Source organism: Asaia bogorensis NBRC 16594 (genome assembly GCF_001547995.1).
GTDB classification, from domain to species: domain Bacteria; phylum Pseudomonadota; class Alphaproteobacteria; order Acetobacterales; family Acetobacteraceae; genus Asaia; species Asaia bogorensis.
This window is the reverse complement of sequence record NZ_AP014690.1, coordinates 2,541,861-2,772,546: the sequence shown is the minus strand read 5'-3', so window position 1 is coordinate 2,772,546 and position 230,686 is coordinate 2,541,861. Positions and strand designations below refer to the sequence as shown.

The following is a 230,686-nucleotide window of genomic DNA, read 5'->3' as shown; positions in this document are numbered from 1 at the left end:
AGGCGCCGAGCGGACCATTCCAGACCAGGGTCTTGAGGCCCTCGAGCTTGGCGTTGATCAGCGCGATCGTCTTGGGGCCAGCATCGAGAATCATGGCATCGGCCGGTACGGCATGGATGTCACAGACTTCCGAAGGGGCACCTTCGCGGAATTCGCGGGCGATCACGGCGTCGACCGGCAGGATGATCTCGCACTTGCCGTCATTGGCCTGTGCCATGATCTTGCGTGCTGTCTCATGCATGTCGGCTTCCTGAAGCGACTTGCCAACAGCAACGCCCTGCGCCGCAAGGAAGGTGTTCGCCATGGCGCCGCCAATGAACAGCACATCGACCTTGCCCAGCACGTTCCCGATCAGATCGAGCTTGGTGGAGATCTTCGCGCCGCCAACAAGCGCACCGACAGGGCGTTCAGGCAGTTCAAGCGCTGCGGTCAGGGCGTTCAGCTCCGCTTCCATCAGGCGACCGGCATAGGCCGGCAGATGATGGGCCAGACCTTCGGTCGAGGCATGAGCGCGATGGGCCGCCGAGAAGGCGTCGTTCACATACACATCGCCCAGACGGGCCATCATGTCGGTGAAAGCCGGGTCGTTCTTTTCCTCACCGGCATGAAAGCGGGTGTTTTCGAGAACGCAGACTTCGCCATCCTTGAGGTTGGCAACGGCTTCTTCCGCTTTCGGTCCAACGCAGTCGGACACGAAATGCACCTTGTGCTGGATTTTTGACTCCAGCATTTCGGCAACAGGGGCGAGTGACATGCTGGGCACGACCTGGCCCTTGGGGCGGTCGAAATGGCTCAGGATGATCACGCGCGCGCCCTTGTCGGCCAGCTCGCAGATGGTGGGAATGACGCGATCGATACGCGTCGTGTCCGTGATGGCGCCATCACGCACCGGCACGTTGAGGTCAGCGCGCAGAAGGACGCGCTTTCCCTCAGGAGACAGGTCATCGAGCGTATGGAAACTGGCCATGCTCTTTTCTCCCGGTTTCTTGTTGCTTACAGGCTGCCGAAGAGCGCAGCCGTATCGGACATGCGGTTCGAGAAGCCCCATTCATTGTCGTACCACGAGCAGATGCGCACCATCTTGCCGCCATCGATCACGGCCGTCTGCGTGGCATCGAAGGTGGAGGATGCATAGGAGTGGTTGAAGTCCGTGCTCACCAGCGGGGCTTCGTTATAATCCAGAACGCCCTTCAGCGGGCCCTCGGCAGCGGCGCGCAGGGCGTCGTTGATGGCCTGGACAGAACCCGGTGCGCGGCTCGGGATGAAGTCGAGCGAGACGACCGAAACATTCGGCGTCGGCACGCGGATCGAGGTGCCATCCAGACGTCCCTTGAGGTGCGGCAGAACCAGGCCGATGGCCTTGGCAGCGCCCGTCGAGGTCGGGATCATGTTCAGGGCAGCAGCGCGGGCGCGGCGCGGGTCGCGGTGGTGAGTGTCCACCGTGCGCTGGTCACCGGTATAGGAGTGGATGGTCACCATGTAGCCGCATTCGATGCCGAAGGCTTCGTCCAGCACCTTGGCAACCGGTGCCAGGCAGTTGGTCGTGCAGGATGCGTTGGAGATGACCGTCATGTCCTTCGTCAGCATGGCATTGTTCACGCCATAGACGATGGTGGCATCGACATCGGTGCCCGGAGCGGAAATCAGGACCTTGCGTGCGCCAGCCTTGATCAGGGCCGAAGCCTTTTCCTTGCTGGTGAACAGGCCGGTACATTCCATGGCCACGTCGACGCCTTCGAACGGCACCTTGGTCGGGTCGCGCTCGGCGGAAACACGGATGGGGCCATAGGTGCGGCCATTGGCTTCGATAATCAGGTTGCTGCCATCAACGCGAACCGTGCCGGGGAAACGGCCATGAACGCTGTCATAAGCCAGCAGATGGGCGTTTTCTTCAACCGAGCCGAGGTCATTGATGGCGACCGGCACGACATCCGTACGTCCGCTTTCAATGATGCCACGCAGCACCAGACGTCCGATACGTCCAAAACCGTTGATCGCGATTTTCACAGCCATTGTAGTCTCCCGGCCAGTAGGCGGTTTCGTTATAAGAGATGAAACCATAGCACCCTTGGAAGACGAGACGAGAGGGGGCTACCAAAAATCTTATCGATATTTTCGTGAAAACTGGTCTTTCTGTTCCCGCTCTCTTGCTTGTGTGCGGTCTTCCTGCAAGTTCTTTAGGTCATGACGATGACGAATGCTTCAAATTGTGGTTTCCTGAAATTTCGGTCTTTGGCGATCGCCGGTTTGTGCCTCGTCTCGGGGGCGCTCACGGCCTGTACCCCGCCCGATCAAAGGCTGTTCAACCCCAATGCGGGCAAGCCACCCAAGCCCCATTATCCGCCTGCGCCTCCAGGCAAGCCCGCGCCCGCGCCCTTCCTGCAGATTGTTGCAGGCACACCCAAGGCGGAATGGGCACCAGCTGTCTCACGCAGTACGAAGCTTGCTTTGTCACGCAAGCCCGACCTTCTGTTTGTGGTCACCGTGCTCTCCCCCGAGACGGGCAGTCCGGCAGCGCAGGTGAAATCGATCGAGACACTGACCGAGCAGGACGGCAAGGATGTGGCAGATCAGATCGTGGCATCGGGCGCACCGCCCAATCAGGTCCAGATTGAGGCCAAGACCGATGGTTCCAGCCCCAAGGGGCGTATTCGCGTCGATCTGCGCTAGACCGCACCACATTTCTGCGCCTGCTGCTTCAAGGCAGGCAGCGCCTTCATGATCGTCCGGGGTGACGCTGGACAAGCCTTCAATGCAGCAGCGAGCGGAGATGCCTTCCGGGCAATCCTGCCTGTTTCTGTCTGCTGACACCCCCTGACAGGACACCCGCTCCGTTGCGGTCAGGTCGGGTGGCGTATTGATTACCGGAGAAATATCACATGAGCTTGCGAAAGGATATCTGGCGAACCGGCATCTTGCAGGCCCCGCTTGCAACGTTGCTCGAAAACCCCGACTGGACAGATATTGCCTGCCATTTCCTGCCGGACATGCCGCGTGACTTCCAGTTTCGTGCCGACCCGTTCGGGGTGTGGCACGAGGGCAGGCTGCACGTCTTTGTCGAGATCTATGACTACCGCAACCGCATTGGCGAGATTGAGGTGCTCATCTACGATAAAGAGTATCAGCTTCTCAGCCAGCAGATCGTGCTGCGTGAGCCCTGGCACCTTTCCTACCCGCAGATCATCGAGGCAGAGGGCGCGTTCTGGATGCTCCCTGAGGCGCATCGCTCGGGAACACAGACACTCTATCGTGCCAAGCGCTTTCCCGATCAGTGGGAACCCGTCTGCCAGATCGATCTGGGTGGCGAAGTCGCGGTTGATGCCACGCTCTGCTTCCATGACGATCTGTGGTGGATGATCTACACCCCTGTCGAAGCCGCCAAGAAAGCCCCAAGCCGTCTGCATGTCGCCCATGCCAAAAGCCTGACGGGCCCCTGGACGCGTCATGGTCAGAACCCGATACGCCTCGATCCTTCCAGCGCACGGGCGGGAGGCACGCCGGTCATGATTGATGGAAAGCTCATGCTGCCGGTTCAGGATTGCGCGCATACCTATGGTGGCGCCATCCGTCCCCTCTGGTTCGATGTGCTCACCACCGAGCGCGTTGTAACCCGCAGCGGGCCAGCCTTGCCCATACCGTCGGTTTGCGCACCCTATGATGAAGGCATGCACACCCTGTCTGCGGCAGGCGATGTCACGCTGTTCGATATCAAGCGAACAGTTCTGTCGCCGCATGGCCTTATGATCGAGGCCGGACGCGAACTGCGCAAACTGCGCAAGCGCGTGGGTCTGGCCTGATTCATTTCCTTCGGTCCCGAGGGTGAGGCGCGCATGGTATGAGCGCCTCTTTGCCGGCCCGTGCGGAGCCAGAGGTGCTGGCCGTTCCATATCGGCCATACCGACCGGGAGGCTGTCGTCAGGGGCGATATCCTGCGGTGCCGTGCCCGCAGGATACCGGCAGCGCGGTTCGTGCTAGTTCCGGCGACCCGAGCGGTGGCCATTCAGCCAGGGCGGCGCCATATCACCGGCCATGATGCAGCCGACAGGATCGATATAATCCTCGATATCTGCCAGATCATAACGGCCTATCTGCTCCACGACACTTGCAGCCCGTTTGTAGCTCGATGGGAGCTCGGATACATCAATCTTCCCCCCGAAGAACCGGACATCCAGCCCCTGTGTCTCGGCGGCAAGCAGCGCTTCCGGGGTTGTATCACCCATGCGGCGGCGATGCTCGGTGCGTGACATGTTACGGCCCGCACCATGGGGCGCAAAGCCCAGGGCGTGGCCAGCATCGCGCCCCCGTGCGACCAGAACCGGCTCGGCCATGTTGAGCGGGATCAGCACCTTGCCTGTCGCATCGCTGGCATAGCTGCCCCAGGCCGGGGTTGCCCCCTTGCCGTGATGGTACAGCCCGTCGCGCTCGAACACGAAATTATGCTCGTTCCAGAAACGCTCTGCCGGCGTGGCGCGCAAGCTTTCCGTTACCGCCTGATGAATGGCGTTATGGTTGGCCTTGGTCCAGCGGCGTATGATCTGGAGCGCTTCCCAGTAATCGCGCCCTTCATCACTATCCGCAGGGATCCAGGCATTCTGCCGCAATGTCTCGGGCGACAGGCGACGCCTCCAGTGTTCAGCGACCTCCACGCCGGCACGATAGAGCTGGGCACCTGGCCCGCGTGACCCGTGATGCGTCACGATGGCGGTATGACCTGGCGCGCGGGACCGCCCCACAAACAGGAAGTGATTGCCATCCCCCTGCGTACCCATATGGGACTGCGCCGTGTGCAGCATTTTCTGGTGGTTCAGAAACGGATTGGCCCGGAACGCATCAAGCAGATCGAGCGAGAGCGTGAAGCGTCGCCCCTGATCGCGCCCGCCCGCACCGAAATGCGTAACCCCGGAGGCTGCATCAAGCACAGCCGCAGGATCGACCATGCCCAGATCCGTCATCATCACTGAGCAGCAGATATCGGGTGAATGCATGCCGGGATGGATGGCATTGCGCGTGCTGACAATGCCGCCGACCGGAATAGTGCCGAGCGGCCCCGCCGGGCAGGCATCGGGCATGATGGCTGCCGCTGCCACCGTGGGCGTGCGCACCAGCGTTCGCATCGTCTCGATGACACGCTCACGGTTGAGCGCCTCATCGGGTGTTTCGGCATCCAGCGAAACATGGAGCGGTATTGTATCGGCGTCCTGAAGCGGAAGTTTGGGCGGTAATGGCGCCGGAGCCACGGCAGCGCGTATGGCGGCCTCATCACGCCCTTCTGCTGCCAATGCGCGTGCCTGCTCAAGCGCTGCGCCAAACGCGGGCCCGGGTGTGTGGCCCCATTCAATCAGAATTTTGCCGTCAATCTCTACAGGCGCGCTCATGGCCATGTCCTTTCTTTTCGTCGCTTGCATCTGGCTCAAGCATGGACGGCAGGAGGTTTGGCCGAAAGAAAACCTGCTTTTCAGGATAAGAGGCTGATAAAAATATAGAAAATATAGTTATTCGCTAAATTGCTCTCTCCGATTCTGATTTATGCGTATCGTCTTTTATCTGGAATAATCGTCTTATGAGAAACGTGGTTATCGGTCTGCTTGGCGTCAAAATTGATCGCACACGCGGAGTCGGGTCATGGCAGCCAAGCGCCAGGCTTTGCGGCCATGATTCTCTGCCAGTCGATCGCTTCGAACTGCTCTATCCCGGATATGCCGAGGCACTGGCCCACCACGTTGCACGTGACATTGCGGCCATTTCGCCGGATACCGAAGTGCGTCTGACCGTGCTTGATTTCGACAATCCCTGGGATCTGGAGGAGGTCTATGCCAAGCTCTATGACTTCGCTCTCGCCTATGGTTTCGATGAGGACCGGGAGCGTTACTTCGTCCATCCGACGACAGGCACGCATGTCGCGCAGATCTGCTGGTATCTGCTCACAGAAAGTCGTTACGTCCCGGCGCGCCTTATCCAGATGGAGCCCCCGCGTCCCGATACGGGACCCAACGGGCGCCTGACACTCATCGATCTCGATCTCGCACGATATGACGCGATCAGGCATCGCTTCGAGATTGCCTCGGCCGAACATTCCACTTTGCTGCGTAGCGGTATTTCGGGTGCCGATCCCGCGATTGATCGCCTGATCGGGCGGCTTGAGCAGATAGCCCTGAGGTCAGATGCTCCCATCCTGATTACCGGCCCGGCGGGCTGCGGCAAGAGCACGCTTGCGGCCAATATTCATGACCTGCGTATCCAGCGCCGTTTGCTGCGCGGGTCGCTCGTTCGGGTGGATGGCAGTCTGCTTGCCACGCAGGATGGCACCGCGTTGCTTCTGGGTCAGAAACGAGGCTTCGGCAGCGCGGCCGGGACCGAACGGGCAGGGTTTCTGGCGCAGGCCCATCGCGGCACCCTCCTGATCGACGGCATGGAAAATGTGCCACAGGCCCTGCGCGACACTCTTTTTCGCGCGGTGGTGGCAAAACGCTACCGTCCGCTGGGTGGCGAGACCGATCTGGATGCACAGTTCAGCCTGATTGCGACCGCGCGAGATGGTGCGGGCATGGAGTCGGTTTTTCCCTGGATCATACGTCTGCCGTCCTTGCGGGAACGTCTTGCAGATATTGAAGCGGCGTTTGATCACGCGCTTGACGCAGGCGAACGCCGCTCAGGAACCAAAACCGGGTTCGCTCCGGGCGCACGGGCGCGCTATATGCGTTTTGCGACATCGATCGATGCGGCCTGGTCGGGGAATTATCGCGACCTGTCGGACTCATTGCTCAGGCTATGCACGCTCGCCGAACGTGGTCGTATCACGGTACCGATGATCGACGAGGAAATTGCAGAGCTGTCGGCGCGCTGGCGCCCCGCAAGGCACGATGCTGCGGGTTCTGTTCTCACAGACGATATGGCCGTGCTGGCCGATATCGTTCCGGATCCGGCCGCAATCGATATGTTTGATCGCATCCAGTTGGCCACAGTTGTGCGGATATGCCGCATGTCGTCCAGCCTGTCTGACGCAGGGCGAACCCTGTTCTCTGTCTCTCGTACGCAGCGGTCGAGCCGCAATGATGCAGACCGGTTGCGCAAATATCTGGCACGTTTTGATCTGGATTGGGACGCTGTCAGGAAAGGTGGAAAAACGATCACCTGATCACCTGATCACCTGATCACCAGTCCCTGAACACTGGTGACCATAGCGTCCCGGTTCTAGCCCACAGGGGGCTGTTTGGCTGCAACAACTCTCAGCCTGAAAGCGCAGACACTTCCGGGGCGTCCGGCAGCCATCAGGGGGCAGGTTTATTGTTCCTGTCGCGCAAATGCCTTGATCTGCAAGGCCAGATCGGGATCCGATCCGTCGATTATCCGTGACAGGCGGCCGTCTTTCGTAATGAGTGCCACGGCCGGGATCTGACGTACGCCAAACCGCGTGAAAGCGAGATTATCCCGATCGAGCAGCACATGAAATCCGGGGTCGTAAAGGGTTTGGAACGGGCCCATGTCTGCAGGCTCTGTCCAGAGCCTTGCCCCCACGACAACCCAGTCTGCCGCCACGTGGCTGACGAGTTTTTGCGCCACGCGACGTGTGTTGACGCAAGCGCGGGCGGTCGGCGGGTCCATCGTGGCGAGATAGCTTTCGCACCAGGGCGCCGTGAACAGGACAATCTGGGGTTTGTGGCTTCCGGTTGCGCTAGACTGGCGCAGAGGCACCGTGGCACCTGTCGTATCGCTCAGTGTGATCTCGGGAATTTGTTGCCCGGTGGTCAGCGGTGGTGTGGGGGTTATGTCGGCGAAGTGGATCTCACCGGCTGTGCGTGGTCTGGCCGATACCCGCTCAAGCGCTGCATCGAGGGCTGGGCCATCCTGATGGCCGAGATAGGCCAGTCGTCCATCGCGGTCGATCAGCACATGCAGGGGAGTGGCACGAATCTGTAGCCAGTCGCTCAGCTTGCCGTCATCCATCACGACCGGCATTGTCAGTCCGGTCTTTTTGACAAAAGCGGCAACCTTGTCCCGGTTTTCCCCAAAGCCGATATCGACGGCAATGACGCTCATGCGTGTCTTGTAGCGCTGATAAAGCGCCTCGAAGCCGGGCATCTGGGCGCGACAGGGAATACAATAGGTGGCCCAGAGCTTGAGATAGACAGGCCCCTTGCGGGTCAGTGCCGAGAGATCAAGCGTCTGCCCGTCCAGCGTTTGCCATTGCAAAGCCGGAATGGCGCGGCCAACCATTTTCGACAGGGCCGGGTCTTCGGCAATGAACGCTGCTAAGTCAGGAGCAGGCGCTGTGTCGGCTCGCGCCTGACTGGACCCCCAGATCGGAAATAGAAAGGGAAGAGCCAGAAGGCCGCGTCGAGAACCGGGCATGGTTGATCGTCCTTGTCCTGAAATTGAAAAGGGGAGGGTGCGTGGGTAGCTGGGTGCGCAGCGATGCGGCGCCTGTGCCCCCCCTGTCAGGGCCCCGTGCCCATAAGGCTCAGGAGTGTCTGACAATCGGCCTCGACCTGCTCGGGGCGTATATTGGCCACGCCCAGCAACACGCCTGACCGGGCGCGTGACCCCTTGGCGAACCACGCCGAGAGTGGCGTAATCCCGAGGGACGCTGTCCGCGCCTGCTGCGCAAGCCGGGCATCATCATAGCCCGAGGGGAGTGGCAGGATGACGGACAGCCCCGCATCATGGGCCACGGGCGCCCGGCAATGCCGCAATGTCTGGTGCAGCAGGTCACGCCGTTGGGAATAGGCCTCGCGTGTGCGACGCAGATGTCGGAAATAATGCCCTTCGCGCATGAACCGCGTCACGGCAATCTGCACCGCGTTATTGGGCGGGGTGGCCAGCCACCAGGCGGTTTCGGTCAGGCGTTTGAGCAAGCCGGGCGGCGCCACGACAAAGCCGAGCCCGACCATAGGGGCAAGTGTCTTGCTGAATGTGCCGATATGGATCACGCGATCAGCATACTCACCCGAGGCCAGGGCCGGGGGCGAGCGGCCGTCCAGATGCAGTTCAGCCAGATAATCGTCTTCGATAATCCAGCCATTGCTTTGCCGCGCCCAGTGCAGCAAGGCACGGCGACGCGCGGCGCTGAGCGAAACCCCCATGGGTGCCTGCTGACCGGGGGTAACGAGCGCGAATGCTGCACCGGGAGCGGTGGCTTGCCCCTGCGCGACATCCAGCCCTTCGTCATCCACAGCAATCGGCACAGGGTGCACACCGGCACTTTCGAGCGCCATACGCGTGATGGGAAAGCCCGGATCTTCCACCCAGGCCTGTTTGCCTGCGCAATCAATGGCACGCAGGACCATGGCAAGCCCACTGCGAAATCCCGTTGTGATCAGGATCTGATTAGGGCTGCAATCCAGCCCGCGGGCCAGAGCAAGGTGAGAGGCCAGTGCGGTCCGTAATTCCGGCAGGCCGCGCGGGTCCATGACACCTGTATTGAGCGCAGAAGCCTGCACAGCCTGCCGGTGCAGACGCGCCCAGAGCGTGGCAGGAAACACATCATGCGCGGGAACACCCATCTGGAATGATAGTGGCCTTGTATCCCTCTGCCGGAAAAGGGCGAGAGACCCGTAACCGGTCTCGTCATCCGGGCGCGATGCCGCAGCAAACATTGGTGGGTTGGCCGTATCGGCCTGTTTCATTCGGCTTGGCCATTCCGGCGGGGAGGCTATGCGTGTTCCGGCTGCCCCGGCAGTATAAAGCAGATCGCGATCGATCAGGCGATCATAGGCGGCACGCACGGTCCCACGGGCGACGCCAAGTTGTGTGGCCAGATCACGCCAGGACGGCAGGCGGCTACCTTCCGGCAAGGCGCCAGAGCGTATGGCGCTTTCGATATGCCCTGCGATCTGCTCGCTCAAAGTCCGCGTGCTCTGCCTGTCGAGTATGAGTCCTGCGAGCGGGGCCGTGGGTGCGGTCATGCGTGGGAGCCCGTCTCAGACATGTGGCGCCGGGATATCGTGTGAAAGTTCGGCCTCGGTGCAGGCGGAAAGGACAGGTGAGAGCGTCGACAGGGCGTTCTCCATGGCCGCGGCCTTCGCGGAGGCGTCGCAAAAAGCCGTACCCTGAACCGAAACAACATGCAGGTTGTGAAGTCCGATACAGCCCAGAACTGCCTTGAGATACGGGGTGAAAAAATCCGGCTGCTGGGCATCTTCGCCAAGAATGACGCCACCTGCCGCGACACCCACAAGCACAGGCCGATCCGTCAGAAGTCCCTTCTTGCCTTGAGCACTTAGCGTAACCGTCCGGTTCACGCGCACGACATGGTCCAGCCAGGACTTAAGGGCGGCGGGAACCGTGAAATTATGCACGGGCGTACCTAGCACCAGAATATCGGCATCCTCGATTTCCCTGATGAGTGTTTCTGACAGGGTAATCGATCCCCGCGCTGCAGGGGGCGTCACATCATCAGGGTGTGCCAGAAGTGCAGCGTAGGGGGCATCGGGCATCGGCAGAGCACTGATATCGCGCCAGACAATGGCAGCACCGGGTTCGAGCGCACGAAGACGCGCCACGATAGCCGCCGAAATGATACGGCTTTGCCCATCAGGGCGAGGGCTGCAATCGATATGAAGAACTTGCATCGCTTGGGCACCGCAGGGCGAGAGAAGAAGAGTGATGGTTCTTGGGTCTATCCGCCCTGCGACGACAGGACCAGAAACCTGTTCTTCGCGTGTACCAAGATGGGAGGTCCAGCTGGAAACATCATTCTTCGTCCTGTCCGATGGTGCAGGACCCATGGGAGGAACGTCGGGACATTTCACCACCGGGAGACAAAAACATGCCGCAGCGTCTGGATTATGAAGCGATTGCCCCGCGAGGTATCAGGGCACTGGGTGACGTCTATCGCTACATAGCCTGTTCGGGACTCGATGCGCTTCTGGTCGAGTTGATCTATCTGCGCATTTCACAGATCAATAGCTGCGCCTATTGTCTCGATCTCCATACGAAAACCCTGCTCGAAAAGGGTGTTTCCTCACGTAAACTCGGTGTGCTTCAGGCATGGCGCGAGGTGAAGGCAACATTCAGCGCGCGCGAATGTGCGGCCCTTGCCTGGGCGGAGAGTGTCACCTGCGTACGAGAGACGGTCATTCCTGACGCTGATTTTCGTGCGCTCTCCGAGGTGTTCTCTGAGAAGGAAATTGTGGACCTGACCATCGCTGTCGGGCTGATGAATCTGTTCAACCGTTTGGCAATCGGTTTCAGGCGCATGAGCGACCCGCTTGACTCATAAGTCCGGATGTCGCGCGGTAATGGCGCATGATGGCCCCGTGACCTTGCATCAACTTCGAGGGGACACGAGGCTCGTCAATTCAGTGACGGGTGCGCATGGTACAAATATTTTTCGCAGCGAGCCGGTCCGGTTTACACCGAATGCCGCTTGTTAGGGTTATTATGTTGCAATGATATGCTTCTGAAGTGGAAAAAAACGACAGTCAGCGTCAACAGTGAAAGAACCGGTTTGTTTTTCCTTTCCTGATCATCGTGGCCCGGTCAGAGCGTGGCAGACCCAGTGTCAGAAACGAGCTTCTGCAAGCATGGCCCTGACGGCAAAAGGCGGTAATCCAAGATCCTTCAGCTTGTCTGGATCGCCAGTTTTGCCGAAGACAAGTCGCATAGCAGCAATCAGGACGGTGCTTTCGCACAGAACGGCGAGGCCAACGCTGATGAAGCGGACCCACCCGATATGAGGGGTTGTACCCTCATCGAAGCTGGGCAGTGTATGGCGCGCTATCCATAAGCCGGAACCTCCGAGGGCAAGGCTGCGCACAAGGCCACGCATGAGCGTGGGGGGGGGGCGATAGCACACCCAGCAAGCAAGGACGAGCGTGCCTATCCACGTCGCACCGATGAGCGTCTGGTGGGCTGCCTTCACTGGGGAATTCTGAAAACCTGAGAGCCACAGGAACACAGCGATGTAGGACATGACGATATAGGGATAGAACCAATGCTCACGTATCAAGGTCATGAGTCACTCCGTTGCGGGTCCGCATCGTATCGCCTTCGATCCTGTAGCGCCAAAATAGTGAGCTTCACAATATCGCTCGACTTTCGAGTTCCAATACGGGTGTTGAGCCGGTCCGGAGATGACCGGCGCGCAATCACTACGGCAAATTGGGGCACCATCGTGTGATGCGTCTGAGTCAGTCATCCCCCCTTTGGAGAAGCGGGGCCTATGTACCGCAGAATGTCGCCTGCACGACTTCCTCGGGGTGCGGTGGGGTTTCATAGATGGCATCGTCAACGAAGGGGCGTCCCAGTCGGGAGAGAAGGGCATGGAACACCGATAAATCACCGCTCTCCGCAGCGTCGATCGCCTCGGCAATCCGATGATTGCGCGGAATGACTGCGGGGTTGATCTGGCGCATGGCATTTTCACGGACAATGGCGGATACGCCTCCCCATGCGCAACGTGCGTCCCAATCCTGCAGCCATTGCGTCATGGCTGGTGAGTTCTGTGCATCGCATGACAACTCGCGGCGGGTCAGGCGTCTGAAACTCAGTGTCCAATCCAGTCTGTCCTGCTCCAGGATCGCCAGAAAACGCTCGATCAGAGCCTTGTCATCCGGTTCGCATGTTGTGAGCCCGAATTTCGAACGCATTCTTTCGAGCCATGCATTTTCGTAAAGCGTGGCAAACGTGCCCAGTGTCTCCTGTGCCCATGCCAGGGAACGCGCTTCGTCCGCATCGAAAAAGGGAAGCAGGGTTTCGGCGAGGCGGGCCAGATTCCAGCCTGCGAGTTTCGGCTGGTTGGCGTAGGCGTAGCGACCGTTACGGTCGATGGAGCTGAATACCTTGTCCTGGCTGTAGACATCGAGAAAGGCACAGGGACCGTAATCGATCGTCTCTCCCGAAATGGCCATGTTGTCAGTGTTCATCACGCCATGCACAAACCCGAGACTCATCCACTGGGCGATCAGCCTTGCCTGAGCCGCGACCACATTTTCGTAGAGGGCTCTCACAGGATTTTCGGCTATGGCTGCGTGCGGATAATGGCGCGTGATTGCCAGATCACAAAGAAAGCGCAGCGCCTCATTGTCCTGCCGTGCAGCGAAATACTGGAATGTACCGACACGTAGATGGCTTGCAGCAACCCGTGCGAGAATGGCACCCGGCAGGGGGCGATCACGCCAGACAGTCTCGCCGGTCAGGACAGCCGCAAGGGCGCGGGTCGTTGGAACGCCGAGCGCGGTCATGGCCTCACTGACGAGATATTCGCGCAAGACCGGCCCGATGGCGGCCAGCCCGTCGCCACGCCGGGAGAACGGCGTGGGACCAGAGCCTTTAAGCTGAACATCGAAAACACGGCCTTGTCGGTCGGCTGCAACCCCGAGCAAATGGGCGCGTCCATCGCCCAGTTGTGGCACGAACTGGCCGAATTGATGGCCAGCATAGGCCTGTGCCACAGGGGCAATACCGTCAGGCCGCGTCTGCCCACCCAGAAAATCGACACCCTCGGGAGTTTCGAGCCATGAGGGGGAAAAGCCCAGTGATTCAGCCAGCGCAGCATTCAGGGCAACAAGTTTCAGCGCGGGAAATCGGGCGGGGTCAGCCTGCACGGCCATGGTGGGGGGGAAGGGTGCCGGGCTCAGGGGCAGGGACATGGGACCTCGCTGGTGGGGCCGATACGAAAGCGGCCCTGTTGAAGTGGCACCCGAAACGTCAGGGGTGAAAAGAACAAACTCACCTTTGACAGAGAGTCCTGTGCTTCATCAGATGGTTTCTCGCGCATTTCAGGCAAGGCAGTCAGGGCTCGAAGAGCGAAACCTGCAAGTTTTTTCGACCCCTCCCTTCCCATTTCATGGCCGGACGTTCAAAACCCCTGCATGTCGACCCACCCCTCTGCCGCCAGACGGATCTTCCACAATGTCAGTTTCCTGACATTGGGGCGCATTGCGACGGCCATATGCAGTTTTGCCTATATCGCCTTTGCCGTGCGGGCACTGGGGCTGGCGTCGTTCGGCCTGCTGATCCTGATCCATTCTCTGGGCATCATGGCCTCGACCTTCTCGCGCATGCAGTCATGGCAAACGCTCATCCGCTATGGAAATGACCCTTACGCCAGACGCGACCTGGTTCTTCTGCGTCAGATCATCGGGTTCTGTATCAGGCTCGATCTGATTTCCGCGGTGGTGGCGGTCTGTATCGGAGTAATCAGCGTCACGTTTTACGCGCATGTGGCGCACTGGTCGCATTGGGTGACCTTCCTGGCCTATGGCTACGCGCTGATCTGTCCGTTCATGTATACCGGGTGGAGCAATGGCGTTCTGCGTCTGACAGAGCGTTTCCATCTCGTGCCGGTCAGCGATACCTGTACGGCCATTTTCCGTACGGCGGGTACGGCTGTCGGCTATGGGCTGCATCTTGATCTCGGCTTTTTCGTGCTGGTCTGGGCCGGGGCCGTGCTAATGGATTATGGCCTGTTCCTGTATTTTGCACTTTCCACCTTGCGTCGGAAAATCGGCCTGCGCCTGCGCTGGCGCGATGTGCTTGGGCAATGGCGCTGGCAATTGCCGGGCATGTGGGCCTTCACCCGCTCGACAAGCATCAATCAGACCCTCGGGGCAGTGTCCGGCCATATCAGCACACTGGTCGTGGGGTCGTTACTCGGCTCTGCCGAGGCCGCCGTATTCAGGATCTGCCGCCAGATTGCCGACGGAATCGTCACACCGGCGCAGATGCTCTCGCCTGTGCTTTATCCCGAACTGGTCAAGATGCGTGACCGGCAGGACTGGAGCGGTCTCAAGCGCCTGACATGGAAGATATTCGGTATCCTCTGCGCTGTTTCGATCGCACTCCTTCTGGTGGCGGCTTTCTTCGGTGGGCGAATTTTCTCGCTGATGCTGCATATCCATCTGCATGGCACCACCTATTACATCTCGATCATGCTCGTCTCCGCGGTGCTCACCCTCCTGGTCGTGCCGCTCGAACCCTTGCTGACTGTCATGGGACAGATCGGCTTTCTCATGGCCAATCGTACCTGGATTACACTGGCTTATTTTCCCGTGCTTTATGGTCTCACACGCCATTTTTCGCTGGCTGGCGCCTGCTATGCGACCGCGCTCAGCAGCTTTGTAATGTTCGTGACACGTCTGTGGCGAGCCGTGGCCAGCTCCCTGCGTCCACCGGCCGATCCGCTCAAGCCAGCTTCACCAGCAATCACGCATACCGAAGAGACCGTGCCCGAAAGCGCCACGGGTCATGCCGGGGGCGAGACGCAAAGCAGGGTTGTCGTCGAGGCTTAAGGCGTATGACGGCTGGGCCAGAGTAATCCCCTGATCGGGGGTTATTGCTCGGCACCGGCAGGATCGAAGCCCAGCGACGCCAGAACGAGCCTGTCCTCCCAGACATCATGCATCAACGCGGGGAGAGAGCCCAGCGTGGCAAGAGCGGGATCACGCAGCATGATCCCGTCAAGGCGTGACTCCTTGAGGCGCACCCAGCACCATATATCGCCATGAGGGCCCTCGACAGCGCCAATACCCTCCCCGGACCCGGATGTGTCCGCTGCCGGTGACGGCAAAGGCACGCCGAAATTTGCGGCAATGCGGTCGATGCGTCTGAGAGAGTCACGTATCTCATCGAGGCGCAGGCATTGTCTGGCCCAGCCATCGCCGCCGAGGCGCGAGCCTGCCCGGCCGGGAACGTGGCGCATGTCGTCTTCAAGCTGGCGCAGGTCGAATGAGCGTCCGGAAGCCCGGCCGACCAGCCCACCGAGGCACAGGGCCTGGGCACAGGCAGGGGGTATCGTGCCAAGTCCCTCCAGCGTCTCCGCCATCTGGAAATGCAACCCCTCGATCACGGGCAGGCGTGGCATCAGGGCGTCATGGATGGCATGAGCAAGGCCGCAGATGTCGACCCCTGCTGCAATCCCCTGCGGTGTGATCATATCGGTTAGGCGGCGGCTGGCCCCGTGATGGGCGCATAGCCCTGCACAGAGATCCTCAGCAAGACTGGCGTGAGTGGCAAGGAGGGCAAAGCCCGTTAACTGCGCCATCTGGGCAATATCACGGCAATGCACGACAATGCGTTCGATCTCCAGAAGGATCGTGCGGGCATCGCGTGTCGCATCATCGGGGATGATGCCGAGCGCGTTTTCGATCGCACGCGAGTAGGCAAGGGGGGCTGCGACGAAAGCCGATCCGTTGCTGCGACTGATCAGCCTTAATGCTTCCTCGGGCATGCATCCCTTGAGGCGATGCATGAGCCCGACATGCGCGGCACCCGGCATGATCTTGCCACGCCCCCACATGAACGGCGCCATATCGCCATGAACGCTCTGCGCAAATAATGATGGGGAAGGCGTATGATCGGCTGAAACAGGCGCGGGAACGGACCGCGCGGATAGAGGCGCGATACTGGCCCAGCCACCCCGATCCAGTGCGGGTTCGTTATCGATGGCGCCCAGTGGCAGACAACCCCACAGATCCTGCGCGATGCGCTCTGGCCAGGAGGCGCAGGGGAGAGCCGCCGACAGGGCGAAATAACGCCCGTCAATCAGGGGGGTGCTTACTACAAGCGGCGTTTCCTGATCGAGGAACAGGGCATAGGCGCGCAGATCGTCACACCAGTGAGCGATGAACCAGCCCGGTGCCAAAGCAATCATCTCGTGCCATTGCCCCTCATCGAGGGTGTAATGATGTGGGGAAAGACGTTCCCCGGCCCGGATACGGGCGATCATGCTCATGGGGCGCTCCAGGAAAGGGCCCCGACCGGGCTGCCATGAGCGTTGAGCCCAAGCACGAGCGGCGCAATCATCCCCATACCGACAAGGGCGAGCACAAGCGCCCGGTCGCGCCAGCTGACCGGTATATGCCAGTCCAGCGTCGCCCGGCTGGCGGTCAGCCCGAGAGCAGCCAGCACGATGACGGTGGGTATGAGGCCAACTTTGCTCAATCCGGCCAGAGTAAGGCATCCTGCTGTGAAGTTGGGCCAGGGCGGCAGGCTACTTATGATCCAGCGTCGCATGGAGTCAGGAATCTGTGGACCGGCGGCCAGTGCGAGGCCTGAACTGAGAAAGAGCAGCGAGGGAACCGGCCCTGTGGGCAGGGCGGCGGCGATGGTGGCAAGACAGACCAGGAGCCTCGGTCCCTCCTGTCGGGTCAGAATGCAAAGCCATAATCCTGCTATCCCGGCGGAAAGGAGCACCATGTGCGTGACCTCGCGCGCAGGCAGGCGCAGCATGAGGGCCACGGCGCTCAGACATAGCAGCATGTCGGGCAGGGCAGTCAGGCGATCGGGCCGCAGCGAAACGGCTGACCCATCTTTCCCGGTCATCGTCCCATCATAGACAGGCGCAATGGTGCCAAGACCGGAAAGAAGGCAAAGCCCGACAGCGAGAAAAAGATCGCCAAGTCTCAAGATGGCAGGGTCAGGGCTCATGGTGATCAGACTGGTGCCCAGCAGTGCCAGAACCAGCCCGGCAAGGCGCATACGCATCGAATCCCAGGCCTGACGCGCGCGCGTGGTGGCAAGGGTTTCCCGGTATGTGAGCATGAGGGCCGCGCAGCCAGTCAGGCAAACCACGGTCAGCACGTCATGAGCACACAGGGCCAGTGTGATAAGGCAGGCCGAGATGAAATCGAGACACAAGGTCAGGCGCGTCTCCCCCTTGCCCAATGCAAGAAAAGGCATTGCGCCCGCCATCAGGCACCCCCAGCGGCTGAGCAGATCCTGAGCGGGAAGCAGCGGGGAAAGGCACAGGGTCAGGATCAGACCGGCAAGGGCAAAATGCCGCGCCGAGCGCAGGGCGCGCGCCTCAGGCAGCAAGGCCATCAGACAGGCCGCGAGGAGCGGCCATGACGGGACGAGGAACCGGGCGATCTGATGAAGGGTATCAGCCATGACCGGGGCCATCCATACGATGCCAGGCAAGGCGCGGCATGAGCCATCCCCCAAGCGACAGCAGGCCGATCCAGACCAGTGTCGCACCCAGAACGAGGGGCCAGCTATGGGTGTAGCCGCCCAGCAAAAGAAGCCCGTTAAGAGTGCAGAGGAGCGAAACCAGCTGCAAAAGGGGAGCAGAGAGTGCCGCCCCGCATAACCCGGCCAGAATGATGCCGATGCAGATGAGCACCGGTATGCCCGGTGTCGCTGCCAGGGCTGTGAGGAGCACAAGTGCAATGGCTCCGCAGACAGCGAGGCTGGCAGCCTGCTGGGCAGTGCGTCGCTCACGGGGTTCCCCCGAGCGCCATGCGACATGACGGCGCAGCACGATCAGCCCTGCACCGTTCAGTGCCGGCAAGAGGATCAGGGCTGCCAAAGCCGGGGCACCATGCCCGACCCCGGAGACGCAAGCCGCCGCGCAGGTGCCATGCAAGGGAAGGATGCGCGCATCGCGGCCGATCGCCGCCAGAGCGATAAGCAGGGTCAGGCCAAGAAGAACGATCATGCGGCGCCAGTCATGAGGTCAGCCTTCCGGCAAGAACCAGCAGGATGGCGCCCCCGCTCAGAACAAGCGCGAGCCGTGAGGAGGGCAGGGGACGCAGCGCGCGCCAGCTCGCGACGAGAATAACCAGTACCCCTAGCCGAGCCGGAGCCGCCACAAACCACAACAGGGCCAGATGGCCCGTCGTTGCGGCATTTGTGGCAATGGCATCGGGCCAGATCAGGTCGGCGATGAGGAGATACCAGCACAGGGCCGTCAGATCGTGCCGGTAGCGCAATAGGCTACGATGACGGCCCTCTGTCCCCGCAATGAGTTCCTCATGCCATGCCTGTGAGAGAAAACGGGGATTGAGAACCAGCAACAAGGCGGTTGCGATGAAGACCAGCCCGCCAAGCAGGGCAGGTGAGGGCTGCAGCACTCTTTGCTGTAGCAGCCCGGTAATTGTGGCCGATCCGGGAAGGCCGACCGTGATCAGCGTGCCTGTCAGAGCGAGAAGAGGCATCAGGAAAAGCAGGTCCTGTCCGACGGCCCCCAAAGAACGTTTCAGGCGCAGCTCGGTCATGCGGGTTGGTGCCAGGGTTAGCGCCTGGGTCCAGACGGTCGCACAGGACAGAACCAGTAATACTCCGCAGACCAGAGGTTCCGAGAGAAAATGAAACGGGATCTGCGTTGTCGCGAGAGGGATACCCATACTGGCAAGCAGCACCGCGCACAGACCAAACCAGGTCAGTGCCGGTATGGCCCGGCTCTGACCCCATCCCATACGCAGCTGACGCCATCGCCAGCCAGGCAGGGGGCCATGTCGGCCTGCCATCAAGCCGCCAATCATCGTTTCCAGATCTGTCAGAAAGGGGGCAAGCAGCGCCAGCGTGAGAAGCTGTCCGAGCATCAGGCATAGCTGGAGAAGCAAGGAGGTCATCACGCTGACCAGCCCAACCATGACAGGGCCATCGCAACAAGCAGCAGCCAGAGCACCAGAGCCTGATGCGACAGGAACCTGCCGGCTCTCAGTGGCAGAGTGCCCGTAATGGCCGATGGCGCCTCAGGGGCGTTACGCTGGTTGTGACGCCGTTGCAGACCGCTTTGCAACAGGGTGCCCTGTCGCCGCATCGAGGCGAGAAGCCGCCTGAGCCCCCAGGGGAGACGCAGCCGGATAGGCATGGCTGGCCACGCAGGCAGCGATGTTGCAGAGGCGGGAAGATGGGTCATGACCGCAGGGGCAATGATGGCGGGCACAAGAAACACCAGAGCTGGATACCAGAAGGCGCCATCGCCCCCGGCAAACGACCAGACAGGCCAGGCGCGCCAGATATCATGCGGTGCGCCAGCGATGGTGAGAACCGCGTCATGGACCGGGCCAATCAGCAAGCCGGGGCATACTGACAGGCACAGGCCAAGCGTCAGGGAGGGTATCATTCCAGGCTCGACCGAGGCGTGGACGAGAGCTGCGCCGCTGGCGATATGCGCCGAATCTTTTGCGCCAAGGCGTTCCTGAACGGCCGATCCTGGCTGTGACAAGGCCCGCCATGATGCGAGCCATGCCCTGACCATCAATATTCCAAGCACGAGGCTGAGGCACATGCCGCTAGCGGTCCATGCCGGAGAGAGTCCCGTTAGTCCGTTGACGACATGAAGTCCGAGCCAGAAGGGCAGGAAACCGGCCAAAGGCGGGAGAGGTGTCTGGAAGAAGCTGGACTTCTTGCCGAGCACGCCAAGAAGCAGCGACAGGATGAATGCCTCGCTTCCGGCAAGGGCGCTATCGGCCAACCCGCCATGTCGCGCGCTGAGGGTCAGGCCGAGCAGCAGAAGTGGCCAGTAAGCCAGAGCTCGCCGCAGTGGCAGAAACAAGCAGAGGCCGCCGCCCAGCAATATGAGGCTGACCGGCCAGAAGCTACCGGTCTGGGCGAGCAGGGCTGGTACGACAATCGAGTAGCCCAGAACAGGCATGGCCGAAAAAGCAGGGAGCGTGGCGAGGGCGGCCAGTGGGAGGAAAACCTCACCAGACAGAGCACCCAGGGAAGCGAAATCGCGAACGGCCGGTGTGATCGTGGCATCGCCCGCGTGGCCCGCCATGGTAGGATCGATACCGGTGCTCATCAGACTATCTGTCAGACCCTGTGCAGGGAAAAACCCATGAGCCGCCAGATAGCAGCCAGCAGGCGCCAGAAAGGCCAATTGCCAGGCCAGGCCGGACGCACGGGGCCCAAGGCGGCAGTTTTCAATCAGGCAGGGGATGAAACAGATCAGTGCAAGGGCCTGATTGTGACAGAGCAGCCCCAAAGCGCCGGAGGCCTCACCAATAGGGCCACAGGCTTTGTCGGGGGCGAGTTGGGTCAGGCCCCAAAGGATAATCCAACAAGAGATGAGGGGATCGAGCGCGAGAGGGCCGAAGGTCACATGATAGCCATGAAGCGCCGCCCAACCTGCGACGATGATCTCAAACGCCAGCACTGCGCCTGGCACAGCCTGCCTGCCGCTGCCTGGAATAGCGCCAAGCGCCAGCCTCACGATGGCGCACAAGGGCAGCAGAATGAGAGCAACGAGCGGAAGCAGGGGAATTCCTGACAGGATGGGGTGCGACGAAACGTCTTATTACCTCAGTTTCGTGGATCACCCAATCCAGTCGTCATCCCGGAGGCTGCCGTGGGTATGGCTTCTCCCAGAGCTTCTGAAGGTAACACGCACTGCCTCGTCGCCCGGCTACTCGGTGCGTGGAGAACCAGGCTGCGCGAGGCAGAGTATCGTTCAGACCCTCATCGAATCGCCTGCACGTTCATGGGAGATATCCAGCAGTTCATTGTCGGAATTGCCGTCGGCGTCGGGATCATAGAACACGAATTCGAGTTCAGGCTCGATCTGGGTCGAGACCAGAGCGCAACCGACAAGCTTGCTCAGATGATCCGTGAAGCTGCGCAGTTGAACGCTTGGTATGTGGGACACCCATATGCGGCGATCCTTGCGGAACTGCTCGACAAGGTCGGGATGTACAGCCATGAATTTGTCAAATTCTTCATGTGTCATCAGTTATCCGGCTTTCCACTATGATGAATGAATCTATTTGTTCCATCATAATATCGTTCTGTTCACTGTATATCCAAATTAATTATTAACTAAGCGTCCGGGTTTGCTGTTCCTGATCTTCACGTTCAGATCATCTCAAGCGATGTCTTGCGACGCGGTGGCGGGAAATGGGCGTCAATACGGGCGATATCAATGTCACGCAGGGTGATCGACAGGGCGGCGATATTCTCCTGCAGGTGACGCAGGGTTCCAGCCTTCGGGATCGAGAGAATATTGGCATCTCGCAGGGTCCAGGCCAGAGCGATCTGGGCCGGAGTGGCTGGGCCAGCGGCCGTTTCATGCTCCCGGGCGATCTCTGCCAGAACCGGGCTGGTCAGCAGATCGCCTCCCTGCCCCAGGGGAGAATAGGCCATGGTGACAATGCCAGCGGCCCGATCACGCGCCAGCAGGTCATAGTCAACGCCGCGCGCTTCGAGATTATAGAGAATCTGGTTAGCCGTACAGTCCGAGGCGACGCTCTCGAGATCCTGCATGTCTTCGGTGTCGAAATTCGATACGCCCCAGCGCCTGATGAGACCCTTCTCAATGAGGGTTTCGAAGGCTTCGACGGTTTCCGTCAGCGGGACGCCGCCCTGCCAGTGCAGGAGATAAAGATCGAGATGATCCGTGCCCAACCGCTTGAGAGATGCCTGACAACTCTGGATCGTGCCATTAAACGTGGCGTTTGATGGAAGGACCTTGCTCACAAGAAAAACGTCTGATCGCCGGTTTGAAATGGCCTCACCCACGAGACGTTCCGAGCGCCCATTGCCGTACATCTCGGCTGTGTCAATCACCTTCAGGCCGCGATCAAGACCGGCGCGCAGGCTGGCAATCTCCTCGGCCTTTCCGGCTGTCGAGTCGCCGATATTCCAGCTTCCCATGCCCAGGGCAGGCACGGTCGTCCCATCACTGAATCTCACGGTTTTCATGAAAACTTCCTTTTCAATACAGGAGATCAAGCGTCACAGTTCAGGCGGCGTTCGGCAGTTCTCCCTGCAGGATAATCACGAGTTCGTGAGTTCGTGCAGCCATAACCTCCTTTGGCGTTAGGCTGTCGGGGGAGAGCCGACGCGCCCCGCAAGCGTATCGTCAGCGCTCTCGAGAAAAGGAGGCCGCTCATGGCGTCTTTTGACCATAACGTTTTCCAGCGCCTGCTGGGTGCGGTGCCGACGGGAACCCCAGGGTTCTTTTCCGCCCGGCGATCGACAGGCGGGTGGGCGATACGTTCGCGTACACGCCGGTCTGATCAGTCCCTGACCACCGCGCAGGAGGAAGGCTGGTCGTGGTCCGAGCGGGTCGCGCCATTCGGTATACGCGACGTGAGGGTAAACCATCATGTGCTTGGCGCCTCGATTGATGGTGCGGCAACAGCATGCCCGGCTTCTGGCTGGGGGATGGTCGTTGCAGGATGTGCAACACTTAGAATGCGTTCGCATGCCAGTGCGTCTATCCGGAGCATGACCCTCAATGAAGGGGATGTCTGGAGCGTGCCTGCCTCGGCCTCAGCCTGGTTTCATTGCCATCAGGGAGAACAGGCCAGTGTTGTCGCGTTCGTAGGGGGGCGTGAGCCGGAGGCAGGGCGGGATGCGATGCCGGATCTCTCCGGGCAGCCGCTCTCCCATGCCGGTTTCCACCATAGCCTCACGGCTCAGGAGGCGGAGCGTACCTGCTGGGGCAGTCTGCGCGTGGTTGAAGCCGATGTTTTCTGCGACCCGGATGCCTTGTCTGCCGCCTTGGTTGAGATCGAGCCGGACTGCCGTACCGATCTGCACTGGCATCTCAATACGTCTGTCTGGCAGATATGCCTCGACGGTGAGGGACAGCTTACCCGCCTGCCCAAAGGGTGCCGTCAACGCAACGCAACCCTGCGCCCCGGCGTGATGGCCTATGTGCCACGCGGCGAAGGGTATTTCGTTCGTAATGATGGCGATTGCCCCGTGCGATTGCTCGAAATTTTCCGTTCCGATCACTATCACGACCTGTCTCTGCCGCAATGGCTGGCCGCCAGCTCTGCCGAGGACATCGCGGCGCATCTCTGTGTCGACGTGGGGGTCGTTGCGGGTCTTGCCCGGCGGGAAAATGCGTCGTCCGGTCGTATCGTGGCTGTTCCTGCACGGTCCGGAACGCACTGAAGGCTCCTCGCCTGAGGACGTCCCATAAAACCACAACAGGTGGTCGCTCTTGAGCGCCGCAAAGACAGAGGGCAGCGGTCACGGCAGATCAGTGCGCCTCTTATCAGACAGGATGACGAGGGGTATGTTGGGTTGTCGGGAGCCAGAACTTGCCTGATTATCGTGGCGTCAAAATCCCTTAGGGTCAGATAGCGTCGGGAGAGCGAGAAGCATTTCGGCGGTTCGTCGGCCTAACTCTGTCCCGAAATGAACTTGGCCCGGCAGGTGGCCATACTGGTATAATCGACCCCATGAGACGCGCATGATCAGCCTGTTCGACATTTTCAAGATCGGTATCGGACCCTCTTCCTCCCATACTGTTGGCCCTATGCGTGCAGCGCAGCGTTTCATCACGGCACTTTTAGAAGTTGATGCCTCGGCGGAAACAACTCGCCTGCTGGAAATCGCCCGCCTGCGCGTCACGCTTTACGGCTCCCTTGCCTGGACAGCCCAGGGGCATGCGACCGACAAGGCCGTTATTCTGGGCCTGTGCGGTGAGCTGCCCCAGACGGTCGACCCCGATCAGGCGGACGGGATTGTCGAGCGCGTCATGCGCACAAAACACGTTGGCTATGGTGACCGGGTCCTTCCCTTCGACCCGGCTCATGATCTGGTGCTCGATCGGGAGAGCGTGCCGCCTGTCCACCCCAACACCCTGCAATTCGAAGCGCTTTCGGCCGAAGGAGTCGTACTTGAATGCGCCCGTTTCTGTTCGGTCGGCGGTGGATTTATTGTTTCGGAAAGCGTGACGGAGAGTGCAGGCTACGCGCAGCCTGATGTGCCCTATCCTTTCACCAGTGGGGCCGGATTGCTGGAACAGACCCGTACCCACAATCTGAGCATTGCTGCGCTGGTCATGGCCAATGAATGTGCCCTGCGCCCCCGTTCGGAGGTGGAGCGCTATCTGGATGAGATCATCGCGGTCATGCTGGCCTGTATCGAACGCGGCATCATGCAGAAAGGAATTCTGCCCGGACGGCTGAAGGTGCGCCGTCGTGCCCATGCCTTGCACGAAAAGCTTTGTGCGCATGAACGCAGCAATATGCGCTCGGCCCATGCCATCATGGACTGGATCAGCCTGTTTGCCATCGCCGTGAATGAGGAAAATGCAGCCGGAGGGCGCGTCGTCACGGCGCCCACCAATGGGGCAGCAGGCATCATTCCCTCGGTCCTGCGCTATTACCGTGACTACTGCGCGCCGCTGGCATCGCCCGGGACGACCCAGGCCATGCGGGAATTTCTGCTCACTGCCTCGGCCATTGGCGGGCTGTTCAAACTGAATGCCTCGATTTCCGGCGCAGAGGTTGGCTGTCAGGGCGAAGTGGGCGTTGCGTCATCCATGGCGGCAGCGGGATTGGCAGCCGCTCTGGGAGGAACCCCCGAGCAGATCGAGGATGCTGCCGAGATCGGAATGGAACATCATCTGGGCATGACATGCGATCCGGTCGCCGGTCTGGTTCAGATCCCCTGTATCGAGCGTAATGCCTTTGGTGCGGTCAAGGCGGTGAATGCAGCCTCACTCGCCCTGAATGGCGACGGGGCCCATCTTGTCTCGCTGGATCAGGTCATTCGCACGATGGCAGAAACCGGCCGTGACATGAACCAGCGTTATAAGGAAACCTCGCTTGGCGGCCTTGCGGTAAACCTGCCGGAGTGTTGATCCGGCCTCGCCTGATCAACGGGACGGGCCTAAAACCCGGAGCCGTCAGCCACATGTGTGATCGGGCTGACGGCCAGGATGATCAGCGATAGACGATGCCGCCATCCGTCAGGATCGACTGACCCGTGATGTAGTCTGAATCGTCACCTGACAGGAAGGAGACGAGAGCCGCCACATCGTCCGGCGTCTGGGCACGGCCCAGCGCGATCCCTTCAACGAACTTCTCGTAGGTGCGGCCCTTCTCTGCGCCGGTCAGTTCGGAGAACCGTTCGTCGATTTCGACCCACATATCGGTGCCGACAATGCCGGGGCAGTAGGCATTTACCGTGATGCCAGCGCTGGCATATTCCTTGGCGGCGGCCTGTGTGAGGCCGCGTACGGCAAATTTGGTGGCGGAATACACACCCAGCATCGCAAAACCGTCATGCCCGGCAATGGACGAGGCATTGATGATCTTGCCCTTTTGGCCTCGTGCCTTGAACTTGGCCGCTGCAGCCTGAATGCCCCAGAGAACGCCCTGGATGTTGATACGCAGAATACGCTCGACTTCCTCAGGCGCGACATCGGCAATCGGGTTCACCTGCGCGATACCCGCATTGTTGATCATGATGTCAAAACCGCCCAGTTCCGCTTCCGCGTGATCAATGGCTGCATAGACGGCATCGCGCTGGCTTACATCGGTCGCCGAGACACTGGCCTTGCGTCCCAGTGCCTGGACCTCACGACGAACCTGCGCAAGCCGATCTGTATTGAGATCCACCAGAGCGATATCGGCGCCATCGCGCGCCATTCTAAGCGCAATACCACGACCGATACCCTGAGCGGCACCGGTAACGAGGGCGACTTTTCCATCGAGTGACATGGCTGTTCCCCTTCTTATGCGGGCGGGCAACAGCCGGAAAGGCGTGTCACATGGCCCTTTATCAGGAGCATGAACGGCCAATTGGGGGAGAGGATCGAGAGGTTAACTCTCTTGTGACAAGCGAAACGTTTCGTGTCTGGTCGGGTCGCGGGCCTATCCCGCTTTCTGCCAGCCGCGCTCCTGCTGCTGCCAGTAGGCCAGATTATGACCGGCCTTTTTGACAAGGCTCCAGCGTGCCCGAGCCCTCGCAACAGCCTCCGGATCATTGCCGTCGAACAGGGTGAAGATACGCTCGAACGTTTCCAGCCCGTCCTCGACACCGCCATCGAGCAGGAAGAGGAAGCGCGCGCCGTTGGGGACATCGTCTCCCTTGGTCAGCCAGATGGGCTGACGCGGCCCAAACCCCATGCGTTGGCTGCCATGAGGCAGCCAGAGGGGTGATTTCGCCTTCCAGAGAGCCTCGTCCAGTGCCTTTACCTGTGCCGCGTCGCCACACCGGATCACGGCACGCTGCCCCGCTTCGAGCGTACGGCCCAATAGCGGCGGCAAGGCGTCTTCCAGCGTCGTACGCGTCAGATGATAGAAGCCGATATCGCTCATGAGGCCTTGTTGTCTGCCTTTTCATGATGACGTACGAGCGCATCCAGCAGACGCACGCCAAACCCGGTTGCGCCCTTGGGGCATTGCGGTGCCGCGTCGCTGCGCCACGCCACACCAGCGATATCGAGATGCGCCCAAGGTGTGTCACCCACGAAACGTGCCAGGAATTGTGCGGCCGTGATTGAACTGCCAGGCCGGCCCGTAATGTTCTTCATATCGGCGATGTCCGAGCGCAACTGCCGGTCATAGGCCTTGCCCATCGGCATGCGCCACACGGCCTCACCCGTGGTTTCTCCGGCCTCGAAAAGCGCGTTGGCCAACGCGTCGTCATTGCTGAACAGCCCGGCACGCACATGGCCGAGGCTGACGACAATGGCACCGGTCAGCGTGGCCAGATCGACCATCAGACGCGGCGCAAAACGTGCCTTGGCGTAGGCGAGAACATCGGCGAGAACCAGACGCCCCTCGGCATCGGTATTGAGCACTTCGATGGTCTTGCCAGCATAGCTGCGCACAACATCACCGGGGCGCTGGGCATTGCCCGAGAGCATGTTCTCGACCAGTCCCACCACGCCGATCACATGGACGCCTGCCTTGCGTCGTGCCACGGCCTCAAGCGCACCGACAACGGCGGCTGCGCCGCCCATATCGGTTTTCATCTCATCCATACCGGCAGCCGGCTTGATGGAGATCCCGCCTGAATCGAAGGTCACGCCCTTGCCGATGAAGGCAAGCGGTGCCTCGTCCGAACCCCGATAGCGCATGATGGCCACGCGGGCTTCCTGATCGCTGCCCTGCGCCACGCCCAGCAAGGCGCCAAAGCCGAGTTCGCGCAATGCTGCCGCGTTGAGAATTTCCACCTCGACCCCAAGATCGCGCAAAGTCTCGATACGACGGGCAAATTCGGGCGGGTTCAGAACGTTGGGCGGCTCACTGACGAGATCACGGGCGCGGAACACGCCTGCCGCCACAGCCTTCAGGCTCTCCCATGCTTCACGCACAGCGTCGATCTCGGCGACACCCAGATGCAGGCGCTGAAGCTGCGGTGCGTTTTCCGCTTCGTCGGTATGATAGAGGTCGAAGCTGTAGCGGCCCAGCGCGGCGCCATAGGCAGCATGGGCGGCGAACGCGGCGCAGCGACCCGCAAAGGCAAGATCGGCATGGGTGGTGTCACGCACGGCACGTGCAGCCTGCCCGCCAGCGGCTTCCATCGTCGGAATGTCCAGCTCGTCCTCGGGACCGCAGCCGATCAGGACGATTCGGGCCAACGCCGCACAGGGGGCGAGCAGGACACAGCTCTGGTCGCGCTGCCCCTTGAAGCGCGAGATGGCAACAGCCCGGCGCAGCGCCCCGCCCGTTGCCGCATCGAGATGCGAGAACGGACCATCAGCCACATCGAATTCCGGGCCAGTCAGCAGGACGAGGGTTTGCTCCGATTCCGGGGCGCCCTTGCCCTGCAGGATTGGAAAAGGGGCCTGGATCTGGATATCGAGCATGATCTTTCCGGTCTGTAGCTGAGAAGGCCCTCACTATCGTCATCGCGACCGGATAAGGCAAGGCGCAGTGCCGCCTTCTGGCCGTTAACAACGATACGAAATCGTTTATTGAATTCAAACCACTATGAGCGTTGATTGTTGCCCGGAAATATGGCCTAGTCCCGTCTCTCCCATCGCTTCGTGCTTCAAGGCCCGTTCATGTCACTGTTTGCCGACCTCAATTATCTTTACGTGCTCTCCGGTCTCGGTGTGGGCTTTCTGGTCGGCATGACCGGTGTGGGCGGTGGCTCCCTCATGACACCGTTGCTGATTCTGCTGTTCAAGGTGCATCCCCAGGCTGCCGTGGGCACGGATCTGCTTTATGCGGCCATCACCAAATCGGTTGGCACATTGGTGCATGGTCATCGTGGTGCGGTAGAATGGCGTGTCGTGTTCCGCATGCTGGCCGGCAGTCTGCCTGCAACGCTGGTCTCACTGCTGTTTCTGCATTGGTATGGCAGCCCGTCACACGACACGACGCGTCTGGTCTCGACAGCCCTCGGCGTGGCTCTGCTCATTACGGCACCCAGCGTGTTTTTTCGCAAGGAGCTGCAGGCCTGGTCCCATCGCCATGCGGGCGAGCTTTCCTCCGGCGCGGCGGCGGCGCTGACCGTGGTGCTTGGTGCTGTGCTTGGTGTGATGGTCACCCTGTCTTCTGTTGGCGCAGGGGCGATCGGCATGACTGTGCTGATCCTGCTCTACCCCTCGCTCAGCACCGCACGCCTTGTGGGGTCGGATATCGCCCATGCCGTACCGCTCACCCTGATTGCGGGCATGGGGCACTGGTATCTGGGGGCGGTCAAGATTCCGATGCTGGTCTCGCTGCTTTGCGGCTCGATCCCGGGCATCGTGCTCGGCAGCCTGTGCGTGGGGCAGGTCAATGAGCGCGTGCAACGCTCCGTTCTGGCAGCGGTGCTCTTTATTGTCGGGTGGCGCCTCGTCTGAGGCCCGCCGATCACAGCTCGGGTGAGGGCTCGGTGTCGTGGCAGGCAATCCATTCGGAATGGCCATCGGCATAGCGTTCACGTTTCCAGATGGGCACACGGCGCTTGATCTCGTCGATCACATAGCGGCAGGCGACGAAGGCTGCATCACGATGGGCGGCTGAAACCCCGATCCATACCGCCATATCCCCGAGCCCGAGACTGCCGATACGATGAATGGCCGAGACAGCCACGATATCAAACCGGCTTTCTGCTTCCTGCAGGATGAGCGCCGCTTCCGCTTCTGCCAGAGGGCGATAGGCCTGATAATCGAGGCCAAGCACGGCTTGTCCCTCGCTATGGTTGCGCACCCATCCCTCGAAACTGCAGTAACCACCCGCCTCGTTGCGCCGCAAGGCGTGTGCGACGCTGTCTGGCTCGATCGGGGTTTCGGTCAGAAGGAACATGGTCAACCTCCCGAAACTGGCGGGATGAACACGATATGGTCACCATTGGCGGGCCTGTGCTCCCACGGCGTGAAGGCGGCATTGACGGCCACGCGAAGCCGCATCCGGGCGAGGCTGAAGCCGTGCCGGGCAGAACATTCGTCATAAAGCGCGGCAAGCGTCGGCGCTTCTGTGGTGACGGTTTCAGTAGGGCAACCGGCCTCATCGCGTAGCTGGGCGAAATATTCCAGCGTCACGCAGGCCGGTCCGGTCAGGGTGGCGGCTTCAGACATGGCCGGACCCGTGGCCGGGTTCGTGGCTGAAATCACGCTTGCCACCGCTCTTTCCCATCAGGCGAACCTCGTGAATGACCATGTCGTGGCTGAGCGCCTTGCACATGTCATAAAGCGTCAGGGCGGCGACCGTGGCACCCGTGAGTGCTTCCATCTCCACACCGGTCTTGCCTTCGCATTTCACCTGGCAATCGATCACGGCATCATGACCCTCGATCGTGATGTCCACCTTGCATCCTGTGAGCGAGAGCGGATGACAGAGTGGAATAAGCTGTGATGTCGCTTTCGTCCCCATGATACCGGCGAGCTGCGCAACGGTGAGTACCGCGCCCTTGCTGGTCATGTAACCGGCATCAGCCAGGGTATTGGCGACTTCCGGGGGAAAGCGCAGACGGGCCTGGGCATGGGCCTCACGGCGGGTGACTGTCTTGTCACCGATCTCGACCATACGGGGCCGTTCGCCTTTTTCATCCACATGGGTCAGCGATGTCACATCAGCCTCCGATATAATACATTTCTATTTTCCGGTCGCCCGTCTGTCCCGTCCCGGGTCCGTCTTCCGGGGGCGCTGGCTGCACCGATGCAGGATGACGCATTTCACTATAACGATCGCTGCGCTCATGCCAGATGCCGCGCAGGGCCGCACGCAGGGCCTCGTCCGACTCATCTGTCAGTGCAGCCCGGAGATCCGTACCTTTTGTGGCAAAGAGGCAGGTGAAGATCTGCCCATCCGATGACAGCCGCGCACGCGAGCAATCGCCACAGAAGGGCGCCGTGACCGAAGAGATGAAACCGATCTCACCTGCGCCATCGGTAAAGCGATATCGGCGGGCGACCTCCCCTCTGTAGCGGGGAGCGATGGCCTCAACCGGCCAGCGGGTGGCAATACGCTCAAGGACCACCGCCGAGGGGACGACAGCACTCTGCGACCAGTGGTTGCGCGTACCGACATCCATATATTCAATGAAGCGCAGCGTAATGCCGGTATGGCGGAAGCGGGCAACGAGCGGCAGGATCTCGCTCTCGTTTACATCGCGCTGCAAGACAGTGTTGATCTTGATACCGCCGGGAAATCCCCGTTGTGCAGCCTTGTCGATGGCTGCCAGAACGGTCTCGACCACGGCGCGTCCACCGCTCATGCGGCTGAATATTGCCGGGTCAAGACTGTCCAGACTGATGGTCAGGCGTGTCAGCCCGGCGTCATGCAGCGCGTCGAGATGGCGTTCGAGCAGAACTGCGTTTGTGGTGAGGGCCACATCATCAATGCCCTCGATTGCCACCAGGCGTTTGATGAGACGGGAGAGATCGGGCCGTAAAAGCGGTTCGCCACCCGTCAGGCGCAGCTTGCTGACACCCAACCCGGAGGCCACGCGGGCCACGCGCTCGATCGCCTCGAAACTCAGACGGGCGTCAGGGGCGAGAAAGGCGAAATCGTCATGAAAGACCGATTCCGGCATACAATAAGGGCAGCGGAAATTGCACCGGTCCATGACCGAGATGCGCAGATCATGCCAGGGGCGTCCGAGCCGATCGCGTGGTACGCTGGTCTGTGACGCCTCACCAGTCATGGAACAGCACAACCGAGCCGGTATCCAATGTCGCATCGCCGGGGGGCAGGCTGATCAGCCCCTGTGTTGCATCCAGACGGTTGAAATCACCTGAGGTCGGCATGGGGCGCGGTATCGCAATGACCATGCTGGTGTCGTCCTGAACGAGCTGGGCGGGAACAAGTCGGGTCATGTTGGCCAGCGGTGCCAGAGAGGCCCCCAGCCGGACAGGGCGAGGGGTTACCGAAAACCCCTGGGCACGCAGCAGGGCAGGCACGACATGGCGACTGCAACAGGCAAGGGCCGAGACAGGATTGCCCGGTAAAGCAAAGACCGGCTTGCCTGCGGGCGAGATGCCAAACCAGAAAGGTTTGCCGGGGCGCTGGGCCACCTTGTGGAATATATTGCGCACGCCCAGCGCAGCGAGGGCCTGCGGGACGAAATCGAACTGCCCCATTGATACGCCCCCGCTGATGACCAGAACATCCTGTTCCGCCAGAAGCGCGCCAAGCTGATCGGTCAGCGTTGCCAGATCATCGGGTAACACCGCAAAGCTCTGACGGGTGAAGCCATTGCGGGCAAGCGAGGCGGCTATGGCATATTCATTCGAACGGCGTATCTGCCAGTCTGCAACAGGCGCATCGGGGGCTACAAGCTCGTCGCCTGTCGAGATGATGGCGACCGAGGGAACCTTCGCGACCAGGGGATGGCTGACTCCATTGGCAGCCAGTACGGCCAGATCGGGCGGGGAAAGGCTGATGCCTGCGCGCAGCAGGACGTCGCCCGCGGCGCAATCCGCACCCTGACGATGGATATGCTGCCCAATTTGTGGATGAGATGAAGCGTGCAGGGTGATCAGGCCGTTCTCCACGCTGTAATGCTCACGCGGGATGATCGTGTCCGCGTCGGTCGGCAGAACAGATCCTGTCATGACGGCAATGCAGAGCGCGACAAACGATCCTGCGTCTGCTGAGACAGGCTGAGGGGGCAGGGTGAGGGGAGGATGTCCGGCAGGTTGCGTGGCTGCCAGCCGGAAAATCCGGTCCTGCGCCTGCCAGCGCACGGCAATGCCATCGAGAATGACTCGATCATAAGGCGGGAGTGCGCGCTCGGCCTGAACGTCCTGGCGAAGCACGCGCCCGGTGCATTGAGCGAGAGGCACAGTCTCGACAGGAAACGGCACAAGCGTTTCACCAATCAGACGCTCGGCGGTCTCGATATCCAGCAGATCACCCATATACGCCCCCCGAGGAACCCTGACAGCCACGATATTTCAGATATGCCGAGTCCGGCATCAGGCCCTCAGATGGGGCGGAACCGGGCCAAAGGCAAATATATCCCCGCATGTGTTGTGTCTTTTGCGTAACAGAAGCAACGGTGTCGTGCACGATGAGACCTGAGTGGGCAACTTCGCGATGATCTGACGGGTTGTTGGCTTTTGGCCATCGTGATGCGCCGGATAGGCAAGTAACGCCTGATCTCTGGCGCGTAACGAAGGCGTAAGCCGGGGCGTGGCAGGATGTCGCAGAGCTGAGGAATTCAGGTATGGCGGCGGTGGAAAAGACCCCAGACATTGTCTGAAACAGATGATTGAAGGCCCCGGAGACCTATGCTAGTCCATGACCGAACCGAACGGTCATTTTCAGCTCAGGCGATGAGAATTCGGGATTACAGAGCCAAAAACTGAGTTGCTGCGCGCAAGGGCGGGGCAACGCCGAGAGGATGCACATGGCGCAGGGCGACGAGCAGGATAATCGCGCATCGCAGGGTGATGACGATAAGAACGGCAAGCAGGACAAGAAGAACGGGGGCAAGAAACGCAGCCCCCTTTTGCGTATCATTCTGATTGCTGTTGTCGTTGTCGTGGTGATCGTCTGGATCGCCTACTGGCTGCTGACACGCAACCAGATCGAAACGGATGATGCCTATACGACAGGACGCAAGGTTTCGATTGCGCCTCATGTGAACGGCTATGTCACCCAGCTTCTGGTGAATGACAACCAGTTCGTCCATGCCGGGCAGCTTCTGGTCAAGATCGATGACCGCGACTACATCGCCTCATTGCACAAGGCTGAAGCCAGCATTGCACAGGCTCAGGCCAATTTTGCCGCTGCCACGCAGATGGTGATGGTCGCCAAGCAGAACTTCCCCGGTCGCCTGATTGCGGCCAAGGGCGCTCTTTCTTCGGCGCAGGCCCAGCTTTTCAAGGCCGAAACGGATTATCGTCGCCAGCACAGCGTGTCCCGCGCTGCGACCACGCAGCAGGATATCGACTACTCGAAGGCCGCACTCGACCAGGCTCACGCCGAGGTCATGCGCGCTGAAGGTGAATTGCAGCAGGCTACCCCGGTCAAGCCGAACATCGAAAACCAGGAAGCCACGATGAAGCAGCAGAACGCTGCCCTCAAGGCGGCCGAGGCTGATCTTGTTCAGGCACAGCTGAATTACGGCTGGACCGAAGTGCGCGCACCGCATGATGGCTGGATCTCGCAGCGTAATGTCGAGCAGGGCGATTTCGTCCAGACCGGTCAGAAGCTGTTCTCTGTGGTCGAGCCTGAAGTCTGGGTTGTTGCGAACTACAAGGAAACGCAGATCCAGAAGATGCGTCCCGGCCAGAAGGTCGAGATCGAGGTCGATGCCTATCCCAACCTGACCCTGCATGGCCATGTGGATTCCATCCAGCTCGGTGCGGGTGCCGCGTTCAGCGCCTTCCCGCCCGAAAACGCGACGGGCAACTTCGTGAAGATCGTCCAGCGCGTGCCGGTCAAGATCCTGATCGATAGCGGGCTTGACCCCAATGTGCCGCTGCCGCTTGGCGTCTCTGTCGTGCCGACGGTGACCGTCCAATGAGCGACGCGTCCAGCGAAAACAACCATGCCGACTGGAAGCCCAAAGCCAACCCCTGGTTGATTGCAGTGGTTGTGACGCTGGGCGCCTTCATGGAGGTGCTCGACACCACCATCATCAATGTGGCGCTCCCGCATATTTCGGGCGCGCTCGGCAGCTCCTATGACGATGCCACCTGGGCGCTCACCTCCTATCTGGTGGCAAATGGTATCGTGCTGACGATCTCGGCATGGTTCGGCAAGCTTCTGGGGCGCAAGCGCTACTTCCTGATCTGCATCGCCATGTTCACGGTGTCGTCATTCCTTTGCGGACTATCGACAAGCCTGCCCATGCTGATCGTTTTCCGCCTGATGCAGGGTTTCTTCGGGGGTGGGCTTCAGCCAAACCAGCAATCCATCATTCTGGATACATTCCCGCCTGAAAAGCGCGGTGCGGCTTTCGGTCTGACCGCCATTGCCACCATTGTGGCCCCCATTCTCGGCCCGCTGCTTGGTGGTTATCTGGTCGATAACTATTCCTGGCGCTGGATTTTCTACGTCAACGTGCCTTTCGGTATCCTGACCCTCATCGGCGTTTCGGCGCTCGTGGAGGACCCGCCATGGGAGAAGCAGAAGCGCGAAAAGGTCGATGTCATCGGCATCTGCCTGATCTCGCTCGGTCTCGGCTGCCTCGAAGTCATGGCCGATCGCGGTGAGGACGATGACTGGTTCGGCTCGAACTTCATCATCATCATGGCGGCGCTCGGCGTGGCCGGTGTGGTGGGTGCTGTCATCTGGCTGCTGCGCGCCAAGAACCCGCTGCTCAACCTTGCCATCTTCAAGGATCGCAATTTTGCTGTTGGGACGTTCCTGATGGCCATGGTGGGCGGTCTGCTTTACGCCTCCGCCATTATCGTGCCCCAGTTTGCCCAGCAGGTCCTCGGCTATACGGCCACGATCTCGGGTGAGGTGCTCGCTCCGGGCGGAGCTGTGATCATCTGTCTTATCCCGATTGTGGGCAAGCTGATGGGCTTCGTTCAGGTGCGCAACCTGATCGCGTTCGGCTTCTTCCTGATGGGGCTGGCCATGTTCTATTCGGCGCAGCTCGTGCCAACCACGAGTTATGCCCATCTGGTGGAATATCGTATCTTCCAGACGTCGGCTCTTGCCTTCCTGTTCGTGCCCATCTCGACAATTGCCTATTCGACCCTGCCCAAGGAGCTGAACTCCGATGCTTCGGCCATGTTCAGCATGTCGCGTAACTATGTGGGCTCTCTGGCAATCTCGCTCGCCACGGCAGCGATTACAGAAACCAAGCAGGTGCGTCAGAGCCTGATGGCGCATTGGTCGTCCGACTATAATGCCAACGGACAGGATTACCTCAACACTGTGCAGAAGGTGGCGACCGATGCCGGTCTGACCCAGTCGGCCGCGCATCAATATGCCGTACACAGCTATTATCAGAGTTTCATGCAGCAGGTGTCGATGGTGGCCTACAACCAGACCTTCATGGTGATTGGCATCATGGCGTTCTTTGTCGTGCCCTTCTGCTTCCTGTTGTCCCCGGTGGCCAAGAAAGGCCCGGCCGGAGGTGCCCATTGATGACCCGTTTCATGATTTCCCGGAGCCATGACTTGAAGACTGGCCGTTCCCCGCGTGCGCTCATGCTGTGCGGTGCTTCCCTTGCCGTGGTCCTTTCGCTGCCGGGCTGCGTTGGGCCGAAATACCAGAAGCCTGATCTGTGGTCGCCCACCCAGTATGACATGCATGCCCATGCTGGCCAGAAGGGAAGCCTGACCACGCCGGACGCGCCCGATGTCAATTGGTGGAAGATCTTCAACGATCCGACCCTGACCTCGCTCGAAACGCGACTGGCGACCCAGAACCTCGATATCCAGCGTGCCACGGCACAGCTGGCGCAGAGCCGTGCTCAGCTGCTGATGGCTGGTGCGGAGCGTTTTCCCGGGCTTTCTGCCAGCGGGTCCTACACACGCTCGCAGTACAGCACCAAATCGCTTCAGCGCATCCTTTCCGGTGTCGCCAAGGATAATGCGACGGCGCTGGGTCAACAGAATGCCACGCTTCTCGACCAGAGTGTGGGGTCTGCCACGATACCTGTTCTGAACCAGTGGAAATATTCCATCGACGCCTCTTACGAGCTCGATATCTGGGGGCGCGTGGCGCGTCAGTACGAGGCCGCCAAGGCTGATCTGCAGGCAACCGATGAAGAGCGCCGCGGCGTTCTCATTGCCCAGCAGGCCGATATGGCGAATGACTACCTGACCCTGCGTGGGTTGCAGGAACAGCTTCGTATCACCCAGGCCAATCGTGACACACAGGCCCAGACGCTCGCCCTTGCCAGGGAGCGTCAGAAAACCGGGCTCGTCACCGAACTGGACGTGACCAGCGCGGAAAGCCAGCTTGACTCCACCACGGCCCAGATCGCGCAGATCGAGCAGCGTATTGCGCAGCAGATCAACGCCATCAGCCTGCTGCTGGGGTCGCCGCCCGGTACGCTGAACGATGAACTGACACGTACGGCAGGCATACCGGTGGTGCCGCCGCGCGTGCCGGTCGGTGTGCCGGCCGAGCTGGCCCAGCGTCGTCCCGATATCCGTCAGGCCGAGGCCCAGCTTCATGCGGCTGTGGCCAATGTGGCCGAGGCGGAAGCCGAGTTCTATCCGAAGATCACCATCAGCGCCGATTTCGGTCTGCAATCGCTTTCGTTCCGCGATCTCGGTTTCTGGAACGCGCGCGCCTGGAATCTCGGTCCGTCCATTTCACTGCCGATCTTTCAGGGTGGGCGTCTGCGTGGTCAGTTGATGCTCAACCGTTATGCCCAGAAGGCGGCGGCCATTACCTATCGGCAGACGGTGCTGGGCGCCTGGCGCGATGTGGATAACGCGCTTGTGGCCTATCGTGACGAGCAACGCCGGCGCGATGGGCTGCAGGCAGCGGTCGGGGCGGGCCAACGTGCGCTCAAGCTGTCGCAGGAGCAGTATCGCAGCGGTCTGACAACCTACCTCAACGTGCTTTCTGCGCAGCGCGACCTGCTTTCGGCACAGTTGCAACTGGCTGACAGCACGACCACCATCGCAAGCAATCTGGCGCGTCTTTACAATGCGTTGGGCGGCGGCTGGGAGGTGCAGTTCCCGCAAGACAAGCCCGAAGACGCCACGATCCGGCAATTGGGCGAAGACAGTCCCCGTCATGGCTGATCACGTTATTGTTTGAACTTAAGAAAATAATTAGGCGATCTATTAGGGCTCTGTAAGCTTTTTTATCCTGCTCATTGAGAAGGATGGAGAAGTACCATGACGAGCCCTGCTGACCAGCTTCAGAATGTTCTCGGGCAAACTTCCGCCTCTCAACCCTGCAAGCTGGTCATTTTCGGAGCCGGGGGCGATCTGACGCGCCGCCTGCTTCTCACGTCGCTTTACGATCTGGCTGTGGCAAACGCCCTTCCAGCCGGATTTCAGATCATCGCGATTGATCGCGACGAGCAAAAGGCCCAGGACTGGGCCGACCGTCATTTCGCTCTGGCAGAGCAGGATGCAAAAGATCCCTCTGCCGAGTTCTCATGCCCTCATCTCGATCGTAGGGCGTGGGACAGGGTGACCCACAACGCACAATATATAGCGGGCGACTTCACTCGGCCCGAGCTTTTCACCACCCTGTCGGAAACCCTCGGTGGGGACAGCGCCATTTTCTATTGTGCGGTCGCGGCCCGTTTCTTCGCGCCGATTGCAACCGCTCTGGGTGAGGCGGGGCTTCTTGCGGAGAAGGCGGGGTTCAGGCGTATCGTGATCGAGAAGCCTTTCGGCCACGATCTGGCATCGGCCAGGGCACTCGATGAAACCCTGCGTCGGCAGGCCCGTGAAAGCCAGATCTATCGCATTGATCATTTCATGGGCAAGGAAGCCAATCAGGGTATCCTTGTCGCGCGCTTCTCCAACGTCCTGTTCGAGCCCCTATGGCGTCGCGAATATATCGACCATGTGCAGATCACGGCTGCCGAGACGATTGGCGTTGAAAGCCGGGGCGCTTTCTATGAGCACACAGGCGCTCTGCGCGACATGGTGCCCAACCATCTGTTCGTCCTGCTCAGCCTCATCGCAATGGAGCCACCATCATCTCTGGCCGCTGAGGCCATACGACAGGAAAAAACGCGATTGCTGGAAGCCATACGCCCGGTGCGCGCGCAGGATTACGTGGCGGGCCAGTACGGAGCAGGTGAGATTGCCGGATCACCCGTCGCGGCCTATCGCAGCGAACCGGGTGTTGCGACCGATAGCCAGACAGAAACCTACGTTGCCATGCGACTGGATATCGATAACTGGCGCTGGGGTGGGGTGCCCTTTTATTTGCGCACGGGCAAACGCATGAAGGCCCGACGCACCGAGATCAACATTGTCTTTAAAAAGCCGCCTTATGCGCTTTTCAATCAGGACATGAACGACCCGCGCACAGGCAATGTCATCCGCTTTCTTCTCGATCCTGTCCGGGGCGTTTCCATAGGGTTTGATGCCAAGCAGCCCGGACTGGAAGAGGTGATTGCCCCCGTGACCAGCAGTTTTCTCTACGACTCGTTTTTCCCGAAGGCGCCGAATGTCGGCTACGAGGCGCTGCTGCATGACTGCATGGCGGGCAACCAGATGCTTTTCCAGAGCGCGGGCACCATTGAGGCCGCCTGGGCGGCGATTGACAATGTCGCTACCACCCCTGTTACGCCTTGCCTTTATGAAGCGGGGTCACAGGGACCGGCCGAGGCGGATGCCCTGCTTGCCCGCGATGGGCGTCAGTGGCTTCCGGTGGCCTGATTGACGTCGGGCCTCTCCTCCTCGCGTGGTCATTGTTCCGGCCGGCCAGATGCTATTGGTCGGCTTTGCGGGGGCAGGGGTCATCCCTGGTCGGGATGGCGCCTTGTTCATATTCCTGTTTCACATAGGGTTTCACCAGCCTCGGGTCGAAAGAACTGCGAATGAGTATGGCAATTGAGAATCATGCCGTGATTGGCGATCTGCGCACGACAGCGCTCGTCGCGCTGAACGGATCGATCGATTTCATGTGCTGGCCGCGTTTTGACAGCCCGAGCGTCTTTGCCTCCCTGCTTGAGCCCAGCGCCGGGTTCTTCGAGCTGGCACCTGTTCTCGAGGGCGGGCGTTTCCGGCAGTTCTACGTGCCGGATACGAATGTCCTGCTGACACGCGTTCTGTCACCGGAGGGCGTGAGTGAAATCTCCGACTTCATGACGCTGGCCCCTGATTATCCTGAGCAGCGGGTGATAAGGCGTGTGAAAGCTGTTCGCGGTACGCTTCGCTTCAGGCTGCACTGCGCCCCCCGGTTCGACTATGCCCGTGTCGGCCATAAGGCCCGTGCCCTGAGTGACCGGGTGATCCTGTTCGAGCCTGAGCGACCCGACCTGCCGAGCCTGCGTATCAGCTCGACCATACCCATGACGATCATCGGCGATGATGCCTGCGCCGAATTTGTGCTCGAACTGAATGAGACGGCCATTTTCATGCTCGACAGCGTGACGACGGACGAAAATCTCTGTCTTGAGGACCACTGGACATCCAATGCCTTCAAGGCAACAGCCAATTACTGGACCGACTGGGTGGCGCGCGCCAAGTATCACGGACGCTGGCATGATCACATCACGCGCTCGACCCTCGCCCTCAAGCTGCTGACCTCAGCCGAATACGGGTCAATGGTTGCGGCGGCGACCTTCGGCCTGCCTGAAGATCCGGGCGGGGTACGTAACTGGGATTACCGTTATTGCTGGATCCGTGATTCGTCGTTCATGGTCTATGCCTTCATGAAAACGGGCCATACGGAGGAGGCCACTGCCTTCATCCGCTGGCTGCATGAGCGCCGACTGGACGCCCAGCCGGGTGAGGCGCGGTTGAAGGTCATGTATGCGATCGACGGCAAGGCCTTCGTGCCTGAAACCGACCTGACGCATTTCCGCGGCTTTAGGGACTCGCGTCCCGTGCGTATCGGCAATGGGGCGGAGGATCAGCTGCAACTCGATATCATCGGTGAGATGATGGACGCCGTATATCACGCCGATCGCCACTGCGAACGGATCAGCTGGAAGGCCTGGGAGTCAATCGCCGAGGGTATTGACTGGCTTTGCACTGCCTGGAACCAGCCCGATGAGAGTATATGGGAGGTCCGTGGCGGCAAGAAGCACTTCCTGTTCTCGCGCATCATGTGCTGGGTGGCCCTTGATCGTGCCATCAGGATGTCGGAAGAGCGTGGTTTGCCAGCCCGTATCGCTGTATGGGTGCGTGAGCGGAACGCCATTTACATGGATGTGCAGAATAATTTCTGGAGCGACGATCTTCAGTATTACGTGCAGTACAAGGGCGGTACTGCAATCGATGCCTCCTGTCTGCTCATGCCGCTCATGGGTTTCATCGGTGATCACGACCCACGATGGATGGCAACGCTGAAGGCCGTGGGCGACCAGTTGCTCGATGACAGCCACGTCTTCCGCTACCATGTGGCCGAGGGTGATAATGAGGATGGGCTGGAGGGCCGGGAGGGAACTTTTACGATGTGCTCGTTCTGGTACATCGAATGTCTCGCCCGCTCAGGCGACCTGCTGATGGCCCGCTTCCTGTTCGACAAGACCCTTTCATACGCCAACCACGTCGGTCTTTTTTCGGAGGAAATCGGTCCGGCTGGCGAGCATCTAGGTAATTTTCCTCAGGCTTTCACGCATCTGGCGCTCATAAGGGCAGGACAATATCTCGACCAGGCCCTGTCCCGGCAGGCAGCGGGAAGTTAAGAATAAGTATCAACAAGTCATCGCGGCAGGACCGCGATGACGGGCAAGGAGTTGATAATCAATATCAACAAAAACAGGACTGTTTAAATACTAATAATCACGGGTTCGTGTGCTCCCCTTCAGGTGATAGGCAGGGACTTGATGTGATGCTAGGCAATGGCGCAGAAAAAAACCTCACGACCACTGGCTTTTTAGTTCCAGACCGGTGTTACACGCCGTGATGGTACGCAGGCCTTTGGTCCCGTCGGGAATAGGTGGTTGCGCCAGTGTCTCAGTTTCTCGCAGATCATGCTTTAGCGATCTACGTGGCCTTTACGGTCATTTTCCTTTGCATCGTGGTGGCGCTGTCAGCTGCTCTCGGCCCTCGTCGTGTTGGTGCGGCGCGCGGTCGCTCCATGAGCCTTCCTTATGAATCGGGCATTCTCTCCACCGGCTCGGCGCGTATCCGCCTGCCGGTGCAGTATTATCTGCTCGCCGTCTTCTTCGTTATTTTCGACGTGGAAGGTGTGTTCATCTACTCATGGGCTCCCGTGGTGGTCGAGGCTGGTTGGGCTGCCTTCATCTCGGTCGTGACCTTTGTCGTCTTTCTGACGCTCGCCCTGGTCTATCTCTGGCGCAGTGGTGCCCTTGAATGGGGCCCCAAGCACCGCCGCATGCCGGTCAAGGTGCCGCCCAATTCCCCTGTTGAACTTGTCAAAATCCCCGAGCGCGAGGTCGTATAACGATGACTTGGACTCTTACCTCCGCCGTCGGCGAGCCCCGTCTGCAATCCCCTGAGGAACTTCTGGCGCACGAGGACGTGCGCCGTAATCTTGTTGTGGGCAAGCTTCAGGATTTCATTTCCTGGGGGCAGAAGAACTCGGTCTGGCCGTTCAATTTCGGCCTGTCCTGCTGCTACGTGGAAATGGCGACGGCTTTCACGAGCCGCTATGACATTGCGCGCTTCGGCTCCGAAGTGCTGCGCGCCACCCCGCGTGAAGCCGACCTGATCGTGATCGCGGGCACCGTTTTCCGCAAGATGGCCCCTATCGTGAAGTATCTGTATGACCAGATGCTTGAGCCGCGCTGGGTCATCTCCATGGGCTCCTGTGCCAATTCGGGCGGCATGTATGACATCTACAGCGTTGTGCAGGGTGTCGACAGCTTCCTTCCTGTCGATGTGTATGTGCCGGGCTGTCCGCCGCGCCCCGACGCCCTGCTTGAGGGGCTGATGCTGCTGCAGGACTCCATCGGCAAGCAGCGCCGTCCGCTCAGCTGGATGGTGGGTGATCAGGGCGTGACCAAGGTGACGCCTGCCAGCATGCGCGACCTCAAGCGTGAAGAGCGCATGGCGGTCACCAAGCTGCGTACGCCCGACACGATCTGAGGAGCCTGCAGCCATGAGCGAAGTTTTCGACAACAGCCGCGCAGCAGGCATGGGCACGGGCAGCATGGGGGCCTCGGTCGCCGCTTTCCCGCCGCACATGATCATTATGGAAGAAGCTACGCGTGATGGCGTGCCGACTTTCTGGGTCTCGCGCGGCCAGATCCGTGCCGTGCTTCAGGCGGTCAAGGCCGGTGGCGCGCTGCGCATGCTGCTCGACCTGACCTGTGTGGACGAGCGCCAGCGTATCCATCGTGACAATCTGCCGGCATCCGACTTCACGGTCATCTACCACATCCAGTCCTTCGACGGGCCGATCGATGAAGTGCGCTTCAAGGTCCCGCTTGCAGTCGATGATGCCAATATCGCGTCCATCACCGATATCTGGCCAAATTCGAACTGGCTCGAACGTGAGGCATGGGATCTTTTTGGTGTCGTGTTCGAGGGGCATCCGCATCTCTCGCGCATCCTGACACCGCCGACCTGGGTCGGGCACCCCCTGCGCAAGGACCATTACGCCCGCGCGACCGAGCGTCCGCCCTATACGCTCTCCGAAGACCAGGTTTTCGACGAGCAGGAAGCGCTGAAATTCGACCCCGAATCCTGGGGCATGAAGCGTCATTCCGACAACAGCGACTTCATGTTCCTCAATCTCGGCCCGAACCATCCTTCGGTACATGGCGTGTTCCGCGTCGTGCTGCAGCTCGAGGGCGAGTTCATTGTCGATGCGGTGCCCGATATCGGCTTCCATCATCGCGGCGCCGAGAAAATGGCCGAGCGCCAGACCTGGCACAGCTACATCCCCTATACCGATCGTATCGACTATGTCGGCGGGGTGATGAACAACTTCCCCTATGTGATGGGTGTCGAGAAGCTGGCAGGCATCACCGTGCCGCCGCGTGCTCAGCTCATTCGCATCATGCTGGCCGAGTTCTTCCGTATCTCCAGCCATCTCGTGTTCTACGGAACGATGGTGCAGGATCTGGGTCAGCTCTCGCCGGTTTTCTACATCTTCACCGACCGCGAGCGCGTTTTCGAGATCATCGAAAAGATCTGCGGCTTCCGCATGCATCCGGCCTTCTTCCGCATCGGCGGCGTGGCGATGGATCTGCCGCAGGGCTGGGATGGCGAGGTTCGCGCCTTCCTCGATTATCTGCCCAAGCGTCTGGACGAGTACAACGAACTCGTCATGAAGAACCCGATCTTCAAGGCCCGTACCAAGGGCGTTGGCGTCTACAATACCGAAGAGGCGGTAGATTGGGGCGTGACGGGGCCGGGGCTGCGTGCCACGGGTCTGGAATGGGATTATCGTCGCAAGGCGCCCTATTCTGGTTATGACCAGATCGACTTCGATATTCCGACTGCCGTCAACGGCGATTGCTATGATCGCGCTGCGGTGCATATCGAAGAGATCCGCCAGAGCCTGCGCATCATCCGCTACTGCCTCGATAACATGCCGGGCGGGGCCTACAAGGCCGAGCATCCCCTGGCCATGCCGCCGCCGAAGCCGCGCACGATGCATGACATCGAGACGCTCATCCATCACTTCGTGGGCGTCAGCTGGGGGCCGGTCATTCCGCAGGGCGAAGTGCGCTCCTGCATCGAGGCGACCAAGGGTCTCAACCAGTATTACCTCGTGAGCGATGGCGGCACGATGTCCTACCGGACGCGTATCCGCACACCGTCGTTCATTCATCTGCAACAGCTTCCGATGCTGTCACGCGGCACCATGATTGCCGATCTGATTGCCATCATCGGAAGCATCGATTTTGTGATGGCCGATGTCGACCGCTGAACTTACGGCGCAGGACGCCGAACTCCCCAAGGATCTCGTCGATACCTTCATCGACATGGCGGCCCATGAGCATCACCCGCGCGGCGCCGCCATTGAGGCGCTGCGTCTGGTGCAGGAACGCTTCGGCTGGATCAACGACGCGCATCTTGCCCATACGGCACGGATCCTTGGCATGTCCCAGGCCGATCTGGACGGGATTGCCACCTATTTCAACCTGCTGTTCCGCAAGCCGGTCGGCAAGAACGTGGTCATGCTCTGTGACTCCGTGTCCTGCTACATCATGGGTGCGGAACAGACACGCGAGCGCCTTTGCAAGAAGCTGGGCGTGAAAATGGGCGAGACGACGCCGGATGGTGAATTCACCGTTCTGCCCATCGTCTGCCTTGGTCACTGCGACCATGCGCCGGCCATGCTGGTCGGCAAGGACCTGTTCGGTCCTGTCCGTCCGGAAGATATCGACGGGATCATCGACGACATTCGGGCGAGGAAGAAGTGATGACTGGTCTCAACCCCGAAAAGCAGCCGCTCCTGGCGCTCGTCAATCGCGAGACGCCGCTCGATCCGGCTGGCTATGACAAAAAGGGCGGCTGGCGCGGTCTGCGCCGCGCCCTTGGCATGAGCCCTGCGGAGATCATCACCGAGGTGACGGACTCCAAGCTGCGCGGACGCGGCGGCGCCGGGTTCAGCACCGGCATGAAATGGAGCTTCGTTCCCAAGGAATCCTCCAAGGACCGCCTGAAATATATCGTCGCCAATGGTGACGAAATGGAGCCGGGCACCTTCAAGGATCGTATCCTTGTCGAGGGCAACCCGCTCCAGCTTATCGAAGGCATGATCATCTCGGCCTATGCCATCCAGGCACGGCACGGCATCATCTTCCTGCGCGGTGAGTACCATCTGGGTCTGGAGCGCCTGCAGCAGGCGGTCATCCAGGCGCGTGAGGCCGGCTTCCTTGGCGAGAACATTCTCGGCTCTGGTTTCGATTTCGATCTTCACGTCCATCCCTCCGCAGGTCGCTATATCTGCGGTGAGGAAACGGCCCTGATCACGGCACTGGAAGGCCGCCGCGCCAACCCGCGCGCCAAGCCGCCATTTCCCCAGATCGGTGGTCTGTGGGGCGCACCGACGGTCGTGAACAACATCGAGACCTTCAGCAACATCCCGCATATCCTGGCCAATGGCACCGAATGGTATCTGGGGCTGAGCGCCTGCGCCGATGGTGGCACCAAGCTTTACGGTGTCAGCGGTCGCGCCAAGCGTCCGGGTGTGTTCGAGCTGCCTCTGGGCACGTCGCTTGGCGTGATCCTGAACGAATGTGCCGGTGGCATGCAGGACGGCTACAAGCTGCGCGCCTTCCTGCCCGGTGGTGCCTCGACCGCGTTCCTCGGGGCCGAGCACGCTGACATCATCATGGATTACCCGACGCCGGAAAAGGCGGGCAGCCGCCTTGGTACGGGTCTGGCCATCCTGCTCGATGACAAGACCAGCCCGATCGGGATGATCCGCAATCTTGAGCATTTCTTTGCGCAGGAATCCTGTGGCTGGTGCACGCCCTGTCGTGACGGCCTGCCTTGGGTCGAGCGTCTTCTGATTGCCATTGAGGAAGGGCGCGGCACGCCGGAGGATATCGATCGCCTCCATGACGCGGCCCGCCTGATCGGCCCGATGGGGCGCACTTTCTGCGCCCATGCGCCGGGTGCGATTGCGCCTCTGGCCAGCGGCCTGAAGATGTTCGCCGAGGATTTCCAGCTAATGGTTAGCAAGCCCACCTCCGGCACCGCAGAAAGCGGCGCCGCAGGGCAGGCGGCGTAGGAGGAACGGCCCGATGGCAAAAATCGTAATCGACGGCCGCGAGGTTGAAGCACGTTCAGACGTGAACCTTCTGCAGGCCTGTCTCGAGGCAGGGGAAGACCTGCCCTATTTCTGCTGGCACCCGGAACTCGGGTCTGTCGGTGCATGCCGCCAGTGCGCCGTCAAGCAGTATGCCAATGCCGACGACACACGCGGTCGTATCGTCATGGCTTGCATGACGCCGGTGACTGAAGGCGCGATCATCTCGGTTGAAGACCCCGAAGCCAAGGAATTCCGCGGCGAAGTGGTCGAGTGGCTGATGACGAACCACCCGCATGACTGCCCGGTTTGTGAAGAAGGTGGCGAATGTCACCTTCAGGACATGACCGTGATGACCGGTCATCGCGAGCGTCGCTATCGCTTCGACAAGCGCACCCACAACAATCAGGAACTCGGTCCTTTCGTGAAGCACGAAATGAACCGCTGCATCGCCTGCTATCGTTGCGTGCGTTTCTATCGCGATTATGCGGGCGGCCAGGATCTGGGCGTGTTTGCCTCGCACAACAACGTCTATTTCGGCCGTCATGAGAGCGGTACGCTGGAGAGCCCCTTCTCCGGTAACCTCATCGAGGTCTGCCCGACCGGCGTGTTCACCGACAAGCCGTTCTCGAAGATGTACAGCCGCAAATGGGACATGCGCGGCGCACCGTCTGTCTGCTCCAACTGCGCAACAGGCTGCAACACCATCATCAATGAGCGCGCTGGCAAGGTTCGCCGTACGCTCAACCGCTATAATGATGAGGTGAACCGCTACTTCCTGTGCGATCGCGGTCGCTTCGGTCATGGCTGGGTCAATGCCCCGACGCGCCTGCGTTCGGCTGGTTATGTGATCAATGGCGACATGACGCCGGTACCGGCCCAGGCCGCACTGGATCATTTCGGCAAGATCGCGGCTTCGGGCAAGCTGGTGGGCATCGGCTCGCCGCGCGCGTCGCTGGAATCCAACTACGCCCTGCGCAAGCTCGTCGGTGCCGAGAATTTCTCTACCGGCATGGCCGAGCCGCAGCATAGCCTGGTCAAGCTGGCAGCGTCGCTTCTGGCCACTGGTCCGGCGCGCATCGCTACCATGCATGAGATGGAAACCGCTGACGGCGCCCTGATCCTGGGTGAGGATGTCTCGGCAACTTCGCCGCGCATGAGCCTGGCACTGCGCCAGATCAAGCGCACGGCCTTCAACAAGGCTGCCGATCAGGCCCGTGTCCCTCACTGGATGGACGCCTCGGTGCGTACGCTGGGTCAGGACACGATTTCGCCGCTGTTCGTAGTGTCGCCCACGGTGACCGATCTGGACGGTTTCGCGCAGGATGCCATCCGCGCCATGCCGGAAGATGCGGCACGTCTCGGCTTTGCCATCGCACATCGCATCGACGCGTCGGCCCCCGATGTGACTGGTCTCACCGAAGCCGAGGCGGCTTCCGCTTCGCTCATTGCTGAAGCCCTGCTGGCTGCCGAGAAGCCCCTGCTGGTTTCGGGCCTGCAATACGCTTCGGCTGCCCTGCTTCAGGCAACGGCCAACATTGCCTCTGCTCTGGCTGCCAAGGGCAAGACGCCGCTCATCAGCTTCGTCCTGCCGGAAGCCAACTCGATGGGCCTCGCGCTGATGGACGGGCTCTCGCTCGACGAGATCGCCGCTCGCGCCGCCGATGCCACGCTGATCGTTCTCGAAAACGATCTGAGCCGCCGCCTCGATGGTGCGCAGTTCGAGGCGCTGGTGGGGAGTGCGGCCAACCTCGTGGTGCTTGATCATTCGGTCACCCCGACGGCCATTCGCTCTCAGATCACCTTCCCCTCGGCAGCCTATTCCGAGACGGATGGCACGCTGGTCAGTGCCGAGGGCCGCGCCCAGCGCTTCTTCCAGGTGGTCTATCCCGACGCCCCGCTTCAGGCGGGCTGGCGCTGGATTGCCGATATGGCGCAGGCCGCTGGCCTCAGCCATGTGCAGCCCTGGGGCAAGCTGGACGATCTGATTGCCGAGATTGCCGCGACGATGCCGGTTTTCGCCCGCATCCCCGAGGCAGCACCGGGTTCGGACTATGAACTCGAAGGCACGCCGCTGCGCAGCCAGACGCATCGCGTCAGCGGACGTACGGCCATTCGTGCCAATATCAGTGTGCGCGACATTCCGCCGCCGAGCTCGCCCGACACACCGCTGCATTCCACGATGGAAGGCTCCTACAGCACCGACATGCCCGGCACGCTCGTGCCGTTCTATCAGGTGCCCGGCTGGAACTCCGAGCAGTCGCTGAACCGTTTCCAGCAGGAAATTGGCGGCAAGATGCGTGGTGGTGATTGCGGCGTGCGTCTGGTGGAAGGGGTAGCCAATGCGGCAGGCTCCTATGCCATGGACGTGCCGTCGGCTTTCGCCCCGCGTGCCGGTCAGTTCATGCTTCTGCCGGAAGCCCGCGTATTCGGTACGGATGAGATGAGCATGATGGCCCAGCCTATTGCCGAGCGCGCCGCCCCTGCGGTGGTGCGTATCGGTGGTACCGTGGCCAAGGGTGCTCAGGTCCGTCTGTCGCTGAATGGCGAAGTGTTTACGGTCGATGCCGTCTCTGACTCTTCTCTTCCCGAAGGTGTCGCCACATGCCCGCCGCATATGGTGTCCCGCTCCTGGTCGGCACCGGGCTGGGTTTCTCTTGAAATCATGGCGCCTGCCGAGCGTATTGGAACGGAGAGCGCGGTATGATGCCCATCGTGTGGCCAATTCTTGTGATCGTCGTGACCGTCTTTGGCGTTCTCGGCGTCGCAGCGGTCTCGACCATGCTGGAGCGCCGCCTGCTTGGCGTGTTCCAGGATCGCCCCGGCCCTAACCGCGTCGGCCCGTTCGGCCTGTTTCAGGTCATCGCCGATGCGATGAAGATGCTGTTCAAGCAGGACTGGATTCCGCCTTTTGCGGACAAGCCGGTCTTTCTTGTCGCGCCGATCATCGGCTTTCTAGCCGTTCTGCTTTGCTTCGGAGTCGTGCCCATCACCCCCATCTGGGGTGTGGCGGGTGAGCTGAATGTCGGCCTGCTTTTCATCTTCGGCATGCTGGGCCTTGGCGTTTATTCGGTGGTTCTCGCCGGGTGGTCGTCCAACAACAAATACGCCCTGCTTGGTGGCATGCGTGCCGCCGCCCAGATGATCTCCTATGAAGTGTTCATGGGCCTGTCGGTCATGGGCGTTGTCATGGCGGCCGGTTCGTTCAGCATTCGCGACATCGTGGAAGCCCAGACCCATTGCTGGTTCATCATCCCGCAATGCCTGGGTGCCGTGATCTTCCTGCTTGCCGGTATTGCCGAAACGCATCGTCTGCCTTTCGACTTTCCGGAAGGTGAAAACGAAATCGGCGCAGGCTTCCATACCGAGTATTCGGGCATGAAATTCGGCATGTTCTACCTTGCCGAATATGCCGGTGTCGCACTCAGCTCGGCCCTGATCACCACGCTCTACCTTGGTGGCTGGCATGGCCCGTTCCTGCCGCCCTTCCTGTGGTTTGCGATCAAGGTTTTCCTGCTGATCTGCTTCTACATCCTGCTGCGCGCAGCACTGCCCCGTCCTCGTTACGACCAGCTGATGTCCTTCGGCTGGAAGGTGCTGCTGCCGCTGTCTCTTCTTAACATTCTGGTCACCGGCGCGGTCGTTCTGCTGCGCGCGGGCGTCTGAGAGGGGGCGCGCCATGCTTGGTATTCTCCGCACCATATGGATGACGTTCCTGCACATGTTTCATCGCAATGAAACGGTGCAGTATCCGGACGTCAAACCGTACCTGTCCCCCCGCTATCGCGGTCGTATCGTCCTCACCCGCGATCCGAGCGGCGAAGAGCGCTGCGTGGCCTGTAATCTGTGCGCCGCGGCCTGCCCGGTAGATTGCATCAGCCTGCAGAAAGGCGAGAAGGAAGGGCGCTGGTATCCGGAATTCTTCCAGATCAATTTCTCACGCTGCATCTTCTGCGGTTTCTGTGAGGAAGCCTGCCCGACCTACGCCATTCAGCTCACGCCCGATTTCGAGATGAGCGAATATGTGCGCCAGAACCTGGTTTACGAGAAGGAAGACCTCCTGATCAGCGGACCCGGCAAGGTACATGATTACAGCTTCTATAATGTGTCGGGGCTCAAGATCCCGGGCAAGAACAAAGGTGAAGCCGAAAATGAAGCCAAGCCTATCGACATTCATGCACTGATGCCCTGATCATGAATATCATGCTTGAACTCTATGGGCTGATCGCCATCGGCGCGACCGCGTTGGCGATTACCCGCACCATCCCCGTTCACGGCCTGCTTTACCTTGTCGTGTCGCTTCTGGCGCTCGCCTGCATGTTTGAAGAGCTGGGCGCGCCTTTTGCCGCCATGCTCGAAATCATCGTCTATGCCGGCGCGATCATGGTCTTGTTCGTGTTTGTGGTCATGATGATCAATCTGGGCCAGCCCGACCAGCTTCGTGAAAAAGGCTGGTTTGCCGGTGGCGCCTGGATTGGCCCCAGCGTGATTTCGCTGCTGCTGATGGGTCTGCTGGTCTATGGCGTGAGCCACAACACCATGGCGGTGGGCACCGTTGGCGCGCCGATCGGCCCCAAGGCGGTCGGTCTGACGCTTTATGGCCCCTATATCCTGACCGTCGAGCTTTCCTCGTTCCTGCTTCTGGCAGGACTTGTGAGCGCCTATCACATCGGCCGCCGGATCGGAGGGAAATCCTGATATGACTGCTGCCGATCCCAATGGCGCGCTCATTGTCGCCGTCATACTCTTTTCACTCGGAGCGTTGGGCGTCCTTGTACGCCGCAACCTGCTCTTCATGCTGATGTCGACCGAAATCATGCTCAATGCCGCTTGCCTCGCGTTCATCGCGGCGGGCAATCGCTGGCATATGGCGGATGGTCAGGTCATGTTCATCATGGTGGTCGCCTTCGCTGCTGCGGAATCCGCAGTTGGCCTGGCCATCATCCTGCGCATGCATGCAGCCGGACGCTCCACGCTAGATGCCGATACCGGCAATCGTCTGGGGGGTTAGTCTCGTGGCCATGCTGCTTCCGCTTGTCATTTTCTGCCCCCTGGCGGTCTCCATCATCCTGATGCTGACCGGGGGCAAGCTCCCCGCACGGGCAACGACGCTTCTCGTCGGTGCCGGTATGGGGCTTTGTGCGCTTTTCGCCGTCATTTCGGCCTATAGCTTCCTTTCCGGCCCAGACTCGCTCGGTTCGCTGCACGTCGTGCTGTGGAACTGGATGAATGTCGGCTCCTTCAACGCCCAGATCGCGCTCACGCTCGACCGGCTCTCACTGGTCATGATGCTGGTGGTGTCCTGCGTCGGCTTCCTCATTCTCGTCTATGCCTGTGCCTACATGTATGACGACGAGGACATCGCGCGTTTCTTCACCTACATGACCCTGTTCGTTGCCTCCATGCTTCTGCTGGTTCTGGCATCGGATCTGCTGGGTGTGTTCATCGGGTGGGAAGGCGTGGGCCTTTGCTCCTATCTGCTCATTGGCTTCTGGTATGGCGAGCAGGCCAATGCCATCGCCGCACGCAAGGCCTTCGTGGTTACGCGTGTTGGCGATGCACTGTTCCTGCTGGGTATGCTGCTGATGGCAACAGCCGTTGGCTCGCTGGACATCCCGACGCTTCTGGCCGTCGGCCCCCATGCCGCACCGCGTACGCTGACGCTGGGGATGTTTCTGCTGCTGGGTGGTGCGATGGCCAAATCGGCCCAGGTGCCGCTCCAGACCTGGTTGCCTGACGCCATGGCCGGCCCGACGCCAGTCTCGGCGCTCATCCATGCTGCGACCATGGTCACGGCGGGTGTCTATCTTCTGGCGCGTCTGCATGGTCTGTTCGTTCTCACGCCGCTGGCAATGTTCGCCTGCGCCATTGTGGGTTTCGTGACCATTCTGCTCGCTGCGGGCAGCGCTCTGGTCCAGACCGACATCAAGCGCATCCTCGCCTATTCCACCATGAGCCAGCTCGGCTACATGTACCTCGCGCTCGGCTGCGGCGCCTGGCATGCCGCCATGTTCCATCTCGTCACGCATGCCTTCTTCAAGGCTCTGCTCTTCATGGCGGCGGGTTCGATCATCCTGCGCGTCCATCACGAGCAGGACATCTTCAAGATGGGTGGTCTGCGCAAGGACATGCCGTGGGTGTTTGCAGCCTTCCTGATTGGTTCGGCTGCACTGGCGGGTCTGCCGCTGATCACCGCCGGTTACTTCTCGAAAGAGCTCATTCTGGGCAGCGCCTATGATCTGAGCCCGATCTTCTGGGCCGGTGCACTGTTTGGTGCCTTCCTGACCTCCATCTATATCTTCCGCTGCGTGTTCATCGTGTTCTGGGGCGGGCATCGCACCCACGCACATGGCAAGTCGGGCATCGCCATGGCCCTGCCCATGGGGATCCTGTCCGTGCTCGCCATTGCGGGCGGCTGGATGGAAATGCCGGATGCCATCGCACACGTGCATATCTTCTCCAATCTTCTTTCCCCCGTGCTCGGTGCCCTGCCTGAAGAGCACAATACCAGCCTGCTCATTCTCGGCTCTCTCGTGCCGATTGCCGGCGTGACCATCGCCTGGACGCTGTGGCGCCCGAAAGGCGAAGCACCGGTTGCTGCCGAAAGCCCTGCCATTTCGACGCTGCGCGCCGATTGGGGTTTCGACACGCTGTATGACCGGGTTTTCGTACGGCCGTTCATGGTGCTTGCCCATCTGAACCGTCGTGATTTCATCGATCGTTTCTATGATCTGGTTGCAGCCCTGACCCAGGGCGGTGGATACGCTGTTGCGAAGCTGCAGAGCGGCCAGGTGCGTCGCTATGCCGGCTGGATCGCAGCAGGAACGGTTGCAGCTCTTTGTCTGGCGGTATGATGATGTTGGCACTTCCCGCTCTTGTTCTGATCCCCTTCATCGGGGGTCTTGCAGCCTGGCTTGTCGGGCTGCGCGGCGCCTCGCGCGCGGCGTCGGTTTCCTCGCTCATCACGCTTGTGCTGATGGTGATCCTGCTCGCGCAGGTCACACTCAGCGCGTTGTCAGGCGGTGCCAGCGCCGGGGGATGGCTTGGCCATTTCTCCATGGCCTGGGTGCCTATGCTGGGCATCAATGTCCGGCTCGACATTGACGGTCTGAGCCTCGTCATGCTGTGGCTCAACGCACTGATCTCCCTGCCTTGCGCGCTGCTCAGCGCACGCAACGTGGCAGATCGCGCAGGCCTGTTTCACTTCCTGCTGCTGGCAACGGTGGCCGGGATCAACGGCGTCTTCATGGCGACCGACCTGTTCCTGTTCTTCTTCTTCTGGGAGCTGATGCTCCTGCCGCTCTTCGGGGTTATCCTGATCTGGGGTGATGCAGGGCGCCAGCGCGCTGCGCTGAAGTTCTTCCTGTTCACGCAGGGAAGTGGCCTGCTGATGCTGCTGGCCATTCTTGGCCTTGTCATCGTCAACGCCCAGCGCACCGGCGTCATTACGTTCGACTACTTTGCCCTGTCACAGACGGCGCTGATTGCGCCCATCGCCCCGGTGCTGATGCTTGGCTTCTTCATCGCTTTTGCGGTCAAGCTGCCTATGGTGCCTTTCCATTCGTGGCTGCCAGACACCTATGCGGCATCGCCTGCCGCTGCGAGCATTCTGCTTTCGGGTGTTCTGGCAAAGACGGGTGGCTATGGCCTGATCCGCTTCGTGGTCATGCTCTTCCCCGGTCCTGCGGCGCATCTCGCACCCATCGCCATGACGCTTGGCGTGGTCGGTATCCTGTACTGCGCATGGCTTGCCGTGGCGCAGGACGATATCAAGCGCCTCATTGCCTATTCCTCCATCAGCCATCTTGGCTTCATCCTGCTGGGTGTGTTCTCGGGCACACGCATCGGTATGGAGGGTGCCATCGCCCAGATGGTGGCGCATGGTCTCAGCACGGGCGCTCTGTTCGTGATCGCAGGACTTCTGGAAGATCGTCTGGGGACGCGTGACATGTCGCGCATGGGCGGGCTCTGGCCTGCCATGCCGCAGTTCTCGGCATTTGCCATGTTCTTCGCTGCGGCCTCGCTTGGCCTTCCGGGGCTGGGCAACTTTGTCGGTGAGTACCTGGTGCTCATGGGCACATGGCAGGTCAGCCATACCATGACGTTCTTCGCAGCGGCTGGTCTGGTGCTGTCGTCGGTCTATTCGCTCACCATGATGCTGCGCGTCTTCTATGGTCCGAAAAAGACCGATGCCGTGGCACCGCTTGGTGCGCCTTCCGTGCCGCATCTCGCTGTCCTTGGTGTGGCAGCCCTTCTTCTCCTTGCGCTTGGCGTCTATCCGCAGCCGGTTCTCAACCTGTCGGCACCGGCCAGCCCCCATGTCGTGAGCATCGCTCAGGAGCAGGCCCAGTAATGTCTTTCTCGTTCCTCCCCAATGCGGTGCTGGTGCTGTGCCTCGGAAGCCTGGTGCAGCTCGCAGCCATCTCCTGGCGGCGTCATGTCGTTCGTGATGCCATTCTGTGCGTGATCGTTCTTCTGGCATCGCTGGCCTCGATCATGCTGCCGACCGTGCTCGTCATGACGGGTGCCACCCCGCTTTTTGCCCCCGATACATGGGCCTCTTTTGCCGGTGCACTGATCATTCTCTCCGCACTGGCAATCGTGCTGATGTCGCGCCATGGCGCCATCAGTGCTGACCCGAGTGTGAACAGCGAGTATTTCCTGCTGCTTACCCTGGCCACACTGGGTGGCGTGGCCATGACCGGCGCGGTTCATTTCGTGTCGTTCTTCCTTGGTCTCGAAACGCTCAGCCTGGCCCTGCTTGGCCTGATTGCGTTCCACAACCAGCGTCTCGACGCCGGTGAAGCCGCGATGAAGTATCTGCTTCTTTCGGGTGTCGCATCGGCCACGATGGTGTTCGGTTTTGCGCTGATCTACGCCGAGACCGGATCGCTGCGCTTTGCAGCCCCCGATCTCAGCCATGTTCCCGAGCCGATCATTGGTGTGATGGGGGTTATCCTCATCCTGTCAGGCATGTTCTTTAAACTGTCTGCCGTGCCGTTCCATCTCTGGCTGGCCGATGTGCTTGAAGGCACGTCCGTACCGGTGGCCGCCCTGGTCGCCGTGACATCCAAGATCGCGCTTTTTGCGGCCATGCTGCGCTACTTCTCCGCCGTCAATCTCTATGCGCCCAGCGCACAGGTGAACGAGATCCTGATCGTGGCCGTGCTCAGCATGCTGGGTGGTAACCTGATGGCCGTGGTGCAGACGGATCTGCGTCGCCTGCTCGCCGGGTCGTCCATCGCGCATGTTGGCTATCTGCTGGTGGCTTTCCTGTCACCGGGGCCGTTCGGCGTGGCTTCGGCTGCCTTTTACCTGGCGGCCTATGCGATCTCGACGCTTGGCGTGTTTGCCATCATGAACGGTGTGCTGCCCCAGGGTACCGATATCCGTGAATGGCACGGGCTGTTCCGTCGTAAGCCTGCTGCAGCGCTGGCCATGTCGATCATGCTGATTTCGCTGGCAGGTATCCCCCCGGCAGTCGGCTTCTTTGCGAAGTTCTATGTGGCGGCTGCGGGCGTTTCGGCCCATCGCACGCTTCTGCTCTTCGTTCTGATCGCCAGCAGCACGATCGGTCTGTTCTATTATCTGCGCCTGATCCTGATCATGCTGACGCCTGCGCCAGCAGATCGCGAGACCCGCGCGGAACTGACGGCGCCCACGCCGGTCAATGCAGCACTGATCACTGTGCTGGCCTGCGCCACCATCCTGCTGGGCATTTGCCCGAGCACGCTGGTCCAGCGCAGCCAGTCTCTGGTTGTGGCCCCGCCTCTCCCTGCGGCGCCAGCAACCTTGCCCTGACGAAGGCTCTCCCGAACTGGCGACTACATGGCCGCCAGTTCAGAAAGTCGATGAAAGCTGCATGTCCGTCGGGCGTGCAGCTTTTTTTATGCGCGTTGTCCGGTCAGGAGAGGTATCACCGGGTCATGAGTTCCGCCCCCATTCGCAAAGGCTGGTGTCCAGCCCTTCATGCCCCGATGCAAACGCATGATGGCTGGCTGGTGCGTGTCACCCCGGACCCCACAGGACTGAACCCCGGGCAATCGGCCTTTCTGGCGGATTATGCCGCGCGTCATGGCAATGCGCGCATCACGCTCACCCTGCGCGGCAACCTCCAGCTTCGGGGGCTTGATCATCAGGCGGCGCTCGATTTCACGTCGCATGCTGTGGCGCGCGGTCTGGGCATGGAGGTGCCACAGCAGGAAGCGCGACGCCGCATCCTGTTTGCATCGCCTCTGGCTGGTCTCGATCCCGATTGCGCTGAAGACACCTTGGCTCTCGCGCATGAAATCACGCAGGCGATGCGGGATTTGCCGCCCTTATGGCATCCGCCGGAGAAATTCAGTCTTGCTGTCGATGGTGGTGGACTGGTCCCCTCAGGGGCGCTGCGGGGTGATCTGGCCCTGCGCCACGAAGCAGGGAAGTGGGTTTTGTATGAGGGTGCCCTGCGCCATCAACCTGACAGGGCAGAGCTGGTCGATGAAGTGCTGGCGGCGCTCCAGCGTTCTGCGCATCGGGCCGTTGCAGATCGGGCATTGCATCGGGCAGCACCATTTGGGGGAACGATACCGCCCTTGCTTGGTCCCTTCCTGCCCGGCTGTTTTGGTGCTGTGGCGGTGCTGGGTGAAATCAGTGCCCAGACTCTTGCCTCCATCGCTTCTGCCGGCGCGGCGATACGGCTGACACCCTGGCGCGGGCTGGTGCTCGATCGCCCTGTCGCAGCCCATGACCTGATAACCGACCCTCAGGACAGGCGAGCGGATCTCGTTGCCTGTCCGGGCGCAGGGCGCTGCGCACAGGCCCATGCGCCAACACAACGCGATGCGCTGTCGCTGGTGACCGAACTGCGCGGCAGACGGCTCCATGTCTCGGGATGCGCCAAGGGATGTGCTTCGCACGGTATTCATGATGTGACTCTGGTGGCGGGGCCAAAAGGATATGATCTCGTCTGGCAGGGGAGTGTCTCTGATCAACCTGCCGAGTCTGGTCTTGACATCGAGGACGTGCGCAGGCGTTTGCGTCGGGCATGACAGGAAGAAACGAGACGGCCCATGACCGGGGGGAGCGCATGACCGAAGAGAGTTACGACTATATCCGCGACGGCGCTGAGATCTATGCCCGGTCCTTTGCGACAATCAGGGCTGAGGCCGATCTCTCGGCTTACGGTCATGACGAGGCACGCGTTGCCGTCAGGGTTATTCATGCCTGTGGCATGGTCGATATCACCCGTAATCTCGCTTTCGCTCCCGGCTTTGTCGCCGCGGCGCGTACCGCGCTGCTGGCTGGAAGGCCTGTCCTGTGTGACTCTGAGATGGTGGCTCATGGTGTGACGCGTGCGCGGTTGCCAGCCCATAACCAGGTCATCTGTACCTTGCGTGACATGCGTACACCGGAGCTGGCCAGATTTATTGGCAACACGCGATCGGCCGCGGCGGTCGATCTTTGGGGGAGCGACCTGGAGGGCGCGGTCGTAGCGATCGGCAATGCACCGACAGCCCTGTTTCGCCTGCTGGAACTCATTCGGCAGGGCGGCAAGCGTCCCGCAGCCATTATCGGCATGCCGGTCGGCTTCATCGGCGCGGCAGAATCCAAAGAGGCACTGGCAGCCTTCAATGAAATCCCCTGGGCGATCGTACGGGGCAGGCAGGGGGGAAGCGCCATGGCGGCTGCTTGTGTCAACGCGTTGGCCAGCGAGAGCGAATGACCGGTCTCTGCCAGATTCTCGGCATGGGGCCGGGTGACCCGGAATTGCTGACCCTCAAGGCGGTGCGTTATCTGCAGGCCGCCGATGTCGTGGCGTGGTTCGCTGCGTGCGGCAAACCGGGACATGCGCGTGTCATCGCCGGTGATCATGTGCCCTCAGGCGCGGAAGAACTGCGTTTCGACTATCCATTCACCACGGCTGTGCCGGTGGAGGACCCGCGTTATCTGGTCGATATGGCCGCATTTTACGACCGTTGTGCCCAGAGGCTGTCAGGAGAGCTGGCGAAAGGGCGCCGGATTGCGCTTTTGTGCGAAGGCGACCCGTTTCTGTACGGCTCGGCCATGTATCTGTTTGACCGCCTCAGCCCGCATTTTCGCTGCGAGATCGTGCCGGGCATTACCGGGATGAGCGGTTGCTGGTCAGCCGCCCATCTGCCGATGGTGCATGGTGATGATATCCTCAGTGTATTGCCTGCAACGCTCGATGAAGCCAGTCTCTCCGCGTGGCTCGCACGGGGTGATGCACATGTGATCATGAAGATCGGGCGCAATTTCGCGAAAGTGCGTGCGGCCCTGCAGCAAAGCGGGCGCCACGAGAAGGCGGTGTATGTCGAACGCGGCACACAAGCCGGGCAGGTCTGCCTGCCGCTCGATCAGGCGCCGGAAAAAGCTCCTTATTTCTCGATGGTCCTCGTGCCGGGGCGAAAGCGGGCCCGATGAAGCCTGTCCTGTATGTGGTCGGTCTTGGGCCCGGTGCTACGGGTCAGATCACGGCTGAGGCGCGTGAGGCGTTGGCTGCGGCGACCGATGTGCTGGGTTACGGGCTTTATGTCACCCGCGCCTTTGCGTTGGGGGCAGACGAGCACGCAACGCCCCATGTGACGGATAATCGCGAGGAACTCGATCGCGCCCGCCATGCGCTCGATCTGGCGATGAGCGGGCGGGTGCCTGTGGTCGTCTCAGGCGGGGACGCGGGCGTTTTCGGCATGGCGAGCGCCGTGTTCGAGGCCGTGGCGGGCGGGCCATCTGCCCGGCGTGCTATCGATATACGCGTCATACCCGGCATCAGTGCGGTGCTCGCCGCGGCGGCGAGGCTTGGGGCACCGCTTGGCGGCGATTTCTGTGTGATATCGCTGTCAGACAACCTGAAGCCCTGGGACATCGTGGCGCGCCGCCTGAAGGCTGCGGCCGAGGCCGGATTTGTCATCGCGCTTTATAATCCCCGTTCCTTGGCGCGCCCCGGCCAGCTCGATCAGGGATTGGACGTGTTGCGTAGGGTGCTGCCAGGGGAGACACATGTCGTGTTTGCCCGCGCCATAGGCCGCCCCGGCGAGCATGTCCTGCATGTGTCCCTGGCTCAGGCCAGAGGCGAGGATGCGGATATGAGCACGCTGGTGCTGATTGGCTGCGCCTTCACTCATCTGATCGAACGCCCCGGCGAAACCCCCTGGCTCTACACGTTGCGCCGCGTGCCCTGAAGCCGGGATTGCCGCAGGTTACGCCGACTCATGAGCCGCGAAGCCTGATCCGTTCCAGCCATGTCATGGCGGCCTCGACCGTATCAAGTTCCTCGGCAGGCGGAAGAGGCGGGCGATCGACCATGATGACCTCAACGCCAAGTTGTCGGGCCGCCTCCAGCTTGGGGGCTGTGGCCGCCGCACCGGCATTTTTTGTCACGAGACAATTGATACGATGCTTGCGAAACAGGGCGAGTTCGTCATCAAGCCGGAAGGGGCCGCGTGCGAGCAGGAGGGTCGCGCCGTCTGGTAGCGCATCGCCGGGCGGATCGATACTGCGCAGAAGGTAATGATGCGGCGTATGCCTGAATGGATCGAGATCCTTGCGTCCTGTCGTCAGGAAAACCCGGCGCGGCGTCGTTCCCAGCATGGCGGGCACGGCGCTGATCCATGGCGCATGGCGCCATATAGCGCCTTCTCCGGCTTGCCATGCCGGGCGGGTGAGGCGCAGCAATGGGCGCGAACAGGCCTTCGTAGCCGCAACGGCATGATGGCTCATGCGCGCAGCGAACGGATGGGTGGCATCGATTACCACGTCAGCCTCATGGCGGGTCAGCCAGGCGATCAGCCCGGCGATGCCGCCAAACCCCCCCATGCGCATACGGGACGGAACAGGCAATGCCGACGCCGTGACACCCGCCAGAGAAAACGTGATATCATCACTCCCCTGGGACTCCAGCGCGTGACAGAGTTGGCGCGCCTCGGTGGTGCCCCCCAATATCAGGATATGCATTCCTTGCCCTCACTCTCTCCCTGTTCAGGCGCCAAACACTGGCTGACGATCATCGGCCTGGGAGAGGACGGGTTTGAGGCGCTTTCACGCAAGGCGCAACGGGCAATTCTCGAGGCCGATGTTCTGGTCGGCGGAAAGCGACATCTGAGTCTTGTGGAGGGAAGGGGGCAGGCGCTGCGCGAGACCTGGCCGTCGCCCTACTCGCGGGCCATGCAGGCTCTGGCCCGTCATGAAGGACGCGATGTCGTCGTTCTGGCCTCGGGTGATCCGTTCTTCTTCGGGATTGGCAAGCAGATTGCTGCGCATTTTGGCTATGATGGGCTTCAGGTCATACCCTCACGCTCCTGCCTGACCCTGGCGTGTGCCAGAACAGGATGGTCCGCACAGGATGTCGGCCTCGTCTCGCTTTGCGGCCGGCCCATGAGCCGCCTTCTGCCTCATTTGCAGCCGGGTGCAAGGCTTGTCATCCTTTCGGCAGATGAGACCACGCCCGCCTCTCTGGCCGCGTGGCTGGACGAGAAGGGATGCGGTGAGAGCGTGATCCATCTGCTCGAAGCGCTCGATGGACCCGAAGAACGACAACGGGTGTTCCGGGCCCGCGAAGGTGCACCCGGCGATGTGGCGCGGCTCAACATGATGGCGGTGGAGATTGTCGCCGGCAGGGGCGCATCATTGCTGCCTCTGGCCTGCGGTCTACCTGACCATTTTTTCGAACATGACGGTCAGATCACCAAACAGGAGATACGGGCGATCACCCTCAGCGCCCTCGCCCCCCATCCGGGGCAGGTGTTGTGGGATCTTGGGGCAGGATCGGGGTCGATCGGTATCGAGTGGATGTTGCGCCACCCCTCGAACCAGTGCTTTGCCGTTGAACGCAATGCAGAGCGTTGTGCGCGTATTGCCCGCAATGCAGAAGCTCTGGGTGTCGATCAGCTTCACGTGGAACAGCGTGACCTGTCTGCGCCCCTGTCTGATATGCCGCCGCCCGATGCTGTGTTTGTCGGCGGCGGTATCAGCACGCCCGGATTGCTGGACAATGCTTGGTCTGCGCTTCGTTCTGGCGGCAGGCTGGTGGCCAATGCTGTCACGCTTGAGGGCGAGCAACGGCTTTTCGAGGCTTTTCAAGCATGGGGCGGTGCGCTATCGCGCATCAGCATGGAGCGTCTAGGACCAATAGGGACCATGCATGGATTCAGGCCGGCCATGACGGTCACACAGTACAAGGCTGTCAAACCATGATCATGGGAGGATTGGGTTGCAGGCTCGAGGCATCCCCCGAGGCCATGATTGATGTAGTGAGGTTGGCCATCGAGCGCTGGGGCCTGCCGCATGGTTTTGCCGTTCCGGCATTCAGACAGAACCACGCCGCTGTGCAGGCTGTGGCCCAGCTTTTCAAACTACCCGTCACGGTGGTTGATCTCCTGTCTCTCGCCTCGGCCCAGCCGCGCTGTCTGACCCACTCCGAGCGCGCCCGTATGACAATGGGGTTCGGCTCTATCGCGGAAGGCTGCGCTTTGGCCGTTCTGGGGCCGCACAGCCAGTTGCTCGGCGCGCGACTTGCAGGAGACGGCGTGACGTGCGCCTTTGCCATGATCAAGGCCGGATCGCTGAGCCCGTGACCGTTCATTTTATCGGGGCGGGGCCGGGGGCTGCTGACCTGATGACGCTGCGGGGCCGCGCCATTCTGGAACGCGTTCCGCTCTGTCTTTACGCAGGCTCGATCATCCCACCCGAGATCCTTGCTTTCTGCGGGCCTGAAACCAGACAGATCGATACGGCGCCCCTTTGTCTCGATGAGATCGAGGCCTTGTTCGTTGCGGCTCACGAGGCCGGTGAGGATGTCGCCAGGCTCCATTCAGGCGATCTTTCGCTCTATAGCGCCGTGGCTGAGCAGGTCGCGCGGCTGGAGCGTAGAGGGATTGCCTACACGCTGACACCAGGTGTGCCGGCCTTTGCCGCAGCCTCTGCCGCGCTTGGGCGCGAGCTGACTGTACCGGGCGTCGCTCAGAGTCTGGTCCTGACGCGACTGTCAGGACGCGCTTCGGCGATGCCGGAGGCAGAGACCCTTGAAGCTTTTGCTGCGACTGGCGCGACACTGGCGATTCATCTTGCGGTGCATCGACTGGAAGAAATTGTAAGCCGCCTGCTGCCGTTCTATGGCGCAACCTGTCCTGCTGCCGTGGTCGCGCGGGCGAGCTGGCCTGATGAACATCGCGTGCAGGGAACGCTCGCAACGATTGTTTCCCTGATGGCGGCTGAGCCCGAGGCCCGCACGGCCCTCATTCTGGTTGGCAGAGCCCTGGAACCTGGGACGTTCCGCGAAAGTGCGCTCTATGACCCCGATTACCAGCGGCGGTTTCGTGGTCGCGACAAGGATAACGTCCCACTTCCGGCACCACGTCTCGTCACCTGAGCATGATCGGTGCTGGGCAGGATAACGCGATAGATGCGGCCCGGCAGACATGGAACAAGCGTTGACGGGGCTGCCTGAAAAGAAGGGCTAAGAGACAGGAACGCCTGTTTCAGGCGATGACTTTCCCGGCGGCGTTTTGCTTGTGCACCTGTCGCTCCATCCATTTCTGGGCGGTCAGTTTCATCTCGGGATTGAGCAGGCGATAGAGGCGCAGCAGATCGTCTTCATCCGGGGTCAGGACTGCGGGGATATCCTCTTCAATCATGCCGGTCAGAAAGACCTCGGTCGAGACCCCGAAGAGGTCTGCGAGCTTGGGAATGTATTTCCTCAAACTACCGACACGTCCGGTTTCCCAAAAAGCAACAGCCGATCGTGAAACGCCCAATGTATCCGCAAGTTGTTGTTGGCTGAGACCTTGGCTTTTTCTCAACATTGCAATGCGTCTTGTGAGCGCAAAGCTTGGAGATATCTTCTGCGATCGTTCGCTGGTCATCTTTTTCAGGTCTCTGTTCTTGCGGAAGCCTGCTATCGCACCGCGTAGCATTTGAGTTAATAAGTTATCATCCGGTTCTTCGTCAAATCATGTCGAATGACGCCAGGGAGATTTTCTGAGCGCACCCCCGATATGGTCAAGGAACGCCGATACCCGTGCCGGATGGGAGCGGCCGGGGGGTGTCAGCAGGCAGAGTTCTGTTTCGGGTAAGGACCATTCCGGCATAAGCCTGATCAATGTGCCATTTTGTATGTCCTGCGCGATCATGAACTCCGGGAATATTCCAATACCCAGCCCGGCCCGCAGCGCGGGCAAAAAGGCTTCAGCATTGTTCGAGCGGTAACGGCTCGTCGGTGGATCGACCTGCATGGTTTCCCCGTCGCGGCTCATGCGCCATGCTCCGGGTGATTGTGTGCCTTCATAGATCAGCCCGTCATGCTGCCTGAGATCCCTGGGGTGTGATGGCGCACCATGCCGGGCGAGATAGGCTGGTGCGGCCACCAGAAACAGCGGTATGCGGCAAAGGCGCAAAGCGCGCAGCGATGAGGGGGCGTGGGCCGCGATACGTATAGCGATGTCAAACCCCCCACCGATCAGGTCAAGCTGGGTATCCGTATAGGTCATGGCGAGACGGATCTCGGGATACCGCGTCAGAAAATCCGGGAGCAGGGGTGCCACATGATTCAGACCAAAAGAGATTGGGGCGGTCAAGCGCAGCAATCCATGCGGGTGATGAACGGCCTGGCGCAATTCAGCCTCGGCAGCCTCGCCCTCGCCGAGAATTCGGTTGGCGTGGGTCAGTACGCGCTGCCCTGTTTCAGTCAGGGCGAGCTGGCGTGAGGTCCGGTTCAGCACATAGGTGCCTGTGCTGTGCTCCAGACGCGCAATGGCCTTGGAAATGGTGGGGCGCGACAGGCCAAGAGCCCGCGCCGCAGCACTGAAGGAACCAAGCTCGACCACACGGGCGAAGATGGCCAGAGCCTCGAAGTCAGGCAAGCGTTGTGTCATGAAATGGAACCAATCTGTTTCCATTATTTCTATATATTGACGTGCGCCCGATTGCCTATGGTCGATCATCACTCAGGAGGATCATTTCATGATCGACTACCGTCCATTTGCGTCGATCGGCCACGCCGACCATGGCTGGCTCAAGGCCGCGCATCATTTTTCCTTTGCCGGTTATCACGATCCTGCCCGCATGGGCTGGGGGGCGCTGCGCGTCTGGAATGATGACGAGATTGCACCGGATAGCGGTTTTCCCTCGCATCCGCATCGGGACATGGAGATCATCACCTATGTTCGTCAGGGGGCCATTTCACATCGTGACTCGCTGGGTAATGAGGGCCGGACCGAGGCAGGGCAGGTACAGGTCATGTCAGCCGGGACAGGGATCGTTCATAGCGAAGCCAATCTCGAGGCCATTACCACCACGCTCTTTCAGATCTGGATCCAGCCCGACCGGCGTGGTCACGCGCCCTCGTGGGGCACACGGCCTTTTCCAGTCGAGGCACGGGCCAATCGTCTGGTGACGCTGGCCTCCGGTGTCGAAGGTGATGAGGATGCGCTGCGGATCAATGCAACGGCACGGGTCCGGGCGGCGACGATCGAGAAGGGTAGCGCGCTTGAGTGGCAGCTTGAGCCCGGTTGGTCGGGCTATGCCGTTCTGGCTTCTGGCGATGTCACCCTCGTCACTTCCGGATCGCGCGTGAAACTCGCTCCACGCGATGGGGCTGCGCTGCGTGACGAGGCTCTCGTGACAATTGAAGCAGCCAGCGTTTCGGAAATCGTGATTGTCGAAACACGCGACTGATTATCGGGGCATGGTGAGGGGGGCTTGGGCAGGCAACGCACCCATCATGCCAGGCAGTCTGGAAGGATCGCCCCTCGCCGGCGTCAATTGTGATGCAAAATGTCTGAACGTTCTTCCTTATACCCTCCCCCCTAGGGTATAGGGGTTTCATGAGCCCGCCGAATCACCGAAAAATCGCCCTTCGCCTCAAGCAGGCCCACGGCCATCTGGCGACGATCCTCGACATGATCGAGGCCGATCGAAGCTGCGCCGATCTGGCCCAGCAGATTCAGGCTGTTGAAAATACCCTGCGTAATGCCAAGCGCGCCCTGATTCAGGACCATGTCGAGCATTGCGTGATTGAGGCGATGGAAGATGGCGGAACCGGGCGTGACGATGCCATGCGCGAATTTGCCCGTCTCGTTAAATATCTCTGACAGGGGCGTCGCATGATCAGATGTCTCGCCTCGATGCGCAGCAGGATTTTGGCGGTCTCTGTCGTTCTGACGGGTCTTGCGGCTTCATCGTGTCTCGGCGGCACGGCACAGGCAGCGGAGGCCTGGCGTCATGTCTTCACGCTGCCTGAGGAGGCGCAGCGCAACGAGCATGTCGTAATCGTCTCGCTGTCACGGGGCGAGGTGTTCCCCTCAGTGCAGGCGATGGCACGGGTCGATGCCGATACGAGCCGGGTTATTGATATCCATGCAGCCGGTGCAGGCAAGGTCATGGCAGTGCATGTGACGCCCGGTCAGCCTGTCAAACGCGGCGAGGCTTTGATTTCCTACACCGATCACTCCCTGCATGAGCTTCAGCTTCAGCGTGAACAGGTTGATGCCGCCCTGGCTTCGGCGCGTGCCGGTGAGGCGGAGGCGACGATGCTCTATCGTCGCGGTGCGGCGCTTGTCGGGAGTGCGGTCTCACGCGGGGAGCTTGAACGACGCCGGATGGTGCTTGAGCAGCAGCGCGGACTGGTCAAGGCCCGCGAGGCGGACCTTGCGACGTTGGAACACCGGCAGACGGAGGAATTCACCTCCGTAACCGAGCGGATCGTGCAGGACGAGGCATCGGATCTGATCAGCCCGGTCGATGGCGTCGTGCAGGCTGTGCGCACCTCTGTCGCAGCCGATATCAATGCTGGCGACAATCTCGTGACCGTGGTTGATCTCTCCCGCCTCTGGCTGAGCGCCGATCTCTCGCCCGAAGATGCTGCCGGGTTGGCGCCCGGAGGCAAGGCGCGGTTTCGCCCGGCCAGTCAGGAAAAGGGACGGGTAATCGAGGCGCGGATCACCACCGTGGCGGGGCTCGCCGACCCTGCCACAGGGCTTGTGCGCGTGGTCTGCACCCTCGATCACCCACCTTCTTCACTGCGCCCGGGCATGATGCTCGATGCCGCTTTCCAGACCGGCGAGGGGACGCAGGGGCTGCGTGTGCCGGTGGCAGCGCTTCAGCAGATTGATAGTGAGGATGTGGTGTTCGTCCAGCAGGATGCCACGCATTTCATGCCCGTTTCCGTGCAGGTCAAGGCGCGTGACGACGAGCAGGCCATTGTGAGCGGGGCCCTGCACGATGGCGACAGGCTGGTGGGCGAAGGCAGTTTCACGCTCAAATCAATGGCGCTGCTCTCTTCCATGACAGCGGACTGAGCGCGTCATGTGGGAATTTCTGCAGCGCAGCAAGCTTGCTGTGCTCGCGCTTTGCGCGATGCTGGTCCTGGCCGGGCTGATGGTGGTGCCGGGCCTGCCGGTCGAGCCCGTCCCTGATATCTCGCCCCAGCAGGTGCTTGTTTCGGTCACATCGCCGGGCCTTGCGACGGAAGAAGTGGAAAAGCAGATCACCTTTCCGCTCGAGGCGAGCCTGACGGGACTGCCGGATCTGATCGATCTGCGCTCCGTTTCGCGCACGGGGCTTTCGGTCGTCTATCTGCAGTTTAGCGATACCTCCAATCTCGATCTCGACCGGACACGGGTCAATGAGCGTCTGCAAAAGGCCCGTGAGGCCATTACCGTGCCGGTCAGTGTTGCGATGGGGCCACTTGCCACTGGCATGGGCGAGATCATGCAGATGCAGATCGATGGCGACGGACGTTATTCGCCGCTCGACCTCAACAGGCTCATGACCTGGTCCGTGGCGCCGCAGTTAAGGCTCGTGCCGGGCGTGGCTGATGTGAATGTCAATGGCGGGGCCGAAGAGACCTATACGCTGACCCTCGACCCGGCCCGCCTGCGTGCCCATGACATCGCGCTTGGCAGGATCTATGCCGCGATAGAAAGCAATAATGCCTCATCGGGCGGGGGCTGGATTGCACGCGGAGCGGAACAGCAGGTGGTTGTGGGTCGCGCCCTCGTTGGCTCGCTGGCCGATTTCGGGGCCATCCCTGTGGCGATGGGGACCAACGGGTTGGCCATTCGCCTGCGCGATCTGGGCCGCGTCTCGCTTGAGGGGCGCCTGCGTCTCGGCGCTGTCACGCGCGATGGCAGGGGTGAAATCGTCAACGGTGTCGTTCTCATGCAGAAAGGCGCCAGTTCCAATGCGACGCTCGATGCGATCGATGCGGCGTTGCCAGCCATCCAGCAGACGCTGCCCCCAGGCGTGACGCTCAAGCCATTTTACCGGCGCTCGACCCTGACCGATGAAACCATACGCACCATCAAGGAAAACCTCATCCTCGGGGCATGTCTGGTTTTTGTGACGCTGCTTGTCGTGCTGGGGAACTGGCGTGCCGCGCTGGTGATTGTTTCTGTCATCCCTGTCTCGCTCGTCATGGCTTTTGTCGGAATGCGTGTTTTTGGCATTTCGGCCAATCTGCTCAGCCTCGGCGCGATCGATTTCGGTATGATCGTGGATGGCTCGCTGGTGGTGGTCGAGCATCTCATGGTCGAGCGCGCCCGCAATAGACCGGGGGAGAGCCTCGACTCACTGGCCATTCACACCGTGCGCACCGTGCTGCGACCGGTCAGCTTCGCCATTTTCGTGATCATCATGGTCTATCTGCCCATCCTGACCCTGCAGGGGGTGGAGGGCCGTATGTTTAGACCCATGGCGCAGACCATCATCATGGGGCTCGTGACCTCGCTCATTTACTGCTTTGCTGTCGTGCCAATCCTCTCTGCGCTTTTGATGCGTCATGCACCGCAGGACCGCGAAACGCGTGTCGTCCAGTATCTCAGGCGCCGTTATGAGCCGGCTCTGGACTGGTGCGCTGCGCATACACGCAGTGTTTTCATGGGAACAGCCTGTATCTTCCTGCTCGCGCTCGTGCTCGCCTCACGGTTGGGCGGCGAATTCGTGCCCCAGCTTGAGGAGGGGGCGCTGGTGGTCAATGCCATGCGCCTGCCAAGCGCCTCTCTGCCCACTGTTCTGGCATCGGTAACGCAGGAAGAGCGCCTGCTGCGCAGTTTCCCTGAGGTTGAGACCGTGGTGAGCAATACCGGTACCGCCGCCATCCCGACCGATCCGATGGGAACGAACGAGACCGACAGCTTTGTTTTCCTCAGGCCACGTGATCAGTGGCGTGCGGGGATGACCCAGTCGAAGCTCGTGAGCGCCATGAGCGCCAAGCTCAGTCATGACCTTCCCGATGCGGCCTATTCCTTCACCCAGCCGATCGAGATGCGTATGGACGACCTGTTATCGGGTGTGCGTACACAACTGGCTATCTCAGTCTATGGCGATGATCTGTCGATGCTCGACAAGCTGGCCGCGCATCTTGTGAGCGTGATCGCCTCGGTGCCGGGCGCTGCCGATGTCGCCCAGCAGGGTGAGGGGACGGTGGCGTATCTTCATATCGACATCAACCGCGATGCTGCTGCGCGACTGGGCGTTGCGGTGCCAGAAATCCTCTCCACCATCGAAGCGGTAGGTGGCCATATCGGGCGGCCGGTGATTATCGATAATGCCCTTATACCGACACAGATCCGCTTTGCCGGCGGTGCAGTGGCCAGTGCAGCCCGTATCGGCGGGTTGCAGATCAGGCGCGAGGACGGGCGCGGCTGGGTTCTGCTCAAGGATGTCGCGCATATCGCTGTTGATGAAACGACGGCGCGTATCGACCGGGACAGTCTGCGCCGTCGGGTGATCGTGCAGGCCAATGTGCGTGGGCGCGATGTCAAATCTTTCGTTCTTGCTGCGCAGGCGAAGGTCGGGGCATCGCTGCATCTGCCTCCGGGCTACAGGCTCGAATGGGCGGGCCAGTTCCGCAATCTGGACTCGGCCATGACGCGCCTCGCGCAGGTTGTGCCCGTGGCTCTGGTTCTGATCTTCGTGTTTCTTGTGCTCGCTCTGGGCTCACCCCGGGCGGCGCTGCTGGTTTTCATCAACCTGCCGATTGCCGCCACAGGGGGTATTTTTGCCCTCGCCATTAGGGGGCTGCCATTCAGCATTGCCGCCGGAATCGGGTTCATCGCGCTGTTCGGGGTGGCCATTCTCAATGGTGTCGTGCTGGTCAGCCAGATCCGTGATTACCGCCTGACGGGGATGGGCGCTGCCGAGGCGGCCTTTGCTGCGGCAAAAGCCCGCTTTCGCCCGGTTCTGGCCACGGCTTCAGTGGCCAGTCTCGGCTTTTTCCCCATGGCGTTTTCCGGCAGTGCCGGGGCCGAAGTCGAGCGCCCTCTGGCGAGCGTGGTGATTGGAGGGCTGATCACATCAACCCTCCTGACCCTACTCGTGCTGCCGCTGCTCTATGCGCGGTTCTTCAGCCGGGAGGATGCGTCGTTTCCGGCGCAGGAGGTTGATCAGCCCATGCGGTGAAGGGCGCAGAGCTTGTTGCCGTATGGATCGCGCAGATAGGCGAGATAGAGCGTACCGATGGGAGATTCACGCGGGCCGGGGGGATTTTCGATGGCGGTACCGCCATGCGCGACACCGGCCTTGTGCCACGCATTGACAGCTTCGGGTGAGTCCGCCTTGAAACCGATCGTTCCGCCATTGGCGCCGGTTGCGGGTTCGCCATTGAGCGGCGTGGTGATCATGAGTCTGCCACCATCATGCGTATAGAACAGGCGGTTCGGGGGCACCATCTCACCCGGCGGACAACCAAGCGCGCCCAGAGCAGCGTCGTAAAACGCTTTCGAGGCTTCGAGGTCGTCACTGCCTATCGTGATATGACTGAACATGAACTCTCATCTCCTGATGATGAACCCGGCATCCGAGGGCGCCTGTAACGGGTCCCCTCCACCATCCGGGGGCAGAAGTCTCTGCCGCATGGGAGGATCGGGAGATCGGGCAGGGCTGTCAATCCGCCCCCCCAGCCCGCTTTGCAGGCGCGCAGTGTAGGAAGGCGGAAGCGGGAACGATCCTATACGGCAAAAAGGCCGGAAGCGTTTCCACTCCCGGCCTGATCAGGCGATTTGCGATATGAGGCTGGTCGCGCTGCGGTCAGAGGCTCGCGCTGACGCGCCCGAAATAATAGCCGCCGGTGAAGGGCACCTGATTGGAGAACTGATCGTACATCGACCCACCTGCCGGTACGAGATTGCCCGGGAGACGACGGGGGCGGACATTGAAGACGTTGTTCACGCCGATGGAGGCATGGACGCGCGAGGTGATCTTGTAGCCCACCTCAAGATCGGTCAGCCAGCGGGGTGTGTTCTTGAACTGGCCAAAACAGGAATTGGAGTAGCGCAGGGCGCCACCGCTGGCACAGGTTGCCGAGGCCGGGGTCCAGTCCTGATAGGTCATCATGTTGGTGGTTTCGCCATAACGGCTCTGGCGGATATTCACATCCCACTTGCCGATGGTCCACAGCGCGTTGAGAATGATCTTGCTGCGGGGTGTGGCGGTGGTGATGTAGGCGATGGTCTGCTCGTTCAGCAGCGGCTTGCCGATGGTCGAGATGCCATTGTGATGCAAGCGTGTGCGGTTGAGGTTGAACGCCGCCATCAGCGCCAGATTGCCGTAATCATGCATATGCACAAGATAATCGGCCTTGATATCCAGACCCTGCGTGCGCGTGCTTGCCCCGTTCGAGAGGAAGTAGGCCGAAGACGCTGCCGCATTGGTAGCGGTCGGGGAGACATCGAAGCCGAAAGAGCGGATGGCGTCCAGCGCCTGTGCGCCGCGTACCGTGCCACCCTGCACGATACGGTCACGCAGATTGATCTGGTACACATCGGCTTCGACATGCAGGCCGCGTACCGGCTCCATGGTGAAACCCGCACTGGCATTGACAGAGCGTTCCGGCTTCAGGCCCTGAGCACCCAGCGAGCGGGCGGCGGCGGACTCCACCGGGAGCTGACCGCCAACGCTGCCGGTACCGGCAAAGATGTTCAGACGGCTGAAATGGGATTCCTGCAGTGTCGGCGCACGGAACCCGTTGGCGATGGTGCCACGCAGCGCGAAGCGTCTGGTGAAATCATAGCGCGCTGAAAGCTTGCCGTTTTCGGTGTTGTCAGTGTCGGTATAATATTCGTAGCGGCCTGCCACATCGATGGAGAGCTTGCGCGTCGGGCGGAAGGTCGCATCCACATAGGCCGAGTAGATGTTGCGATACCACGTGCCTGCCGATTGCGGCGGGATACCGGCATGTTCCACCGGGCCGCCATCGAGATAGGATTCCGGATTACCCGAGATGATCTGATAGGAATCCAGACGGTGCTCACCGCCGAACGCCAGGCTGACCGGCATGGACCAGATATTGAACCCGCGACGCAGGTCGAGATTATTCGTCCATTGCGTGTTTTTCTGGGTGTAGTCCCAGAACTTGCTGGGTGAATAACCTGTGCGGGCAAGTTCGCCCAGATTGACCACATCGCGGATGCTGATGCGCGAATTATCGCCACCATAGACTGTTGAGAGATTCCAGTCGAAGCCGAACAGGTTCTCGCCCTTGAGGCCAAGCTCGGCGGCGTAATCCAGTTCATCATCCCCCGTGATGGGGCGGAGTTCGCTGATGCCTGCGGCGGGAACAACATAGGGGTATTTATAGGCGCGCATTTCTGCATGGCGATAGCCAAGCGTGGCCTGTCCATAGAGTTCGATACCGGCAGCAAGCGGCTTGCCGAAATTGAGCGCGAAGGTCTCGCGTGTTTCTTTCGGCGTGCTCAGATAATCGGTCTTGCGACCGCGCCAGCTTTCGGAGCCTGGCTTGACGCCCACAAAGTAGTTCTTGGTATCGGCGCCGGCTGGCCAGTAGCCAAGCAATGCATGATCGGGGCCCCAGGCAATAGCGTGCTGTGTCTGATAGAACTGCGCGCCCAGATGGACATAACCATCCTTGCCGAGTTTGAACCCGCCATCAGCGTCAAGCTGGTATTGCTCGCCACTGCCGAGATAGGCATTGGCACCGCCCTGACCGCTGAGCGTCAGCCCGTGATCCTTTTTCTTGGTAATGATATTCACCACACCGGCGATGGCGTCTGAACCATACATGGCGGCGGCGCCATCCTCGAGCACCTCGATATGGTCGATCATGTTGCCAGCCAGCATGTTCAGATCGACGCCTGACGAGGCAAATTGCGGCCCTGGCTTCTGCACGATATTGGCGGTGGAATGACGGCGCTTGCCATCGACCAGAACCAGCGTCTCGTTCGGCCCCAGACCACGCATCTGGATGGACGACACCAGCGAGTTGGTATTGGACCCACGCGCGCTCATGGTGATGGAGGGATAGGTGCGTGTCAGCGCATTGGCGACGTTCAGCTCGCCCGAGCGCTCCAGCGTCTTGGAGGAGATCACCACGACGGGGCTGATGCTCTGGCGGGCCTTCACATGGCTTTCACGCGTGCCTGTCACGACGACCTGCTCGGCATCGTCGGTGCTTTTGACGAATTTGTTTTTCTTCGTCAGGGCCGTGGTCTTGTCGGCTTTTTTCTGTGCGACGTCCTGCGCCTCGGCGGCGCTTGCGGCATCGGCAGCGCGGCTCACGAAGGGCGTGCAGGCAGTCGTTGCAACGAGGAACAGGGCAAGTCTTTTCACCGGTCTCTCCGACACGTGTCTTGGATGTAACGGGTCGCAAAAGCGTTACCGGGAGCGTTTGAGTAAAGTTAAGCTTTTATGGCAACATGTCGAAAGATTTCCATCGTATATTTATATGTTTCTAGGGTCGTTCGAGTAATGATTCTATGTCTATATTATGTAAGGTGAGCATAATCTAGATATGCAATTATGCAGTTATTGTCGGGGAGAGAGTCGTATTTATATACACTTATCAATATATTTACAATATATTCATATATAGATATTTGGTATCAATGTTCCCTCTAGCATCTGTCTATCTGTTCTCTGCCATCTTGGCACTACGGGAAGAAGATTTTTGCGCGATAGATGAAATGTAACTACTTTATAAATATAATTTCATTCCAGTTGGCAGGTAGATTGTTCTGGTTTTCGTATTTTGACCGGCCGTATCGTGGTTTAGTGCCGTGTCATAAACTTGTCATGAAGCCGACCGGGCAATCCGACAGGTGATACCCCCCTGAACGGCCATGATCATAACGATATCCGATCAATCGCGTGTCTGCAGGCTGAGCGGCTCCCCAAGAGAGTCGATGCGACAGCGCTGTGCACGGGCTATAAGAGAAAGGCATTGTTCCGCCCCCTCTGCGATATTGTCTCCAAGGCTCGTGCTTTGCGAGCTTACAGAGTTTCGGCACGTACCGGCCTGGGGGCAGACCAGCCGGGAGGTGATCTCATCTGTCTGAGGTCACAGGGCAATCGCGTGCCTGAATGATGCTCGTCTGGAACTGATCCTCATTGCATCCGCAAAGCTGGAGCCGGGCGATTTGTCGGGCGCTTTCGTCTCGCTGAGTGCAGATCATGGAGCGACAGCAGGTCAGCAGATCTTCCGTTATCCGTTTGATGCCGCGTGCGGGGCTCAAAGGATCGTGGTGTCAGCATAACTGATTTGTCACAGGATGCGTCCTGCCACCCGAGCGACAATGATCCGATGTTGAGACCACGAGCCGATCACCAGGTCGTCTCACATTCAGGCAAGAAATGTTACAAAAGACCCTGTGTATCCTTACTGCTGGTGTTGATAAAGTCGAGGGGTAATCCCAGAGGAAAATATGACAGCAGCACCAATCCTGAGCATAATAATACCGTGCTACTGTGAAGAACAAAATGTCAGGCCTCTCATCAATGCACTCGAAAAAACGCTCAGTGGCATTGCGTGGGAAATCATTTTCGTCGATGACAATTCACCCGATGGGACGATCCACACGGTCCGGAATATTGCGGCGCTGGATCGGCGAGTGCGTGGCATCGTCCGTATGGGCCGTCGTGGCTTATCATCGGCCGTGACCGAGGGCATATTATCCTCATCGGCAACATTCGTTGCGGTGATGGATGGTGACCTGCAACATGACGAGTCTTGCCTGCTTCCCATGCTGGCCGCTCTCCAGGGCGATCAGTATGATCTCGCCGTCGCCAGTCGGCACGTGCTCGGGGGTGACTGTGGGGGGCTCTCCGGTTTCTGGCGGCGTTTCATTTCCCGTCTGGGCAATCTGGTGGCCATGTCTGCCTCTGCCCCAATCAATGACCCGATGAGTGGCTTTTTCCTGATGCGGCAGCGTGATTTTGAAGCGCTCGCTCCTCGCCTGACCGGACACGGGTTCAAGATCCTGTTCGAGATTATCATGACCAGTCCGAAATCGCTCCGGATCAAGGAGTGTCCCATGGTTTTCCGGGAGCGCGTTCATGGCGAAAGCAAGATGACACCCAGGATCATTGGCCAGTTTTTTGTGGCTCTGGCTGAAATCAAGATACGAAACGCCTTCCGGTGATCATGTCAGGCGAAGGTGGGCTCTCTTGAAGCAACTGAACAAAATAGTCGTCGCGTATTATCCGCATTTTTTTCTGCTGTTCGCGGCCCTGATGATACGGTTCATGACATTGGGGAACCCCATCCTTGAATGGGATGAGGAATTCTATCTCTTCGGAGGGGGGCGGTTACTGCAAGGCTATCTGCCCTATGTCGACTTCTGGGACCGCAAGCCAATTGGCCTGTTTCTGCTCTACGCCGTTTTTCATCTATTCGGGGCGTATCGGGTTATCGCCTACCAGATCGGGGCACTGCTCGCCCTGTGGGGCACGGCGCTACTGATACGGCGCATGGCGTCGAGGATTGCTCCCGCCAGCGGAGCGCTGGTTGCGGCGCTCATCTATGAGATTTGGCCCACTCTGGCACAGGGCGAAGGTGGCCAATCGCCCATTTTCTATAATCTCCTGGTCGCTGGCGCGATGTGCCTTCTTCTGGATCACCTGCAAGATTTCGAGGGGAATGATAGAAAACGCCGCAGAACGCTCGGCATCCTGATCATGCTCCTTTTAGGGGTGGCTATTCAGATAAAATATACCGTTGTCTTCGAAGGGATGTTTGCTGGTCTATATCTGATATATCAGGAAATAAGATCAGGGAGTGCCCCCAGAAGCATCATTGCTGACTCTGCCATATGGGTTTTCGTTGCCGTATTACCCACGATTGCCTCTGCTCTTTTCTATATAATGAGCGGTTATGGGCATGAGTGGCTGTTCTCCAATATTTCTTCGGTGTTTCTGCGTGCGACCGAAAGTCATCAGATTATCTCGGAGAGACTGATCAAGCTTCTGCCTTTGCTGGGGCCGTTTTTCATCGTCATGGGCGTGAATTTTCTATTTAGAAGAAGCTATCCTGCACAACAGACACCTTACGTCTTGTTTCTGACTATGTGGGCGATGGTGGCGTTCGGTGCGTTCGTGATTTTTGGCACCTGGTACATCCATTATATCCTCCCGCTCCTCGTACCCTTTTCCATCCAGATTGCCCCGCTGTTCTACAGGAAATCCGGTCGCAATCTGGCGTGGCTTATGGCAATTCTCGGGCTGGTGGCGTCGCAGCTGAGTACCTGGAAGCATTTGAGATCGAGTGGTGGAAAAGAGCTTTTCCTGGCGCTCGAGAAAAGTGTGGATTACGGAAAATCAGGTTGCCTTTTTATCTATAACGGTCCCGTTGCGCTCTATGATGCCCTGCCATATTGCCGATTGACGTCGCATCCATTTCCATCCCATTTCGGGCTCGAGCGCGAAGCCGGTGCAACGGGCATGGACCCTCTCGCGGAGCTGCATGCCGTTCTGACGCAGGAACCTGCATATATCATCAGCCAGGAGCCGGAAGCTGCCGGTGAAAACCGGAATGTGCGCAAGGCGCTGTATGACGCGCTCTCCCGGGATTATGTCAGGACCTACAGCTGGATTTCGCGACCCCATCGCAGAATGCTGTCGGTTTATAAACGGAGCAAGGGGGTGCTCCCCCCTCATCCTGCGCTTGCGCCTGTCCCACAGTCAGAGTGACCTTCCTTTTGTCAAACCTCGGGGCGTGGGTGTCGTGATCGTTCCGATCGAATAATGAGAGACGTGGCCAATCGCGTCCGTCCCCGTGCCACAGATCGACCAGGGACAGGCATTTGGGCGATTGCCTCGAACCTTCATGCCGCGCGACGTTCCCGCTACATGACGCGCCTTTTCGTACGCATCTTTACGCTGTACCAGAACGGGTTCAGGATCGGCCGGGTCGTAAGTTGCCTGTTCGTGCCCCGGCAATCATGGCTGCCCATGTCAGGCTGCTAAATGAGCCTGCGACGCCAGATGAATTGGCGCTTTTCTCCCGTCTGATCGCACCGGTCGGATGATCGCGGCGTGGAAAGGCCTCAAGGTTCCTGACTGTACGTTTGGTACGATTACCGCAGCCTCCTTCGGGGAACGCATCTCAACGCGACGGTAAGAGACCTAATTCTCATTTCACAGCGTGATTTTTGCAATTTGAGCCTCTGGGGAATAGCCCCTTCGCAAGCTGGCGTCTTTTCCGCTGCCCCGATGGGTTTAAGCGTGTGGCACGCTGGCGACGGCCAGCCAGAGCTGCTGGACAAGGTCACCGTGCTGATTTTCGGATTTGCAAAATGGCGTAGGTTATGGATTGATACATTATATCATCATTCAGAGCCGAGCTGCTGCCCATGACCCGTGCCCGTCTATCGCTTTTCCTCTCCTCGGCCCTGTTCGGTGCCGTAACGCTTGCGGACGCTGCACGCGCCGATGAGGGCATGTGGACATTCGATCATCTGCCCAACGCGACTTTGCAGAAGACCTATCATTTCAAGCCTGATGCCGCCTGGATCCAGCACGTTGTGCAATCCTCGGCACGTCTGGCCGAGGGATGCTCTGCCTCCTTCGTGTCAGGCAACGGTCTGGTCATGACCAATCATCATTGCGCCAATTCATGCCTTGCCGCCTTGTCTGACAAGGATCACGACTATTTCCGCGACGGGTTCTACACGAAGGACCTCGCCGATGAGCGCCAGTGCCCCGGTATGGAGCTCGATCGCCTCGACACCATGAAAGATGTGTCTGCCCCTGTGGCAGAAGCCACCAAGGGCAAACAGGGGGCCGCCTATTCGGCAGCCCTGCAGGAAGTGGAAAGCAAGCTGACCAAGGATTGCGTGGGCGGTGACGACGCGCATTGGCGCTGCGACATGGTCTCGCTCTATCATGGTGGGCAGACCGCGCTTTACCGTTATCGCCGCTACAACGATGTGCGCGTGGTGATGGCCCCCGAGCAGGGGATCGCTTTCTTTGGCGGTGATCCGGATAATTTCGACTATCCCCGCTACGATATCGATCTGTCGATGCTGCGCGTCTATGAGGGCGGCAAGCCGGTGAACACGCCGTTCCTGCAGTTCGATCCGAACGGCCCCAAGGCGGATGATCTTGTTTTCACCTCCGGCAATCCGGGGCGCACGCAGCGCGGGCTGCCTGCTGCAGCCCTTGCATTCCAGCGTGATGTCGCCAATCCGGCAATCATCGCCATGCTTTCCGTGCGTGAGGGGATGCTGTGGCAATATAGCCGTGAAAGCGCCGATCACGCTAAGCAGGCGGAAAATACGCTGTTCGGTATCCAGAACGGTCTGAAATCCTATTCCGGCACTCAGGCAGCACTTCAGTCAGGCGATATCGTGAGTCGACGTGCGAAAGAGGATGCCGCCCTGCAACGCTGGATCGATGCCGACCCGGCGCGTCGTGCTGCTTATGGCCAGCCTTTCGCCATGGTGGACAAGGCTGTTGCGCTTGAGAAGGATCTGTTCACGCGTAATCTGGCCATCGGTATGGTTTTCCGTGGTTTCCTTGATGACGTCATGACCCTGGTGGAAGGGGCCCATGAGCGGGCCAAGCCCGACGCCAAGCGTCATGCGGGCTTCCATGACGCCCAGCTTGGCGAAATCGAGACCAGCCTTGGTGCGAAAGAGCCTTTCTATCCGGATCTTGAAACTGCTTCGCTGGCACTCAGCCTGACCAGCCTGCGTCAGATGGCTGGTGCCGATGACAGCCTTGTCCATCTCGCCCTTGGCAATGATGCACCGGAAGATGTGGCGGCGCGCCTTATCAAGGGGACGCATCTGTCTGATCCGGCACAGCGTCTCGCTTTGTGGAAAGGAGGTCTCAAGGCCATCGAAGCCTCGACCGATCCGCTGATCGTCTTTGCCCGCAAGCTTTATCCCGATTATGCGTCACTTCATGATCGTATGCGTGACGAGGTTTCCGCCCCGCTGCACAAGGCTCAGGGCGATATTGCCCGTGCGCGCTTCGCTCAGGCCAAGGCTGAAAATCGCCTCGATGCGTTGTATCCCGACGCCACGTTCTCGCCCCGCCTGTCCTATGGCACCGTCAAGGGCTGGCGCAAGAATGGCACGGATGTCGCGCCCTTCACGGATTTTGCGGGTATGTATCGACACGCCACCGGCAGTGAGCCTTTTGCTCTGCCCAAGCGCTGGCTGGACGCGAAGGCCAATCTGGATCTGGCAACGCATCTCGATTTCGTTTCGACCAACGACATTGTGGGGGGTAACTCCGGTTCTCCGGTCATCAATCGCGAAGGTAAGGCTGTCGGCCTGATCTTCGATGGTAATCTGCCGAGCCTTGCGGGTGATCTCTATTACGACATCAGCAATAACCGCGCTGTCGCGACCGATACGAGCGCCATCATCACCGCGCTCAGAGTGGTCTATAACGAGAAAACACTCGCCGATGAGCTGACCAACGGTCATCGCTGATCTTCGGTTGGATCAGTGCAGGAAGGGGGTAACGCATGGCGCTCCCCCTTCCTGAGGAGGGAAAAACCTCCTCTAGTCCATTCGTGTGGGTTCTGGAGCGGCGATGCCATCGCGGCTGTCGATGAGGTAAAGTTACCTCAAGTACGAGCCTCTGGCCCAGATTGCGGCATCACCGCAATGCCGCGTGTGGCGGCAGCCCAAGCCAGAGCTTTCTTCTGGATAATTCCAACATCCGGGGTTCCCAAAGGGCGACGGCCCTTTGGTGGGGCGTGGGGCAAGGCCCCACCTATCCCTCAGATGACAGGCGTGCCGCCCGTCACGGCGATGGTCGCACCCGAGATATAGCTGGCTTCGTCGCTGGCCAGCATGACGTACGGTGCGATCAGTTCGACAGGCTGGCCAGGGCGGCCCAGCGGGGTATCCTCGCCAAAGACATGCACGTGGTCGCCATGCATGGTGGCAGGAATGAGCGGTGTCCAGATCGGGCCCGGGGCAACGGTGTTGGAGCGAATACCCTTCTCACCAAGCAATTGCGCAAGTCCGCCGCTGAAATTCTGAATGGCGGCTTTGGTGGCGGAATAAGCAAGCAGGCGCGGCTTGGGGCTGTCTGCATTGACCGAGATGGTATGAATGATCGAGGCGCCGCGCTTCATATGGGGAACAGCGTGGCGGGTCAGACGGAATGTCGCGCCGATATTGGTGGCAAACGTATCGTCCCACTCATCTTCCGAGATGTCCTCAAGAGCGAGGCGTTCGATCTGGAAAGCGGCGTTGTTCACCAGAATGTCGATCCGGCCGAAGGTCGAGACTGTCTGGTCGATCACGGATTTGCAGATCTCGCGTGACTTCAGGTCGCCGGGGAGGAGAAGCACCTTGCGGCCCGCCTTTTCGATCCAGGCAGCTGTTTCCGCGGCGTCGTCGGCTTCCTCGTCAAGATAGGAAAGCGCGATGTCGGCGCCTTCGCGCGCAAACCCGATTGCGACTGCACGGCCTATGCCTGAATCGCCACCTGTGATGAGGGCAATCTTGCCCGCGAGGCGACCTGAGCCCTCGTAGCTCTCCTCACCATGATCGGGGAGGGGCGTCATGGCTTTGGTCTGACCCGGGATGCGATCCTGAAGGGGGGTATCAAAGGGGGGCTTTGCGTAATCGGTCATGATGAGGCTCCGTTTTCCGGACGGCGGTCAAGTGCCGCGGGCTGTGCGTTGCACCCTATTCATCGCGAAAATGTGAGCCTTAGTTTCATGGCAAAGCGTGTCGCGGCGCTCACAAGGTCAGGAATGGGCTTTCGTAAGGCCTTGCACAGGGCATCCTGAGGGCCTGTCACGGATCAGGTGGACGATCGTGACAGGCCGGTTTTCATCAGGCTGAGCGGATCAGCTTGTGATTGACGAATTCCTCGATCCCGTTGGAGGAAAGTTCGCGGCCATAACCGGAGTTCTTGACCCCGCCAAATGGCAGTTCCGGGGCGGTGCCCGTCACATCATTGATAAACACCATGCCGGTTTCAATGCGCTCGGCGAGCTTGCGACCACGCTCGACCGAAGCCGTATGAACGGAACCGCCCAGACCGAACGGAGAGTCATTGGCAAGTGCGATGGCGGCGTCGTCATCGGCCACCGGGTAGACAATGGCGGCGGGCCCAAAGATTTCCTCGTAGAAAATCGGGTTATCCTTGGTGACATGCGTCAGCAGGGCCGCCTGCATGAAAAAGCCCTCGCGATCGAGCCTCTTGCCGCCGGTGACAAGCTTTGCCCCGTGATCGACTGCTTTTTCGACCTGGCTCAGTGCGAGCTTCATGGCGTTTTCGCTGCTCATCGGGCCGTGAGTGACGCCCTGCTCGAGCGGATCACCATAGCGGAATTCGGCCAAGGCGTCGGAGAGGCGACGCACGAATTCGTCGGCCAGCGATTCATGAACGATCATGCGCTTGGCGGCGGTGCAAACCTGACCGTTATTGGACATGCGCCCTGCCACGGCACGGGGGATGACCTCGTCGAGATTGGCATCGTCGAGCACGATGAACGGATCGGAGCCGCCGAGTTCGAGCGTGGTCTTTTTCAGGGCCTTGCCAGCCTGTGCGGCGACAGCGCTGCCTGCACGCTCACTGCCGGTCAGGGCCACGCCACGCACTTCAGGGCGCGCAATCAGTTCTTCCGACACATCATTGTCGATGAACAGATTGGTCCAGGCTCCCTTGGGTGCCCCGGCTTCGAGGAACAGCGCCTCGAAAGCGAGGGCGCATTGCGGCACACCCGGTGCATGTTTGGCGAGCACGACATTGCCGGCCATCAGGTTGGGACCTGCCACGCGTGCGAGCTGGTAGTAAGGGAAGTTCCAGGGTTCGACGCAGTAGATGACACCCAGAGACTGGCTGAGGACCGTCGCACGACCTTCCGAGACAGGGATCTCACGCGGGGCTAGGAATTTCTCGGCGTTTTCGGCGTAATAGGCGAGGATCTTCGCAGAGAGTTCGGTCTCGGCAATGGCCTCGGGCAGAACCTTGCCCATTTCGATGGAAATCAGTCGGGCGTATTTCTCCTTGTTCTGCTCAAGGATCTGCGCCGCCTTGCTGACGATGGCCTTGCGCTCGGCAAAGCTGCGATGACGCCAGTCACTTCTGTAAAATTCATGGGCGGCGTCGAGTTTTTCAAAAGCCTGCGCCTTGGTGTGAAGGTCGAACTCGCGCTCGGTTTTGCCTGTGGCGGGGTTGATCGTACGATAGGCGCTCATCGTTTTCTGCTCCCGTTTATCTGGTGTCCGGCGCATGGCCGAACCAAAGTCACGGTCGAACAAATGCCTAGAAAGGCGCATGGTTTCCCTCAAAGGGGAGGCAATATCGGTTGGGTAACCCCCTAAACGCACGGTTTGGGCATGGAAGAAACACCCGCATAAAGGCCGCTGAACGCTGGCTTTCGCCTGGTTGAGACGGTAGGGTCGAGCCCGTCGAGGGTCTTGCGCGAGTGAGTGAAAAGGGAATGTCGGACGGGCTAGCTGATCCTGAGAGGATCGGGCGCGAGGCGGCAGCTGTCCCCGCAACTGTGAGCGGTGAGCGCCCTGCCGGAACCACTGGGTGCAGGTCATCCGGGAAGGGGCAGGGGAGCGATGAACCGTGAGCCAGGAGACCTGCCCTTGTCATGTCTGACGGCCAGACCGGACGGGATGATCCGGTTGTTGCGGAGAGCCCTTCTCGTGAACGAGTTTACCCTGCCTTCTGACGTGCTGCGACGCGCACGAAATGCCGTCAGGCCTGAACTGCTTCCTCATCGGGGATCTTTGATCGGGCACAGAGGGAGCCAGAGATGAGCGCTGAAACCTTGCCGGTGTCTCCGCCGTCGCTGCGCTGGCGCATTTCCCTGCTGGGGATTGGCCTGCTTATGGCCAATATGGCGCTCTGGGTCTGGACCTTCATGATGTTTCGCGATCGGCCCTTGCTGCTTGGCAATGCCCTGCTGGCTTATGGTTTTGGCCTGCGTCATGCTGTCGATGCCGATCATATCGCCTCGATTGACAACGTCACGCGCAAGTTCATCCAGATGGGGCGTCAGCCCTTGCTGACGGGGTTCTGGTTTGCCATCGGTCATTCCCTGATCGTTGTGCTGGCGGCGCTGGGCACGGCGCTGCTGTCACAGGCGATGCAGGATCGTTTTGGTGCATGGCGTGATATCGGTGGCATTGCCAGCACGCTTGTTTCGGCCGGCTTCCTGTTTGCCCTGGCCATCACGAATTTCATTGTCCTGCGCGGCGCCTGGCGCGCCTGGCGTCACATACGGGCAGGCGGGGCGATCGAGGAGGTCGACCCAGAAGCGCTTCTGAACCGGGGCGGAGTGCTGTCGCGCCTGCTCTATCCGCTGTTCAGACTGGTCTCGCGCAGCTGGCATATGGTGCTGCTTGGCTTTCTGTTCGGCCTCGGCTTCGATACCGCGACAGAGGTTTCGCTTCTGGGGCTGTCTGCCTCACAGGCGAGCCGGGGTGTTTCGGTTGCGGCGATCATGATCTTTCCTGCCCTGTTCGCTGCGGGCATGGCCCTTGTCGATACGGCAGATGGTGTTCTCATGCTCGGGGCCTATCGCTGGGCCTTTGTCGATCCGCTGCGCAAGCTGCGCTATAACATCATCATTACCCTGATCTCGGTGATCGTGGCTGTCGGGATTGGCAGTATCGAAACGCTGCGCCTGCTGGGTGATCAGATCGGTTTTGAAGGGCGGTTCTGGGGCATGGTGGCCACTGTCAGCGACAGCTTCAACCAGATCGGGTTTATCGTGATCGGGCTGTTCGTGCTGGCCTGGATGCTGTCTCTGATTTTCAGCCGGGTCGATGCACGGCGCAAAAACTGACGAAGGGCTTACGGTCTCGGCGCGCCGGCGGTCGCGAGTACAACCACCAGCGGGCGTTGCGTTCAGAAATGGGCGCCAATGCGCATCTGAAAGGCGCGACCGATAAGCGCCTCGTAATAACGGCCCACGCTATAGATGACTGCATCGCGTGGCAGGGCGTCGGTGATGTTGTTCACCACGAAGCTGGTCGAGAAATGCTCGGTTACGGCATAGTCGAGTGAGAGATTGAAATAGGCAAAGGCCGGGCGTTTGTTGCCCTCATAACGCGTGGTCGGCACCTGAAGGGCCACGAGGCTCGGGCCATACCAGATAGTCTGCCACTGAGCGTTAAAGGGGCCACGTATCCACGTGGTGTTGAGCGTGAAATTGTCATTGGGCGCAGCAATATTACCTGAAAGCAGATAGGTGCTTCCGGCATAATTGCGCGTGCTCTTGACGTAATGCACGTAGTTGCCTCGAAGGTCGATTGCCCCCGAACTCTCAGGCAGACCCAGACGGGAGAGGGGAGTGTTATACTCTATCGTCGTTTGAAGGGCCTGGGTCTCGTAGCTGGCGATATTATAGTAGCCGGAGCGGAAAGAGGAAATTTGCCCCGATGAATCCCGGGTGAATGTCGAGCAGAAGCGATTATTCGGGTAGATGCCGGTGTCATAGCAGGCGTTGAGCAGATCATTGGCACTCAGATAGGTGATGGCATCAGCAACCCTGACATCCACGAATGAGGCTTTGACATCGAACCCGCGTATGAAATGCGGCCTGAATTCAAGGCTGCCCATATAGCTTTTGGAACGTTCATTAGAGAGATTCCGGTTTCCTCCGGCTGTACCCTCGACGCCGTAGGAATTGAAGTTCGAGACGAAATTCTGAGGCAGTCCGGCGCGTGCGCAATTGGCGGCTCGCAGGGCCGGGTTGGGGCCCGACGCAAGGCCTGTATCGGAACAGGGATCGACGCCGTTCTGATAGGTCGAGGATTGGGGGGAGTAGAGTTCGCCAATGCCGGGATTGCGTACCGATAGAGCGTAATTGCCGCTCAGACCGATATCGCGTGTGGGCCACCAGGCCGCACCGGTCATATAGGTCCAGTAGGTACCGGTGATACTGTTATAGGTTACGCGCCCATTGGCCGTCAGGGAGAGATGATAGGCACCCGGGAGGTGCATTGCCGGTGAGATCAGAGGGATATCGAGCTCGCCGAAGCCCTCATGCGTATGATAAGCGCCGCCCGTATACGGGATCGACGCGCTGTTGCCGTAGGGGAGATAGCTGCCATCGCCCTGTTTCCAGCCAAGCAGATAGGCGCCGGGGTCAAAATGATAGGCCTCGCGTCGATGTTCGTAGCCCAGATCCCACCGTATCGCCCCTGCTGGCAGGGTCGCCACGGTCGAGCTGATTTCGGCCTGCAGATCGCGTTGCGTGTTGCGGTTGGTCGAGCGTGACTCCGTTGTGACGTAGTCGCGCGCGGCCGGCGTCATCTGGTTGTAGCCAAACGGGTTGAGCGGGGCACATACCGCGCTGCGCGTGGCAATCGGGGCATTCTGGTAGCCGGGAGCACATTCGATTGTGCCATCAGCAGCAGTGACAGCATTCAACGCATTGACAAGGTTGGGAATAACGAGCGACGGGGCCGTCGTGGCATTGGTATTGCGCGTATACTCGCCCTGCAGCTTCCAGTTGAACTGACGGTTGAAGGCCCGGAAATCGCCATTCAGCCCGCCCTGAAAACGAAACATCTGCGATGTGGTGCGAAACAGGCCCTGATCGAGATCCTGATTGAGGCGGTTGAGATAGAATGTATCGGTTGGCAGGCCGTTTTCAGCCAGAGCCTGCTTGATTGTGCTCTGTTCGGCACTTGTGAGGAACGGGTTGCTGGTGCTCAGGGCGAAAGCACCAGTCGTGACACCGTATTGATAATAGCTGCTGCTATAGGGCCCGGCATTATTCGCCGTCAGCGCATCGTTGAAAAGCGTGCTGCTCCATGTTCCCTGACCTACCTGGTTTTCGGCGCTGCCGCGTGCGTACCAGCCTTGCCAGCGGGCGTGGATGTGCGGATCAAAATCGTAATGGCCAAGCAAGGTCAGGTTGAGCTTGTCGTTTGGCGTGACGATCTGGTTGTAGTTGCGCAGGGAGATACCATCGCCCCCAACGGCCTGAGCCGTGTCACCCTTGAGCAAGGTCCCCGCGTTGAGCGGCACGAGCGACTGGCCGTTCTGGCTGAAGGTCAGGGGAACACCACTGGCATTGGCGATGCCGGACGCAGCGAGCCCAGCCCAGGTTGCACCATAATTGCCGCCATACACGGGAAAGTCGCCATAGGCGCCGGTCAGGGACGGCATACCGGTGAGCGAAGCCTGGATGAAACGCAGGTCAGGGCTCAACACATAGGTGTAAGGGGATGCTTCACCCAGTACGGGCCGGTGATAGACAGTCGCGTTGGCGCCGAACACATCCGGGCGATCACTGGCGACGATACCGGCCTGATTGCGATATTCGACATCGAAGACCAGCCCTCCCTTGTCGTGATCGAAACCGGTGCCGGCCTTGAATGCAATCTTCTCGCTGGCGGCATCGAGCTGTTGTGTCCATCCCCCCTGACCGTCAAGCGAAACACCTTTGTAGTGGTCATCGAGCGTATAGTTGATCACACCAGCCACAGCATCAGCGCCATAAGCTGCACCAGCACCGCCCAGACGGGTATCCACCGACTTAATGAGCGAGGTCGGCAACGTGCTCACGTCAACCTGTGAGCCCGATCCCACACCGTAGATCGAAGCCGTAGCCCCGCCGCCCATGCGCATGCCATCGACAAGGGTAAGGGTACGCTGCGAACCCAGATTAAGCAGGCTCACAAAGGACTGTCCGGCACCAAACATGTTCTGTGTGCCGAGTGAGGAATTGTCAGGCACGCTGACGGCAGGGTTTTCGCGCAAGAGCGCAAGGCCGAGATCGGTATAGCTCCGGCGGCCAATCTGTTCGCCACTCAGTGACGATCCGGCCATGACATTGGTCAGACGCGATTGCGTCAGGCGCGTGCCGGTGACGAAAATCGTCTCTGCGGGGGACGCTTTCTGCCCCGCGCCCACAGCCAATGCGTCGCGTTTTGAGGGCCCGGAAGGGGACAGGCGATGTTTTTCGCTTGTCGGTTGCACTGCCTCGCGTGGCTGTTGCCGCAGTTGAGCCTGCTCCCGCAGGGGATGGGATGTCTGCTTGTCTTGCGAACCTGCCCCGGATTGCCCGGTGACTTTTTCGGACGCCAAGGCAGAAAGCGGGGCAAAGGCCATTGTGCCGGCGGTCAGGGTAAGCAGGAGACGCAATGACCGTGCGGGGGTGAGAGCACTTGTCTTCACCCTTGCGGGAAATGGCATCAAGAACACCCCATCGCTTGTGTGCCATTATCTGGCACATCATGTCCGTTTGTCTGTCTTCTCCTTGCGCTACACCGTGCGGCACAAGTGCCCTTGCCGGGTGATTGCGTGCGGCAACCGGGTGAGAGCTCTCCTCCACTATTATCCCCATGGGCGAAAGGCGAAGAAGTATCGCGGTAATACTCCGCGAATATGTCACGCTGTTGTACAATCGCAACAGTGCATCACACATTGTGCCGTCGTGATTGATATTGTTGGTAAGTTTCCAATGGGCCAACAGCGACATGGAGGGTATTCGAGGGCGCCCGCCCGCTATGTCGGCAGTCAGGGGGGGAGGCAAAGTGTCTTTGTCTCCAATCGCAGCAAGGCGAGCGCGGCTCTCCGGGCGACACATTGCAGCTTCGTATCGCGGAATTCGTTTTTACGCAGATAAGTCAGCCTGCCCTTGCCATTTGCAAAGGCAGGCGTTGCGACGGGGCTTATTGGAAAGGCAGATACCGGAACGTGACGTATACGGTATTGCCAAAGGTGGTTGGATAGACCGAGCCGCCCTTGCCATCCGACCCGCGAAAGGCAAATTTGCGGATATAGGTATATTGCACGCCTCCCATGAGGCTTCCGTAAGTGCCATCGAGGAAATGCCACCAGCCCCCCGCCGTCATGGAAGCCAGGGTCCGGGTTTGGGCGGTGCATGTTCCGAACTCGATGGAGCAGCCAGCGAGGTTATGGTCATTGACGCCATAGCCATATTGCATGCCGTCGGCGGCAATATAGCTTCTTTTGCTGCTGGCCTCGACACCGCCATAGAGATACACCAGCACCGAAGGATCCGGATGGCCGATCAGGCCAAGCGCACCACGGATCTGAGGGATGGGCGAGAGACCGCCTTGACCGTTGAAAGTGACATCGGGAAGCTGGGACGCACCATAGCGACCGATACCTTGACCCGCGATGACATTCCCCGTCAGCTGAAGGTCCGGCGTAAACAGCGATGTGGTCATTCCGGCACCTACACCGCCCCCGAATTTGGTATCCTTGTGGCTGCGGGCGTCACCGGGAGACTGGATGACCGAACGGAACCAGCGGCCGAGGCCGAAAACCTCGTAATGCCCAAGATTGGTATCGACGGCTCCCTTGACGATCACATCAGGGATCGGATTATCGGTATATTCAGCACTCGGGTTGAGCAGCAACCCGCCCGTATTCTGATAGAAAACGCGCGGCCCCTGTGTGTAGCCCCTGAGCGCTGGCAAGCGACCACCCGATGCCAGATCGGCTGAATAGGCAATGGTCGCCTGAGGGTCTTCAACCGAGACAGCCAGCCAGTATTTGTTCCCCCAGTCCTTGCCGATACGGATTTGGGGTACGCGCAGGAAGGTGATGCCCGGTATCTGGTTGTTGTCTGTCACGGCAGGCAATTGTTCGCTGCGCGGGGTGACCCCCTTGGCGTAGTTTGTCGAGAGACTCCATGCCTGCCCCATGAGGACATGGAAACCCCAATCCTTCTTGGTGAAAGTGAAATATCCCTGCCTCAGCCTTGGCGTATAGCCGCTGATCTGTACGGAGTTAGTCGTCCCTGCCGCCCCGCCAAGATCGGACTCGATATAGGCTTGCAGGCGGATATCGCTCGTGGGATTGGCCTCCAGAAGGGTAGAAAGACGCGTGAGCTGGGCCGAGAGCCGCTCCTCACTCAGGCCGTGATTTGGGCTGTTGGCATAGGGGAAGTTGTTCCATGCCGTGGCGGGACCGCTGGTGATCGTAGAGTCACGCCAGATATTGGACATATCGATGAAACCGCCAAGACGCACCGAAATATTGCCGATGCTGAATACAGGCGGCAGATGATCGACGGAGGTCTGGGTAATGGCGAGAGGGCTCGATGAGCTCAGATCGATGGCGGACCCGGCGCTTCCCGATGCGCTCCCTGGTGTGCTGGTCGGTTCGGTCACCGCGGCGCGACCGGATGGCAATGTGGCCTGGGCAAGGCGCGTATCTGGTGCACCGGACCTTATCCCGGCTGTATCAGCCTGCGGTGCTTTCAGGGCATGCGAGGCACTGGTGGACCCTGCAGCTCGAGCGGAGGCGGTCTGATTAGCGCCTCTGGTGGCGCTACCCTGGCGTATGGGGTGGCTGGTGCGGCTCCCCCCCTGTTTGCCGACTGATCGGGCCTGTCGGCGTTGCTCTATCTTCACGACGCGGTTTTCCAGATCGCGGATCTGCGCCTTGATCAAGGCAAGCTCATCATCATCTGTCGAGGCCCGGGCCGCAACGGGCGTCAGGCTTGTACCAATACTCACGCCGAGCAGAGAGAGTTTGAGGGTAGTCTTGAAACGCTCGCTCACCTTGAGTTCGCCTTGGTTATTCTTGTTATTAGATTTTATACCCTCGGTAGGGGCGTAAACTCATTAACAGAATAAACGATTTCGGTAATTATTATTTATGATTTCTAATCTTGTTGTCGATGCGTCAAGGCTCTTTTTATCTCAGGCCTTTTGCCATCGGGTGGCGCGGCTCAACGCTGCAGAAGGGCCTGATACGCCGCGTGCCGATTGATGACGTGATTGATGAAATCGCAGCGTACGGCAATCTTCTGATCTGTCGTCAGGAGATGATCGAGCACGGCCCTGACGAGCCGCGATCCAATACCCTTTCCGGCCAAAGCCTCAGGAACGGAACTGTGATCCAGGACCAGAACAGAGCCGTCGTGATGATAACTGACAATACTGGTCTCGCCCGCTTCTGACCATTCGAAGCGATTGAGCGCCTTGTTGTCACGAAGGCGACCGGAGCCGAAACCTTGTGTGTCCTGCGCTGCCTTCATGACGTTCTCTCCAATGAGCTCGTTTTGTAGTCCCGATGCAGATCCCACACTGTCAGGACCAGCATGATCGTGGTGAGGAACAGCACAAGATTGGTAAACTGTCCCAGCCAGGCCCCCAGCATCGCCGACAAGACGTAGGTCAGCCAGGAACAGGCAGGCAGAGCCACTTCCTTCAGGGCTGGTCTTTTTCCATCCGGTTTCACGCGGCCGAGCCAGAGCAGAAGGTAGCGCCCGGTGAAAGCCTCGGAAAACTTGACGATGTTGTTTGTCACCACAATCGTCTGGAGCGACACCCCGCCAAATTTGGCCAATGTCTCGCCCTGAATGCCCAGTGCAAGCGCGACGAGAGGCAATTCGACCGGCAGGCGCAACCCGGGGGAAAGCCGGACGAAACTGACGATAAAAAGAATGGCAGCCATGATCAGGAGGCCCCAATAGGGCCAGCTGAGGAATTTCTTGATCAGGCTTGCCCCGATACAGCCGAGAAAAAACAGGCCCACTGCCGTGCCGATCGAACCTGCATTTGACCAGTGATGCAGTGCCACAGCGCGGCCAAGCTGCACGGTATTACCCGTCATGATGCCGGGGTAGATGCCGCCGACATCGATATAGGTCGTGACTTCCACCACAGCCACAACGAAGGTCAGGCAGAAGACGCGCCGCAGCAGGGTGGCTAGAGAATCCTCCTGCGCGGCCGGTGTGGATAGTGTCACGTTTGTGGTGGTCATGATGGCTGCCCGGGGGCGAACTCCACGCGCAGGGCTGCGCCGTGTTCATCGAGCCTCGGCGCACCGGGGCGTGTCAGAGGATCATCATAGCCGCTGATCTTCACCGGGTTGCCCGGCATTTTCAGCCCCCCGGCATCAATCACCATGTTTCTGGCGGCTGTTTGGGGAAGAGCAGCGGCTTCTGCGACATTCAGCATCGGACCGACCGGGACACCAGCCTTTTCGAGGGCGTCAAGCCAGAAGGCTGCGTCGTTTTGCTTGAGAGCCCCCTCGATGGCCTCCTTAAGCGCATCGAGATTGTCCATGCGATCGCTATTGTCCAGAAAGCGCGGGTCCGCTGTGAGAGCCTCGATGCCAAGCGTGTGGCAGAGGGCGCCAAACAAATGGTTATTGCCGCAGCAGATCACGATATGGCTGTCTCGTGTGCGGTAGACATCGAACGGCGCCATGGATGGGTGGCGATTGCCGATACGTGGCCCGGCGGCACCCGTAGCCGACCATGTCATGAGCGCATGTTGCAGAAACGCGAACGTGCCATCGAACATGGATACATCGACATGCGCCCCTTTGCCGGTGCGTTCCCTCGCGTAAAGCGCGCTGGCAATGCCGCAGAACATGAACGTGCCGCCACACAAATCAGACAGCGACGTTCCGCCGACCCGCGTGGGAGGACCATCAGGAAACCCTGTCGCCTCCATCATGCCGCTCATGGCCTGCACGATCGTGTCATAGGCCGGATAATGGGCGAGTGGCCCGGTATGCCCAAACCCCGATGAGGAGGCATAGATCAGTCTGGGGTTGAGGGCAGAGAGTGTCTCATAGGAGAAGCCGAGACGGTCCATCACACCGGGGCGGTAGTTTTCGCACAGGATATCGGCACGCTTGACCATCTCGAGGAAAACGCCTCGATCATTCTCATCCTTGAGATTGAGAACGATGCTCTCCTTGCCTCGGTTGACGAAGGAGAAATACAGCGAACGATCACCGACATAAGGCCCATAGGTGCGCGTATCGTCACCATGCCCCGGCGCTTCCACCTTGATCGTACGCGCACCCAGATCGGTCAGAATCGTCGTGCCGAACGGGCCGTTCAGCACGTGGGTCAGGTCGATGGCCAGCAGCCCCTCGAAAGGGCCGCTGGGGGGACGGGACGCCGTCACGGGTGCCTTTGCAGAACCTGCGACTACATCCCCTGTGTTGCCTTGAACATTTTCATCCATGGAGCTGCCTCACTTTGAACCGGCTTTGGGGTTGAGCTTGCTCAGATGGCCGCTTTCCGTACCGACATGCGGGTCGATAGAGGCTGTGATCATGGCAGGGCCACCGCAGGCCAGCGCATTGTCCAGCGCACGCGAGAGCGCCTCGTGATCGGTCACGTAGTATCCCTTGCCCCCGAAGGCTTCGATGATCTTCTCGTAATGACCATTGGCCTCCAGAACCGTTACACCCGGATCCGTGCCACCGCTGCGGTTGATGTCATCGCCACGATAGATGCCGCCATTATTGAGCACGATCATCACAACGGGCAGGCGGTACCGGCAGATCGTTTCGACCTCCATGCCACTGAAGCCAAAAGCGCTGTCACCCTCAATTGCAACGACCGGCTTGCCTGTGGTGATGGCAGCGCCAATGGCATAACCCAGCCCGACGCCCATCGTTCCCCAGCTGCCAGGGTCGAGGCGGCGGCGCGGTTTGTCCATATCAATGACGTTGCGGGTAATATCGAGCGTGTTGGCCCCCTCGTTCACCAGTACGATGTCGCGCCCCTCCAGGCCCGTCTTGATGGTGCCAATCGCTGTGTAGAAGTTCATCGGCGTGGTCTTGTTGGCCAGACGTTCGGTCATTTTCTGCGTGTTGGTGTCACGCTTGACCGCAATCGCAGCCAGCCATTCCGACGGCGCGCAGATTTTCTCCTGCTTCAGGGCGGTGGCCAAGGCCTGCACCGTCAGGCCAAGCTCACCGGCCAGCGGGGCGGCAATAGGGCGGTTGCTGTCAAATTCCTCTGGGTTGATGTCGATCTGGATGAAGCGTGCGTCAGGCGACCATTGCGGCGGTTTGCCGTGTCCAAGCATCCAATTGAGGCGTGCGCCCACCAGCACCACCACATCGGCCTGTCCCAGAACCAGCGAGCGCGCCGTGGCGGCAGAGGCAGGGTGGGTATCGGGCAATAGCCCCTTGGCCATCGACATGGGCAGAAACGGGATGGAGGTGCTTTCAACGAGATCTCGTATGACCCCCTCGGCTTGGGCATAGGCTGCGCCCTTGCCGAGCACGATCAGGGGCTTGCGTGCCTGTTTCAGAAGCGAAACCGCACGGGCGATCGCATCGGGGCAGGGTGGCAGGGCCGATTCCGGAGCGACAACCGTGATCAGGGAGTCCTGACCTGTTTCTGAATCGAGCGTCTCGCTCAGGACGGCAGCAGGCAGGTCGAGATAGACACCACCCGGTTTTCCTGAAAGCGCAGCGCGTATCGCGCGCGCTACCCCAATGCCGATATCGGCCGCACGGTTGACGCGATAGGCGGCCTTGGCGAAGGGGCGGGCGGCGGCAAGCTGATCGAGCTCTTCGTAATCACCCTGCTGCAGGTCAACGATCGCACGATCGCTGGACCCGCTGATGAGGATCATCGGATAGCCATTGGTCGTGGCATTGGCGAGGGCAGGAAGGGCGTTGAGAAAGCCTGGGGCAGAGGTTGTCAGGCAGAGCCCCGGCTTGCGGGTAAGATAGCCCGAGATCGATGCTGCATGAGCAGCGGGTTGCTCATGTCGGAAACTGATGAAGCGCATCCCCTTCTCCTGGGCGAGGCGCGCAAGATCCGTGATGGGGATGCCAACAACGCCGTAGAGCGTGTTCAGACCGTTGCGCTGCAGGGCTTCAATGACAAGGTGAAAGCCGTCCGTGCTGGATGCGAGGGGAGATTGTGCGGGTGCCGATGCGTTGGCGGCCGAAGGGGCGTCTGCCATGACTCATTCCTTTTCCCTGCGCCATTTCCGAAAGGCGACGGCGCAGAAAGGGCTTGCTATTCTTTGAGGGACGATCAGGACCGGAATGCCTGTTTCAGGACATTCCGGTGAGTCTGTCAGGCGCAGACGATCTTCTTCGAGCGTAGATCGGCAATCTGGTCTGCCGAATAACCGAACTCGGCAAGGATCTCATCCGTATGCTGACCAAGTAGCGGGGCTGCGGTAATTTCCGGAGTGAAGTCGCTGAACTTGATCGGATTGATCGTCAGGAACGATCCACGTACCGGCTGCTCGACCTCGACAATCGTGCCGGCGTCACGCAGGTCCTTGGACTCGGCAATTTCCTTCATCGACAGAACCGGTGCGCAGGGCACACGGAATTTCGAGAGATGGGCTACGGCCTGGTATTTATCCTTGTCGGCAAGCGAGGCCTCGATGGCAGCGAAGATCTCGAACATGTGGGTCTCACGTGCCTTGGTCGTGCAATAATGCGGGTCGGTGGCCCATTCAGGCTTGCCGATGGCCTCGCATGTCGGCCCCCAGTTCTGCTCCTGCACGGTGCAGTAGATATACGCGTTCTCGTCCGTCTCCCAGCCTTTGCATTTCAGGATCCAGCCTGGCTGGCCGCCACCGCCTGCATTGGCACCGCGCGGCACAGTGTCGCCGAACTTCCCGTCCGGGTATTGCGGGTATTCTTCCAGATAACCCACGCGCTCCAGACGCTGCTGGTCACGCAGCTTGACACGGCACAGATTCAGCACGGAATCCTGCATCGAAACGCTGATTTTCTGGCCTTTTCCGCTGCGTTCGCGGGCAAACAGGGCCGTCAGAACGCCGATCAGCAGGTGATTGCCTGTGTTACTGTCACCGAGTGCCGCAGCCGAAATGAGCGGGCCATTCGAATTGCCGGGGGCCTGACCATCCACATGCGGCGCGCCATTCCAGTAACCCGTAGTCGAGGCCGAACCGCCGGCGCATTGTGCGACGTTTTCATAGGCACTGATATGCGACCAGGGAGAGGCGTCGCCAAAACCCTTTACCGTGCCGTAAATCAGGCGCGGGTTGAGTTGATGGAGAACGTCCCAGCCGAAGCCCATGCGATCCATGGCGCCAGGGCGGAAATTCTCAAGCAGGATGTCGGCCCATTTGAGGAGCTTCTCGAAAACCTCACGTCCTTCGGGGGTTTTCGTGTTGAGCTCGATCGAGCGCTTGTTGCTGTTCAGCATGGTGAAATACAGCGCGTCGGCATCCGGGATGTCGCGCAGCTGACGGCGGGTCACATCGCCGACGCCGGTCCGCTCAACCTTGATGACATCGGCACCGTACCAAGCCAGAAGCTGGGCAGCCGAAGGGACCGATTGCACACCACCGAAATCGATGACCTTGATTCCGGCAAGCGGCTTTGTGTTGTCTTGTACAGTGCTCACGAGGGCAACTCCGTTATGATTGTTCTTATCGTTTTTTCGGAAAGCGCTTATCGAACGAATAAGCCCAATATGGGGGCTACGCGGTCGGTGTGAAGTATGTTCCCGAGGGGCGTGCTCACAATAAAACTTGATGAATATTTTTCATTTCTTTGGGAACTATGGTAGTTTCTCATAAATCATCGAAACTACTTATGAGGAAGGCTCATTTGTTCAATAATCCGCCGAAGGATTGATGTGCCTCAATGACTGTTGCCCTTCGCCAGGTTAGCGCTCGGTAACCTGAGCAGGCGGAATGATTACCTTGTTCCTCTCCCTGGCAGGATATTCCCCCGAGCCATGCTGTCATTGGGGTCAGTCTGGCCGGAAGAGAGAATGAGGTTCTTCCATGGCGCTCAAGCTACGTGAACTCAATCGGGCGCTGCATGTCGGCACACGTATCGGAGTGGGAAGCGTACGGTCACGCCGTCCTGACTACGTATCGCTTATGCCGCCCTGCAATCACGCCTGCCCGGCAGGGGAGAACATCCAGGGGTGGCTTGCTCTGGCACAAAGCGGCGCCTACGAGGCCGCTTGGCATCTGCTTAAAACGGAGAACCCGTTCCCCGCCATTCACGGTCGTGCCTGTTATCACCCTTGTGAAAGCAGCTGTAATCGTGCCGAGATGGATGACGCTGTGGCGATCCATGAGGTCGAGCGGTTTCTGGGTGATATGGCCGCCGAGAAAAACTGGCGGGTCGCCTGTAAGCCTGCCACGGGCAAGAAAGTGCTTGTTGTTGGTTCGGGGCCTGCGGGGCTGTCCTGTGCCTATCATCTGGCACGGCAGGGGCATCAGGTTGAAATTCGCGAGGCCTCGGCTCACGCGGGCGGCATGCTGGCCTATGGCATTCCGGCGTATCGCTTGCCGATGGATATTCTCGAACGTGAAATGGGTGATGTTCTGTCAATGCCGGGCGTGAGTCTGCACTGCAATGCGCCTGTAACGGATCTCGCTCGAACCATGAAGGAAGGCGCTTTCGATGCTGTCTTTCTGGGCGTTGGCGCGGCGCGCGCCCTGACCATGCCGCTGGCCACCGAGGCGGGATATCAGCCTGTCGAGGCGATCGACCTTCTCCATGCTGTGCGTGAAGGAAAGCGGCCCGAGCTTGGCCGTACTGTGGTGGTGGTTGGTGGTGGCAATGTCGCGATGGATGCCGCCCGTACGGCACGCCGTCTCGGCGCAGAGAAGGTCTTTATGGTCTATCGACGGGACGAGGCCCATATGAGCGCCCTGCCAGAGGAGCGCGAGGCCGCCGAGGCCGAAGGTGTCACCATACGTTATTGCAGCGTCGTCACCTATTATGGACATGATGGTGTTGAGATCGAGCATGTTGAACTCGATCCGCAGACCGGTGCCATACGTCCACCAGCAGATGGCCGCGCGCCGGATAGAGAGAGGCTGGCAGCTGACAGCGTCATTCTGGCGATTGGCCAGCATAGTGACTTCTCGCTCTGCTCTGACATGAGCGATATCGTGATTGACAAGGGCGAGAGGCTGGAAATCGATCCGTCTTTCATGACGGGCGCACGCGGCGTGTTTGCCGGTGGCGATTGTGTGCGAGGAGCACGCACCATGACCACCGCGACCGGCCACGGCAAGAAGGCCGCCCGGGCGATTGATGCCTATTTGCGGGCAGAAAAACCGGTGCCCGACGCGCCGGCCGAGATCGTGACCTTTGACATGCTCCACATGCCGGCCCTGCTGATGGCTGTGCGCGAGGAGGGCGCCGAATTGCCCACGTCGCTTCGCACGGGGTTCGAGGAGATCATTGCGGGGCTGAACGAGACGCAGGCGCGTCATGAGGCGGGGCGCTGCCTGTCATGCGGTAACTGTTTTGAGTGCGATAATTGTTTTGCTGCCTGCTCCGAGCAGGCCATCACCCGACTGGGTCCGGGCAGGGGCTATGCCGTAGACGAGACCTTGTGCACCGGCTGTGGCGATTGCGCCGGACAATGCCCGTGTCATGCCATCGTGATGACGCCTGAACACAATGATGCCGAGTGCGCGGAGGCTGCGGTCACCTTAACGCCGCAGCGCTTCGTGGTACGCGCCTGAAGGCGGGAAAAGAGAACAAGACGATGAGCCATAACGCAAACACCGCCCCACAATCCGGCAAACCCCAACCTGGTGAAATGACCACTCTGGACGGGAATTCTGCTGTTGTTCACGTCGCGTATCGCGTGAACGAGATCTGTGCGATCTACCCTATTACGCCTTCCTCACCTATGGCCGAGACAGCCGATAGCTGGGCCAGTGAAGGGCTGAAAAATCTCTGGGGCAATGTGCCTATCGTGCAGGAAATGCAGGCCGAGGGCGGTGCGGCAGGCTGTGTGCACGGCGCTTTGCAAAGTGGTGCGCTGACGACCACTTTCACGGCCTCGCAGGGTTTGCTGCTGATGATCCCCAATCTGTACAAGATTGCGGGCGAATTGACATCGACCGTGGTGCACGTGGCTGCACGCGCCCTTGCAGCCGGGGCGTCGTCTATTTTTGGCGATCATCAGGATCTGATGGCCGTTCGCCAGACAGGTTTTGCCCAGCTGGGTGCAGCCTCGGTGCAGGAAGCACATGATCTGGCAATTATCGCCCAGGCCGCCACGCTCGCTTCACGCGTGCCATTCATCCATTTCACGGATGGTTTTCGGACCTCTCACGAGTATAATTCGCTGAAACTGGTCCCTGATGACCAGATCCGGTCGATGATCGACGAGACGCTTGTGCACGCGCATCGTGCCCGCGGGCTGACGCCAGATAATCCGTTCATTCGTGGCACATGGCAGAACCCGGACACGTATTTCCAGACGCGTGAAGCGGTAAACACCTATTATCTGCGTACGCCTTCTCTCGTGCAGTCTGCCATGGACCGCTTTGCCGCACTGACCGGGCGTCAGTACGGGTTGTTCCGTTACGACGGCCCGCAGGATGCGCGCCATGTCATCATCGCGATGGGGTCGGGTGCCGAAGTGGTGCGCGAAACGATGCGATGGATGAACGAACGCGACCCTGAGGAGAAACGGGGGGCCATTCAGGTTCTCCTTTACCGGCCTTTCGACGCTGCAGCCTTTCTTGCAGCGTTGCCGCCGACAGTGGAGCGCATTGCGGTGCTGGATCGCACCAAGGAGCCGGGGGCACCGATGGAGCCGCTTCATGCGGATATCGTGGGTGTACTGGCCGAAGCGGTGGCTACGGGGAAATTCCCTCACATGCCGCGTGTTATTGGCGGGCGTTATGGCCTGTCGTCACGCGATTTCCACCCCGGTATGGTCAAGGCGGTTTATGACGAACTGACGAAGCCCGACCCTAGCCCCGTCTTTACGGTCGGTCTCATCGATGATGTGACGAATCTCAGCCTCGAATTTGACGAGACGATCGATATCGAACCCGGGAACATGACGCGTTGTCTGTTCTATGGGCTTGGCGCGGATGGCACGGTGGGCGCCAACAAGAACAGCGTTGAGATCATCGGTGAAATCGACGGGCATTATGCCCAGGCCTATTTCGATTATGACTCTCACAAATCGGGCGCAGAAACGGCATCGCATCTGCGTTTTGGCACCAGCCCCATCAACGCGCCCTATCTGATTCGGCATGCAGATTTCGTCGCGTGTCACAAATTCGAGTTCCTGTTTCGGCGCGACATCCTGGGTGCCGCCAATCCGGGGGGTATTTTCCTTCTGAATTCGCCTTTCGGTCCGGACACGGTCTGGGAGCGCCTGCCGCGCAAGGTTCAGGATCAGATCATCGCCAGGAAGTTGCGCTTCTATGTGATCGATGCGTCCAGTGTCGCGCTCGAGATCGGTCTCGGGCCACGCATCAACACCCTGCTGCAAACCTGCTTCTTCCATCTTGCAAAGGTTCTGCCTGAAGCAGAGGCAATCAGCGCCATCAAGGCTTTCATTCGCAAATCCTACGGCGCGAAGGGCGAAAAAATCGTCGCCCTCAACGATAAGGCGGTTGATGCTGCCCTGTCAGCCCTCCATGAGGTATCCGTTCCGGCGCAGGCACAGGGAACGCGCCCGATGCCTGCCATTGTGCCCGCCGAGGCACCGGAATTCGTGCACCGGGTCACAGCAGAGATTATGGCGGGGCGCGGTGAACTGATACCCGTCAGTGCCATGCCGGTTGATGGCACGTTTCCCGGGGGCACGACGCGGTATGAGAAACGCAATATCGCCATCGAAGTCCCTGTGTGGGAGCCGGATTCCTGCATCCAGTGTGGACAATGCAGCATCGTGTGCCCCCATAGCGTGATACGTGCCAAGACCTATGACGAGGCCCGGCTGGAGGGGGCGCCTACGGGTTTCCGGTCAGCGCCAATCAATGCCCGTGGTTACCCGCAGACGCGCTACACCCTTCAGCTTTATGTTGAAGACTGCACAGGTTGCGGCGTGTGCGTGGATAATTGCCCCTCAATTGATGCCCAGACCCAGAAGCGCGCCATCAATATGACTGAAAAGCTGCCTCTGCTCGACCGTGAGCGGGCCGGTATGAGCTTTTTCGAGACCATTCCGGAAATGGATCGCAACCAGGTCAACCCAACCACAGTACGAGGCGTACAGTTTTTCGAGCCGCTTTTCGAGTTCAGTGGGGCGTGTGCCGGGTGTGGTGAGACCCCCTATCTCAAGCTTGTCTCGCAGCTTTTCGGCGATCGTCTTCAGATTGCCAATGCGACAGGCTGCTCCGCCATCTTTGCGGGTAATACGCCGGCCCATCCATGGAAAGCGAATGCGCAGGGCCGTGGCGTAGCGTGGTCGAACTCGCTGTTTGAGGACAATGCGGAGTTTGGCCTTGGCTTCAGGCTGGCCATCGACAAGCAGACCGAACTGGCGCGCGATCTGGTTGCGGGCCTACGTGACACAATCGGTGGCGATCTTGCCGATGCCTTGCTCGATGCCCCGCAGGAAGATGAATGGGATTATGCCATCCAGCGCGACCGCGTGGCAGCCCTGAAGGGAAAACTCGAGGGATCTGCTGATAAATCGGCGGTCATGCTGCTGTCGGTTGCCGATCACCTTGTAAAACGCTCGGTATGGATCATCGGCGGTGATGGCTGGGCCTACGATATCGGTTATGGTGGCCTCGACCATGTTCTGGCTCAGGACCGGAACGTCAATATTCTGGTGCTGGATACCGAGGTTTATTCCAACACGGGCGGGCAGTCCTCCAAGGCCACGCCGCTTGGTGCCTCGGCAAAATTTGCCGCCTCCGGCAAGCGCGTGCCGCGCAAGGATCTGGGTCTGCAGGCGGTCTCCTACGGCAATGTGTATGTGGCGCAGATCGCCCTTGGGGCTAATCCCGAGCAGGCTCTGACGGCCATACGCGAGGCCGAGGCTCATGATGGTCCGTCGCTGATCATTGCCTATTCGCAGTGCATTGCCCACGGCATCGACATGCGCGACGGCATGAAGCAGCAGGCCAGGGCGGTGGCCAGCGGATACTGGCCGCTCTTCCGTTTCGACCCGGCCATGCGCAAGGAGGGGCTCAACCCGTTCCAGCTCGATTCAACACGCCCGCGTCTGCCGTTCGAGGAATATGCCTATCGCGAACTGCGCTACAAAACCCTGTCGCGAACCAATCCGGAGCAGGCGGAGCACTTGCTGCATCAGGCGCAGGCCGCGGCGCTGGAACGCTATCGCCTGTATGAGGACATGGCCTCACGTGATGGCAGGCGCTTCCTGCCTCACTGGGAGGATGTGCAGTGACCGCGCAAACCTGCGCCCCTGAGACCAGACAGACAAACGAACCGGAAGAAGATCGCGCGATGACGACAGTACTTTCCACTGCCTCCTGCACGCGCAGAACGATTTTCGACGGGATGATTGCCAGAGCTGCCGGGCTGGGTGCTGTGCCTTATGCGATTGTTTGGCCCTGTGAGGGACATGCCCTTGCCGGCGCCATTGAGGCGGCACGACATGGCGTGCTGGAGCCGGTTCTTGTAGGCGATCCTGCGCTTATCGCCAGTGCGGCGCAGGAGGCTGGGCTTTCGGTGGCGTCCTGCCGGATTGTCGAGGCCGAAACACCAGAGCGCGCCGTGCAGGTCGCGATTGGCCTTGTTCATTCAGGCGAGGTCCAGGGCCTTGCCAAGGGCAGCCTGCACACAGACACATTGATGCACGGTGTCGTTGCACAGGAGAGTGGCCTGCGGACATCACGGCGCATGAGCCATGTGTTCATGGTCACGGTAGCGGGGCGCACCGACCCGCTTTTCGTGACCGATGCCGCCATCAATATTACCCCCGACCTCGTAACCAAGCAGCACATCGTGCAGAATGCAATCGACCTGCATCACGGTCTTGGCTATGGCGCACCGCGTGTGGCGATCCTTTCCGCTGTGGAGACCATCAATCCGCGTATTCAGGGAACGCTCGATGCCGCCTGCCTGAGCAAGATGGCCGAACGCGGCGAGATAACGGGAGCAGTGCTCGATGGGCCGCTTGCAATGGATGGTGCGGTGGACCCGCAGGCAGCCTCCATCAAGAAGCTGACCTCACCTGTCGCCGGCCGCGCCCAGATCCTCGTTGTACCGGATCTCGAAGCCGGGAACATTGTGGTCAAGGCGCTCAGCTTTCTCGGGCAGGCGAGTTCGGGCGGTATCGTGCTTGGTGCCAAGGTGCCCATCCTGCTGACCAGCCGAGCCGATACCATCGAGGCAAGGCTCGATTCAGCCGCCCTTTGCGCGCTTTATGCGCGACATCTCAAAAGTCTGTCTGTTGCCTGAAGCCGCTGGGCCACTGGCGGCACGGCGTGCGTGTTCGGTCAGCGTGCATCATCGCTCTCTCGTTGCTCTGCGATGATCCGTGCCAGCGAGAGCCCATTATCGGACAGAAGTGTAGCTTGACGGAAGGAAGAGCCACCATGTTCATCGGTCACGATGACGGTCGCGACGAAACTGTAAGCGTGCCTCTGGTCACCGCTTGCGGCAGGCAGGGCAGGGAGGTTCGCGCGGGCCAACGCCTGTCGGGTGATAGGGTCGGAAATGGGGGCGTGAAGTTCCTCCGGCTGGACGATCGAGAGATGCGGCCTCGCGCGAGCCAGGAGCAGAGGTGTTATGCCGGGCAAGAGCGCCAGTTCATCCAGCGACTGGAACGGGGCATGGGGCGGCAGATAGCGTAACCCCAGGGCAAGAAAGCGCTGTCGCTCATTCGGGTCCTGCGCCTGGGCCTGCCGACGCCATGAAACCATCTCCCGGGCGATCATTGCCGCCTGATCGGGCGCTCCACCGCATTCCACGAATAGCGCAGCGAGAAGTGGCAGGGGGGCAGTATTGGGATTGATCGTAGCGGCCTGACTTTTGAGGCTTATACTGAGCTTCAGACCATCAATCCGGCTGACATGCGGTGTGCCATCGAGTGGCCAGCGTGTGGCGATTGGCCCGCTTTCGTGAAAGACTGCGCTGGCGATACCGCCTTCAGCAAGTGTCTCCATACGGGCCGTGTCGCGTAGCAGCCGTGTTTCACGCAAGGCCGAGCCTGCGCTGGCGATGGTCATGGCCGTCAGTAGTGAGAGCCCCGCCAGCGCCCAGAGCACGATCACCAGCGCGAAGCCGCGATCCTGCCTTTCCCGTGCTGGCTGCCTCGTGTTCACCGATCCAGACCGAGTTTCTCGCGCAGGCGTTTTTGCGGGTCGGCGCTGCCGGTCGTGTGCATCGACTTCATCTCGTCTGGCACATCGGCAGCATTGGGGTGGGTGTCGCGCAGATCTTCCATCAGGTTCACGGCATCGCGCTGGTCATGGATGACGTGGGGTGTGATCAGGATCAGCAATTCGGTGCGTTGACGACTATTGTTCTGGCTCCCCGCCAGAAAGCCCAGAACCGGGATGTTCTTGAGCCAGGGGATACCGCTATTAGCGCGGGACGAGTTCTCGGTAATGAGCCCGGCAAGCCCCACTGTCTGTCCGTCCTGAACGACCACGCGCGAATTGACCGAACGATCATTGAAAGTGGGATTGGCCGCGCTGCTGGTGTTGCTGGCTGCATTGGAACTGACAGAGCTCACCTCCTGTGACACATCCAGCGTGACGAGGCCGCTCTGGCTGACATGGGGGGTCACCTCCATGATCACGCCGGTAGGCTGATAGGTGAACTGGTTATAAACAGAAGTCCCGATTGTGCTGGATTGCGAGCCGATCTGCACGGGTACCAGCTGCCCGACCTGAAGCCGTGCTGCCCTGTTATCCAACACCATGAGCTGAGGCGAGGACAGCACATGCACCGTGGTCACATTTTGCAGGGCATCGATAGCAAATGGCGCCCCGCCACCACTTGCCCCGCCGATGATGAAGCCGGGCAGGGTGTGGCTGAATGCGGCAGTGGCGAGTGTTCCGGCTGTGATAGTCTGGCTGTTGGTGCTCAGTACGCCATTGATGCCGCCAGACTTGAAGAAGAACTGTGTGCCGTATTGCAAGGCGTCATTGAGCTGCACCTCGGCCACAACAGCGTCGATACGCACCTGAAGCGGCATGACGTCGATACGGCGCAGCATCTGCTCGATCGTATCGCTTTCCTGATCCGTGGCATGAACCAGAATGGCGTTATGCTGGGCGTTCGAGAGGATACGCAGTGTGTCGGTATTGTGGTCTCCGCCGCCTGAGCTGTCGAGCCCGCCCAGAAGCGGGTTGTTGAGAGACGCATTGCCGCCAGCCTGACCTGCAGGGGCTGCCGTGTTCTGCCCTGTCTGGCCAAAGGTGTTCGTGCCGGTGCCCCCCAGACCTCCGCCCAGACCACCCCCTGTAAGGCCGCCCCCATTCAGGCCGCCCCCGGTAAGCCCCCCCCCGGCGCCCCCAAGGCCGCCGCCATTCAATCCCGCTCCCATGCCAGTCTGTGCTGTCTGGCTGTTGCCCGAACCGGGCGGTGTGGCTGTCACATTATCCGGGGTGAAGGCCTGCTGAAGCGTATAGGTCACGTCATTGACGCTTGAATTCTGCACGTAGAAAATATGCCAGCTTCTTACAGTTGCTCTGCGATGCTGCTCGATGACAGAAAACAGGCGTCTGGCATCCTCGATATAGCGCGCGTTGCGTGCCACCACGAGCACAGCATTGACACGTGCAAGGGGAAGGACGTCCACAAGCTTCGAGAGCGAATTGCTGGCCCCGTGCAGCGCTGATTGCAGCGCGCTTGCCATGTCCTTCGCATTGCCTGAGTCGACAGGTAAAAGCGCATAGGACTGGCTGCTCAGCCAGTCCACATCGAAAGCATGAATGACCTCGACCAGCGCATTGCGCGCCGAAGGGTCTCCGCTCACCATAAGGGCATTGCTGCTGTCTATCGCTGCAACGCGAGCGCCACCCTGCACGAAGGGCTGCAAGGCGTGGGCGAGAGAACTGGCCTGTGCGTAGCGCAGCGGAACCATCAGGTCACCGCCCATCGAGAGGCTGTCAGCCATGCCCGCCAGCGCACCCTGCGCGGCACCCGGCGCCGACTGGCTGGGCACGACACGATACAGGCCGTCACCATGAACCAGCACAGCATGAACCTGCGCCAGGATTACCTGCAGCGCTGGCAAAAGCTGGGCATTGGTCAGGGGTTCGCTGGTTCTGAGCGTCACCTGTCCATGCACGGCAGGATCGATGGCGTAATTGACGTGCAGGATATCGTTGAGAATCTGCGAGACGGCGTCGCGCACATCCGTATCGGCAAAATTGAGCGAAACCTGACCGATACCTTCCGTGTCGCCGTTTCCGCGCAGGGTGGGAATGTTCGGGCGAGCGAGGCTGTAGCGCGCCTTGCCAGTCGGATCGGCGGATGAGAGGCGTCCCTCCTGCGGAATATCCTGCAATCCACCCAGCGGCATCGGGCCACCAAGGGGTTTGGGTTTGGGTACCGGCTTGTCGCACCCGGTCAGGCCAAGGGTCAGGCCTGCGGCCAGAACAGTGAGGCCAAGACGTAGGGAAGCCTGTCTGCGGGCATCCTGTCTGCCGCGTGACAGAAAGTGGGAAGGAAAGGCGCGGGGCAGAACGGTCATTGCGGCATACCTGGTGGGGGAGTGTCAGATGAGGCAGGAGGGGCGAAACGCGAGAGCTCATCGCGCGAGAAGGTCTCGAGCGGGTTTTCGCTTTGAGGGGCATGATCAGGCATCGACGGGCCGGATAAGCGGGCACGATCAGGGCGCATCAGCCGGTCCTGACCGGCCTCGCGAATGGTGATGGTACCTTTTCCGATCGCAATAACCTGCCAGTTACCAATATAACCCTGCAACGGTACGATAACGCCACGTTCCTGACCCGGTATCATGAAAATGGCACGGCTGACTCCCCCATTTTCGATAATACCTGTCAGGCGGGGCGTACCAGCCAGGGCATTGCCAGTCGGGGAAGGGCGTCGCGTCGGGGCAAAGAGTGGGCGGGCGAGGCTATGGTCCTGCCAGGCGGCCCGATCGACTTGCGTTGGACCGGCGCAGAGCCCGGCATGGGGTATCATGAGAAAAGCACAAAGCATGACGCAGCGTTTGGGCAGGAGGGCTGTCATGGAGCTGTTTCCTTCGCGAGACGGGCCGGTAGCGCCATGTCACGGCGATAGGCAAAGATTCCCATGTCGCATGACAGGGCATCGGCGCTGCGACCCTCATCTTCGGATGCATGGAGATGAAGCCCGTCCACGACGAGGGCAGGCGAGGCTTGTGCGAGGTCAGTGAGAAAATGAATAAGGGCAGGATAGGGAGCAGACAGCGTGATGTGCAACCCGACGCGCCGGTAACTGCCTTCCTTGATTGGGGCGAGCGTCTCGCTGCTGCTGATTTCGATGCCTGACTGGCTGGCGAGATGCGCCAGTTTGTCCTGCAGGTTGGCACTCGCCATGGTATCGCTCGCACCATCGATCAGTTGCGGAGCCGATGACGGACGGTGCGCTGCAGACTGACGCAAATGGGGCAGGATTTCCTGCAGATGGGCCATACGCTCCGCCGTTTGCTGCGCCAGGGCAATGCGGCTGGCGTACTGGCTGAAAACCCCGATCAGCGGGCCGACGATAACCAGCCAGATAAGGGTGACCGCCACCAGAAGGAGCATGAGGGCCAGCACGCGCCCCCTGCGTCCTTCTGGCAGATCGTGAGACAGACGCGTCAGCGCCAAGGGGAGCCGCGTCCTCATGGTCTCGCTCCGGCATGAGGTGTGCCAAAGGGCTGTCCAATTTCCGCTCGTATTGAAAACGCACTGGCATTTTGTCCTGCAAGGCGCGTGACGGGTGCGATAAAGCCAGGATTGCGAAGAACTGGCGACGTGCCAAGCCCCTGTATCAGCCCGGCGGGATCACGGGATTGCCCGCTAATCAGCAGTTGGCCCTGCTTCAGGCTGAGATCGGTCAACCATGCGTCATCTGGCAACAGATCGGTCAGGGCGGCAATGATCTGCATCGGGTCTCCAAAGCGCTGCCTCGCCCTGTTAACGATCCCTTCGCCCATGCGCCTGTCTTCAATCGTGCGACGCAACGCGCTGGCCTCCAGCGCCGGGCCGCGCAGCGCGTCAATCTGGCGTTCATATCCTGAGAGAACACGCGACTGATGCCAGAACAGCCCTAGCAGGAGACAGGCGAGCAGAGTGCATCCGCCGAGAGGCAATGCGAGACGTGGGTCGCTCAGGCGGGTCACGAGAGGACGCGCAACAGGCTGTCTGATCAGGGTCTCGCCAGTCTCATCAGCAATGGCTTGCGGGTGAGCTTCCAGCAGGTGGAGACGCTCGAAAAGGGGGCGTAGCGGTGCCTGTGGAACGACGGAGAGACGGAGCATGATCTGTCCGAGCGCCTCGTCGCGCCTGAGTACGATGAAGTCCCAGAAAAGCGCCTCGGCATCGAACGGCGTCAGGCGATCCATTTCATAGGCGAGAATGGCCGCGAGGTCCTGTTCCGCAGCGAGGGGAAGGGTGACATCGCGCTGCATGATGCGCCCTGCCGGCAGAACAAGCCTGATGGCAGCATGGCGTGCCTTGCCTTTGCGCAGGGCGCGATATTGCGCGCCTGTCTCGAGATCCAGCGTTTCCGACTGCCCTAGCGTTCCGATGATGATCCGGCTGCGCGCCTCGCGCAGATAGAGTGTCAGGGCGTCGTCAGTGGCGACGGCCTCAACCACTGGGCGTTGAACGGCGGCAAGTGCTGTCGTGACACGTTCCGGCAAAACGGCCCGGATCTGGCGCCACCACCAGACAAGGAAAGGCTGCATCACCATGTCTCCTTTTCCTTTAGCTTCACGGTAGAGGATTCAGGCGGGGTGCCACCACGATATCGGGCCAGTGGCGCGCATCGCCCGGCGCGAACACGAGACGCAGGCGCACCAGCTCGGGCAGGGTATTGCCATACCATGTCGGGCTCCAGTGCCCGGATGCGTAATAATGCCACTCTACGCCCTCGAGACCGCTCAGCAAGACCCGTTGTTCCACAGGCGTCGGGGGTTCGATCACATGCCGATAGGCTGACCACTGCAGCACGAGCCGATGCGCGTCATCCATGAAGAGCGCCATGTTTGCCCGTCCTCCGCCGGAAATTGCCTCAGCCTGTGTTTGCAGGGCATGGGGCACGGGGCCACGCCATGTGAGGCGATGGTTCGTGCCCACAAGGAGCGGCCCCTCGCGTCCATTGCCTGCATCGGCACTGGCAACCACCTGCCTTACGAACCTGTCCACCGCATCCAGATCATCCTGCGCAGCCAGGGTCTGGCGTTGCTGCTCGAACAGGCGCGTGGCGGCATCGAAACCCTGGCGCAGGACCAGCAGCACCAGAGAGAACACGACCAGAGCGATCAATAGCTCCAGCAAGGTGAACCCGGCCGCTTCATCACGGCGCGGGGTCATGGCGTGCCCTCCGCCGGGCCAGAACACAGGCTGCTCAGTGTGACGGCGCGCTGGCCGGAAAGGGTAAAGGCGTCAGGCCAGGATTCCGTTACGGTGACGTGGTAGAGGACAGTTCCTCCACGATGTTCCAGTGGGGTCATGGTGATACGCCAGTGGAAATGATGTCCGTCCTCGCCGCTCTGGGTAAAAGCACTGGGGGTCATGCCGTGACCGATGGCATCGAGATGTGACCGCGCCCGTGAGAGGGCCTCGCGCGTGGCGGTGGCGACATGTCCTGCCGCAACGCCATCCAGCATGCCGCGATAAACGACCCCCAGCGCCAGTGCGACGATGATGAACGCAATCAGCACCTCAATGAGCGTGAAGCCGCCTTCGGAAGCAGGATGCGTGCCCTTTACCTCCATCATCCGCCGTGGCTTTCGATGGCACCGGTCAGCCAGTTGACGCCCAGTGTCATGCGGCTCGCCCCCCGGCTGAGCCCGAGCACAGGACCCGATGCGCTGCCATCCGGGTAGAAGCGGAACACGCTCCTCGTATCTGGCGTGATCGTAATGGCGGGCAGGGTTCCCACAGTTGCCGGGGTGGTGACGTAGCTTCCGGAAAGCGGGTTGATATCGAGTTCCTGGGCACGCCCCGTATAGAGCGCGCGGGCATGGGTCTCGCGCATCAGGGCGGCGATCTGTCGCGCCGCGTTACGCAGTTCGAGCCGTGCAGGATGCGAGGCGCCGTGTCGGACCACAATGGCGCCAATCATGCCCAGAATGACCAGCACGACCAGCATCTCGATCAGGGTAAAGCCGGACTCGGCCTGCGCTCTACTGGGCAAGGTCATTAAGGCTCAGCATGGCGAGGAGAAGCGAGGAGACGATGCCTGCCACCATCAGACCCATGACGATGGTGATGGCCGGGACCAGAAGGGCAACAAGGCGCTGAATGGCAATGCGGGCCTGATCTTCGTGAATATCAGCGGCCCTGAGCGCCATGGGGCCGAGGCGTGCGGTTTCCTCACCCAGTTGAAGCAGATGGATCAACCTTGTCGGAAAAATGCCAGCGGCGCCCAGTGTTGCTGACAGCCCCGCGCCCGAACGTGCGCTTTCGGCGGCTGTCTCGATGGCGGCGCTGGCGGCCTGATTGCCCAGCGCATCCCGCACGATCCCCAGTGCCGGAAGCAGGGCAACGCCATTGACCAGTAGAGTGCCGAGAATACAGGCAAACCGCGCGGCCAGAATTTCCGAGACCAGACGGCCGAGCCCTGGCATACGAAGCAGCAGGCGGTCGACAGGGCGACGCAGGGCCGGGCGTTGCATGGCCAGACGCAGGCCCATACCAGTCAGCAATACGATAACCAGCATGGCGAAGCCGTAATGACCGATTGCAGCGCCTGCCTTCGTCAGAAGGCGCGTGGAGGCCGGTAGGGTCGCGCCATTCTGCTCAAAAAGCGGCGTGAATTGCGGCAGGACCTTCGTGAGCAGTAATGTGACAGATCCGATAGCCGTCAGGGTGAGGATGGCGGGATAGATCATGGCCGATTGGACGGTGCTGATCAGCGCGCGTTCGCGTTCGAGTAGCCCGGCGAGCCGTTCCATGGTGGGGGCCAGATCTCCCGTGGCCTCAGCCGCCCGCACCATGCCGATATAGAGCGGGGGGAAACCACCCCGGCTCGTGGTAAGTGCCGAATGAAGCGCCTGCCCGTCACGGACCCTGTCCCGAACACTCTTCAGGACGCTGCCTATGCGGGGGGATGACGTGGTCTCGATCAGAAAACGCAGGGCACGATCCATATCCTGCCCTGCATCGAGCATGACAGCGAGTTCGCGTGTCAAATTGGCCAGTTCACCGCGCGTTACGCCGTGTCGCTTCAGGCTAAGGCCCTGCGCGCCAGAGCGCGGAATGGCACCCGTGCCAGACGCGCGCGCAAACCTCGTGCGCCCTTTTATGCCTTTCTCCGCAACATCGACATGGATGGGCATGTAGCCCTGGCGTCGCAGTTTCGCGACAGCGTCTTCCTGCGTGTCGGCCACGAGGGTGCCCTGCTGCGGGGTGCCCTGCCGGTCAATGACTCTGTAGAGGAATTCCGTCATGAGGGGGCTGCGTTCGCCACTCTCAACCGACAGCGCGCACGCTACGCATGACTTCCTCAATGGTGGTCTGGCCATCCACGGCCGCACGAAGCCCGGAATCAAAGAGGGTTTCCATGCCCGCTGCGACGGCTGCACGCTCTATTGCGAGATGATCGGCTTTCTCGAAAACGAGTTTTTCAATGGCCTCATCGGGTTCGAGGAGTTCTGCGATTGCGAGCCTGCCCTTAAAGCCTGTATGGCGGCAGGAGGCGCAACCCGCCGCGTGATGAAGGGTGATCGGCTCCCCCGAGGTGAAACGATCGAGCTGCAATTCCTGAACCAGCGCCGCAGGTGGCGTGTAGGGCGTCTTGCACAGAGGGCAGAGGCGACGCACGAGGCGCTGGGCCAGAACGCCACGCAGCACTGCGGTCATGAGGTAGTCCTCTACCCCCATGTCGCGCAGGCGTATGATGGCGGCGGATGCTGAATTCGTGTGCAGTGTGGACAGAACCAGATGCCCTGTCAGAGCCGCCTGCACGGCAATCTGGGCGGTCTCCCGGTCGCGTATCTCGCCTACCATGATCACATCGGGATCCTGACGCAAAATGGCGCGCAGCAGGGCGGCGAAATCCAGACCGATCTGCGGTTTGACCTGCACCTGATTGATGCCGCCAAGCTGATACTCGATCGGATCCTCAATCGTGACGATCTTGCGCGTGACGGCGTTGAGATCGGACAGGCCCGTATAGAGTGTTGTGGTTTTTCCCGATCCGGTTGGCCCGGTAACCAGAACGATGCCATTGGGCCGCTCGAGAAGCTTGCGCAAGCCCCTGACAATGCCGGGTTGCAGGCCCAGCGTGGTGTAATCGAAGACCGCGCCCGACCGATCGAGAACGCGCAGGACCAGCGTCTCGCCATAGAGGGACGGAATGGTGGATACACGAAAATCGACTTCATGCCCGCGCACGGCAAGCTTGATCCGTCCATCCTGGGGCAGGCGTCGTTCGGCAATATCAAGGCGCGCCATGATCTTCACGCGTGAGAGCACGGCGGGCACAAGCTGGGCCGCCAGTATTTCCGCCTCATGCAGGATGCCGTCATAGCGATAGCGCACGCGCAGCCTGTCCTCGAAGGGCTCGATATGGATATCCGAAGCCCTGGTCTCGACCGCACGATTGATGATCTGGTTGACCAGACGGATCACGGGTGCTTCTGACGCCAGATCCTTCAGCCGTTCGGCGTCGTCTTCAAGAGCATTGCCCTCTGCCTGTTCGGGTTCTGCCTCGCGGCTTTCATCCGGGTAGAGGCGGTCGAGCGCGGCTTCGAGTTCAACCGGGAGGGCTGCATGGGTTGCGATGGTCAGTCCCGTCGCCGCCTGCAGGGCCGCAGGCGTGAAACTGTCCAGCGGGTCGCGCATGGCGAGAGCCAGCGTGTTTCCCTCCAACGAGAGCGGCACAACATGCGCATCACGCAGGAAACGTGTCTTGAGCTGCCCGGTCAGCACCGGATCGGCCGGATAATGGTCAGCACCTGCAAGAGGAATATCGAGCAACTCAGCATAGGTTCTGGCCATGAGCGCTTCTGACACCAGACCCAGTTGCAGCAGGATCTGGTCGAGGCGACCACCGCTCTGCTCTGCGGCACGTGCAGCGCGGTCCAGCCCTCGATGGTCGCAATATCCTCTGTCGACCAGCAGGGCAGCTAACGCCTCGAGATGGCCGTCATGCTGACGCTCAGCCATAGGACTGCCCGATGATCTCGAGCAACCAGCCGCCCCAGAGGGCAAAGGCGAGCCCCGGGCCGAAGGGGATACGCGTCTGTGCGCTCAGGCTGGCTTTTCGCGTAAGCCATGCGCCGGCCAGTGTGACGACAGCGCCCACAAACACGATCTCGGGCAGGATGAATGGTCCCAGCCATCCGCCTCCTGCGGCAAGCAGCTTGGCATCGCCACCGCCAAGCCCGTCCCGCGCCCGCAACTTGCGATAAAGCAGCGCGACGCCGCCAAATGCGGCCCAGCCCAGCAACGCAGCCAGACTGTGCAGGTGAAAGTCGGCGCGACCATGCTGCGCTGCGAAGGCGAGCCCGATACCGAGCAAGGGGAGAGTCAGGTAATCCGGCAGGGTTGTGCTGCGCAAATCGATGGCTGCGAGCAACAGCAGCCACCAGCCAAACAGGCATCCCTGAATCATGAGATGAGTCAGGTCGAGACGATCCGGCGCCATATGCACGGCCCAGTCAGCGGCTCCCGCAACGATCAGGGCCGCGACTTCCATTGCCGGGTGGAACGCATCGATAGCCGACTGGCAATAGCGGCATTTGCCACGCTGTATGGCGTAGCTGACCAGCGGTATGAGATCGCGGGCGCCAAGCACGCAATCGCAGTTCGGGCAGCGTGACCGGGTAAAGAAAGGTGAGCGCCCCTCTGGCAGCCGCCAGGCAAGCACGCCGAGAAAAGACCCGATGAACGGCGAGGCGATGACGAGGCCTGTATGGAGAGGAAGCGCGAAATTCATGGGGGCGCTCAGGGATTGCAGATCATGGCAGCACGATCGCTCGTCGCTTCATGAGCGCCCTTTGAGCAGAGGTCATAATCATGGCCCGGTCGTTCCGAGGGGTTGCTGTAGATATAAGGGTGGTGCCACGGGTCCTTGGGGTCAGCATTATCCTTGAGGTAAGGCCCGTTCCAGTTCTCGGCGTCCTGCGGGCGTTCGATCAGCGCGTGCAGCCCGTCTTCAGTGCTGGGGTAGCTTCCTGTGTCGAGACGATACAGATCCAGAACCTCGCCTAGCCGCTGAATGGATTGATGAGCGACGGAATTGCGTGCGCCACCCAGCTGACGCAATGCGGCGGGCGCGACGAGACCGATCAGCAAACCGAGAATGGCAATCACCACCAGCAATTCGAGCAGCGTGAACCCGGCCTCGTCGGTATCGGAGGGAACGCCGATATCGTTGCCTTCGGTCTGGTCGGGGCGCTGCGTGGTCCGGACGGGCCATTCGCATGTTTTGGCGCAATGGGGCTGTGCTAGCGTATCAAAAAGGCGCATCAATAATATGTCCGATATGAAAAGCCCTGAATAAGGGAGGAGTGTAGCGCAATATGGCCGTTGCGTATGCGAGCTGCATGATTTTTGTTGCTTCCCTGTACCATTTACCACCCAGGGTTCTCCCCGCAATTCTGGGGGTGGAAAATGGTCGCAACGGCATGGTGCGTCATAACAGTAACGGAACGGACGACCTCGGGGTAATGCAGGTCAACACGCTGTGGCTCGGGCCTATTGCGCAGTTTACCCATGCTACGCCGCAAAGCGTTTACCGCAATCTGCTGACCGAGCCCTGTTACAATATCAGTGCAGCGGGCGCTATCATGCGCCTCTATCTCAATGAATCTCATGGTGATCTCATGAGGGCGGTCGGTAATTACCATTCGCATACCATCGCGCTCAATCTGGCGTATCAGCAGCGCGTGCTGGGTGCGGCACGCCTTCTGTTTCAGAATGGCGGTCATTGAGCGTCCGTTCAATGATCGAGCCCGGTTACATGCAGAGTCTCGACCAGTGCCGGGGCATCCTGCGCAAACAGCGAGATGTGCGTGCTGCCTTCATGGGGGAAGATCAGATCCGTCATCCTTAACTCACCGTCATTGGCGAAAATCTCGACAGAGGAACGGTCTACCACGAGGTGCAAAGTGATTGTGTTATTGTGCGGGAGCAATGAGGCAATGTGGATCGGGCTGAACTTGCCTGAAAAATCGGTCGCTCCGGAATGGGAGCGATCCAGCGACAGCAAATGACGGGCAAAATCATAGCTGATACGCGTCCCTTCCCGACTATCTCCAGATTGACGCACCGTGATGCCTGCCTGCCCCTTGCCGTCGCTGTGCAGGATCAATGAAATATCCTCCACCTTGTGCTGCACGGGCAGAGGCCAGACTCCACTGGCGGCCAGCGCATGACCTGCCCAGCTGCGGGAGGGAGAACGGGCGGTGAGCGCGTCGTATTCGGGTGCCGGAACCTGATAGAGATGCGGCTTGCCACGCAGTGTCCTGAGCGAGAGCGCAACCGGCAAGGTCATCTGGCCGCGCCAAGGGGCGGTGGGAAGCTTGTCAGCATAATCCCAGTTGCTCATCCAGCTTATCAGGCGGGGCGACAGTCCTGGCGTGTTGGCAATGCGTATGGCCGCATAATTATCGGCTCCATGATCGAGCCAGTGATAGGCCGATGGATCGGCCCCTTCAGGAGGGAGAGGATCGGCGGTGAATTTCGTGCCGTCAAAGCGGCCTGTGAAATATTCCACCCCGGATCCCCCGGCGATACTCCAGGGATTGACGCTGACGATCATGACCCAGCGGGTGTCCTTACGATTTCCATCCAGATCGAGCGCGACAAGCGTGGGCATCTCCCACAGCATGCCGGGCTTGCGATAACCGTTCGGCTGGAAGTCGCTCAAAAAATCCCAGTGCTTCAGATCGCGGGAACGATAGAGCTTGACCAGCTGCGCATCGGCGACGACGGTCGTCATGACCCAGTATTGCCCCGGCGCGTACCACACCACTGACGGATCACGGAATTGTCGTGAGTCGGGAGACAATGTGAGTATCGGGTTGCGCTCGTGGCGCTCCCAGGTTGCGCCGCGATCGAGGCTATAGGCAAGTGACTGTGCCTGCGTACCGTCAGGGTGCGCCGGATCCTGTGAGAAAACAGTGGTATAGAGCGCAATCAGCGGCGGAATGTGGTTTTTGCCCAAACCGGAGCGATTATCCCGATCCACCACGACTGACCCTGAAAACATGTCCCGCCCGGGCGAAGCGGCGAGCGCAACGGGTTCCTCATGCCAGTGCAGAAGGTCATGACTGGTCGCATGGCCCCATGAGGTATGACCCCACACCATGCCATCCGGATTATACTGATAAAAAAGATGCCACGTCCCATCCAGCCAGAACGGGCCGTTGGGGTCATTCATCCAGTGCGCGCGAGGAGAAAAATGCAGCGCGGGACGCCATTGCGGTGTCTCGATCGTGGTATTGGAACTGCTGCGTGTCGGGTTTGACTCCTGCGCAGCGGCAGGACAGGCAGTCATGGCCGTCAGAGGCGCGATGAGCCCGGAGAGCGCGCAAAGTCTTGCGCAAGAAAAAAACCGTTTATGGCGCTGTGACATCATCACCCGAAGCTGAGGATACCCAAAGGAAAGTGATCGGCCTGCACGGGGCAGGCCGATCACCAGACGCTTATTGTTGTGTGGTCAGAAAGGCATTCATGCGGGCATTCACATCCGGGCCGATCTGCTTTTGCTGGCTGATCAGATCCTGAATGAAACCGACGATATTGATATCGGCACGATTGGCCGAAATATCGCCGTAACCTCCAAGGCCATTATTGCCATAGCGTGTGTCGACAATCGACGCATCGCCACGGATGCGAACCTTGACGGTCGGTGACAGCGCACCGCCACGACGTCCTTCAACCGTGTCGATGAAGGATTCCACGAGCCCGCCCGGCATGACGTAATGCGAGTAGGACTGGAAGGCGCGCGGGTTCTGGTCCGGGTTGGCATCATAGTCGGTGCCAGCCGCAATATTCAGGTTGGTCGGGTTGCCGAGCATCAGCCCGCTTCCGTAGTTCATGGGCTGGAAATCACTGCGGATGCCATTGCCGACGAAGCCATAGACACCGTCAGGACCGTCCACACCGGCCGCATAGGTCGTGCGATGGCTGATGGTGAAGATGTAGTACTTTCCGTCCTTGATATACATCTGCGGACGTTCGGTCTGATCGTTCACGCAATTGGCTTCGATCAGCGGTGACAGGAACTTCCACTTCGACAGGGAGCCATTCTCGGCGACTGCCAAACCAATAGCGGCCTTCTGGTAATATGCACCCGTGTTCAGCACCTGCTGAACGGTCTCGGCGTGCGGGTCATTGGCGCGATAACCCAGATCCTCCGCCGTGCAGTTGGCGAGCCCACGCTCACCGGGCGTGTTGCCCTCAAACACCATATAGTTGGTGCCCGGGTGCTGGGGGTCCTCGAAAGTGAACGGATCGCGGAAGTTGTAATACGGGTTCTGCGCGCCATTCTGATAGAGAACGCCGTCGGGGCGCAGAAGCGGCGTGTGCTGCGTGAAGCCCGTAAACCAGACATGGTTGAAATCGGCATGGATCTGGCCAAGGCTCTGGGTGATCACCGCCTGTGAGGGGGTGATATCCTGACCCGCTGCGTTCCGGTTGAATGCCATATCGGTATAGAACAGCGATACCTTGTTGCTCGTGGGGTCGAGCAGACGCATCGAGCCGGACCATTCGGCGGTGATGGTATAGGTTGTGCCGGCAAAAACCTGTTCCTGCGCCCCTTCAGGGATCAGGTGTCCACCATAGATCCAGCCCCCGTTGGTCGGGCGACGGCTCGCCGGGATGCCTGCGCGGCGGTAGAAATAGCCGATACGGGCATGGGTGTGCCGGTCATCGAAGCCATAACCGGCGTTCTTGTCGGCGGTCAGGCAGAAAATAACTTCCCAACCGTTATAGCTGAACTGATTGGCTTTCTTGTCGATGAGCGTCCAGGTGTCCCAGACCCACACATCAGGGTTGGTTGCCGGAAAATCGGCGGGGACATCAGGCATGACGAGCTGCTCGGGAAGCGAATTCTTGCCTGCACCGGCCGAGGTGTCGGAATGGGCCTTGATCTGCATGGCATCGGCACGCGTCCATCGCGCCGTGAAGCTGTCCTGCGGGTCGTAGGCTTTCTGGGTATGGATGGTGGGCAACGGGAAGCCGGGCACGCCATTCAGCGAACTGCCCGGATACAGTTTTGCGCCATGCGGCATCATGCCGGGGCGGGGCGCAACGCGGAACGCCTCACGCAGGGCGTCGGGGTTAAGCTGGGCAAAAGCCGCCTGGCTGGTGAATGTTGCGACCATCGATCCGGCCAGCAACAGATTGAGCATCGCTCTCTTTCGGAACCTGTTTGCCATGTCACCCTCGAATGATTTCGTCATGAGGCATGGCAGGAACGTTACTGCTCCGTCACGCATCATGATCCCGTTTCTTCCTGCCCTGGCGGCGTTACATTCCTCCAGCGCCCGGTTACTTGATCACAAATTTGTTATGAGAGTCAATTCGCAATTAACGACAGATTAATGGCAGAAAGATGTCTGTCTTGAGACCTTGCTGCGGCAGCAAGTATTCGGTGCAACATAATCAGATGGAAATTTCATATCCGCTGTGATGATTGATATTTTTGGTTAATTTCGTAAATTCGAAAAGTGGCGGTGAAAGACAAAATTTTCTTTACGATAGCCTGTCGCCGTTACGATTGCGATACTGCTCCAAGCGAGGTGAATTTCGCTTTCACTCTCCTTGCACCAGACGATAGCCGATACCGGTCTCGGTGATGATGTGGCGAGGCCGTTCCGGGTCAGTTTCGATCTTCTGTCGTATCTGTCGGATATAGACTCGCAACTGCTGCACATCACCGCTGGCGCCCCAGAGCTCGCTCATGATGGTGCGATGGGTCAGAACGCGCCCGGCGTAGCGCACAAGCATTCGCAGAATATCCCATTCCCGGGGAGAGAGTTTCAGCTCGGTCCCGGCACGGAAGATTTGTCGTTTCACCAGATCGATCGACAGATCACCGGAGGTGAAGAGGGGCGTTGTCCCCTGTTGCTGCAGGGCATGACGCAGCGCATTGCGCAGGCGGGCCACGAGTTCTGCCATGCTGAACGGCTTGGTCACGTAGTCATCGGCGCCGGCTTCCAGAGCAGCTACCTTGCCCCGCTCATCATCGCGCACAGAAAGGATTACGACCGGTAGGGCTGGATGCAACGTCCTTAGCCTGCGCAGAATCTCGATCCCGTCATGGTCAGGCAGGCCCAGGTCGAGCAGGACAAGGTCAGGCGGCGTTTCACTGGCCACCCGCAGCGCGTTCTCGCCTGTCCCAGCTTCGAGCACGCGCCATGACTGACTGGCCAGCGTGGTGCGCAGCAGCCTGCGAATGGCGGGTTCATCGTCAACAACGAGAAGGATCGGGTCACTCATGGCGCAGGGACTTCGAGCAGGATCGGATAGGGCATGGGGCCGCGTCTTTGGCGCGGTCGATGGGCATCGGACCCACCCTGCGATAGGACAGCCCGCAGGGAAACAGTTTCGTTGGGGGCCAACTCCTCACAGGGGCTTTCTTTCGTCACGGGTTTCCGGACCGGTCCTGTCGTGCACAATCTGGCGCATCGCCTGCGAGGCTGGCAGCGGAAAGCGCAGGGTAAAAACCGCTCCTTGCCTGTCTGTACGGTTTGCTGCCTGAATATCGCCGCCCATTGCCTCGACAAAACCACGGGCAATGGCGAGGCCGAGGCCAGTCCCTGCGCGGGTCGTATCGGCAGCGGCAAAGCGTGTAAACTTGCCAAAAATCTCTGCTGGATCACGATCACCAAATCCCGGCCCTTCATCCTCAATCGCGATCACGAGCCTTGAATGGCGCATGGTAAGACGCAGGGTGATCGCAGTTCCTGCGGGAGTATATTTTGCTGCATTGTCGAGGATATTGAACAGAGATTGCTCCAGCAGCACAGCATCGAGATCGAGCATGGGGAGGGTCGATGCGGCATCAAGGGTGACGTGATGCTGCTCCAGCAGTTTCGCCGCGCGAGCAAGGGCTGTCGCCGCCACCTCGGCACAGTCCACACTGTCATGGCGCAGGGGGAGGGCGCCGGCCTCGATGCGTGTCATGTCGAGCAGATTGCCAACGAAGCGGTTCAGGCGTTCGGCCTCATCCGTCAGGGTCGAGAGAAGCTCGCCTCTCCCTTCCTCTCCCAGTACCTCACCGTAATCGCGCAGGCTCGATGCCGCTCCCAAAATGGAGGCGAGGGGAGTGCGTAGATCATGGGAAATGGAGGTCAGAAGGGCCCCGCGCAGCCTGTCCGTCTCGGCTTCCAGCCTCACCCTGTCGAGATCGCGGGTCAACAACAGGCTCTCGATGGCCGAGGCCGTCTGGTCCGCCAGTGCGTCCAGCAGGCCCTGCTGTTCGGCATCGAGCAGCTGGCCCTGCTTCTCGCGGTACAGGCCGATCACAGCCACGGGCCCACGTGCGGTGCGCAGGGGAATGAACAGCCATTGCACGCCGGGAAGGCTGTCAGACCCGCGCCCAGCCAGACGGCTATGCTTCCAAGCCCAGCTTGCCGCCGCCAGATCGTCCTCTCCCGGGGGGTGGGCTGTGTCCGATTGCGCCTGCACGGCCAGCCTGCCGCCATCGGGCATGAGCAGCGCGACATGACAATCGAGCAGGGTCGCAATCTGCCGGGTGACAGAGCAGAGCAGGTCGTCGAGCGTGGACATGCCGGTGATGGTGCGGCTGAAACGATAGAGTGACTGGGTAATCTCCGCACGGTGGCGCGCCACAACAGCCTGACTGCGCACGCGGGCGCCCAGATTGCCTGCAATCAGTGCCGTGGCAAAAAAGAAGAACAGCGCAACGACATTATCGGGGGCTGCAATGGTCAGGGTATAAAGCGGCGGCAGGAAAAAGAAGTTGAAGCACAGCATGCCGAAAATGGATGCCCAGAGCGACGGGCCAAGCCCGTAGGCCACGGCCACACCCAATATGGCGGTCAGAAAGGCCAGTGACACATTACTGACCTCGAAACCCTGCCGAAGCAGCAGAGCCAGCCCCAAAGCACAGAGGACGATGGCCGTGCTCGCCAGATAGGGGGAAAGGCGCGGGGGGACATTTTCGTAGATCCGGTGGTCCATCGCCTCGCCTGAACGGGGGACGACATGAACCGGAAAATTCTCCGAGCGCTGAATCAGCCGTTCAGTTGTTGATCGACCGATAAGCTGCCTCAGCCGACCGAGCCAACCCGTGCCCGCCGGATGCGCCGCGACGATCTGCGTCACATTCTGGGCGCGGGCATAGGCCAAGGCATCAAGGGCAATATCATGCCCGGGCACAGTTACCGTCTCTGCACCGAGCGACTGGGCGAGATGCATCTGTGAGGCCATGCGCGCGCGGGCCTCCTCGGTCAGGTCGCGGCTGGTTTCCACATGCAGAACGATCCAGGGCGCATGAAGCCGGTCGGCCAGTCTCTTGCCGTAGCGCACAAGACCCGCATCGCCATCCTGCAAGGTCAGGCAAACCATCACGCGTTCACCGGCCGCCCAGGGCCCGGCTATGGCGTTGGCCTTCATGTGATCGACCAGCTGTGCGTCCACCTGCTGGGCTGTCTGGCGCAAGGCCAGTTCGCGCAGGGCGGTCAGGTTGCCGGGCGAGAAATAATGCAGCAGGGCCCGGCCTGCCGTGTGGGGGGCGTAGATCTTTCCATCGCGCATGCGCTGCAGCAGGTCGCCCGGTGTCAGATCAACCAGTTCGAGCTCATCGGCGCTTTCAATCACATGGTCGGGCACGGTCTCGCGCACCCGCACCCGGGTGATCGAGGCGACGATATCATTCAGGCTTTCAAGGTGCTGGATATTGACGGTGGTGAAAACATCGATCCCCGCATTGAGCAGCTCCTCGACATCCATCCACCGCTTCGGATGGCGGGAGCCGGGCGCGTTGCTGTGTGCCAGTTCATCGACAAGAGCGAGGGTGGGGCGCCGGGCGAGAATGGCATCGAGATCCATCTCGCGCAGGATCTGACCGCGATAGGCGACGGAACCGGCCGCGATCACAGGCAGGCCCTCGACAAGCGCCTGTGTTTCAGCACGGCCATGCGTTTCCACCACGCCGATTGCCAGGTCGACCCCCTCCTGCATCAGATGCCGGGCGCTGCTCAGCATTTCGAATGTCTTGCCGACACCTGGCGCTGCGCCGAGAAAGATTTTCAGCCGGCCCCGGCGTCTTTCGCCGCAGCCCTGACGCAGCAGGGCGTCAGGGTCGGGGCGGTCATAATCCTGTCTCGTCATCGCGTTCCCTGGCCCGGTCTGGCGGCTGCGCCTGTTCATAAATCTGATGATTGTCATGGCTTGCACAGGTACCGCGATCTGGCATCTGTGCAGGCTGTACCGGCTATTGGTCCATTCTATCGAGCGCCCGGTTGAGTGCCAGAACATTCACATGGGGCTCGCCGAGGAAGCCAAGAAAGGGCTGGCTTGTCTGCTGCAGCACCAGATGACGGATACGGGCTTCATCAAGGCCCCGTGCCTCCGCTACGCGCAGGACCTGAAACAGCGCTGCCTCGGGTGAGATGTCAGGGTCGAGGCCACTGGCCGATGTGGTGACGAGGTCAATCGGGATATGCCAGCCCCGTGCCATGGCCTCAGGATTTTCGGCACGCAATGCGGCGGCGCTCCGGGTGACGCGCTCGATGAGGGCCCGGGATGTCGGGCCGGCATTGGAAGCCAGAGAGGCTGCCCCGTTATAGGGCATCGGAATTGTCTTGCCGGGGTCCTTTGGATCTGGCCCCATTGTGGCCGAAGGGCGACCGTGGAAATAGCGCGGGGAGGTGAAATTCTGGCCGATCAGGGCAGAGCCGACAACATGTCCCTTGTCGTGGATCAGGCTGCCCGCCGCCTTATCGGGCAGGATCAGGCCTGACAGGACGGTCATCCCAAGAGGGTAGGCCAGACCGGTGAGGGCAGAAAGAAGCAGAAAAAGAACGAGCGCAGGACGCAGCTGGGACAAAACCATGATGGCCTCCTCAGGCCAGACCGATATGGGTGATGAGCAGATCGATCAGCTTGATGCCGATGAACGGTACGATGAGTCCGCCAACACCGTAGATAAGCAGGTTGCGCCGCAGCAGCGCCGCAGCACCCACCGGGCGATACGCCACGCCACGCAATGCAAGCGGGATGAGCGCGATAATAATCAGGGCGTTGAAGATGATCGCTGAAAGCACGGCGCTTTCCGGGGTGGCCAGATGCATGATGTTGAGGCTGGACAGCGCAGGATAGAACCCGACGAACATCGCTGGAATGATGGCGAAATACTTGGCCACGTCATTGGCGATCGAGAAGGTCGTGAGCGCACCGCGGGTCATGAGCAGCTGCTTGCCGATACCGACGATCTCGATCAGTTTTGTCGGGTCGCTGTCGAGATCGACCATGTTGCCAGCCTCGCGGGCGGCGACAGTGCCGGTATTCATGGCAACGCCCACATCGGCCTGAGCAAGGGCGGGGGCGTCGTTCGTACCATCGCCGCACATGGCCACGAGCTTGCCCGAAGCCTGTTCGCTGCGGATCAGGGCCAGCTTGGCTTCCGGTGTGGCCTGGGCCAGAAAGTCATCCACGCCGGATTCGGCGGCGATGGCGGCGGCGGTCAGGGGGTTGTCACCCGTAATCATGACCGTGCGTATGCCCATGCGACGCAACTCGGCGAAGCGTTCGCGTATGCCGCCTTTCACCACATCCTTGAGATGCACCACACCCAGCAGATGCGTGTCATCCATGACCGCAAGCGGGGTGCCACCCTGACGGGCGATACCATCGGCGATACTGCGTATCTGGGCGGCGGAGGGCGCGTTTGGCCCAGCTGCTTCAAGCACGCTCTCAACCGCGCCCTTGCGTATCTGCCTTGTGCCGATATTGACGCCGCTCATGCGGGTCTGTGCCGTAAACGGGACGAACTGGGCACCTGAGGCATTGAGTTCGCGTCCACGCAACCCGAAACGCATCTTGGCCAGCACGACAATGGAGCGGCCTTCCGGCGTTTCGTCGGCCAGCGAGGCCAGTTGTGCCGCATCGCCAAGCTGTTGCTCGGTCACGCCCGGCACGGGCATGAAGGCGCAGGCCTGACGGTCGCCGATTGTGATGGTGCCGGTCTTGTCGAGCAGAAGCGTATCCACATCGCCCGCTGCTTCGACTGCACGGCCCGACATTGCGAGCACATTGAAGCGGATCAGCCTGTCCATGCCGGCTATGCCGATTGCCGAGAGAAGCGCCCCGATGGTGGTGGGAATGAGCGTGACGAACAGGGCCACGAGCACCATGACCGAAATCGAGCCGCCAGCGTAATGCGCAAACGACGGAATGGTCGCCACGGCGATGATGAAGATGAGCGTCATGCCAGCCAGAAGGATGGTCAGGGCAATCTCATTGGGTGTTTTCTGTCGCTGCGCGCCCTCCACGAGAGAGATCATGCGATCAAGAAAGGTCGAGCCCTGGGCTGCCGTGATGCGCACGATCACCCAGTCCGACAGCACACGTGTGCCGCCTGTGACGGCCGATCGATCGCCGCCACTTTCGCGAATGACGGGGGCTGACTCACCCGTAATGGCTGACTCGTCAACCGAAGCAATGCCTTCAATCACCTCCCCGTCGCTCGGGATGAAATCGCCCGCCTCGACCAGGACCACATCGCCCACAACCAGCTCGGGGGCGGGAATTTCCTCATACAGCCCGGCAGGACCGAAAGCGCCTGTATCACTGGGCAGAAGGCGCTTGCCACGCGTCTCCGTGCGGGTGCGACGCAGTGAGTCGGCCTGCGCCTTGCCACGCCCTTCGGCGATGGCTTCGGCAAAATTGGCGAAAAGCAGCGTGAACCACAGCCAGAGCGTGATCTGCAGGGCAAACCCGGTATGGGAGACACCTTTGATGAGGTCGCGCAAAAGCAGCACGGTTGTAAGGCAGGTGACAATCTCGACGACGAACATGACCGGGTTGCGGATCATGATACGCGGGTCGAGCTTGCGCAGGCTTTCAGCCAGTGCGGGAAGCACGAGCGCCGCATTCAGCACACCCGATTTCGGGCGTGAGGGCGGGCGCTTCGATGGTGCCTCGGCATGGGACCCAGGCGCGGGCGAGGGAAAGGAGATCATTGTATGGGCGCCTTTCAGTAGGTCGTGCCGTGGAGCATGGCGAGATGCTCGACAATCGGGCCGAGAGCGAGGGCAGGGAGGAAGGTGAGGCCGCCAACGATCACGATCACCCCGGCGACAAGTGCAATGAAGAGGCCGTTATCGGTCGGGAAAGTGCCTGGTGTGGGGGCAGCCACTTTTTTGGTAGCCATGGAGCCGGCAATGGCGAGTGCCGGAATGATCACGAAAAACCGCCCGATCATCATGCCGATGCCCAGCGTGATGTTCCAGAAACTGTTCGCTGTCAGCCCTGCAAAGGCACTGCCATTATTGGCGGCGGCCGAGGTGTAGGCATAAAGCGCTTCGGAAAAACCATGCGGGCCGCTGGCAGCTAGTGCCGAAAGGCCTGCTGGCAGCACGACGGCAAGCGCCGTGAAGCCCAGCATGACAAGCGGCAGGCAAAGCACGGCCAGCATGGTCATCTTGATTTCGCGCGCCTCGATTTTCTTGCCCAGATATTCGGGGGTGCGCCCGACCATCAGGCCCGCCATGAAAACAGCAATGAGCGCAAAAAGCAGAAACCCGTACAGCCCCGAACCGACGCCGCCGAAAATCACTTCACCCAGCATCATGTTGATGAGCGGCACCATGCCGCCGAGCGGGAGAAAACTCTCATGCATGGCATTGACCGCCCCGCAGGAAGCATCGGTCGTGACCGTGGCAAAAAACGCGGAGGCCGCAATGCCAAAGCGCGTTTCCTTGCCTTCCATATTCCCCAGCGTGCCATCCAGGCCCAGCGGCGCAAAGAGCGGATTGGCGTGGGCTTCCGACCAGTAGAGAACGCCCGCGCCGATGAGAAAAAGCGCCGACATGGCTGAAAAAATGGCCCAGCCCTGCTTTTCCTGCCCGATCATGCGACCAAACATGTTGGTAAGCCCGGCTCCCAGCGCGAAGATGCAAAGCATCTGGACGAAATTGGTCAGGGCATTCGGGTTTTCGAAAGGATGAGCAGAATTGACGTTGAAATAGCCGCCGCCATTCGTGCCGAGCATCTTGATGGCTTCCTGAGTCGCCACAGGCCCCAGCGCGATCGTCTGTTTCACGCCTTCGAGCGTGAAGATGGAGGCCGATCCTGTCAGTGTTTGCGGAACACCTTCCAGCATGAAGAACAGGGTGAGCAACATGCAGGCGGGCAGCAGCACATAAAGCGTGACGCGCACCAGATCGACCCAGAAATTGCCGATTGTGGAGGCGCTGCGTCGCACGAAGCCGCGCATGATGGCGGCTGCAATGGCGATGCCCGCAGCAGCGGAAACGAAGTTCTGAACCGTGAGGGCCAGCATCTGGCTGAGCGGGCTCAGCGTGGTCTCACCACCGTAGCTCTGCCAGTTGGTGTTGGTCAGGAAGCTGACAGCCGTATTATAGGCCAGGTCGGGTGATACCGCACCCAGACCCGCCGGATTGAACGGCAGGATTCCCTGAAGGCGCAGCAGGGCATAGACGGCGACAAAGCAGAAAATCTTGAACAGGATGACGGCCAGCGCATAATGCGACCAGGATTGCTCGCGCTTCGGGTCAACGCCTGCAAGGCGATACATGAGGCGTTCCAGCCCGCCGAAAGGCCGCTGGAAAAGATGCTTTTCACCTTCGAGCACACGTTGGAGAAAGCCACCCAGCGGGCGCGTAATGGCCACCACGCACAGAAAGAACACCGCAAGGGTGATCCAGCCTGAGAGGGTCATGATCAGAACCTTTCGGGGCGGATAAGGACGGCGGTGACATAAGCCAGCAAGCCAAGGGTCACGAGGCCCGCCAGAACGAAATCGGGCGTCATGTCAGATCCTCTTGCAGACCGAAATGAAACCGAGGCACAGCGCAAAACCCATGAGGCCAAGCGCGCAGTAAAGACTGTCCAGCATAGGAAAGCTCCCAGAGTGAGGGGGCATTATCCGGCTGAGGGGCGTAGGGATGACAGAGGAAGAGACCTCATGCCGTATAGGAATTTCATAGGAGAAACACCGCAGGATACGGGCCGCCTGGGCGAAGCCCGGGAGCGAGGGCGAGCCGTGGTCAGCGATACCCATCCGGATGCGGGCCGATGCACAGCCTCACCAATGTGGGTACGTGGATCAGCAGAAGGCTCATTCCGGGAAGGGGAGTCGTGTCGCGGGGGGGGGGCGTTAACGAACGGGCCGATTGCGGCTATGAAACAGGTAAACCAGCACTGTCATGATTTGGAGAAGCAGTTTGGCATGCGCTGCGCGCGATATGGTTCTCTTCCAGTCACCATGTAACAGCTGTGGCAGGAATACCCGGCAAACCTAAAATATGAGCCGCTGGGGGTCATAGGGCGAACTTGCCCGCCTTTGGGGCGTGATAGGATTACGGTGGCGCAATCAAGGCTACCGATCACAGGGGCTCGCCATGAATCTCATTGTCATCATTATCATCGTTCTTCTTCTGCTCGGCACATTCGGTGGCTATGGCGGCTGGTATGGCACGCCCTGGACCGGTTATGGCGCTGGCGGCGGTGTAGGACTGATTGTTCTTGTTCTGCTGATTCTTATCCTTATGGGTCGCCTCTGACAGGTCATCCCGTATTGATAGGACGGGATATGGGCGGGGGAGAGCACTCTCCCCCTGATCCAAGTCACGGCAGGTTGCCTTTCAGATTTTCTGCCTGAGTGTTGTCGGATTGAGCCCGGTATGGGCCCGACACAACGTGACAAAACTCGTCACGCTTTCATAACCAAGCATGAGTGCGATTTCGGTAACTGGTAATCCGGCTGCCAAAAGCTGACAGCCTCGTATGATGCGGGCGATCTGCATCCACGCCCCTGGCGACAAGCCTGTTTCGGCATGGAAACGACGCGTGAAGCTTCGACGGGACAGACCACATTTCGATGCAAGGTCATCGAGCGACAGTTTTTCCTCACAATGGCGGGCCCAGTCCGATAGCACAGCGCGTGTCAGGGCATGACGTGGCATGGGCAAAAGCACGGGGCTCGCAAGATTGGTCTCGATTTCATCACGCATGACGGCCAGAAGATGATGGTCAATCGGGCGTACGAGGCAGGGGGCCTGCAGATCGCGCTCCCAACGTGACATCAGCGCTTCCATCAGAGGTGTCGCGGTCAGGGCAGCAGGTTCGCTCGGCATGAGCGCCTGGGCGAGAGAAGCGGAGATATAGAGCCGGCACCCATCGACCCCGGCCATGTCGCCACCATGGGTCATGTAAGGTGGAACCCAGTAGGCCTGACCGGCGGGGATCATCCATCGCGCCTGTTCGGTAGCCGTAACAATATGCCCCCGCCTTATCAGGCCAAGTTCACCGTGCGGGTGCCGATGAAGGGCAATACTCTCGGTGCGATCACGATCGCGGTCAAGAAACAGATCAGCCTCGCTTCCGATACGGTCGATCAGCAGGGGTGCGTTTATACCCATTATGGCCCGATCCTGTTGGTATATGCCCTAATCATGTTAGCGGGCCAGAGACGCGCTGGCGATACTGGCTGCATGAATACCGTAAAGATGTGTCTCAGGACGCTGCAGGAATGGCTCGCCATCCTGCTGCCCCTTCTCCTGCTGGCTGGCTGCGCCGGAACGCATGTGGCGTCCGAAGTCACGGCCAGTGATCCTTCCCTCCTGCCACCCCATCAGATTGCCCTTGTGATCGATGATCAAAGCGTATCGCCTCGCAAGGCCGATCGTGCCCGGCGTCATGATACAGCCGTGGCGACAACCCGCGTGGCACTGATGAACGATTTGCAGAAAATGCTGTCTGCCCGCCATCTCGCTGTGGTGGCATCGGGACAGCCTGCCGATATGACCCTGACCTGCACGCTGACGAAAATCCGGCCCGGCAGCACCGTGGCGCGCCTGCTGATCGGCTATGGTGCGGGCAAGGCAGAGCTTCAGGTCAGGACCGTTCTGGCGGAGGTGGGCAGTCGACACACGCCTTTGCTGAGTTTTGTCACGACCAGCACCACGGGGGCCATGCCGGGGGCAGGTATTGGTGTCGCATCGGCTGCCTCGGCAGCGGGGACAGCCGTGCATATGGCAGGGCCGTTGCTGGGTGTGCCTGGAACCCTGCGTCAGGGATTGGCGCAGGAGGCACAGCAGACGACAGACCGCATCGATGAACGACTGGCTGCCTATTTCCAGGCCAGAAACTGGCCCTATCCGCGCCTGCCAACCTCGTGGCTCTCACGCCTCTGAAAAGCCCGGCCTGCATGGCTCGGAGCAAATCTTACCCTCTGGGCGTCAGAAGCGCGCGTTTGACGCCAAGGCGATCCACCTGGGCAGGGGAAAATGGCAAGCGCTGCATCTCGCCCTTGTACCAGGGCGAAAACAGATCGGCATAATGGGGCGAGGCCGGATCGCCTGATTGTCCGGGGAAGTTGAGAAAGAGTGAATTATCCCATGCGCCTACATCGCAAACCATCAGGAAGCTCGCCCCACCCGTTACGGCATAGGGGTTGTCCTTCACATGGCCAGGATCGTACCAACGCGCCATGACGGTGTAGTGGTCACCGCCCGAACCAAAGGCAGGACCACCCGGCGAGGGAAATCTGGCGGCGATGGCCGGGTCGTTTTCCAGAGCATGATGCAGGGTCAAACTATGCAGGCGCCCCCATTGCCAGGCAACGGGCAATGGCCCCATCAGTGAGACACATTCGGCATAGGCCCGGTCGAGTTGTTCCAGCATGAACGCCTCGCGGTGCTGCTCCGGTGACGTGCCACCGAAATTCCGGGCGTTTTCCAGTAGACCAAGCTGCGTCACGGGGCTGAGTTCGGCTGCGAGAAGATCGTTGAGTGCGGAGGGGATGAAGCGCTCGTGCAGAGCCTTGCCAAGCCGGGTCACCCAGACTTCGTAAAGCGCTGCGGCAGCACTGCTGGCCGTCACATGACCATCCCAGTTTTTCAACAGGGGCAGCGCGGACCGGGAGAGCGTATCACGCGTGTCATGCTCCGGTAGCAGCGCGACCATTCGCAGCGCCAGAAGTGAAAGCGTGTCGTGCTGCAGAGCGATGCTGTCCGCGAGGCTGGCCCGAGGGGTGGCATCGAGCACCTGCTCGACCCGTTCGTGGCGATAGGGCGGGCTCCATTCATGGCTGATGGTGAAACCCGGCGGCTCTGGCAGGTTCATTTCATTGGAGGTGCTGAACCAGCCCTTGGCCGGATTGAACTGGTGGGGCAGATCCTCCAGCGGGCGTAATCCCAGCCAGTCGAAACTTCCATCGCCGGGGGCAGGCATGAGGCCATCATGATGCGGGCGGCGGCGGGGGAGCCCGCCAGCAGCCTGCCAGCCGATATTACCGTGCCGATCTGCATAGGTGAAATTGGTAGGGCTTGTGTGATGGCGCAAAGCCTCGCGGAACTGGGGCCAGTCCCTGGCAAGATTGATGCCGATATTACCCAGCAGGGCGTTGGCCCCCGGTGCCAGCCATGTGGCGGATACCGCAATGGCACGTCGCCGGGAGAGATCCTGTGCAATCACCGGCCCCTGCGCGGCGTAGCGCAGCACGATTTCCCGAGGGGCGGCACCGCGTATGGCGATGGTCTCGCGCCTGTGTGTCATCTCCCGCCATGCCCCGTCATGCCAGTAGCGGTCAGGATGATCGGGATGGGTGTTCAGAACGAACAGATCCTCCTGATCGATATGGAAATTGGTACGCCCGAAGGCAATATCGGCATTATGGCCCTGCATGATGCCGGGCATCCCCGGCGTACCTGCCCCGATCACATCCAGACCCGGGGCTGTGAGATGGATCACATAACGAGGGCCCGGCACGCCGAAGGAGAGGTGCGGGTCATTGGCCAGGATGGGACGTCCCGTCACCGTGCGATGCGGGGCGATGCACCAGGCATTGCTGCCCTCATTGGCGCGGCGATGGCCCATATCGCCATGCAGGGTTGCGGCATGAATGGCCCCAAGGGGCAGGCGCTTTTGCAGCACGCCCAGCGCACCAAGATCGTCATGTGACACGGCGCTTGTGTCCAGCCCCTGCGGGACAACGAGCGGGCTGTCGGGTTCGCGGGGGGTGATGAGGCCATCAAGACCGAGGAGTGCCTCGCCCCTTGCCGCAAGACGCGCCCGTCTGATTTCAAGCGCGGTGTTGCCTGTGGGCTCGGCCCTCATGCGGATCAGGTCATCCAGCGACCATTCCAGAGGGCGATAGTGATAAAGCGCGAATTCTGGCGGGAGCGTCTCCTCGTCGGTCAGGGGGCGGATAAAGGCGTTGATCCCGGCAACATAGGCGCCTGCGGCCTCGCGTATGGCCGGGTCGTATTGCGCCCATTCGGCCTGACAATCACCCTGAAACAGAAACAGTCTGTTGGCCTGATCGGAAGGTAGGAAATCGGGGCCGAAAACCTCTGCCAGCCGACCGATCGATTGCCGGTACCCAAAATCGAGCTGCCAAAGGCGATCCCGGGCAATCAGATAGCCATTGGCAAAGAAAGCATCCCCTAACGTCTCGGCACGCACGTGCGGGACACCCCACTGATCCTCGATAACCGTGACCGGGGCTTTCAATCCTTCGAGACCCTGCATGGAGGCAGTTTTTGCGCTCGCACGGGCATGGCGTGGCAGGCAGGCAGCCAGAGCCGCACAGGCGCTGGCCTGCAGCAGGGCGCGCCGACCTGTGAGGGGGGAAGAGGGCATGGCGCTTGTCCTTTCCAAGGATGTTATTGGTCGAAAGCGAGGGTTATGGGAGCGAGGGCGTAGCACCACGTATCACGTGGTCTGGGCAGCGAGCCTTGCAATCCGGCGGGCCGATCCGGCGGCCAGGGTAAAGCCGAGCGCCCCGTGACCGACATTGAGCAACAGGTTTTCGCACGGGCCGCGTTCGATGATCGGCACACTATCCGGCGTGGCGGGGCGCTGGCCAATCCAGCTTTCGGCCTGTTCATAAGGGCCTGCGCCGGGCAGGGCTTCCTGCGCGAGGTGACGCAGCTGCGCAATCCTGTTCGCATCGGCCCGCGGGCCTGCCTGACCGATATCGACCATTGCAGCGATGCGTAGTCTTGTACCGTGGCGGGCATAGACCACGCGCCGGTCATAATCGGTGACGCTGACGGCAGGCAGATGACCCGGCGCGGGCGTAAGGGTGAGTGAGTAACCCTGCAAGGGATAGAGCGGCAGGGTAAGCCCGATCTGGCGTGCCAGTGCTCTTGACCCCAGCCCTGCTGCCAGCACGACCAGACGCGAGGGTAATGCCCTGTTATCGACATGTACGATGCAGCGTGTGCCCTGTCGTGACAGGCTGGCCTCGCCCTGAACCTGCCGGAAGCGTTCGGACTGGCGCATGGTCTCGATCAGTTTCAGGCAGAAGGCATGACAATCGGCCACCTCCTCGCCCTTCGTGAAGAGACCACCAGCCAGCCGGGGCCGGAGTGCAGCAAAAGCCGGTTCGAGTTCGAGGCATGCATCAGGCGACAGGACGCGCTGATTCTGCGGATCGGCCAGATTGGCCACATTGCGCTGCATGCTGCGTGGATCGCGAAACAGAATGAGTTTCCCCGGCCTCTCCCAGTCGAAACCGCCCAGACCCGCGCTGCGCCATGTCGCGAGTTCGCTCTGGCTTTCGAGGGCCAAAGTGAGCAAGGCCTGGCCACCCATCCGGAACCTGTCCGGAGTGCAGGCCCGCAGGAACTGCGCGAGCCAGACCCATTGTGCCGGGCTGGCATTGGGGTGCAAGGCTACAGGCGAGCCGGGGCGCCCCAGCCATGACAGTGCCTCGCGCGGGGCCGATGGGCTGGCCAGTGGGGATACATAACGATAGCTGAGTTGGCCCCCATTGGCCCGGCTGGCACCGCTGGCGGGGGTGTCGTGACGTTCGACAAGGGTGACATGATGCCCGTCGCGCCAAAGGGCAAAAGCGGTTGAAAGGCCGATGACACCGGCCCCGATAACAGTAACGGACTGACGCTGCGCCACGGGCCCTGCCTTTGTTTCTCGTGTAACAGGTCAAGCCTAGGGGGCGTGGGTCGGGTCATCCATTGGGAAGATAATGTGTCCCCTTAACCTCAGGTTATGGCCCGGCGCACGTCATTCGATCCAAGTGGCTGAGAGTGCAAGTAATCTGCCCTGTCGGCGTGTCTCACGGGCAGGGCTTGTGCCGTATTCCGGGGCTATCACGATGCCGCAGGGTGTGGTGATGTTGCGCAACCGAACTGGATCGTCATACCGGATGCGACATGATCACGAAGCCTGAGACAAAAATGGTTCTGCCCCGCCGTGCATTGCTGTGCGGGGGCGTGGCGTTGTTCGGTCTTGCTGGCTGTGAGGCGCCCTCTGCCTTTGCCGGGGTCGACCGCCTGGCGCGGGATGCTGTCAAAGCCGGTCAGTGCCCCGGTATCGTGCTGGCTATCGGGCATCAGGGGGCCATTGTTCACCGTTTTGTCTATGGTGCGCGTGCGCTGGTTCCCCATCGTGAGGCCGAAAGCTGGGATACGTGCTTCGATATGGCCTCCCTGACCAAACCGACTATGACGGCGCTCGCGATCATGCAGCTTGTCGAGCAGAAAAGACTCAGCCTCGACCAGCCTGTCTCATCCGTGTTGCCGGGTTTCGAGGCCGGTGGAAAAGGCGCTCTGACCATACGCCTGCTGCTGACCCATTATTCCGGCCTGCCTCCCGATATCGATCTGAGTCAGCCTTGGCAGGGCAAGGAGGAGGCGGTGAGACGCGTCATGGCCATCCGCCCCGCTACCATACCGGGCAATGCCTTTGTCTATAGCGATGTGAACTACATCACGCTTGGGCTGGTGGTGGAAAAGCTGAGCGGCCTCGCGCTCGATACCTATGTCGCCCGCTTTATCCTCGGGCCTATGGGCATGACCCATAGCGGATATGGGCCCGACCCGGCGCTGGGTGCCCTGATCGCCCCGACCCAGTACGACGAAAAAGGCATCATGCTGCGTGGCGTGGTGCATGATCCGACGGCACGTCGCATGGGCGGTGTGGCAGGGCATGCCGGGCTTTTTTCCGATGCGCATGACATGTGTCTGTATGCTCAGGCCCTGCTGGACCGGCTGGCCGGTCGTGCCAGCACGTTCCCGTTGCGTCGTGAGACACTGGAAATGATGACGACGCCGCAGCAGCCTTCCGGCAAGACCGATCTGCGCGGTCTGGGCTGGGATATTGCCACCCATTACTCCACACCGCGCGGTGATTTGTTTTCGCCCCGCTCCTTCGGGCATACGGGTTTTACCGGCACGTCTCTCTGGATTGATCCGGTGAGCGACAGCTATGTGCCGATCCTCACCAATCGTGTGCATCCCTCAGGTGGTCACAGTGTGGTGGCGCTTCGGCGTGCAATTGCAACCGAGGCCGCCCGTGCGCTCGGCATCGACAGAACGGGCAAGGTGCAGGGCTGATCATGGCACTGCGCCTGCGCTCCATCGAACTGGTGTATTACGTCATGCGAACGGGCTCGCTGCGTCAGGCCGCCGAGGCGTTGAACGTGTCGCAACCCGCTGCCAGCAAGGCGCTGCGCTATGCTGAGCAGTCTCTTGGTTTTGCGCTGTTCGATCGCGTGAAAGGCCGTCTTGTGCCCACGCGTGAGGCACAGATCATGCTGCCGCGCATTACAGCCCTGTTCGATCAGTTCGCCGATCTCTCCCGTCTGGCCGAAAACCTGCGCACCGGCAGAGGAGGGCATGAGTTGTCGATTGGCTGCGTGCCGAGCCTTGGGCTCAGCGTAGTGCCACGCGTGATCAATCGCTATCGCGAGAAATCGGGCGATAACATGCTCAGTGTGGATACGCTTCATGGAGCCGAGATCATTGCGGGCCTGCGCAAGCGCGATCTCGATTTCGGGATTATCTTCGGCGTGACCGAAGAGCCAGGGCTGATCTGTGAGGCACTGGCCGAGATACCTCTGGTGCTGCTCGACAGTACGGCAGCAGAGGGACCGGTACGGCTTGAGACGATTGACCCGGCGCGCTGGATCGGGCTGGCCGATCATGACCCGACATCATGGGCGCTGAGCAGTGCCTGGAAAAAGGCAGGCTGGGAGGTGTCTCCTGCCATCAGGGTGCGCACGCACTACATGGCGGCAGAACTGGCAAGGCTCGGCGCAGGATGGGCGATTGTGGACGCTTTCACCGCCCTGCATGATTCGAGCCTGCCCACAGCGCGTCGCCTTGATCCACCCATGACGATAACTTGTTCTGCCGTGTATCGCGAAGATCATGCCCTGCGACGCATCGCCCGCAGTTTCATCCAGATCCTGCGTCAGGAATTCACACGCGAGATGGCGCGGCTCTAGAGAACGCGGCAATCACTCCACGGCAGCAAGCGCTTCAACCACGCGGTCGATGGCGTCGGTGGGACGCTCACTGGCCGCCGGGCCTGGGGCCACGTCGCTCAGCGGTTTTGCAGGTGCGGTTGCGACGGAGAGGGGTTCCGGCACGTCATTGAGCAGGATCGACACCACAAGCTTGCGTCCGCTGGCCGTAACGAGATAGCCGGAAAGGGCGTGGGTGCCGTTGAGCGTGCCGGTTTTGGCGTGGAGCCTGCCTGCGACGACGGTGCCCTCAAAGCGATGAGACAACGTGCCATCGGTCGCGGCAAGAGGCAGATCATCGGCCCATTCGCCGCCCCAGCGCTGGTGTTGCGCCCAGAGCAGCAGCGAGACAATATCGCGTGGAGTGGCACGGTCATAGGGCGACATGCCAGAGCCATCGGCCAGCGAAACGCGGCTGAAATCCACACCGATCGAGGCCAGAAGCTTCTCGCGTTCCTCCAGCCCGGCCTGAACCGTTCCCTGACCGGCCAGAAGGCCGAGCCGGCGCAGAAGAAGTTCGGCGTGAAGGTTCTGACTGTCCTTGAGGATATGCCTGATATCGATGGCAAGCGGTCTTTGCGGCATGACACCCAGACGGACAAACGGGAGGTCCAGTGGGGCTGCGTCCTCACCCTCTGGGCGATGACGGACTTTCGTTTCATCAACGCGCACCCCACGGGCGACCAGCATGTCCGCCAGTTGCCTTGCGGCAAGTTGCGCCGGGTCGATGATGCCAGAGTGCACAGTCAGGGGAGTGGGACCCGGCTTGATGGCGCCTGTGAGGGTGCCGGAACCGCGCTCCGTGTCATTGTCGGGGAGGAGCGTTATCGCCGGTGCCTCGGCCGCATCACGACGTGTCACGACATGGTTCACGACGCGATAGGTCGGGGTGATGGCCGACACGGTGGCGGGTGCGCCCTCGACTGGGCCGGGCGTCACGACCAGAGAGGCAACATTATCGTCAAGCGTCAGGGCTGAAATGGCTGTGCCATAGCGGGTGGAGAGATTGTTCCAGCTCCAGCCATCGCCCCAGCGCGTATCGGCAAACAAGGTGTCGTCACCGATCACGGCATGAACGTGTTTGAGGCCAGCTCTGGCGGCGGAATCGGCAAGTTCGGTCAGGCATTGCTGCGCGCAATCCGGCGCGGCGGAGAGAAACGGATCTGCCGCGCCGCGCAGGATAAGATCGGGCGCTCCGTTGTTACGTGGTGCCAAAAACAGGGCCGTATCGAGCTGATAGGGCGGGCGTGTGAGTGTGTCATAGGCGACGAGCGCAGCAGCTGTCGTGAAAAGCTTGGCGTTTGAGGCTGGAACGAAGCGCTGCCTTTCATGACGCGCGTAGAGCACGCGCCCTGTCTCGTCAGTGATCAGGATGCCCCAACGGGCACCTCGGGCCTCCATGGGGCCCAGCAGGGGGGCGAGGCGGGCGGCCAGCCTGTCGTGGCCGGGGGCAGGCACACAGGCGGAGAGCCCGAGCGCCGAGGCGAGGGAGGCGAGAAACAGGAGGGCAGGGCGCATGAGCATCAGAATTCCATGCGTATGCCGCCGCGATAGGTCCGCCCCAGCAGGCTGCTATAGGTGGAATCCGCAGCCAGTCCGCTGGTGGGCAGCAGGATCGGCGGGGCGTTGCCCAGATTGGTGACGTTCAGGAAAATCTGCATCTGGCCAATATTCTGAACAGGAAGTTTGTAGGTAAAGTTCATGTCGAAATAGAAGGTTCCTGCCACCCGGTTATTGTTGATCGATGGGTAATTGGCATTATACACGCCGCAGGTTGTCGTGCACTGCACATAACTGTTCGAGTAATTTCCCGCGCTGATACCGCGTGCCACTGCTGTGATGCTGTAGCTCTCCGCGCTATAGGTGGCCGAGAAACGATAGATCCATTTTGGTGGTCCGTTGGTGATGTCACCTGCCGTATCGACCACATAGCCTACACCCGAGTCAGAAACGTATTTGAGGTAATTGCTGGCCTGACCATGCAGTGTGAAGGCGCCTCCTGCCTTGGGCAGGATGCGACGCAGCGGGAAAGTATAGGAAGCGTCGATATCGATGCCGCTGGTTTCGAGCTTGGCGAAGTTGAAGGGCGAGGCGCTGATCAACAGGTCACGCGTACCGCTCGGGTCGGGGCGAATGGCGGAACAGAAAGTCGTGTAGCCCTGATAACACTCGTCGATGATCGATTGCGGGTAGAATTGCTGGATAGCGTGTTTGATCTTGGTGTGAAACCAGTCGATGGAGAGGGCCAGCCCCGGTACGTAGCGGGGCGTGATGACGGCACCCACCACGGTTGTATTGGCTGTCTCCGGCTTCAGGTTGGGGTTGCCTGTCGTGGTGGACAAAACCGTGTCGGTCTTGCCCGTGGCCGGGTCGAGCACTGTGGTCGTTTGCGACGTGCCAGCGTTATAGAGTTCGTTGATGTTCGGCGCGCGGATGTCATGGGACTGCGTGGCGCGAAAGAGAATATCGCGTATCGGCTGCCACGTGCCGCCGATCTTCCATGTCGTGACATAACCCGATGTGGAATAGTCGGTCGCGCGTACCGCGCCATTGGCGGCCAGCCCGCGTGCAAGAGGCACGGCGGTTTCGACATAGGCTTCCTTGACGTTGTAATTGCCGAATGTGGGCAGGTAGTTACCGACCGACCAGCCCTTCTGATATTCCGTCGGCACATAGCCTGAGGCGCGCTCATCGCGATATTCGCCGCCGATTGCCACATTCACGTCACCGGCCCATGTGGCAAACGGAATGGTGGAGAGATTGACGCCGGAAACGATCTCCTGAAAACGCTGCTCGCGCCATGGGTTGCCGAGCACATAGCTGATGGCGGCCTGTGACATGACGCCTGTACCGAGCCAGTCGATGGGCGCGCAGCCATTACCCGGATCCGTCAGGCTGGATCGACAGACAATCTGTCCAGAGGCATTGCGCACGGCATCTGTCGCGTTGGCAATTCGGGCTGTATTCATCACATTGTTGATCTGCTCATGCGAATGCGTGACGCCATATTGAGCATAGGCCGTCCATGAGGCCTTGTGCCCAAAAAGCGTGAAATTGCCTTCTCCACCGAAGGTGTAACGCTGCACATCGCGCGTGTTGGTGATCTGGCGATAGGGCATGTCGAGCGCGGTTGTGCCCACGGTGACGCCCGTCACGTTCCTGAGGGCATCCGCGCCCAGCGCGTCGATCAGATACGGGTTGGTGCTCTTGATCGCAATGGAGGTCAGGTATTGCGGCCCGGCGTTATAAATGTAGTTGCTCTGGTTATAGGCACCCTCGGCATAGAGGGTCATCCATGAGGCAACGTCATAGCTCAGGCGCCCATAGAGGTTCTTGCGGTCGCTCTCCGGTTGCAGGCCGAGATTGACGTTATTATTGGCAAGACCTTCATCCCCACCGACCGACACGCTGGAAGTGGAGGGTGAGCCGTAATTGTAATGATTGACGCTGCCGCCCTGACCGAAATAGACGCCGCGCAGGCTGTTGGCCACAGCGCCTGTCGAGGCGTTGATGATGCCGCCGGGCAGGGCGTTATTCGTGCCTGCATTGCCCACGCGGATATAATAGGGCTGACCGTTTCCGGCGACATAGGCGGGGTTGGCAATAATCCGTTCGCCATTCTGATTCCAGCCGCGCGTGATCTTGAAAATACCGTCCTGATGGGCGTAATCGCCACTGAGAAGGACATGGCCCTTGCCCTTGGCGAACCCGAAGCCGCCGGCAATGGCAGCGTGCTCGTTCTGGCCATCGCCGTAATTGGAAATGCCTGAATCGGCATCGACCTTGAGCCCGGTATAGGTCTTGTCGAGAACGAAATTGGTCACGCCCGCCACCGCATCGGACCCGTACTGCGCCGAGGCGCCCCCGGTGACGACATCTACGCGCTTAACGAGTTGCTGGGGCAGGGTATTGATATCGACAATACCCGTAATGGCAGACGGCGCGGTGCGCCGCCCATCAATTAGGACCAGCGAGCGTACGGCGCCGAGGTTGCGCAGGTTCAGCGCATTGATACCGGCCAGACCCGAGCTGAGAGCCAGGGTGGAGTTTTGCGGTGTGGTGCTGCCGGCAAACTGCGGAAGCTGGTTGACCAGATCGGCCAGATTGTTCGTGGGGGACTGGTTGCGTATCTCCTGCGCGCTGAGCGTGCTGACCGGCGTGGGCGATTTGATACGGCTATTGGCGATATGGCTACCGGTGACAGTCAGGACCTCACGATTGCCGGATGGGCGATTGCTGGCCTTGTCTGCCCTCTTTTGCGCGATGGCGGGTGACTTGGCCGAACCCGCCTTGGCTCGCGTGCCTGAAACTGTCCCGGGAGGCGCACCCTGCGGCGCAAGCGGCGTGATCTGAGCCTGTGCCGTGTCGACAAGGCCCCCGCTCAATTCATGGGGGACGGACAGGATAGTGAAAGCCAGAAGCGCGTTGCGAATGTGATGCCTTGATGTCATGACGCTGCTCCTGGGGCCGGTAACAATCGCAACATTGCGATATCGAACCAATATGGGCAACCCGCTGCTCTCGTGTCGATTTCGGAACGACACCCAACCCATAACTTTCTGTTAAGGGTTGGCAGTCCAGCCGCGCACCCTGCAGGGATCTTGCCCGGCAGGGCTTAACCGAGTGGCAGGCATTATTTTCTGCTTGCAACTTGTGCAAGTTCTGCCTGTTGGAGGAGCAGACTGGCACTGCAGGAACTTCAGATGATGCTCAACCCGCCTTTGCGCTTTTCCCCGGATGTCGAAACGCCGGAGGAAGACGAGCAGCATGTCATTCAGGGCATCATTGATGGCATGATGGAGCAGAGCCGTTTGGTCGGCAAACGCGAGGGCCGCATGGTGCGTGCCAGCCATGCCAAACCGACGGCGCTGGCCGTTGGCACACTCGATGTTGCAACGCATCTGCCAGCTGAACTCGCCCAGGGCGTTTTTGCGACGCCGGGCCAGTATCCCGTTGCGGCGCGTTTTGCACAGGGGGCGGGTGAGACACTGGGCGACCGCGTCTCCATTCATCGTGGTCTTTCGCTCAAATTATTTGGGGTGGAAGGGGAGAAACTGCCCGGTCATGACACCGAGACGCAGGATTTCATCCTGGCGTCAGGCCCGACTTTCCCATCGGGCACGGCCGCAGGCTTCCTGCGTGATGGTGGGGTGATCGGCAAGGCCGCCGCTTTGCCTGAAGGGGTGAAGAGCGCGGTCTCGTCTGTGGCGCGTGGTTTGAATCATGCCCTTGGTCATGTGGGTGCGCAAAGCCCCATGGCGGATTTTCTGGGCCATCCCTACTCCCACCCGCTTTCCGAGCCATATTACAGTCAGGCCCCCCTGCGTTATGGTGCCTATGTCGCAAAGATCGCGGCATTTCCGATAATGCCGGACCTCGAGGCCCTGCAGTCATGGCGGCTCGACCCCCATCATGATGAGGACGGGTTCCGGCATGAGACGGTCACCTATTTCGGTGGGCGAGAGGTGGTGTTCGACATTCGCGTTCAGCTCTGGAACAACGCCGAGACGCAACCTATCGAGGATGCCTCCGTCATCTGGTCGGCCGATGAGGCACCCTTTCGGTCAGTAGGCAGGCTGAGCTTTCCCGTACAGAACGCCTTCAGTGCCCAACGCGCGGCCTTTTTTGAGGATCATCTGGTTTTCCGCCCGTCACAGGGGCTCAGTGCGCATCGTCCACTGGGTTCGGTCATGCGCGCGAGGATGCAGGTCTACAAAGCGCTATCTGCCTTTCGACACGGTGAAAACGGACAAACCGAAATCCAGCCGGTCAGCATCGAGCAAATCCCCGCCTGAATTCTTAGACAGGCCATTCAACATGTGTGGGCTTCCCGCTCTTCTGTCCTGCGCGGTGAAGCTACCAACTGAAGGAAAGACCCCTGATCATGCGTATCGAATTCTATGTCATTGCGGGGCTGGTTCTGCTGGCACTGGTGAACATATTATGGGCAGGAGCCGCCAAGACGCGCCAGTATGGCACGGAATGGAACATGGGCGCACGAGACGGCAAGATGCCGGAATTGCAGCCTGTACCGGCACGTCTGGCGCGCGCGCAGGCCAATCTTTTCGAGACGCTGCCCCTCTTCCTTGCGACGCTGCTGGCGGCTTTGCTTGCAGGTCATGCGGGATGGAAGACGCAATGGGGTAGCTGCATCTATCTGGCAGCACGAGTGATCTATCTGCCGCTTTATGCCGCTGGTGTCCCTGTTGTACGAACCGTGGTTTTCATGATCTCGCTTCTGGGCCTGCTTCTTACGCTCTGGGCGCTGGCTTTCGGGTAGGCTCTGTCCAAGCATCAAACGCGAATGGGGCCTGACTAAGCCTTGCGATGCGCGGGATGTTAGCTGCGTTTGCCGATGTTGCATGGTTGGCGGGGGAACCGCTGACCAAGGCGGTCCAACGGGAAGTCAAAGCCCGCCACGCGCTCTGCGGCGGGCCGCGTCACCAGCCGATACGCGGAAACGGCCAAGCCGCTCAGAGCCGTCATCTGCAGGGTGGCCACAGCAGACTGGATCACGATCAAATGGGGCCTATTGGGTCCCGGACTAACGCCTGGAACGCCGATAACTCTCTTTTCAACAAGCTAGTAGTCCGAATTCTGGGATACAAAACCATAAAGCTTCGGAACACACCCTGACAGGGCACTGAGAGACAAAGGTGTTACTTGAGTAATGCTGCGTGTGATTATAGCATAATCTGCGTTATCATATAAGCGAAAGACGGAATGAGATTCACATCTTGTGAGTTCTGCCCCTTCTTTCCAAGTTCGAACGTTCCCGCCCGGCAGGCGTGCGGGATTTTTTAAGTCCAGAGACTCTTTTTTCGTCCATGATCGTGAGAAGGATTGACGCAGGCAGAAGCGGAGCCTAAAATAAGTCAATTATCTCGCATTACCGCGGCTGCTACCCGGTTTTGTATCGAGATATAAATGAAAAAATTTGTTCAAACTCATCGTATTGATGAGAATAGAGTACGTATATCTACAGATAATGGTTTGGACATCGTACTGTTCGCAAACCAGGATGTTCCTATTGATAGGGCGTCTCTGCGTGAATCTGTCGGCATTGCACAGATTCATGATACCGTAGAGCTTCTCCGGAAAGCAGACTTTCTTCCAGAAAGTTGCTCATTGAAGCGGGTCGTGTTGACTCCTGACTTTCACAAAGGATCTGGCATCCCGGTGGGGACTGTCCTCGATGCGCGAGGCTTTATTATACCCAAGGCTATAGGTCGCGACATCAACTGTTCGATGCGCTTTGTAGCGACCGATATTTCTGCGGATAAATTCAGGTCTCTTGGTCGGGAACTCGACGACAGGTTGCGTCATGTGTTTTTTGCCGGTGGAAGAGATGTGGTGTTCGACGAGCGTCAAAGAGAAGCCGTCATGCGATATGGTATCCTAGGCCTAGACAACAAAACGCCGATGAAAGGGCTATTTTCTGTAATCGACGCGGAGATTCTGGAATGCGAGTTCAATAGAACGCATAACGGAGGTTCTTGGAATACTCAGAACAATTGGATGTTTGATGATTTTATTCGAGGTTCTGGGGGTGAATCTAGAGATAGTGCTTTGGGCTCGATTGGCGGTGGAAACCATTTTGTTGAGTTTCAAGAAGTCTCGAAGGTCATGGATACGCGAACCGCATATGAGTGGGGCATCAGACCCGGTACAATTGGCGTAATGATACATTCGGGATCATTGTTCGCTGGCGGAATGGTCGGTGATTATTACATGGATCTTGCACGCAGGCTTTACCCGTCCAACCTAGAACGCCCGAAGCATGATTTCTACCCTCTCCCACTAGACGGCAAATATGCTCATCATGCGCGCGAATATCTCAATGCATTGGGGCTTGCTAGCAACTTTGGTGTCATTAATCGTATGTGCATGCAGTATATGGCTCTCAGAACGTTGAGAGAAATCACGGGCCAAGATTTTGATAGCCATCTAGTCTATGATCTCTCGCACAATATGCTTTTCGAAAATGGAGGTGACTACATTCATAGGAAAGGATCGTCTCCTTCTGAAAAGAATGACTCTTTTATAGAGGGTCATCCTGTCATTATACCCGGCAGTATGGGGAGTAGCTCATTTATCATGAAGGGTGGGAGCCTGGCTGAAGCTCTCAACTCTGCACCACATGGAGCTGGGCGTCTTCTGTCGCGCGGAAAAGCGAGAGGAGTGACGTCAACGGAGAGACTAAGAGTGGTGTCCAAGGTCAATCCGATAGGGTTGCGTGGAGACATCAGACGTGAGCTTGATAAAGAGCTTATGGAAGAGGCTCCTGACTCTTATAAGCCAATTTTGCCCGCATTTAATACAGTGCAGAGCTCAGGAATGGCTTCGGCCGTTGCTGAGATGAAACCAATTCTTACGGTAAAGGGGTGAAACTCTATCCATACCTTATGTAAATTATCGAGTAAGCCGTTGTTGGTTTTAGTGGGGTTTTGTGGCGGTTCGTTCTTGGCTATTTTCTGCGGTTTGCAATACCGCCATATTTCCCAATGTGCGGCTGTAATGCATCATGATGTGATGCTTATAAGTTTCACCATCTATGCAGGAACGTTTTAAGACTAGCGAGCCAATCAAATCGGGTATTGCGGGCGATCTCATGACTTATGGTTCTAGTGCGAGCGCTTTAGCTGCATTTTTTCAGGGTACCCAGTCTCTGCGACGATGTTGACGTTGTGGCCATCCAGACCAATAAGAGAATCAATTTCCCGCTTGATATCTGGCTCGCTGGAAATTCCTGAGGCTTGGTTAAGAAACAGAAAATACAATATTGAAGCTCAAGGTTTGTCTGAACAGGCAGTCTTAAAGAGTTTTGCCGGGAAGCTCGCCGAGAGCACCGCGAGCGCAGAGACTATAAAAGCGCGAGCTGAACATTGCGCACTCACAGTTACCGAAAAATATCAAAAAAGCCGAGAGAGTGTCTCTCGTAGAACATTAGAATACCTTGCGGATGAAAAGCTTTCAGATGAAGCTTCTGCACTAGTTTCCAGGGCGCTGGTCGTGTCTTCCATGAGGAGAGGTCGCCCCCGAGATGGTCTCGGTCACGATGCTGTCTTCGCTCACGCCCTCACGGAGCAGGTCGCTCACCTGATTGTCTGTCTGTTGTCGCGATGTGCTTACTCTCGCATAGCCATATTTTCCCATATTCCCGTCCTGTCATTGCGGGACAGCTTTTCGGTACGTCTGCACCCGGTTTCGCCATCCTCCCATTATCGTAACAGAATTAAATGTTTACGGGATATCCTGGGTGCAGGCTCAGCACTGCACAGGATGTGTGACGGCCTCGCTCCCCCCCCGGAATGAGCGTCTGTTTTTCCCCTGTTTATCGGAGGGGATGCACCCGGCATGGATGTCGAGATTTTCGGTCGCAAGGTCTGGATTTACGGAATCCAGGGACGGGTCAGCGGTCTGCGGGCATGGACCGAGACCCACACCACAATCTCGGGAGGACAGGTCAGGGATTCCGCACATGGCGGTCTTCAGGTGGACGCACACGGGTCGATGTCCACACCACCCATCACCAGAGCTTCTGGGTCATCGACGCTCTCTCTCAGTGAATCATTGATGTCCTGAAAGAGCTCCTTCGTCAGGCGATGCACCCCTGAATACAGCCTGCCCGTGGCCAGAGAAGGTGCACAGGCCCGGCTTTTTGCAAGCGATTTGTCGTTCGTGTCGAGCGTGACCCAGAGCTCGCGTCGTCTCATCAGCTCACGCAGATACGTCGGAATGACACGTCTGAAAGCATATCCGGCAGGGCGTCGAACCAGCATTGCAAGGCCATGATGGTACACCCGAAAGTAGCAAAACACCGGGTTCAGGTTGCGGGAACCTGAAAAACACAATCATTTCAATGTGTTATGTGGTGCGAACTATGGGACTCGAACCTCAATACTCTGGGAAGTTCACATCACTATTTCAAATGATTTTAGGTATCTCGCTGTCTGCGCGCTTCTTCCTGTTTCTTTCTATTCCCATTCTTGGACAAACGATCTGGGAAGGCAAGAGCTGATTTCGAAGGTGCTCGTGGGTTGTAATTTGCCCGGCATGATTGGATGAAGCGTTGTCAGAGTTCTTCAGGCGATGTTGGGGAGAATGAGCGATTGATAGCTCTCCTATCAATCATAAAATGTGCTTATAGTGATCGATAGGTGGTAGGGTATCGATCATACGTTGGAACGGGCCGGGATCGCTCACCTCTGGCTCGAAACCATTCATCCTTTTGAGGATGGGAATGGTCGTCTTGGTCGTGCTCTTGCAGAAAAAGCACTGGCGCGAAGTCTCGAAATCTCGGTGGTGATGGGACTGGCCGCGACCATCAATACTCATAAAGAAGCGTATTACGATGAGCTGCACCGAGTGAGTACATCCAATTACATCGAGAGCTGGATGGCATGGTTCGCAAGTATCGTTCTCGAGGCACAATCCCGGACAATTGCCACGATCAGTTTCGTCGTGGAAAAGGCGCGGTTCCTTGATGGTCTGAGAGGACAGCTCAATCCTCGCCAGGAGAGAGCCGTACTCCGGATGCTGGCTGAAGGGATAGACGGCTTTCGAGGTGGTTTGAGGGCCCAGAACTATCGCGCAATCACCGGAGAACCTCCGCCACAGCCGCGCGTGATCTGGCGGAACTAGTCGTGCTCGGGGCATTCACCAAGACCGGAGAGAACCGCTACGCTCGCTATTCTCTCAATTTCGATAGCTGCGTTTGATCGTTGCAAGACCCGATGCATCGCATATGTCTGATCATTCGTTTCATTGGTGCCGTTCTGAATCGGAACAACTCTGGTTGTGTTGTTCCCCCGCCGCATGGCGCTTCGAAGGGGTAGCCATTCGGATATCAACTCAGCCTATCTCGAGCTCACGCCCCCCGTTCCGACGCCAAGCAATCAAGACACCTCTTGCGGTCGTCAGACTGACCTCAGTTCCAAGAGCGCATTCCTTAACCGTCGCGACCCGCCATCCTTTTTTCAACAATGTCAAACGAACGGCTTTGTCCCGCGCCACATTTGCCTCGAACTTGGAAATCCAGAATTTAGGTCGTGTCGACGGAGTGGTAGCGTATCTACAGCCACGATGATAATGCCAGAAGCAGCCATGTACGAAGATAGTTGTCTTGTATTTCGGCAGAATCAGGTCCGGTTTCCCACGAACTCCTTTGGCGTGAAGCCGATAGCGAGAGCCCAATGCGTGTAGGGATTGGCGCAAAGTCAGCTCTGGCTTTGTATCCTTCCCCCGGATTCCGGCAATCATCCGGGATCTTGTTGCTTTGCTGACGACTTCTATCATTTGCCTTCTGGCTTCAAGCTGAGAACCTATTATGCAGCTGTTCGTTTGAATTCGAGAGGTTCCTGTCTTGTCAGCCACTTTGGGCATCGTTGATCTGTTTGCCGGACACGGTGGCTTGAGTGAGAGGTTTGCCTCATTCGAGGTCAACGGACGCTCCCCTCTTCACATTGGGATTTCGGTTGCGAAGGAGGCGTCGGCATATCGGACCCTGCGGCTACGCGCTTTCCTGCGCGCCATCTATCCCGGCACGGTGCCTGCTAGAAGCCATCCTGAAGTTTCATGCCGGTCTGACGGACGAACCGGACTGGTCAGAGATCGACGCCGCCTCTTGGGTAGAGGCGGAGGGCGAGGCTCAATGTCTGGAACTAGGCAGTGATGCGGCTGCAGCAGCCATCGATAAGGTCATCACCAGTTTGGCACGGGCATCTGACGACACGATCTTGATTAGGGTGCCGCCCTGCCAAGCTTATTCACTTGTCGGGCGGGCTCGTTCGCGTGGCATGGCTGATTACGTCCCAGAGAAAGACCAACGCCATTACCTGTTTCGAAAATACATATGCGTGCTTGATCGACTGAAGCCGGCTGACTTTATAGTGGAAATGTAAAGGAAATGAAAGCTGAACAGTAGTTTACTAGGGGCTGAACACTGCCGAATATTGTTTCCTCGTAACCTTACTCATAAAACCCTCCTCTCCTAGGCCGGTCTATAGCTTACGCCCCTATCCAAAAAATGGGGTCTACCTCTACCTCGCGATGTTCGATCACCGCTCTATTATTTCGTCGATTGAACATGTATGAGCGGTGCCCCGTGTCGACCTGTGGACGATCAGGCAGTTTCCAGAATATGGACGGTGATGAATTGGCCTGGCCTGGCCTAGCCTGGTCGGGAAGCCGAGCAGCGTCGCAAAAATTACCGAGAGGTCCTAACGACCGATGATACTATCTGAGCGCATGCAAATAGCAGTGTTTATCGCCTCGAACCTGGTGTCTTCAACTTGATGACATAGGCGATGATGGCCGCGACCGGTTTGAAAAACTCTGGCGGTATTTCGGTATCCAGCGGCAATGTGTAGAGCCCGCGTGCGAGAGGGGGGTTGTTGACGATTGGCACACGGGCGTCATCTGCTGCGGCACGAATGCGTGCCGCCAGTTCGTCGGTGCCTTTGGCTACGATTTTGGGTGCGGCCGTGGAATCGTTCTCATATGCAAGGGCTACCGCGTAATGAGTGGGGTTGGTGACAACAACGGTTGCCGTTTTCACCGATTGGAGCATGCGTTGTCGGGCGCGACGCATCCTCAATTGATGTCTTTTGGCCTTGATCTTGGGATCACCGTCTTCCTGCTTCGTCTCGTCCTTTATATCCTGGTGACTCATCCGTAGCTTCTGGAGGCGACTGTATCGCGTCCATAATTCATCGAGTACAGCGATTAAAACCTGAACAATGAGGATAACGAGGGTGGCGTAGACAAACCAGGAAACGAGCTCCTGTGTCAGCCGACGAATAGTCCATCTCTCCGCTTCAGGGGCGATATGCAGCGTTCCGCGTGCTACGTTGTATAACACAACACCAAACACCAAAAATTTCGCCAGGCTCTTGAGGAGTTCGACGAGATTTCGGGCACTGAACACACGTTTGACCCCGGCGGCAGGAGACAGCCGTTTGAGGTCGGGAGCAAGCGCCTGAGGCCTAAACAGGAACTGTGTCTGGAAGAGACCGAAACCTATGACAGCTGCCATGCATGCCCCACCGAACGGAGCGATCAGGAGGATTCCTTCAGCAAACGCTTGATGGACGATACGCCCGATCGTTGCTGTATCGTCGATCGGGGTGGAGAAGTGCTCCAGCAATCCATGCATATGGGTGATAAAGCGATATCCCGAAGTCGCCCCGGTCATTGAGAATACCGCAAGGAATATTCCCAGCACCAGCAGCATCTGTGTTTCACGCGACTGGGCAACATTTCCCTCTTCCCTTGCTTTGGCAAGGCGGCGCGGGGTAGGGGCCTGTGTGCGATCTTCGCTGCTTCCTTCCTCAGCCATAGACTGGGCGCGAAGTACGAGTTGGGTGGGCTAGGTTATTGGAATGCATGGATGCCAGGAAGCTGAAGAAGTGTTTCCTGCATACGTTCCTGCCAGACGCCAGTGATGACCTGAATCAGGAGAGCGATCAGGAATACGCCGCCCAGAAGCTGGGCAGGCATGGCAATTCCGTAAACCTGAATAGCAGGCATTAGTCGGTTCAGTACGCCGAGAAGCGCAGGCCACAGGGTGCCGACAAGAACGAACGGAGCAGCGTATTGGAGGCCAAGCCTGAAGCTCAATGATACGCTCATGACAGCAGCCTGCGCCATATCATTCAGAAAAGGGAATTGGCCCGGCAAGAACACTTTGTAAGAGCCTGTGAGCGCGGCGAGGGGCAGGATATACAATCCTGTCGTCAGAAAAAGTACCGGGATGAGGAAAGAGGCCATATGACTGATGGCGGTGCTCGAGGCGCCCAAGTCAGGGTCGGGTTGTAAAACACTCGCCAGACCCGTGAAAGTGGCAATGAACTGCATAGCGATGATGAGTGACATCGCGATCAGTCGCGCCATCCATCCGATGAAAGTTCCTATAAGCAATTCCTGAGCAATCATGACGATCAGGAGAGCCGGGCTCTTGAGGGCTGGCGTCACCACGGGGGTGAGCACAGGCTCCAGCAGCGGGACAAGCAGGAAAGAGATCGTGACAGCTATACCTGCGCGCACTGTCATGGGTGATGTGGACTCACCCAGCCCTGGCGCTACCATGACAAGTGTACTGACACGGCACAGGATCATCAGATAGACGGCTACCACATCGGGGGATGGAAGAGCCAACATCTACCTTTTCCGCATTATTCCGAACAACGCCCGCCGTGTCGACATTGCTCTGTTCATGATCCGCCAGCGATGACCATCTGATCGAAAATCTGCATCGCATAATTATGCAGGGTCGCGTAAATAAACGAGCTTGTCAGCATAAGGGCAAGCATTGCAGCGACAAATTTGGGTACAAAAGATAGTGTTGCTTCGTTGACCTGGGTAACTGCCTGGAAAAGCGAGATCAGGATGCCTGCTGCCAGCGAGGCGAGAAGCGACGGGGCACCCATCTTGACCGCTACGAACAGGGATTCCTGCAGGATCTCATGAATGTCTACCGTATGTTGCATGCCGTTCTGCGTTCAGATCGACATTTTCATTACATCTTGATAGGCTTGCACAAAGCGATCACGAACTGCGGTTACGGTCTGCAGCGTCAATTTTGCCTCAGCGACAGATGTCGCGATCTCAGTCATATCCCCATGTCCTGAGAGACCAGCCGCGGTCTGGGTTTCGGCAACTTTTCCGGTATGCACCGCATCTTGCAGCGCACCACTGAGTGCGTCACTAAAACTTCCGGTACCAATGCTGGAGGTGTCAGCTTGTTTGGCCGGGCCCGTTGCGGATTGCAGGCTACGCTGAACTTCTCCATACGCGTTCATGGCGTCGAAACTACGGGTGGTGACGTCGCTGATCATGAGCCTCTACCGAATCATCTGCCGCAGGGAGGGCAGATTGTTGCCAAGGTCGTTCGTAACGTGAACCGATCATGACAGCAATATCTTTCGGCAGCGTTATCGGTGCGCCCACTGTGACATCACTTTTCCGGCGTCGGGCTTTTTGAGGAAATTTGTCGTGTCATGCTTCAGCTGTGCGACTTTTCGGGTATCGTGGCCCAACCATCGAACGAACCTTCACGAAGGATATGAAAGTGGTTTCACCGCGAGGCTTGTTCCTCTCTGCGCGCGCGGTCTTGTGCGCTACGGTACCGTGTCTGGCGACGGGGTTAACAGGAATGTCGGCTCCGGCTTACGCTGGTACAGTGTTGCCCGGGAATGGAGACAGCATACGTTGTCCCTCTGGAGTTGTTCGGATCGCCGAGGTGCAGGCAATTGTCGATTATGTCGGGCAGGAAGCAAAAAACAGGGTGATCGGATCGGCCTCAATCGAGGTGTGTTCTGATAACGAGACAAAATATATAGATATCATAACACGCGGCACGCCTGACGACGTTTCGAACAATGGTCAACAGGGACAGAAAAGCGGGATAGACGGATCAATTCAGATTCACGGCCGTACTGCGCAGCTCAATACCAACGTCTATATTCCGTTGACGGAATCCGATGCCATGCAGTGCAACAGGCAGGAGGAATCACAACCTGATGGCGTTTGTAAACCACATGCCCAAGTGGCCAGTTTTACCGGCACGTGGGTTTTTTCTCTTGGAAAATGGAGGATGTTCCGGACCGGCGCTGAAACCGAAGGGGGTTCGGTCATCGTGGCGGCGCGTATACTCAACGGTCCGGTTGAGTAAGGCTCTAGCTACCCATGGGATGAACAGGCCCCTTGCCGTTGGAGGCGAGGGGCCTTTTTTATTTTACTGGAAGAGAGAGAGGATGTTCTGTGACTGTGAGTTGGCGATGGTAAGCGACTTGATGGCGAGGGACTGCTTGGTCTGAAGCGAGGTCAGCTTGGCGCTGGCTGCGGACATGTCTGCGTCGGTCAGGGAGCCGATACCGTTGGTGAGGTTGTCGGAGATGCTTGAGCCGTAGGTGCTCATGTTGTTGATGACGTTGGTGTTTGCGCCCAGGGTGGAGGTCACGAAGGTCATGGCCTTGATGGCGGCCTGAACCTGCGAGATCATGTCGGAAACGCTCTTGTTGCCGCCGAGTACGCCACCTGTGGACTCGAACACGTTGGTGGTCGGGTTTGCACCGCTCGTGCCGCTGCCCGTGGTGAGGCCCAGTGCGTCGGTCAGGCTTGTGCCGGCGATGCCGCTCTGGAAGAACGAGGAGGAAACGGCCGGTGCGCCAGCGACGCTGCTTCCGCCCATGTAGGAAGCGATGGCGGCGTTGAAGCCTGTGACGGTCGTCTGGTCGCCCTGAAGGCCGGTGATGTAGCTGAGGTTGCTGGACGTGATCCCCAGGCCGTCGCTTGTGCTGCCCGAGATCAGGTTCACGCCGTTGAAGGTTGCGTTACGTGCGATGGTATCGATCTGCTGGAGCAGGCCGGTGATCTGCGTGCCGATCTGGTCGAGAGCGGCCGGGCTGCCCTGGTTGTTGCCAAGGGTGGTCACTGCGTTCTGGACGCTGTTGAGCACGCTGATGATCTGGTTGACGGCGGTGCTGGTCGAGCTGACCGTCTGTGCGGCGAAGGAGAGGCCGTCATTCACAGCGGACTGGCCAGAGACGTTGCCCTGCATCTGCTGCGCGATGCCGTAGGCAGCGGCGTTGTCGGCAGCGCTCGAGACCTTGCGGCCGGTCGAGATGGTGTTTTCAGCGTTGCTCAGGGCCGTCTGGGTGGCGTTCAGGGTCTGAACGGCGACCATCGCCGAGGCATTGGTGTTGATTGAAAGGCTCATCGAATTTCTCCTGGTGCTCGCCCAGATATCGGGCCACGCAAGCATCATAAAACCCGAAATGGATAAGAGAAGATTACCAGAATGGAAGAACCCAGATGATACCCGTACAGCCATCACGCTTGATCAGACCACAAACGATACAGCAAACAGCGATGACCGATACGTCTCATTAACGATCTCAGGGGAAACCAACATCAAGACATGGCGCGCGCTCGAGTGGAGGAGTGTTGTCTCGGCTGTGATCCTCGGTCATACAAAGACAAATCCGACTGTCTTGAGATCCATGTGGCAATGGCCAGACAGCACTTTCACAGTACGAGTCGATACGGAAGCAGGACGATGGTTCTTCGCGTGATCTCCAAAGCAGATGCTGAAACACTGAGAAAGTTCAGAAAAAGAAATCCTGCGGCTGACAATCTGGAAGTGGTACCGTCATTTGACGTGCTCGCACTCGATCGCAGTTATATGGTGGAGAACGGCCTTCTGGATGTTAATATCCGGGCGTCGGACGATCAGGTGGCCGAAATCTTTTCCCATGTCATTCAGTGGAGTCAGTGTGTTGCTGACGGTGTGCCGCGCACAATCTTCAGCGATAAATCATCGATACCAGATAATTTTGAGGAACTGGCGAACGCGCTCTTGCAGACGCTTCCCGAGGATTGGGACCTGATTGTTTGGGGCGTTGATTACAACGGCCTGATGATTGTCAAAATGCCCAGTCAGATGGGTGACTGTATCCTCAAATGTGACGACCATCCATCAACCGGCCCTACAGGTCCTCTGGGAGAGCGTAAAACCCCTGCGTTGCTCTTGAAACTGAGCGCGATCGAGGGAATGTCCGGATATACGGTTTCGCCACGTGGCGCATCGATCCTGATGAATTCGCTGCCAATCCGAGAATATAGCTACAGAAGCAAGCTGGCGGGGCGCGAGATGAGGGGCGTCTCTCTTAGCACCCTCTTTTCGAGTTTGATCGAACATGGTGCTATGGCTGCGCATGTCTCATTCCCCCCGCTGGTTGTTGGCCGGCTACCAGAAGACGTTTTCAAGTCTGTTGGAGCTGTCGATGAGTCATTTGACTATGCGTATATCAATGTCAGGCAGCTTTTCGATGATTGCCTGAGCAAAAGTGCATGTCGTCCTATCTGTTCGAATGAAGCTGAAGCTTTTCCCAAGCTCATTCATTTTGTCGAGACCACCCCTGAAAAAGTCGTCTTTGATGACGTGAATTACTTCTCCGAGAAAAAGCCGCCTGGTATCAGGCCTTTCGGCTTCAGTCATTATATGGCTGTGCTTTCCGCAGCGACTCATCATCCGGGGTTCAGGATTGTCCTCTGGTGCATCGCCGAACGTGAAGGGCCCTATTGGGAGGCAGTAAAGCATATAGCGGATATTGTGATCGTACCTGCGCCGCAGCGTATTTTTGGTAATCCGGTCATGCATCCTGCTCATCAGTCAGATATCATCAGAATGAGTGTCTTGCGGGCATACGGTGGAATTTATCTCGACCTGGATACGATCACCCTCAAAAGTCTGGAACCCCTCTTCTCCGCGACGCAAACTGTTATGGCTCGCGAGCTCATCTCAACAGATCCAAGGGTGGAAGCCGAAAGTCTGGGCAATTCAGTTATACTCTCCCCACCAGACGCCCCGTTCATGGCTGCATGGTGGGACAGCTACAAGCATTTCGACTCCCGGTACTGGGCGCATTCTTCGACAAAGATGCCCCACCTTCTGAATGCAGCGCGACCTGGTCTGGGGGCCATTCTTGCTCCGGAAGCTTTCTTTGTACCTTCCTGGGACCGAGCAGGGCTTTCCTCGCTTTTCGAGCAGGCTGTCGCTTTTCCGGACGCATACGTTTTCCATCTGTGGGAAAGTATGTCGTGGCCAGTCCTCAAAGAAATAGACGAAGCCAATATCTGGTCGCGGTTTGATACCTATTCGCTCGCCTGCCGTGCGATTCTTAGCAAGGGCCATATCGAACACCTTGCTGAGCTACGCGATAGGTGCGCTGCATTCCCTCTCGTATCGACGGGAGATCATGGATTGCAATCTGTATTTCAGCAGATTTACAGAAACAATGATTGGGGAAGTTCCGGTAAAGTATATTCGGGGGTTGGGTCAGATCCTGATAAATGTAGTGATTATATAAACTTTATATGTCACTATATTATACGCAATAAATTCCGGACAGTGCTAGATATTGGCTGTGGAGATTTCCGAGTGGGGGCCGAAATCGCACGGCGTTGCCCGGACACAATGTTCGTCGCGATGGATCTTGTGTACGAAGTTATTGCTGTAAATAAACGTACTTACTCCAATCTAACGAATGTGCATTTCGGCGTAATCAATCTTGTCGAGCAGGTTCCCGTTGCTGACGGGGATTTGGTTATCGTGAAAGATGTATTGCAACATCTCTCAAATCAGTCGATCATCAAGGCGATCAGTAATATCTCGCGATACCGAGAAATAATTCTGGTTAATTATATGCTGCCTGACTATCCCGTCATCAACGAAGACAAAGTTGATGGCAAACATATCCGAGGTGGTCGCCTCGATTTTTCACTTGCGCCTTTTGGCTTCACAACCGAAACATTGGCTAGGTTGATAATCAAGGGTTCTCCGGGCCTTACTGAGGTCGTGCGCTATCGTCCGGCAACGGGCTAGATAACGATAGAGCTGACTTCGGGCACCGCAGGTGGAGATGCGCTTTCGCGGCCCACGTCTTTCACCGACTCGCGGTTATGTTTTCGTGATTCAAGAAGTTTCTGTTCATCAGATTGAGAGCGTGTGGAAACGGAACGTATGAACAAATGGCTTATCACACTCGCACGCACGCCTGAACGACTGGAGGCCTTTCGCCGCGACAATCCTACCTTCGCAGATGTACGGGTTTTTGAGGCAATCGACGGTCTGAGGCTCGATCGCGCAGTGCTTATTGCACAGAAGATCCTGGATCCCGCTTTGCAATACAGCGTTGGAGCGCTTGGCTGCGCCATGTCTCATCTCACGATATGGACGAACGCCCTGCAAGAAGGGCAGGGATGCACAGTTTTCGAAGATGATGCGATCATTAGCGAGAGTTTCGATGAAAAAAGCACTGACCTCTTGGCCACGCTGCCTGAAGATTGGGATCTAGTGTTGTGGGGATACAACACAGATGCCCACCTCACATTTAGAAATGCGGAGACAGGATTTTATTGCACGTCGCGCTTTGATCACGAAAATCTTCTGAAATACAAAGAGGATTTCAGAAAAAAATCGGGGCAGTCATTGCTGTTTGGGTTGCTGCGCGCTCACGGGCTGATTGGTTATTCCATCTCACCCGGCGGTATTTCCAAAATGCTGGCACATGTTCTGCCATTGCGGCCGATGCAGACATTTTATCCTGGTCTGGAGAAGAACAAGGAAAATACTGGCATCGATGATATGATGGCGGCTTGCTACGACAAGATGCAGGCCTGGGTTGCTTTTCCACCTCTCGTTCTTGCCAAGAACGATGTGGCCAATAGCACTGTGCAGACACAACGTTGATTTTTTAGATGTGCCGTCAGGGCAGGCCCCTTGCCGTTGGAGGCGAGGGGCCTTTTTTATTTTACTGGAAGAGAGAGAGGATGTTCTGTGACTGTGAGTTGGCGATGGTAAGCGACTTGATGGCGAGGGACTGCTTGGTCTGAAGCGAGGTCAGCTTGGCGCTGGCTGCGGACATGTCTGCGTCGGTCAGGGAGCCGATACCGTTGGTGAGGTTGTCGGAGATGCTTGAGCCGTAGGTGCTCATGTTGTTGATGACGTTGGTGTTTGCGCCCAGGGTGGAGGTCACGAAGGTCATGGCCTTGATGGCGGCCTGAACCTGCGAGATCATGTCGGAAACGCTCTTGTTGCCGCCGAGTACGCCACCTGTGGACTCGAACACGTTGGTGGTCGGGTTTGCACCGCTCGTGCCGCTGCCCGTGGTGAGGCCCAGTGCGTCGGTCAGGCTTGTGCCGGCGATGCCGCTCTGGAAGAACGAGGAGGAAACGGCCGGTGCGCCAGCGACGCTGCTTCCGCCCATGTAGGAAGCGATGGCGGCGTTGAAGCCTGTGACGGTCGTCTGGTCGCCCTGAAGGCCGGTGATGTAGCTGAGGTTGCTGGACGTGATCCCCAGGCCGTCGCTTGTGCTGCCCGAGATCAGGTTCACGCCGTTGAAGGTTGCGTTACGTGCGATGGTATCGATCTGCTGGAGCAGGCCGGTGATCTGCGTGCCGATCTGGTCGAGAGCGGCCGGGCTGCCCTGGTTGTTGCCAAGGGTGGTCACTGCGTTCTGGACGCTGTTGAGCACGCTGATGATCTGGTTGACGGCGGTGCTGGTCGAGCTGACCGTCTGTGCGGCGAAGGAGAGGCCGTCATTCACAGCGGACTGGCCAGAGACGTTGCCCTGCATCTGCTGCGCGATGCCGTAGGCAGCGGCGTTGTCGGCAGCGCTCGAGACCTTGCGGCCGGTCGAGATGGTGTTTTCAGCGTTGCTCAGGGCCGTCTGGGTGGCGTTCAGGGTCTGAACGGCGACCATCGCCGAGGCATTGGTGTTGATTGAAAGGCTCATCGAATTTCTCCTGGTGCTCGCCCAGATATCGGGCCACGCAAGCATCATAAAACCCGAAATGGATAAGAGAAGATTACCAGAATGGAAGAACCCAGATGATACCCGTACAGCCATCACGTTGGATCGGATGACAGACGCTACACTAAACAGAGGTGACTGGTGGTTTGTCGGACAGGCTTCGATGAAGCGCGTTGTCGATTTCAATATAGTGCAGCAAGGTGCCTCGATCACCGGTATTGAGGTGATAGGGTTTCCTGCCGATTGGCATATCTTGTGAAAGGCGGCTCCCACCACATCGCGAAGGGACCGGTTCGGCGCGCTATTGAGGCCATCATCATGGTTACACTGCATGGTCTGAAGCTAGAATTGATGCTTGGTTCGACTGCTCCCGTCAGAATGCTGGCTCAAGGGGCTGGATGTGCAGCACGTGAGACGACCAAGACTTGTGGTGCGGTGAGGGCTCCGATCTGGGATTAGCTGTCTTGAGCCCGTCGTTGCGTGGGGCCGTCCACCACGAGGCGCCGATACAGCGGGTCTCGTATCACGATCCTTGTTGGAGCGCGACCTCCTCGCGGGTGCCCAGTCTCAACCCTCGCTTTGCCAGGTAAGAGACGGGCAAGGTGAGTGTGGCAACTCTTCGTGATGAAAGTGCTTGCCAAATCGGGCAGGCATAACTATTACGTGATACGAATGTTATCGATATTTTGACCTTTAGCGGGCAATGTATCATCGCAGGTTAAATTTAAATATATAAACTAATGTAGCTCAGTAGTTAGTGTATATATCGGATTATTTTTTCTTATCTGTCTATTTGAATTTTGGGTTTCTTGGTCATGCCGCGAATTCCACTTGGGCGTCTACTCCATGTGTCGACCATCTTTATGACACTAGCGCTTGCGATGAATGTGCATGCGCTCGCCAGTCGTATGGGTGAAGATGACCGCGGCACCCAGCCTGAAAACACCGATACAGCAAATCTGACTGCCAAGCTTCAGGCACCACCTCCCAAATCTCATAATGAGCAGCCTTCGGTATCTGCGGCTTCGGCGAACACGGAAGGGTGGAAGACCATCCCTGTGACATCGGAAGGGATCCGGGCTGACGACGATGCAATTCCGGTCGACGCAGCCTTCCTGAAGAACGATGGTCCTGCTGCATCCTGTATCGGCATATCCTGTGTGTCGGGTGGTGCTACGGACGTAACAGATACACCGACCACAGATCAGGCCCAGGCTGAGCTGGTAAAGCGTCTGCTGTCGCACCAGGGATCCATAGAGGATGAACGTCGCAAGCTGGAGGAGCAGAAACACGTTCTGGACTCGGCGCGTATCGTTCTTGAGGAAAAGATGCGCGCCATTGATAATTCGATGGCCGAACTTGCTGAAAAACAGGCACAGCATAAAGAGATGATGGTCGCAGAGACCTCGCGTCTCGTGAAGATCTACGAGGAAATGCCGCCGAGAGAGGCCGCTGCGGTTTTCAACATCATGGATATCCACGTGCTCGTGTCGATTGCAAACAGCATGAGCCCGCGGAAGATATCAGCGATCATGGGATACATGTTTCCCGAGCGGGTCAACACGGTGTCGCAGTATCTGGCTGGTGTACGTAATTTCCACCTTAACCGGAGTGGTCCTGACAGCGTGGCTGGTCATGCGGGTAGTGTGGGCACACTCTCATGGCTCCCAAGTGTAGGCTCAGAGCATCCACCTGTTCCGAAAGAGTAGATCGTGCGCATAGGGTCTTGATGTTCAGCCCGACTGAGATAGTAGATTTAATCACCACCGACCTGCCGCAAGGGCTGAAAAATGAACGCCATGCACCCTGGATTACGTGCCTATAAAGCAGTCGCAGAGACAAGCCTGTCCGGTAGAGAAGCGGAGGTGGTCGCTTTCACGATGATGATCGAAGAGTTGCAAAATGCAGAGGCAGACGCGAGCTTGCGCGCCAAAGCGCTCGACCGACACCAGAAATTATGGTCGCTTATCATGAAGGCGAATATTATTGACAGCGGCCATACACCGGATGATGAACGGGCGTTGATTGTAAACCTTGCGGACAAAGCTCAGAAATACGGGATTCAGGCTATCCTGAACGAGGAGCTGACTCTATTTCCCCTTATTGATATTTCCCGGGATGTGCTTGACGGATTAACAGGAGTGACGGGCTGATCAACAGCCCGAGCACACTGATCAGACCAGAGATAACTCTCAGAAGAAATCTATTTCGCCGGCGGCGGCTGGTGGAGGGGCATTCCTGCCTGTAAAGAGACCCTGCACGCTTCCAAGTTGGACATCTTTGAGAAGATCTTCGAGATTCAGCTGTGTGTCATCATCACGGCACGCAGTGTGCATGAAGTTGCGTAGTATGATAGTGATTGCGTCGACAAACTGAGTCGCGTGATCGAGCTTCTGCAAATTTCTGATCTCGCTTTCATGAAAACTCATATTAAGCGCGGATCTCTCGATAGCTGCCTGCACACTCAGCAGATCGCCATGTGTGATAACCAGTTGTGCAACGATATTGGATATGAATTCGCGAGGCTCGGTGTTCATCGATTGCATGAATCCCAAATAGCTTAAGCTGGGAGGTATTTCCCGTAGATTGGCAGGCGCGTAAAAACTCTGAACCTCATTTGCTGCGACTGGAGGGGGTGTCGCGTCAGCACCTGGACGATCGGCGATCTTTCAAAATAGCTCGACATGGGTCTTGTCGTCAGTTTTCCACTTTCTTTCGAAAGCGGCTTCTTTCTTGTTATAGGCCTGCTCCTGAACACCGATTGCGCGGCCGTCCTCGACAAGATTTTGCTGCGCGCGCCCGGTGGCTGGCCAAAAGCGTATGCGTCTCGCCCGTGTGCCACCCAGACTTTGCGCGACGCAGGATATTCTCTCGTTCGCGAGGTATCCCACCACAAAGAGGCTGTTTTCCTGACCGATCTTGCCTAAGGAAGGCACGATCGCGGCGCCTCCAAATGCCTTGCACAAAAGGCGGTCTCTCTTGCCGCCAGAAGTCAGGATGCCGTTTATCAGCTTTTCCATAGCATTCACCCCAAAACGAAGGGCTGTGCTATTGTCGCATCCTTCTCCTGTAGGAAGGAGAAAGTGGTTCATGCCACCTATCCCGGCAAGTGGATCGTACATGCATACGGAGATGCACGATCCCAGCAGGGTGGTAAGCAGAGTGTCAGCCCCCCCGGCAACAACGACATCACCCTGAATGACCGTTTGGGTAAGCATTTGCTGTTGCATCAGGTGATAGGTCCGAAGACCTTCTCCAGTACTTCGCGTAGCTTGGCGACGGTATAGGGCTTTGCGAGGAAATTGTTCACGCCCGCTTTGATTGCCTCTTGTACGAGATCACGACTCGCTTCGCTCGTGAGAATGACAAAAGCTGTTTTCTGTGTCTTGGGATTTTCTCGCACTGCGCGAAGCAATGCGAGGCCGTCCATGACAGGCATGTTGAAATCTGAGATCACCAGGTGGGTAGGATTCTGCCCCAGATACTCAAGTGCCTCCTTGCCGTCCTTGCGCTGGGCCACTTGCGTGAAACCAAGCTGGGCAAGATTGTTGGCTAGAACCTGACGGATAGAAGCCTGGTCATCGACAATCAGAGCTCGAATTTGAGAGGCTGCGGGCATATCGGGTCCTTAGGGCTTCACGCTGAGAGAAGGTAATGTGACAGGTTTTGATAATTGGCGAATAAAGCGGATCATGGTGTTAACGTACCCGAGCGGTCATCGCGGCGTGGCTGATCTGATTGAGCGGCACGATCTGCGCCGCTGCCCCGATTTCAGCAGCGACGCGGGGCATTCCGTACACCACCGAGGTCGCTTTGTCCTGCGCAATTGTCCATGCCCCTGAACGGCGCATCGCTAGCAACCCTTCTGCACCATCCTGCCCCATACCTGTCAGAATGATGCCGAGCGCCGCCTTGCCCACCTGTTCCGTAACCGAGTCGAACAGCACGTCGACAGATGGAGTATGTCCGTTGACGGCGGGACCCGTATGCAGTCGTGTTGTGACGGTTTGAGCGTTGAGGGTAACCGTCACATGATGAGAGCCACCGGGCGCAATTCGGACATCGCCCCTTCGCAGGACTTCGCGATCCTGCGCTTCGCGTATCGATAGCGCCTCTATTTTCTTATCGAGACGGGCAGCGAAACTTGCTGTGAAAAATGCTGGCATATGCTGACATATGACAATGGGTGGGCTGTCAGGAGGGAACCCGCTCAAGACCTCCTCAAGCGCCTCGACGCCTCCGGTCGATGAGCCTATGGCGACAACGGCAAAATCCTGAGACCAGACAAGGCGCTCAGGTGTCGATGCTGGCAGCTTCGTCTCTTTGGCGCGTGTTTCCGGCTTGGACTTTGCCGCCTGGCGGACGATCCCTGGCAGGCCGGCATAGGCGTTGACTCCGGGTGCGGATGACATTGCCTTGGGAAAACAGTCGAAGGCACCCATCTGCAAGGCAGTAAGTGCCAGTTCGGCATTCCGCTGTGTCAGGCTCGAGACCATGACGACCGGGATCGGTCGCAACCGCATGATCTTGTCCAGGAACTGTAATCCGTTGATATTCGGCATTTCGATATCAAGCGTGATGACATCAGGCTGGTCCTTAATAATCATATCCTTGGCTTCGAGGGGATTGGAGGCTTCGCCTGTGATCAGCAGATCAGGATGCCCCTGAAAAGCATGGCGTATCATCGCGCGCGCCGTCCGGGAGTCGTCAACTACAAGTACTTTCACCGGGGGGGACAAACCTAGCCCTCCTTTTTGTATATGGTCGGTGCAATATTGATCAATCCGCACTGTGCAGCATTGGCGACGCGTTCCGAATGACCGACATAAAGAAAGCCACCCGGCTCGAGGCGTTCGGCAAGACGAGCCCACAATGCTTCGCGCGTCGTATCATCGAAATAGATGACAACGTTGCGGCAGAAGATGACTGAAAAGCTGCCGCGGAAAGGCCATCCAGCATTCAGATTAAGGACGCGGAAGCTTGGAAGGGCGCGCAACGAGGCGCTCATGCTTGCCGAACCGCCGTGATCCTCAAGATAGAGAGAACGTTCCCGTTCCGGAATCCCCTCGAGTTCGTCGCGAGCGTAAATGCCTTCGGCGGCACGGGCCACGACTTCGCTGTTGATGTCTGTCGCCAGAATGCGGAAATCAAAGGACCCTATTTCCGGGAAGCTTCCGAGCGTCGTCATGGCGATGCTCCACGGCTCCTGCCCTGTCGAGCAGGCCGCTGACCACATACGTATCTTCTTTCCCTGACGAAGCATGGGAATCAGGGAAGGCATGACTTCGGTGCGCAAATGATCGAAGTGATTCCGCTCACGAAAGAAGCCCGTTACGTTCGTTGTAAGAGCGCAGATCAGCTTTTCGAGTTCGACCGTGCCTGCGGGGCTGGTGGCAAACTGCAGATACGCCTCGAAGCTGCCCATCTGCATTTCGCGCACGCGTCGCGACACACGTGCATAGACGAGCGCCTTCTTGGTGTCTGGCAGGCAGATACCAGCTTGCTCTTGTGCAATTCCCTGCAGACGTCGAAAATCGGTGTCTGTATATTCAGGGGCAGTAAGGGTGATGGAGGCGGTCATTCTTTGGGGGATTCGCCAACAAGCTGTTTGACGACCGTATCAAGTTTCAGAATTCCAATCATCCGGTTATCGACCAGCACCAGACCGTGCAAGCATCCCCCCTCATCGGAGGTCGGCTGGATATCAGTCGATTTGATATCGGCGAGATCGATAACCCGGTCCACCAGAAGGCCATAAACCACACCGCCTCTTGATTCGACAATGACAACGACACGCCGGGCATTCTCCAGTTCCGGAGCAATGTTTAGGTAGGCTGCGAGATCGATAACGGTCAGGATAATGCCGCGCAAGTTGATCGCACCGCATACGTAAGCGGGGGCAAAGGGCAGGGTTGTGGTTTTTTCGAAACCTCTGATTTCGCGTACGCTAAGGATGGGTATGCAGTATTCCTGTGCACCGACTGCAAAAACGATCATCTTGATCGACGAGACACCGGGCCCTTCAATGGTTGTCAGTTGTTCGGTCATCGGAGGTTCCTGATTGATACTGAGCATGTTTGTGAAGATCTAGGCTACCAGCTCGGACAATCCGAGCATCGATTTGTTGTCTGTCTGGCTGAGTGCTGCTGCGATGAGGGCCGAAACGTCCAGAATGAGCGCAACGCTTCCATCCCCGAGAATTGTTGCGGCCGACACACCGAAAATATGGCGATAGTTCTTTTCCATGCTCTTGATGACGACCTGCGTCTGACCGCAGATTTCATCAACAATGAGTGCTGCGCGGCTGCCCGACTCATTTTCGACCACAAGCACGACAGCGCCTTCGAGCGTCTCCTGCTTGCTCGGCGCGGCAAGACCGAGAGTCGCTGCGAGTGGCAAAAGCGGGATACATTCACCGCGCTTCGAGATGATACTTGTACCATCTGGCAATGCGTAAACATCGCCTTCACTAACGATGATAGCTTCAGAGACGGCTGAAATCGGGATGACCATTGTTGTTTCGGCGGCGTTGATAAGCATACCGTCGAGAATGGCAAGGGTGAGGGGAAGGCTGAGACTGAAGGTTGTCCCTTTGCCTGGCACACTGCTGATCACTACGCGGCCACCAAGGCTCATGATAGCCTGCTTGACCACGTCCATTCCAACCCCTCGACCCGAGAGATCCGAGACTTCTGAGGCCGTTGAGAAGCCTGGGGTAAAGATAAGGTTGTTGATCTCGTCTTCGCTCAGGGTTGCGTCGTGTGGGATGATCCCCCGCTTCACCGCCGTCTCGAATACACGCTGGCGATTGACGCCCGCGCCGTCATCCTTGATCGTGATCAGAATGCGTCCCGAGCGGTGCTCGGCGGAGAGTGTGATATTTCCCTCGGATGGTTTGCCCGCGGCCAAGCGATCTTCGATAGACTCTATGCCGTGATCGACGGCGTTTCGCAGCATATGCGTGAGCGGTGCCGCCAGCTTTTCGATCAGGGTGCGATCAACTTCGGTGTCCTCTCCCTCCAGCTCGAGATTGACAGCCTTGCGCGTCATGGCGCTAGCCTCGCGCACGACGCGTTGCATCCGCTGGAAGACGCTCCGCACCGGCTGGGCGCGCACAGACATCACGGCATCCTGTATGTCCCTGGTAAGGGTTTGCATGCCTTCAATGCTCTGTATCAGCTCATGATGGCCGGATACGGCGCTCTTCTGGCAAAGTGATTGCACCGCAGCTTGGGCGATGACCAGTTCACCTACGAGATCCATAAGATCGTCCACGCGCGAAAGATCGACACGGATGGATGCTGTCTCGGTCTTGCGTGTCCCACTCACCGCAGCGGTGGAAGGCTCTTCTTCCCTCAGCGTTTGCGCAGTCGATGCAAGAGCTTCAAGAATTTTCTCTGCTGGAGGACGGATGTCGACCGCCGGTAACTGGGGTGCCTGCTCATCATCCGCATGTACTTGCGGGATGATTGCGAGATCGGCGCCTGAGGGCTGAGCGGGCTGCTCCTCAACGCTGACAATCGCACCCTCATCCGAATCAGGAGTTATATCAGCCTCCGGGTACGCCTTGGGCGCCTCCGTCGGGATAGAATTTTTGTCGTCCTGACTGATCGTAAATGTGCAGCTGTCAACGACCCAATCGAAAACATCGCGTATTGCTGCCTCTTCGACCGTAAGAGGCAACAGGATCTCCCAACTGAGATAGGATTTTTCAGCATCTATCGCATCGAGATCAGGTAAAGAGTCTGTCTTGCAAGTGATCAATGCCGTTTCGCTCTTGCTTTTCGCAAGATTCGATAGCGCGGTCAGGATATTCCGCGCATCGTCACCGCAGTGATACATCTCATCATGGGGGCGGAAAGAAACGCACCATCTGGCCGGTATTTCACTTTCTACAGCCTCAACGCTGAAATCGTCGTCGAAGCTGAAGGCGACAGGCTCGAATTCCATAGGGACGGGGCAGAAGCTGTCCTCGACGGCCCCTGCATCTGTGGCCTGGCTCGCCTCGGTATGGCCGGCCCCGGAGGCATTGACACGCTGGAGTTCGCCCAGGTTCTCGTCAATGCGAACGGCATCGACTGCCACGCCTCCGCGGGCCTCGACGACGAGGTCGCTCAGAACATCCATGCTTTTGAGGAATACGGCAATGACGTCGCGTGTGGGGGCGATCCGGTCCGACCTCACACCGTCAAGCGAGTTCTCATACACATGAGCGAAGCGGACCAGATTCTGAAGGCCGAACGAAGCGGCACCGCCTTTGATGGAGTGCACGGCACGGAACACCGCATTGACTGTATCCGCCTCCGCACGATCTGCATCGAGCGCAGACAACCCTGTTTCCAGCTCCTGCAGCTGCTCTTCGCATTCCTGAAAGAAAATCTCCAGGATTTCGTCCATGTCTGAGCTCATGCTGATCCTGCTTCTCTACTCTGTGACGCGACGTATGGCGGAGACAAGGCTTTCGGAGTTGAAGGGTTTTATGATCCACCCGGTTGCGCCGGCGGCTCGGGCACGAGCCTTCTTTTCCTGGTCGCTTTCAGTTGTGAGAACGATAACCGGCAGGTGACGGAACGGTTCAAGCCCGCGCACCGTCTCGATCACGCCGAAACCATCCATACGGGGCATGTTGATGTCGGTAATGATGACATCCGGCGCGGGGGTCGCTGCTTCGAGAACGCTGATACCCTCCACACCATCATTCCCCTGAATAACGTCGTATCCAGCGCCTTCCAGGGCTGTCCGGAGCATACTCTGCATCGTTCGGGAATCATCAATCGTCAGAACGCGCACAGTCTTTGAATCGCTCATGTCTAGGTCTCGCTGGATGTTGTGCGGGGTTCCCGCAGGAGGAAAGGCACACCGAAGAGTGCCATTGCTTCAGCCATCTTTTCAGATGGGTTGATGATCTCGCGTTTGCCAGCAAGGAGAATCTGGAGGCAAAGACCTCCGAGATAAGTGACTTCCGATCCATCCAGGGGAGTGCCATCATCCGCAATGAGATCTTCGCGCAGCGCTGCGGCAGCCTTGGTGTCAAGGCGCGCAGGAAGCATGATCTGATGAGGCATCGTCTCCGGGGGCACAGGTATGACGGACATCAGAAATCCTCCCAGCCCTGGTCAGAAGACGTCACTTGCAAAGCAGGCCTGGAAACTGCCGCCTGTTTGGCAGGTGCGGGGGGAGGGGGCTGGGCCGGATTTTTCACAACCGGAGGGACGACAGCAGTCCTCGTTGTGACGGCTGGTTTGACGACCGGCGGCCTGGCCATTGGCGGTTTGGGAGGAGATGTTTTCGACTTCGCGTTTGTATCCACGTGGAAGCGTCCGAGCGTTTCTGAAAGAGTGCGGGTCTCGGCGCTCAGGTTATGGCTGGCGGCTGTAGCCTCTTCCACCATGGCTGCGTTTTGCTGGGTTACCTGGTCCATTTCGTTGATCGACGTCGTGACCTCGACGAGACGCGCTGCCTGCTCTCGCGTTGTGACCGTAAGGCCATCAATACGCTGGGCTATGTTCGAAACGCTCTCGGAGAAATCGCTGAGATATTCACTCGTGCGCTGAACGAGAGTTACGCCCTTGTCGACCTGCTCTGCGGAAACAGATATGAGACGTTTGATCTCATTCGCTGACTTGGCCGATTTCTCTGCAAGTGACCGTACTTCCTGCGCCACCACGGCAAAGCCGCGTCCTGCGTCGCCCGCTCGCGCAGCCTCGACACCAGCGTTCAGCGCGAGAACATTGGTCTGGAATGTAATTCCGTCGATGACGGAAATGATCTCGCTTATTGCTGTCGAGGATTTCTGAATGCCGACCATTGCAGCATTGGCATCCGCCATGATTTCTGTTGCGAGCTTGACCTTGTCGAGCGTTTTCTTGGTCTCGAGGCTTGAATCGGAACAGACATCGGCAGTTGTCTGAATGCCGTTGCTGATCGTACGTACCGAGGCAGCCGCTTGGCCAAGATTCTCAGCCTGACGCTCCGTTCTTCTGGCGAGATCGTCCGAGGCCGTGGAAATCTCTGCAGCCCCGGTCGTAATGAATTCCGAGCTTTTTGCCATTGTTTGCAGGATATGTTTCCAGCTTTGGCACGCTTCGTTGAAAGCCTCGCGGATCGGCGCGAATTCCCCCTCAGCCGCCTCGGCCGGAATGCGGCAATCCAGATTGCCCTGCGCAACGGCTCTCAGTGCAGATACGAGGGTCTCCGCCCCTGACGCGACGCTTTTCTGCCTGTTGGCAGCGGTGCGCTTCAGCTCTTCAATCTCTTCGCTCATATGCTTGTGGGCGGCCGCCCGGTTAGCATCGTCATGCGTTTGGTTGTGAAGGCGCTCCAGTAGATCCACAAGGGAGCCGCTATCATCTCTGAAGCCAGTGTAGCGCGTGCGCGTGCGTGTGTCTCCACGGAGGAGGGCCTCCCCCATATTAAGGATTGCCTCCACCGGCACCGAGATTATCTGGTTGAGTATCTGCCATCCTGCAAAAACAGCTGCCGCTGTGATCAGTGTGAGTGGCAGCAGGAAAGAAAAGGCGACTGACGTCAGGGCCCCGGCGAGAAAAGCAGCGACTTCGCCGAGCACGATCGCGGCGAGCAGGATTTCGGAGCAAAGCATGACCGTACCAATTTTGGACCGGAATGATGCTTCTCGATACAGCCAGGTTTTCATTTTTTCCTACTCTGCGATCGTAAGTAAATTATATGAAATTATTGTTTCGATAGTCATTTATGATGAGTAGCGGGCAAAGTGTCTTTTCGATCTCGTCTTTATCCTTCGGCCGCAAAGATCAGAGACTTTACGCTCACACGAAGCCATTAAGAACAAGTTAAGCGTATCGCGTACGATGATGAGATCCCGAAAATTGTCGGCTAGTGGGTCATGATATCAGGGAGTTATTACGTCGCAGGCACTATCTGCCGGAGAGAGGCTTTCCGCGCTTTTCGCGTTCTCCTGCCGCATCATCAGAAAGTGCCCATGTCTCATGCTGTCGTCTGAATGAGCGTTGCTGGTGCAGTGCAGGAACTGAGGAAACCTGATCGAGGATCGACGACCTCCCGTCGGTGGCTGAGGGGGGCGACTGTCAGAGGCCAGCCGCCATGGGAAGTCGTCGCTTGTCCCCCTGTAGTCCCGGCACGACCTGATTGTGGGCGTCCACTCCAGGTGTGAGCGGTAAGCGCCTGACGATATTTTGACCATGTAAGGAGGTCACCTGCCTCGATCCAACATGACGCGCTCAAGGCAGGAGGGTGTGACCTTCAATAGGTCGCCGCGCTCGTTGCCGGGAGCGAAAAACGCAGGATCAGGTGAAGCATGGAGTGTGTTTCATCCGACAGGCTCCTGGAAGCAGAACGTGCCTCATCTGCGATACCGGCGTTCTGCTGTGTCGTACGATCCATGACCCCGATGGCCGAATTGACCTCCTTCAGGCTTACCGCCTGTTCGCGCGCATTTCGAACGATGGTGGTCAGTCTTTCACCCATCGTTGTGACAAGACCGGAAATCGTGGCAAGCGCGTGTTCTGTTTCATGCACACATTCGGCGCCGATATGTATCTCGTCTGATGTTTTCCCTACGAGCGCACTCACACTTTTGGCCGCTTCGGTGCATCGCTGCGCCAGAGTTCTCACTTCGTCAGCCACGACGGCAAAACCGCGACCGGCGTCGCCAGCCCGCGCCGCTTCGATGCTGGCATTCAGAGCAAGGACATTGGTTTGAAAAGCAATGTTCTCGATGATCGAGACGATGTCGACAATCTGGGACGAGCTGTTCTCTATTCGCGACATGGCGTCACGTGTGCGGCGCATGATATCGGCTGAAGCTGCGGCAGAATGGCAGGCTTCCTCGCCGATTGACTGGGCGCTGGTGATCAGCTCTTCCGAATGAGAGGCACTGCGCGCGATCTGACTGATCGCAGCCGTTGTCTGCTCCAGAGCTGCCGCCTGCTGTTCGGTCCGTTGTGCCAGATTCTCGGCACCGCCATGGACGGTTTCGCTTCCATCCCGGATGGTCTGTGCAGCAGTCGAGATACCTGAGATGGTATTTGCGAGTTCCCTGATCGACCTGTTGAAATCCGTTCGTAAAATCTCGAACTCATCGGGAAGAGGCTGACGCAGTTCTGAGGCGAGATCGCCGTTCGAAAGGGCTGAAAGCGCCCCTCCAATCTGCTCAACGACCTTTCTGATGTCATCCAGCCTGCGTTCATCCTGCTCATGCCGCACCCGCTGCGCTTCTTCGTTACGACGTCGCTCCCCTTCCAGAAGCAAGTCGGCTTCCTGCGCCTTCAGCAATGATGAGCGGAATGCGTCCAGCCCGCGTGCGATTGCACCGAGTTCATCCTGGCGCTCTGTTCCGAAGACACGTGCCCGATAGTGGCGGTTTTCAAATTCAGAGACAGCATGAATCAGGCTGCCTAGCGGGTTGCTGAGAAGCTTGCGGAAGATGAGCCACATCAGGACGAGCGAAATGACGATCAGCACGATGCCCGGAATGACGAGAGTGAAAATTGTATGCCAGACCGGTGTCGTGATGGCCTCACCCGGGAGGTCGACCACAAGGGTCCAGTAAGTGCCGAAACCATCCACCGTGATAGGAACCAGGATACGGTCTGCACTCCCACCGTCAAACCCGGGGATGATGGTGACATCGTGCGCAGAGAGGGCCTTGCTGAAAGCTCTGGAGGCGTCATCATGGAAGTGCTGCATGATCTGGGCAGGTGTAGGGCTTACGACCCAGAAGCCTTGGCTGGACAGAAGCGAGATCTTGGTGCCCGGCGCGATCTGGACTTCCTTGAGCATAGGGACAAGCCAGTCCAAGGGGATATCCGCCCCTACGACGGCGATTCTTTTGCCATTGAACGTGATAGGGAAGGTCGGGGAGACCATGGGAACACCGGAATCGTGGTCGATATAGGGTTCAAGGCCGTCCGGGTTGCCTGTTCTGATTATGGCCTTGTAAAAATCGCTATAGTGGGCGGAAGGGGTTCGCACGGCAATATTTCCATGACCGTCACGCACGACATAAGGGAAGAATATTCCCTCCGGGTTTGTTCCTGGACCGCCCGGAAGCTGCGTCCCATCGAAACCATGCGGGATCTCCTTGAAATCCATGCCGAAAATCGCTGGAAAACGCCGCATGTCTTCAACCAGAAGGTCAACAATGAACTGCTTGTTCAAGACGCCCGTCTGATGGCCGCTTTCGATGGCGCTTTGAATGCCTCGTACAACCAGGCTCTGCTCAGCTATTGATCGGGCGATCTTCTGGCCCAATATCTGACTTTTCTGGATTGCTTGCGAGTAGATCTTTTTCTCTACCTCTTTCTTCATCATGAACCCGGATATGGATACGGCGACGATCTGGATTGCTATGAAGCAAATGCCGCAGGCCAGAACGATTTTGCTGGCGAGATTGAAGGCAGGATGATGAAGAGATTTTCTGCGCACGGGCACTGCTTTCCGTTTTTGGAGGCATGAGGCTGGAAGGATGGGTGAAAAGATTTATCGACAAAATTTGCTAGAGCGGAGACTCCCGACGGGCGTGAAGGTGGGCGCTGGGGCATGAGGCGCGTTTGCGGGCAAGCCCGCTCCCGCAACGTTAGATTCAGGTTAATCATTCATGCCGGATGTTATACGTCAATATATTCCGTCACCGTTATGTTTCATTCTGGACGAGATTTTTGTTCAGATTGGTAAACAGGTAACAGCGTGAGAAGAATTCCGCGCAGCAGCGTTCTGTACTCATTGCCGTGGCCGACGACAGATCGTAACGAATGGAATCCGTACCTTTAAGCTTTATCGGGGTGCGCGCAGGGGTGCGGTCAAGGCTTCCATGGTTGAGGCATGCGACGGCATTTGCGTCTCAACCCTTGAGGCGTGAATGGTTGGACTAAGCTTCGGTTTAAAGCGGGAATAGCTGGCTGATGGCGTCATTGTTGAAACGCGCCTGTCAGGAGCCGAAGCTGCGTACCAGGCCGCCCGCTACCATCTGCCACCCATCAATCATGACAAAGAAGATGAGCTTGAATGGCAGCGAGATTGTTGCAGGGGGCAGCATCATCATGCCGAGACTCATCAGCACGCTTGATGTGACGATATCGATGATCAGGAAAGGCAGATAGAGAAGGAAGCCCATTTCGAAGCCTCTGCTCAACTCACCAATCATGAAAGCAGGCATCAGGACCCGCCATGGGGTTTCCGCAGCGGTTTTGGCAGGTGTGAGATTGGCCAGATGATAGAAAGTTGCGAGATCGCCAGGCCGGGCATGCGCAACCATGAAGCCGCGGAATGGCTCTGCTGCAGCCTTGAGGCCGTCTATCTCCGACATGCTCCCATTGATCATCGGTGCGATCCCCTGTGACCAGGATCGTTCAAAAGTAGGCTGCATCACGAAAAACGTAAGAAATAGCGAGAGGCCGATGATGATTGTGTTCGGTGGGGTACCTTGCGCGCCGATTGCACCCCGAAGCAGCGACAGGACGATCACGATACGCGTGAAAGCAGTCACCATTACAAGAAGGCTCGGTGCCAGAGACAGCAGGGTGATGAGGGCAGTAAGCTGGATCAGGCGGCTCGTTGTCCCAGGGCTGCCGCCACTACCGCCAAGATCGATGGAAAGAGACTGCGCGTGCGCGATGCAAGGGGCACAAAGCAGAACGGCTGTGAGGACAACAAGCGTGAAACAATGGCCGATGGTTCGACTCTTGCCAGAGGTCGTAGCTTTGGTATTGCATGAGCTCACTACGCGGGATTTTATCGCCCCGGTTGAATGAATCACAAAATTATTCATGAGCTACGCTCGACGGAGAGATACTGGCTGAAACCCGAGGCAGGTTCAGGATTAGCCTGGACGAGACCGTCGTTCGGGCCGCAATCGCCCTCAAGCCAGCCGATGAACGAATCTCCATTTAGCCCGGTGAGTAGAAGGCCTTCACGCCCTCGACAGGAAAAGACGATCAGTCGCCTTTTCGGATCAAGAGGCAGTGTTTCCACAATCTGTAAACTTCTGGTTGTATTCCGTCTGCCCAGGCGGGGTTCGAGATAGCGCACAACAAATCGCAACAGGAATATGAGCGATATTACCAGTGCAAACGATGCACCATAGCTCACCCATGACAGGAGGCTCATCCGTGCTGCCCGTTGCATGCGTTACATTGGCCCTGAGCAAGCATGGTGTTCATACTCAGGAGGACGAAGACGACAGAATTTCAGTCATTGTCACGCCTATGTTGTTGTCATCAACGACAACCAGCTCGCCACGCGCAATGAGACGGTTATTGGCATAGATATCGACAGCTTCGCCCAGTTTCTTGTTTAACTCGACCACAGCGCCACGCCCCAACCTAAGGAGCTGGCTGACCGGCATGGTGGCAGTGCCGATCACCGCGGTAATCTTGACCGGGATATCGTAGACGGCTTCGGTCCGAGGCGCGGTGGAGCTGCCGGCAGCTGCTGTCTCGGTTGTGGAACCTGAAGAATCGAGAGGCTCTGAGGCAAAATCCTCGAGCCCCATCATTCCGTTATCTGCATTCATCATTTACGGTCCGTTTGTCGTCTTGGGTGAGGCAGTTGGTGAACGCTGCAAAGAGTTGAGTGAGGTCAGCACCTTCTCAATTGCCTTCCTGCGCCATTCTTCCGGGTCGAGGACGATCGTGTTGGTCTCAGTGCTGATTCTGATACGTGAATCCCCGGGAACAGCACAAGGCTCAAACCTTATTTTGTCAGGCTGGCTAATCGCGCTTCTGAGGCGGACTTCGTCATCTGCGGTGCAAGTCACCTCAACCACTGTTTCGGATCCCAAAATCAGATCGATTGCATCCTGCAAAAGATCGCGATGGATACCATTTAATTGCTCCGGGGGGAGGCGGGTCAGAGCGCTGACGATGTCGACCAACGCCTCGGCAAAAATTTCCCCCGCCTTTTGCGCCAGGCCGAAGTGGCGGGCGCATACATCTTCGTTCTGACGGATCATGTCCGCCAGTGTAGAAGATAGGATGGCTTCGGCTCTGGCCTGCTCCGAAGCCGCGCCTGCTGCAAAACCAGCGTCGTAAGCGGCACGCTGCAACGCATCAATCTCGTCCTGAGCCAAGGACACCAAAGGCTTCGCTTGCCCGTCTGCCGGAGCCGAATCTGATTGATCGGTGGCGGGAGGCGGTGCCGGGGGCATTGGCTTGGCATCAAAATCAACGAGGTGGCGGGCGAGCGGCAGGGTGGCGGTGTCAGCGTTACTCGCGTGGTCCTCTCGTCTGGACTTGAGCGAAAAAGGAACGAAGTCTCGCATCAGGAGATGAATTCGTCGCTTGCGGAGTTATCGCTTATATCGATTTCCCCTGCGTTCACGAGATTCTTGATGGTCGTTACGATTTCTGCCTGTGCAGCTTCCACGTCCTTGACACGTACGGGGCCTAGCGATGCAATTTCTTCCAAGAGGATATTGCCTGCCCGTTTTGACATGCACTGGAGGAAGAGTTTGCGTTCGCTGTCCGTCGCTCCCTTCAGGGCAACCGGGAGGCGATCCCGATCCACCTCGGTCACAACTCGCATGAGGGATTCCTGTGAGAGACGCGCGATGTCCTCAAAGGTAAACATCAACGATTTGACCTTCTCCATATCCTCATGGCTCTGACGATCCATGAGCTCTGTAAGGCGCCCCTCCGTCTTGCGATCGAAATTATTGAATACCTCGGCGAGGAGTTCATAACTGTCCCGCTTGGATGACCGTCCGAGGGATGAGATGAATTCGGATCGCAGGGTCGCCTCGACACTCTCAATCACTTCGCGCTGCACCGTTTCCATATGCAGGATACGCATCATCACATCTGTCGCATAATCCTCAGGCAGCAAGGCGAGGACACGTGCTGCATGCGCGGGCTGCAAACGACTCACGATAACCGCAGCCGTTTGCGGATACTCGCTCTTCAGGTAGTTGGCGAGAATTGACTCCTGCACATTTGCCAGTTTGTCCCACATATTGCGGCCAGCGGGACCACGGATCTCGTCCATGATCTTTTCGACCTGCTCGGCACTGAGTGAGCGGCGCAGGAAAGCTTCGGTTGTCTCAAAAGTCCCGACGAGACCATCGGCCAATTCGAAATTCTCGACGAACTCCCGACACACTGATTCGACCATGGCGGCCTTGACGACGCCCAGTCCCGCCATGGCGATCGAGATGTCACGTATTTCATCCTCGTGCAGGGACTGCATGAGTGCGGCGCTTCGGTCACGACCGATTGCCATGAAAAGAATTGCTGCCTTCTGTTTGCCGGAGAGTAGAAATTCCGGCGCTATGGGAGCTGCGGGAGGCATATCGGGGGGGCTGGCGTTATTCATGATGAAGCTCCCGGACGTGGCTCGGGTGCCTCGAGCCAGTTTCGGATAATGCTCAGGCTGCTTTCAGGGTTTTGATCGATACGGTCAGCGACCTTCGAAATCGTTCCTGCACGCGCTCTCCCCTCAATTCCATCTATCGACACGGTATCGGTATCAGTGCGAAGAGCCAGGCTGTTAGACGAACCTTGTCCGAGAGCCGCGTGATTGGGCTCTCCCTCCCTATAGGAACCGGAGCCACCAAGCGCTTCCAGATGGGTGGGGCCAGATCGCGACAGGGCAGGGTGTGTCGTCGTTTTGCGGCGGAGGAGTGGCCGGAGCGCGAAGAACCCTGCACCCAGAGCGAGGAGGATCGGTATAATCCATTCTGCCAGATATATCAGGTTAGCGCGCGAGAAGAAGCCTGGCGCAGCCGGGAGGGGTTCGACACCTCCATCCGGCATAAATCGCATTGATACGACCTCGACCTGATCTCCACGGGCCTTGTCATAACCGACTGAGGTTTTCACAAGTGTGGTGATGCGGTCGATTGCGGCTGCATCGAGAGGCTTCCACACTTCTGTTCCGCTCTTATCCCTCGTGTAGGAACCATCAACCATGACCGCTATGCTGATTCGTGCCACGCGTGGGTGAGTTTGGTTGACGACCCGGACGCGCTTGCCAATTTCATAATTATTGGTTTCTTCGTCACGCGTATCACTCGATCCGTTTTTGTCGGTTTGCCCGGCATTTGCGTTCGGCAGATTGTTCGCGACAGATGTGTTGGGGGTCGACTCAGTGTTGACGCTTTTGTCTGTACTGGTTTGTTGCGACCGCAGTACCTGCTGGTTCGGATCGAAGCTTTCTTCTGTTTCGTGCACTTCGTCATTGTTGATGACGACTGCGGCCCGAGCCCTGACATGCGCCGTGCCCAGCGTAGGGATGAGCATCTCCTCAACAGACTGAGACAGCCTTGTCTCCTCGGCATGACGGAACTTCTCGAATGCGCTCTCCTGACCGTCCTCGCTGTTCGGCTCTCCCGGTTTTGCCAGAACATCGCCGCGTGTATCGACGATCGAGATGGATTGCGGCCTCAACCCCGGCACTGCGGCGGCAACAAGGTTCTGAATCGCCTGTATACCATCAGGTGCGATGCGTCCTCCGTGGCCGATATCGATAACGACGCTTGCTTGAGACGGGTTTGTCTGCACCGAAAACAGGTCACGATGAGGCAATACGAGATGCACCCGCACATTGCGTATTCCCTGAAGGAGCCGGATCGAGCGCTCGAGTTCGCCTTCTAGGGCGCGGGTTTCGTTGATGTTTTGCTCAAATTGGGTACTCGTCAGGGTCGCGCTCTTGTCGAACAGCTCGTAACCAACGCTTCCACCATTGGGAAGGCCATCCTTGGCGAGAAGGAGGCGAGCTTTTGCAACTTGGTCGCTGGATACGTAAAGGCTCGTTCCATCCGGTGAGGTCGAACTCGGAATATGGGCCTTTGACAGGTCTTCGACCATCCGGGCTGCCTCGTTGAGGTCCAGATTGCCGTACACCAGTGCGTTGGGCTGCCCAGAGCCACCAAGCGCGAGATACCCCAGAAGTCCGAGCAGCAGAGCCCCTGCGGCTCCTAGGGCAATCAGCTGGTTACGACCCAGCCCCTTTATGGATGTAAGGAGATTTTTCATGAATAATTGTCGTCAGACGCGATCGGTTTTTGCTATTTTATTCATGGTCGGCCTCCAATCTCCCGTGTGTTTCCTGAGGTATATTTTTTATAATGCGTCAAATATTTTAGCGTATTGTAAGGCGTCAATTTTTTCAGCCCGAATGCTCCCCGTCCGCGTGGAAGCATACTCATCATGGGATGTAGGCATTCGTTGGCGGTGTTTCCTTGAGCGGCAGATTGAGGCGGTTCGCGTTCTGATCCTGCGTCAGGCCCGTGGGGCCCTGTGCCACCTGACGAGCGACATTTGGCATGAGGTCAGGTCTGCTCCAGCAGTCCACGCCGTTCCAGCTTTGGGTGCAATATGGCTGTGGCGCAGGTGGTCGCTCGGCTGGAGCGCACCAGTCTTCACCCTGCTGTATGTAACCGGCGTTGCATTCACGACCGGTAAGATGACGTGCGATGTCATCAGCCGCGCACGCAGAAAGCTGAAGACCAGTTATCCCGAGTATGCAGCAACGAAGCATAGGCCTGTAAGAGAAAACGCAGAACCGGAAGCTCATTGCGATCCTTGATCGATAGGGGAGCATTTCAATCACCGATGGGGAGAGGCCGGCATGCGGGATCGCTTTGTCAGCGTCAACTGCTAGGCTCGGCTGCAATCTTGTCGATAGCATTCATGCCTCGGGTCGTCTCCGTCTGGATGAGCTGAAAAGTGAGATCGTAATCGCGCTGGATCTGCACCAGACGGGTTGTTTCGGCTACCGCATTGACATTGCTTCCCTCCAGCATTGCCTGATGCAACTCGGGAGTGGGCATCTGCCGCGTTGGCGTTGTAGGCTTGAAGAGGAAGCTGCCCTCTGCCATCAGTGTCTGGGGGTTATTGACCGTGACAACGCCTATCGTTCCCAGTGGACCATCTTCAGTCGATATGGTTCCGTCCTTGGCGATCGAGAAATCTCCGCTCTCTTGCCGCAGAACAAGATTGCGACCGTTATTGTCGAGCACAGGATTGCCCGCGCTATCAATGATCGTGCCATCGAGGCGGCGTGTAAATTGTCCGTTGCGGGTCAGTCGTACCCCTTGTGTTGTACGGACGGTGAAATAGCCTTCACCATTGATCGCAACGTCGGTCGCGTTACCCGTGCTTCTCAAGGGGCCTTGGACCAGATCCCTGAACGTCGCCTTATCCTGGGCATACGCCTGCTCCCGATCGCCTGGAGTCACCCCGGACCCTTTCTGATGGACAAGATACTGCGAAAAGAGCTCCCGGGATCCCTTGAAGCCGTCGGTGTTCTCGTTCGCCAGATTATTGGCGGCAACGTCGAGCTCACGCTTGAGTACGTCGATGCGCGACAAGGCAATATAAGCAGTGCTATCCATAATGCTCGACCAGCCTTTTTGTTTTAAATGGCAAGGAAATCACGTGCGCACACATGCGCATGACCATGGAAATCCATTCCATTACTTCATCAGGTTGATCGTGCGCGTGAGCATTGAACGCGTTACCTGCAAGGCGTTCAAATTGGCCTCATATGAGTGTTGTGCTTCGTGGGTATCCATAATTTCGGTCATCGCATCGACATTGGGAAGCTTGACGAGTCCATTTTTGTCTGCGGCAGGTTGGGATGGGTCGTAATGGGTCTCGAAGGCTGTCCGGTCTTCACCTATCTCCTTCACTGAGACAGATGAAACGCCGGTATCGCGATTAAGAATTTCCTTAAATGTAATGGTTTTTCGGCGGTAGGGATCGGAACCCGGTGTAGAGCCAGTCGTTTCAGAGTTTGCTAGGTTCTCGGCTGCGACCTGCAGGCGCTTCGCCTGAGCCTGCATGCCGGACGCGGAAATTCCGATAGTATCTGTGAAGTTCATTTCGACCTCGAAAGACCAGGCTCAGGATGAACCTAGAGCGAGAGAAAACATGGACATATATGTGCTGTAAGCGCTCGTAGCCATGCGCTGCTGGTCGTCGGTCTGCGCAATCTTAACGAGTTCGCTTTCAAGGTCGACCTTGTTGCCATCGATCGACGTGCTGCTATCGGCTTTGACCGAACCTTTCTGGCTCATGTTGCTGGCAATATGCCCTGGCTCGGTCTGGGCAAGCTGGACAGACATCTGGTTCTGTAGGGCGCCTTTGAAATCAGGAAGGTCACGGGCCACATAATTAGGCGTATTTGCATTGGCGATATTGCCTGCGATGAGCGTCTCGCGCGACTGCAACCACTGCATGCGGCGGTTGGCGAGGTCGAGAATATCTGTCCCTTTATCAGCGCTGACTGAAAGCGGTGACGTTGCTTGGAGCATTAAATTTCGCCCTTCATTCTTCGCCGACAGAAGCGATAAATAGCATTATTCGGATAGTTCCCATTCTAGTATGAAAAAGCGGCCTGGAGAAGCAGAACCGCGATGCGTAACAAAAAATTTCTGCGTCGCCTCTCCCTGGTATGTCATGGATTGCCGGCCGACAGGGTGGGCGGCGGGGCGTGCTGGGTTAAAAGCGAAAATATTCTTGCCCTGGAAGGGCTCATTGCTCTCCCGGCGATGCGCCCTGCAAGCCATTTGAGCGTTGTGTCATCTCCGGCACGTGCGGCGTCGGATGCGAGTCTGAGAGCAAGGTCCTGTGCCACATCCGAGAGAGTACCTTTGGCGGGAAGATTTTCTTGTGCGACAATTTTGAGCTCATGGGTCGCAGCGGCCCAGTCCCCCTGATTTTCAAAGGTGGCCGCTGATACCAGTCTGGCAGACTGGCCCTGTGCGTCCTTGAGGATGTTGAGACCTTTTGCCGTGTTTCCGTCTAGAAGGGCAATTTCGGCTCTTGCGACATTGCGCTGCGCGCGAAGTTCGGGGGATACCGTCTCCGACTCGGTCATGTCGAGCGTTTGAAGCGCGCGTGCCGCGTCTCGTTGCTGTATGGCGAGTTCGGCGAGAGCAAGACCCGCGCTGGCTTTGTCTTCCGGACTCTCCAGAGCCGGCACGGCTGTTTCGAGTGCTTTGGACCCGTCATCGATCAGACCGATAGAAAGAAGAAGCTTTCCATAGGCAGCTTGTAGGCTGGCCTGCTCGGGACCGTTCGGAAGTCCTGCAATATGGGCCTTGAGTAGCGCTGCATTGCGTAGCGCCTGTTGGTTGTCCAGACCGGTGGCGGGAATTTCAGCCAGCCCCTTCAGGGCTTTCAGAAGTATCGTGTTACGTTTGCTCATCAAGGCAGAGGGGCGCCCTGGCGGGACGCCCTGATCGATCATCAGAGCAGCGTTTGGCCAATCGCCCAGCTGCAGAAATGCCTCCGCCTGAGTGAGACGAACCGCCATCTCGCGCCCGGCCAGTCGCGCATCGAGGATGATGGCATCAAGAGCACGGATCATCTGCTGGGGAGATAACTTGCCCTGCATATGGTCAAGCACGATCTCGCTTTCCGCCGCCTTTTCGGCGATTACAGGATCGCGATCGGTCTTGAGGTGTTCAAGGCTTCTCCGTGCTGCGTCGGTCCGACCGAGCCGCATATTGGCGAGCGCGCGACTCAACTGAAAGCCAGATGACTGCGGCAGCTTGTTCAAGGCGGGCAGATCAGTGGGCGTAGCGTTGCGCGCAATCGTTTCGGCAGCGAGGGGAAGCAAAATATCCCGCACGTTCGCGGGGTAACTCCTGATCCGATCGAGATCAAGCACGAGGCGATGGGTGCCGCGCGCATCGATCTGATCAGCCTGAGCAAGATAGAGTGCCCGCCATAACTGCGCCGCTCGTTGCTGTTTCTCGGGCCATGGGCCATCCAATCCCGAGGCGTCCTCAAGATCGCCACTCATCAGCGCGGTTGCTTCAGTCAGGAACCTTATTTCCGGACGGCCGATTTCCTCTGGATCGTCTCTGAGCGCAACAGCCAGTATACCTCTCGCCTCGGTGAATGCTCCCATGCTGAAGGCTGCCTGCGCTTCTTTCACGCGAGCCTCGAAGCGCTTGGAGGGGCTGGAGTCTGCTGCTGCGAGAAAAGCGTCATGAAATCTCTGGCGCAGAGCGGTATCGCCAAGATCTTTAAGGGCAAGCCACTCGAGATCGATGTCGTTGGCATAGACTGCCTGTCCATCATCCACCATGCTGTGTCCGTCTCGATTGAGCAGAAGGCCAGAAGGGACGGCGGATAGAGTGATTTCGGCGTCACGTGCAGAGACGACGACGCCCTCATTGGTCGGCCACACATCGTATCCCGGTGTACGTCGCATGGATGTAACGCCCCCATCATCGAGAAGGGAGGTGCCAATCAAAAGGCGTGCGCCCGAGGCCGGGTCAGATACAGACAGAACGCGTCCGCTGCGGCGCATCGGATACAGGACACCCGTTGCGACGACGTGAGGGTTTATAGTGCGTCGATCCTGTTGGGGAATATCGAGCGGCGGTTTGAGCCCCAGCACCCAACCATCGCTCTGTTGTGAAAGAAAGAGCGGTCGGCTGTCTGATCTGCGCAGCTGGATGATGGTGGCGTCTGGCAATACATCGACGCTCAGGGACGAAAAAACGCCGTCTCCATGTATCGCGGACGTGTCCATCGGAATGGCGTTATCAACGATGACGATAAAGCGATCCCCGCTCTCGAATGCCGCGATGCCAGTCTTGGGCGGGATAGGCAGCAGGACCCGATCCTGGGATGCCTGTGACGTTGCCACGGGCAGATCGACCCCTGACGGCGTGGCCGCCTTTGTGACAGCGGGCTGGGGTGCAGGGGCGGGTTTGGGCCTGCTGTCTGTCTTCTCCGTAGGTGAAGCTGCAGGAGCATTCAGAAGCGTTGCACGCCACGAAGGGGGGAGGCCTTGCACAAGGTCACTCCCGGAAATCCGATCAGGCAAATGCTCTTTCTGGTCTGGTATTTCTCGCGGCTGAGCAGGCCGCGTATGCGGGTGCAGCTCTTTGCGTCCTTGAAGCGTATGCCTGTGATCGGCCCTTGCGGACGCCACAAAGACAAGGCCTGGAAGCAACGCGGCAGGTGCGAGGCGCAGGGCTTTCCCGATTGCCTTGAAATTCAGATGCGACACGACCGGTCCGCCCAATGAGCGTGGCCGATATCTCCAGTGCAGACGCCTGCGGTAACGGGCGTTCTTTCTATCTGGCAGGACATGGGCGCTATCAGGTCAGGCCAGAAAATCGAGAATCTGGGTGATGGTCGAGCCGCTTCGTGCAGAGGTTGCGGACAAGCCCCCGTCAGCAGAAAATTGTACTGCCCCGGATTTGGCTGTTTCGGCGACAGCTTGAGATGACAGGGTACCGTGGCGGCTTGCAGCATAGGATGCGTGCGCGCTCGTGCTTGTCGCCTGACGCAGCGCGGCGGAGAGCGAAGAGGCAGCTGAAATATCTAACATTGTTGTTTCCGGTTATAAATCGTCAAACGGGGCACAAAGACCCTGTGAAAATGGCTTGTGGCTTATGCTGCCAAACATTTTGTCACAAGTTATGCGCCTTCTTTGTTACAATAACGTTAAGGTTTTTGCTTGTTACATGTGAGAACGCTTCAGGCCCCATAAGTCAGTGTTAGCACGAATTCCGATGGCAGGGCCATGCTTTTGTCGAACGTTCCAGGCATCCCGAAATTGCGTACCGGAGGGGGGATTGATGGAATTTGACGATGTCGAGGTGACTTTGGGCAACAGGGGAAAAAAATCGTCGCGGTTCAGCCATATTTCGTCACCCACTGGTAGTCTCGTTAATGTCTGCCCTGTATGGTCAGCCTGTGCCCTTTGAGGGATCTCGACCAGTAATGTCGATTTGTGAACGCAGGTAGGGTAGTCAAGGTAGATTTCCATAATTGACCAACTAAATAACCAGACAAAATTATATAATCATAAGTAAAACTATTGGTGGATCATAAATGCGCGTATTGTGTGTTGCTGAAAGCTCCGGGGCAGGAAGGCCGAGCGACGAGCTCGCGAAAGCGGCGATAGCAGGGTCCCTGTCGATCACGGCCAGCGGCCCTGCCGGGATTGTGGAGACCTTGCGGCGCACGCATTATGATATCGTGGTTCTGCAGCAGGCCGCTTCGGATACCCGCATCATCCGGCAATTACGCAAAGGGAAGATTGCAGTACCTGTCATCGTTGTTCGTAAAATCGGTTCGGCGGAAGGAGAGGTCGAACTGCTTTCCGCGGGCGCAGATGACTGCGTTGGCGAGGAGACCGATCATAGGGTTCTTCTCGCGCGTTTGCGCGCGGTGGCTAGGCGCGCGGGCGGTCATGACAGCCCAACATTGCAAGTTGGCAGAATGTCGGTCGGTATCGACCGCCGCGAGGTGCACATCGACGGGGCCGTGGTTCCCTTGACCCGAAAGGAATATGATCTTCTCGTCCTTCTCGTCATGCGCAAAAACCAGGTCCTGAGCAAGGAAGTGCTGCTGGATAGCCTTTATAGTGGTGAAGACGAGCCCTTCGGAAAGGTTATCGACGTAATGATTTGCAAGATCAGAAAGAAGATAAGGGCTTTCGAAATAAGCGAGCCATTCACAACCCAATGGGGGATAGGTTATCGACTGAATGAGCCCGCGTTTTCACCAATGACAATTGTTCTGCCTCAGGAAGAATTGCCCGTTCGTACCCCGGCAAGAGAAAATTGCCTCCCTGTGACGGGCGGTATCCATATGCTTGGTTCCATGGCATCGCCTGGACAGGCTCAGAGCTGAGCCAAATCAGGGTATCCAAGGCATTGCTTGACTTGTCACGCCTTGGGAAGGTGGCCTGCGAGGTATTGCGTATCGCGCTACCTCGTGGTCCTGTTTAGACCTCAACGCTATCTGAGCTGTCAGAACTCTGGGTCGTGCTCGAGGCTGTCTTGCCACTGAAGTTGGTGATGTTCGACAATGGGATCGTGGCACCTCCCATCTGAATCTCAAGATCGGAGCTTCCTTTCGTAACGCCTGTCACAATGCCCGTTACGGTAAAGGGCACGTCGGATGTGGTGCCGGTAGAGTCGATCGTTTTTACCGCGACACTGTAAGCGCCGTCCGCCAGTTTGTTACCCGAATTGTCAGTCCCATCCCATGTCCATTTGTTGGTGCCCGAAACAGCGGACCCTGTATCGGTCTTGACGATTTTTCCAGATGAATCGCTAACGGCGATGGCCACGTTCTGGCCCTGAGTTGCTTTGAAACTCAGCGACGCTGCACCGCTCTGAAGGGGCAACGTGGTCGATTTCGCCGTAGCTGTCTGTCCCACCCACTGGCTGCCCGAACTGAGCTGGCTGCTCTCGTTGAGCGAGATAAGGGATGACAGATTGGTGTTGGTTTGCACCTGCTGTTCCACACCGGCGAACTGGACGAGTTCAGAGGTGAACGAGTCAGAACTCATGGGGCTGCTGGGATCCTGATGCTGCAACTGGGTCGTTAGCAACGTCAGAAATGTTGTATAGTTATTCGCAAGGGACGAGAGACCCAAGGCAGCGCTCGAACTCGATGAGGTGCTCGATGACGAAGAGTTGGCCGAAGCTTTTGCGGTGGCCTCAGCGGCCTGAAGCAATGCACTTTCGTTGCTGATCGACGAGGTTGCCAATGTTGTTGCCCTTGTGAAAAAAGTCGAAGCGTTGAATGTCTGTCATCAAGCCGTGATGTTGACGCGGCCATTGGTTGCCAGGGCGGAGTCTGAAGCCAGCAATGTAATGCCGGTATCCCCTATGTTATCGGGTTCGGACGTCCCGAGTCTACTCTCTTGCTGTCTGTATCCGGGGTTGGAATCCTGACCACCGCCATCAAAGTTTTGCCCTTGCATCAATAGGTTCATGCCATTTTGAGCATGATGGTCGTGGGTCTGCGCATTGGACCCGCCAGACATGGATGAGACGATGTCGATTCTGATCGAAGTCGTATCAATTCCAGCTGAATGCAGGGAGGCGATAAGATCGTGTCTGGTTTTGCTCAGGCTTTCCGCAGTGGAATCATCATCGCTCTGAAGGATGATGCGTGTCGCTATCCCATTTTGCCCCTCGAGGCTTAGTTGAATCGGACTCGTATCAGTTGTCTGCAACGTCATAGTCAGTATCGTCGTCGAGCTGGACGCGGTCTGTGGCTGGTCACCTTGATTCGTCGTGGAGTCCGATATCGCTCTTTCCATAGGACTTGAGGTTTTTTGCTGCCCGTCCTCTCTTTGGCCGTTGAGCACCATCGATCCAAAATCGTTGTGTAACCCCCCGATGGCATCGGCAAGTTGCGCGACCAGCAAAGGTGTCGCTGCCTTTGCCTCAGAGTGATCCTCGGGCGGGTTGTCTCCTTTTGACGATGTTTCTTCGCCCTCTGTTCTGCCTGTCGTACCGCCTAACGCTGCGACGCCGGACCAGTCACTTTCATAGTCCGGTTCATCTGCTGCGCCAGGTTGCAGGGGCGTGACGCTTGGGGCAGGTTTGCCTGTGCTGTCGGAAAGAGATCCGAAATGCGCCTGTCTTTCGCTTTGCTGTACGGTCGCTTGATTGATGATCGGAGAAGTGGGCGTGTTGGTTTGGCTATTGTCTGGCAAGGTCGTGACTACCCAGCCTTTAGCGAGGGTACCATCCGTCAGATATGATGAGCCTCCACCAGTACCAGAGATAATAGCAGCGGACCGTTTCGCCGGCCAAGTCCCTCCTGTCTGGGTTATCGCTGCCGCAGGATCGAATGCGGCGGACGTGTTGATGGTTGGCAGTGATGACAATCTCCCGTCGTCCCGCCCGGTGCTGGCAGAAGCGCCTGACGGGGAGACAGGCCCGACATAGGCCCCAATCGCTGGAGTTGATGATCCTTGCAAGGTAGTCAGGGCGCTGCGGCCAAATGTTGTGTCAGGCGTTGTCGGTTGTTGCGTTGCATCGCCAATGAACAGGTTTGTGAGCGGGGGCGCACCGGCGGAGACTGGTTGAGCAAGGGCCGCGAAAGTATCTGATTGCCCCGACAACGCCGGGCTGTGCCGCTGGAAGGAGATATCGGCATTTTGCAGGATTGCTGACCCACTTGGTGCCTGTACCGAAGAGAAGGGCGCTGCGTGTAAGAGAATATCGAATCCATTCGACGACGAGCCGTTGGCGGATGTGCGTATGTCGCTCTGCCCGGACGTTGATGTCGAACCCATATCATAGGGGGCGAGGACCTGGCTTGAGGCTAAAAAATAGCCCCCTTGCATCACTGCGACCGATGATTGGTTGCTCACGGCTTCGTTGCTGATCGAACCTTCATCCTCTCTCCCGGAGCTGGTGCGTTGCCCTTTGGTCGAGAGTGTCGGGAGTATGTCGGGTGGGGCATTGGCTAGAGACGTTGAACCGCTCAACCCTCCCGCCACGGCCAGTGAGGCACCGCTGACGACATCTGACCATTTGTCAGTTGGAGGCGTCAGGGTATTCGAAACAGCTTTCTGTGGTTGAGTTGCCGACGAAAGTTGACTGCGGAATGACTGGGGGGACGGCAGGGGGGCACCCGACACTGCGGCGCCCGAAGTGAGTTGTGGGGCATTGCCGGGCAGGTTTGACCGCGATGCCTTATCACTCGCCACAGATCGGCCCTGTCTCTCTCTCACTCTCATATTGACCACTCCGTCATCTCGCAGGTCAGGAGTGTCATGAAGCGACTCCCTGAGACTCTGTCAGGGCGACATCGAGTTCAAAAAAGCTCGGCATGGCAGCCGGTGGAATCTCTTTTCGTCCGATTTCGGCGCTAACCTGCGGGGGATTGCCCTGGAGATGGGCAACCAGGACCGTCTTGATGATGCCTTGATAACGGCCATCCTGCACAATCACCGCCTTGATTCTTGAGGCGAGGGGAGCCACCACCCCGTAGGACAGCAGAACGCCCAGAAATGTTCCGACGAGTGCCCCGGAAATCATCTCGCCTAGAATGGCAGGAGGTTTGCTGATTGAGGCCATGGTTTTAATCACGCCAAGCACCGCGGCGACGATACCCAGCGCAGGTAGGGCATCAGCAATACTCGTCAGACACTCTGAAATATGCAGTTTCTCGGCCTGATTTTTGCGAAGCTCGCGGGCCATGACGTCGTCAAGCTGGTAGGCGTCCTCGAGATTGAGACTCACCAGGCGCAGATAATCGCAAATAAGATCGCGGGTTTCCGTATCGTCACGGACCTTTGGAGAGAGCGCGAAGATACCACTGTCTTGCGGATTTTCTACGTGCTCCTCGAGCGCCATCGCCCCTTTGGCTTGAGCGAGACGGGTCAGGCGAAAGAGAACAACGAGAAGATCCACATAGGCGGCCTTATCATATTGCGGCCCTTTGAGCGCAAGCTTGAAGTTGTGCGGCAGTTCTTTGAGGGCACCTATGGAATTCGACATAACAAAAATGCCAAGCGCCGAACCTAGAATTGTAATCAGTTCAAAGGGCATGGATGCGAGCAGTGGCCCCATTACACCGCCTGAAGCAGCGAATGAGCCGAAAACACACAGAAGGGAAAAGACAAGCCCCCCGATAAAAAGCATTTTTGAATTCCGTTTCTTATTCGAGGCTGAATGTTGAAAGGTATCTGATGTGATGTCGGAGGATGCTAAGGGTTTGGAGAAGAGGCACTGTGCCCAGCCTGTGGCATGATCTTAGGCGAACCGGAACTATTATCCACGGGTTTTTCGTGCTCGCCTGTCAGAGTGCCTGATCCGGCCTCCACCTGATTCATATCGGGATGCAAGCGATGCATGATGATAACGACCCGGCGGTTCGCTGCGGCTGACGGTACTGCCGAGTCGGCAAGTTCCCGATCTGCGCCACCTGATACGTCCAGGATCTTGGGGTCGGGATATCCCGACTTGACGAGAATTTCGCGTGACTGATCGGCTCTCAAGGCGGACAAGGTCCAGTTGGACATTCCTCCTGCAACCTTGCCCTTGAAAGGGGCTGCATCCGTATACCCGACGATTGAGATACGCTCCGGCATCGGCGCGAGCCATTTTGCTATCTCGCCCAGCATGGCGCGTGCGGCTTTGTTTGGTGCAGAAGCTCCAAGCTCGAACATTGGCACATTTTCGGTGTCGTGAAGCTCGATCCTGATTTCATCCCGACCATAAGAGATCGCCACATTGTCGAGATGATCGCTGGTATCTTTGCCTGCTTTGAGTGCCTGTTCCAGATTGTGTGTCATATCATGCAGGTTGGCCTTCTCGGCTCTCGATGCCTCGGACCCGACAGGGCCAGGTTTATCATGACGCGAGCCTGCTTCCGGGCCCCCTATGGGAACGATTGCCGCCTGGGCCGGCAGCGATTCATGCTCGGATTGATGATGGAAGGCCGGAACTGCCTCGATAGGGGACGAAGCGCCATGCCCTTCATAGGGAACGGGCACCGGCCCCGCCGTATCCATATTCTCATTGTCTTCGAGACGATCAAAACTGCTCCCGCCCATCATAGGAGCGGGGGGAGTATCAACGATTTTTTCCGGCGGAATTGCCGATTTTTCATCGGCCAGCGGGTTGAAGTACTGGGCAATCCCCCGGCGCTGCTCGTCAGTCGTTGCATTCAGGAGCCACATGACGAGAAAAAACGCCATCATGGCCGTCATGAAATCCGCGTAGGCGATTTTCCATGCACCGCCATGATGGGGCTCGTGTCCATCCTCATCTTGGCGACGGATGATGACGGAGGGGCGATTTTTTCTGGCCATCTGCGCTCAGGGGTCCCGTTATCGCCCTTTCAGATGTAACATGCCCAGGCGGGAAGCGGGTGTACCTTCAAACGAGGCGCGTCCTGCATGGTTGAGAGCGATCGACGTATCCAGCCAGACCTCGCCACCCAGATCGCGCCAACGCTTGCAGAATGTGAAATCTTCGCTGAGATAGGTGCCGGTCTCCTGATCGATGCTGCCATCGAACAGGGCGTGACACATGCTTCCGTCTCCTGAACCCGCCGCATCTATGCGACGGTAGGCGGTTTCCGGATAGTGTTTGATCATCGCTGTAATCACCTTGCGGCTGATCATCATGAATCCGGTGCCTGCGTAATGGGTCCGGAACAACGGCCCCTTGTCCCACGAGGAATGCATCGCATCCGTCTCACCGACGTAGCGTAGCGAGGCCGTTTCAAGCTTTTCACCGCGGTTCAGATTTTCCTGGGTTCCCTTGTCCCAGAAGCGCTCCTTGATAGGGTACATCCCGGCAACGATATCCTTGTCGGCTGCGAGCAGTCGGGCGGGCGCCTCTGCGGGAAACCCGATATCTGCATCTACAAAAAGAAGATGCGTTGCATCCGAACGTGTATAGAACTGATGAACGAGCGTGTTGCGCGCGCGGCTCACCATGGCATCGTCGCCCAGGAGGGACAAGGTCATGGGAATACGAATGATGCTTGTACAGGCGATAATCGATTCCATATATTCCTGCGTTACAAGCCCGCCGAAGCAGGGCGTCGCAATGAATATCTTGGCGTTCTGTATCTCTTCCATAACATTCCTGATCGCTATTGGAATATGAGGTCTCCACCTGACTGGCGGAGTGAAATGACGAGGTTTGCGAATGTTAAAAAACGCAAACTCCCGGGCGTTCAAAGCGACGTATCAAAGACATTCGCCTATGAATTAGCGCTTACGCAACGATAACTCGTCGAGTTCGGCTTGCTCACGGCGTGTGTGAGAATCATTACGCTCTTTTTCCAGGCGCCGAAAGACCGTTTCTGTCGCCTTATGTGTGACTGCCGTCTCTAGAGCGAAAAGTCGCGCAGTTTCTGTCGCAGCAGAAGCGTTGTGATATTCTTCTCTGGCGTATGCGACCTTTTCAAGGCCAGACGGAAACCAGACGCGAAACGTCTCCATTGTCACGTTTCCCGCCGTTGCAATGCGACGTTCCTCGGCGAGTACGTCTGTCGCATAAGTCAGGCTCGCGGATTTGCCATCCTGCAGCTGCTGCGCAGCAATCAGTTGCGTTTGCGCATCAAGTCTCTCGCGTTCCCGTATTTTGGCCAAAGTGGCGAGGCAGCGCAGGCGGTGGGTCATTGTGGTCCGCCATAGGCAGCAACCAGATTATTGAGGGCAAGAAAACTGTCGGACAGCGCTCTGACTTCCATGCGTTCCTGCTGGAGTAGAGAATCGATCTCCGGTGCGAGCCTGATGGCCCGGTCTGACTTGGCATCACTGCCCTCACGATAGGCACCAAGCTGAACGATATCCCTGATATCCTCCCACACTGCCAGGGTCGCACGTGCCTCACGCGTCAGGGCATTCTCTTCACGGGTGTTGCATCCTGACGCCGTGCGGGAAAGGGAGCGCAGCACGTTTATAGCCGGATAACGTCCTGCCTCCGCTATGCGTCGATCCATTATCACGTGCCCGTCCAGAATGCCCCGAACCGCATCTGCAACCGGCTCATTATGGTCGTCTCCTTCGACAAGGACCGAATAGATGGCGGTTATTTGTCCTGCACGCCCGTCTGGCGTTGAAAGCCCCGGACCTGCTCGCTCGAGGAGTCTGGGCAATTCGGCGAAAACGCTTGGAGGATAGCCTCGTGTTGCGGGGGGCTCACCGCCAGAGAGGCCAATTTCCCGCAAGGCGTGGCAAAAACGTGTGACGCTGTCCATCAGGAGCAGCACTGATTTCCCCTGATCGCGGAAATACTCGGCAATCGTCGTGGCGGTATAAGCAGCTTCCCGCCTCATTAATGGGGGAGAATCGGACGTGGCAACGACGACTACGGCCTTCGACAGCCCCTCTTCGCCCAGATCATCCTCAAGGAATTCCCTTACCTCACGCCCTCGTTCCCCAACGAGAGCGATTACGGCGATATCGCAAGCGCTGTTGCGCGTAAGCATTCCCATAAGCGTGGACTTGCCTACGCCGGAACCCGCAAAAAGTCCGAGCCGCTGTCCCTGGCGACATGTAGCAAACAGGTCCAATGCTGAAACACCCAGGCTCATCCGAGGGCCGAGGCGTGCGCGAGACGCTGCATCTGGCGGCGACGCCCGCAGGTTGCACGATAGGCCAGTTGGGGAAAGGGGCGCTTTCCCATCGATGGGCTTGCCCATGGGGTCGATCACGCGACCAACAAAATGATCATTGACCACAAGATTTGCGCCGGAACGTTTCTGACGTTCACCCGATGGCAGAAGCGGAAAAAGGGCGCGACAGCCGGCCCCAATGCCATCAAGAGCACCGAATGGCATCGCAATGGCCGTCTCGTCACGAAAGCCGACAATCTCGGCATCGATTTCACGTCCATCCAGGGCTGCGAGGGTGACCCGATCACCTACGCCAGTAAAGCCCGTCATACCGGTTAATGCGACGGAAAGGCCCGTAACTGCGGTGACCTTTCCTTCCAGGCATGCAACAGGAAGGTCGTGCAAAGGCGTTCTGACGGCCTGTGCAAGGGCACCAAGCTCTTGTGTGAGCCGGGAAAGTGTCAAGTCTTCATCAAGGCGTATTTGATCGATCAAAACAGACCAGAATAAATGCTGGATGAAGAAGAGCTGTCATCATCGCCGAACAAGGCGAGTATGCCTGATTTCGAGTCGTCACCACCGAACAGATCGAGCATGTCCGCAGGCTTGTCCGCTGGCTGCGGAGTGATCTGAAGAAGGGTCAGATATTGTTCAGCGTATTTCTGGATCTGGTCGGGAGTCTTGAGTTTCGAGAAGTCTACCTTTTTCGTGAGCATGCGCACTTGCTGATCGTAGCTCAGCGCACCAAACGTCGAGGGATCGTAGCCTGATACGGTTTCAACCACCTGAAGCAACTTGGTATCGGACATGATCTGGCTGAGCGAGGTGACGCTGGCCATCTTGCGCGTAAAATACAAAGCGTTCCCTACGCCGTTATCCGTGTTGGCGTCGTTCGATTCATATTGCTGTTTCTGATAGTTCGAAACGATCTGATCGATCGACACACCGTCAACCGTACTGGAGACCTTACTGTCGCTCTTGAGCACCGATTGGCTGGCCTCGGAACTCTGTGACAGATTGGGTGGTTGGAGAGCGACGCTGTACTGCACTCCGTTGACCGTTGCCTGCAGCGAGGGGATGTCATGGGTGTACTGCCCGTTGACCTGAAGCACGTTGCCGGAGCCATCGAACCCCACCGACACCACGGTGCTATTGACGGTTGAACCATAAGGATCGACGACGTAAGCACTCCAGGTGCTCGGATCGCTGCTGCTTTGCGCCCATTTAACCGACAGATACGTCCGACCGAGCGTAACATTGTTCGTATCGTCAGACGCCTGGTTCGGATTGAAAGGGGCCGTGATATAGGTCTGTCCGGTGCCGGAAAGCGCCCCGATTGTCGCGGAGGGCATTGAGAGCGAGGTACTGGAAGAGTCGACGTTCTGCAACAGCACCGACTGGGTTGGGCTGGTAGCCTGGTAGCTGTTGCCAGCCATGATCACGCCTGAACTGTCCCCGAGCGCGCCCAGCGAGATTGATATTGCCTGACTCTTTTCATTCGCGTCGTTGAGCGTAATGGGCAGTTCGACTGCCTGTCCGGCTGCACTTGAAGCAATATTTGCTCCGGTTGTCGTATTGGTGGCGGAAGCAAGCGTACCATCACTGTTAAATGTCACCTGGAACGCATTGCTCGCGACCGATGCGTTGCCCTCGGCATCAAAGGCAGAGACACTCCAGCTCAAAGGGTTCGTCTGGCTTTGTGTCCACTGAAGCGCGATCTTGTGAGCCCCGGAAACATCGTCATACGCATCGACGGCGGGCGAAACATATGTCTGGCCAGAGGCCCCCGCAGAGGGGAGCGTTGCGCTCATCGTCACAGAGCTGGTCGGCGTATAGGTTGTGCTGAGCGCCGTTGAACCGCTACCAGCGATGAACGCTGTGTCGCTAGAGCTACCCTTGTTCTGCCCCCAGACCTTGAACGCGTCGGCGAAGGCAAGCCATGTCGCGTTTTGAGACGTCTTGGCGAGAGATGTACTGGAGCTGGGGTCCTGCGTTAACAGGTCCTTGATGAGCGCTGTCGCATTGGCGTAGCTTCCCATCCCAAACGCTCCAAGTACAACCTGAAGAGAAGAATAATCTTTCAGGAGGGCATCAGCAGAGGTTATTGCAGGCGCTTTTTTCTCAAAGGCAGCAACTGCTTGCTTCGTTGCAATATCGCTCTTGGCGTAATTCGATGCGGCCAGGTCCTCGTCCTTGAGGGCTGAAAGGTAGCTGGCAACCGGTGATATGTTTGTTATGGCCATACACGTCTCCCGGGGTTCCTCCGCTCTTGCCCGATCCTAACGAGAGAAAATTACGAAGAGGTTTCCAGATGAGGCTCTCCCGCGATCATTCTCCCCGGGCGCCCTCTCCCTTCCGCCGGGGGAGGGGACGTTCCTTCTGACGCTGGATCATGCCCGATATCACTGAAGGCAAAGTGTGATACGAGTTCTGCAAGAGAGTCTGCTGTTGACACGAGGCTCTTCACTGCCTCTGCGCTTTCCTCGGCCGCGCCTGCATTCTGCATGGTCGTCTGCTCGAGGTCGCTCATTGCCACATTGAGTTCGCCGATGCTTTGGGACTGTCTCTGCGCAGATGATGCGATGACTGTGACGGCGCTGCTGATTTCCCGAACCTGATCCATCACCTTTTGTAGCGCCAGTCCGGCCTCTCGCACTTTCGTAACGCCGAGACGCACATGGGCATCCGATTGAGCGATCAGCCGTCCTATAGCCTCTGCTGCCTCCCGAGAGCGCTGTGAGAGGGCCCGGACCTCTTCGGCCACCACGGCAAAGCCGCGACCGACATCACCGGCGCGCGCGGCTTCCACGCTCGCATTCAAGGCAAGGAGGTTGGTCTGGAATGCAATCTCGTTCATGATGGTGATGATGCCACCGATTTCCTGTGAGGAAGACTCAATGGCAGTCATCGCGGCAATCGTATCGGTCCTGATGATGTCTGCATGTTCTGCCTCACGCTGGGCCACGAGAACCATCTCTTCGGTTTTGCGCGTCTCGATAGCGGTCTGCTTCACACTGCCGGCTATCTGGCCAAGCGCTGCTGACATCTCCTCCCCAGCCGCCGCCTGTTGTTCGGTACGGCTGGAAAGCTGATCGGCGCCGTGACCGATATCGGTGGCATTTGTTCCAATATGTACGGCCTCGTTGCTGATATGGTGTATCGTCTTCTGGAGCGTGACCGCAGCCTGATTGAAGTGCAGACGAAGAGCGTCCAGCCGCTCCGGGACTGCCCCATCTGCAATCCTGAGGGTCAGATCACCATTCGCCAGGGCGCTCAGGGCCTGCCCGAGAGTCTCAACTGTTGCCTGATCTTCTCGCGCACGCTGCGTCTGCTCCTCCTGTAAACGGAGACGGGCCTGGTCCATGCCATCGAGGTAAGCCGATATTGTAAGATCGATCTCAATGAGGACAGCCTTGGTCAGACTTTCGATGCGTCCAGCCATGTCATCCACACTGTGTGAAGACAGCTTTTTCAGAATGCCCCGGGGCTGATCATCGCGGATGATTTCATGCATCAGAGCAACAAGAATCCGGCCATATGCACCGATGTAAAAGCTGGGTTCTAGCCCGATACGGGCATGAGTTGTCCCTATCTTTGTGACATGTGCAACGTAATCCTCGTCAAACCGCGCCTTGGCTATACGTTGCCAGTGGGCGAGTTGCGCCTCTTTAGCACGCTCCATATGGGCGTTATCAGTAAAGAATGCACGTGAGCGCGGTGTTTCACGGATCTTCCGGTAGAGGCCGTCAAGTACTCCCGGGAGTTCCCGTTCTATGAGACTGGCCATCGAGCGCAACGAGGAGAGATCACTCTGTCCCATGCCAATGAAATCCTGCCTGCGTGCCAGATCAGAGAGTAGGGTTTCAGTCATGTTGCAGCTTCTCGCTTGTTCGTTGGTACTCAATGGTGCGGTGCGCCCCCTATTGAGCAAACCTTCAAGAGAGCGTGAAGAGAGGATTGTTTGTAATCATTGTCAATGATCTGGTCGTGCGGAGCCTTTCGGGCTGGTTTTTGGGGGCGAGGTGAGGCCTAGGTAATCGTCTCGATGGTTTTGATACGTGCCCGGGGATAGATCTCTGCCTGGGATAGCACCGGGACCGCGGGGCGTACGCGCTCAACGATTGATCGCATTGAATCGCGTACAGTCGAGGAGACGACGATGACCGGCACCTCGCCACTTGCTGAAACGGCGTTGAAGGCGTCGCGCAGTTTGATCACGAAGCGATTGAGCATGGATGGCGGCATGGCAAGTCGCCGGTCATCTCCTTGTCCGGCTATATGAGCGGCGAAGTCGTTTTCCCATTCCGGAGAGAGAGTAATCATCGGGATATAACCTGCGGGCCCCTCTAGGCCGCTGCAGATTTGTCGGGAGAGGCGGACGCGCACATGAGCGGTGAGGGCCTGGATGCCTCGCAAGCCCAGACCATTACCCTCCTGGATGCTCTCTAGAATTGTGGGCAGGTCGCGTATGGAGACCCGTTCGGCGAGAAGCGACTGCAACACACGCTGCACCGTACTCAGGGTAACCTGTGATGGAATGAGGTCTCCCACCAGCTTCTGCTGATCCCGGGGCAGTTCATCGAGCAGATTCTGGGTCGCTACGTAAGTCAGCAAATCTGGCAGATTTTGCCTCACAAGTTCGCTGAGATGTGTGACCAGAACACTCGCAGGATCGACGACCGTGCATTTGAGGGCCATGGCTCGCGGCTTGAGGGCCGGTGCAATCCACACGGCGGGAAGACCGAAAGCGGGTTCTGATGTCCTCTCACCCTCAAGATCGGGAGCGCCCCCCGATGGCGTCATGGCCATAAGGCGGCCAGGCCGGACTTCACCACTACCGATGGTGATTTCCTTCAGTTTGATAACGTAGCGATCAGACGGTAGGACGATATTGTCCTGTATGCGAATGGGCGGTGTAATGAAGCCCATCTCGGATGCGATTGTTCTCCTCAGCGCCTTGATCTGCTCGGTGAGTTGCGCGTTCTCACCATTGGTCATTGGAAGAAGCCCGAACCCGAGCTCAAGGCGAAGCAGATCCAGTTTGAGCACATCAGAAATAGGTGACGCAGAAGGGGCCGGGGGCGCTTCGCTGACGTCACTGTCATTTTCATCTGGTGTCGGAACTTTCCAGCGCCGCCATGCAGCGGTGCCGGCAAGGGCGCCAATGATGAGGAACGGAAACGCTGGCAGCCCAGGCATCAATGCGAAGCAGCCAGAGAGAATCGCGGCCATCGCCATGGGTTTCGGGTTTCCGCCGAGCTGGCGGACGAGCGTGACGTCTGCCGACCCCGCAGTTCCCCCTTTGGTAACCACGATACCGGAGGCTGTCGAAACGAGTAGGGCAGGAATCTGGGAAACCAGTCCGTCACCGACAGTCAGCGTTGTGAACGTACTTGCCGCATCGCCGATAGGCATGCCGTAGCGGAGGACACCGATAGCCAACCCCCCGACAATGTTGATTCCTGTAATGATCAGCGCTGCGATGGCATCACCGCGGACAAATTTTGCAGCACCGTCCATGGCGCCGTAAAACGAGCTTTCGTCTTCGAGCTCCCTGCGCTTGAGGCGTGCTACCCTGTCGTTGATGGCTCCTGACGACAGCTCGGCATCGATGGCCATTTGTTTGCCAGGCATGGAGTCGAGAAAGAAGCGTGCTGCAACCTCTGCGATGCGTCCCGAGCCCTTCGTGATGACCATGAAGTTCACGACGAGAAGAATGCTGAAGACGATTCCCCCGATCACGACATCACCGCCCATCAGGAACCCTCCGAATGCGGCGACAACATGCCCTGCAGCAAAGGTGCCTTCGTTGCCGTGGCTCAGGATAAGGCGTGTTGTCGCGATTTCGAGCGAGAGGCGGAGCAGTGTCGTGAGGAGAAGCAGGGTAGGGAATGAGGTGAATTCAATGGGTCTCTCCAAAAACAGGGAAACCATCAGAACAAGCACGCTCGATGTGATTGACAATGAGAGACCGAGATCGAGAATGAAAGTCGGCAGAGGGATGATCAGAATCGACAGCAGCAGCAACACGCCGAGCGCAAGGCCGACATCGGTGCCGGGGATCGCCCGTCGCCAGGAGGTCTTGTAACTGCCATCTCTGACGGATTGAGATGCCTTCGTTACTTGCCCGGTCAAGGAAGAAAAAAGTTTTGAGGCAGCGTTGCCACCCGTGCGCGATTTGCTGGAGGAAGGGGCACGGACCGGAGAGACGTTTGCGCTTTCCAAAATGTCAGCTTTCCTAGCCTAAGTCATGATGCCGACGGCATTGCTGCGCAACGGGCCCCGACCTGTCGTCCTGAAATGAATGATACGCCAATCGTTGCGGCAGGCGCTTGAATCTCGCGCCAAGAGGTATCCCGTCTCGCGTAGATGAGGCAAGATATTAAGCGTTACGCGTTCATGGATCGCTAACCTGCTTTCGAAATGACCTGAACATGATCGGTGATGGCATGACACAAGACACGGCTAGTCCGGAACCGCGAAATCTGACACATGCTTCATCGCCTGCTGAGCAGTGGTGGAAAATCCCCGGTGCACCGCCGGATGTCGGGAAGTTTGTTGAGGCATGCGAGGCCCTGCTGGGCTCAGGTGACGGGATCAGCGGATTAAAACTTGTACTCGAAACGATGGCAGTCCATCAGGACGAGTGGAAGCTCTCTATGGCGGGAGCGTCGCTCATCCTGCGTTTCACAACGCGTTACGACATCGTTGGGGTCCTGCTGCGCAATGTCATACGCCTGCAACCTGACAATGTGCCCGCCCAGGCTTTCTCCGCCCATTTGCAGATCGTGCGCGGGGACGTAAGCGGCGGCTGCGCAAGCTTTGCACAGATGATGGCAACATATCCCGGGCAGAAAGCGGAGATCGGGGAATTCATCAGCATGTCCCTGCTTGAAGTCGGGTATCCTGCTGAGGCGCTTGCGGTGCTGAAATCTCTGTTCAACGACGGAGATGAAACAGCGTCACTGCTCAATAATGCCGGTTGTGCGCTCGAGCGGCTCAATCGCTCCGTTGAAGCCCTGCCGTGGTATGAAAAGGCCCTCAGAATCAGCCCTGAACGCAAAGCTATCGCGTTCGGTTATGCCTGCACCCTGATCAAGGCGGGTCTTTTTGAGAGAGGCTGGCCACTCTATTTCGAGCGCGAATTGCAGATAACCCCACAGCAGGGCTGGGTACGCAGCATTCCCCGGCTCCGTCCTGATACCGGCCTCTCAGGGAAGCGTATCCTTGTCTTTCAGGAGCAGGGGTTGGGGGATACGATCCAGTTTATACGTCACCTATCCGCCCTTGCAGCGCGTGGTGCCGAAATCCACGTCTGTGTGCCCGCCTCTCTGGTGCGCCTTGTGCGTCAGTCCTACCCGGCTTTGACGGTGCTGGACCCTGTGAGTGCTGTTACGAACCACGCATATCATTACGCGTGCCCCGTGCCGGATCTGCCCTTTATCAGCGGGGTGCGGACGGTGCACGATATTCCAACCTGCATTCCATACATTACCGATATCCCCGCTGACCGAGAAAAAATGGCGGCCCTGCTGCCAGCGGGTAGACCGCGGATCGGTCTTGTATGGGCTGGCGAGCGGCGTCTTCGCTCAGAATACGCATTGGCTGATATGCGGCGCTCGATTTCCTTCAGCGATCTCGCCGAGGCGCTCCTCCCGGCTGAGGCGACCTTCGTCAATCTGCAATTCGGGACACCAAGGGAAGAGCTGAAGAACTGGGGCGGTCAGACAATTCATAATCCCATGAGCGAGGTACGAGACATGGCGGATACGGCGGCCATCATGCGTAATCTTGATCTGATCATCTCGGTCGATACGTCACCCGCGCATCTCGCCGGAGCGCTTGGTTGTCCCGTATGGTTGATAAGCCGTTGGGATGCGTGCTGGCGCTGGGGGGATTCCGGAACAGGGAGCCCATGGTACCCTACAATGAGAATTTTCCGTTCGAATGAGCGCTCTTTCCTTCCTGTCCTTCAAGAAGTCGGAAAAGCGCTGCGACTCTGGATCGATATGCGAGGCGTCTGATGCTTTCAGCCTGTTGGGCGCGCCAATTGCGTAGGGCTGCTTCGGTATGATGCGAGGCTGCGTCCTCTCATGCCGCTCATGCCTGAATGATGAGGGGCAGGCTGGGTGAAATGGCTGAAACCCTGGAAAGGATGAAATGCCCTCACAGCAGGCTGTGTTCCCTCACGCGCATCAGCAACGATTGTATCGCCGTAGGGAGACTGGCTTCGTGGCGCCGCCAAATCAATCGCGCCCTTACGCTGAGGCGGGTGTTTGACGTCCCCTGACGGGCCTATCCGTTCGTCATCAGGTATGGCCCAGGTTTCGAGCACCTTCCATTGATACGGGGCTCCGAGCCCCGGGGTTTGGGAATGATAGGCCGCCGCCGCACGCGGCCAACTTCCCATCTTGTCGTGCATCTGGTTAAGAAAACGCCCGGCATAGAGAGCATTCGAGGTTGGATCGAACGCCTCATCAAGTGAATGGAAAGCATCCGGATGCTGTTGCAGGTTGACCTGCAAGCACCCGACGTCGATCGACATAATACCCGCATTGCGAAATTCGGTTGCCGCCGCGACGGCGTCCTGTTTGGAATCGTAATAATGGCCAACGCCATTGGCCATTATTGTCCACGGCCAGGACGACAGTCGCCCCTGCGCGTCGGTCTTGCCGCTCTCGACCCGACTGATGGCATATAAGAAACCTTCGGGAATGCGGAGGACTTTTTCGGCCTGGCTGGAGGCTATACGGCAGCGCTCAGCTTCCATCGTCTGAGACAGGGCCGGCACGGGAGCGAGAGCAACGCTGAAACCCAACATTGCGAGAGACGCGCTGGCTGATTTCGATAGGCGTGATTTCATGAAAATCATGAGTCCGTTGCGCCTCTCAGCGAAATCCATGGCAGTCTTTCAATGGCGTCTATGTGACAGCGGGATTACGGTTCGCCGTGGTGCGGCATAGATCAATATCAAAGGTCTTCCCGTTACAGGATAAGCAGGCGTTATGACAATCATTATCGCTTTTGCAACAATGCCGGTGTGAAACTGTCTCTCTGTTGGAGAGCGTTAACCTTGTTGTGGTTGTAAGTGACGGGCCTGTGTCGTAGGGTGTCATTGCTGGCGCCTGTCGTACAAGATCACTATCGATGGTGCAGGCTTATCCATTTGACAAAGACATTTCGATACGCACTCCGCGTCACACCGGGAACTGGGCTGGACGATCATACGATGCATTGTCGTAACGGGAAAAAGACGTTTGGCTGCCTGATAAAGACGCTCCTTTTTTGTATGAGCCTGGGAATCGTGGGTTATGCGCCAGCGTCAAACGCTACCGTAGTACGCGTCAAAGATATTGTCGATTATGAGGGTGTGCGTGACAACCAGTTGGTCGGGTACGGATTGGTTGTCGGTCTGCGAGGAACGGGCGACCGGCTGACAAACACGATCTTCACTCGCGAGACCCTCATCAGCATGCTCAATCGTCTTGGAGTGAATATCCGCGATCGAGAAGTCCAGTTACAGACTCATGATGTAGCCGCAGTCATGGTAACCGCGACTTTGCCTCCCTTCTCTCACGGAGGTGGGCATATCGATGTTACGGTATCGGCAGTGGGCGACGCTCGTGACCTTGCAGGAGGCACGTTGCTGGTAACGCCGCTCCAGGCAGCAGACGGTGAGGTCTACGCTGTGGCGCAGGGCTCCCTCGTCACGAATGCTTTCTCAGTCGGAGGGACGGCGGCTTCGGCTACCCGGAATATTCCAACGACAGGGCATATCGCCAATGGCGCGGTTGTCGAGCGCGAGGTGCCGGTTTCCCTGGGCAGAAGCGGGCTGATCCATCTCTCCTTGCGAAACCCGAATTTCACGACAGCAAACAGAATCGTCAATGCCATCAACCGTTCTCTCGGATATGGCACGGCCAAAATGGATGACCCGCGCACGGTTTCAGTCAATATGGCCGGGCGCGACGCGCCCTCGCTTCTTTATCGGATCGGCGATCTTATGATCGAACCGGATACGATGGCCAAAGTCATTGTGGATGAGGCAAGTGGGACCATCGTGATGGGCGATAATGTGCGCATCAGCACGGTTGCCATTGCGCAAGGCAACCTGACGATCCAGGTGACGGAAACTCCGTTGATCGCCCAGCCTGCCCCTTTTTCCAATGGGACGACGGCGATCGTGCCTCGAACGCAGATCGATGCCAGTACAGACAGTTCTCACCGATTGGGTATTCTTCGTGAAGGTCCCACGCTCGCGAGCCTTGTTGCCGGGCTGAACGCCTTGGGAATGGGGCCGCGCGATATGATCAGTATCTTGCAGGCTATCAAGGCTGATGGCGCTCTCCAAGCAGATCTGGAGGTTCGATGACATGACGGCTTTGACGCCTGCAACACTCTCTTCTCTCTCTGCTGCGCAGAATGAGACATTGGCTAAAGCGCAGGAGGCTGCCCGAACCGCAAAAGCTGACAAGGCACGCGAAACAGCGAGATCTTTTGAGGGCCTTACGCTGGGTGAGTTGCTTCAGCCCATGTTTGACACTGCTGACATCTCAGACAACGAATTTGGTGGAGGCGCGGCTGAAAAGCAGTTCCGTTCCCTGCAAGTGCTGGAGATGGGAAAGCAGATAGCCAATAATGGCGGGATCGGTATTGCCGACAGTGTGTATCGACAAATACTCGCGATGCAGGAACAGGAAGAGACATGATCGGTATGCGCTCAGACCAAACCTCACCCGTCATAAAAGCGGCATCGCGGCTTATGGCCCTGCTGAAAGTGGAAAATGAACAGCTTCGTCAGGGGAAGCCTGAACAGATCGAGATACTGCTCGCGGATAAAACGAAATTACTGTCAAAAATGGAGCAGGCACTGACTCAATTTGAGGAAAAGGGGGGCGATAGAACAGTTTTGATGCCGACCATGGGGGACCTGATCGCGCTTGTTGCGGAGAACCAGGCTTTGCTCGAACATATGTCAGTCGTGCAAACCGAATTCCTGAAATTGATATGTGCCGCGCCCGTTGAAGAAATCACGCAGGCATACAGTCCGTCAGGTCACTACGTCACGCCGACGACAGAGAGCGCCGCCTTGACCCTTCACAGTGAAATCTGAGAGTTGAAAGACCGTATGCGCGTTGGACTGATGAGGGCGACAGGTCTGTTTGTAAGCTTGGCGTTGACCGCCTGCCAGTCTCCAGCAAAGCCGTATCTCACCATGGGTAAACGGATAGCGGATGCGGGGTTTATAGCCCATCCCGCAGATACAACCGCACGTTACGCAATGATGAATTCGCTCCCGCCTGGTGTGATGACCTATCGGCCTGCTCCTAGCGGCCCCATCTATCTCTACGCAGATCCGATCGGATGCGGCTGTGTCTACATAGGATCAGACGTGGCGTTCGTTTATCTTCTGAATTCGACCCCTGTCGTTCGAAATCAGCACTTGCCCATCAAGAATGTCCCTTCGATTGCATCGATGGCCGCTGAAAATCGACGCAATACCAGTGTCTGGGACTGGAGCGCCTGGTCCAGTCTTGCAGACCCCGGTGCTACGCAGCCCCGATATGTAACCGGGGCTGCGTGGTAGAAACGGCTCGGTTCTCTACTCGCCGAGAAACTTGCTGCCCATACGTTTGCGAGCATGATGACCTTCTGACACCGGCTTGCGGGCCTCGGTAACCACGGGCGTGACGGCCGGGCGTTGCTCGTGTCGCTCTGGTTCGGGAATGGGAGCCTTCGCTGGGGTGTGGTTGTCCGGGAGGGGAGCTTCGGTATTTTCCGGGTCGTCTTGCAGGATAGGTGCCTCTGACTGTCGAAGCATATCCAGTTTGACGTCTGACACATCATCCAGAAGCTTTCCCAGGGATTGCTCACTGGATTCCGCTTTTCGTGTCAGAACGCTGAGCTGCTCAGCCTTCGAATCTGCCTTGTCCACAAGCGTATCCAGTTCACCCCCGACGATCTTGGCTTGCTCGATCGTGCGGCTCAGCGGTCGTCCGCTGACTTGACCCGCAACACGCAGCTTTTCAACACCATCATGCGCATTTTTGATACTGGTCTCGAGCTTTTCGATAAGTTTGACGAGACTTGCTCTGTCGCTCTTCAGAGCTGACAGGGTCTTGCTGATGTGAAAGTTATAGGCGATGCCTAACAGCAGCAGAACCGAGAGTGCCGCTTCTATGAATACCTGAATTTGGGCGAACATTCTCTCTCGATCCTCCGTTATTTATCGTCAGCCTCGTTTTGCGGGATGTCAGTCCATAGTCTCGAAGTCAGTGTTGGCCTCACTCGGGTTGTGTATATGCGGGCTATCCTCGGGCACAAGCCGATGATCGATCTTCACCGCTGCTTTCCCCCCTGATTGCCCCAGATGCCCCTCGAAGAGTGTCGTCTGATTACACTGCAGCGTCACAGGGAGGGTGTTTTTCACCTTGTGGGGAAACACGAGCTGCATACCTGGCTTCATGGCGAGCAATGTCGAGAGGCTGACGGTCTGCTCCTCAAGCACAGCCAGGATTTCGGCATTGGTTTCCATAATTTCGGAAATAAGGTGGTTTTCCCAAACCGAATCACGGCCAAATCGCTCCCCCATGAACTGCTGGGAGAGCAGATCTCGCACAGGTTCGAGGGTTGCATAAGGGATGACAAGATCCATATTGCCGGTCCGGTCCTCCATATCGATATGCATCTTCGATGTCACGACAGCATTTGAAGCACGAGCGATCGCCGCAAAGCGTGAGCTTACTTCGAGCCGTTCAAAGATAAGGTCGATCTCGCATACTGGGCTGAACGCGACCGACAGTTCCCGCAGGGTCAGGTTCATGAGCTTTTCGATCAAAGTGCGCTCTATAGCGGTGTGAGGCCGCCCCTCAGTGCCTGAATGACCCTTCCCACGCGGGCCACCCATGAGAATATCGATTATGGAGTAGGCCAGCGCGGAATCGATTACGAGAAGACCGTAATTCTCCCATTGGACAGCCTTGAAGACGCAAAACAGCGAGGATGACGGCACGCTGTTGACGTAGTCGCCGAAACACATGGAGCGCGTGTATTCTGTGGTAATTTCGACATTGTCATTCGTGAAATTCCGAAGGCCCGTTGTGAGGAGGCGGACCAGTCGGTCAAGCACGATCTCGAGCATCGGCATGCGCTCGTAAGCGACAAAGCCGGCCCTGATCACACGCTCCATTCCTGTCTCGTGCCGTTCAGGCAGGTCGCTGAATGCGCCGCCAAGGAGATTGTCAATCTCCGACTGGTCGAGCATCTGGTTCAGCGTTTCGTCCGCCTGGAAAGGCTCGGAGGCACTGCCGGAAAAGGGGTCATTCTCGCTCTCGACCTTGGGGTCGGCCCAGGCATCAGGTATGGGCGGGATATGGTGTTCACTAGGCGACATCATGAAACTCTGCCTGCATCGAAAGGACCAATGTTTATCTCAACCGGTCTCACTGTATGAGGAATTCGGTAATATAAAAATTGGTGATCTTGAGGGGCGCTATCTCAATTCTAAGCCGCCTCAGGAGAGTTTCACGCAACCTGTACACCCCGTTTCCCCTTATCTCCTGAGGGCGCGTCTCGTGCAGATAGGTCTGAAATATATCCTGGATCTGGGGAATATACCGCCTCAGCGAGGCCTCATTCTGAGTTCCTGCAATCTCCACACGCGTTGTCATCTTCACATAGACGGGTCGATTTTCACCATTATCGAGGCTCGAGATGATGGATGGTACCGCCAGGATGGTGCTTTGGGCAGTAGACGGGTCAGCAGCCTCTGCTGTCTGCTTCGTTGATGAAAACCACCCCTTATGGACTGCAAGATATCCTGTGCCGGCGATTAAAGTGAGCAGGATCAGTGATGCTGCCACGAGAATGAGGCGTTTCTTTCTAGGTTGAGCCTTCATCCCAAGCCGATCGTCATCGACAACGTTGATGTCGAGATCATCGTTCAGGCGGGATTCACTCATTTATCTTTCGCTCACGTTCTTCTGGCAGTGATTGTAGTTTGATTAATGCGCCATTCATGCGCGGACGGAAGTTTCCGGGGCGCCATAGGAGGAGCATCCTCCTGCGAGGCCGCCTTGTTTCAACGGGCAGCATCAGACTGCTGCCCGGGAAAATCGTCCTTTTATATTATTTTATATTATTGCTTCATGGCAATGGTAGCCTGCAGCAGAGTGTCCGCAGTGGTGATGACCTTGGTATTGGCTGAATACGCTTCCTGAGCGACGATCAGGGCAGAGAGGTCGCTTGTGAGATTTGTGGTTGAAGACTCTGTGTAACCTACGGAGAGTGTTCCGGTCCCGTTGGCGCCAACAGTGCCGACAGCGGGGTTACCAGACGCTGCGGTAGCGGTGTACGCTTGCCCGTCTACCGCGTTCAATCCGTTGACATTGGCGAAATTGGCAAGCGCAATCTTGCCGGCAAGTTGGGATGCCCCGTTGCTGAACTGCGCCATGACCGATCCGTCGCTCTGTATCTGAACGCCCTGATATGTGCCAGCGGCTATAGCGTCGGATGTGAGAGCTGTCGTGTCCTGTCCAAGCGAGCTCGAAGTCGAGAGCAGGGGGCTCGTTGTGCTGGTCATGTTTGGCAGCTTCACCGTATAGGCCTGCCCGTTGATCGTGGCGGCAAGAGTCGTCGGGGGTGAATTTGCCGTGCCGTTCGCATTGAAGGTGATCGAACTCGTCGAGCTCAGCGCAGCGCCGGTAGAGGAGTTGATGGCCGACACGCTCCAGGTTGGCGGCGAGGCAGATGTCTGAGCCCACCGAAGCGATACGGGCGTACCCCCAACATCAACAGGCGACGTCATATAGCTCTGGTTCGAGCCAGTGGCCGTACCGATTTGAGAGCTGTCCTCAGTGAGTGTCGAAGTATTCTGATCAAGCGTCAGGCTCGAGACTGCGCTTTTGCTCGCAGTGCCCGTCGATTGTGCCATGATCGTTCCGCTGGTGCCACCAATGGTGCCCAGTGACAGGCTAATCGACTGAGAGGTATTCGTTCCGTAGGACGCTGTGATGGGGAGCGTTACAGCCGCGCCAGTGGTGGTCGAGCCAACTGCAGCTCCCGTCGAATCCGTCACGCTGGCCAGAGTGCCGTTACTGTTGAAGGTGACGTTATAGGTGTTATCCGCCTGATTGATGGCGCCCGTTCCATCTGCGTCATAAGCGCTGGCAGTCCAGACGAGGGGATTTGTGGTGCTTTGAGACCAGTTGAGCGCCACATGATGCTGTGTTGCGTTCGCGTCATAAACTGTCACGGGTGCAGTCGTGTATGTCTGGGCATCACTGGCGGTATAATTCGCCGAATTTGCAGGCATTGTGCCCACAGTAGCTGTCAGCGTGAGCTTGCTCGTCTGTGGCTGACGATAAGTGATATTGCCAACATTGATCTGCGTCACACTTGTGCCAAGCTGTCCGGACGACGGATCGACCATATATCCGTCGAGATAATAACCGCTGGTATTGACAAGATAACCTTGGTTATTTTGCGAAAATTCACCGTTTCGCGTGTAATAACTTTGATCTGAAAACTGTGTTGTGCTCGCATTGCCAGCGCCGTTCGCCTTGGAGACAACGAATAACCCATTTCCAGAAATGGCCGAGGCAAGACTGTTGCTGCTGCTGGTCGGTGTACCCTGATTATCGACATGCTGCACCGTGATAGCGGATACGGAATCCGAGACATCGGCCGAGGCCGTGCTGCCAATCATCGAGCCAGCAACGAAGTTCTGGAACGAAGTCGTATCGGCTTTGTAACCTACGGTCTGACTGTTTGCGATATTATTACTGAGATTTGTAAATGCCGTTGACTGCGCGTTTATTCCGCTGACGGCCGTCGTGAGCGCGTTAAATACTGACATCAGAGTGTCCCCGACCTTATATGCCACGAACTGCTTCGCTTGCCGCATGGGCATGGTATACGAAGAGTCCGAATGTTGAATGAACGAGACGACATAAAAATGCGCGATGCCTTGACCGGATCGAAATTTGGCTCTCACCACGCCTGCGGCAAGCAGGAGTATCCCGAAACGAGGTGAATCCCAGCTTGGCTATGGGTAGCATGTGTTGGTGGAAACGCAAGCTTTGTTACGATGTTTATCCGGATGCTAACCCACGATATCGAAACGCGGTAAAACGTTTTCCGCGGTGCGGTGACGGCAAACTGAATGTCGGATGACAAAATTGAGACAGAAGCCGCAGGCGTCGGATAAAAACGTTTCGTTAACTATTTTCACGATTAGATGAATGGCCGGCACTGATCCGGCGCAAAATAGGGGTGGTTCTGACAATCAGCACCGGTGGCGCGGCTTTGGTATAGTCCGGCTTTGTGAGTGTCTATCTGCCCTCGTCTCCAGTACTCTTCAGGCAATCTCCGGAGTAAAAAATCGATGTTTAAGTCGTGGCCTGGTGGCTGGGCAGATGCCAAAGCCAAGATGAATGCGCTTGATCGTGCGCTGGCGTTCATCGAGTTCGATGTGAGCGGCATGATCCTTGAGGCCAACCAGAATTTCTGCGATGCAATGGGTTATCGGCTTGATGAGATCGTGGGGCGGCATCATCGCCTGTTCATTGACGATACCTATGCGGCAAGTGCGGGATATGCAGGATTCTGGCGCGGGTTATCTGAGGGAAAGTCCTGTACGCAGGAATGCATAAGGCTGGCAAAGAGCGGTTCCGAGGTTTTGCTGCAGGCGAGCTATAATCCAGTCAGGGACGTTACAGGTCGGGTCTATAAAATCGTCAAGGTTGCAGCTGTAGTGACAGAGGCTGCGGCCCTCAGGGCTGATACAGCGGGCAAGCTCGACGCGATCTCCCGTGCTCAGGCTGTTATCGAATTTGCGCCCGACGGCACCATCTTGCATGCAAATCCCAATTTTCTCGCAGCTATGGGCTATTCACTGCCAGATCTTGTCGGGCGCAACCATTCGATCTTCGTCGGGTCGGATATGGCTGCCACCTCGGAATACAAGGCGTTCTGGAACAAGCTGCGCAAAGGGGAATATGTACCGCTCGAATGCAAACGTCTCGATAGTCGTGGGGAGCCGGTGTGGCTGCAGGCTTCCTATAACCCGATTTTCGATATCAAAGGCGAGGTGGTCAAGGTCGTCAAATTCGCGACGGTCATCACGGGGCGGGTGAAGGCCATTGATGACGTTGGTAAGGGCCTGGCGCGACTGGCCGATAACATCCTCGGTTTTCGTCTCAATGGCGAGATTGATCCCACATACGAAAAGCTCCGCGAAGATTTCAACAGGGCAATCTCGAAGTTGGACATGACGCTCGGCGGTGTTGCGGCCTCGGTGGGCACGGTCGCGAACGGAGCCAATGAGATCGTCGTTGCCTCCAATGATCTCGCCCGCAGGACAGAGATGCAGGCGGGTAATCTCGAGCGCACCGCCGTTACGCTCAATCAGATTACTGCGCGCGTATCAAAAGGGGCGGAAAGCGCCAAGGCAGCGGCCTGTTCAGCTTCATCAATGAGAGTCGATGCACTGGCGGCGACCCAAATCGTGGATGGAGCGATCGATGCCATGGAGCGTATGCGTGAGGCGTCGAAGGCAATCTCGCAGATCACCGGGATGATCGAACAGATTGCCTTCCAGACCAATTTGCTTGCCTTGAACGCTGCCGTCGAGGCCGCCCGCGCGGGTGAGGCGGGTCGTGGGTTCTCCGTGGTGGCTACAGAAGTGCGTGCGTTGGCAGAACGTTCTGCGAAGGCATCTCAGGAGATACGTCTCCTCATTTCAGAGAGTACGACGCACGTTGACCGTGGCGCAAAGCTGATCACGGATGCTGGATCTGCGCTGGGTGGGATTGTCGAACGTATATCCGGAATTGACGGCCTTCTGTCGGAAATCGCCTCGGGATCCGAAGACCAGGCGGAGGGGCTGGGGAAGGTCAACCAGGCTGTGGGTCAACTGGATCGTGTAACCCAGCAGAATGCCGCAATGGTCGAAGAGGCAACTGCGGCGGCCAATAGTCTCGGTGTCGAGGCGGGGCGTCTCAAGGGGCTTGTTGATGAGTTCACGTTGAGCGAGGTTGTCTAGGGTGTCGGGTCAGTTACAGCCATTTGGCTAGGTATTCAGTCCGTGTCATTTTTCACGATGCGTGGCCCGGTCTGCGCAGTAGACCTGGATTGAGTGCACCACCCTGCATCGGCTTACCTGATGCAGGGGGCGGATGCGGTTCCCCGAGGCCGAGCTCTTGCCTGGCTACAGCTTTTTTTATCCCGGATGTGCCAGCTTCTCGTGGCGCCAAATTTCCGGAGCCAGAGCCGCCGTATCGGCGGAAAGTATGTATCCTCTCGCGCTATTTACCACGTGCCGTCAGAGATGGTTGGAAACTTTTGCGAAACTATTTGTCTCTAGGTCTGTCCGTGCTGGTTTCCCCTTTTTCATCGGGGTGGCGTGTTGAAGCCCGTCGTGGGTGACTGCGGCATTCTCTTGCTGAACGGAATTGCATGAACCTCCTGGCCTCCCTTTCTATCGCCACGGGTAGCCTCAGTGTTATCGAGGCCCAGTATGCTGTGACGGCAAACAATGTCGCGAACGCAAATACCACTGGCTACGTGAAAGAGACGGCTGCGACGTTGTCTTCAGTGGCTGCGGGGTATGGTACAGGGGTCAGGCTTGGCAATACCCAGCTTGCGATCAATCAAGCGCTTCAATCATCGCTTTATCAGCAAAATGCCCAGGCCTCGTCCTACGCAGTGATGAGCAATTCGCTGGCTGCCGTCTCCTCCGTGCAAGGATCTACCTCTCAGGATTCCGGGAGTACTTCTAGCCTTTCAGACCAGCTCGGCAATTTGCAAAGTGCCCTGATTTCCCTGACGTCCACTCCTACCCAGAGCGTCTCCCAAAGTGCAGTCGTCAGCAAGGCCTCTGCCTTGGTGACAACCGTGCAGACTCTTGCCTCGACCTATGCTTCGCAGCGACAGGCGGCGGCTGATGGTGCGGTGTCCGATGTGTCCTCCATCAACTCCGACCTGACACAGATTGGTGCTCTGTCTAAGCAAATCATGAAATTCAAAAGTCTTGGGCAGGGTACCGCTGATCTGGAAAATCAGCGTTTGGGCGTGATGTCAGACCTGTCTTCCAATCTGAGCGTGTTTTTTACCACCAGTGCAAACGGCGATATGACGGTGCGTACCGCAGACGGAACGCAGTTGCCAACCAGACCCGATCAGATGGGTCTGGACGACAGCACCCAGACACTACCCAGCAGCACGTGGCCTCTCTCGACTTCGAGTGTTACACTGTCGAGCAGTTCATACTACAGTGCGCAGAACACGAACTCTTCCATCCCGGCAATTACTCTTGCTGGCCAGGATATTACAACGAGTCTGACAGGGGGGAGCCTTGGCGGCAACCTGACCCTGCGCGATAGCACTTACCCTCAGATGCAGGCGCAGCTCGATTCATTCTCCTACACGGTAATGAATCGTTTTAGCAGCGCAGGATTGCCTCTGTTCGTCACCAGCTCTGACGCCAACGCGACGAGTTCGATTCAGGGCAGTGACCTCAGTAAGCCGGTGCCTCAGGGAATTGTTGGGCTATCTGCCAGCCTGAGTGTCAACAGTACCTATACCAAGACGCCGTCGGCGCTCACCACCACCACGAATAGTGATGGGAGCACCAACACAGGTGTCACAACCACCATCAGCAATGTTCTTTCCACCACCTTTGGCTCGGATGCCGAAGACGTAAGCGGGGGTCTATCTGCGCCATCCAGCAATCTCGGTCCAGGTGGGTCAATCTCGACGGGATATGCCGGTAATCAGGGACTACTCGCGTTATCAACTGCCCTTACCTCCAATCAGGGCGCTACCATCGCTTCCATGAGCGCGGGTGTCACGTCTAGCAGCGCCGTTCTCACGCTCCTGCAGGCCAAAGTGGCAGACGTCTCGGGCGTCAACGTCAATGACGAAATGGCCAAGACCGTTGCGCTGCAAAATGCTTACACGGCGAACGCGAAGATCATTTCCACGGTGCAGACCATGTTCAATGCGCTGTTATCGGCAATCCAGTAAGCGGTCCGGAGATTGGTCATGAGCAATGCGGTAGGTCAGTACGGCGGATCGGCTCTCTCGCTCATTCTTGAGGCGAGTGTAAAGACCCTGACTGCGCAGCAGGAGACCGCAACGTGGCAGAGCAGCACCGGTATCATCGGGTCGACTTACGCTGATCTAGGGGCATCCCGTTCTGCGGCGCTCAGCCTCACTCCCAAAATCACTCAGGTGCAGGCGTGGCAATCCAATATCACCAACGCTCAGAACACCTTGTCCGTCACGGCCACCGGTCTCAATCAACTTGTTTCAATGGCGCAGACGCTTTCCACTAGTCTGCTCGGTATTTCAGGCACGGCAACATCCAGTCAGGTTGCTGCCGCCGCTTCATCGGCAATGAGTGCCCTTGGTGATCTCAAGACAGTGCTCAATACGAGCGATGGTGCAAATTACGTATTTGCAGGCACTGACAGCAACACAGCACCCATAAAAGGGAGCGCTTCCCTGTCATCAAGCAGCCTTGCTCAGCAGATTGCGACGAGCGTTCAGTCTCTCAACGCATCCAATGCGGGGTCCGTTCTTGCCAGTGCGACCTCTCTGGCGGGGTCAACCGATCAGGCGGTATCCGTATTTTCGGCAACACTTTCCGTATCTCCGGCTCAGGCTGCCGATAATCAACGCAGCGTGATGAGTGGGACCAACACCACGACGAGTTTCGGTATCGTTGCGACTCAGTCATCCATGACCTCCTCATCGAGCAATACGTCCACCGGATCGCCGATCAGGGATCTGATGCGAGACCTTATGGCAGTATCGGCAATGAACGGGATGTCGTCCAACACACCAGGATTTTCCGATCTCGCAAAGCAGATCTATACGTCGCTCGGCACGACAATTAGCCAGCTGACCGAAGAGGAAGGCGCTGTGGGCGCAACGCAAAACAGCCTGACCTCGCAATCGACAATGCTGACTGGACTTTCCACAATGCTCGAAACCCAGCTGGGCGATTCGCGAAATGCTGATATGGCGACAGTCGCAACCAATGCAGCGAATATCAAAACCAGCCTGAGTGCCTCGTATATCCTTATTTCAAACATGAAGGGCATGACACTGGCGGATTATCTCTGATGACCCATCCGGAAGGCAGCGCAGAAGCGCTTCAGTTGGCTGGTGATTATGCGTCAGCGGCGAAAGCATATGAAATCCGCCTTCAGGCCTCTCCCGATAACGCGCGCACCCTGAGCAATTACGGTGGCCTACTCAACTTGCAAAACCGGTTTTCGGATGCCCTTGCATTGTTGGGCCGTTCCGTTGCGCTTGATCCTGGTCTTCCCGACGCGTGGTCCAATATAGGGAACAGTTTTTTACATCTGAGCCAGTACGAAAATGCGATCGCCTGCTATCGCAACAGTCTGCGCCTCGAGCCTTCGCATGCTCTGGCGCTCAGTAACATGGGCGTAGCTCTTGATCATCGCGGAGATCATGCACTGGCGCGCGGTTTTCATGATGCCGCTGTCCAGATGAACCAGGAGAACGTATACAGCCGGACCAACCGCGCAGTTTCGCTGCTTCAAAGTGGCGATTATGCTGAAGGCTTTCGTGAGTATGAGCATCGCTGGACAGCGCTGCGTGCTTCTGGCGGGCAAAGTAGTGTGCCTCGCTGGAGTGGTGAGCTGGCGCCTGACAAAACTCTGATGGTTTTCACCGAAGGCGGATTTGGAGACGTCTTGCAGTTTTCCCGATTGGCTCCGCTTGCGGCGCAAAAGGTCGGACAGGTCATTCTGCGTGTGAGGCCGGAGCTCGTCTCGCTTCTGGAGCGTAGTTTCCCTGAGATCACAGTCCTGTCGGAAGACGATATCCTTCCCGAGTACGATCTCGAATGTCCGGTTCTCAGCTTGCCTCACGTACTCGGGATAACGCTAGAGACGATCCCTGTTCCTGGCAGATATCTGCGGCCTGACCCGACAAAGACTACCCTGTGGCGCGAACGGCTTCGGGCTGGGGACGCTGATGACTGGCACGATACCTTTCGTGTGGGGCTTGTATGGGCGGGCGCACCGCATCCCGAAGTTCAGGCAGCATTTCTTGCTGACCATCGCCGCTCCATGAATCTGCAGGATCTGGCACCGCTAGGGCAGGTCGCCAGACGCTTTAGAGCGCTCAGGTTCTATAGCCTGCAGATAGGAGAACGCGCAGCGCAGGCGGCAAATCCGCCTGAAGGGATGCGTCTTTCAGATCACACGAGGCACATCGCCAGTTTTGATGATACGGCTGCGCTGATTGACACGCTGGATCTCGTTATCGCCGTCGACACATCGACTGCGCATGTATCGGCTGGGCTGGGGAAGCCCACATGGCTTCTTTCACGCTATGATCAATGCTGGCGTTGGCTCTCGGGGCGACGTGATTCACCGTGGTATGAGTCGATACGCCTTTATCAGCAAAAGCAGCCCCTCAACTGGGAAGGGCCTGTTGCCATGCTCACGAACGATCTCACGGCTCTTCTTGAGACGAGGTATGCTCATACGCCTGTCTCAGCCCGATGAGATAGGCGTGTCCCAAAAGACGCGCTGACGCATGCATTCGAAAAGTTTCATATTCCCGGTCTCGTATTGTGCAACAAAGCATTGTAGGCTGTAACCATCATATATCGGCATGGGGGCATCTAGCTGCCTCTATGTTACATGCCAGATAATTCGAAGATTGCCTGATATTGAAGTCCTGTGCGCAACTGAAATGATATTTCGTTGTGATAAGAAAATATAATGTCGATGCAAGAGGCTCTCCGAAGTGCTCTTGATAGGGGTGTCCTGAAATGATGAGATCGCTTGATATTGCGAATACGGGCATGCAGGCCCAGACCACAAATGTCGAGACGATTTCCAATAATATCGCCAACATGACAACCACCGGATACAAGCGTCGTCGTGCTGAGTTTCAGGACCTGATCTATCAGGATCTGCGTCGTGCTGGGACGATGAGTTCTGATACCGGGGACCTTGTTCCTGCGGGTGCGCAGGTTGGTCTTGGTGTTCGCACGGCCGGCATATACCGCATCAACGAGCAAGGTACGCTGGAACAGACCGGAAATTCGCTGGATCTTGCCATTGAGGGGCGTGGATATTTCCGTGTAACCCTTCCGTCGGGAGAATATGCCTATACTCGTGACGGAACATTCTCGCTCTCGGAAGACGGTACGATTGTCACTGCAGACGGCTATCCCCTGTCTCCCAATATCTCCGTTCCCAACAATGCGGAGAATATCACGATCGATCAGTCTGGACAGGTACAGTACACGCTGTCTGGTCAGAGTACAGCTCAGGTGGCTGGTCAGTTGCAGCTCGCGACATTCCAGAATGAGAATGGTCTTACGGCGATGGGGCAGAACCTGTTCACCGAAACAACCTCATCTGGTACAGCCAACCTCAGTACACCGCAGAGCGAGGGATATGGTTCGGTCCGTCAGGGTTTTGTCGAGGAATCATCAGTTAATGTCGTGACCGAAATCACTGCGCTCATTACGGCGCAGCGAGCCTACGAGATGAACAGTAAAGTTATCACTGCCTCGAATGAAATGCTGCAAACCCTGACAAATCTGCGGTGATACCAATATGCGCGGGCTCACGATCGCTCTCATAGGGCTATCTTTGATAGGCCATTCCGTACCGGGATATGCAGCGACCCTGCGCAATACGTCCATCGTTTCGTCCGGGATGGTTCGTCTTTCTGACATTTTTTCTGGTCTTGAGCCCGGGCAGGATCGGGTTCTGGGTCCTGGGCCGGTACCTGGATCGAGTATTCATGTAAGCGGGCAACAACTTATTGCGATCGCTGATCAATACGGTGTCGAGTGGGAAGACCAATCCTCCTCTTCGTTCATGACGATTACCAGAGCAGGAAGAATTCTCGACGAGAATTATTTCGTTTCCCTCGTCAGAAAAAACCTGCCCGACCTGGGCGAAGGCCCCGTTTCAATAACGTTTCATGACTTTCATCCTGTGACAGTCTCTGCGGATGAGGCCGAGCCGGTTGTTCTGTCTGATGTGAAATGGGATCAGCGGAGCGGGTGGTTTTCATCCACTGTTTATCGTGCCCACCCTACAGGAGATCTGGCAACCGACTCGTTCATGCTGACGGGTGTTGTCCATGCCACCCAGCGCGTGATTGTGTACACCCACTCGATGGGGGCAGGAAGCGTTGTCAGTGCCGCAGATGTTAGGGTGGACGAGGCATATTCCGGTCATCTGCCGTCGCGTGCTGTCACCGATCCGGCTGAGGTAGAGGGGCAGACCATCAGCCGTGGTGTCGTGGCGGGCTCCGCGGTCATTGCGCAGGACCTGCAGCGCACTGTGATCATGCATAAGGGAGATCCCGTCATGATCACCTACGTAGCTCCAGGGCTCAGATTGTCGATTGCTGGAAGGGTTCTTGAGGATGCCGGTGCCAAACAGCAGGTCCGCGCATTGAATGAGTCGAGCGGGATGATTGTCAGCGGGAAAGTCACTGATGGGTCAAATGTGGAAGTGGCGTTGACGAGTCATCCAGTCCCGTCCGATCCGATCACAATGCGCCGGCTTTCGGCGTCTATGCGCAATCCTGCGCCTTGACGTTTCCTGGCGATAGGTGGCTCTGAAAACGATGACGCGTTTTTTCTCCCGTGGCTCATTGACCGTGCTGCTGTTACTGGGCGGCTGCACGTCTCTTTCTGATCTGACGGAACTCGGTCACCCACCGAGAATGACCCACACTTCTGATCCGACACAGTCGCCGGACTATCGTCCGGTGACAATGCCGATGCCACCTCTCCAACCTCCGCCAACGGAGGTCGGGAGCCTGTGGCGCTCAGGAAGCCGGGCTTTTTTCAAAGACCAGCGTGCCTCTCAGGTTGGCGATCTGATAACGATCAACGTCAACATCTCGGACAATGCGGCACTCAACGACAATACCACCGTCGCAGGAAGCGGCTCGCAGACATTCGGGATCCCGAGTTTCTTCGGAGCCCAGGGTAAGGTGCTATCAAGTAGCAGTGCGCTGGACACAAGTAGTGCGACTGCAAATACGGGCGCAGGTGTCATTCGCCGTAATGAGACTGTCACCCTTGCCCTGGCGGGGACGGTGACTCAGGTACTGCCCAATGGTAACTTCGTTGTCGTTGCCCGGCAGGAAGTCCGCATCAATGGTGAACTGCGTCAACTCATGGTTAGCGGCGTTGTTCGACCCCAGGATATAACGGAAGACAACATCGTAACACATGACCGTATTGCAGAGGCACGGATTTCGTATGGAGGTCGTGGACAGCTGACCACTGTCCAGAATGCGCGCTGGGGACAGCAGATTATGAATGGTGTCCTGCCATTCTGACCAAGCAACCTGCTTGTTGGCAGGACTTGATTTAACAGCTCCTTAATCTTGGGAAATGTGGTGTCTTTCGCGTAGCGCAGCGCCCTGCCACGCCGAAGCTCTCTTGAGCAACGCTTCGTCTTGCCCACGTTTCCTCCAGCTTTTCGCCATCACGTCCATGCGAACTGCATTAGAAAAAGTAACGATGACCAGAAAGAACGGGTAGGAGAGGCGCCAGTACTTATATGCTTACCCTCTCACGCATCCTGGGCGACATTTTCGTATTGAAAATTTCCAGCTCTCTGCATAGAGGCGGGAAATACGCGGCCTCACCATGGGAGAACGCATTAGTGAAAGCCCGCCATAGACCCTGAAAATTCTCGCGATCGAGAATGCAAGGCGGAGTGAGCGTGTTAAATCCCATCTTCTGTTAACGATTGGCTCCTACAACTCGACGTTCTCGTCGAAAACCGAGGACAGGGGCCGTTACATGATTTTGAAGCTGATCGTAGTTCTCATAGGTTTAGGCGTTGTAGAAACCATATTGGTGAAGGTTTTCTCCTTCATAGGTGATCGTCTGGTGTATCTGGGGCTGTTCGATGGCTCCTTGGAACGACTCGCATCGATCTGCGAGACGGCAGCCCTGATATGTTTTTCGTGTGCCGCCGGCTTCTTTTTCCTTCGCTTGATAAGCCGCCTCCGCGCCACGGACACTCGGGAGGGGCGTGACGCGGGGCCTGGCTGGTGATTACAGCGACCTACTTGAATCAGGTCTAGTCAGCTTAGACTCTTGTCAGTCCCTATCTGCAAAGCAAAATCTGAAACAAAGCCGCCCACCGGTTATATGAAGGGGCAACGAGAGGATTTATTAATAATTCCGATGGACCAATGGAAGGGTACGCGGAAAAAAGGCTCGTCCCTCTCATGTTCAGTGTCTTTCGGTTCAAGGCCAAGATTGCACTTGTTGCAATAACATTGACGTTGGTTACATTTATCGGTTCAGGTTTTTTAGTCAATAACCAGTTAAAATCCGGCGAGCGCTATCGCGCATTCATCAATTCAGATGACCGGGGCACAATCATGCTTGCGCGCATCAGCGACAAGCTCAATGCACTCCTTTACGCCTCTCATCTCCTGATCGATCAGGCGAACAGCCCATTCGTCGGCGAGGTTGTAACGCGGTTCCAGAAAGATATGCGAGGAACCCGTGATATCTTTGCTGAGGCCGCGAGGGTGGATCCGCGTCTCGTCTCCACGCTGGATCCACTATTGGGACGTTATGGCACTTTCGAGCAGCAGTTAAACAGTCTGCTGATTGCGCTTGATAAAGGCGACATTGCCAAAATGCGCCAGATCGCCCAGGCATCTGATCAGGATGGGGTTCACCTGGCGATCGATATCGGGGCGATCACAGGCCGCCGTATTACGCATGTTGAGAGTGCATCAAACCAGCTCGCTCATGATGTGAATGTTTCTGTCCGTAATTGCGTCATTGGCCTGGTGCTCATCCAGATTCTTATTCTTTTCGCGACCCTGCTTATGAGCCAGAAAACGATCGTATCACCGCTTCTGAGGGTGAGGGATCGTATGCTCGGTATCGCTGAAGGACGGCTGGACGAGAGCATTCCCTGTCTTGAGCGGGGAGATGAAGTTGGAGATATGGCCAAGGCGCTCAGCACGATCCAGGGGGGGTTGCAACGAGCAAAGGTTCTGGCTGCCGAGCAGGCTGCCGAGCGGGAAGCTGTTGCCAAGGAGAGGGCCGAAAACGCGGAGCGTGTTGCGAGGGAGCTCGAAGAGGAATCCCGTGCAGTCGAGGCTATCCGCAAAGGGCTATCGGCGGCTGCCGAGGGTGATCTCGTTTATCGTATTGATGTTGCGCTACCGCAGCGCCTTCAGGTCATGAAAACGGATTTCAATGATGCGTTTGAGCGTTTGAATCAGACATTCTCGGTGATCCAGCAAAGCGTTATGGCCATTGGCTCTGGCACAGGCGAAATCTCTGTCGCTTCGAACGATATGTCACGGCGCACCGAGCAGCAGGCGGCAAGTATAGAGCAGTCCTCAGCCGCGATCGAGCGCGTTGTGAGTATGCTGCGTGACTCCGCAGACAGTGCGAAGAAAGCCGCTTCAGTGACCGATGACACGCGACTGGGTGCTGAAAAGTCTGGCGCGATGGTTCATAACGCCGTGAACGCGATGAGCCAGATCGAGAGTAGCTTCGCCCAGATCAGTCAGGTGATCGGACTTATCGACGAAATTGCTTTTCAAACAAATCTCCTTGCACTGAATGCAGGGATAGAGGCCGCCCGAGCCGGGGATGCAGGACGTGGTTTTGCTGTCGTCGCGACAGAAGTGCGCACTCTGGCTCAGCGGTCGACTGAAGGCGCTCGTCGCGTGAAGGAGATGGTCTCAAGTTCGAGCGATTTTGTTTCCGATGGCGTAAGGCTGGTGCGCGAAGCCGGTGGCGCTCTAGGTATTATCCTGAGTCAGGTTGGGGAGATCGACAAGCTCGTCGCGGAAATCGCTCATTCCTCGACTGGTCAATTCTCGGCGATACAGGAGATCAACCTGGCGGTTGGAGAGATGACAAAATCTACTCAGCAAAACGCAGCCATGGTAGAAGAAAATACTGCAGCTATTTCGTCCTTGGACAAAGCCGCGAGCGTACTTCGTGATCGGGTCGCATTCTTCCGGTTGGAACAATGAGGTACGTTCTAAAGAGCATGAGCTAGAACGAACCGACCGCACGGTAGCCATTTCCATCGTGGCTACCGACTCTCTCAAATATGAAAAAATGAAGAAATTTACGAGTATTGCCTCGCGAGGTGAGTATATTGTGTAATATGTTCACATGGCGAAGTTTTGAGAATCAATGCTAGTGCCATGATATAACGTCATATATTTGTCATATAAACGGTCTGTATTCATGTCGGATATGTTTTCTGGTTCATTGATATCCTCGGAATTTACCGAGATAACCAGTACTCCGCCGCGTATCATGGCAGATATTGTGGAAACTGTTCCGGTATTGGGGGGTGATGATATCGGAGCTACGGTAAACCAGCTTTTCACAGATGACGACAATCTTTCAATGATCGCTGTTTTACATGAAGACGGGCGACCGGTCGGGATTATCGATAGACAGTTTTTCTTCGCGGTTATGTCAGGACGTTTCGGACGTTCACTCTACACCCGACGGAAGGTGGGCTTACTCCTCAGAGGGCCGACCAAAGTTGTCGAATACGATGTGGCCATAGCAGATTTCACTCGTTCACTCCTTGGTGCCGACGCACACGATCTCTATCGCGGTTTCCTCATAGTGCGAGAAGGGAGGTACCTTGGAGTTGGTTCGACCCTCTCTCTGGTTCGAGCTGCGAATCTGCAGAATGAAGCGTCTGCCATACGTTCAGCAGAAACGGCTGAAGACCTTCGTCAGGTCATCGCGGCTATCTCCACGAGTGTTGAAGCGGTCTGCAGGGCATCGTCGTCTATTCGGGAGGGAAGCCTCACATTATCTGGGCATACCCAGAGACAAACCCAGGATCTCACGATTGCCGCCGCAAGTGTGAGAGAGATGAATGATGCAGTGCAGGTAAATGCAGAAGATGTTGCTTCAGCCAGGCGGCTCGTTTCAGATATCAATGAACAAGCGGGCTCGTTCAAGGATATTGTTGGTGAGACAGTTTCGGCCATATCCGGTATTGCCCAACGCTACTTCAATATGGTCGAGAGCCTCCGACTGATAGAAGATATTAGCCTGCAAACGCGATTACTCTCGTTCAACGCTGCGGTGGAAGCCGCCCATGCTGGAGGGGAAGGGAAGGGTTTCGGCGTTGTTGCGGATGAAATCCGATCACTCGCGCATCGCTCGGCGGAAGCCGCACAGGTTATCGCTGAGCTCGTGACCCAGTCCCGGGAGACCATGAAGACAGGCGTCGCACTTACTGAGAAAGTTGCAAGTGGCATGGAAAGCATAACATGTCAGGTTGCGAGCGTGAACAATTTCATTCGTAGTATTGAAGATACAACCAAAAACCAAGCCCGTAGTATTGGCGAAATCAACAAAAACATAAAATCTATTGAGGACGTTGCTGGCAATAATATGTGTATGACCGATGATGTTAATAGAAATTGCCTCGACCTTGACCAGCAAGTCGCCTCATTGAACGAATTCCTCAAACGGTATGCTCTTTAAAGCTATTTTGAAAATCGAACGTGAAGGGTTTTCAGCGAGTCTGGTACACGATTCAAGCTCTGAATATGGACGCCAGAGCAGAGAGGCCACGTGGCCGATATCACCCGCAGGACGAAATGCTATCCGTCTGATCTGACAGATGAAGAATGGGAACGCATAGCGCCCCTGATGCCGCTTGCGAGCCGGCGCGGCCGGAAACGAGTGTCCGATTTACGTGAGACCATCAATGCACTGCGCTATCTTGCCCGCTAGGGCTGCGATGGGAGATGCTGCCAGCTCATTTTGGCCCGTGGCGGACTATCTCCTGCTGGTTCCACAGGCTGATGCGTCGTTTCCTGCGATCCATGATATTTGCCTAATGCTGGACCGTAAAGTAGCAGGACGCAAAGCTTACCCATCCGTTGGTGTCATCGACAGCCAGAGTGTCGAGGCTCCTCATGCCAGCGTCCGTAGTTATGACGCAGGCAAGAAGATCGCCGGTCGTGAGCGCCATATCGCGGTTGACACAAATGGCCGACTGCTTCTGGTCAGGCTGATGCCAGCTGATATTCCAGATAGCGCGGGAGGGCAGATGATCCTTGATGCCATCCGCAAACGATGGCCGTATGTGAAACATCTTGTCGCAGACGGAGCTTATGATCGCCTCCATTTAATGCATAAAGCCGCTTTTCTAGATTTCACGGTCGAAGTTGTTCGGCGCTAAGACATCGCAGAAGGGTTTGAAATCCAGCCGCGCCGTTAGGTCGTTGAATGGACATTTGGCTGGATAACCCACTGGCGACGCCTCGTGCGCAACTGCGAGCGCCGCATCGACGTCTCACAGACCATGATCCTCGTCGCCATGGGCACCAATCTCACCCGTCGAAACGCTCACCCGTGACTTTCCAAACAGGTTCTAAGACTTGCTGGAGGTTCACCCGACTTTCACCTAACGCATGTAACAGTCTCAATAAGCTTATCTACTAAAGGTGTTTGAGAGCGGCCAGGTCACCCAAGTTCGAGTGCAGCAGATACCTTCGCCAGAGAGGGAGCTAAAGCCTCGATGTTTGGCGCTGCTTTTTCGCTCTTCATCTCCTTTGCCAACTGTTCTGTCTCCGTCTCGTCCAACTTCCTCAAAGCGACCCGCGTCACATATTTGGCCTTTTCAAGATCGCCGGTCAGCTTGCATTTCATGATCTCCGCCTGTGTGGCGCAAGGCAGTTTTGCAGGCGGCATCCAGATGGCCTTCAGCAGGTCCAGATCTCTCCTGGCCCTATCGCACTGGGCGACATGACGTGCTTTCCAAGCGGCTATCTTCTCCTGCCTGCGCCTGTCGGCCTCGCGGCAGAGCGTGACAAGCCATTCCTTGCATGTATCCCGCCTGACGATCTGCTGAAGCAGCTCACGGTTCTCTCTCCGTAGCCGCGCATTGGCCTCCTCGCGCTCTGTCGGAACAGGCAGGCAAAGCGGTTCAGGCGGCGTGGTACGCAGGCCAAGATGCCAGAACACAATCTCCAGAAGATAGCGCAGGATCTCGGCCAGTGTTTTCGAAAGCCGTTCAATCTCCTCATCGAAATGGGACAGGCGTTTCTTCCTCGAGAGAACGAATACCTTTTCACGCAAGACATCACGCTCCCGTCGTGTTTCCTGCAGCTGTTTTCCGGTCTGCCAGAGCTGTCTGCGCGTGTTTTCGATCTGCGTGAACAGCGCTGTACCTTGTTCATCGACAGAGCGCCGTGGACCATACGCCAGAGGCGGTCTTGCATTCAATACCGTGCGACATGCCCTGGCCTCACGTTTCCACTGCCGGATGTAGTGAGCAAAGTTCGGTGGCAGTGCATCGATACGATCCAGCGAGACGATCCTCGGCTGTTTTTCCGTAGGTTGTGACGGCCCTCCTTTGGCAGCCGCTTTGGCAAATGCTTCGGGGTCACGCGTCAGTTCCTCAAAGGGCGGCAGAAGCAGGCCGCTCTGCTCTGCGTGACGTTCCATCGCAGCCCTCTCCAGAGCAGCACGCTCCAGAAGCGGTTTGACTGCTATCCTGATATCACCGCGTTTCGGTCTGGCGGCGTCATCCACCAGAAACTGTCGGAAATCCTTCATGCGCGTTTTCGTAAGGCGCGTGAAAGACCCGATCAGCACACCATCAGCCGTCTCGATGATATACGCGTCCTTGCGGGTATCCTGCCGGTCTCCGGCACGCATAACCCAGCCCTTCGTTTTCAGCAGGGCACGAAAACGATGCAGCTGATTATCCGACTGCGCCCACAGGAAAGCGATAGCCTTCTTTGCTTCCACAAGATCCAGACCCTGTCGCTCGGCCATACGACGTGATTGCGAGGTGTAGGCTGCACGTGGAAGGGGTCGTGACGCGGGTTCTGAATTGGAAGGAGCAGATGATGTGTCAGGAGATGCTGGGAATGACAGTTGCTCATTGTTGGTAACAGGTCTTTCTAAGAGTACCTCAATCGCTTCCGCTTCTGCCGTCTTTCCTTCCTGACGGAGGGCTTTGACAATGGCCCGGTCATGCCGCCCCGGCACCAGCTGATGCCCGAGACGGATTTCCTCGAGACGGGCACATTTCTCCAGACGCTGCCATGAGAAGCGCGTGCTGAGCACATGGTCGTCCTGCCATTCGGGCAGAAGCAGATGCCCATGGGTGCTGCCATCCTTCTGATGCACGACGAGCGTCATGCGTTCCCTGTCCGCCTGCAGCTCATCGCAGAGCCTGGCGGCAAAAGACGCAAGGGCCGCGTCACTCATGGGCTCGGCAGGGTTGAAGGCAATATGACGCAGACCATAGCGTATGCCCTCACGCCTTGCTTCCTTCATCCAGTCCGCAAGACACCAGTCACTGCCACACAGAACGCGTATGGCTTCGTTCCTCGCGCCCCGAAGCACATGACGTGAAACGGCCTGATGACCGCTGCTGGTCCGGATGCGGGTTTCCTGCACAATCATGCGTCCCCCTCCGGAGTTCGAGGAGGCTTAGTGCAGCGTAGTGGGCGAGGTCACTATCGGCTGGGATACTTCCGCCTCTATCCCTGTCTCTGGCTCGACCATCTTCCGAGGTCGAGACGTCCTCCTTGCCCTCGTCACATGCATGGATTTGAGCAGGACATCGACGCGGTCCTTTGTCGCTTCCAGCGCATCCAGAACATCCCCCGCCCGGACGGCATCACCACAATGCGCAGAATGAGCCAGCTGATTGAGGTTGTTGCCGATGCGCCAGAGCTCACCCCGCAGCTTGCGCAACGAGATGCCTACAGCCATCCCGTCATGACCGGTCAGGACGGCCTCTTTCAGCAGGGAGCGTACCCAAAGGGCGGTGGTCTCATGACCCAGAAGACGCGCTGCACCGGCCCACGCAGCGAGCTCGTCAGGCGAGGCACGGACCGACAGGCGCGAGGTGCGGGCAGGGCGGGACAGGCTGGAGACGGGATGCGTCACTGGCACAGGAACATGGGGCGAGGCAGGCATGGGATGCGCTTTCTATCAAGGGGGTCAACGGGGGCGACAGCCCCCTTGCCAGCTGCGTCGTGCACCCAACGGGTAGCCACGAAGCACTGCTGGCTCAGGGGAGCCAATCCATGACCTCATGATAGAACAGGACAGGAACGGATGCCGGGTAGAACAGGCGGCCTCTGACAAACTCCATGCAGAATGAGAGGAATTTTCTGCCTTCCGTCCAGCGAAACTCCGCTCTCTCCCTATCCATTGCGTCCGGTCGCGAAGGGCTCTCCTTCAGCTTGGTTCGGTTTCCTGTGACGCGGTCTCAGCGGCATCGGCGGCAGTCTTCGACTCCTCGGCGGCCTTCAGTCTCACTCCGGGTCCGAACTGCGCATCCGCCGGGATGAACACCGCCCCGCAGGCCTCCAGCGTCTCACGCATGGCCCGCAGCGTGCGGATATGGGGTGTACGGGCATTGGTCTCGAAATCGGCCACCGTGCGATGCGCCATCTCGGCCATCCTAGCGAGGTCACGCTGCGAGAGACCCAGCATGGCGCGGGCGGCACGGCATTGCGAGGCAACAAGCGTCATGGAGGTCTCCGTAGAGGTAAGGGCAGGGGGTGGAAGAAAAGAGGGAGAGGAAGAGAGACAGGCGATAGGGATAGAAAATAGGGCAGGGATATTAATGCCGATACTGCCTCATATGCGCCGCTTTCGGAAGGTACCCGGACGGTTTTCTGGAAAAAAGCCGGGGTTTTTTCGCGGTTTGACGTGCCGAGTGTGCAATAGGGAGTCCAAATACGACTTTAGGGAGTCCATATATGATTTGGAGTCCAAACACGTTGACTGTGATATAAGAATGCCGCTATCTGTGGTCTCGAGAAGGAGAACGCAGTCATGGCGCGCTATGGATATGCTCGTGTGTCGACCGATATGCAGAGTGTCGACGCCCAGCTTCCCGCCCTCGAAGCCGAGAAGCTGGACATGATTTTCGTCGAGACCGTGTCAGGTGCCGTGCCTGCCAGGGAGCGTCCCGTCCTCGCCTCGCTGCTGGACCGGCTCCAGCCTGACGACAGTCTAGTGGTAGTGCGTCTCGACAGGCTCGGGCGCGATGCAATCGATATGCTGCAGCTCGTCTCCGCGCTGGATGAGCGCAACGTCAGAGTGCGTATTCTTTCGCTGGGCATCGAGACGGGCACGGCCAATGGCCGCCTGTTTCTAACTATCCTCATGGCCATTGCGGAGTTCGAACGCGAGCTCATTCGCGAACGTACCCGGGCCGGAATTGCGGCAGCGCGGGCGGCGGGGCGTCGTATCGGACGGCCCCGTGCCCTGACATCGGCGCAGACCCGGCACGTGAGGACATTGGCGGAACAGGGACTGTCTATCCGGGATGTCGCGTCCGTCATGAATGTCGGGCGCGCCACAGTGCATCGAGCGCTAAAGGGCGAGGCTGGACCGCAGCGGGCTGGGCCATCATCCAGCGCCGCAGCCTGAGCCTGAGCCTGACGCTGGGGGTTGCTGTTGCTTCAGTGGCGAGCCCTGTGCATCAGCGCGAGACCTGCCAGACCGCAGGCGGCGACAAGCGCAATCCAGTAGCCGCTATTCCATGAGGTGGCATCAATCAGCGCGGCCGCCTGTTTCTGTACCATGGCCTGCAAATCATGCTGCATCGCGGCGTTGCCGCCGAAACCGCCAAGAAGCTGACCCGTGCTCTGGGCTGCCTCGGCTGCGAGATGATGCAGCCGTGCATGCACGACCAGAGGCAGGGCCAGCAGCAGGAGCAGCGGCAGGATGTCGAGCTGACGCGCCCGGGCAAAACCGAGCCATGGTGTCACCCAGGGCAGGAGCGTGATGGCACAGCCGAGCAGGCGCCAGAAGCCGAACGTCACAGTAATGCCTGCACCACCCGTCTGCACACCGAGCAGCTGGCTCAGCGTGTAATCGAGCCTCATGCCCAGCATGGTGTTACCCGCATCGAGCGTCCATCCCGGCAGAATGTAGAACCCAAACAGCAAGGCACCTGACATGACCATGCCGGGCAGGGTCATGCGGTCTTTCTGTTGACGCAGGTAAGGGAGCATCACGGCCCCCAGTGAGCCGCCATTGCTGCGCAGGGTCTGACCGAATGCGCTCAGCGTCTCATTGGCCAGGACATCGCGCCCCAGCACATGGATGGACGCGATGCGTCCTTCCGGTGTCAGGGTAAAGCTGACTTTCTGGTTCAGGGCCGGGGCTGCCGGTCCCTGCCAGATGCCGGAGAGGGTGAATTCATGTTGTTTCCCGTCAGAAACAAGAAGGCCTGGCTGAGCGTCGGGAATGCGGATGATGGTGCCGCGATTGGCAACGCCCGGCTGTGCATCAGTGGGTGCATGGGCTGAAGAGCTGGCGTCACGGGTATTACCAACGTTGGGCACGGAGGAGGAATGGTTCATTGGTCAGTCCTCACAGGGCGGGCTTGGCGTTGGCATGCGCGAGTTTGGCCTCGATGGCCGCATTGAGCTGCCGGATGATCTCGGCTGTGATGGCCTGTTCGGCACCGATATCCTCGGTCGTGATGCTCAGGTTGCGTACGGCGGACGGGTTTTGCGGGACGACGCTGACATCGATGCGCAGCCAGGCCTGTGTGGTGGCAGCGCGCGGGTCTGACGAGGGCGAAGGATCAATCCCGGTGCCATCCGCCTTCTCGACGACGTTGCCGCTTTTGAGCGCGTAGAGTGCGGTGGCGGCACTCCCGCCCGATAGCGGTGGCAGATGCGCCGTGTAGTGCGCGGTGAGTTCGGCCCTGAGGGCATCGTATCCCGGTGCATTAAGAGGCGGGTAGGAGACACTGCGCTCGATGCGGGTCACCACGCCGCCCATGACCGGTGGGGCGAGGGTGACATCAATCCTGTCGCTCTCGCGCTGGCAGGCCAGCGATGCCGGATAGGGCTGGCTCTCGATATCCACGCCCTTATGCGATGTCCGCAATGTCTCGGTCCGCAGGCTCGGTTCTGTCTGGCAGTACTGGCGCAGCACATTGGTGGCTTCGGGGGCGGACATGCCGAGCGAGACACCGAGTATGGAGGCTTGGCCGAGCGCATTGCTCATTCTGGAATAGGTGAGCTTCTGCGTCAGTGCGACGCCGCTATTATTCTGCGTCGCAGGAGACGCCGGGGGTTCCGTGACGTGTCCCTGGCCGAGCGCATTGGCCGCATTGACCATGTTGCGGCGGAAAGCTTCCATATCCTGGGCCTGAGCGAGCGGCGCTGAGGCCGCAGACAGCAAGAGGCAGGCGATGACGCGTTTCATGGTTTCCCCCGGAGTGATGTGACGCAGGCCATCACAGGGTCAGGACAGGTGTCAGTCTGAGCCGCCCCTGAAGTCACGGCAGGGCAATAATGGGGTTAGGGGTGAGCGGGAGCCCGACCATGCGAAACCCTTGCCCTGACTGACTTTTCGGCGGCTCGACCTTGTCCTGGCCGGTTGTGATGACCGGTTCACAATCCGTCGGTTTCGGGACGGCACGGCATCGGGTCGGGAGTCCTGTCTCCAAACCGTGTTCCGAAACAGCCGAGGGGGTTTTCATGACACGGTATGGCTATGCACGCATCTCGACCGATGATCAGACGCATGATCCGCAGCTTCTGGCACTCGAGCGCGAAGGGGTGAGGGAGATCGTGCTCGACACGGTTTCCGGCGGGGTTCCGGCTGCGTCACGACCGGGTCTGTCAGGGCTGCTGGCGAAGCTGCAGCCGGGCGACAGTCTCGTTGCAGCACGTCTCGACCGGCTGGGGCGGACCATGCTCGACGTCATGGGGCTGGTGGGCAGTCTTGTGGAACGTCAGATACGCGTGAGGCTACTCGATGTCGGGATCGAAACCGGTACAGCAAACGGGCAGCTCTTTCTGACCATCCTTGCCGGGTTCGCCGAGTTCGAGCGCGAGATCATCCGCGAGCGAACGCGGGCCGGGCTGGAGGCAGCGCGGCGTAGCGGATCGCGGCTGGGACGGCCTGCGCGGCTGACCGAAAGGCAGCGCAGGCATGTGGTTGAACTGCAGGAGGCAGGAAAATCTTTGCACGAAATTGCGCAGATCATGGCCGTCTCGAAAACCACGATCTGGCGCGCGGTTTCCTGCGAGGCAGAGCGTTCCGGAAACGGAGATTCCGGGACGGTTGACCGGCCCGCCCGGTCGGTCCGATTGACACCGACACGATAATGACCGGTTCCGGGACAGAGAAACGTGGTGAGGGGCTCATAGTTGTGTGTAGTAGGCCATTTGATGGACAGCTAATAGAGGTCCGGTTGGGGGCGGCTATGAAATATTCTTCTCTGCTCGTTCGATTGCGTATGAAGGCCGCTGCGCTCCCTTTGCTGCGTACGATCGGCATGGAAGCGCGACCCGAAATGAAAACCATAGCCGGTATGCATCGACCCGCGACTAGAGATCACGAACACGCCTATATTTCTCCGCCTACACCCTTGAACTTGTCGATGAACGCAGAGATGCGTTGGAACACATCTCTTTTCTTAGTTAGGTATTTTGGATTAAGCGGGCTCATTTTGGGAAGGATCGAGTTCAACTCTGTGCCGTTTTCGCTCGCATATTCGCGCTTGATCGACGTTGCGATGTAGCGCTTGGCGGCCTCCGCATTCAGGTTTCCATCGGTTATCAGCTCTTCCGCTTCCCGGCTTTGTTCGGCCTGAGCGAAGGCAAAAAAAGCCTCAATCACCCCGGCCTTATCCTCTAATTTGTCAAGGTTTGTTTGATTAATAAAATCGACGATGAGGCTTTCTTTGGCGCGGTTACCAATACTAGCGCGAATGACACGACGAGCTTCGTTAACAAGTTCTGACTTGCTTTTCGTTTTTTTATTGCACTCGAAAATCAGCTCAAGAATATAATCCAGATTTATTTCTTGGGATTTCAAGAGGTCGACCTCAAAGACGACATCATCCCAGTCGATCGTTGACTCAACCTGCTCGGTGCCAGCCTTTTCACGGCGAAGCCAATCCCGAATGTCATTGTAGGTCGAACGATAGTCCTGAACCTTTCGGTCAGCAGGCATCTCGATGCTTTTGAGCTCGTCAACGTCATCATCGCTCAAATGATGCCGTTCCTTGAACGCTCCCATCGCTGCGGCGTCATGCTCGTCGATCTCCTGAAGCTCTTTTAGACTAGAGAATTCATCATAATTCTGAAGGATATTCTCAACACGGAGATACTCGCCGAACAGTTTCGCAAAGGCCTTCTTGTCCGCTTCTCTGTCGATGGCGGCGGGATTAGGGAAACGCTCTTCCAACTCACGGACGACATCGATAAAGCCGCGCCGCGCCTCGCCTGTCGTCTGGTCCGTGAAACCTTCCATGTATTCTGAGTAGCTCTTCTCCAGAACGACGTTCTTGGTACTGGCGTTGCCAAAGAGTGTAATCGCCTTGACGGTCGCCTCTTCCAGGTCGCGGAAGGTAACGATGTTGCCGAAGGATTTGGTCGCATCATAAATACGGTTGGTGCGGGAGTAGGCTTGTATAAGGCCATGAAAACGCAGATTTTTATCTACGAACAGCGTATTCAGGGTTGGGGCGTCGAAGCCGGTTAGGAACATGCCAACCACAATGAGCAGGTCAACCTCCTTGGACTTCACCCGTTTCGCCAGGTCCCGGTAATAATTTTGGAAACCCTTGCTATCAACGCTGAAATTTGTTCGGAAACAGGTATTGTAGTCCGCGATCGCGGCATTCAGGAATTCCTTGGCGCTGCTGTTTAGCGCTGAAACCTCAAAACTCTCATCAGGAATGTCGCCAACCGCATCCTGTTCTTCGTTGGCAGCGAATGAAAAGATGGTCGCGATCTTCAACGGTTTATCGCTACCGTTCTGCAGCGCATTCAACTTTTCATAATAGAGCTTGGCTGCATCAACGCTGCTCACCGCGAACATGGCGTTAAAGCCCTTATTGTCTCCATAGAGACGATGCGTCTTGCGGCGGAAGTTATCGAGAATATACTGGGAAATTTCGGCAATTCGTTTGGGATGCTGAAGAGCATGCCGGTTTTCGGCGGCGGTCAGCTTCTTTTCGTCCTGTTCGGTTTCGATCGCTTTGAACTGTGGGCGCACATCATTGTAGTCGACTTTGAACTTCAGCACCTTTTCATCGCGGATCGCGTCGGTGATCACGTAGGAATGAAGCTCGCTTCCGAATACGCTGGCCGTCGTCTCCGCACCCGAGGCATTTTCCGGAAAGATCGGCGTGCCGGTGAAGCCGAATTGACAGAACCGTTTGAACTTCCGCTTGAGGTTCTTCTGTGCCTCACCAAACTGGCTGCGATGGCACTCGTCGAAAATGAAGACGATACGCTGGGTATAGACCGGCAGGTCGCCCTCGCTCTTCATCAGATTGTTGAGCTTCTGAATGGTCGTGACGATAATCTTGTTATCGTCCTTGGAGAGGTTTCGTTTCAACCCGGCTGTACTGTCCGATCCGTTGACGCTGTCCGGCGAGAAACGCTGATATTCCTTCATCGTCTGGTAATCGAGGTCCTTTCGGTCGACCACGAAAAAGACCTTGTCGATGAAGGCGAGCTGCGTGGCAAGGCGGGCCGCCTTGAAGCTGGTCAGCGTTTTGCCTGAGCCTGTCGTGTGCCAGATATATCCGCCGCTTTCCGGCTGACTAAGCGCCCTGCCTTCGAACGAGCTTTTAATCTTTCGTAAGATTCGTTCAGTCGCCGCGATCTGATAGGGACGCATCACCAGCAACGTGTCACTGACGTCGAAAACGGAATAGGTCAGCAACACGTTCAACAACGCGCGCTTCTCGAAAAAAGTCGCCGCGAAATCCTTCAGGTCCCGGATCGGGCTGTTATCGGCCTGAGCCCAATTCATCGTGAAGTCAAAGCTGTTCTTGTCGCGCTTGGTCGTGTTGGCGAAGTAGCGCGTATCCGTGCCATTCGAGATTACGAAAATCTGAAGATACTTGAAGAGCGAATTGTCCGAGTTGAAGCTCTCCTTGCTGTAGCGGTGGATCTGGTTGAACGCTTCCCGAATGGCGACGCCGCGCTTTTTCAGCTCAACTTGTACCAGCGGCAGCCCGTTCACCAGAATGGTCACATCGTAGCGGTTCGCATGAGTGCCCGTCTGCTCGAACTGCCTGATGACCTGAACCTTGTTGCGACAAATATTGGCCTTGTCGACCAGATAGATGTTCTGGATACGACCATCATCAAAGACGAAGTCAAAAATATAGTCGTCGTGGATCTTGCGGGTCTTGTCAGTGCCACTGTCGCTCGGTCGATCCAGATAGGTCTCAACGAAGCGCGCCCATTCCTTATCTGTAAATTGGACCTCGTTGAGAGCTTGCAGCTGAACGCGAACATTCGCCAGCATGGCATTGGTTGATTTCAGGTCGGGCAGATACTCATAGCCTTGATCGTGCAGGTCCTGAACAAACTCGCGCTCCAGGTCGGCCTCAGACTGGTAGCTGTCAGCCGCCTCCCAGGCCCGCACATATTTATCGAGAACGATAAAGCGATTGGTCTCGGCGATCGGCGTCGTCTGCTCAGGCATTTGTGGCCTCCTCCTGCCAATAGCTGTAATTGTTGCGCAGATGATCCAGCAGGAGCTTCACCATCTGCTTTTCTTGCGGTATGGGCTCGGCGATGGCCTCGCTGGAGAGCGTACTATGGCTTGTAAATTGGATGATACGGTTCAGGTAAAGCTGCTGGTCGCCCGGAAGCAGCTCTGACCATCGCGGATAGCCCAGAAAATTCGCTGTCTTTTCATAGAGATTGCGCAGCAGAGTGAAGTGATAGCGCTCGATGTTGTCCGCCGCGATTGCCTGCTCCAATGTCTGCTTGAGGTAAAGATGGTAGGAGAAGCTATGGTTGGAATCGCCATTCTTTGCCTCCAGCTCAAAGCTTCCATCTTCCAGCCGTTTCAGCATGTAGCAGGTTTTGTTTTTCAGCTCATTAAACAACACATTGAAGAAAAGTGGACTGTGTGTCGTGATGATGAATTTCAGGCCGTTCACCGTGTCGCTTCTCTTGATCAGGTCCGCGACGTCGACAGCGAGCTGGATGAGGTGATTCTCATCAAGTGAGCTGACCGGGTCATCAATGAAGATATATTCGAGATCATTGAACTGATCCGTCTCGCGCTCTTCTACTTCGGCAACATTTCGGGTGCTGATGACCTGATCCAGCAAGCAGTAAAAGACACTCCAAATGAAGTTGCTTTCTTCGCCCTTCGATATTTTGAGATGCTCAGGGTTGGTCTCCGGATCTTGCCCCAAGGTGAAGACCACTTCGGAAAATGCCGGAACGGTAATCTCTTTATCGTCCTTATTTTTTATTTTGTATTCTTCATTGAAGATCGGCGTCAGGTTCGGCTGGGTATAACGCTGAAAGACGGTGATGACATTTCGGTCCAGTCCAAGATCTTCGAAGGCGGATTTGGTGAACGCGTTCGGCTGAATTTTGAGCTTGCGCTCCATGTCCCCTTCAAGATCGTTGTCCCAGTAGAACAGATCTTCGGTGAAGGCGTTGTAGTAGAGCACCTTGGGGCGGTGTTCGTCATCCCGGTCCTTGGTCTTCGGGTCGATCAGCTCCCTGAATTCGCGTGACAGCCGAGTCTTGCCTGATGCGTTGAACGCATAGATAAGCTGCACCTTAGGAACAGGTTTTTGTTCCTCTACCTCTTTGGGCTCAATCGGCTTAGTCTCTTTGGTAACCGTTTTGCGGGTGACCTGAGGTGTGCGCAGTCTGTTTGCAATCTCTTCGAGCGTCTGTCCCATTTACGCAGGCTCCGCGTCCGGCTTGCGAAAGCTCAGCAGCTGGTCGCGATAATAAGCATATTGCTTTTCGCGCAACTCGATTTCGCGAGGTAGGCCTTCGCTGATTGAAGTCGTCAGCGTGTCGAACTTGTCGAGGATGGCAACAATGTTGGCTTGTTCAGTCAGGCTCGGGATAGGTATGCCATATTGCTCCACTTCTTTGACGCGAACGTGCGGTACACCGGCACCTTTCTTCATATCATGAAGCTGCCTCTGCTTGTTCTGGAGTAGATAAAAAACAAACTTGGGCAAAAGCAGATTCGATGCAGGATGAACACTAAAGGCGTCTGTTAAAAATATTGGCTGGTTCCAATAACTGACATATCCAGCGTAAGCGCCTGATCGAGCAACGACTACGGTTTCGCCATCACGATTATGCTGACCGTGGGAGTAGGTCGAGATCGGGCCATTCGCAACGACAGGGATTTTACCCTTCTTCGTTTGCTTCTTTGTGATCGCCGTTCCCCTGCGAAACTTGGCGACATCCCCCAGCGTCTTCCACTCCACCTCATCCTCATCAAAAGTCAGAAGTTGGTCGCGGTAGTGGTTGTATTGCTTTTTGCGCTGGGTAAGCTCGGCGGTAAGCTCGGCGGTAAGCTCGGTGAAGCTGTCGAGTATCCGAACAATTTCCCCCTGAATCGCCATAGACCTTTCTGGATCGCCCGGACATGGGATAGGAATTAGAATTTTGGCGAGGCCGTCAGCGTTGACTCGCCTGACCTTTGTTCCTGTAATATAGGGTATCTTTTGCTTCTGAAACTGCTCGCTTTGAAAAAAGTAAGACACGAATTTTGGATTCAGTTTGTGTGAATAGAAGCATGCATCGCTGCTAATTGCGATTTTCTCGTCACCCAACCAGGCAACTGCCTTGCAAACGTCCTCATCGTTTTCACTGGTTGTTGCGATAACTACGTCTCCCGGCGATGCCATGCGGGCTTTTTGGGCAAACTCATTTGAGACGAAACTCTTTGTTGTGTGAGTATATGTCCCGTAATGCATATAAATTTGGCCATAGTGAATGCAGCCCACTCCGGATTCGACGAAGTCTTTCTTTTGAAGCCCGCCCCCGCGCGTGAAAGTTCCCACACGCTCATCGCCCATGGGAATCCAATCTACCTCAGCTCCATCCAGCAGCTTCTTCAGAAAGTTCGCCGCGCTCATGCGTCAATCTCCGCAATAATGGCATCGATGTTGGCGCGCAGCTGATCGATCTTCTCAACCGTGGTTCTGATCTCCTTATTCAACTCGCCAATACTAACAATCTCGCGCGTGTCGCGAGGCTCGATATAGGAGCTGACCGAGAGGTTATAGCCGCGCTCTACGATGGTCTCATATGGCACCGAGGCGGCGACATGATCGACGTCTTCCTTGCGGCCAAAAATCTCCATCACCCGTGCGATGTGTTTGTCCGTCATCAGATTGGTGTTGGTGGCCTTCTTGAAGAATTCCTCCCCGCTGGCGTCGATGAATTGGATGGCCGTGTTGGTCTTGTTCTTGGCGAGGACCAGGATCGTCACCGCTATGGT

General features: G+C 58.2%; 191 protein-coding genes, 1 pseudogene and 1 riboswitch (2 of these 193 only partly in view). Of the genes and pseudogenes, 76 read left to right on the top strand and 116 right to left on the bottom strand.

Annotated elements, in window-relative coordinates; translation table 11 throughout:
* Positions 1-967 carry the 5' portion of a phosphoglycerate kinase gene (locus Asbog_RS12135; RefSeq protein WP_062165327.1) on the bottom strand. The gene continues 251 nt to the left of window position 1, outside the view, so 967 of the gene's 1,218 nt are visible here — the first part of the coding sequence; its start codon is at positions 965-967; its stop codon lies beyond the left edge, outside the window.
* 26 nt (positions 968-993) lie between these two features.
* On the bottom strand, positions 994-2,013 hold the full coding sequence (gene gap, locus Asbog_RS12130; RefSeq protein ID WP_035444442.1) for a type I glyceraldehyde-3-phosphate dehydrogenase: 1,020 nt from the start codon (positions 2,011-2,013) through the stop codon (positions 994-996).
* Between the two features lie 219 nt (positions 2,014-2,232).
* Here gap and Asbog_RS12125 point away from each other — a divergent pair, with 219 nt between their 5' ends.
* Together Asbog_RS12125 and Asbog_RS12120 are read left to right on the top strand one after the other, a co-directional pair.
* A complete protein-coding gene (locus Asbog_RS12125) occupies positions 2,233-2,670 on the top strand; it encodes a hypothetical protein (protein WP_148640455.1) in 438 nt (145 codons plus the stop codon).
* Positions 2,671-2,879: 209 nt separating this feature from the next.
* Complete coding sequence (locus Asbog_RS12120) at positions 2,880-3,797, top strand: glucosamine inositolphosphorylceramide transferase family protein (protein ID WP_062165325.1); 918 nt, start codon at positions 2,880-2,882, stop codon at positions 3,795-3,797.
* 174 nt (positions 3,798-3,971) lie between these two features.
* Here Asbog_RS12120 and Asbog_RS12115 read toward each other — a convergent pair whose 3' ends face one another.
* Complete coding sequence (locus Asbog_RS12115) at positions 3,972-5,375, bottom strand: RtcB family protein (RefSeq protein ID WP_171840703.1); 1,404 nt, start codon at positions 5,373-5,375, stop codon at positions 3,972-3,974.
* A 185-nt stretch (positions 5,376-5,560) separates the two neighbouring features.
* Between Asbog_RS12115 and Asbog_RS12110 the strand changes: the two genes are divergently transcribed.
* The gene (locus Asbog_RS12110) at positions 5,561-7,135 is read left to right on the top strand and encodes an RNA repair transcriptional activator RtcR family protein (protein ID WP_062165323.1); all 1,575 of its coding nucleotides are present in this window, start codon (positions 5,561-5,563) and stop codon (positions 7,133-7,135) included.
* A gap of 146 nt (positions 7,136-7,281) precedes the next feature.
* Here Asbog_RS12110 and Asbog_RS12105 read toward each other — a convergent pair whose 3' ends face one another.
* The 3 genes from Asbog_RS12105 to Asbog_RS12095 all read right to left on the bottom strand — a co-directional run bounded on the left by Asbog_RS12105 (position 7,282) and on the right by Asbog_RS12095 (position 10,568).
* Entirely contained in the window at positions 7,282-8,349 is a 1,068-nt protein-coding gene (locus Asbog_RS12105; RefSeq protein ID WP_062165322.1) for a TlpA family protein disulfide reductase, read from the bottom strand.
* An 86-nt stretch (positions 8,350-8,435) separates the two neighbouring features.
* The gene (gene pdxR / locus Asbog_RS12100) at positions 8,436-9,902 is read right to left on the bottom strand and encodes a MocR-like pyridoxine biosynthesis transcription factor PdxR (protein ID WP_062165321.1); all 1,467 of its coding nucleotides are present in this window, start codon (positions 9,900-9,902) and stop codon (positions 8,436-8,438) included.
* 15 nt (positions 9,903-9,917) lie between these two features.
* Positions 9,918-10,568: an FMN-dependent NADH-azoreductase gene (locus Asbog_RS12095; protein WP_083511004.1), complete on the bottom strand. Its 651-nt coding sequence runs from the start codon at positions 10,566-10,568 to the stop codon at positions 9,918-9,920.
* Between the two features lie 197 nt (positions 10,569-10,765).
* On the opposite strand from Asbog_RS12095, the gene Asbog_RS12090 reads away from it, so the two are divergent.
* The gene (locus Asbog_RS12090) at positions 10,766-11,218 is read left to right on the top strand and encodes a carboxymuconolactone decarboxylase family protein (RefSeq protein ID WP_062165320.1); all 453 of its coding nucleotides are present in this window, start codon (positions 10,766-10,768) and stop codon (positions 11,216-11,218) included.
* Between the two features lie 282 nt (positions 11,219-11,500).
* Here Asbog_RS12090 and Asbog_RS12085 read toward each other — a convergent pair whose 3' ends face one another.
* Entirely contained in the window at positions 11,501-11,953 is a 453-nt protein-coding gene (locus Asbog_RS12085; RefSeq protein ID WP_062165319.1) for a hypothetical protein, read from the bottom strand.
* Positions 11,954-12,158: 205 nt separating this feature from the next.
* A complete protein-coding gene (locus Asbog_RS12080) occupies positions 12,159-13,589 on the bottom strand; it encodes a protein adenylyltransferase SelO (RefSeq protein WP_062165318.1) in 1,431 nt (476 codons plus the stop codon).
* 222 nt (positions 13,590-13,811) lie between these two features.
* Here Asbog_RS12080 and Asbog_RS12075 point away from each other — a divergent pair, with 222 nt between their 5' ends.
* A complete protein-coding gene (locus Asbog_RS12075; RefSeq protein ID WP_146926519.1) occupies positions 13,812-15,230 on the top strand; it encodes a lipopolysaccharide biosynthesis protein in 1,419 nt (472 codons plus the stop codon).
* Positions 15,231-15,271: 41 nt separating this feature from the next.
* Here Asbog_RS12075 and Asbog_RS12070 read toward each other — a convergent pair whose 3' ends face one another.
* The 7 genes from Asbog_RS12070 to Asbog_RS12040 all read right to left on the bottom strand — a co-directional run bounded on the left by Asbog_RS12070 (position 15,272) and on the right by Asbog_RS12040 (position 22,365).
* Positions 15,272-16,672 carry an NADH-quinone oxidoreductase subunit D-related protein gene (locus Asbog_RS12070; RefSeq protein ID WP_062165317.1) on the bottom strand — a complete coding sequence of 467 codons (1,401 nt, stop codon included), beginning with the start codon at positions 16,670-16,672 and terminating at the stop codon, positions 15,272-15,274.
* Positions 16,669-17,829: a hypothetical protein gene (locus tag Asbog_RS14590; RefSeq protein ID WP_171840702.1), complete on the bottom strand. Its 1,161-nt coding sequence runs from the start codon at positions 17,827-17,829 to the stop codon at positions 16,669-16,671. The genes Asbog_RS12070 and Asbog_RS14590 overlap by 4 nt, the downstream gene beginning before the upstream one ends.
* The gene (locus Asbog_RS12060) at positions 17,822-18,376 is read right to left on the bottom strand and encodes a hypothetical protein (RefSeq protein ID WP_062165315.1); all 555 of its coding nucleotides are present in this window, start codon (positions 18,374-18,376) and stop codon (positions 17,822-17,824) included. Before Asbog_RS12060 ends, Asbog_RS14590 begins: the two co-directional genes overlap by 8 nt.
* Before the next feature lie 10 nt (positions 18,377-18,386).
* The gene (locus tag Asbog_RS12055) at positions 18,387-19,292 is read right to left on the bottom strand and encodes a hypothetical protein (protein ID WP_062165314.1); all 906 of its coding nucleotides are present in this window, start codon (positions 19,290-19,292) and stop codon (positions 18,387-18,389) included.
* On the bottom strand, positions 19,292-20,881 hold the full coding sequence (locus Asbog_RS12050; RefSeq protein WP_231944578.1) for a hypothetical protein: 1,590 nt from the start codon (positions 20,879-20,881) through the stop codon (positions 19,292-19,294). Before Asbog_RS12050 ends, Asbog_RS12055 begins: the two co-directional genes overlap by 1 nt.
* Positions 20,882-21,118: 237 nt before the next feature.
* On the bottom strand, positions 21,119-21,394 hold the full coding sequence (locus tag Asbog_RS12045) for a hypothetical protein (protein WP_062165312.1): 276 nt from the start codon (positions 21,392-21,394) through the stop codon (positions 21,119-21,121).
* Between the two features lie 125 nt (positions 21,395-21,519).
* Positions 21,520-22,365 carry an aldo/keto reductase gene (locus Asbog_RS12040; protein ID WP_062165311.1) on the bottom strand — a complete coding sequence of 282 codons (846 nt, stop codon included), beginning with the start codon at positions 22,363-22,365 and terminating at the stop codon, positions 21,520-21,522.
* Positions 22,366-22,554: 189 nt separating this feature from the next.
* Here Asbog_RS12040 and Asbog_RS12035 point away from each other — a divergent pair, with 189 nt between their 5' ends.
* Both Asbog_RS12035 and Asbog_RS12030 read left to right on the top strand, forming a co-directional pair.
* Positions 22,555-23,568 carry a cupin domain-containing protein gene (locus tag Asbog_RS12035; protein WP_062165310.1) on the top strand — a complete coding sequence of 338 codons (1,014 nt, stop codon included), beginning with the start codon at positions 22,555-22,557 and terminating at the stop codon, positions 23,566-23,568.
* Between the two features lie 301 nt (positions 23,569-23,869).
* Positions 23,870-25,267, top strand: coding sequence for an L-serine ammonia-lyase (locus Asbog_RS12030; protein ID WP_062165309.1), 1,398 nt, complete (start codon positions 23,870-23,872; stop codon positions 25,265-25,267).
* An 82-nt stretch (positions 25,268-25,349) separates the two neighbouring features.
* Here Asbog_RS12030 and Asbog_RS12025 read toward each other — a convergent pair whose 3' ends face one another.
* From Asbog_RS12025 to Asbog_RS12015, 3 genes are all read right to left on the bottom strand, one after another.
* Positions 25,350-26,129 (bottom strand): acetoin reductase, encoded by a 780-nt coding sequence (locus tag Asbog_RS12025; RefSeq protein WP_062165308.1) that lies wholly within the window; start codon positions 26,127-26,129, stop codon positions 25,350-25,352.
* A 153-nt stretch (positions 26,130-26,282) separates the two neighbouring features.
* Complete coding sequence (locus Asbog_RS12020) at positions 26,283-26,729, bottom strand: DNA polymerase III subunit chi (protein WP_062165307.1); 447 nt, start codon at positions 26,727-26,729, stop codon at positions 26,283-26,285.
* Positions 26,726-28,225, bottom strand: coding sequence for a leucyl aminopeptidase (locus Asbog_RS12015; RefSeq protein WP_062165306.1), 1,500 nt, complete (start codon positions 28,223-28,225; stop codon positions 26,726-26,728). The genes Asbog_RS12020 and Asbog_RS12015 overlap by 4 nt, the downstream gene beginning before the upstream one ends.
* Positions 28,226-28,423: 198 nt before the next feature.
* Between Asbog_RS12015 and Asbog_RS12010 the strand changes: the two genes are divergently transcribed.
* Complete coding sequence (locus Asbog_RS12010; protein ID WP_062165305.1) at positions 28,424-29,209, top strand: sulfite exporter TauE/SafE family protein; 786 nt, start codon at positions 28,424-28,426, stop codon at positions 29,207-29,209.
* A gap of 10 nt (positions 29,210-29,219) precedes the next feature.
* Here Asbog_RS12010 and Asbog_RS12005 read toward each other — a convergent pair whose 3' ends face one another.
* The 5 genes from Asbog_RS12005 to Asbog_RS11985 are packed head-to-tail and all read right to left on the bottom strand — an operon-like array spanning position 29,220 to position 32,710.
* Positions 29,220-29,654: a molybdenum cofactor biosynthesis protein MoaE gene (locus tag Asbog_RS12005; RefSeq protein WP_171840701.1), complete on the bottom strand. Its 435-nt coding sequence runs from the start codon at positions 29,652-29,654 to the stop codon at positions 29,220-29,222.
* A gap of 2 nt (positions 29,655-29,656) precedes the next feature.
* On the bottom strand, positions 29,657-29,926 hold the full coding sequence (locus Asbog_RS12000; RefSeq protein WP_062165303.1) for a MoaD/ThiS family protein: 270 nt from the start codon (positions 29,924-29,926) through the stop codon (positions 29,657-29,659).
* A complete protein-coding gene (gene moaC, locus Asbog_RS11995) occupies positions 29,919-30,419 on the bottom strand; it encodes a cyclic pyranopterin monophosphate synthase MoaC (RefSeq protein WP_062165302.1) in 501 nt (166 codons plus the stop codon). The genes Asbog_RS12000 and moaC overlap by 8 nt, the downstream gene beginning before the upstream one ends.
* A gap of 1 nt (position 30,420) precedes the next feature.
* Positions 30,421-31,494, bottom strand: a complete 1,074-nt coding sequence (moaA, locus tag Asbog_RS11990) for a GTP 3',8-cyclase MoaA (protein ID WP_062165301.1) — start codon at positions 31,492-31,494, stop codon at positions 30,421-30,423.
* Positions 31,484-32,710: a molybdopterin molybdotransferase MoeA gene (locus Asbog_RS11985; RefSeq protein ID WP_062165300.1), complete on the bottom strand. Its 1,227-nt coding sequence runs from the start codon at positions 32,708-32,710 to the stop codon at positions 31,484-31,486. The genes moaA and Asbog_RS11985 overlap by 11 nt, the downstream gene beginning before the upstream one ends.
* Positions 32,711-33,201: 491 nt before the next feature.
* On the opposite strand from Asbog_RS11985, the gene Asbog_RS11980 reads away from it, so the two are divergent.
* From Asbog_RS11980 to cobJ, 22 genes are all read left to right on the top strand, one after another.
* A complete protein-coding gene (locus tag Asbog_RS11980) occupies positions 33,202-34,323 on the top strand; it encodes an HlyD family secretion protein (protein ID WP_062165299.1) in 1,122 nt (373 codons plus the stop codon).
* Positions 34,320-35,900, top strand: a complete 1,581-nt coding sequence (locus Asbog_RS11975; protein WP_023979420.1) for a DHA2 family efflux MFS transporter permease subunit — start codon at positions 34,320-34,322, stop codon at positions 35,898-35,900. Before Asbog_RS11980 ends, Asbog_RS11975 begins: the two co-directional genes overlap by 4 nt.
* A 62-nt stretch (positions 35,901-35,962) precedes the next feature.
* On the top strand, positions 35,963-37,516 hold the full coding sequence (locus Asbog_RS11970; RefSeq protein WP_062165980.1) for an efflux transporter outer membrane subunit: 1,554 nt from the start codon (positions 35,963-35,965) through the stop codon (positions 37,514-37,516).
* Positions 37,517-37,612: 96 nt separating this feature from the next.
* On the top strand, positions 37,613-39,118 hold the full coding sequence (gene zwf, locus Asbog_RS11965) for a glucose-6-phosphate dehydrogenase (RefSeq protein ID WP_062165298.1): 1,506 nt from the start codon (positions 37,613-37,615) through the stop codon (positions 39,116-39,118).
* A 161-nt stretch (positions 39,119-39,279) separates the two neighbouring features.
* Positions 39,280-41,094, top strand: a complete 1,815-nt coding sequence (locus tag Asbog_RS11960; RefSeq protein WP_062165297.1) for a glycoside hydrolase family 15 protein — start codon at positions 39,280-39,282, stop codon at positions 41,092-41,094.
* A gap of 266 nt (positions 41,095-41,360) precedes the next feature.
* A complete protein-coding gene (locus Asbog_RS11955; RefSeq protein ID WP_031241229.1) occupies positions 41,361-41,816 on the top strand; it encodes an NADH-quinone oxidoreductase subunit A in 456 nt (151 codons plus the stop codon).
* Positions 41,817-41,818: 2 nt separating this feature from the next.
* Positions 41,819-42,460: an NADH-quinone oxidoreductase subunit B gene (locus tag Asbog_RS11950; protein ID WP_023979422.1), complete on the top strand. Its 642-nt coding sequence runs from the start codon at positions 41,819-41,821 to the stop codon at positions 42,458-42,460.
* 13 nt (positions 42,461-42,473) lie between these two features.
* Entirely contained in the window at positions 42,474-44,252 is a 1,779-nt protein-coding gene (gene nuoC / locus Asbog_RS11945) for an NADH-quinone oxidoreductase subunit C/D (RefSeq protein WP_062165296.1), read from the top strand.
* Positions 44,239-44,748, top strand: a complete 510-nt coding sequence (gene nuoE / locus Asbog_RS11940) for an NADH-quinone oxidoreductase subunit NuoE (protein WP_023979424.1) — start codon at positions 44,239-44,241, stop codon at positions 44,746-44,748. The genes nuoC and nuoE overlap by 14 nt, the downstream gene beginning before the upstream one ends.
* Positions 44,748-46,064 carry an NADH-quinone oxidoreductase subunit NuoF gene (gene nuoF, locus Asbog_RS11935; protein WP_062165295.1) on the top strand — a complete coding sequence of 439 codons (1,317 nt, stop codon included), beginning with the start codon at positions 44,748-44,750 and terminating at the stop codon, positions 46,062-46,064. The genes nuoE and nuoF overlap by 1 nt, the downstream gene beginning before the upstream one ends.
* Positions 46,065-46,077: 13 nt before the next feature.
* Positions 46,078-48,789, top strand: coding sequence for an NADH-quinone oxidoreductase subunit NuoG (nuoG, locus tag Asbog_RS11930; protein WP_062165294.1), 2,712 nt, complete (start codon positions 46,078-46,080; stop codon positions 48,787-48,789).
* Entirely contained in the window at positions 48,786-49,748 is a 963-nt protein-coding gene (gene nuoH / locus Asbog_RS11925; RefSeq protein ID WP_031241233.1) for an NADH-quinone oxidoreductase subunit NuoH, read from the top strand. The genes nuoG and nuoH overlap by 4 nt, the downstream gene beginning before the upstream one ends.
* Before the next feature lie 13 nt (positions 49,749-49,761).
* Positions 49,762-50,274, top strand: coding sequence for an NADH-quinone oxidoreductase subunit NuoI (gene nuoI, locus Asbog_RS11920; RefSeq protein ID WP_023979429.1), 513 nt, complete (start codon positions 49,762-49,764; stop codon positions 50,272-50,274).
* Between the two features lie 2 nt (positions 50,275-50,276).
* On the top strand, positions 50,277-50,780 hold the full coding sequence (nuoJ, locus tag Asbog_RS11915) for an NADH-quinone oxidoreductase subunit J (RefSeq protein WP_023979430.1): 504 nt from the start codon (positions 50,277-50,279) through the stop codon (positions 50,778-50,780).
* 1 nt (position 50,781) lies between these two features.
* Positions 50,782-51,093 carry an NADH-quinone oxidoreductase subunit NuoK gene (gene nuoK / locus Asbog_RS11910; protein WP_023979431.1) on the top strand — a complete coding sequence of 104 codons (312 nt, stop codon included), beginning with the start codon at positions 50,782-50,784 and terminating at the stop codon, positions 51,091-51,093.
* Positions 51,062-52,936, top strand: coding sequence for an NADH-quinone oxidoreductase subunit L (nuoL, locus tag Asbog_RS11905; protein ID WP_231944577.1), 1,875 nt, complete (start codon positions 51,062-51,064; stop codon positions 52,934-52,936). Before nuoK ends, nuoL begins: the two co-directional genes overlap by 32 nt.
* Complete coding sequence (locus tag Asbog_RS11900; protein ID WP_307723604.1) at positions 52,933-54,435, top strand: complex I subunit 4 family protein; 1,503 nt, start codon at positions 52,933-52,935, stop codon at positions 54,433-54,435. Before nuoL ends, Asbog_RS11900 begins: the two co-directional genes overlap by 4 nt.
* On the top strand, positions 54,435-55,883 hold the full coding sequence (locus tag Asbog_RS11895; RefSeq protein WP_023979434.1) for an NADH-quinone oxidoreductase subunit N: 1,449 nt from the start codon (positions 54,435-54,437) through the stop codon (positions 55,881-55,883). The genes Asbog_RS11900 and Asbog_RS11895 overlap by 1 nt, the downstream gene beginning before the upstream one ends.
* 125 nt (positions 55,884-56,008) lie before the next feature.
* Positions 56,009-57,112: a hypothetical protein gene (locus tag Asbog_RS11890; RefSeq protein ID WP_062165293.1), complete on the top strand. Its 1,104-nt coding sequence runs from the start codon at positions 56,009-56,011 to the stop codon at positions 57,110-57,112.
* Positions 57,109-57,786, top strand: a complete 678-nt coding sequence (locus tag Asbog_RS11885) for a precorrin-8X methylmutase (protein ID WP_456303619.1) — start codon at positions 57,109-57,111, stop codon at positions 57,784-57,786. The genes Asbog_RS11890 and Asbog_RS11885 overlap by 4 nt, the downstream gene beginning before the upstream one ends.
* Positions 57,783-58,505 carry a precorrin-2 C(20)-methyltransferase gene (locus Asbog_RS11880; RefSeq protein WP_062165291.1) on the top strand — a complete coding sequence of 241 codons (723 nt, stop codon included), beginning with the start codon at positions 57,783-57,785 and terminating at the stop codon, positions 58,503-58,505. Before Asbog_RS11885 ends, Asbog_RS11880 begins: the two co-directional genes overlap by 4 nt.
* Positions 58,502-59,263, top strand: a complete 762-nt coding sequence (gene cobJ / locus Asbog_RS11875; protein WP_062165290.1) for a precorrin-3B C(17)-methyltransferase — start codon at positions 58,502-58,504, stop codon at positions 59,261-59,263. The genes Asbog_RS11880 and cobJ overlap by 4 nt, the downstream gene beginning before the upstream one ends.
* A 28-nt stretch (positions 59,264-59,291) precedes the next feature.
* Here the strand turns inward: cobJ and Asbog_RS11870 are convergent, their stop codons facing one another.
* Positions 59,292-60,035, bottom strand: a complete 744-nt coding sequence (locus Asbog_RS11870; protein WP_062165289.1) for a cobalt-precorrin-6A reductase — start codon at positions 60,033-60,035, stop codon at positions 59,292-59,294.
* 3 nt (positions 60,036-60,038) lie between these two features.
* Here Asbog_RS11870 and cbiE point away from each other — a divergent pair, with 3 nt between their 5' ends.
* From cbiE to cobM, 3 genes are read left to right on the top strand one after another with little or no spacing between them, the layout of a single operon-like run.
* Positions 60,039-61,274, top strand: coding sequence for a precorrin-6y C5,15-methyltransferase (decarboxylating) subunit CbiE (gene cbiE, locus Asbog_RS11865; protein WP_231944576.1), 1,236 nt, complete (start codon positions 60,039-60,041; stop codon positions 61,272-61,274).
* Entirely contained in the window at positions 61,163-61,654 is a 492-nt protein-coding gene (locus tag Asbog_RS11860) for a cobalamin biosynthesis protein (RefSeq protein WP_146926512.1), read from the top strand. Before cbiE ends, Asbog_RS11860 begins: the two co-directional genes overlap by 112 nt.
* Positions 61,651-62,448: a precorrin-4 C(11)-methyltransferase gene (gene cobM / locus Asbog_RS11855; protein ID WP_062165286.1), complete on the top strand. Its 798-nt coding sequence runs from the start codon at positions 61,651-61,653 to the stop codon at positions 62,446-62,448. The genes Asbog_RS11860 and cobM overlap by 4 nt, the downstream gene beginning before the upstream one ends.
* A 109-nt stretch (positions 62,449-62,557) precedes the next feature.
* Here the strand turns inward: cobM and Asbog_RS11850 are convergent, their stop codons facing one another.
* Positions 62,558-62,941 (bottom strand): helix-turn-helix domain-containing protein, encoded by a 384-nt coding sequence (locus Asbog_RS11850; protein WP_062165976.1) that lies wholly within the window; start codon positions 62,939-62,941, stop codon positions 62,558-62,560.
* Positions 62,942-63,028: 87 nt separating this feature from the next.
* The gene (locus tag Asbog_RS11845) at positions 63,029-63,949 is read right to left on the bottom strand and encodes a LysR family transcriptional regulator (protein WP_062165974.1); all 921 of its coding nucleotides are present in this window, start codon (positions 63,947-63,949) and stop codon (positions 63,029-63,031) included.
* An 88-nt stretch (positions 63,950-64,037) separates the two neighbouring features.
* Here Asbog_RS11845 and Asbog_RS11840 point away from each other — a divergent pair, with 88 nt between their 5' ends.
* The 4 genes from Asbog_RS11840 to Asbog_RS11825 all read left to right on the top strand — a co-directional run bounded on the left by Asbog_RS11840 (position 64,038) and on the right by Asbog_RS11825 (position 69,476).
* Positions 64,038-64,751: a pirin family protein gene (locus Asbog_RS11840; RefSeq protein ID WP_062165285.1), complete on the top strand. Its 714-nt coding sequence runs from the start codon at positions 64,038-64,040 to the stop codon at positions 64,749-64,751.
* A 149-nt stretch (positions 64,752-64,900) separates the two neighbouring features.
* Positions 64,901-65,167 (top strand): metal-sensing transcriptional repressor, encoded by a 267-nt coding sequence (locus Asbog_RS11835; RefSeq protein ID WP_023979444.1) that lies wholly within the window; start codon positions 64,901-64,903, stop codon positions 65,165-65,167.
* 12 nt (positions 65,168-65,179) lie between these two features.
* On the top strand, positions 65,180-66,373 hold the full coding sequence (locus Asbog_RS11830; protein WP_062165284.1) for an efflux RND transporter periplasmic adaptor subunit: 1,194 nt from the start codon (positions 65,180-65,182) through the stop codon (positions 66,371-66,373).
* A gap of 7 nt (positions 66,374-66,380) precedes the next feature.
* Positions 66,381-69,476 carry an efflux RND transporter permease subunit gene (locus Asbog_RS11825; RefSeq protein ID WP_062165283.1) on the top strand — a complete coding sequence of 1,032 codons (3,096 nt, stop codon included), beginning with the start codon at positions 66,381-66,383 and terminating at the stop codon, positions 69,474-69,476.
* Here Asbog_RS11825 and Asbog_RS11820 read toward each other — a convergent pair.
* Both Asbog_RS11820 and Asbog_RS11815 read right to left on the bottom strand, forming a co-directional pair.
* Positions 69,461-69,841, bottom strand: coding sequence for a VOC family protein (locus Asbog_RS11820; RefSeq protein WP_062165282.1), 381 nt, complete (start codon positions 69,839-69,841; stop codon positions 69,461-69,463). The two genes, Asbog_RS11825 and Asbog_RS11820, sit on opposite strands and share 16 nt — an antisense overlap.
* 262 nt (positions 69,842-70,103) lie before the next feature.
* Positions 70,104-72,641, bottom strand: a complete 2,538-nt coding sequence (locus Asbog_RS11815) for a TonB-dependent receptor plug domain-containing protein (protein WP_062165281.1) — start codon at positions 72,639-72,641, stop codon at positions 70,104-70,106.
* A gap of 1,091 nt (positions 72,642-73,732) precedes the next feature.
* On the opposite strand from Asbog_RS11815, the gene Asbog_RS11810 reads away from it, so the two are divergent.
* The 3 genes from Asbog_RS11810 (at position 73,733) to Asbog_RS11800 (ending at position 78,748) form a co-directional block, all read left to right on the top strand.
* Positions 73,733-74,449 (top strand): polyprenol monophosphomannose synthase, encoded by a 717-nt coding sequence (locus Asbog_RS11810; RefSeq protein ID WP_062165280.1) that lies wholly within the window; start codon positions 73,733-73,735, stop codon positions 74,447-74,449.
* Positions 74,450-74,552: 103 nt separating this feature from the next.
* Entirely contained in the window at positions 74,553-75,995 is a 1,443-nt protein-coding gene (locus Asbog_RS11805) for a glycosyltransferase family 39 protein (RefSeq protein WP_146926510.1), read from the top strand.
* 662 nt (positions 75,996-76,657) lie between these two features.
* Entirely contained in the window at positions 76,658-78,748 is a 2,091-nt protein-coding gene (locus Asbog_RS11800) for a S46 family peptidase (RefSeq protein WP_062165278.1), read from the top strand.
* A 293-nt stretch (positions 78,749-79,041) separates the two neighbouring features.
* Here the strand turns inward: Asbog_RS11800 and Asbog_RS11795 are convergent, their stop codons facing one another.
* Both Asbog_RS11795 and Asbog_RS11790 read right to left on the bottom strand, forming a co-directional pair.
* Positions 79,042-79,905, bottom strand: a complete 864-nt coding sequence (locus Asbog_RS11795; RefSeq protein ID WP_062165277.1) for an SDR family oxidoreductase — start codon at positions 79,903-79,905, stop codon at positions 79,042-79,044.
* A 205-nt stretch (positions 79,906-80,110) separates the two neighbouring features.
* Positions 80,111-81,481 (bottom strand): NAD-dependent succinate-semialdehyde dehydrogenase, encoded by a 1,371-nt coding sequence (locus Asbog_RS11790; RefSeq protein ID WP_062165276.1) that lies wholly within the window; start codon positions 81,479-81,481, stop codon positions 80,111-80,113.
* Between the two features lie 200 nt (positions 81,482-81,681).
* A riboswitch (cobalamin riboswitch) is annotated at positions 81,682-81,896 on the top strand.
* 154 nt (positions 81,897-82,050) lie between these two features.
* Between Asbog_RS11790 and Asbog_RS11785 the strand changes: the two genes are divergently transcribed.
* Positions 82,051-83,085, top strand: a complete 1,035-nt coding sequence (locus tag Asbog_RS11785; RefSeq protein WP_062165275.1) for a HoxN/HupN/NixA family nickel/cobalt transporter — start codon at positions 82,051-82,053, stop codon at positions 83,083-83,085.
* Between the two features lie 62 nt (positions 83,086-83,147).
* On the opposite strand, the gene Asbog_RS11780 is transcribed toward Asbog_RS11785, so the two are convergent.
* From Asbog_RS11780 to frc, 7 genes are all read right to left on the bottom strand, one after another.
* Positions 83,148-86,447, bottom strand: coding sequence for a TonB-dependent receptor domain-containing protein (locus Asbog_RS11780; protein ID WP_083511002.1), 3,300 nt, complete (start codon positions 86,445-86,447; stop codon positions 83,148-83,150).
* A 479-nt stretch (positions 86,448-86,926) separates the two neighbouring features.
* Positions 86,927-88,789 carry a hypothetical protein gene (locus Asbog_RS11775; protein ID WP_371861671.1) on the bottom strand — a complete coding sequence of 621 codons (1,863 nt, stop codon included), beginning with the start codon at positions 88,787-88,789 and terminating at the stop codon, positions 86,927-86,929.
* A gap of 170 nt (positions 88,790-88,959) precedes the next feature.
* Positions 88,960-89,268 (bottom strand): GNAT family N-acetyltransferase, encoded by a 309-nt coding sequence (locus Asbog_RS11770; RefSeq protein ID WP_062165273.1) that lies wholly within the window; start codon positions 89,266-89,268, stop codon positions 88,960-88,962.
* Positions 89,265-89,996, bottom strand: coding sequence for a YoaK family protein (locus Asbog_RS11765; protein WP_062165272.1), 732 nt, complete (start codon positions 89,994-89,996; stop codon positions 89,265-89,267). The genes Asbog_RS11770 and Asbog_RS11765 overlap by 4 nt, the downstream gene beginning before the upstream one ends.
* Positions 89,993-91,216, bottom strand: a complete 1,224-nt coding sequence (gene yfdE / locus Asbog_RS11760) for a CoA:oxalate CoA-transferase (RefSeq protein ID WP_083510868.1) — start codon at positions 91,214-91,216, stop codon at positions 89,993-89,995. The genes Asbog_RS11765 and yfdE overlap by 4 nt, the downstream gene beginning before the upstream one ends.
* A gap of 9 nt (positions 91,217-91,225) precedes the next feature.
* The gene (gene oxc / locus Asbog_RS11755; RefSeq protein WP_062165271.1) at positions 91,226-92,959 is read right to left on the bottom strand and encodes an oxalyl-CoA decarboxylase; all 1,734 of its coding nucleotides are present in this window, start codon (positions 92,957-92,959) and stop codon (positions 91,226-91,228) included.
* A gap of 116 nt (positions 92,960-93,075) precedes the next feature.
* Positions 93,076-94,386 carry a formyl-CoA transferase gene (gene frc, locus Asbog_RS11750; protein ID WP_062165270.1) on the bottom strand — a complete coding sequence of 437 codons (1,311 nt, stop codon included), beginning with the start codon at positions 94,384-94,386 and terminating at the stop codon, positions 93,076-93,078.
* Between the two features lie 385 nt (positions 94,387-94,771).
* On the opposite strand from frc, the gene Asbog_RS11745 reads away from it, so the two are divergent.
* Genes Asbog_RS11745 through Asbog_RS11735 form a run of 3 tightly spaced genes read left to right on the top strand, consistent with a single transcriptional unit; the run spans position 94,772 to position 101,141 of the window.
* The gene (locus tag Asbog_RS11745) at positions 94,772-96,478 is read left to right on the top strand and encodes an NAD(P)-binding protein (protein WP_062165269.1); all 1,707 of its coding nucleotides are present in this window, start codon (positions 94,772-94,774) and stop codon (positions 96,476-96,478) included.
* Between the two features lie 23 nt (positions 96,479-96,501).
* Complete coding sequence (gene nifJ, locus Asbog_RS11740) at positions 96,502-100,125, top strand: pyruvate:ferredoxin (flavodoxin) oxidoreductase (protein WP_062165268.1); 3,624 nt, start codon at positions 96,502-96,504, stop codon at positions 100,123-100,125.
* Positions 100,126-100,184: 59 nt separating this feature from the next.
* The gene (locus Asbog_RS11735) at positions 100,185-101,141 is read left to right on the top strand and encodes a bifunctional enoyl-CoA hydratase/phosphate acetyltransferase (RefSeq protein WP_062165970.1); all 957 of its coding nucleotides are present in this window, start codon (positions 100,185-100,187) and stop codon (positions 101,139-101,141) included.
* A gap of 38 nt (positions 101,142-101,179) precedes the next feature.
* Here Asbog_RS11735 and Asbog_RS11730 read toward each other — a convergent pair whose 3' ends face one another.
* From Asbog_RS11730 to gspG, 12 genes are read right to left on the bottom strand one after another with little or no spacing between them, the layout of a single operon-like run.
* Positions 101,180-102,007, bottom strand: a complete 828-nt coding sequence (locus tag Asbog_RS11730; protein ID WP_146926508.1) for a type II secretion system minor pseudopilin — start codon at positions 102,005-102,007, stop codon at positions 101,180-101,182.
* A complete protein-coding gene (gene gspD, locus Asbog_RS11725; protein WP_083510867.1) occupies positions 102,004-104,388 on the bottom strand; it encodes a type II secretion system secretin GspD in 2,385 nt (794 codons plus the stop codon). The genes Asbog_RS11730 and gspD overlap by 4 nt, the downstream gene beginning before the upstream one ends.
* Positions 104,385-104,891: a hypothetical protein gene (locus tag Asbog_RS11720; protein ID WP_062165266.1), complete on the bottom strand. Its 507-nt coding sequence runs from the start codon at positions 104,889-104,891 to the stop codon at positions 104,385-104,387. Before Asbog_RS11720 ends, gspD begins: the two co-directional genes overlap by 4 nt.
* On the bottom strand, positions 104,888-105,511 hold the full coding sequence (gene gspM, locus Asbog_RS11715; protein ID WP_062165265.1) for a type II secretion system protein GspM: 624 nt from the start codon (positions 105,509-105,511) through the stop codon (positions 104,888-104,890). Before gspM ends, Asbog_RS11720 begins: the two co-directional genes overlap by 4 nt.
* Complete coding sequence (locus Asbog_RS11710) at positions 105,508-106,575, bottom strand: PilN domain-containing protein (protein ID WP_171840697.1); 1,068 nt, start codon at positions 106,573-106,575, stop codon at positions 105,508-105,510. Before Asbog_RS11710 ends, gspM begins: the two co-directional genes overlap by 4 nt.
* A gap of 25 nt (positions 106,576-106,600) precedes the next feature.
* Entirely contained in the window at positions 106,601-107,203 is a 603-nt protein-coding gene (locus Asbog_RS11705; protein WP_062165263.1) for a prepilin-type N-terminal cleavage/methylation domain-containing protein, read from the bottom strand.
* Positions 107,200-107,610 carry a type II secretion system protein gene (locus Asbog_RS11700; protein ID WP_146926506.1) on the bottom strand — a complete coding sequence of 137 codons (411 nt, stop codon included), beginning with the start codon at positions 107,608-107,610 and terminating at the stop codon, positions 107,200-107,202. The genes Asbog_RS11705 and Asbog_RS11700 overlap by 4 nt, the downstream gene beginning before the upstream one ends.
* Positions 107,607-108,035 (bottom strand): prepilin-type N-terminal cleavage/methylation domain-containing protein, encoded by a 429-nt coding sequence (locus tag Asbog_RS11695; RefSeq protein WP_062165261.1) that lies wholly within the window; start codon positions 108,033-108,035, stop codon positions 107,607-107,609. The genes Asbog_RS11700 and Asbog_RS11695 overlap by 4 nt, the downstream gene beginning before the upstream one ends.
* Complete coding sequence (locus Asbog_RS11690; RefSeq protein ID WP_062165260.1) at positions 108,019-109,284, bottom strand: type II secretion system F family protein; 1,266 nt, start codon at positions 109,282-109,284, stop codon at positions 108,019-108,021. Before Asbog_RS11690 ends, Asbog_RS11695 begins: the two co-directional genes overlap by 17 nt.
* Before the next feature lie 22 nt (positions 109,285-109,306).
* A complete protein-coding gene (locus Asbog_RS11685) occupies positions 109,307-111,004 on the bottom strand; it encodes a GspE/PulE family protein (protein ID WP_062165259.1) in 1,698 nt (565 codons plus the stop codon).
* The gene (locus Asbog_RS11680) at positions 110,997-111,776 is read right to left on the bottom strand and encodes a prepilin peptidase (RefSeq protein ID WP_062165258.1); all 780 of its coding nucleotides are present in this window, start codon (positions 111,774-111,776) and stop codon (positions 110,997-110,999) included. The genes Asbog_RS11685 and Asbog_RS11680 overlap by 8 nt, the downstream gene beginning before the upstream one ends.
* An 8-nt stretch (positions 111,777-111,784) precedes the next feature.
* Positions 111,785-112,309 (bottom strand): type II secretion system major pseudopilin GspG, encoded by a 525-nt coding sequence (gspG, locus tag Asbog_RS11675; protein WP_083510866.1) that lies wholly within the window; start codon positions 112,307-112,309, stop codon positions 111,785-111,787.
* A gap of 53 nt (positions 112,310-112,362) precedes the next feature.
* Between gspG and Asbog_RS11670 the strand changes: the two genes are divergently transcribed.
* Entirely contained in the window at positions 112,363-112,773 is a 411-nt protein-coding gene (locus Asbog_RS11670; protein WP_062165257.1) for a lytic transglycosylase domain-containing protein, read from the top strand.
* An 8-nt stretch (positions 112,774-112,781) separates the two neighbouring features.
* Here the strand turns inward: Asbog_RS11670 and Asbog_RS11665 are convergent, their stop codons facing one another.
* From Asbog_RS11665 to Asbog_RS14300, 8 genes are all read right to left on the bottom strand, one after another.
* Positions 112,782-114,341, bottom strand: a complete 1,560-nt coding sequence (locus tag Asbog_RS11665) for a glycoside hydrolase family 32 protein (protein ID WP_197669045.1) — start codon at positions 114,339-114,341, stop codon at positions 112,782-112,784.
* A 148-nt stretch (positions 114,342-114,489) separates the two neighbouring features.
* Complete coding sequence (locus Asbog_RS11660) at positions 114,490-116,229, bottom strand: glycoside hydrolase family 68 protein (protein ID WP_083511001.1); 1,740 nt, start codon at positions 116,227-116,229, stop codon at positions 114,490-114,492.
* A 376-nt stretch (positions 116,230-116,605) separates the two neighbouring features.
* The gene (locus Asbog_RS11655) at positions 116,606-117,292 is read right to left on the bottom strand and encodes a response regulator (RefSeq protein ID WP_062165256.1); all 687 of its coding nucleotides are present in this window, start codon (positions 117,290-117,292) and stop codon (positions 116,606-116,608) included.
* A 126-nt stretch (positions 117,293-117,418) separates the two neighbouring features.
* Positions 117,419-120,151, bottom strand: coding sequence for a sensor histidine kinase (locus tag Asbog_RS11650; RefSeq protein WP_062165962.1), 2,733 nt, complete (start codon positions 120,149-120,151; stop codon positions 117,419-117,421).
* 103 nt (positions 120,152-120,254) lie between these two features.
* A complete protein-coding gene (gene kdpC / locus Asbog_RS11645) occupies positions 120,255-120,875 on the bottom strand; it encodes a potassium-transporting ATPase subunit KdpC (protein ID WP_062165255.1) in 621 nt (206 codons plus the stop codon).
* A gap of 10 nt (positions 120,876-120,885) precedes the next feature.
* Positions 120,886-123,003 carry a potassium-transporting ATPase subunit KdpB gene (gene kdpB, locus Asbog_RS11640; protein ID WP_083510865.1) on the bottom strand — a complete coding sequence of 706 codons (2,118 nt, stop codon included), beginning with the start codon at positions 123,001-123,003 and terminating at the stop codon, positions 120,886-120,888.
* A 14-nt stretch (positions 123,004-123,017) separates the two neighbouring features.
* The gene (gene kdpA / locus Asbog_RS11635) at positions 123,018-124,724 is read right to left on the bottom strand and encodes a potassium-transporting ATPase subunit KdpA (RefSeq protein WP_062165254.1); all 1,707 of its coding nucleotides are present in this window, start codon (positions 124,722-124,724) and stop codon (positions 123,018-123,020) included.
* A 2-nt stretch (positions 124,725-124,726) separates the two neighbouring features.
* Positions 124,727-124,816, bottom strand: coding sequence for a potassium-transporting ATPase subunit F (locus tag Asbog_RS14300; RefSeq protein ID WP_023978830.1), 90 nt, complete (start codon positions 124,814-124,816; stop codon positions 124,727-124,729).
* A gap of 590 nt (positions 124,817-125,406) precedes the next feature.
* Between Asbog_RS14300 and Asbog_RS14295 the strand changes: the two genes are divergently transcribed.
* Positions 125,407-125,568, top strand: coding sequence for a DUF3309 family protein (locus Asbog_RS14295; protein WP_083510864.1), 162 nt, complete (start codon positions 125,407-125,409; stop codon positions 125,566-125,568).
* 81 nt (positions 125,569-125,649) lie between these two features.
* Here Asbog_RS14295 and Asbog_RS11630 read toward each other — a convergent pair whose 3' ends face one another.
* Positions 125,650-126,426, bottom strand: a complete 777-nt coding sequence (locus Asbog_RS11630) for an AraC family transcriptional regulator (protein ID WP_062165253.1) — start codon at positions 126,424-126,426, stop codon at positions 125,650-125,652.
* Positions 126,427-126,498: 72 nt separating this feature from the next.
* On the opposite strand from Asbog_RS11630, the gene Asbog_RS11625 reads away from it, so the two are divergent.
* Positions 126,499-127,200: a DUF4410 domain-containing protein gene (locus Asbog_RS11625; protein WP_171840696.1), complete on the top strand. Its 702-nt coding sequence runs from the start codon at positions 126,499-126,501 to the stop codon at positions 127,198-127,200.
* A 31-nt stretch (positions 127,201-127,231) separates the two neighbouring features.
* Here the strand turns inward: Asbog_RS11625 and Asbog_RS11620 are convergent, their stop codons facing one another.
* Positions 127,232-129,649 carry a penicillin acylase family protein gene (locus Asbog_RS11620; protein ID WP_083510862.1) on the bottom strand — a complete coding sequence of 806 codons (2,418 nt, stop codon included), beginning with the start codon at positions 129,647-129,649 and terminating at the stop codon, positions 127,232-127,234.
* Positions 129,650-129,721: 72 nt separating this feature from the next.
* Complete coding sequence (locus Asbog_RS11615) at positions 129,722-130,924, bottom strand: FAD-dependent oxidoreductase (RefSeq protein ID WP_062165251.1); 1,203 nt, start codon at positions 130,922-130,924, stop codon at positions 129,722-129,724.
* A gap of 260 nt (positions 130,925-131,184) precedes the next feature.
* Between Asbog_RS11615 and Asbog_RS11610 the strand changes: the two genes are divergently transcribed.
* Both Asbog_RS11610 and Asbog_RS11605 read left to right on the top strand, forming a co-directional pair.
* On the top strand, positions 131,185-132,366 hold the full coding sequence (locus Asbog_RS11610; protein WP_062165250.1) for a serine hydrolase domain-containing protein: 1,182 nt from the start codon (positions 131,185-131,187) through the stop codon (positions 132,364-132,366).
* 2 nt (positions 132,367-132,368) lie between these two features.
* Positions 132,369-133,259 carry a LysR family transcriptional regulator gene (locus tag Asbog_RS11605; RefSeq protein ID WP_023978837.1) on the top strand — a complete coding sequence of 297 codons (891 nt, stop codon included), beginning with the start codon at positions 132,369-132,371 and terminating at the stop codon, positions 133,257-133,259.
* A 12-nt stretch (positions 133,260-133,271) separates the two neighbouring features.
* On the opposite strand, the gene dacB is transcribed toward Asbog_RS11605, so the two are convergent.
* A complete protein-coding gene (dacB, locus tag Asbog_RS11600; protein WP_171840695.1) occupies positions 133,272-134,795 on the bottom strand; it encodes a D-alanyl-D-alanine carboxypeptidase/D-alanyl-D-alanine endopeptidase in 1,524 nt (507 codons plus the stop codon).
* Between the two features lie 5 nt (positions 134,796-134,800).
* On the bottom strand, positions 134,801-137,728 hold the full coding sequence (locus tag Asbog_RS11595) for a TonB-dependent receptor plug domain-containing protein (protein WP_083510861.1): 2,928 nt from the start codon (positions 137,726-137,728) through the stop codon (positions 134,801-134,803).
* A 252-nt stretch (positions 137,729-137,980) separates the two neighbouring features.
* Between Asbog_RS11595 and Asbog_RS11590 the strand changes: the two genes are divergently transcribed.
* From Asbog_RS11590 to Asbog_RS11575, 3 genes are all read left to right on the top strand, one after another.
* Positions 137,981-139,072 (top strand): catalase family protein, encoded by a 1,092-nt coding sequence (locus Asbog_RS11590; RefSeq protein WP_197669044.1) that lies wholly within the window; start codon positions 137,981-137,983, stop codon positions 139,070-139,072.
* An 89-nt stretch (positions 139,073-139,161) separates the two neighbouring features.
* Complete coding sequence (locus tag Asbog_RS11585; RefSeq protein WP_062165248.1) at positions 139,162-139,557, top strand: MAPEG family protein; 396 nt, start codon at positions 139,162-139,164, stop codon at positions 139,555-139,557.
* Positions 139,558-140,204: 647 nt separating this feature from the next.
* The gene (locus Asbog_RS11575; protein ID WP_083510860.1) at positions 140,205-141,665 is read left to right on the top strand and encodes an RtcB family protein; all 1,461 of its coding nucleotides are present in this window, start codon (positions 140,205-140,207) and stop codon (positions 141,663-141,665) included.
* A gap of 603 nt (positions 141,666-142,268) precedes the next feature.
* Here Asbog_RS11575 and Asbog_RS14710 read toward each other — a convergent pair.
* Both Asbog_RS14710 and Asbog_RS11570 read right to left on the bottom strand, forming a co-directional pair.
* The gene (locus Asbog_RS14710; RefSeq protein ID WP_231944575.1) at positions 142,269-142,433 is read right to left on the bottom strand and encodes a recombinase family protein; all 165 of its coding nucleotides are present in this window, start codon (positions 142,431-142,433) and stop codon (positions 142,269-142,271) included.
* A 335-nt stretch (positions 142,434-142,768) separates the two neighbouring features.
* The gene (locus Asbog_RS11570; RefSeq protein ID WP_062165245.1) at positions 142,769-143,059 is read right to left on the bottom strand and encodes a DUF6538 domain-containing protein; all 291 of its coding nucleotides are present in this window, start codon (positions 143,057-143,059) and stop codon (positions 142,769-142,771) included.
* Positions 143,060-143,459: 400 nt separating this feature from the next.
* Between Asbog_RS11570 and Asbog_RS11565 the strand changes: the two genes are divergently transcribed.
* Positions 143,460-143,921 (top strand): Fic family protein, encoded by a 462-nt coding sequence (locus tag Asbog_RS11565; protein ID WP_231944574.1) that lies wholly within the window; start codon positions 143,460-143,462, stop codon positions 143,919-143,921.
* A 210-nt stretch (positions 143,922-144,131) separates the two neighbouring features.
* On the opposite strand, the gene Asbog_RS14285 is transcribed toward Asbog_RS11565, so the two are convergent.
* The 5 genes from Asbog_RS14285 to Asbog_RS11540 form a co-directional block, all read right to left on the bottom strand.
* Positions 144,132-144,575 (bottom strand): very short patch repair endonuclease, encoded by a 444-nt coding sequence (locus Asbog_RS14285; protein WP_083510859.1) that lies wholly within the window; start codon positions 144,573-144,575, stop codon positions 144,132-144,134.
* A gap of 967 nt (positions 144,576-145,542) precedes the next feature.
* A complete protein-coding gene (locus Asbog_RS11555) occupies positions 145,543-146,616 on the bottom strand; it encodes an EscU/YscU/HrcU family type III secretion system export apparatus switch protein (RefSeq protein ID WP_062165243.1) in 1,074 nt (357 codons plus the stop codon).
* A gap of 35 nt (positions 146,617-146,651) precedes the next feature.
* Positions 146,652-147,437: a flagellar biosynthetic protein FliR gene (locus Asbog_RS11550; protein ID WP_023979284.1), complete on the bottom strand. Its 786-nt coding sequence runs from the start codon at positions 147,435-147,437 to the stop codon at positions 146,652-146,654.
* A gap of 53 nt (positions 147,438-147,490) precedes the next feature.
* Positions 147,491-147,766, bottom strand: a complete 276-nt coding sequence (locus Asbog_RS11545) for a flagellar biosynthetic protein FliQ (RefSeq protein WP_023979283.1) — start codon at positions 147,764-147,766, stop codon at positions 147,491-147,493.
* Between the two features lie 12 nt (positions 147,767-147,778).
* Positions 147,779-148,114: a flagellar hook-basal body complex protein FliE gene (locus Asbog_RS11540; RefSeq protein ID WP_023979282.1), complete on the bottom strand. Its 336-nt coding sequence runs from the start codon at positions 148,112-148,114 to the stop codon at positions 147,779-147,781.
* A 404-nt stretch (positions 148,115-148,518) separates the two neighbouring features.
* Here Asbog_RS11540 and Asbog_RS11535 point away from each other — a divergent pair, with 404 nt between their 5' ends.
* Complete coding sequence (locus Asbog_RS11535) at positions 148,519-148,950, top strand: hypothetical protein (RefSeq protein ID WP_122040271.1); 432 nt, start codon at positions 148,519-148,521, stop codon at positions 148,948-148,950.
* A 63-nt stretch (positions 148,951-149,013) separates the two neighbouring features.
* On the opposite strand, the gene Asbog_RS11530 is transcribed toward Asbog_RS11535, so the two are convergent.
* Positions 149,014-149,997 carry a flagellin gene (locus Asbog_RS11530; protein ID WP_062165239.1) on the bottom strand — a complete coding sequence of 328 codons (984 nt, stop codon included), beginning with the start codon at positions 149,995-149,997 and terminating at the stop codon, positions 149,014-149,016.
* A gap of 339 nt (positions 149,998-150,336) precedes the next feature.
* On the opposite strand from Asbog_RS11530, the gene Asbog_RS11525 reads away from it, so the two are divergent.
* The gene (locus Asbog_RS11525; RefSeq protein ID WP_062165241.1) at positions 150,337-152,664 is read left to right on the top strand and encodes a glycosyltransferase; all 2,328 of its coding nucleotides are present in this window, start codon (positions 150,337-150,339) and stop codon (positions 152,662-152,664) included.
* A 138-nt stretch (positions 152,665-152,802) separates the two neighbouring features.
* Entirely contained in the window at positions 152,803-153,531 is a 729-nt protein-coding gene (locus tag Asbog_RS11520; protein ID WP_146926955.1) for a glycosyltransferase family 25 protein, read from the top strand.
* 61 nt (positions 153,532-153,592) lie between these two features.
* Here Asbog_RS11520 and Asbog_RS11515 read toward each other — a convergent pair whose 3' ends face one another.
* Positions 153,593-154,576 (bottom strand): flagellin, encoded by a 984-nt coding sequence (locus Asbog_RS11515; protein ID WP_062165239.1) that lies wholly within the window; start codon positions 154,574-154,576, stop codon positions 153,593-153,595.
* Here Asbog_RS11515 and Asbog_RS14415 point away from each other — a divergent pair.
* The 3 genes from Asbog_RS14415 to Asbog_RS11505 all read left to right on the top strand — a co-directional run bounded on the left by Asbog_RS14415 (position 154,560) and on the right by Asbog_RS11505 (position 156,747).
* Entirely contained in the window at positions 154,560-154,853 is a 294-nt protein-coding gene (locus Asbog_RS14415) for a hypothetical protein (protein WP_148640454.1), read from the top strand. The genes Asbog_RS11515 and Asbog_RS14415 overlap by 17 nt on opposite strands.
* Before the next feature lie 604 nt (positions 154,854-155,457).
* Positions 155,458-156,303, top strand: a complete 846-nt coding sequence (locus Asbog_RS11510; RefSeq protein ID WP_146926318.1) for a MotE family protein — start codon at positions 155,458-155,460, stop codon at positions 156,301-156,303.
* 81 nt (positions 156,304-156,384) lie between these two features.
* Positions 156,385-156,747, top strand: coding sequence for a flagellar biosynthesis regulator FlaF (locus Asbog_RS11505; protein WP_231944573.1), 363 nt, complete (start codon positions 156,385-156,387; stop codon positions 156,745-156,747).
* Between the two features lie 39 nt (positions 156,748-156,786).
* On the opposite strand, the gene Asbog_RS11500 is transcribed toward Asbog_RS11505, so the two are convergent.
* The 21 genes from Asbog_RS11500 to Asbog_RS11385 all read right to left on the bottom strand — a co-directional run bounded on the left by Asbog_RS11500 (position 156,787) and on the right by Asbog_RS11385 (position 178,885).
* Positions 156,787-157,131: a hypothetical protein gene (locus Asbog_RS11500; protein WP_146926321.1), complete on the bottom strand. Its 345-nt coding sequence runs from the start codon at positions 157,129-157,131 to the stop codon at positions 156,787-156,789.
* 132 nt (positions 157,132-157,263) lie between these two features.
* Positions 157,264-157,686 (bottom strand): chemotaxis protein CheD, encoded by a 423-nt coding sequence (locus Asbog_RS11495; protein ID WP_231944572.1) that lies wholly within the window; start codon positions 157,684-157,686, stop codon positions 157,264-157,266.
* Between the two features lie 137 nt (positions 157,687-157,823).
* Complete coding sequence (locus Asbog_RS11490) at positions 157,824-158,213, bottom strand: response regulator (protein ID WP_023980065.1); 390 nt, start codon at positions 158,211-158,213, stop codon at positions 157,824-157,826.
* Between the two features lie 79 nt (positions 158,214-158,292).
* Positions 158,293-159,321 carry a protein-glutamate methylesterase/protein-glutamine glutaminase gene (locus Asbog_RS11485; RefSeq protein ID WP_269447770.1) on the bottom strand — a complete coding sequence of 343 codons (1,029 nt, stop codon included), beginning with the start codon at positions 159,319-159,321 and terminating at the stop codon, positions 158,293-158,295.
* A gap of 14 nt (positions 159,322-159,335) precedes the next feature.
* Positions 159,336-160,175, bottom strand: a complete 840-nt coding sequence (locus tag Asbog_RS11480; RefSeq protein ID WP_062165237.1) for a CheR family methyltransferase — start codon at positions 160,173-160,175, stop codon at positions 159,336-159,338.
* A complete protein-coding gene (locus Asbog_RS11475; protein WP_023980062.1) occupies positions 160,172-160,642 on the bottom strand; it encodes a chemotaxis protein CheW in 471 nt (156 codons plus the stop codon). The genes Asbog_RS11480 and Asbog_RS11475 overlap by 4 nt, the downstream gene beginning before the upstream one ends.
* Before the next feature lie 39 nt (positions 160,643-160,681).
* Entirely contained in the window at positions 160,682-162,991 is a 2,310-nt protein-coding gene (locus Asbog_RS11470; protein WP_231944571.1) for a chemotaxis protein CheA, read from the bottom strand.
* A gap of 27 nt (positions 162,992-163,018) precedes the next feature.
* Complete coding sequence (locus tag Asbog_RS11465) at positions 163,019-163,402, bottom strand: response regulator (RefSeq protein WP_035444293.1); 384 nt, start codon at positions 163,400-163,402, stop codon at positions 163,019-163,021.
* Between the two features lie 2 nt (positions 163,403-163,404).
* Positions 163,405-163,689 (bottom strand): STAS domain-containing protein, encoded by a 285-nt coding sequence (locus Asbog_RS11460; protein WP_062165235.1) that lies wholly within the window; start codon positions 163,687-163,689, stop codon positions 163,405-163,407.
* Positions 163,689-165,248: a methyl-accepting chemotaxis protein gene (locus tag Asbog_RS11455; RefSeq protein ID WP_062165234.1), complete on the bottom strand. Its 1,560-nt coding sequence runs from the start codon at positions 165,246-165,248 to the stop codon at positions 163,689-163,691. Before Asbog_RS11455 ends, Asbog_RS11460 begins: the two co-directional genes overlap by 1 nt.
* Before the next feature lie 587 nt (positions 165,249-165,835).
* Positions 165,836-168,019, bottom strand: coding sequence for a methyl-accepting chemotaxis protein (locus tag Asbog_RS11450; RefSeq protein ID WP_062165233.1), 2,184 nt, complete (start codon positions 168,017-168,019; stop codon positions 165,836-165,838).
* Between the two features lie 502 nt (positions 168,020-168,521).
* Positions 168,522-169,361: a flagellar type III secretion system pore protein FliP gene (fliP, locus tag Asbog_RS11445; RefSeq protein ID WP_083510856.1), complete on the bottom strand. Its 840-nt coding sequence runs from the start codon at positions 169,359-169,361 to the stop codon at positions 168,522-168,524.
* Between the two features lie 393 nt (positions 169,362-169,754).
* Entirely contained in the window at positions 169,755-170,108 is a 354-nt protein-coding gene (gene fliN / locus Asbog_RS11435; RefSeq protein ID WP_370458661.1) for a flagellar motor switch protein FliN, read from the bottom strand.
* On the bottom strand, positions 170,109-170,852 hold the full coding sequence (locus tag Asbog_RS11430) for a FliH/SctL family protein (protein WP_062165232.1): 744 nt from the start codon (positions 170,850-170,852) through the stop codon (positions 170,109-170,111).
* Entirely contained in the window at positions 170,852-171,901 is a 1,050-nt protein-coding gene (locus Asbog_RS11425) for a flagellar motor switch protein FliG (RefSeq protein ID WP_231944570.1), read from the bottom strand. Before Asbog_RS11425 ends, Asbog_RS11430 begins: the two co-directional genes overlap by 1 nt.
* Positions 171,898-173,562 carry a flagellar basal-body MS-ring/collar protein FliF gene (gene fliF, locus Asbog_RS11420; RefSeq protein WP_062165230.1) on the bottom strand — a complete coding sequence of 555 codons (1,665 nt, stop codon included), beginning with the start codon at positions 173,560-173,562 and terminating at the stop codon, positions 171,898-171,900. The genes Asbog_RS11425 and fliF overlap by 4 nt, the downstream gene beginning before the upstream one ends.
* A gap of 617 nt (positions 173,563-174,179) precedes the next feature.
* Positions 174,180-174,923 (bottom strand): flagellar basal-body rod protein FlgF, encoded by a 744-nt coding sequence (gene flgF / locus Asbog_RS11410; RefSeq protein ID WP_062165228.1) that lies wholly within the window; start codon positions 174,921-174,923, stop codon positions 174,180-174,182.
* Positions 174,924-175,004: 81 nt separating this feature from the next.
* Positions 175,005-175,412 (bottom strand): flagellar basal body rod protein FlgC, encoded by a 408-nt coding sequence (gene flgC, locus Asbog_RS11405; RefSeq protein WP_023980049.1) that lies wholly within the window; start codon positions 175,410-175,412, stop codon positions 175,005-175,007.
* 21 nt (positions 175,413-175,433) lie between these two features.
* Entirely contained in the window at positions 175,434-175,844 is a 411-nt protein-coding gene (gene flgB / locus Asbog_RS11400) for a flagellar basal body rod protein FlgB (protein WP_062165227.1), read from the bottom strand.
* A gap of 143 nt (positions 175,845-175,987) precedes the next feature.
* Positions 175,988-178,195 carry a hypothetical protein gene (locus Asbog_RS11395; protein WP_146926323.1) on the bottom strand — a complete coding sequence of 736 codons (2,208 nt, stop codon included), beginning with the start codon at positions 178,193-178,195 and terminating at the stop codon, positions 175,988-175,990.
* A 462-nt stretch (positions 178,196-178,657) separates the two neighbouring features.
* Positions 178,658-178,885 carry a hypothetical protein gene (locus Asbog_RS11385; protein WP_062165224.1) on the bottom strand — a complete coding sequence of 76 codons (228 nt, stop codon included), beginning with the start codon at positions 178,883-178,885 and terminating at the stop codon, positions 178,658-178,660.
* Between the two features lie 506 nt (positions 178,886-179,391).
* Here Asbog_RS11385 and Asbog_RS11380 point away from each other — a divergent pair.
* The gene (locus Asbog_RS11380) at positions 179,392-180,195 is read left to right on the top strand and encodes a winged helix-turn-helix transcriptional regulator (RefSeq protein WP_062165223.1); all 804 of its coding nucleotides are present in this window, start codon (positions 179,392-179,394) and stop codon (positions 180,193-180,195) included.
* A 94-nt stretch (positions 180,196-180,289) separates the two neighbouring features.
* Here the strand turns inward: Asbog_RS11380 and Asbog_RS11375 are convergent, their stop codons facing one another.
* The 10 genes from Asbog_RS11375 to flhA all read right to left on the bottom strand — a co-directional run bounded on the left by Asbog_RS11375 (position 180,290) and on the right by flhA (position 193,524).
* Entirely contained in the window at positions 180,290-181,027 is a 738-nt protein-coding gene (locus Asbog_RS11375) for a flagellar hook assembly protein FlgD (RefSeq protein WP_261763176.1), read from the bottom strand.
* 78 nt (positions 181,028-181,105) lie between these two features.
* On the bottom strand, positions 181,106-182,680 hold the full coding sequence (locus Asbog_RS14410; RefSeq protein WP_146926325.1) for a hypothetical protein: 1,575 nt from the start codon (positions 182,678-182,680) through the stop codon (positions 181,106-181,108).
* Positions 182,681-183,083: 403 nt separating this feature from the next.
* Positions 183,084-183,956 (bottom strand): flagellar motor stator protein MotA, encoded by an 873-nt coding sequence (gene motA / locus Asbog_RS11365; protein ID WP_023980041.1) that lies wholly within the window; start codon positions 183,954-183,956, stop codon positions 183,084-183,086.
* Positions 183,957-184,021: 65 nt separating this feature from the next.
* A complete protein-coding gene (locus Asbog_RS11360) occupies positions 184,022-185,128 on the bottom strand; it encodes a flagellar motor protein MotB (protein ID WP_062165220.1) in 1,107 nt (368 codons plus the stop codon).
* 18 nt (positions 185,129-185,146) lie between these two features.
* The gene (locus Asbog_RS11355; protein ID WP_062165219.1) at positions 185,147-185,905 is read right to left on the bottom strand and encodes a hypothetical protein; all 759 of its coding nucleotides are present in this window, start codon (positions 185,903-185,905) and stop codon (positions 185,147-185,149) included.
* Between the two features lie 132 nt (positions 185,906-186,037).
* The gene (locus tag Asbog_RS11350; RefSeq protein WP_062165218.1) at positions 186,038-186,451 is read right to left on the bottom strand and encodes a hypothetical protein; all 414 of its coding nucleotides are present in this window, start codon (positions 186,449-186,451) and stop codon (positions 186,038-186,040) included.
* Positions 186,448-187,794 (bottom strand): flagellar protein export ATPase FliI, encoded by a 1,347-nt coding sequence (gene fliI / locus Asbog_RS11345; RefSeq protein WP_062165943.1) that lies wholly within the window; start codon positions 187,792-187,794, stop codon positions 186,448-186,450. Before fliI ends, Asbog_RS11350 begins: the two co-directional genes overlap by 4 nt.
* 86 nt (positions 187,795-187,880) lie before the next feature.
* On the bottom strand, positions 187,881-189,632 hold the full coding sequence (locus Asbog_RS11340; protein WP_062165217.1) for a DUF1217 domain-containing protein: 1,752 nt from the start codon (positions 189,630-189,632) through the stop codon (positions 187,881-187,883).
* 50 nt (positions 189,633-189,682) lie between these two features.
* Complete coding sequence (locus tag Asbog_RS11335; protein WP_062165216.1) at positions 189,683-191,260, bottom strand: globin-coupled sensor protein; 1,578 nt, start codon at positions 191,258-191,260, stop codon at positions 189,683-189,685.
* 158 nt (positions 191,261-191,418) lie between these two features.
* Entirely contained in the window at positions 191,419-193,524 is a 2,106-nt protein-coding gene (gene flhA / locus Asbog_RS11330; protein WP_146926329.1) for a flagellar biosynthesis protein FlhA, read from the bottom strand.
* A 314-nt stretch (positions 193,525-193,838) separates the two neighbouring features.
* Here flhA and Asbog_RS11325 point away from each other — a divergent pair, with 314 nt between their 5' ends.
* Positions 193,839-195,413, top strand: coding sequence for a tetratricopeptide repeat-containing glycosyltransferase family protein (locus Asbog_RS11325; RefSeq protein ID WP_231944569.1), 1,575 nt, complete (start codon positions 193,839-193,841; stop codon positions 195,411-195,413).
* A gap of 5 nt (positions 195,414-195,418) precedes the next feature.
* On the opposite strand, the gene Asbog_RS11320 is transcribed toward Asbog_RS11325, so the two are convergent.
* Positions 195,419-196,252 carry a transglycosylase SLT domain-containing protein gene (locus Asbog_RS11320; RefSeq protein ID WP_171840693.1) on the bottom strand — a complete coding sequence of 278 codons (834 nt, stop codon included), beginning with the start codon at positions 196,250-196,252 and terminating at the stop codon, positions 195,419-195,421.
* Positions 196,253-196,678: 426 nt separating this feature from the next.
* Between Asbog_RS11320 and Asbog_RS11315 the strand changes: the two genes are divergently transcribed.
* Genes Asbog_RS11315 through Asbog_RS11305 form a run of 3 tightly spaced genes read left to right on the top strand, consistent with a single transcriptional unit; the run spans position 196,679 to position 198,502 of the window.
* Positions 196,679-197,761 carry a flagellar basal body P-ring protein FlgI gene (locus Asbog_RS11315; protein ID WP_062165214.1) on the top strand — a complete coding sequence of 361 codons (1,083 nt, stop codon included), beginning with the start codon at positions 196,679-196,681 and terminating at the stop codon, positions 197,759-197,761.
* A gap of 1 nt (position 197,762) precedes the next feature.
* On the top strand, positions 197,763-198,098 hold the full coding sequence (locus Asbog_RS11310; protein WP_062165937.1) for a rod-binding protein: 336 nt from the start codon (positions 197,763-197,765) through the stop codon (positions 198,096-198,098).
* The gene (locus tag Asbog_RS11305) at positions 198,095-198,502 is read left to right on the top strand and encodes a hypothetical protein (protein WP_062165213.1); all 408 of its coding nucleotides are present in this window, start codon (positions 198,095-198,097) and stop codon (positions 198,500-198,502) included. The genes Asbog_RS11310 and Asbog_RS11305 overlap by 4 nt, the downstream gene beginning before the upstream one ends.
* Positions 198,503-198,991: 489 nt before the next feature.
* On the opposite strand, the gene Asbog_RS11300 is transcribed toward Asbog_RS11305, so the two are convergent.
* The 4 genes from Asbog_RS11300 to Asbog_RS11285 form a co-directional block, all read right to left on the bottom strand.
* Positions 198,992-199,594: a DUF6468 domain-containing protein gene (locus Asbog_RS11300; RefSeq protein WP_062165212.1), complete on the bottom strand. Its 603-nt coding sequence runs from the start codon at positions 199,592-199,594 to the stop codon at positions 198,992-198,994.
* Between the two features lie 48 nt (positions 199,595-199,642).
* Positions 199,643-200,785 (bottom strand): flagellar motor switch protein FliM, encoded by a 1,143-nt coding sequence (gene fliM / locus Asbog_RS11295; protein WP_083510851.1) that lies wholly within the window; start codon positions 200,783-200,785, stop codon positions 199,643-199,645.
* Between the two features lie 46 nt (positions 200,786-200,831).
* On the bottom strand, positions 200,832-201,350 hold the full coding sequence (locus Asbog_RS11290; protein ID WP_062165211.1) for a flagellar basal body-associated FliL family protein: 519 nt from the start codon (positions 201,348-201,350) through the stop codon (positions 200,832-200,834).
* 176 nt (positions 201,351-201,526) lie between these two features.
* A complete protein-coding gene (locus tag Asbog_RS11285) occupies positions 201,527-203,245 on the bottom strand; it encodes a flagellar hook-basal body complex protein (protein WP_062165936.1) in 1,719 nt (572 codons plus the stop codon).
* A 528-nt stretch (positions 203,246-203,773) separates the two neighbouring features.
* On the opposite strand from Asbog_RS11285, the gene Asbog_RS11280 reads away from it, so the two are divergent.
* The 10 genes and pseudogenes from Asbog_RS11280 to Asbog_RS11230 all read left to right on the top strand — a co-directional run bounded on the left by Asbog_RS11280 (position 203,774) and on the right by Asbog_RS11230 (position 217,805).
* The gene (locus Asbog_RS11280; protein WP_197669043.1) at positions 203,774-205,432 is read left to right on the top strand and encodes a methyl-accepting chemotaxis protein; all 1,659 of its coding nucleotides are present in this window, start codon (positions 203,774-203,776) and stop codon (positions 205,430-205,432) included.
* A 413-nt stretch (positions 205,433-205,845) separates the two neighbouring features.
* On the top strand, positions 205,846-207,414 hold the full coding sequence (locus Asbog_RS11275) for a flagellar hook-associated protein FlgK (RefSeq protein WP_062165210.1): 1,569 nt from the start codon (positions 205,846-205,848) through the stop codon (positions 207,412-207,414).
* Between the two features lie 18 nt (positions 207,415-207,432).
* Positions 207,433-208,518, top strand: a complete 1,086-nt coding sequence (locus tag Asbog_RS11270) for a flagellin (RefSeq protein ID WP_062165209.1) — start codon at positions 207,433-207,435, stop codon at positions 208,516-208,518.
* Positions 208,518-209,936: a tetratricopeptide repeat protein gene (locus tag Asbog_RS11265; protein ID WP_062165208.1), complete on the top strand. Its 1,419-nt coding sequence runs from the start codon at positions 208,518-208,520 to the stop codon at positions 209,934-209,936. Before Asbog_RS11270 ends, Asbog_RS11265 begins: the two co-directional genes overlap by 1 nt.
* Positions 209,937-210,208: 272 nt before the next feature.
* Positions 210,209-210,994, top strand: a complete 786-nt coding sequence (gene flgG / locus Asbog_RS11260) for a flagellar basal-body rod protein FlgG (protein WP_171840741.1) — start codon at positions 210,209-210,211, stop codon at positions 210,992-210,994.
* A gap of 7 nt (positions 210,995-211,001) precedes the next feature.
* Positions 211,002-211,997 (top strand): flagellar basal body P-ring formation chaperone FlgA, encoded by a 996-nt coding sequence (flgA, locus tag Asbog_RS11255; protein WP_083510850.1) that lies wholly within the window; start codon positions 211,002-211,004, stop codon positions 211,995-211,997.
* A 31-nt stretch (positions 211,998-212,028) separates the two neighbouring features.
* Positions 212,029-212,751, top strand: a complete 723-nt coding sequence (gene flgH / locus Asbog_RS11250; RefSeq protein WP_062165206.1) for a flagellar basal body L-ring protein FlgH — start codon at positions 212,029-212,031, stop codon at positions 212,749-212,751.
* Between the two features lie 903 nt (positions 212,752-213,654).
* Entirely contained in the window at positions 213,655-215,436 is a 1,782-nt protein-coding gene (locus Asbog_RS11240; protein WP_171840692.1) for a methyl-accepting chemotaxis protein, read from the top strand.
* A gap of 220 nt (positions 215,437-215,656) precedes the next feature.
* Entirely contained in the window at positions 215,657-216,925 is a 1,269-nt protein-coding gene (locus Asbog_RS11235; RefSeq protein ID WP_062165203.1) for a methyl-accepting chemotaxis protein, read from the top strand.
* 63 nt (positions 216,926-216,988) lie between these two features.
* Positions 216,989-217,805 (top strand): annotated as a pseudogene (locus Asbog_RS11230) (IS5 family transposase).
* A gap of 107 nt (positions 217,806-217,912) precedes the next feature.
* Here Asbog_RS11230 and Asbog_RS14705 read toward each other — a convergent pair.
* The 3 genes from Asbog_RS14705 to Asbog_RS11215 form a co-directional block, all read right to left on the bottom strand.
* Positions 217,913-219,865: a hypothetical protein gene (locus Asbog_RS14705; RefSeq protein ID WP_231944568.1), complete on the bottom strand. Its 1,953-nt coding sequence runs from the start codon at positions 219,863-219,865 to the stop codon at positions 217,913-217,915.
* 27 nt (positions 219,866-219,892) lie between these two features.
* A complete protein-coding gene (locus Asbog_RS11220) occupies positions 219,893-220,384 on the bottom strand; it encodes a MobC family plasmid mobilization relaxosome protein (RefSeq protein WP_062165202.1) in 492 nt (163 codons plus the stop codon).
* 264 nt (positions 220,385-220,648) lie between these two features.
* The gene (locus Asbog_RS11215; protein ID WP_083510849.1) at positions 220,649-220,945 is read right to left on the bottom strand and encodes a helix-turn-helix domain-containing protein; all 297 of its coding nucleotides are present in this window, start codon (positions 220,943-220,945) and stop codon (positions 220,649-220,651) included.
* 306 nt (positions 220,946-221,251) lie between these two features.
* Between Asbog_RS11215 and Asbog_RS11210 the strand changes: the two genes are divergently transcribed.
* Positions 221,252-221,851 (top strand): recombinase family protein, encoded by a 600-nt coding sequence (locus tag Asbog_RS11210; protein WP_062165201.1) that lies wholly within the window; start codon positions 221,252-221,254, stop codon positions 221,849-221,851.
* A gap of 32 nt (positions 221,852-221,883) precedes the next feature.
* On the opposite strand, the gene Asbog_RS11205 is transcribed toward Asbog_RS11210, so the two are convergent.
* Together Asbog_RS11205 and Asbog_RS11200 are read right to left on the bottom strand one after the other, a co-directional pair.
* Positions 221,884-222,789: a hypothetical protein gene (locus tag Asbog_RS11205; protein ID WP_062165200.1), complete on the bottom strand. Its 906-nt coding sequence runs from the start codon at positions 222,787-222,789 to the stop codon at positions 221,884-221,886.
* Between the two features lie 10 nt (positions 222,790-222,799).
* The gene (locus tag Asbog_RS11200) at positions 222,800-223,645 is read right to left on the bottom strand and encodes a hypothetical protein (protein ID WP_062165199.1); all 846 of its coding nucleotides are present in this window, start codon (positions 223,643-223,645) and stop codon (positions 222,800-222,802) included.
* Positions 223,646-223,920: 275 nt separating this feature from the next.
* On the opposite strand from Asbog_RS11200, the gene Asbog_RS11195 reads away from it, so the two are divergent.
* The gene (locus Asbog_RS11195) at positions 223,921-224,553 is read left to right on the top strand and encodes a recombinase family protein (protein ID WP_083510999.1); all 633 of its coding nucleotides are present in this window, start codon (positions 223,921-223,923) and stop codon (positions 224,551-224,553) included.
* Positions 224,554-224,794: 241 nt separating this feature from the next.
* Here Asbog_RS11195 and Asbog_RS11190 read toward each other — a convergent pair whose 3' ends face one another.
* The 4 genes in view from Asbog_RS11190 to Asbog_RS11175 are tightly spaced (each overlapping or abutting the next) and all read right to left on the bottom strand, a layout consistent with a single transcriptional unit that may run on beyond the window.
* On the bottom strand, positions 224,795-227,896 hold the full coding sequence (locus Asbog_RS11190; RefSeq protein WP_062165198.1) for a type I restriction endonuclease subunit R: 3,102 nt from the start codon (positions 227,894-227,896) through the stop codon (positions 224,795-224,797).
* Positions 227,889-229,121 (bottom strand): ATP-binding protein, encoded by a 1,233-nt coding sequence (locus tag Asbog_RS11185; RefSeq protein WP_062165197.1) that lies wholly within the window; start codon positions 229,119-229,121, stop codon positions 227,889-227,891. Before Asbog_RS11185 ends, Asbog_RS11190 begins: the two co-directional genes overlap by 8 nt.
* Positions 229,122-230,321 (bottom strand): restriction endonuclease subunit S, encoded by a 1,200-nt coding sequence (locus tag Asbog_RS11180; RefSeq protein ID WP_062165196.1) that lies wholly within the window; start codon positions 230,319-230,321, stop codon positions 229,122-229,124.
* A protein-coding gene (locus Asbog_RS11175; protein WP_062165195.1) for a type I restriction-modification system subunit M crosses the window boundary here: on the bottom strand, positions 230,318-230,686 show its 3' portion. It continues 1,179 nt past the right edge of the window; only the last 369 of its 1,548 coding nucleotides appear in the window; its start codon lies beyond the right edge, outside the window; it ends in the stop codon at positions 230,318-230,320. The genes Asbog_RS11180 and Asbog_RS11175 overlap by 4 nt, the downstream gene beginning before the upstream one ends.

What these genes read in the sequence shown, in the direction of transcription:
- gap (WP_035444442.1), bottom strand. Translation starts at nt 2,013, where the DNA reads ATGGCTGTGAAAATCGCGATCAACGGTTTTGGACGTATCGGACGTCTG.
- Asbog_RS12120 (WP_062165325.1), top strand. Translation starts at nt 2,880, where the DNA reads ATGAGCTTGCGAAAGGATATCTGGCGAACCGGCATCTTGCAGGCCCCG.
- Asbog_RS12115 (WP_171840703.1), bottom strand. Translation starts at nt 5,375, where the DNA reads ATGAGCGCGCCTGTAGAGATTGACGGCAAAATTCTGATTGAATGGGGC.
- Asbog_RS12110 (WP_062165323.1), top strand. Translation starts at nt 5,561, where the DNA reads ATGAGAAACGTGGTTATCGGTCTGCTTGGCGTCAAAATTGATCGCACA.
- Asbog_RS12105 (WP_062165322.1), bottom strand. Translation starts at nt 8,349, where the DNA reads ATGCCCGGTTCTCGACGCGGCCTTCTGGCTCTTCCCTTTCTATTTCCG.
- pdxR (WP_062165321.1), bottom strand. Translation starts at nt 9,902, where the DNA reads ATGACCGCACCCACGGCCCCGCTCGCAGGACTCATACTCGACAGGCAG.
- Asbog_RS12095 (WP_083511004.1), bottom strand. Translation starts at nt 10,568, where the DNA reads ATGCAAGTTCTTCATATCGATTGCAGCCCTCGCCCTGATGGGCAAAGC.
- Asbog_RS12090 (WP_062165320.1), top strand. Translation starts at nt 10,766, where the DNA reads ATGCCGCAGCGTCTGGATTATGAAGCGATTGCCCCGCGAGGTATCAGG.
- Asbog_RS12085 (WP_062165319.1), bottom strand. Translation starts at nt 11,953, where the DNA reads ATGACCTTGATACGTGAGCATTGGTTCTATCCCTATATCGTCATGTCC.
- Asbog_RS12080 (WP_062165318.1), bottom strand. Translation starts at nt 13,589, where the DNA reads ATGTCCCTGCCCCTGAGCCCGGCACCCTTCCCCCCCACCATGGCCGTG.
- Asbog_RS12075 (WP_146926519.1), top strand. Translation starts at nt 13,812, where the DNA reads ATGTCGACCCACCCCTCTGCCGCCAGACGGATCTTCCACAATGTCAGT.
- Asbog_RS12070 (WP_062165317.1), bottom strand. Translation starts at nt 16,672, where the DNA reads ATGAGCATGATCGCCCGTATCCGGGCCGGGGAACGTCTTTCCCCACAT.
- Asbog_RS14590 (WP_171840702.1), bottom strand. Translation starts at nt 17,829, where the DNA reads ATGGCTGATACCCTTCATCAGATCGCCCGGTTCCTCGTCCCGTCATGG.
- Asbog_RS12060 (WP_062165315.1), bottom strand. Translation starts at nt 18,376, where the DNA reads ATGATCGTTCTTCTTGGCCTGACCCTGCTTATCGCTCTGGCGGCGATC.
- Asbog_RS12055 (WP_062165314.1), bottom strand. Translation starts at nt 19,292, where the DNA reads ATGACCTCCTTGCTTCTCCAGCTATGCCTGATGCTCGGACAGCTTCTC.
- Asbog_RS12045 (WP_062165312.1), bottom strand. Translation starts at nt 21,394, where the DNA reads ATGACACATGAAGAATTTGACAAATTCATGGCTGTACATCCCGACCTT.
- Asbog_RS12040 (WP_062165311.1), bottom strand. Translation starts at nt 22,365, where the DNA reads ATGAAAACCGTGAGATTCAGTGATGGGACGACCGTGCCTGCCCTGGGC.
- Asbog_RS12035 (WP_062165310.1), top strand. Translation starts at nt 22,555, where the DNA reads ATGGCGTCTTTTGACCATAACGTTTTCCAGCGCCTGCTGGGTGCGGTG.
- Asbog_RS12030 (WP_062165309.1), top strand. Translation starts at nt 23,870, where the DNA reads ATGATCAGCCTGTTCGACATTTTCAAGATCGGTATCGGACCCTCTTCC.
- Asbog_RS12025 (WP_062165308.1), bottom strand. Translation starts at nt 26,129, where the DNA reads ATGTCACTCGATGGAAAAGTCGCCCTCGTTACCGGTGCCGCTCAGGGT.
- Asbog_RS12020 (WP_062165307.1), bottom strand. Translation starts at nt 26,729, where the DNA reads ATGAGCGATATCGGCTTCTATCATCTGACGCGTACGACGCTGGAAGAC.
- Asbog_RS12015 (WP_062165306.1), bottom strand. Translation starts at nt 28,225, where the DNA reads ATGCTCGATATCCAGATCCAGGCCCCTTTTCCAATCCTGCAGGGCAAG.
- Asbog_RS12010 (WP_062165305.1), top strand. Translation starts at nt 28,424, where the DNA reads ATGTCACTGTTTGCCGACCTCAATTATCTTTACGTGCTCTCCGGTCTC.
- Asbog_RS12005 (WP_171840701.1), bottom strand. Translation starts at nt 29,654, where the DNA reads ATGTTCCTTCTGACCGAAACCCCGATCGAGCCAGACAGCGTCGCACAC.
- Asbog_RS12000 (WP_062165303.1), bottom strand. Translation starts at nt 29,926, where the DNA reads ATGTCTGAAGCCGCCACCCTGACCGGACCGGCCTGCGTGACGCTGGAA.
- moaA (WP_062165301.1), bottom strand. Translation starts at nt 31,494, where the DNA reads ATGACTGGTGAGGCGTCACAGACCAGCGTACCACGCGATCGGCTCGGA.
- Asbog_RS11985 (WP_062165300.1), bottom strand. Translation starts at nt 32,710, where the DNA reads ATGGGTGATCTGCTGGATATCGAGACCGCCGAGCGTCTGATTGGTGAA.
- Asbog_RS11980 (WP_062165299.1), top strand. Translation starts at nt 33,202, where the DNA reads ATGGCGCAGGGCGACGAGCAGGATAATCGCGCATCGCAGGGTGATGAC.
- Asbog_RS11975 (WP_023979420.1), top strand. Translation starts at nt 34,320, where the DNA reads ATGAGCGACGCGTCCAGCGAAAACAACCATGCCGACTGGAAGCCCAAA.
- Asbog_RS11970 (WP_062165980.1), top strand. Translation starts at nt 35,963, where the DNA reads ATGCTGTGCGGTGCTTCCCTTGCCGTGGTCCTTTCGCTGCCGGGCTGC.
- zwf (WP_062165298.1), top strand. Translation starts at nt 37,613, where the DNA reads ATGACGAGCCCTGCTGACCAGCTTCAGAATGTTCTCGGGCAAACTTCC.
- Asbog_RS11960 (WP_062165297.1), top strand. Translation starts at nt 39,280, where the DNA reads ATGAGTATGGCAATTGAGAATCATGCCGTGATTGGCGATCTGCGCACG.
- Asbog_RS11950 (WP_023979422.1), top strand. Translation starts at nt 41,819, where the DNA reads ATGACTTGGACTCTTACCTCCGCCGTCGGCGAGCCCCGTCTGCAATCC.
- nuoC (WP_062165296.1), top strand. Translation starts at nt 42,474, where the DNA reads ATGAGCGAAGTTTTCGACAACAGCCGCGCAGCAGGCATGGGCACGGGC.
- nuoE (WP_023979424.1), top strand. Translation starts at nt 44,239, where the DNA reads ATGTCGACCGCTGAACTTACGGCGCAGGACGCCGAACTCCCCAAGGAT.
- nuoF (WP_062165295.1), top strand. Translation starts at nt 44,748, where the DNA reads ATGACTGGTCTCAACCCCGAAAAGCAGCCGCTCCTGGCGCTCGTCAAT.
- nuoG (WP_062165294.1), top strand. Translation starts at nt 46,078, where the DNA reads ATGGCAAAAATCGTAATCGACGGCCGCGAGGTTGAAGCACGTTCAGAC.
- nuoH (WP_031241233.1), top strand. Translation starts at nt 48,786, where the DNA reads ATGATGCCCATCGTGTGGCCAATTCTTGTGATCGTCGTGACCGTCTTT.
- nuoI (WP_023979429.1), top strand. Translation starts at nt 49,762, where the DNA reads ATGCTTGGTATTCTCCGCACCATATGGATGACGTTCCTGCACATGTTT.
- nuoJ (WP_023979430.1), top strand. Translation starts at nt 50,277, where the DNA reads ATGAATATCATGCTTGAACTCTATGGGCTGATCGCCATCGGCGCGACC.
- nuoK (WP_023979431.1), top strand. Translation starts at nt 50,782, where the DNA reads ATGACTGCTGCCGATCCCAATGGCGCGCTCATTGTCGCCGTCATACTC.
- nuoL (WP_231944577.1), top strand. Translation starts at nt 51,062, where the DNA reads ATGCCGATACCGGCAATCGTCTGGGGGGTTAGTCTCGTGGCCATGCTG.
- Asbog_RS11900 (WP_307723604.1), top strand. Translation starts at nt 52,933, where the DNA reads ATGATGATGTTGGCACTTCCCGCTCTTGTTCTGATCCCCTTCATCGGG.
- Asbog_RS11895 (WP_023979434.1), top strand. Translation starts at nt 54,435, where the DNA reads ATGTCTTTCTCGTTCCTCCCCAATGCGGTGCTGGTGCTGTGCCTCGGA.
- Asbog_RS11890 (WP_062165293.1), top strand. Translation starts at nt 56,009, where the DNA reads ATGAGTTCCGCCCCCATTCGCAAAGGCTGGTGTCCAGCCCTTCATGCC.
- Asbog_RS11885 (WP_456303619.1), top strand. Translation starts at nt 57,109, where the DNA reads ATGACAGGAAGAAACGAGACGGCCCATGACCGGGGGGAGCGCATGACC.
- Asbog_RS11880 (WP_062165291.1), top strand. Translation starts at nt 57,783, where the DNA reads ATGACCGGTCTCTGCCAGATTCTCGGCATGGGGCCGGGTGACCCGGAA.
- cobJ (WP_062165290.1), top strand. Translation starts at nt 58,502, where the DNA reads ATGAAGCCTGTCCTGTATGTGGTCGGTCTTGGGCCCGGTGCTACGGGT.
- Asbog_RS11870 (WP_062165289.1), bottom strand. Translation starts at nt 60,035, where the DNA reads ATGCATATCCTGATATTGGGGGGCACCACCGAGGCGCGCCAACTCTGT.
- Asbog_RS11860 (WP_146926512.1), top strand. Translation starts at nt 61,163, where the DNA reads ATGGGGCGGTGCGCTATCGCGCATCAGCATGGAGCGTCTAGGACCAAT.
- Asbog_RS11850 (WP_062165976.1), bottom strand. Translation starts at nt 62,941, where the DNA reads ATGACCAGCGAACGATCGCAGAAGATATCTCCAAGCTTTGCGCTCACA.
- Asbog_RS11845 (WP_062165974.1), bottom strand. Translation starts at nt 63,949, where the DNA reads ATGACACAACGCTTGCCTGACTTCGAGGCTCTGGCCATCTTCGCCCGT.
- Asbog_RS11840 (WP_062165285.1), top strand. Translation starts at nt 64,038, where the DNA reads ATGATCGACTACCGTCCATTTGCGTCGATCGGCCACGCCGACCATGGC.
- Asbog_RS11835 (WP_023979444.1), top strand. Translation starts at nt 64,901, where the DNA reads ATGAGCCCGCCGAATCACCGAAAAATCGCCCTTCGCCTCAAGCAGGCC.
- Asbog_RS11830 (WP_062165284.1), top strand. Translation starts at nt 65,180, where the DNA reads ATGATCAGATGTCTCGCCTCGATGCGCAGCAGGATTTTGGCGGTCTCT.
- Asbog_RS11825 (WP_062165283.1), top strand. Translation starts at nt 66,381, where the DNA reads ATGTGGGAATTTCTGCAGCGCAGCAAGCTTGCTGTGCTCGCGCTTTGC.
- Asbog_RS11820 (WP_062165282.1), bottom strand. Translation starts at nt 69,841, where the DNA reads ATGTTCAGTCATATCACGATAGGCAGTGACGACCTCGAAGCCTCGAAA.
- Asbog_RS11810 (WP_062165280.1), top strand. Translation starts at nt 73,733, where the DNA reads ATGACAGCAGCACCAATCCTGAGCATAATAATACCGTGCTACTGTGAA.
- Asbog_RS11805 (WP_146926510.1), top strand. Translation starts at nt 74,553, where the DNA reads ATGACATTGGGGAACCCCATCCTTGAATGGGATGAGGAATTCTATCTC.
- Asbog_RS11800 (WP_062165278.1), top strand. Translation starts at nt 76,658, where the DNA reads ATGACCCGTGCCCGTCTATCGCTTTTCCTCTCCTCGGCCCTGTTCGGT.
- Asbog_RS11795 (WP_062165277.1), bottom strand. Translation starts at nt 79,905, where the DNA reads ATGACCGATTACGCAAAGCCCCCCTTTGATACCCCCCTTCAGGATCGC.
- Asbog_RS11790 (WP_062165276.1), bottom strand. Translation starts at nt 81,481, where the DNA reads ATGAGCGCCTATCGTACGATCAACCCCGCCACAGGCAAAACCGAGCGC.
- Asbog_RS11785 (WP_062165275.1), top strand. Translation starts at nt 82,051, where the DNA reads ATGAGCGCTGAAACCTTGCCGGTGTCTCCGCCGTCGCTGCGCTGGCGC.
- Asbog_RS11780 (WP_083511002.1), bottom strand. Translation starts at nt 86,447, where the DNA reads ATGCCATTTCCCGCAAGGGTGAAGACAAGTGCTCTCACCCCCGCACGG.
- Asbog_RS11770 (WP_062165273.1), bottom strand. Translation starts at nt 89,268, where the DNA reads ATGAAGGCAGCGCAGGACACACAAGGTTTCGGCTCCGGTCGCCTTCGT.
- Asbog_RS11765 (WP_062165272.1), bottom strand. Translation starts at nt 89,996, where the DNA reads ATGACCACCACAAACGTGACACTATCCACACCGGCCGCGCAGGAGGAT.
- yfdE (WP_083510868.1), bottom strand. Translation starts at nt 91,216, where the DNA reads ATGGATGAAAATGTTCAAGGCAACACAGGGGATGTAGTCGCAGGTTCT.
- oxc (WP_062165271.1), bottom strand. Translation starts at nt 92,959, where the DNA reads ATGGCAGACGCCCCTTCGGCCGCCAACGCATCGGCACCCGCACAATCT.
- Asbog_RS11745 (WP_062165269.1), top strand. Translation starts at nt 94,772, where the DNA reads ATGGCGCTCAAGCTACGTGAACTCAATCGGGCGCTGCATGTCGGCACA.
- nifJ (WP_062165268.1), top strand. Translation starts at nt 96,502, where the DNA reads ATGAGCCATAACGCAAACACCGCCCCACAATCCGGCAAACCCCAACCT.
- Asbog_RS11735 (WP_062165970.1), top strand. Translation starts at nt 100,185, where the DNA reads ATGACGACAGTACTTTCCACTGCCTCCTGCACGCGCAGAACGATTTTC.
- gspD (WP_083510867.1), bottom strand. Translation starts at nt 104,388, where the DNA reads ATGACCGTTCTGCCCCGCGCCTTTCCTTCCCACTTTCTGTCACGCGGC.
- Asbog_RS11720 (WP_062165266.1), bottom strand. Translation starts at nt 104,891, where the DNA reads ATGACAGCCCTCCTGCCCAAACGCTGCGTCATGCTTTGTGCTTTTCTC.
- gspM (WP_062165265.1), bottom strand. Translation starts at nt 105,511, where the DNA reads ATGAGGACGCGGCTCCCCTTGGCGCTGACGCGTCTGTCTCACGATCTG.
- Asbog_RS11710 (WP_171840697.1), bottom strand. Translation starts at nt 106,575, where the DNA reads ATGCAGCCTTTCCTTGTCTGGTGGTGGCGCCAGATCCGGGCCGTTTTG.
- Asbog_RS11705 (WP_062165263.1), bottom strand. Translation starts at nt 107,203, where the DNA reads ATGACCCCGCGCCGTGATGAAGCGGCCGGGTTCACCTTGCTGGAGCTA.
- Asbog_RS11700 (WP_146926506.1), bottom strand. Translation starts at nt 107,610, where the DNA reads ATGATGGAGGTAAAGGGCACGCATCCTGCTTCCGAAGGCGGCTTCACG.
- Asbog_RS11695 (WP_062165261.1), bottom strand. Translation starts at nt 108,035, where the DNA reads ATGACCTTGCCCAGTAGAGCGCAGGCCGAGTCCGGCTTTACCCTGATC.
- Asbog_RS11690 (WP_062165260.1), bottom strand. Translation starts at nt 109,284, where the DNA reads ATGACGGAATTCCTCTACAGAGTCATTGACCGGCAGGGCACCCCGCAG.
- Asbog_RS11685 (WP_062165259.1), bottom strand. Translation starts at nt 111,004, where the DNA reads ATGGCTGAGCGTCAGCATGACGGCCATCTCGAGGCGTTAGCTGCCCTG.
- Asbog_RS11680 (WP_062165258.1), bottom strand. Translation starts at nt 111,776, where the DNA reads ATGAATTTCGCGCTTCCTCTCCATACAGGCCTCGTCATCGCCTCGCCG.
- gspG (WP_083510866.1), bottom strand. Translation starts at nt 112,309, where the DNA reads ATGCGCCTTTTTGATACGCTAGCACAGCCCCATTGCGCCAAAACATGC.
- Asbog_RS11670 (WP_062165257.1), top strand. Translation starts at nt 112,363, where the DNA reads ATGGCCGTTGCGTATGCGAGCTGCATGATTTTTGTTGCTTCCCTGTAC.
- Asbog_RS11665 (WP_197669045.1), bottom strand. Translation starts at nt 114,341, where the DNA reads ATGACTGCCTGTCCTGCCGCTGCGCAGGAGTCAAACCCGACACGCAGC.
- Asbog_RS11660 (WP_083511001.1), bottom strand. Translation starts at nt 116,229, where the DNA reads ATGGCAAACAGGTTCCGAAAGAGAGCGATGCTCAATCTGTTGCTGGCC.
- Asbog_RS11655 (WP_062165256.1), bottom strand. Translation starts at nt 117,292, where the DNA reads ATGAGTGACCCGATCCTTCTCGTTGTTGACGATGAACCCGCCATTCGC.
- Asbog_RS11650 (WP_062165962.1), bottom strand. Translation starts at nt 120,151, where the DNA reads ATGACGAGACAGGATTATGACCGCCCCGACCCTGACGCCCTGCTGCGT.
- kdpC (WP_062165255.1), bottom strand. Translation starts at nt 120,875, where the DNA reads ATGGTTTTGTCCCAGCTGCGTCCTGCGCTCGTTCTTTTTCTGCTTCTT.
- kdpB (WP_083510865.1), bottom strand. Translation starts at nt 123,003, where the DNA reads ATGATCTCCTTTCCCTCGCCCGCGCCTGGGTCCCATGCCGAGGCACCA.
- kdpA (WP_062165254.1), bottom strand. Translation starts at nt 124,724, where the DNA reads ATGACCCTCTCAGGCTGGATCACCCTTGCGGTGTTCTTTCTGTGCGTG.
- Asbog_RS14300 (WP_023978830.1), bottom strand. Translation starts at nt 124,816, where the DNA reads ATGACGCCCGATTTCGTTCTGGCGGGCCTCGTGACCCTTGGCTTGCTG.
- Asbog_RS14295 (WP_083510864.1), top strand. Translation starts at nt 125,407, where the DNA reads ATGAATCTCATTGTCATCATTATCATCGTTCTTCTTCTGCTCGGCACA.
- Asbog_RS11630 (WP_062165253.1), bottom strand. Translation starts at nt 126,426, where the DNA reads ATGGGTATAAACGCACCCCTGCTGATCGACCGTATCGGAAGCGAGGCT.
- Asbog_RS11625 (WP_171840696.1), top strand. Translation starts at nt 126,499, where the DNA reads ATGAATACCGTAAAGATGTGTCTCAGGACGCTGCAGGAATGGCTCGCC.
- Asbog_RS11620 (WP_083510862.1), bottom strand. Translation starts at nt 129,649, where the DNA reads ATGCCCTCTTCCCCCCTCACAGGTCGGCGCGCCCTGCTGCAGGCCAGC.
- Asbog_RS11610 (WP_062165250.1), top strand. Translation starts at nt 131,185, where the DNA reads ATGATCACGAAGCCTGAGACAAAAATGGTTCTGCCCCGCCGTGCATTG.
- Asbog_RS11605 (WP_023978837.1), top strand. Translation starts at nt 132,369, where the DNA reads ATGGCACTGCGCCTGCGCTCCATCGAACTGGTGTATTACGTCATGCGA.
- dacB (WP_171840695.1), bottom strand. Translation starts at nt 134,795, where the DNA reads ATGCGCCCTGCCCTCCTGTTTCTCGCCTCCCTCGCCTCGGCGCTCGGG.
- Asbog_RS11595 (WP_083510861.1), bottom strand. Translation starts at nt 137,728, where the DNA reads ATGACATCAAGGCATCACATTCGCAACGCGCTTCTGGCTTTCACTATC.
- Asbog_RS11590 (WP_197669044.1), top strand. Translation starts at nt 137,981, where the DNA reads ATGATGCTCAACCCGCCTTTGCGCTTTTCCCCGGATGTCGAAACGCCG.
- Asbog_RS11585 (WP_062165248.1), top strand. Translation starts at nt 139,162, where the DNA reads ATGCGTATCGAATTCTATGTCATTGCGGGGCTGGTTCTGCTGGCACTG.
- Asbog_RS11575 (WP_083510860.1), top strand. Translation starts at nt 140,205, where the DNA reads ATGAAAAAATTTGTTCAAACTCATCGTATTGATGAGAATAGAGTACGT.
- Asbog_RS14710 (WP_231944575.1), bottom strand. Translation starts at nt 142,433, where the DNA reads ATGGGAAAATATGGCTATGCGAGAGTAAGCACATCGCGACAACAGACA.
- Asbog_RS11570 (WP_062165245.1), bottom strand. Translation starts at nt 143,059, where the DNA reads ATGCTGGTTCGACGCCCTGCCGGATATGCTTTCAGACGTGTCATTCCG.
- Asbog_RS14285 (WP_083510859.1), bottom strand. Translation starts at nt 144,575, where the DNA reads ATGATAGAAGTCGTCAGCAAAGCAACAAGATCCCGGATGATTGCCGGA.
- Asbog_RS11555 (WP_062165243.1), bottom strand. Translation starts at nt 146,616, where the DNA reads ATGGCTGAGGAAGGAAGCAGCGAAGATCGCACACAGGCCCCTACCCCG.
- Asbog_RS11550 (WP_023979284.1), bottom strand. Translation starts at nt 147,437, where the DNA reads ATGTTGGCTCTTCCATCCCCCGATGTGGTAGCCGTCTATCTGATGATC.
- Asbog_RS11545 (WP_023979283.1), bottom strand. Translation starts at nt 147,766, where the DNA reads ATGCAACATACGGTAGACATTCATGAGATCCTGCAGGAATCCCTGTTC.
- Asbog_RS11540 (WP_023979282.1), bottom strand. Translation starts at nt 148,114, where the DNA reads ATGATCAGCGACGTCACCACCCGTAGTTTCGACGCCATGAACGCGTAT.
- Asbog_RS11530 (WP_062165239.1), bottom strand. Translation starts at nt 149,997, where the DNA reads ATGAGCCTTTCAATCAACACCAATGCCTCGGCGATGGTCGCCGTTCAG.
- Asbog_RS11525 (WP_062165241.1), top strand. Translation starts at nt 150,337, where the DNA reads ATGGTTCTTCGCGTGATCTCCAAAGCAGATGCTGAAACACTGAGAAAG.
- Asbog_RS11520 (WP_146926955.1), top strand. Translation starts at nt 152,803, where the DNA reads ATGAACAAATGGCTTATCACACTCGCACGCACGCCTGAACGACTGGAG.
- Asbog_RS11515 (WP_062165239.1), bottom strand. Translation starts at nt 154,576, where the DNA reads ATGAGCCTTTCAATCAACACCAATGCCTCGGCGATGGTCGCCGTTCAG.
- Asbog_RS11510 (WP_146926318.1), top strand. Translation starts at nt 155,458, where the DNA reads ATGACACTAGCGCTTGCGATGAATGTGCATGCGCTCGCCAGTCGTATG.
- Asbog_RS11505 (WP_231944573.1), top strand. Translation starts at nt 156,385, where the DNA reads ATGAACGCCATGCACCCTGGATTACGTGCCTATAAAGCAGTCGCAGAG.
- Asbog_RS11500 (WP_146926321.1), bottom strand. Translation starts at nt 157,131, where the DNA reads ATGAACACCGAGCCTCGCGAATTCATATCCAATATCGTTGCACAACTG.
- Asbog_RS11495 (WP_231944572.1), bottom strand. Translation starts at nt 157,686, where the DNA reads ATGAACCACTTTCTCCTTCCTACAGGAGAAGGATGCGACAATAGCACA.
- Asbog_RS11490 (WP_023980065.1), bottom strand. Translation starts at nt 158,213, where the DNA reads ATGCCCGCAGCCTCTCAAATTCGAGCTCTGATTGTCGATGACCAGGCT.
- Asbog_RS11480 (WP_062165237.1), bottom strand. Translation starts at nt 160,175, where the DNA reads ATGACCGCCTCCATCACCCTTACTGCCCCTGAATATACAGACACCGAT.
- Asbog_RS11475 (WP_023980062.1), bottom strand. Translation starts at nt 160,642, where the DNA reads ATGACCGAACAACTGACAACCATTGAAGGGCCCGGTGTCTCGTCGATC.
- Asbog_RS11470 (WP_231944571.1), bottom strand. Translation starts at nt 162,991, where the DNA reads ATGGACGAAATCCTGGAGATTTTCTTTCAGGAATGCGAAGAGCAGCTG.
- Asbog_RS11465 (WP_035444293.1), bottom strand. Translation starts at nt 163,402, where the DNA reads ATGAGCGATTCAAAGACTGTGCGCGTTCTGACGATTGATGATTCCCGA.
- Asbog_RS11460 (WP_062165235.1), bottom strand. Translation starts at nt 163,689, where the DNA reads ATGTCCGTCATACCTGTGCCCCCGGAGACGATGCCTCATCAGATCATG.
- Asbog_RS11455 (WP_062165234.1), bottom strand. Translation starts at nt 165,248, where the DNA reads ATGAAAACCTGGCTGTATCGAGAAGCATCATTCCGGTCCAAAATTGGT.
- fliP (WP_083510856.1), bottom strand. Translation starts at nt 169,361, where the DNA reads ATGAATAATTTTGTGATTCATTCAACCGGGGCGATAAAATCCCGCGTA.
- fliN (WP_370458661.1), bottom strand. Translation starts at nt 170,108, where the DNA reads ATGATGAATGCAGATAACGGAATGATGGGGCTCGAGGATTTTGCCTCA.
- Asbog_RS11430 (WP_062165232.1), bottom strand. Translation starts at nt 170,852, where the DNA reads ATGCGAGACTTCGTTCCTTTTTCGCTCAAGTCCAGACGAGAGGACCAC.
- Asbog_RS11425 (WP_231944570.1), bottom strand. Translation starts at nt 171,901, where the DNA reads ATGAATAACGCCAGCCCCCCCGATATGCCTCCCGCAGCTCCCATAGCG.
- fliF (WP_062165230.1), bottom strand. Translation starts at nt 173,562, where the DNA reads ATGAAAAATCTCCTTACATCCATAAAGGGGCTGGGTCGTAACCAGCTG.
- flgF (WP_062165228.1), bottom strand. Translation starts at nt 174,923, where the DNA reads ATGGATAGCACTGCTTATATTGCCTTGTCGCGCATCGACGTACTCAAG.
- flgC (WP_023980049.1), bottom strand. Translation starts at nt 175,412, where the DNA reads ATGAACTTCACAGATACTATCGGAATTTCCGCGTCCGGCATGCAGGCT.
- flgB (WP_062165227.1), bottom strand. Translation starts at nt 175,844, where the DNA reads ATGCTCCAAGCAACGTCACCGCTTTCAGTCAGCGCTGATAAAGGGACA.
- Asbog_RS11385 (WP_062165224.1), bottom strand. Translation starts at nt 178,885, where the DNA reads ATGTTAGATATTTCAGCTGCCTCTTCGCTCTCCGCCGCGCTGCGTCAG.
- Asbog_RS11380 (WP_062165223.1), top strand. Translation starts at nt 179,392, where the DNA reads ATGCGCGTATTGTGTGTTGCTGAAAGCTCCGGGGCAGGAAGGCCGAGC.
- motA (WP_023980041.1), bottom strand. Translation starts at nt 183,956, where the DNA reads ATGCTTTTTATCGGGGGGCTTGTCTTTTCCCTTCTGTGTGTTTTCGGC.
- Asbog_RS11360 (WP_062165220.1), bottom strand. Translation starts at nt 185,128, where the DNA reads ATGGCCAGAAAAAATCGCCCCTCCGTCATCATCCGTCGCCAAGATGAG.
- Asbog_RS11355 (WP_062165219.1), bottom strand. Translation starts at nt 185,905, where the DNA reads ATGGAAGAGATACAGAACGCCAAGATATTCATTGCGACGCCCTGCTTC.
- Asbog_RS11350 (WP_062165218.1), bottom strand. Translation starts at nt 186,451, where the DNA reads ATGACCCACCGCCTGCGCTGCCTCGCCACTTTGGCCAAAATACGGGAA.
- Asbog_RS11340 (WP_062165217.1), bottom strand. Translation starts at nt 189,632, where the DNA reads ATGGCCATAACAAACATATCACCGGTTGCCAGCTACCTTTCAGCCCTC.
- Asbog_RS11335 (WP_062165216.1), bottom strand. Translation starts at nt 191,260, where the DNA reads ATGACTGAAACCCTACTCTCTGATCTGGCACGCAGGCAGGATTTCATT.
- Asbog_RS11325 (WP_231944569.1), top strand. Translation starts at nt 193,839, where the DNA reads ATGACACAAGACACGGCTAGTCCGGAACCGCGAAATCTGACACATGCT.
- Asbog_RS11320 (WP_171840693.1), bottom strand. Translation starts at nt 196,252, where the DNA reads ATGAAATCACGCCTATCGAAATCAGCCAGCGCGTCTCTCGCAATGTTG.
- Asbog_RS11315 (WP_062165214.1), top strand. Translation starts at nt 196,679, where the DNA reads ATGAGCCTGGGAATCGTGGGTTATGCGCCAGCGTCAAACGCTACCGTA.
- Asbog_RS11310 (WP_062165937.1), top strand. Translation starts at nt 197,763, where the DNA reads ATGACGGCTTTGACGCCTGCAACACTCTCTTCTCTCTCTGCTGCGCAG.
- Asbog_RS11305 (WP_062165213.1), top strand. Translation starts at nt 198,095, where the DNA reads ATGATCGGTATGCGCTCAGACCAAACCTCACCCGTCATAAAAGCGGCA.
- Asbog_RS11300 (WP_062165212.1), bottom strand. Translation starts at nt 199,594, where the DNA reads ATGTTCGCCCAAATTCAGGTATTCATAGAAGCGGCACTCTCGGTTCTG.
- fliM (WP_083510851.1), bottom strand. Translation starts at nt 200,785, where the DNA reads ATGATGTCGCCTAGTGAACACCATATCCCGCCCATACCTGATGCCTGG.
- Asbog_RS11290 (WP_062165211.1), bottom strand. Translation starts at nt 201,350, where the DNA reads ATGAGTGAATCCCGCCTGAACGATGATCTCGACATCAACGTTGTCGAT.
- Asbog_RS11285 (WP_062165936.1), bottom strand. Translation starts at nt 203,245, where the DNA reads ATGTCAGTATTTAACGCGCTCACGACGGCCGTCAGCGGAATAAACGCG.
- Asbog_RS11280 (WP_197669043.1), top strand. Translation starts at nt 203,774, where the DNA reads ATGTTTAAGTCGTGGCCTGGTGGCTGGGCAGATGCCAAAGCCAAGATG.
- Asbog_RS11275 (WP_062165210.1), top strand. Translation starts at nt 205,846, where the DNA reads ATGAACCTCCTGGCCTCCCTTTCTATCGCCACGGGTAGCCTCAGTGTT.
- Asbog_RS11270 (WP_062165209.1), top strand. Translation starts at nt 207,433, where the DNA reads ATGAGCAATGCGGTAGGTCAGTACGGCGGATCGGCTCTCTCGCTCATT.
- Asbog_RS11265 (WP_062165208.1), top strand. Translation starts at nt 208,518, where the DNA reads ATGACCCATCCGGAAGGCAGCGCAGAAGCGCTTCAGTTGGCTGGTGAT.
- flgG (WP_171840741.1), top strand. Translation starts at nt 210,209, where the DNA reads ATGAGATCGCTTGATATTGCGAATACGGGCATGCAGGCCCAGACCACA.
- flgA (WP_083510850.1), top strand. Translation starts at nt 211,002, where the DNA reads ATGCGCGGGCTCACGATCGCTCTCATAGGGCTATCTTTGATAGGCCAT.
- flgH (WP_062165206.1), top strand. Translation starts at nt 212,029, where the DNA reads ATGACGCGTTTTTTCTCCCGTGGCTCATTGACCGTGCTGCTGTTACTG.
- Asbog_RS11240 (WP_171840692.1), top strand. Translation starts at nt 213,655, where the DNA reads ATGTTCAGTGTCTTTCGGTTCAAGGCCAAGATTGCACTTGTTGCAATA.
- Asbog_RS11235 (WP_062165203.1), top strand. Translation starts at nt 215,657, where the DNA reads ATGTCGGATATGTTTTCTGGTTCATTGATATCCTCGGAATTTACCGAG.
- Asbog_RS14705 (WP_231944568.1), bottom strand. Translation starts at nt 219,865, where the DNA reads ATGATTGTGCAGGAAACCCGCATCCGGACCAGCAGCGGTCATCAGGCC.
- Asbog_RS11220 (WP_062165202.1), bottom strand. Translation starts at nt 220,384, where the DNA reads ATGCCTGCCTCGCCCCATGTTCCTGTGCCAGTGACGCATCCCGTCTCC.
- Asbog_RS11215 (WP_083510849.1), bottom strand. Translation starts at nt 220,945, where the DNA reads ATGACGCTTGTTGCCTCGCAATGCCGTGCCGCCCGCGCCATGCTGGGT.
- Asbog_RS11210 (WP_062165201.1), top strand. Translation starts at nt 221,252, where the DNA reads ATGGCGCGCTATGGATATGCTCGTGTGTCGACCGATATGCAGAGTGTC.
- Asbog_RS11205 (WP_062165200.1), bottom strand. Translation starts at nt 222,789, where the DNA reads ATGAACCATTCCTCCTCCGTGCCCAACGTTGGTAATACCCGTGACGCC.
- Asbog_RS11200 (WP_062165199.1), bottom strand. Translation starts at nt 223,645, where the DNA reads ATGAAACGCGTCATCGCCTGCCTCTTGCTGTCTGCGGCCTCAGCGCCG.
- Asbog_RS11195 (WP_083510999.1), top strand. Translation starts at nt 223,921, where the DNA reads ATGACACGGTATGGCTATGCACGCATCTCGACCGATGATCAGACGCAT.
- Asbog_RS11190 (WP_062165198.1), bottom strand. Translation starts at nt 227,896, where the DNA reads ATGCCTGAGCAGACGACGCCGATCGCCGAGACCAATCGCTTTATCGTT.
- Asbog_RS11185 (WP_062165197.1), bottom strand. Translation starts at nt 229,121, where the DNA reads ATGGGACAGACGCTCGAAGAGATTGCAAACAGACTGCGCACACCTCAG.
- Asbog_RS11180 (WP_062165196.1), bottom strand. Translation starts at nt 230,321, where the DNA reads ATGAGCGCGGCGAACTTTCTGAAGAAGCTGCTGGATGGAGCTGAGGTA.